Source organism: Mycoplasma leachii PG50, from assembly GCF_000183365.1.
Taxonomy (GTDB): domain Bacteria; phylum Bacillota_I; class Bacilli_A; order Mycoplasmatales; family Mycoplasmataceae; genus Mycoplasma; species Mycoplasma leachii.
Genome location: NC_014751.1, coordinates 461370 through 692055, shown reverse-complemented (window position 1 = coordinate 692055; position 230686 = coordinate 461370). Strand labels below are relative to the sequence as shown.

Here is a 230686-nt window from a genome sequence, read left to right as displayed (position 1 = left end):
ACTTATATACCAGTTTTTAAAATAAATAACTTTTGAACTAATCATTATAAGTGAACTGGTCCTTTTACAATAGTTTAAGTTTTACTCTTATTATTTATATTTAGTTAGTTGATTAAGTATAGATAATAAGATTTTTTTATTTAAAAATAGATTTTTAAAAATAAGTTATTTACTAGAAAATGAGTGCAAAACTTATTCCAACTATAAAGTTTAGACAAACCCTGCTAAGTGCTTGACATTATATATATATATATATAATGAATTTCAGCTATATAGAATACATAATATGTAGCTAAAATAACCGGTTTTTTGAAAGGATAATTAATGAAAAAATTATTAACTTTACTAAGTTCAGTTGGTTTAATTGCATCAACTAGTGCTGCTGTAGTTGCATGTGGTGATAGATCAAATACTGAAATGAATAATAATGGAACTTCTGAAAAACCATCAGAAATGACAAAAGAAGATAAAAAAGAGGAAGAGTCTAAAGCTGATGGAACAACTCCAGGTAAAGCTGATGGAACAACTCCAGGTAAAGCTGATGGAACAACTCCAGGTAAAGCTGATGGAACAACTCCAGGTAAAGCTGATGGAACAACTCCAGGTAAAGCTGATGGAACAACTCCAGGTAAAGCTGATGGAACAACTCCAGGTAAAGCTGATGGAACAACTCCAGGTAAAGCTGATGGAACAACTCCAGGTAAAGCTGATGGAACAACTCCAGGTAAAGCTGATGGAACAACTCCAGGTAAAGCTGATGGAACAACTCCAGGTAAAGCTGATGGAACAACTCCAGGTAAAGCTGATGGAACAACTCCAGGTAAAGCTGATGGAACAACTCCAGGTAAAGCTGATGGAACAACTCCAGGTAAAGCTGATGGAACAACTCCAGGTAAAGCTGATGGAACAACTCCAGGTAAAGCTGATGGAACAACTCCAGGTAAAGCTGATGGAACAACTCCAGGTAAAGCTGATGGAACAACTCCAGGTAAAGCTGATGGAACAACTCCAGGTAAAGCTGATGGAACAACTCCAGGTAAAGCTGATGGAACAACTCCAGGTAAAGCTGATGGAACAACTCCAGGTAAAGCTGATGGAACAACTCCAGGTAAAGCTGATGGAACAACTCCAGGTAAAGCTGATGGAACAACTCCAGGTAAAGCTGATGGAACAACTCCAGGTAAAGCAAAATAAAATATTTTACAAAGCAATAGCTTTACAATAAAAACTCACTTATTTTAACAAGTGAGTTTTTATTATCTTATATTAACTACTTCTATTTTATTTATTTTAAATTTTTAAAATTTCTAGTAATTCCTTTTTCTTTACAAATTTAAGTGAAGCTCATCTGCCAGTTGGAATTCATGAAAAATTATCTTTAAACCCCATATTAATAGCAGTAGAATTACCATCTTTATAACCAATTAGTAAAGAATCTAACAGATGGAAGAGGATACGTGTTTTCATTAGTTATTTCTTCAATCGTTCAAAAACCATGTATATATGCTTGACATTATATATATAATGAATTTCAGCTATATAGAATACATAATATGTAGCTAAAATAACCGGTTTTTTGAAAGGATAATTAATGAAAAAATTATTAACTTTACTAAGTTCAGTTGGTTTAATTGCATCAACTAGTGCTGCTGTAGTTGCATGTGGTGATAGATCAAATACTGAAATGAATAATAATGGAACTTCTGAAAAACCATCAGAAATGACAAAAGAAGATAAAGATAATGATAGTAAACCAACTGAAGGAGCAGGTTCATCAACAGGTAAATCAACTGAAGGAGCAGGTGCTTTGAAAGTTTCTTATTCATTAAACAATTCGGAATTAGATTCTTATTGAAATAGTTATATTCTTGATTTATTTTTTTTTTTTTTTTTTTTAAAAAAAAAAAAAAAAATATAGTTAAGTTTTGAATAAATTAATATTTATATAAGCTAAAAAAGAAGGATTAAAGAGATCCTTCTTTTTTATATAAAAAAATACTTAGTTTTTAGTTAAAAAAAATAGATTTTTAAAAAACAAACATAAAACTTATTTCAACTATAAGGTTTAGACAAATCCTGCTAAATGCTTGACATTATATATATAATGAATTTCAGCTATATAGAATACATAATATGTAGCTAAAATAACCGGTTTTTTGAAAGGATAATTAATGAAAAAATTATTAACTTTACTAGGTTCAATTGGTATGGTAGCTTCAACAGCGGCAGTTGCAGTTGCATGTGGTGATAAAGGAACCAATACAAGCTCAAACACAGATAATAATGGTAGTGAAAAACCAAGTGATAGTGGAAATCCTGAAGTTCAACCACATGGAGAAACTGAAAATGATGGTGGAATGCAGGATGATAAAGCTAATCAAAAAATATCTACAGATGCAGCTAAATTAAATGATGCAAAAGAAGCTGTAGCAGCTGCTCAAAAGAAAGTTGATGAGGCGATGAGGCTAAACAAGCGTTAGAAAAAGTTACTCCAGATAAAAAAGAAGCAACTAGAAAAGTAGTTACAAAAGCTGAAGAAGAATTAAAATTAGCTAAAGAAAAATTAGATAAACTTCAAAAAAACACCTAAATCATCATTAACAACAGATTCTTTAGGTATAAATATTGATGTAGATGGTTATAATGTTTTAGGATTATAGTAAAAAAAGATACACATTTAAATATTTTGTAAAGTGAAAGGTTGGAAACCTTTCTTTTTTTATCCAAGTTTAAAAATTAATTATTATTGATGTTTTACTTTTTAATTTTTTATTCACTATTATGAATTATAAAATTAAAGTGTGTTATCAAAATTAGAAAGGTATTATGCTATTTAAAAAAGAACTTGTAACTTATATAGATACAAAAATCACTTCTTGACAACAAGCTATACAAGTTGCTAATGAATTATTAGTAAAAAATCATTATGTTGATGATGATTTTTCAAAAGAAATAATAGAACTAACAAATAAAATAGGTCCATATTATATCATTGCTTCACAAATAGCTTTACTTCACCTAACACCAAAAGAGAAATGAAAAGATAAAAATAATGCTATTAGTTTAACTGTTTTTAAATATCCTGTAATTTTTAAACAAGAGCAAAGATATCATGTTAAATATTGTCTGTCATTATTTGCAAAAGATAATCATTCACACATTGATCTTTTACAAAAATTTGCAGTTTTATTTAATAATAAAGATTTTACAAATGAATTAGAAAAAGTTAATAACACACAAGATATATTAATAGTTTTACAAAAATATGATAAGTAGAAGGAGTTAATATGGATTTTGGAAAATATGTTTTAAATTTCTTTACTGAATTTATTGGAACTCCAGCAATATTAGTAGCACTATTTGCTTTTATTGGTTCTTTATTACAAAAAAAGAAATTTACAGAAAGTTTAACTTCAACAATTAAAACAGCTATTGGTTTTTTAATTATTGGTGGTGGAGCTGGTATTATTGCTGGTTCTATTCAAAAACTAGGTTTTGCTTTTAACTTATTATTTCAAAGATCTGGAGCTATTGCAAATAATGATGTTTTACCAGGTTTATTTTTAAATATTTCAAAAATAGTTTTAACTGGATCACTAATTATGATTTGTGCTATGTTTTTAAATATAGTTTTAGCCAGAATTAGTAAATTTAAATATATTTATTTAACAGGTCATGTTTTGTTTTATTTTTCAACAATGTTTGCAAGTGTAATGCATGTTGCTGGTCTAAATTTAGATGAAGTAAAAAATTTAACAACCGTAGTAATTTCTGGAGCTTTACTAGTTTCTATCTATATGGTGTTAACCCCAGCTTTATTAAATAATCATGTTATTAGAATTACTAAAAATGATAATTTAGCACTAGGACATACTGGTTCACTTGGTTATTGATTATCAGCAATTATTGGATTAGGAATAACAAAAATTAGTAAAAAACCATCACGTTCTACTGAAGATGTTAATTTTCCAAAAGGACTAGCATTTTTAAGAAATACTAATGTAGCTATTGGTATAACTATGTTATTGCTTTATTTGATAATTTACTTTACTACTTTTATAGTTCATGGATATGAGCAAATGGTTGATCATAAAATTATTGATAATGGAAAAGATGTTTTTGCACAAGGATTATTACAATCTTTAACATTTGCAGCAGGAGTTGAAATTGTTTTAATTGGAGTAAGAATGTTTATTGCTGAAATTATTCCATCATTTCAAGGGATTTCACAAAAAGTAGTTCCAGATGCAAAACCAGCTTTAGATTGTCCAATTGTATTTCCTTATGCACCAAATGCAGTTCTAATTGGGTTTATTTCATCATTTATTGGTGGAATTATAGCAATGGGGATAACAATTTTAATTGTTAATTTAAAAGGAATTAATGTAGATATTTGAATTATTATTATTCCAAGTATTGTTCCACACTTTTTTGTTGGTGCTACTTGTGGGGTTTTTGGAAATTCAACAGGTGGTATTAAAGGAGCTGTTATTGGTTCTTTTGTTAATGGATTAATTATTTCATTTGTTCCGTTCTTATTTATTGGTTTACAATTAATTCCAAACATTTCTAATAACAATCAACATATTGCTTGAGGAGATGGAGACTTTTTATTAGGGTTACCAATTGGAGTTTTATTAAGATTAATTGGAGTTAAAAGTGCTATTTGAGTTTTACTAATAATTAGTATAATAAGTTGATTAATCTTACCAATTTATAGTTTTTTAACTAAAAAAATTAATTTAGTTAAAAAACTAGATAATAACAATAAAGATGAAATTATTAATAAAGATCAAAAGCTTATATCAAAATATGATCTTAAAAAACAATATAAAATAGTTGCTGTTTGTGGTCAAGGTTTAGGTTCATCATTGCTAATTGAAATGAATTTAAAAAATGTTATTAAAGAATTAGATTTACCAATACAAATAACACATACTAATTTAAATTCATTTGATCCAACTGATGAAACTATATTAGCTGTAGTTTGTGGAATAGATTTGCAAAATAGTATTAACTTTGAACGTAAAATTGTTTTAGAAAATCTTTTAGATCAAGATCAAGCTAAACAAAAGATTAAGGAATTTTTAAGTTAATGAAAATTGTTCCATCAATTTATTGTGCAAATCTAATTGATTTAAAAACAGAAATAACTAATTTAACAAAAGCACAAATTAATCAAATTCATTTTGATGTAATGGATGGTGTGTTTGTTAAAAATTATGCTTTATCAAATAAACTTGTTGATGAAATTAAACAACAATTTCCAAATTTAATAATTGAAGTTCATATTATGGGAATTGATTTATTAGATAAAATTAGTCTATTTAAAAATGCTGATTATTTAACATTTCATTATAATGCTATTAATGATTTAAACCAGGCTAAGTTATGAATTAATGAAATTAAAAAATATAATTTAAAACCCGGAATTGCTTTAGATCTTAATAATGAAATTAATGATATTAAAAAAATATTAAATGAAATAGAAGTGGTTACTTTTATGTCAATTAAACCAGGATTTACTGGACAAAAGTTTGAAGAATCTAGTTGAACTAAACTAAATTTAATTAAAGAATTAAAACTTAAATATCCTCATTTAAAATTTCAAATAGATGGTGGAGTTAGATGAGAAAATATTAAAAAATTAATTGATTGTCAATTAGATTGAATAGTTGTTGGTTCATTATTATTTAATGAGAATGATTATTTAAAAGTAGTAAGTAAAATCAAACAACTTGAAACTAATTAAACTATTTTATAGTTTAACCTTAAATTTAATTTAATATAGTTTAAGGTTTTTTTATTTGTTTTATTAATATTGTTGTATTTGTAAAATACTATGTATTTTGTATTTAATTTTATGGTTGGATTTTAGTAGATAGTATATAATAATTTTTGATGATATTAATATTCTATTAGCCTATGAAAGGATAGAAATGAAGAAGTTATTAACAATATTAGGTTCTATTGGTTTAATTGCTACAAGTGGAGTTGCAGTTGTTGCATGTAATACATCTGATAAAACAAAAATGCCTAATGAAAATAAGGGTGAAGAAAAAGTTGATTTAACAAAAATTGCTAAGCAAAAAGATTTAGGTTTTATTAGTAAAAAAGACAATGAAATAATTAAAAAAGCTTTTATTAAGCAAAATTCTATTGACGAAAAAAAAGTAACTGTAAGTGTTAAAGGTAATGGAAATGGTGTTTCTGCTACTGGTTCAGCTAATGACACAACTACAAATACAAGTAATGGTAATTTAAACGATAGTGCTGTTATTGAATTAAAAGCTACAAATAATGGTAATGAAACAAAAACAGTAACTGTAATTTTTGAAGTAAATAATAATTTAGAGAAATTAATTCAAGTAAAAAAATTAAAAGGTTTAGCAGATAATAAAGATGATACAATTTTAAAAGCAATTGATAAACTAAATCCTAAATCAAATTTAAATACTTCTAAATTATCAATTGAAAGAAAAGATGAAAAAGTTTCTATAAAGTCATCTGATAGTACTTATACAGGAAATCCTGTTGAAATTGAAATTGAATCAAAAGTAGGAGTTTATGTTGGTCTTTCTCTACTTTCAGTAGCTTTATTAGCTTCTTCAGGATTTATTATTTATAGAAGTTTAAAAAAGAAAAAGAAATAAAATATTAAGACTAAAAGGCGTATAAAAATATGCCTTTTTTAATTTTTTTAATAAAAAAATAAAAAAAAATTTAAAAATTCTTTTCTTATAATAAAGCCTATTCTATAGGCTTTTTATTATACTTATCAACATTAAAGAACTTGTTAACGAGCTTTTAAAGGTTTGTTTTTTTTTTTTTTTTTGTAAAATTAAAAATAAGATTTGAAGCAACCAAGAATACAAAACATAAACTAAATAAAATGTAGTCTAGTTGGGTTTCAAATCTGCATATATTAGTACAAGGGAAGATATGGTAGGAAATGTTTTTGAAAAACTACGTGCTAATGTGAAAATGAAAAGTGATAAATATAGTATAGTAGTTGATAATTTTTATAAAAAGTTTAAAGATATAGAAATTGGTCCGTTTTCATTTAATATTGAAAAAGGGAAAATTACTGCTTTATTAGGAAGTAGTGGATCTGGTAAAAGTGTATTTATTAACTCACTACTAGGAACAAGTATTAATTATCAAGGAAACATTTTTATTAACCAAAAAGAAAGAAAAGATAGCGATTCAATCCAAAATAATTCTGATATTGGATTTTATTCACAAATGGACTTTTCTTTGTACTCAATCTCAGCTTATGATTTTTTATACAATATGTGCTATGTTATGGGTTTAGAACAAAAACTAGTTAAAACCAGACTAGAATATTGATTGAAAAAATTTGATTTATGAGAATATAAAGATAAACCTTTAAAAAGCTTTTCATGAGGGATGAAAAATCGTGTTAACTTAATTTTTATGTTTTATAAAAGAACCTAGAATTTTAGTATGCGATGAACCTGGAGCTAACTTAGATTCTCATTGAAGAAATCAAATTTATAAAATCTTAGATGAATTTAGAAGAAAATCAAATAGTACAATAATTTTAACTGTTAATAATATAGATGAAGTTTATGATATTATAGAAAACTTTGTAATTTTAGAAAAAGGTAAATTACTATTTTGTGGTACTAAACAAGAACTAAATTTGTATAAAAAAACAAAGATTACATTCGAAAATAATATATTACTAGATGAAGTAGAAAAAATTTTAAATCAAAATGATATTTTAACTTTTAATCTAGATAGTGATTCTAATTCTTTAGTAATTGGTTTAAAAGAACATCAAGTTTTTAGTGATGCTTTAAATATTTTAGAAAAAAACAATTTTCAAATAAAAAGTATTGCTAGTTTATCTATTAATATTGATGCAATTAAAAAAGCTTTAGAAGATAAGATCACTAAACATCAACCTAAATATCAACCTAAATATCAACCAGATATTAATTTAAACTCTAATTTTAACCAATCAATTAGTTTTGATAAAACTTTAAATAATTCAAATGTAACCAATCAGCGTGATTCAGCTTCTGAACAATTAGAAGTTGAGATATTAGATAATAACAATAATAATAACAATAATAATATTCAATCAGTTAATTTAATTAATAATTTATTGCAAAAAACATTTTTAAATATGTTTAATGAAATCAATAATTTAAAACAACAAGTTAATCAAAGCAATCTAGAAAATATTTATGGTAAAAATAAGGTTTTTTACACTGATGTTACTTTTCATAGCATTTTTGGTATAAAGTTCTACCAATCAACAATTTTAGAAGCTACAACTAGAAGAATAATTGATGTTAAATTTAGTTTTAAAAATGATACTGAATTAATTATGAGAAATATGAAAGGCTTTAAAAGACAACTTATTAAAGACAATTTATGAAAAGATAACCTAATTATGCATTCAGATCACGGTTCAGTTTATTTTTCTAAAAAATACCAAAAGTGAGCCTATAAAAATAAAATAACTATAAGTATGGGAAGAACTTATAGCTGCTCAGATAATGTTATCATAGAGATATTTCATTCATTGATTAAAAAATGAAAATACAAACTTAGAAAAAAATTTACATCATTTAAAAATTACTTACAAAAATTAATATATTGATGTTCTGAATACAATTATTTAAAAACACAAACTAAGTCAAATTTTTATTATCAACCTCTCATAAAAATTTTTAAATTTTTTACAAACTTTTCAAAAAAAGTTTAAATTATCATTTTCTTACTTTATGAAATTAAAAAATAATTTTACATGTATTAGTTTTAAAAATCAATAATATGGATAAAATGTTATAAAAAATATCATTTTATTGTTTTTTCTATGCTCAAAAATTAAAAAAATGATAATTTGTTTGAAATTTTATTAATTTTTATGTTAAATAATATTAGATTATTTGTCTTTTACAAAGTATATTAATTTTTTCTCAAAAACCTATGGCAGTGTCCTATGAATTTTTTTGTAGATGAACTAAAAGCTCAAATTAATAGTGTTAGTGAAATTAAAAAAGATTTTTTAGACAAAATAGATCAACTAAATACTGATCAAAGTAGTGTTTTAGATTTAAAAGATTTTATTAGTAAACAAACTAATAAAATTAATCACACACTTTATAAAGAAATTAAAAATATGAATAATCCTTGTAAAACTAAACTAAAAAATCATTTTGATTCTTTTAAAAGTAGTTCACCCTTAAATGATCAATTTGATCAATTAAAGGATCAAATTTCTTATTTAAAATCTCAAATTCATCAAAATAACTCTAATGATGTTAATCAGTTTTTAAAAAATGAAGAATTTAATAGACTAAAGTCTGATATTTTATCTCAAAAACAAGAACTATAAGAATTTAAAAAAGAGCTTTATTTTGAAAAAATGCTTAATGAAAAACTAGAAAGTTTTGATAGTAAACTAAAACAAAAAGAAAGTATTTTAGAATTAGAAAGACTAAAACAAGAAATTAAAGATGAACAAAATAAATTACGTGAAATGTTACTTTTAGAAAAACTGGTTAATAACTAATAAAACGAATTTTAACTTATTAGGTTTATAGGAGCATATTTAATTTATGCAAAAACTCTCTAATAATTCTAAAATAAACAATTCTACTAATTCTAAACTAATTAAATATAAAAGAATTCCCTTTAGAAAATTAATCAGATTTTGTTTAAAAAATCTAATAAAAGAACGTTTGTTTTGCATCTTAAACTTTTCTAATATTCTTATATCGTTTTTAATAGGTGTTCTTTTAGCTTTTGTTAAAACAGGACAAAATAGAGTGATTATCTTCAATTTTTACATACTATTTTTTACTTGCTGTTTATTATTTGTCCTTATTTTAAAAATGATTCAATTTTTCTTTAATAAAAATTTAGAAGATAAGACTACCTATATTGTTTTAACAAATCAAGTTAGTAGAAATAAATTTTTTATCTCACAATATTTTTTAATAATTTTGATTTTAGCAATAAATGTTTTAGTAAGTTTTCTACTTATTAATTTAGCTTATAGTGTTTTTAATAGATTTAAATACGATATTTTTATTTTAAAAATGACATTAGTATATCTTTTGTATAATTTGTTTGCCTCATTTTGTCTAATTAATTTTATAAGTATGTTAATGTTTCTTTTCTCTTTACAAACTACAACTATAATTTGTACTTTATTACTTAGTTTATGTTTTGTAGCAAATATACCGATGTCATTTGTCAGAGCTAATGAAAAAAGTTATAGTATTAAAGTTTTAACACAAAATAATAACTATGAAGATTTTAAGTTAAATGATGTTTATGATACTTATACATTAAATAAAAATATATTAGAGGACAAGATTAAATATTCTTATTTATCTAAATATATTTATCAATATTTTTTAAAGAATAAATCTTTAAAAGATGATTTTTCTTCTAAAAGCAATATTGATTTAAGAATTAAAATGTGAGATGAGCTAGGTCTAATCAATCATAAAAAAATAATAATTAATGAAAAGAACTTAAAGTTATTTTCAAAACCTTTTGGAAATAATAAAGTTCCTAGTTCATGGAATAGGAATGATTTATTAGATTTAAAACTAATTTTGAAAAACACATTTATTACAAATAATCAACTAAAATAATTAATTAAAAAAACGACTGATAAAAATAAAAAAAATATTTTGCTTGATTTTTTAAATTTTTCTATTGAAATTAATAATTATTTTGAAAATAGCTTACAAGTTAGTAACTATGAATTACTTTATGGTTTCTTGTTTTTAGATAATTTAAAAAATAGTAACTATTTAACAAAATCAAATGATTTAAAATCTGTTAAATATGAACTAAATAATAAAGATATTCGAAATATTTATGAATATGAACTTTTAGGTGATGCTGGTGATGGTTTTAAATTCTCTAATTCAAAAAGTCTAGTAAATAAATTAAATTTCAATCTAATGTATGTAGCTAGAATATTAGAAAACTATTTTATTAAATATTCTAGCAACTATATTATCCTTTCTACTTCTCGTGTTTTAACAGATCAATTAGATTGATCTAGTTATATTAAAACTAGAAATAAAATGAAGTATTTTTCATATCTTAACTTGTATAACGGATTATGAGTTTTTTATACTAGTAATTTAGGTTTTTATTACAAAGATATTTGATTTACTCCAACTTCAGATTCATTTATTGAACTAGAAAATCAAAAAAACTTATTTTTAGGTTATTTAGAATATGACCTAAAGCTTTTAGAAAATAATTCTATAAGTAAAAATACAACTAGTAATTACACTAAACCGCAAATATACTTAATTACTTTAATTGTAATTAATGTTTTAGTTTTAAACAATTAAAAAAACCATCACAACTTGATAAGGAGTTAAGAAAATGAAAAAAAGTTTATTACTAATAGGTGGACTAACAGCTGTGGCTGCAGTTCCTATTTCCATAACAACAACATTGCTTATTAAAAAAAATAAGCAACAAAATATTAGTCAAAATAAGATTGAAAAATTACAAGATGAACTTAAATTACTACAAAGTCAGATAGTCAATTTAGAAAAAGATAAAACACAAATTGCTCAGTATGCAGATTCGCTAATTTATAGCTTTGATATAGAAAATTATCAGTTAGAAAGTCTGGAAGCAATGCTAAAATTGAAAGCTAAATTTCATGAATTGAATTCTTATGTTGATGAACTTAAAAATCAAATTAGTATTAAAAAACAAAATGTAGCAGAATTAGAAAAAGAAATTAAAAGATTACGTAATGAATTAAATCATGACCGTAATGTTATCAGGTTTGAAATTCAAAGGCTAGTAACTGATGAATGAGCTAATATGAAAGATGAGATTTTACAAAGTCATAAAGTTAGTGATATTGTGAAACATCTAAATAAAAAAATTAAATTTACTAAATTACCATATCTAATTAAAACTGATTCAGATAAAACAATTAAGTCTTTAAAAAATGCCGCTAAAAACCTTATTTTAAGTTTTGATGGTTTAGATTTTGAACTAACACTAGAATTAAAAGATGTAAGCTTTCATCCAAACTCAATTGAGCATGAATATGAAGATAGTCAAGAAACTATTTGTAAAATAATTGGTTATTATAAAGATGAATCTGGCAAAATAGCTATTAAGCCTTTTGCAAAATCAACTAAGAAGGTTCCTACTAGATTACCTTGATTTATAGAGTCATTAAAAGCAGCATTTAAAGATAATAAATCATCAAACATAGAAAATCTTAATGAATGAAATACATCAAATGTTACAGATATGAGTATGATGTTTGAAGCAAGCGAAATTAATCAACCACTTGACTTTGATACAAGAAACGTTATTACTATGTATTCAATGTTTTATGAAGCAAAACATTTTAATTCCCCACTTAACTTTGATACAAGAAATGTGCAAAACATGAAGGCTATGTTTTATGATGCACTCGAATTTGACCAAGAATTAAAATTTAATACTAAAAATGTTACAGATATGTCTTTAATGTTTAGCGGGGCAAGTAAATTCAATAAACCGGTCAACTTTGATACAAAGAATGTTAAAAAAATGAACTCAATGTTTTGAGGAACAAATGAATTTAATCAACCGATTAACTTTAATACACAAAATGTTGAAGACATGGAACAAATGTTCTCTCATGCAAAAGCATTTAATCAAATATTAAATTTTGATACACGAAATGTAACAAATATGAGAGGATTATTTGAATTAGCAGAGAATTTTAACTCTAATTTAAACTTTTCTGATACGCAAAATGTTACCACTATGGAAATGATGTTTAATGGAGCTAAAAACTTTAACAAACCAATAAATTTCAATACAAAAAAAGTAACAAATATGAAATTTATGTTTAATAATGCATATAAATTTAACTCCCCTATTAAATTTGATACAAATAATGTTACTAATATGTATGGTATGTTCTTTGGAGCGCTTGAGTTTAATCAACCACTTGACTTTGATACAAGTAATGTTGAAAATATGGGCAATATGTTTTATAGTGCAAAGAAATTCAACTCAGAGCTTAAATTTAGTAATACAAAAAATGTAAAAGATATGAGTGGTATGTTTTGTTATGCAGAAGCCTTTAATCAACCACTTGACTTTGATACAAGTAATGTTGAAAATATAAAATGAATGTTTTATGACGCAAAAAACTTTAATTCAAAACTTAATTTTACAGATACAAGCAAAATCAAAAATATGCAAGGCGCATTTCAAAAAGCAAGTGAGTTTAACCAAGATATTAGTAACTGAAATATTCAAGCAGTAACTGACTTTTCCGATATGTTTAAAGGTGCTAATGCCTTTAAACAAGACCTTTCAAAATGAAAAAGTAACCCAAATTGAAAATAAACTAGAACAAAAAACTAGATACTCGCAAATATAGCAAGTCTTTCTTTTTAAAACAAAGTATTTTTATGCCAATATAATTAAGAGTAAAAGAAGTGTCGTTTAACTTATTTAATTATTATTAAATTCCTTAAGATATAGCAATCATTGAATAAAGAGAATTAAATATATCATACACTTAGCAATAAATTAAATTAGTATATAGACACAATTTTAATGTATTACTTTACAGATTAAGGCTGAAATGTCATTTTACAAAAATATTTTTTTGGTAAACTTTGAAAAAGATATTTTACTTACATTACGAGGTTATGATGAGTAAGCAAAAATTATTATTAATTCCTATGATATCAAGCATTAGCAGCTTAGTTTTATTAACTTCTTGTTCTAAAATAGAAAATACTAAAATTACTGAATCAATAAGTGAAAATAAACCTGATAGTGAAAATAATGCAACTAGAGAAGGCAATACAAACCTAAATGATAATAAAGATAATAAATTAATAAATCCTACAGTTCAACAAAACCAAACTAGTTTGTTTAAAATCATAGAGCCTAAGACTATTTATAAAGAAATTTATGATCGTACCTTTGCTTTGAAATTTCTTACAAAACTTCCTGGAAACGAAGGAATATTAGATAACAATCAAGGGACTGGGTGATTACTTGACTATCATAAATTTAAAAATGCTAATAATAAATATAAATTATTCATAGCAACAAACCTTCATGTTTTAAGTCATTTTAGTAATTCACTAAGTAAAGAGTTGAGTAGTAAACTTAACTATTATGATTCTCAAAGCGATAAAAAAGTTCTGGGTGTTGCTTTGGGTAAAACCGAAAAACCAGTAAATGATTTTAGTCATGTTCCAAATAATAAGCCATCAGTAGATAAAGCAAAAAATAATAATTGAAATGCAAATTATTATGGTAATACTGTCCCAACAGGAGAACATAGTCGCTGAGAAAGTACTTCACATAAAACCACTCCAACAGAAGCAATTAGTAGCCCTAAAATAGTTTTTGCTGCCCTTGATTTTATGAAAAAAGAAGCAATTTCCAAATACCAAGACAAATTAAATGAAGTAGTTAAGGAATTTGGGACTAGAAAATTACAAGAAAAAAGTGATTATGAATATAAACATGCCTGGGATGATTTAAATAGAGTGTCTAATGTACCAATGATGGTAGATTTTGGAATTTTTGAAATTGATGTTGATCTTGATAAAGCAGATGAAACATTAAAACAATGAGTAAAAGAAGCTATAGATGGTGTAGATAACTATCTAGCAAGGTTATCAAAAACAGCTGCACTTCCAAATCAAAATAAAGATGTTTCTAAATATTTGCAAACAGTAGACTATGTATCTGCATTTAAAACGCAAAAACATCCTAATAATCTAACCAAGGCAAAGGATGTTTATATTGCTGGTTACCCTGTTGATGGCAAGATTGCTTGATGAATGCAAAATAATCCATCTGAAAGATATGAAATGCAGGATGGCAAGCAAAATCAAAGTATGAAATTTGATTTTCCTAAATTTGATCCAACTAAACCTTTTCCAATACTACCGCATAATTTTCCATTTCGTCGTAAACCAACAGAAGGTTTCTCTGAAAATAATGTAGAAGAAAAAATTAGTACAGTTACCCCAACAATTTTTGATTCTTATTGAGGAAGAGTTTTAGCAGCCTGATATGGTTTTCAATATAATGTTAACTTTTCTTCTTTGTACTATGGTGCATCAGGGTCATTAGCTTATAATGAATACGGACAAATGATTGGAATTTATAATGGTGTTAGTTCAAATGTTCAATTTGGAGACTTACTAAAAAATGGTTCAATTGCACCATTTTTACAGTCAAGTAATATAGAGGTTGGTGAGAATACTATTTATGCATACAATCTAATTGATGGTACTAACAAAACTCAATTTGGTATGCAAAAGAACTCATTTAGAGAGAATTTAAGAGTAATTTATCCAAATGGATTTGGAGACGGTTCTAAGGAAACCAAGCTATTTGATAAAGGTTATTAAGAAGTAATTTCACATAAGAAGTTTCTTTCAAATTATATGTTCAATGTAGCACTCAGTAACAATAATACTGGGTGTTTTTTAATAACTTTTTATAAATTTAAAAAAAAGAATTTTTAAAAGAATTTTTTTTAAAAAATCATAGAAAGGAATACAATGAAAGGTCTGTTGAAGTTGTTATCGCTTGTTGGTCTTTCAACAGTAGTAACTAGTTCAGTTGTTGCATGTGAAAAAACATCAGATACAAGTTCTGATCAAGATACAGATAATAGTAAATCTGATAATAATCAAGATAAGACTAAACCAGATGGTGAAAAATAATCGAAACTTAATTCATAGAAGCTGAAATTGCATTTAAAAAATTATTAGAGAATAATTTGTCAAAAAACATAAATTAATAGGTTATAAAAAACAGTTTAATTAAAATATCGATTAATTAAAAAGGTTTAAAAAGAAAGGATAACAATGAAAAAGCTACTAAAAGTATTAACAGTTGTTGGTTTTTCAGCACTAGCTGCAGCTCCAGTTGTTGCATGTGAAAAAACATCAGATGATAAAACATCAAATCAAAATAATAGTAGTAATCAAAATAATAACTCTAATAATAAGCAAAAAAATGAGTTAATTCAAAAATTTAATAATGAAGTAAGAAATGTTTATAATGGAACAGTAAGACCTTTTATTATTTCTAGAACAGCATTTTTATCAAAAGATTCAGATGATAAAAATTTCTTTTCAAGAGAAAGTCTTTATAAACTTGACAATGAAAAAAGTCTAAAAAGAGATAGTGATGGATATTATAGTTTCTATGAAAATCTTGTTCAAGAAAGAAAAAATGAGTTTGAAAAAACTTTAAGAACTGTTTTAGATGTTAATTCTGCTGTTAACAAGTTTAAAGAAAAAATATTAAGTTTAGGTGTTGACAAATATCGAACTATATTAGGTGGCTTTAATAATAATAAATGAATTAAAGGAATCAAATTTAGATTAACAGATTCAAAAATGAAGTTTTTTGAAGAAAAAGATTCATTTGATTCAACTATTCAAGTAGGTTTAGATTTTCAATATAAATATAAAGATAGTGCTGACCAAATAAAAACTGAAACTATTTCAGATGATTTTGTAATTAATATTTCTAGTGAAGAAGCTGTTATTAAGTTAGTAAATGATATTAAAAAATCTTGAGTTGATCTTTTATTATTAGATAGTAACAATTTATTAAAAGTTGATTTTGAAAGATTAAAAAAATTTTTAGGTGAAAATCAAGTATTAACTGCTCAAGACTTGTTGACAACTGCAACTAATAATTACAAGAGTGTAATATCTAAATACAATGAAAGTCTAGCTGAAGATGTTAAAGAAGAAATTTCTAGACATTTTATTAAAAATAGTGAAAATAAAGTAGTTAAAAATTTATTACTTTCATTTAAAGATCAGAATCAAAAAACTGATGTTGAAAAAAATAATACAGAACTTAATATTGGTCCATTAGAAATAAGTTACTATAATGCTAAAGGTAAAAAAACTGGTACTTTAGAAAAAGGTTCATATGACTTGTTGCATTTATATTTTGGTGAAGTAAAGAATGGGCAAGAAATAAACTTGCTTAACACTAAAACAGGAGATGAGAAATTAGCCAAAGACTTGATTAACCCTTGAGTAGAAAAAATGGCTAATTATAAAACTAAGTTTAAACAAACATTAGCTAATATTGCTAGTGGATTTGTTGATGAAGATAAACTAGATGAGTTTAATAATAAATTAGAAAAAGATAATGTTTTAAAAAATTTATTTAAATCATCTACTTCTATTGAAAGTTTTGATCTAAAAGGCTTACAGTTAAAACTAGAAAATGGATATGTACATGATTTAGGTAATATTTCGTTTAGTTATTTTGTAGAACTTGATAAAAAAGATAAAGAGTTGAATTTTGAAAATTTAGAAAATTTAACAAGTGAAGGTTATAAAAAGTCTGCTGTATTTGATGCATATTATAAAGGAATTGAAGTAATGCTAGATCAATTCCATAAGTTTTATGGAATTCAAAAGGCACACCCAGACTATAAAAGTTCAGAACCTAGCTATCCACTAAAAAGACTATTGTTTAATATGACAGGTAAACCAAGCAGTTTAAAAGATAGTGAAAATAGTGATTTTAATATTTGAGATGAATGAGAAAAATATTTAAGTCAAACTGAAAATAATAGAGTAGATGATTGAACTAGTTTTTATAGCTTAGATTTTAATGCTGATGTTAAAAAAGTTAAAGAAGAATACTTGATTTCTAATATGTTAGGAATTAAAAATTTTAAAGTTTTTCAAGATCAAGAACAACAACATCGATATGAACAAGAAATTTATTATAAAAATGAAAGTTATCAAAGTGACTATGAGCAAAGTAAATTACATATAACTTTTCCTAAGGGTATTGTAACTGAGGGAAGACGTAATACTCATTTATAATTTGGACTTTTAACAGATTTATTAAATTTTAAACTTAAAGTAGCAGAAGGCTTTACTTACTATACTCTTGGTGCTGTTACAATAATAGGTAAACTAGATGATCAAAATGGCAACCAAGATAGCACTAAACCAGATGGTGAAAAAGATAAGACTAAACTAGATGGTGAAAAAGATAAGACTAAACCAGATGGATCAACTGAACCTAAACAACCAGAAAATCAAAAATAAAATAAAGAACTAATTTTAAAAATAACTAAAGAATTTAATTTAAAAGGAGGTTAATTAAATGAATCCTTTATTAGAAAAAAAAGTTACTGAAACTCTAAAAAAAGTAAAAGCAATTGTTTCAGATGCTCAAGATAATGTTAATGAACTACAAAACATTTTTAATAATCAATTAAAAAAACTTACTAAGTATTATGTTGAATCTTCAAGTAATTCAAATTCATATCAAGAAACTAAGTCAACAACTTATTATTTAGCTTATTATGATAAAAGATCTAAAAGATTTAAAGAAGCTGAATTAAATACAAGTGAATTAAATGAAGATCAAAATGGTGATGTTCAACAAGTTGATACACCAAATATTGAATATTTAGATGGATACAAGAATGTTGCAAACTTACAATCTGGACTAAAAACAAAATTTGTTATTGAAAAAATTAGTGAAATTTTAAATGCTATTTATAATGGTGTTGAAACATATTTAAAAGATAATTTAGAAAAAAGTTTAAAACTTAATTATTATGAATATGAACTTTCAAAAATTAATAATGAAGAATTTGTTAATTTACTAGCAAAAAATGATCTTAAGTTTGTAGATTGAAATAATCAATCACTTGAAGAAAAACTAAATCAAATTAAAGATTCTCTAATTGAAAAAAATAATCAAATCATTGGTTTGAATAAGAGAATAAGTGAATTAGATAATATGAATGTCTTCATTAATAAACAAATTGATAATATTGATGATCAAGTTAAGAGATAATTTTAATATAATAGCAAATACTCCTTTAAGGAGTATTTTTTTTATAATTTTTAATAAAAAAAGATTACTTAGTTAAAAAAGTAATCTATATTAAAATGTTATTATTTTAAGCTTGACCTAATCCTTTTTCTTTTCACTCAGCTAATATTTGATCTTTTTGTCCTTTAGCTAAACGGTCTTTATATTCTTCAAATCTTGACTTGCATTCTTCAAGTTCTTCTAAAGCTTCATCTAAAGTTCCTCAACCATTAATTTTAACTACTTTATTTTGTAAAGCTTTATATTGTAAGAAAAAGTTTTCAATTTCATCTCTGTAGTGTTTTGGTACGTCATTTAGTGTTTGATATTCTTTAAATCTTGGATCATCATTAAACACTCCAAATAATTTAGTATCAACTTCTCCAGCATCAACCATTTTAATTGAACCTAAAATTCTAACATTAACTTCAACTCCTGGTAATGTTGGGTATGTACATAGTGAAATTACATCTAGTGGATCTCCATCTCAATCTAGTGTGTTTTCAATCATTCCATATTCACCTGGATAAAAGTTAGCTCCATATAAAACACGATCTAGTTTAATTCTTTTTGTTTTTTCATCAACTTCATATTTGTTAGATGAACCTTTTGGTATTTCAACTACCATACTAATTACATTATTTTTCATATTAAAACCTCGCTTTTTTGATTATTTATTATTTATTTTATAATAAATATTTTTTAAATAATAGGGACTTTATTTATTTATAAATTTTATAAATAAGATATTATTGATATAATAATATATATAAAAAAGAAAGGAGAAAGGCTTATATGAAGAAGAACGAATCATTAAAAGAACAATTAAATGATGTAGTATGTAATGTTGATAATGATTTAGATATGCACAAAGAACTTGATAGTAAAGATCATAAAAAAATAGATCATTATCATGGAAAACATCATTTTGATAAATTTGGAAATCACGATGATATTCAAAATTATAATTTTGAATTAAGAACTGTTTTTTTATTTAGTAGAAAAAAATTGCTATTTAAAATTGTTTTAACTGGAATTTTTTTAGCTTTAACTGCTTCAGTTAGTGCAATTGATATATTATTAGAGTCAATCAAAATTCCTGTAAGTGATCAAGTGTGAATTCAATCTAGATTTTTAGATATTTTAGTTGTTTGTATTTCAATAGCTACTTTAGGTCCGATCTTTGCTAGTTTATTAGGATTTTTAGCTCCAATTTTACATAACTTTATTCATGGTATGGAACATGGTTGAATACAACCTCCAATTGAAGCTATAACAAATGTTTTTATTGTTTGAATTGTTTTTCTTGTATTTAATGTGATTTTTAATAACTCACCAATTCATCATGATACAAATAAAAATGTTGCTAGATTTAAAAGATGAACCCCACTACCAATTATGATTGTTTTAGTTTCTTTTGTTTCCACTCTAGGATTTATTTTAGCTTTATATATAGATTCAAATATAAATTCTAATCACTTGTTATCAAATCAAATTAGTTTTTATCATGCTGGTCATGATCATAATCACATTCATGATGAACATATGCTAAGTTTTACAAATATTAATACTTTTATTATAATAGCTATTTTTGGGTGAAATATCTTAAGATATGGTATTGCTTTATTATTATTTATTCTAGTTGAATGAAAAATGAGACCAATTAATCATAGATACAAATAAAAATGCCTAGGCATTTTTTTATGTTTAAATAGGTTTATTATAAAATATAAGTTAGTAATAGGTGTTTTATGAGTAAAGATTATACTTCTAGAAATCAATTATTTAGTAAAGAAATTGACTTAGTTAATCAACAAATTAAAAAAGCTAAAAACTTAGGTGATTATAGTAAATTTATTAATAATAGCTTAAATGTTTTAAATAAATTAGATAATAAATATTTTAATAAAGTTTTTAACAATATTTATGATGAATTTGATAAAGGTGGTTTTTATTTAGCAAAAACTAGAATTAACCAAACTATTAATCAAGAACTTTTAGATAATATTCACAAACAAATTAGTTTATTAAAAAAAATAAGTACTAATGAATTAGTTGATTTAAAAAAATATTCAGATTTTATAGTTTTAGATGAGCAAAAATTTCATTTTAGCAATTTATTAAAAATGACTAAAGATATTAATTCATATAAAAAAGCAACTAGTGAAAAGTTTGAAAAACTTGATGTTATAAATAATGATTTTACTAATTTAACTAAACTTATTATTAATCAAAATGATTTAAATTCTATAAAAGAAATTAATGAAATCAAGCAAGTACAAATTACTGATTTAATTAAAAAAACTAAAAAAGAAAATTTAAAAAAAATTGCAGAATTAGAAAGAAAAAAACAAATGTATCAAATTAAAAAGAATTGATTTTTAATTTGAATTTCTATTTTTATTAGTGTGATGATTTTTTCTTTATTATTATTTATTGTATTATAGGAGATAGTATGGAAAAACTGATTATAGCTGTTGATGGTACTAGTAGTAGTGGAAAATCTGTAATTTTTAGAAAAGTAGCTAGAATTTTAAATTATCAGTTTGTTGATACTGGATTAATGTATCGAGCTTTTACTTGATATTGTTTATTTAAAAATATTGATATTAATAATCAAGATCAAATTATCAAATTATTAGATAGTTTTGATTATAAAATTAGTGATGAACAAATATTTGTAAATAATATAAATGTTACTAACAAACTAATAAGTAGTGAAATTTTAAATGTAATTAATAAAATTACAATAATTCCACAAATTAGAAATTATATGGTAAAAGCTCAACAACAAATGGTTAAAAATAAAGGTTATATACTAGTTGGTAGAGATATTACAAGTGTAGTTTTACCTAATGCAGATTTAAAAATTTATTTAGATTGTGATATTGAAATCAGAGCAAAAAGAAGATTTGAACAAAATGTAGAAAACAAAATTTTAGGTAAATCATTTAAACAAATTTATCAAGATTTAATTAAAAGAGATCAAGTTGATAAAACAAGAAAAATAGGACCTTTAGTTTTAGTAAGTGATGCTTGATATATAGATAATTCTTATTTAACTATAGATCAAGTTGTAGATATTGTAGTTAATAAAGTTCATCAATTAGAAAGTCAAAAATAATGAAAAAGAAAATTGTAGCAATTGTTGGAAAGCCAAATGTTGGTAAATCAAGTTTATTTAATAGAATTATTAAAGAAAAAAAATCTATAGTTGATAATAAACCAGGAGTTACAAGAGATAGAATTTATAGTAATGCTGAATGATTAACTAGAGAATTTATTTTAGTTGATACTGGTGGAATTAGTATTGATCAACAATTGTTTTCAAATGAAATTCAAATACAAACTCAAATTGCTATTGAACAAGCTGATGTTATTATTTTTGTTGTTGATTTTTTAAATAGATTAGATAAAGATGACAAAATGATTGCTAAAATTTTACACAAATCTAAAAAACCAGTAATTTTAGCAATTAATAAATATGATAAAAAAACTATTGATGATCATAACTATGAATTTATGAATTTAGGATTTAGTGATTTATATTTTATTTCTTCAACTCATGGAATTGGGATTGGTGATCTATTAGATAAAGTGATTTCTTATATTTCTAAAAATGATGCAGATTTAAAAGATGATTCAACTAAAATAGCAATTATTGGAAGACCAAATGTTGGTAAATCAAGTTTAGTAAATTCTTTAGTTAATGAAAACAGAATGATAGTTAGTGAAATTGAAGGAACTACTTTAGATGCTGTTGATATTAGTTTTTCTTATAATAAAAATAAATATACAGTAATTGATACAGCAGGAATTAGAAAAAAATCTAAACTAGGTCAAACTGTTGAAAAATATAGTTATTTAAGATCATTATCTGCAATTACTAATAGTGATATTGTTTTATTAATGATTGATGCAACAAAACCAATAACAGATCAAGATACTAATATTGGTGGATTAATTTATGATGAAAAAAAACCTGTAATTATTGTTGTAAATAAATGAGATCTAGTTAAAAATAAACAAGAACAAATTCTAAAAAAAGAAGAAGAAATTAGAGCATATTTTAAATATATTTCTTATGCAAAAATTATTTTTATTTCAGCACCTGATAAAACTAGAGTTACTAAAATTTTAGATTTAGTTGCAGATATTAAACAAAGTTTATCAGTTAAAGTTAAAACGTATGTGTTAAATGAGGTTTTAAATAAAGCTCAACTAATTAATCCAGCTCCTGAATTTAACGGAAATAGATTAAAAATTTATTATGCTAGTCAAGTTCAAGCTTACATTCCAACATTTGTTTTATTTTGTAATCACCCAAATTATTTACACTTTTCATATAAAAGGTTTTTAGAAAATCAAATTAGATTTAGTTTTGGATTTGATAGCATTCCTATTAATTTAATTTTTAGAGAAAGAAAATAATATGAAAAAAAATATCACTATTATTGGATCTAATGCTTATAGTATTGCTTTAGCTAATATTCTAGCTGATAATCATCATAATGTAATTATTTATTCTGGAAATGAATTAGATGTTAATAATATTAATTTTAATCATAGTTATAATATTTCAACTCAATTAAAAATTAATAATAAAATTGTTGCTACAACTGATTTAGTTGCTAGTTTAGAAAATGTTGAAATTTTAATTTTAACTAGTTTAAATAAACAACTACTTTCAACTATTAATCAAATTAAAAAGTATTTAAAAAATGAAATTATTTTAATTAGTACTATTAAAGGTTTTGATGAGAATAATTTAGATTTATTATCAAATTTAATTATTAATCAATTTAGTAAAACTAACTTATTAAAAGAATTTGTTTGTTTATATGGACCAAATAATCCTAGTCAAATTATTTTAAAAAAACCAACAACAGCTATGATCATTTCAAAAAACTTAAGTATTTGCAAACAGTTAGTTAAAATATTTTCAAATGAATATTTTTTATGTTATTGAAATAATGATTTGATTACAAGTGAATTAGTAGTTTATTTTAAAGATTTAATTAATCTTTCACTAGGTATTTTAGAAGGTCTTGGTGCTGAAAGTAATACTAAAGCTTCATTAATTACTATTGTTATTAATTTAATTTATCAAATAGCTAAAAACTATAATGCTAAATTAGAAACTTTTTTTAATTTTGCTACTTTAGCTACTTTAATAGAAAATATTTTAGATAAAAATAATAAATATTTTTTGTTAGGAATTGATATTGTTAAGTTAAAAAATATTACAAAAGCACTTGAAAAAAATAATTTAACAATAGATCAAATTCAAGTTGTTAGAATTGCTTATCTACTATGTGATAAATATGAAATTCATAATGAATTTATTAACACACTATATAGAATTTTATATAATAATATTAGACCAATAGCGCTTTTAAACCATTCATTTAAAGGTGTTTGACTGGTTTAAGTTGAAAAGTAGAAAAGAGAAGTAATTTAATATGACTAAAAAAGAATTAATTGAAGAAATCATTATTAATGAGAATATTTCTAAAGTTGATGCTGAAAAAGTTGTTAATAGAATCTTTCAAACAATTTCAAAACATTTAATTGAAGGAAAAGAAGTATCAGTTGCAGGATTTGGAAAATTTGTTATTTCTGAAAGATCATCTAGAGAAGGAGTTAACCCATCAACTGGTGAAAAAATAATTATTCCAGATTCTAGATCAGCGAGATTTAAACCAGCTAAACAACTTAAAGAATCATTAATGTAATAATTATAAAAAGGTTGCTTAGCAACCTTTTTATTAACATTTATAAAGGAAAATTTTATGATTTTTGAATTATTAGAAAAAGGAATTGTTTCTAAAAAAAAGTTATTATTAGAATATTATAAAAAACTAAATTTAACTGATAATCAAGCTTTAATTATTTTAATGATAATGTATTTAAACGATCAAACTAGAAAAATGACAACTCCTAATTTATTAGCTAATTATTTAAATTTATCTAGTGTTGAAATTGAAAATGAATTAGAATTATTAGCTGAAAAAGATTTAATTGAAATTAAAACAGATTTTATTGATTTTTCTAATTTGTTTAAAAAAATTACTCTACTTGTTAATGATTCTTTTTTAATAAAGCAATATAATCAATTTTTTATTAATTTTGAAAAGAATTTATTATTTGTTTTAACTAAAGATGAAAAACTAAAAATTATTAAGCTTTTACAAACAAATATTAAAGAAGAACAGTTATTACAAATTACTAATAAGAAAAAAATTTCTGATTTTAATTTTTTATTAAAAGAAATTGAAAAATATTTAAATTCAAATCAACTTATTTTATTTGATTGATTAAATGATTAAAGTGTTTAAGATAATCTAGTTTTAATTTATTTGTTAAAAATAATTCTTGACAATTTTTAGTTATTCAACTTCTAGGAATTGTTTTTTTATTATTTTTAATATATTCTATTAGTTTATTATAAGAAATAATATAAAAATCATCGTATTTTGAAAAATACAAAATAATAAATGCTAATCCTTTATTTTTACTAACTAAATTAAGTTTTTGTTGTTGATTTTTTCTAATAGCATTAAAATTAAACTCATCTTTTGATGTTTCTTTAGCATCAAATTCAAAATATAAACCATTATAAACTCCAATATAATCACAATTAAAATTATCTTTAAAAGTAGCGTTTGTAATGACTTTATTATTGATATTAATTAGATTAATATTTGTTGGAATTTTACTAACTACACATAAATTTTCATCTAGATATTTTTGATTAGTAATGTTTAAAATTGTTTCTAAATATTGACCTTTATTTTTTAATGGGTGCATATTTCCTCCTTATTATAGTATTAGAAAAAGATGTTATAATAATTATCAAAAAGGAGTCATATATGAAAAAGTTATTAGTTAACCAGATTCAAAATAAGAAATTTAACATAGCTTATAAAGGTTATAAAATTGAAGAAGTAAACGACTTTTTAGATGAAATTATTAAAGATTATGTTGTTTTAGAAAATCAGATTGCTAGTTTAAATGAACAATTAGATTTAGTTAATCAAAAACTAACAAAACTTAGTGCTGATAAGCAAAAAGTTGAAAATGAACTAGAACAATATGCTAAAAAGAATTGAAAACTAGTTAAAGATAACTTAAATGATATAGATCTCATTAAAAGAATAGCAAGAATTGAAAAAAATTTAGTTGGATATGAAGAAAAATTAAATAAAATTGATGAAATTTATAAATTATTAATAAGTAAATCAAGATAGAAATGATCAACCAAAATTTCTATCTTTTTTTATTTATTTTTTAGTTTTGTTAGATTTTTATCTCAAAATTATTAATTTACTATAATAAAAGTGGTATTAAAAATCAACTTAATACATATTTAGTAATAAGAAAAATAATTTATAAAAGGCTATAAAGATGAAAAAAATATTAACATTATTTAGCTCATTAGCAATGATTAGTACTACTGGTTTTTTAGTAGTAGCATGTAATAATACAAATAATAATCCTGTTAAATCAGAAGTTATTATCAATAACAAACAAGCTGTTATTGATTTATGAAATAAAGAATTTAAAAACAAATTAGATAGTGCTAAAAATACTAGCTTAATTGTTGAAATGCTTAAAGAAAAATTACCAAAACAAGTTAGTGATTCTATTGATTTAAATGGTAGTTTGTATGAAAAGACTGTTGAAAAATTAACTAAAGATGAAAATAATAAATTAAATCAAAAAGTTAAAGTTTTAGTAAATAAAGAGGTTATTGAATTAGAAGTTGGATCTGTTAAATATGGTCAACAATCAATAAAATATAAAACAAAAGACGGAAAGATTGTTGAAAAAAATAAAGACGAATGAGAAAAAATGGTTTGAAAAGATCCATCTAAAAAAAGACAAAAACAAGAAATAAGTGACATTGATGAAGTTATTCAAATGGGCTATTATGATGATGAAGGTGATAATTATTTAAAACCTAACGGAATAAATATTAATTACGTACAAGCATTTGAAATGCCAACAAATATTTCTAAAATAAGTGCACTTTTACCAAGAGAAGTTAATAGTTTAAGTAAAGTATTTAATCAAATCACATCTACAAATGTTGGTGGTATTGAAAAATGAGATGTTTCTAGAGTTTGTCAAATGAGTTTCTTATTTGATGGTGCTAAAAACTTTAATCACGATATTTCAAATTGAGATGTAAAAATTTTAAGAGATGCTAATTCAATGTTTGCTGATAATGCTAAATTTAATCAAAATTTAGGAAAATGAAAACCATATAATTTAGCATTTGCTAGAAAAATGTTTGCTAGAGCAAAAGTATTTAATCAAGATCTAAGTTCATGACAAACTTCTCATGTTTATAATATGGAACAAATGTTTGATGGAGCAGAAAAATTTAATTCTAATTTAGACAAGTGAGATACCTCTCATGTTCAAACAATGAAATCAATGTTTTCTGGTGCAAAAATGTTTAATGGAAACATTTCGTCTTGAAACACTTCAAAAGTTGAAGACATGACATCAATGTTTAGAAAAACTGGAGAGTTTAATCAAGATATTTCAAAATGAAAAACTAATAGTGTAAAAAAAATGAATTATATGTTTTCTGAAGCAAAAATGTTTAATCAAGACATTTCAAAATGAGATGTTTCTAATGTAGATGAAATGAACTTTATGTTTAATAAAGCCTCTAGTTTTGATCAAAATCTAAGTGAATGAAAGGTTAAAGAAAAAGTAAAACACAGTAGTTTTGCAACTGGCTCAAAAATAGAAAGTCAATCTTCAAAATTACCTAAATTTAAAGATTCAAGTTCATCCACTCCAACTCCAACTTCTACTCCTGCATCAACTCCAACATCAGCTAAATCTAAAATGAAATAAAATAATTTAATATAATTTTTATTAAAGTTCAAATAAATTTATTTGAACTTTTTATTTTCTATAATGAGATTTTTTTAAAATAGTATTGAGAATTAATTTGTATGAAAAAAATATTAATATTTTTAAATTCACTATTAGTAATTACTTTAACTAGTTTAGTTATTTCTTGTTATCAACTTGATACACAAACTCTAGAAATGTTAAGTACAAAAATCAAAGATGAACTAAATGAAGTTGATTTAAAAATTACTAATTTACAAAAAGAAAATAATAGTTTAGAATCTCAATTACAAGAATTAAAAAATATAGAAAAAATAAGTTATAAGTTTGAACCTTTTACTAGGTTATATGATAAAGCTAATGGTTATAGATATAAAGCAAGTAAAATAAACTTACCTATTAAAAATCAATACTTTAAAACAAAAATCCAATTGAATAAATTTAAAAATAATCAACAAGTCAAAGTACTTTTAAATGACATTCAAATTAAAGAAAATCAAATTTTAAATCAAGAAAAAATAAATTATCAACTAAAACAAAATATTGAAAATACAAAAGAAGATTTATCTAAGTTTTGAGGTTATGGAATTAATCCAGTTTATAACAAAAATCAGTTAATAAAAATTGGATATTTTCTAACTAGAGATTTTGAAATTCAAATAGAAAAAATTAAACCTGAAACAAATCAAGTACCAGATCATTTACCTAAAGAAATCACTTCATTAAAATTAGCATTCCAACAAAATATAAATTCAAAAATTAAAGGTATAGAAAATTGAAAAACAGATAATATTAAAAATATGAGTGAAATGTTTGAAAAGGCTAAAAACTTTAATCAAGATATTTCAAATTGAAATACTTCTAATGTAATTAAATTTAATTCAATATTTAACGAAGCTGAACAATTTAATCAGAATCTAAGTAGTTGAAAAACTAATAATGCAATCAATATGGATTCAATGTTTGTTGATGCTAAAAATTTTAATAATAATAATCAAAAACTAGTGTGAAATACTAAAAATGTAACTAATATGAGATCAATGTTTTTAGGTGCTAGTATGTTTAATCAAGACATTTCAAAATGAGATGTGTCTAATGTGACTGATATGAGTAATATGTTTTTTAGAGCAACTTCATTTAATCAAAATATTTCCAATTGAAATGTATTAAATGTAAACAATATGAGTAAAATGTTTTTTAATGCATCTAGTTTTGATCAAGATTTAAGTAAATGAAAAGTTAATAAAAATGTTGTTTTTGATGATTTTGCTTTTAGATCTAAAATAGATAATGATAATAAAAAACTTCCTAACTTTAATAATTAAAAATTAAATTTTATAAATTATTAATAAGTAAACTAAGATTGTTTATCTAGTGTTTTGTTTGATTTATGTTGTAAAATTAATAAGAGATTTTATTGGTCAATCGCTGTATTTGAAAAAGAATATAGAGGAAACTCCACGCTTACACAATCTGTGATGATTGTAGTGTTTATGCTAAATGAAAAAATAAATTTAGGCAGTAATTAATTACTGACGGCATAACTAACCTAAGGCTTTGCTATGGTAATGTTATAAAGTGCCACAGAGACGAATAAAGAGAAATCTTGAAATGGAACGCGGTAAACCCCATAAGTAAGAAACTCAAATTTTGGTAGAGGAATCTGATTAAGAGAATAAGAATCAAGATCAGAAGTTATTATTAACTAGATAGATGATTGACGCTAAAAAGTACAAAACGTGGGTTATAGATAAAATCTCATCATTTTTTTTAATAGATTGTGGTGATTTTATGAGTTTAAAAAAAATAGTTAAATTATTAATTAAAGCTAATTTAACAATTTCAACTTGTGAATCATTTACTGGTGGATTATTTAGTAATTTAATTACTAATATTAAAAATAGTTCAAAAATATTTTATGGGTCATTTGTTTGTTATCAAACTGTGTTTAAAGAAAATATTTTAAATATAGATAAACAAGTTATTAAAAAAGATGGTGTTATTTCTTTTGAGTGTGCAAAAGAAATGCTTATAAAAACTTATGAACTAACAAAAACAAATATTGTAGTTAGTTTTACTGGTAATGCTGGTCCTAATAGTATGGAAAATAAACCTGTAGGTTTAGCTTATATTGGTGTTTTTTATAATAATGATATTAAAGTTTTTGAATTTAAACCTAAATTTGTAGTATCTAGAAAGTTCTTTAAAAAAAGAGCTATTAAATTTATTGTAAAAAAAATTAAGCAAATGGTTCTTTTTTAATTTTTTTTCTAATACAAATATGAAAGGAAAAAAAGCTATGAGTACAGAAATACAAAAAATAGAAGATAATAATTTAAAAGAATCACAAATGTGAAATTCAAAAGAACTAAAAGAAGCTATTAAAGAAATTGAAAAAATGTTTGGTAAAGGTTCTATTATGGTTCTTGGTCAAAGTGATAATTTAAATGTTGAAACTTTTTCATCAGGTTCACTTTTATTAGATAATGCTTTAGGAATTGGTGGTTATCCTAAAGGAAGAATTATTGAAATTTATGGTCCTGAATCATCTGGAAAAACCACTTTATCACTACATGCTATTTGTGAAATTCAAAAATTAGGAGGAATTGCTGCTTTTATTGATGCAGAACATTCATTAGATCCAAAATATTGTCATAATTTAGGTATTGATACTAACAAATTATTAGTTAGTCAACCAGATAATGGTGAGCAAGCATTAGATATTTTAGAAATGTTAATTAATTCAAATAGTATTGATTTAATTATTGTTGATTCAGTAGCTGCTTTAGTACCAAAAACTGAATTAGAAGGTGAAATGAGTGATCAGTCAATTGGACTACAAGCAAGAATGATGTCAAAAGCTTTAAGAAAGTTAAATGGTTTAATTGCAAAATCTAATACAACTGTGATTTTTATTAATCAATTAAGAGAAAAAATTGGAGTTATTTTTGGAAATCCAGAAACTACAACAGGTGGTAAAGCTTTAAAGTTTTTTTCATCAATTAGACTAGAAGTTAGAAAATCAGAAAATATTCTTTCAAACTCAGAAATTATTGGTAATAAAATTAAAATAAAAATTGTTAAAAATAAAACTGCTATTCCTTTTAAAACTGCAACCATATCACTTTTATATAATAAAGGTATTGATAAAATTGGTGAATTAGTTGATTTATTAGTAAGTTATGAAATTGTTGAAAAATCTGGTGTTTGATATTCTTATCAAAATGAAAAAATAGGACAAGGAAAAACTAGTGTTATTCAGTGATTAAATGCTGATGAAAAAAGAACTAATGAATTAATACAACAAGTTAAAAAAATAATAGAACAAAAAGAATAATTTAAAGCACCAATGTGCTTTTTTGTTTGTAATTATTGTCAAAATTTCATTGCTTAGCTATTGTCAAAAATTTCTTTATTTTTTAAATGCTATAATAAATTAGTATTTAAAATTAATTGTAACTTTTAAGCAGAAAGAAAATAGATAACATGAATGATGACATAATTATATTACTCTCAGTTTTTTGTGGTATATTTTTTATTTGCTTTATTATTTGTAGTTCTATTGCTTTGTATTTATGAAAATCTAAATCAAGAAAGCGTCTTGTTGAACAATATACAAAAGAAGCTAAGCAAGCAAAAAAACAAATTTTAGCTAATGGATATAAAGAAATTAGTGAAGCAAAGATGCTTTTTTTAAAAAGAAGTGAATTAGAAAAAAACGAATTAGATAGAGTAAAAGAACAATTAGAACTAAGAAGTAATGATTTAAAAAGAAATCAAGAAAAAGTTGAGTCTAAATCACAAAGATTAGATGCTAGTTTATTAGATCTAGAAAAAAGAAAATTTTTATTAGATAAAAAAGAAGAATATTTAATCAAGATTTTAGAAGATGCTTCTGGTTTAACTAAATCCCAAGCAAAAGAATTATTAATAAAACAAGTAAAAAATAAATCAGAAAAAGAACTTATTTCTATTTTAAAAAATGCTGAATCACAAGCACATAGTAGTTCTAAAATGATTGCTAATAATATTATAATTTCAGCAATGGAAAGAATTAAAGTAGAACTTACAAGTCAAAGAACAACTAATATTGTTAAATTACCATCTGATGATCTTAAGAGTCGTATTATTGGTAAAGACGGTAGAAATATGAAAGCTTTTGAACAAATTGGTGGAGTTGATATTATTGTTGATGAAACACCAAACACTGTTGTAGTTTCTTCTTTTAATCCAATTAGAAGAGAAATAGCAACAAGAACATTAGAACAGTTAATTATTGATGGTAGAATCCAACCAATTAAAATTGAAAATGAATTAAAAAAACAAGAACAAGAATTAGAGTATATAATTCAAGAAACTGGCTTAAGTACTATTAAAGAGTTAAATATTAATGATATTGATATTGAATTAGTTAAATTAATTGGTAAATTAAAGTTTAGAACTAGTTATGGGCAAAATGTCTTAGCTCATTCTATTGAAGTTGCTAAACTATCTGGAGCTATTGCTTCTGAGTTAGGTTTAGATGTTGAAAAAGCAATTAGAGCAGGATTATTACATGATATTGGTAAAGCTATAGATTTTGAAAAGCAAGGTAGTCACGTTGTATTAGGTGCAGAAATTGCTAAAAAATATAATGAAGATCCAATTATTATAAATTGCATTGAATCTCATCATGAAGATAAAGAAAAAGAAAGTGAAATAGCTGCTATTGTTGCTATTGCTGATTCTATTTCAGCTTCTAGACCTGGAGCTAGATATAATGCAATTGATGAATTTATTTTAAGAATGACTGAAATTGAAAAGATTGGTAATTCCATTCCAGGAGTTGCTAAAACATATGCATTACAATCTGGTCGTCAAATTAGATTAATAGTTAATCCATTAGTTGCTTCTGATTTAGATTTAGCAATGATTTTAGAAAAAATGAAAGAAGAAATAAAAAATAAAGTAATTATTCCTGGTGAAATAACAATAACGGTAATAAGAGAAAGAAAAGAAACTGATGTTTTAAAATAAAATAGGTTTTAGTTAGAAAAGGAGTTAATATGGGATTTGGTGATTTTTTATCAAAAAGAATGCAAAAAAGCATTGAAAAAAATATGAAGAATTCTACTTTAAATGAAGAAAACATTAAAGAAACATTAAAAGAAATTAGATTATCTTTACTAGAAGCAGATGTTAATATTGAAGCAACTAAAGAAATTATTAATAATGTAAAACAAAAAGCTTTAGGTGGGTATATATTTGAAGGTGCTAATGCTCATCAGCAAATGATTAAAATTGTTCATGAAGAATTAGTTAATATTTTAGGAAAAGAAAATGCACCTTTAGAATTAAATAAAAAACCAAGTGTTGTTATGATGGTTGGATTACAAGGAAGTGGTAAAACTACTACTGCTAATAAACTTGCTTATTTATTAAATAAAAAAAATAAGAAAAAAGTTTTATTAGTTGGTTTAGATATTTATAGACCAGGAGCTATTGAACAACTAATTCAACTTGGACAAAAAACAAATACACAAGTATTTGAAAAAGGAAAACAAGATCCTATTTTAACTGCACAAGAAGCTTTAGAATATGCACAAGAAAATAATTTTGATGTTGTAATTTTAGATACAGCAGGAAGATTGCAAGTTGATCAAGTTTTAATGACTGAATTAGACAATTTAAAGAAAAAAACATCGCCAAGTGAAATTTTATTAGTTGTTGATGGAATGAGTGGTCAAGAAATTATTAATGTTACAAATGAGTTTAATAGTAAGTTAAAACTATCTGGAGTTGTTGTTACTAAATTAGATGGAGATGCTAGAGGTGGAGCTACTTTATCTATTAGTTATTTAACTAAACTACCTATTAAGTTTATCGGTGAAGGTGAAGGATATAATGCTTTAGCTGCTTTTTATCCAAAAAGAATGGCTGATAGATTAATGGGAATGGGTGATATTGAAACTTTATTTGAAAAAGCTGTAGAAAATATTGATGAACGTTCTATTCAAAAAACTATGAATCGAATGTTTTTAGGTCAATTTGATTTAGAAGATTTAAGAAATCAGTTAGCTCAAATTGCAAAAATGGGTAGTTTAAATAAGTTGATGAAAATGTTACCTATTAATAAAGTAAGCGAAACACAAATTCAAGATGCTCAAAGAAAATTAGCTGTATTTTCAATCTTAATGGATTCAATGACTTTAAAAGAAAGACGTGATCCAAGAGTTTTAAAAGCAATAAGTAGAAAAAATAGAATTATTAAAGGATCAGGAAGAACTGAAAAAGAATTTAATGAGTTAATAAACTCTTTTGAAAAAGGTAAAAAACAAGTTTTAGAAATAACTAAAATGATTAAAAGTGGAAGAATGCCAAATCTTTCTAAAGGCGGATTTAAATTTTAAAATCTATGAAAATCAAAATACTTTGTTTTGGTAAATTAGATAAAAAATTTTATATTGATGCTTTTAATGATTATTTTAAAAGATTAAAAAAATATGTAGATTTAGAAATTATTGAACTAAAAGAAGAAGTTAATGGTGAGTTAAATAAAATTAAAGATGAAAATTCTAACTTATTATTAAAAAAATTACAAAATTATAAAGATTTTGAAAAAGTAGTTCTTGATGTTAACTCAAGATTAATTTCAACTGAAAATTTAGTTGAAATTATAAAAACAAATCTTAATTATAAATCAGCAAAAATCTTATTTATTATAGGTCCTAGTGATGGATATTCAAAAAGTTTTTTAAATTCTTTTACCAATAAGTTTTCACTAGCTAAAATTACACTTCCACATCAGTTATGTAGAATTGTTTTAATAGAACAAATTTATAGAGTTTTTAAAATTATTAATAATGAAAAATATCACAAATAATTTTTAGGTGTTAAGTGCAATTACTTGACACCTTTTTTTAAAATTGTTATTATTATTAAGGTTTTAAAAATATATTATAGGAGGAAACAATGGTTAAATTAAGATTAAAAAGAATCGGTAAAAAGCAAGCACCATTTTATAGAATAGTAGCAGCTGACTCACGTGTTAATCGTAATGGACAATATATTGAATTAGTTGGAACATTCAATCCATTAAAAGATGAAGTTAAAATTGATAATGAATTAACTTTAAAATGATTAAATAATGGTGCTCAACCAACTGATACAGTAAGAAGTTTGCTTTCTAAACAAGGAATTTTAAAAGCTTTGCACGAATCTAAATTTTCTAAAAATACTCAAACTGAAAATAAAAAACCTGTATCTAAAAAAACTACTAAAAAAAGTAAAGATAATTAATTAGATTAAAATAATCAATGAATGCTAATCTTATTAAAATAGGTGTTATAGTCAATACTTTTTCTATTAAAGGACAGGTTAAAGTTATTTTAAATAGTGATATTGTGATTGATGATTTAAATAAAATCAATACCTTTTTTATAAAAACTAATGATAATTTTCAAGTTTTAAGAATACAAGAAATTAATTTAAATAAAAATTATTTAATTGTTAAGTTTTTAAATTTAAATAATATTAATGATGTTATTAAATTTAAAAACAAAGAAATATATTGTTTAAAAAATCAAAATATCACTCGGCTTGTATCATTAATTAACTTTAAGTTTACTAGTTTTAAAACAAATGGAATTATTATAGATTATATGAATAATAGTTATCAACAATTAATAAAAGTTAAATCAGAAGATCTTAAAGAGTTTTGAGTTCCTTTAGTTGATGTTTTTATAAAAGAAATTGATTATGAAAATCAAATGATAATAGCAAAAAATGTTGAAGGACTAAAATAACATGAAGTTTTCTATTATTACTTTATTTCCTAAAATTATTAACTCATATATAGAAGAATCAATTATAAAAAGAGCAATTAATAAGCAAGCTATTAAAATAGAAATTATTGACTTAAGAAACTTTTCTACACTTAGTCACAATCAAGTTGATGATTATCAATATGGTGGTGGTAGTGGAATGGTTTTAATGATTGAACCACTAATTAAAGCAATTGAATCAGTAAAAACAACAAAATCAATTGTTTTATTAACAACACCACAAGGAAAAACTTTAAATCAATCTATAGTAAAAACTTATGCTAATAATTATGAACATATTATTATTGTATGTGGTCATTATGAAGGATATGATGAAAGAGTTTTAGATTATATTGATGATGAAATATCAATTGGAGATTATGTAATAACTGGTGGAGAATTAGCTAGTTTGATTCTAGTTGATTCAATATCAAGGCTTTTACCAAATGTCATTAAACAAGAATCACATGAAAATGAAAGTTTTGAAAATAATTTATTAGATCATCCAGTTTATACTAAACCATATGAATTTAGAAATAAAAAAGTTCCAGATGTTTTATTAAGTGGTCATCATCAAAATATTAAAAAGTGAAGAGAAGAACAGCAAGTAATAAAAACACTTAAAAAAAGACCAGATTTAATTGATATAACTAAATTAAATAAACACCAATTAGAAATTTATAAAAAGATGAAAGGAGAACAATAGTATGAGTTCAAAAGCAACAAAAACTGTTAAATCAAAATTTGATATCATAAATAATCAATTACGTGATGATTTAATAGATTTTAGATCAGGAGACACTATTAGAGTTGATGTAAAAATTAAAGAAGGAGACAAATTCCGTATTCAATCTTTTGAAGGATTAGTTATTAAAACTCAAGGATCAGGAATTACTTATTCTGTAGTTGTTAGAAAAATGTCAAATGGTGTATTTGTTGAAAGAACTTTTCCTTTACACTCACCAATTATTGACTCAGTTACTTTAATTAAACGTGGTAAAGTTAGAAGATCTCGTATTTACTACATTAGAAAACTTTCTGGTAAAGCTGCTAGAATTAAAGAAATTATGCCAACAAAACAAGCTAAAGAAATCAAATAATTTAATCATCATATAAAGTATTTTTCTACTTTATTATGATGTTTTTTATTTATTGATAAGATTATATTAGAAAAAAGAAAGAAGTGATTTTATGAGTGCTGAGTTCAACTGGTTTCCAGGTCATATGAATAAGACTTTAAAAGATATTGAAGCAAGAATTGAAATAGTAGATGTCGTTGTTGAAGTTATTGATTCAAGAGCTCCTTATTCATCAAAAAATGCCACTTTTAAAAAGCTTTTAAAAGATAAACCAATAGTTTATATTTTTTCAAAAGCTGATATTGCTGATTCTAAAGTTACTCAACAATGAGTTGATTATTATATTAAAAACGAAAATTCAAAAGTAATTGTTTTATATAATAGACATACTGATATAGTTAATGAATTGATTAATGTAATTAATGAGTTAACAATTAAAAAACGTGAAAAAGACAAAGCTAAAGGAATAAAAAATACTTTAATTAATGCTTTGGTTATTGGAATTCCAAATGTTGGAAAATCTACTTTTATAAATAGAGTAATTAAAGGTAAAAATGTTAAAGTTGGTAATAAACCAGGTGTTACTAGAGGAATTCAGTTAATTCATTTAAATCCATTTATTAATTTATTAGATACACCAGGAGTTTTACCTTCAAAACTAGAATCTGAAACAGTTGCTGTAAATATTTGTGCTATTAATTCAATAAAAGATAATGTCTTTCCAAAAGAAAGAGTAGCAGCTAAATTAATGAGCTATATTTATAACAATTATGATGATATTATTGAAAAATATTACAAAATAAATTTAAGACTACAAAAACCCATTTCAGTTATAGATTCTTATAAGATTTTTGAAACAATTGGAATTGAAAAAAAATGATATGTTACTGAAGATATTTTAGATATGGAAAGAATACTATCTTCATTTTTAAAAGATCTAGATAAAGGTAAATTAGGAAAAATTTCATTTGAAAAAGTTTTAGAAGTAGTTCCTGAAGAAATTCAAAAAGCTATTAATCCAGAAGATAACAAACAAGATAATGATATTAGTTCACTATGATAAGTAGAAAATCATTTGATGATCAAATTAAAATTGTTCATAATATTACTTATTTATCAGGAAGCGATGAAGCTGGTAGAGGTTGTTTAGCTGGTTCTTTAGTTGTTGCTAGTGTGATTTTAAAACTTGATTATTTTAACCCTTTAATAAAAGATTCAAAAAAATTAAATCCTAAAACTAGACAAGTTTTATATGATGAAATTATAAAAAATTGTCTAGATTATCAAATTATTATAATTTCAAGTAAACAAGTTGATGAATTTAACCCCTTACAAGCTAGTTTATTAGGTTTTAAGACAACAATTAATAATTTAAAAATCACTCCAGATCTTGCTTTAATTGATGGTAATCAAAATATTGAATTAACTAATATTAAAACTTTACCAATCATTAAAGGTGATGATAAAAGTTTTTCTATTGCTTGTAGTAGTATTTTAGCAAAAGTTACTAGAGACAAAATACTAGATGAATATGATCAAATTTATCCAAATTATGATTTTAAATCTCATAAAGGTTATTGTACAAAAAAACATTTACTAGCTATACAAAAATATGGTATTTTAGATATTCATAGAAAATCTTATAAACCAATTAAAAAAATAAGCAAAGAAACTAGTTAAAAAAACTAGAATCTTTGCTTTTTTATTCAAAATTATAATCTGTTAAAATCTTTTTTCTGTTTGTTGTTTTATCATTAAAATACTCATAATAGCTTAGCTGTAAAAATGAACCTTGGATATTAATAAGATTATTAAATCCTAGTTTTTCTAACATTTTTATTGATTTATAACTACTTCTACTAGTTCTACAATGAATATAAACTGGTCTATATTTTGGTATTTCATTATATGAAGAAAGAAAACAATTAGATGAAGAAAGAAAACATGATTTAAAAACCCTAGGAACAATAAATAAAACAAGATGAATTCATACTGTATTAGATAAGACTCTTAACAGCATTAAAAAAAACCCGAGTGGATTGCCCAGTGAAGTAGTCGACGAACTATCAGGACTTGTCTCAGGTGTTAAGAATGAATGTTATCGCATATCATTCGAACTCAAAGAAAAATTAGGCTTATTGGATTAGTTTAATTTTCTAATTTCCTTTGATAAGATTATTATAACTTAAAAAATTAAAGGTTCATTTTGTTTAAAAACCCACGGTCATGCAAAATTTTTGTTGCACCTTGCCCTTGGTGTATTCTTTTCAATTCTTTAAATTTGGGTTTGTTTTCTTGTGAAATCTTAGAATCTTTATTAAATTCAATATAAGTTATAACTTTGTCAACATTTCAGCCAGATAAATTTCGATCAAAACTTGAAGCACCATAAAACATTGAATCCATATTAGAAACATTATTTGTTTTTCAGCCACTAATATCTTGGTTAAAATTTTTTGCTTCATAAAATGTTTCATTCATAAATTCTATGTTTGAAGTATCTCATTTGTCTAAGTTCTTAATTGTTTCTTGTGCATTGTTTCTAAACGCGCCTTCTAAAGAGGTTATAAACGGTGGTAGGTTTTCTGGAACTTCCTTTGTTTGTTCATCAAAATGTAAAATATCTGTGCTGTATGTACTTTTACTTCAACCAATTTCTTTTACAACTTCTTTTTTTTCGCCTTCATAAACAGTATCATGACGATCTTTATAAAAATAAACAATTACTGGATTTTTACTATTTCCTTTTGTTGAAACACTTACTTTCTTGTAACCACTATTATCATTTTCTTCAACATTAAAAGAAACATTGTTTAATGTTAATTTGAATTTAGGATTTTGTTTTTTAATCAAATCTAAATACTCTTGCGAGTTTTGAGGTAGTTTGGCAAGCTTGCCATCTCCTGTTCCACTTCCATCTATTGAAATAAATTTATTTGTTATTAACTTATCTAGATCATATTGTTTGCTATTTTCTTGTTTCTCAGACTCAGATTGTGTTGACGGATTATCTTTTGGTGAAGTCTTGTCTTGATTCGATTTAGAATTTTGATCATTATTATTAGGTTTACTATTTTGGTTTTTGCTTTTATCAAATTTATTATTTTGATCCTTATTCTTATCAGATTTAAGATCTTTATCTTTATCTTTTTTATTCTTACTCATTTCAGTGTTTGCACAACTAACAACAGTTGCAGCAACCCCTGATAATAATATGGAAGCGCTAAATGATATTAATAACTTTTTCATATTATTCACCTCATTATATATTCTATTAAAAATGTTATAATTTATTAATCTTTTATCTTTACAAAAATTATTTTATTTAATTGTGTGTATTTTGCTTTTAATTTGTTTTAATATGTAATTCATCTAATTGTTTTTGATCTACAAGATCTGGTGCATTACTCATAGGATCAATTCCCGATGAGTTTTTAGGAAATGCTATTACATCTCTAATTGATTGAGCATTAGTTAAAATCATAGTAATTATATCTAATCCTCATGCTATACCAGAATGATATGGTGCTTCATATTTTTAAGCATTCACAAATCAACCAAAATTAGTTTCAACTCTTTCTTTTGTTAGTTCAATTGCATCAAACATTCTTTGTTGAATTTTAGGATCAGTAATTCTTTGACTACCCCACCAATTTCAAATCCATTCATAACTAGATCATAAGCATAAGCAATAGCATCTTTTTTATTTACATCAAAAGTATCTAAACTTTCTGGTTTTGTCATTGTAAATGGATGGTGAGCTGCTAAATATCTTTGTTCTTTTTCACTATATTCAAATAATGGGAAATCAACTACTCATAATAACTTAAATTCATTAGGATAGGCTAAATTAAACATTTTACTAATTAAACTTTAATAGAATCCATTAATTGAGAAATTTTTTCATATTTACCAAAATTAATTAGTATAGTTGCTTTTGATTTGATATTAAATCTTTTAATTAATTGTTCTTTTTCTTGATCTGATAATTGACTTGCTAAACTACCAGTTCAATTTGAGTTTTCAAATTTAATAAATCCTAATGACTGATATTGGAATTCTTTTGCTTGTTCTATTAAAACTTCTAATTGTTTTTTTTGTTAATAATTCATCAATTGCAACTACCAATCAAAGTTAATATACTAATATCATTTACATTACTAATATCTGAAATTAAATCAAGATTATAAAAATGAAAAATTATTTTTTAAACTAAAAACTATTAATATACTTAAACTTAAGACAATATAAAAACTTTAGTTAAATTAGTATTTTTATATAAATAAGTTTGTTTTATTCCTAATGAAAAATCAAAACTAGATCTACTAATTACATAACTTAATATAAAACCAATAATTAGAAATAAGCATAAACTAGTTGATTTTAAAAATAAGTTGATTTTTGATTAGACTATTTATTTAAAATTTTATTTTTTTATTAAAAATATTAAAAAGATTTATAAAAATAAGTTACTTTTAATTTTTTTTATCTAATACAATAATGAGAAAACAAAAGGAGAAAGCATATGAATTTAGTAAACATTATTGGACAATTAGAAGGAGATGCAACTGTTGCTTATACTTCAAAAGATGGAGAAAAAAAGCTTTATAAGTTTGTTGTTAAAGTACCAAAACCATATAAATCAAAAGAAGTAGACTCACTTGATTATATTAATATTAAAGCTTGATCAAATGCTGTTGATGATGAGTTTTTATTACACGATCAAGCTGTTGTTGGAATTGAAGGAAGAATTCAGTCTTTCACTTCAAATAATGATTTAACAAATATCAGAAATGAAATTTTTGCAAATAGAATTTTATATTTAAACTAAAAATAAGTATTAATTTTTTTTATTGTTATTTATCTTAAATTTTTTAGATATTTTATGTTTGCAAAATTAAACTAGCTTATTAGTTATTTAATTAAAATATAATTCCTAATAAAAAATATTTTAATTAAATAATACTAGAGACTATAACTTGGTCTCTTTTTCTTTTTAAATAGCTAAATGTTATAATTAATAGTGATTTTAATGTAAGGAGAATAAGAATGAAAGTCAAAAATAATTTCGATCATTTTTATAAACCAATGACTGATGAAGAGTTAAAAGAAGATAGAAAATCTTTTAACCGTGGTAGAAAAAGTTTTATTAATGTTATTTGAAAGCACATGAAAATTAATAAAAAATGAGCTATAGGTTTATTAGTTACTGCTGTTTTATCTGCTTTTTTTGCTGCTTTTAATCCTTTATTAATGCAACAATTACAGTTTTCTGTTGAATTTGAAAAAACTAAAAAAGTTTTTGATAATTTTTGAGGGTTTAATTGAAAAATAATTTTATCTATTTGAATTATTATTTTAGTTATTACTGCAATTTTGACTTACATTGCTAACTTATTTGGAAATGAACTAGGTAGAAAAATTGAAATTAGTTTAAGAAATGAATTAACTAAAAAATTAATTACAACAGATATTGAATATTATTCAAATAAAAAAACAGGTGAAATTTTAACTAAAGTAGTTTCTGATACTCAAATTATTGGTATGCAAGCTTCTGTTATACCAAATATTATTTTTATTGCTTTTTTTACAATGATATTTACTTTAATTACTTTATTTATTACAACTAGTTTATATATTGGTTTATTTTTTATTGCACTATTTTTAATTTTTGGTATTTTATTTGGTTTAGCTTTTTTACCTATGAGAAAATTGGTGTTTAATCTTAGAAAAATTATTACTGATATTAATGGCGATGTTACTGATAGAATTAATACAATTAAATTAATTAAAGCTAATGGTACTGAAGAATATGAAAAGAAAAGATTTGTAGATATTCATGAAATTTATTATAAAAAATATAAACAAATTAGTTATTTTCAATCTGTAATGATAAGTATCTTATTTTTTGCTATTAATACAGTACAAATTTTAATGACAATAATTGCTTTATGATTATATAAAAATGATATTGATACTTTAAAAGCTATTTTAGGTCCGATGTTAATATGTGCTGGAATGTTAATTGGTCCTGTTATGCAATTACTAAGAGCTGTTGTAGGAATGGTTCAAGCAAGTACTTCAGCACAAAGAATTGATGAAATTACAGCTGCAAAACAACTTATTAATAATCACGCATTAGATAAAAAAGGAATTAGAATTCATAAAATTGAGGGAAATGTAATATTTAAAAATGTTACTTTTGCTTATTCAGACAAACCAGATAATGTTATTTTGCCTAATTTTAATTTAGTTTTAGAACAAGGTAAAAGTTATGCTTTTGTTGGTCAAACTGGAGTAGGAAAATCAACTATTTCAAAACTATTATTAAGATTTTATGATCCAAGCTCAGGTGAAGTTTTAATTAATAATAATATTAATCTTAAAGATGTGTTTTTACCAAGTTATTTAAATCATATTGGATATGTTGAACAAGATCCATCAGTTTTATTAGGAACAGTTTTAGATAATTTAAGATATGTAAAACCTAGTGCAACAGATGAAGAGATTATTCTAGCATGTAAAAAAGCTGAATTACACGATTTAGTTATGACTTGACCAGATCAATATAATACAATTTTAGGAGAACGTGGATTTATTTTATCTGGAGGTCAAAAACAAAGACTAGTTATTGCTAGAATGTTTTTAAAAGATCCACAAATATTAATATTAGATGAAGCAACAAGTGCATTAGATAATGTTGTTGAAAAAGAGATTCAATCTAAATTAGAAGAATTAATGAAAAATAGAACAAGCATTACAATTGCTCATAGACTTTCAACAATAAGAAATGTTGATCAAATTATTGTTTTAGCTCCTAAAAAAGGAATTATTCAAATTGGTACTTTTAAAGAACTAGTAAAAAAACCTGGTGAATTTAAAGATTTATATGAAGCCGGTTTTTCTAAATATGATGTCTAATTAAGGAGGTGTTTATAATGTCAAAAGTAAAAAAAGTTTATACAAAAATCAAAAAAAAGTGAAGTTTTGATAATACAGGTAAATTTACTTTAAAAAAATTTGGTCTTTTTATTAGAATGAATATTGAAATAGCTAAAAAAAATCCTTTGCTTTTTTTTGGTGTTGTATTTTTTACATCATTAGATGCAATATTTGCAGCAATGCTTCCTTTGTTTTCATCAAAAGTAATCACTACTTTAGTTCAAAATAATAAACAATGGTTATTTAATTGAATGGAATTAGATTCAACTGGTTGGTTATATGTTATTGCTATTAATTTGGCAATAATTATAATTTGTGAATATTTTACTAATTTCACAATAGCTTTGTATTCAGCTCAAATTGAAGTAATGCAAAGACTTAAAATTTTAAAAGCATTAACAGATCAGGATGTAGATTTTTATTTTGATCATGTTTCTGGAAACATTTTAACAAGATTAGTTGGAGATACTCAATTTCTAGCTTTAGGAGTTCAGCAATTTTTAACTAATTTAATTTATGCTTTCTCTGGATCAATAACAGCTATTACAATTATGTATACTCAAAATTTATATATGATAGCAACTTTATCTTTAGTATATTTATTAATAGCTAATTTATTTTGTGTAGGCTTTTTTATTGATATGAGAAGAAAATTAATATTAGCATTTGATATTAAAAGAGAAACTGATGCTGATATGACAGATAGAATTAATAATATTTCACTTATTAAAGCAAGTGGAACTGAAGAATTTGAAATTAAAAGATTAGAAGAAAAAAATAAAGATTATGAAAATGGATTAACAAAATTTACTCACTCCTCAGCTTTGTTAAATACTTCTTTAACTTTTGTTATTCAATTATTAATTCCAATTATTTTTATAATTATTGCAGTTCAATATTTAAGTAATAATCAGTCAAGTAATAGTTTAGGTGCTGATATTGCTTTAATTTTTCCTTTACTATCAACTTTAATTGGTGGAATTGCCATTTTATTACCAAGTTTAAGATCAGCAACCGCTGCTTCTAATGCTGCTAATAGAATTAGTGAATTAACAGATCCAAAGCCAATGGTTCATTCTAATTTAAAAGGTTATAAAATTGATAAAATTGATAAAATTGTTCTTGATAACATTAGTTTTTCATATCCAAAAAAACCTGAAAGAATAGTTATTCCACCAACTAAATTAATTTTTGAAAAAGGAAAAAGCTATGCTTTTGTTGGCCAAACTGGTAGTGGTAAAACTACTATAGCAAAACTTTTATTAAGATTTTATGTTCCAACTGATGGAAAAATTTTAATTAATGGTGAATATAATTTAAACAGAATTAATTTACCGGCTTATTTAAATCATATTGGATATGTTGAACAAGAACCACAAATTTTATATGGTACTTTTTTAGATAATATTAAATATTCTAAATTTGATGCAACAGATGAAGAAGTGATTCAAGCTTGTAAAAAGGCTGAACTTCATGATTTTATTATGTCTTTACCAGATCAATATCACACTGTTTTAGGGCAAAGAGGATTTATTTTATCTGGTGGTCAAAAACAAAGATTAGTTATTGCTAGAGTCTTTTTAAAAGATCCTGATGTAGTAATTTTAGATGAAGCAACAAGTGCATTAGATAATGTTGTTGAAAAAGAAATTCAAGATAAATTAGAAGAATTAATTAAAGGTAGAATGTGTATTACTATAGCTCATAGGTTAACAACTATTAAAAATGTTGATGAAATTTATGTTTTAGGACCTAATGGTGTAGGAATTGTTCAAATGGGAACTTTTGATCAATTAAAAAAACAACCCGGTCATTTTAGAAACTTATATGAAGCAGGGTTGATGGAATAAGATTTATTAGTCTTATTTAAATATAAAGTAGGTGTTATTATGCCAGAACAAGAAACTATATTTTGAGTTTATTTTCATAATATAGTTAAAAAAATAAAAACAGATAAATTTAAAAAAGTAGATCTTTTATTAAGAAAAAAAATCAATGAAATTTTTGAAGTAACTCATTATGGATTATTTCAATATCAAATTTTAAAAGATAAGTCATTAACAAATATAGATGATTCATCTGTTAGTGAAATTTCAAACTATATTACAAATAACTATTCAAGATTTTTTGAATATTTAAATTATAATAATTCAAAAACTTCAATGTATAGTTCAAAATTAAGTAAAATAGAAATTGATGAAATTTCTTTTATTATAGAAAATATAGCATTAAAATATATAGCAGACAACTTATTATTAATTAATAATAATAACTATAATAATGATTTTTTAAATTTATTATTAATTGAATTATCAAAAATGTATCGTTTTGATACTAACTTTTTAGCAAGAAATAATGATAAGATAGTTTATCACTCTTTAGTTTATCCTTTATTTTTAACTATGTTAATTATTGATATAACTAATGAAAATCAAATGTTTAATAATATTAAAAAAATCTATACTAAACAAAATATTTTAAATGCATTAAAGGTCGGAAGACCTTTATCTTCTAATGAATATAATTACTTTAAATCTCATATCGATATTTTAGAATATGATGAAGAATGAAATACTTTTTTATTGAATTTTAAAAATGAAAATTGAGTTTTGCATTCTATTGAAAAAAAATATAAATTAATCTTTCAATTAGCAAAATACACTGCTTTATTTTTAAAAGACAGAATTAAATCAGTATGAGCATTAAGTGATGGTGAAGAAATTTTTGATAGTTTTTATAACTATATAATATTATTTTTAACTAATAAGCCAACTGGTCAAACTTCCACTATTTATCTGACAGCAAAACCTGATTTTATAAATAAAAATTATGATGAAGATGATAAATTTTTATTACCATTTTTAATTAAAGACTATAATCCTATACAAATTGGACACCATATTAGTTCATTAAAAGATTATTCTAAATTTGTATGTGATAAAGATCGAATTATTGATTTTTTAGATGCTGTTTTATTATCTGCAAATTACATTAGTTTAATTGATATTTTAAAAGTTGATAGTAATTATTTAGCTGACTTTTTAATACAAAGAAAAAAATTAGCTTTAGTAGATACTTTGTTTTTATATAAATTAGATGATCATAATATGTATAAAAAACAATATAATTCAATTAGTTTAGAAGATATTCAAATTAATCAAAATGTTTTAAAAGAAATTATTAAAAAAGATTTTAGATTAGAATTTTTAAAAACTAACAATCAATTAGCAAATATGTTAAAAACTATTTCTTTAATTTTGAGTTTAGTACCTTCAATTGCTAAAAGATTTAACTATTCATGAGAATTGATTTTAAAATATTTCATTATTACTTTTGGACCATATAAAAGAAAAAAAGCTTTATATGATAAAAAAACTATTAATGAAGTATCTTATAAAATATCTAAACTTTTATCAAATTTTAAACATGTAAAAAACAAAGAAGATTATAGTCAAACACTATTAATCATTTATAAATTAGAAAATTTTAAAAATTAATTTATATTATTTATTTTCATATATAAATATGATAAATTTATATATGATTATTATTGCCCATGTAGCTCAGTAGGATAGAGCACGCGCCTTCTAAGCGTGAGGTCGGAAGTTCGAGCCTTCTCGTGGGCACCACTTAGAATCATTAAAATCGTGCTAAGCACGATTTTTTTGTTTTAGAAAAAAATATTATGGCAAATTATTATGATCAAATATTAAAAAAAATTAAACAACTAGTTGAAAAAAATAATCTAACTAAAGCTTTAGATATTATTAACCAAGAATTAGAGCTTAGCTATATTCCTAGTGATTTTGAAAAATCTCTTTATAAAATAAAAAAAGAAATTAAAGAAAAACAATATAGTCAATTAAATAAAACATACAGTATTTTAGAAATTAAAACTTTATTAAATTCAAAAAATAATTTAGATCAAATTATTGGGATTAAAAATTTAATAAATATTAATATTAGACTAGTTCTTGATGAAATAAAGAAATATTTAATTAATATAAATAATGCTTATGAAAATAAATCATTATTATTAATTAGTTTATCTGATCAACAAATAGATCAAGATTTTGAAGTGTTTAAAGATAAAAAAACTAGTTTTTTAATTAATCCAAAATCACTAAATATAAAAGAAATTTATAATATTTACTATCAAATTGAAAGCCAAATTTTAGAAGTTATTGATCAAAAGGATATTTTTTTAATTCAAACTTGTAAACAAGTGCTTTTTTCATACTTTTTATACATTTTTCCTTATGTTGAGTTATTAAAAACAAATGATGTTATTGTAGCAATAATTTATTTATCTTTTCAATTAAATAATTTGAAATTTGATATTAAAAAATTAAATAAAAACATAGAATTTAATCAAGTAAATGTAGATAAAATAATTATTGATATTAAAAAAAGTGGTGTTTTTAATTATGAAAGTTAATTTTGATTCTAAAAATTATAAATATTTTAGAGATTATAATTTTTTTATGGTTAAGTTTTTTAATATTACTTGTTCTTTATGTGATAATTATGAAATTAGTTTTGTAATAAATTCATCACCAACTCCAATTGGAACAATATTAAAAAAAGAAACTAAAAAATTAAGTGAAAAAGAAATTGAACAATTAGTTAAGCAACAAATTGATATTTGAGAGAATTTAGAAAAAGACAACTTTAAAAACAACATTCCTACTTTTTTGTGTGATGAATGTTGAAATACTTTAACTAATCAAAGCAATTAAAGAGAAATTTTTAAAAGATAATTTAATAATAATAAAATATTATAAGTAATAAATGTAAAGTAGGTGCTATATGAAATTTGTTGATTCTGCTGATTTAATTATTAAGGCTGGAAAAGGAGGAGATGGAGCAGTTAGTTTTTTACATGCTTTATTTGTTCCTAATGGTGGTCCTAATGGTGGTGATGGTGGTGATGGTGGGTCTGTTTATTTTCAAGGAGATGAAGGTAAACATTCACTATTAGATCTAAAATTACAAAAAAAATATAGTGCTCAAGATGGTTTTAAAGGTGATATTAAAAATATGCATGGTGCTAAAGGTGAAGATAAAATCATTAAAGTACCTGTAGGAACTATTTTATATGATAAAAAAACTAATAACATATTAGCTGATATCAATGAAAATAATAAATTAGTTTTAATTGCTAAAGGTGGAAAGGGTGGAAAAGGAAATGCAAGATTTGCAAATTCAAGAAATAAAGCTCCAACTATTTTTGAAGCAGGTGAATTAGGTCAAGAATTTGAAATTAGAGCTGAATTAAAAGTTTTAGCAGATGTTGGATTTGTTGGTTTACCAAATGCTGGAAAATCAACTTTATTAAGAGCAATTTCAAACTCTAAACCTGTAGTTGCAGATTATCCATTTACTACTATTACTCCACAACTTGGGGTTGCTAGAACTAAAAACAATGATACTTTTATAGTAGCTGATTTACCCGGATTAATTCAAGGAGCTAGTTTAGGAAAAGGTTTGGGTCATCAGTTCTTAAAACATATTGAAAGATGTTTGGTGATTTGTCATATAATAGATGCTTCTGGAAATTTTGGTTCAGAAGATATTATTAAGAATTATGAATTAATTAGAAATGAACTAAAAGCTTATAATTTAAATTTAGAAAAAAGAGCTGAAATTATTGTTTTAAATAAAATGGATTTAGATGAAGCTCAATTAAATTTACTAGATGAAAAAATAATAAATTATTTTAAAAATAAAAAAGTCATACAAATTTCAGGTTTAAAAAAAGAAAATATAGATCAATTATTATTTATGATTTATGAAGAATTAAAAGTTGCAAAAAAACAACCTTTATGAGAATTAGATAAAAATAATAATCAAGATGAAATGGTAATTTATAAATTTGAAGAGCAAAAAGAAGATATTCAAGCTTATAACAAAGGTAATAATCGTTGAGAAATTGCTGGAGAAACTATTTTTAAAATTTATCAAAAATTTCCAATATGAACAGAAGATAACTTATTAATGTTTAATGAAAAACTAAAAGAAACTGGTGTTTATGAAACATTAGTTAAAAAAGGCATTAAAAAAGGTGATTTTGTAAAAGTTTTTGATTATGAATTGGAGTGAACAGACTAATATGCAAACTAATTTAAAACAATATTTAGATTATTTAGTTGAATTTATTCAACAAACTGTAAAAAAAGCTAAATGCAATGGTGTTGTTGTTGGAATTAGTGGAGGAATCGATTCAGCAGTTGTTGCAAATTTAGCAAAACGTGCTTTTCCAGATAATTATTTAACTGTGTGAATGCCAATTTATTCTTCACAACTAGATTATGATTGTGCTAATGAACTTATTAAAACTAATCATTTAAAAAATATTGAAGTTAACTTAGAAACTAGTTTTGATGCATTTAAAAATAGTTTTTCTAATTTAGATGAAAAACCAAGTTTATTAGCTATTTCAAACGCTAAAGCTAGGTTGAGAATGACAACTTTATATACAATAGCTCAAACTAAAAAGTATTTAGTTTTAGGAACTGATAATTTAGATGAATGACATATAGGTTATTTTACTAAGTATGGTGATGGCGGAGTTGATGTTGTTCCTATTATTCACTTATTAAAATCTGAAGTTAAAAAAGCTGCTAAAATTTTAAATGTTCCTGAATTAATAATTAATAGAAAACCAACAGCAGGGTTGTGAGAAGGACAAACTGATGAAGGTGAAATTGGATTTAGTTATGATTTAATTGACAGCTATTTATTAAAACAAAACAATGATCCTAAATTAAAAAAACGTATTGATTATTTACATAAAATTAGCAAACATAAAAGATCATTAGCTATAAAACCAAAAAAAATTCAAAGATAAAAGAAAGGGTAAAATAAATGTTTTGACAATTAAGTAAGTATCATTTTAAACCAATTGAAGTGTTTGGAATTGCTATACCTTTTCGAATTTTTATTTTGGTCTTTGCTATTATTGCTATATTGTCATTATTAATTTTTATTTTGACTTATTTTATTCAAAAAAAGAAAAACATCAATCAAACAAAACAACAAGATATTCAAGAAATTATAGATCAAGAAATTAATTTAATTATTAAAAAAGAAAAAGAAAAGCAACAAAATTAAACAATTTAGGTGAAGTAATGAGTAAAAAAATAGCTCTATTTGGTGGTAGTTTTGATCCAATTCATACTGATCATGTTAATATTATAAGAACTTGCTATGAAAAATTAAATTTTGATGAAGTCTGGTTAATCCCAACTTATTTAAATCCTTTTAAAACTAAACAAAATAGTAGTATAAAAGATCGTTTAAATATGTTAGATATTATTAAAAATAAATTTGATTATGTAAAAATTTATAATTATGAAATTAAGAATCAAAAATCCACTCCAACATATCAAACAGTTAAACATATTTTAAAAACCAATAAGAATGACTCTTTTTCTTTTATTATGGGTTCAGATCAATTAGATCGTTTTGAAGAGTGAAATAATTTTAATGAACTAATTCAAATAATTGATTTTAAAATTTTTAAAAGAAATGAAAATTATAACAAAACAATTTTAAATAAGTACCATTTAGAATTATTTGAATTTGAAAATAATCATTTAAGTTCTACAGATATAAGAAATTTAAAACATTTAGACAAACAAATTAAAGATATTAATGATTATGTTAATTATAATTTAATGTATTTATATGAACGTATGGAAACAAAGATGGATCTTGAACGTTATAATCATTGTTTAAATGTTGGAAAAATGGCTTATGAATTAGCAATTAAATGAAATGTAGATCCTAAAAAAGCTTTAATTGCTGGAACACTTCATGATATTACAAAAAGATGATCAAAAGAAAAAGCTTTAAGTTATTTAAAAACTTATTTACCACAATTAATTAATGAACCTTATCCAGTTTGACATTCATATACAGCTTATTTGCATTTATTATATGATTGACTAATTGATGATCAAGAAATTTTAAGTGCTGTTTTTAATCACACTGTTGGTAGTGAGAAAATGACTAAATTAGATATTATAGTTTTTTGTGCAGATAAAATTAGTATTGAAAGAAATTATGAAAATGTTGAACAATTAAGAGAACTATGTTTTACAGACTTAATGACAGGATTTAAAGTTTTATTAAAAAATCAATATGATTTAGCTATAAAAAAATATGGTAAAGAAAATATTGGTTCTATGTTAATAAAAACAGTTGAACATTTTTTAAAATATAAAAAATAATATGAAATTAATAATTAGTGCAATGTATGAAGAACTAGAATACAGTCTTAAAAAAACTGGTGCAAAATTAATTATTGATAATGATATTTTAAAATTGTATCAATATCAAGATATATTGTTATGCATAAGTGGAATTGGGTTAGTAAATGCCAGTTGTAGTTTAAGTTATTTATTAAATAATTATCAAATTGATCAAATTTTAAATATAGGAACTTGTGGTAGTTTAAATAAAAACTTTAAGCAAAATGACATTATACTAGTTAATAAGGCTTATTATTTTAGTGTTGATGTAACTGGATTTAATTATTCATATGGTCAAATTCCAAAACTACCTAAATATTTTTTAGCAACTAAATTAAAGTTATCTTTAGATTACAAAACAGCAAATATTGCTTCTGGAGATGTTTTTATTAATAAACAAGAACATTTAAAACAATTTATTAATAAGCTAAATCAAAAAATAGATTTAGTTGATATGGAAGCTTGCAGTTTATTTCATACAGCTTTTTTATATAAAAAACCAATTAGTAGTGTTAAAGTTGTTAGTGATATAATGTTTTTAAATGATTCTAATATGATACAATTTGATAAATTTATAAATCAAGCTTCTATAACAATTTTTGAAATTTTAAATGATTTGTATTTTAAATTTAAATAAATAAGATAATTTGGTGAGAAAATGAGAATAGCTATTTTTGGAACAACAGGAGCAGGTAAAACAACTTTATTAGAAAATCTTAAAAAACTTTTAGATAAAAAATATGTTTTTGTTAATGAAACTAGTTTAGATTGCCCTTATTTTAATAAGGCTTATGATGATAGTAATTCTGATGTACAAGATTATAATTATAAACTAGATTTATGAATGCTAACTGATCGAATGAAAACATTTATTAAATATAAAAATCATCAAAATGTAATTTATGATAGAAGTATATTAGATTCAATGGTTTTTAGTCAAACTGATCATATATATATATATATATATATATATATATATATATATATAATCGTTTAGATGATAGAGATTATAATGTTTTTAAAGATTATTTTTTAACTTGTATTTTGCCAAATATATTTGATTGCCAAACTAATAATAAAATTTTTGATATTGTAATATATTTAAAAGTTGATCCATATAAAGCTATTAAAAGAATTAATAAAAGATCAAGAGATATTGAATTAGATACAAATGATTTATTTTGATTAAATTTAACAAAAGTTTATGAATTTTGATATGACATTTATAAAGAAGTAATTCCATTTTGAGTAATTGATGCTAATGTTGATGAGCCAAATTATATTGCTAATATGATTGCTAATAAAATTAAAGAAATTGATAATAAGATAGACTAAAATAAAATAAAAAACTTTTTTAGTTTATTTTAGTACATCTTTTTTTTAGTCTTTGTTTGTTTTATAGTTATTTTAAAATATAAAGTGTTTTTTATTTTTTAATTAAAAAAATTAATTGGTATAAATTAAATGTAATAAAAAAGTTTTAGTACATTACTATATATTCAATGAATCAGCAAGATTTTGAACATATTTCAGCATCTTGCTTTTCTTTCATTCTTTACCGCTTATGTGTTCCATTTTATAACTTCTCAAGTATTCTATTATTTGTTTGAATGAATAATTTTTGTGTAAGTTCAATTTGATAAATTCATTTTTAACACGTGTACCAATTATTAATGATAAGTAATTTATAAATTCAGTTGTATAAACTTTCATTTCAGAGTGAACTCTAGTTTTCGAAAGTTCTAAAATGTTTTTGTAAAAATTAAACATTTCTTCAATTTCTCATCTTTGATCATAAAGAGTGTACACATCTTCTAAATCCAAATCTACATTTGATTCAAAAGCAATTGTTCCAAAATATTCTTCTTCTTTTTTGAATTCAGAAATATCGAAATTCTCTTTTCTTAAATGTTTTTGGTATCTACCGATACTTTCTTTTCCAGCAATTTCTAAATCTTTAAATAGATAGTAAAATTTGTCGTTTATTTGTCGTTTAGATCCTAAAAGTTGTTTTCCTTTAATGTTTACAGGAGATAATCTCTCTATAAAATTTTCAGACTTAATAAATTTTGTATTTCTTTTTAAAGGAAGTAGATATTTAATGTTTCTATTTTGTTTTAATAATTCAGAAATTGCATTTGTTCTAAATCCTTTATCAGCTATCAAAATCTCATCGTTGCTTGGAACTTTTTCTAAAAAATCCTCAAAGATACTGCTATCTAACATATTTCCTTGGTATGGTCTTTGATAAATTGGTTCTTTTGTCTCTAAATCACAAGTATACAATAGAGTGAAATCTCTGCTACCTTTTACTCTTCCTTTTCTTGATCATTGTGAAAAAGTACAATCACTAGAATTGTATGATTTTAGTGTTCCATCAATAATTTGAATCCTTCCTTTAAATTCTTGCATTCTATCTTCCATAAACTCTTTAATTCTTAAATAAGCTCGACCTGTTTTTTCAAAGAATTCAGGAAGTAGAGATTCTGAAAGACCAACTTTTTTAAATATTTCTGATAAGAATGAAATTTCATAATAATGTTTTAAATCTCTATTAACTGGTTTTGGATAAGTACATCTTATCAAAGCAATTACATAAAGCTTCAAAGCAGTAACATCATCAAAATGTTTGAATAATTTTTTTAAAATATCTTCTCCATTTTTTGTAAATATTGCAACGTTTCCGTATTCTTTAACATCAGTACCTATTTCAATTAATTCTTTTTTCTTTTTTGATCTTTGTCCAACCGGAATTGGTGTTTCAAAAGGTACAAATTGAAAATCTATTATTTTCACCCACTATTTCAAGATCAACTGGTATAGCTTTTCCGTTAACATATTTACTTGTTCTTTTTACAACTTTGTATTTCCCGAAATAATCTTTTACAACTGTGTTCTTAGGTCTTTCAACTTGTCTTATTTCTAAAGGTATCGCCATTCTATCTCTCTTCCCTTTTTATATAGCATTATATCTATATTATAGCATAAAAAAAGACATTAAATAAGAGATTTTTTAACTTATTTTATGTCTGTTAAATTGCTTTTTTGATTAGTTATTTTCTTGTTTTTTGTTCATTTCGGGATTATTCTTCAAAAACTAGTTAATTTTTAAGTTTTTCTATAGTCATATTAGGTAAAACTTTTATAATGTAAAATATTAACTTATTTAAAAATTAAGGAAAAGATATGAAAAAATTCTTAACAGTACTAAGTTTATCAACAATTTTAACTACTTCATTTGCTGTCGTTTCTTGTAAAAAACCTAACAATAAAGTAAAAGTTGAAGAAAAAAACAAAGAAAATTCTAAAAATGATATTTCAGATGAAAAAAGAGAATCTACAGAAACAGTCCCGATTCTAATTCTGATCAAAATTCTGTCAATGGATTAAAAGATAATGATCATAATATTCAAGGAGATGAGTCATCTGTAGAAAAACCTATTTCAAAGAAGGAAAAAGAAGAGAAAGCTAAAGAGTTTGTTAATGAAATTAAAAATAAAATAATTATTGCTATAAAAGAAAAAAATACAGATGAAATTAGCAAAATTGCAGAAAGCGTTACTTTTAAAAGTATACGATTGACTTCTACTTCTAAAATAGCTAAGGTAAGTTCAGAACTTAATAATAAAATTGGAAAATGATTAAAAAAATGCAAATATTGATCAAATTCAAAGCGAGTTTTTAACATTTTTTTAATGAAAATATAAGTGAACAAAATGTTGCAAAAAACATCGATAAATATAAGGAAATAGTTAAAGAAAAAGAGAAAAAAACTATGGTTCTAAAGCTTCAAAAATTATTTAATGATATTTTTGATGAAGAATTAGAAGAAGAATTTTATAAGAACAAGAATGAAATTAATAATCTTTTAAAAGAACAGAAATATGAACAAGTTAAAGAAAGATTATTTGGTCTAATAGATCAAATTTTAGTCTTAGAGAAATCACTTAAATAAAAAAAGTAAATTAAACAAATTTTTATAATTATTAACGTCAACCATTTTATTATTCTCACAATCTTATTTGTTGTTTCTTGTGTCAAATAATAGTAACACTATTAGTACTAAAGAAATTAACATTGCTAAAATTAAAAGCAATAAAAAATATATAAAAAGTATAAAAAATTATAGAGAAGTATATGATATTAATTAATATTTTTTTGACTTAAACTTATTTATAAATATTTAATAAATTTTATTTAAAACTAAAGTTTATGAGAAAGTTTAATATTAAGATTTTAAAACTATTTTTTTAATCTAAGGGAAAAGATATAATAAAGTTGAAATTAGTATTCTTATTTAATTACGGTTTTGTTAATAGTTGCAAAATTATTGACATAGAAAAACAAGAAATAATTGTAAAGAATAATTATTTTTTAAATAAGGTGTCAACTAAAGAACAAAGAAAATATTTTAGGTAAAATTAATTCTTTATTAATTAAATTTAAACAAAGGCAAGATAAATTAATAAGCGAGATAAAACAATTGTTATAATAACAATATTAGCAACTTAAGAAAAACCAATTCGTTTAACAAAAAGAAATATACTAAATAGAGTTAATAAACTCATTAAAAATAAGGTGTGAACATATGAAAAAATTATTAGCAATTTTAGGAACAATAGCGATTAGTTCGACTGGTGCTAGTTTAGTGATTGCTTGTGATAATCCTGCAAAAAAAGAAAACAAATCTAGTGTAGACAAACCTGGATCAAAACCAGTTGAGCCTACAAATTCAGGTTCAAGTGAAACATCAAATCAAGGATCAAACGAGAGTTCAAATAAAAAACCAGAAAACACTAAGCCAAGTGAATCTGATTCAAACAACTCAACTACTCTAGTTGATCCAAAAAGACCAGATCAACCAGATACTCCTAAACCTAAACCAGGTGAAAAAGAAAAAGAAATAAAAGATAATAACGATTCAAAAGATAACTCTAGTCAAGGTGATACAAGTAATTTAGATAAAAACAATTCTAAAAACCCAGAATCTAAGGATAATTTTCAACCAAATCACAATTCTAGCGGTACCAACTCTCATAATAATACAAATGAAAAAGAAAATCTTCCAAATGATGAAGGATATAAAGAACCTAAAAAAGATGATTTTGAAACTTCAAAAATAAATCAAAGAAATAAATGAATTAAAAGTAAAATAAAGGTTATATTAGATAAACCTAATAATCAGAATGAGTTAAAAGTATTAGTAGAAGAGATATTAAAAAAATGCTAGTTGATTATTTTAATATGGTTATAAAAAAAGTTAAAGAATCAGAAAAGAGCAAAAAACAAACAAATTTAGAAATTTATCAATCTTTACCATTAGATAAGATAAAAGAACTTAAACAACCTATCTCATCATTGCTAGAAGAACTTTTTAAAGAAAATTTAATTCTAGATTTAGAAGAAAATAATAAAAAAGAAATTGAAACATTTGTTCAAGAAATAGAAACACTAATTAATAAAGAACAAAAAGATCAAATTCAATCTAAATTATTTGACTTAGTTGATCAAATTACAGAACTTGAAGAAGAATTAAAAAACATATCTATTTAACTCCTAAATATTTAGGAGCTTTTTTTGTAAATCTAGTAAGTAGGATTTTACTAATTTATAATTTTATATAAGCATTAATTTTAGAAAGGATATATATGAAACAAAAAGTTGTAGTTGGATTATCTGGTGGAGTAGATTCTTCAGTTGCTTGTTATTTATTATTACAACAAGGTTATGAAGTTGAAGGATTATTTATGAGAAACTGAGATTCTGCAACTAATAATGATATTTTAGGTAATGCAAATATTAATAATGATATATGTCCTCAAGAACAAGATTATTTAGATGCAAAAGCGGTTGCTGATAAACTAAACATTAAATTACATAGAGTTGATTTTATTAAAGAATATTGAGATTATGTTTTTTCATATTTTATAGAAGAGTATAAAAAAGCAAGAACACCAAATCCAGATATTTTATGTAATAAATATATTAAATTTGATAAGTTTTTAAATTATGCAATTAATCAATTAAATGCTGATTATATTGCTATGGGTCATTATGCAAAAGTTGAATTTAATAAAACTACTAATCAATATGAATTAATTAAAGCAAGTGACACTAATAAAGATCAAACTTATTTTTTAAGTCAATTAAATCAAAAGCAATTAAGTAAGACTTTATTTCCTTTAGCAAATCTAACAAAAGAACAAGTTAGAAAAATAGCTTTAAAACAAAACTTAATTACAGCTAATAAAAAAGATTCAACTGGAATTTGTTTTATTGGTGAACGTAGTTTCACTAATTTTTTACAAAATTATATTCCAAATCAAACTGGAGATATTGTTGATATTAAAACTAATAAAGTTTTAGGACAACACATTGGAGTAATGTATTATACAATTGGTCAAAGAAAAGGCATTAATCTTTCTGGAATGAGTGAACCTTATTATGTAGCTGATAAAGATGTTAAAAAAAACATTTTATATGTATGTAGTACAAGTGATCAAAGTTATTTACATTCAACTAGTTGTTTAGTAAATGATATTAATTGAATTTTAGATGTTTCTAAGTATGTTGATGATATTAATCAGTTTGAATGTCAAGCTAAATTTAGATATCGTCAAATAGATAATAAAGTAGTAGTTAAAAAAATAGATGATAATAATTATCAAGTAATTTTTAAAAAACCTTTAAAAGCAATTACAATAGGTCAACAAGCTGTATTTTATTTAAATGATATTTGTCTAGGTGGAGCTGTTATTGATAAAGTAATTAAATAAAAATACTTTATAATTATATTGTTATAGAAAGAAATGATTTTATGCAAACATCTACAATATTGATGATTGTGCTTTTAGTTTTTGTAGTTGGTTTTGTAATTTGAAGCACTATTACAGGTAAAAAAGCAAACAAAAAAGAAAAAGAAAAAAGATACAATCAAGTAAGAAGTAAGATTAAAGAGTACATTTTAAAAAATGAACATAAAAAAAATTTAAGAATTGAGTTTGAAAAAGTGTATGCTAGAAAAGGTGCTGAATACAAGTATCGTGATGTTTTTGATGTAATTGTTCAATTAATTGAACCAAAAACTCAAAAAATAATTGAAATAAGAGCTTATGAAGTTGAAGGTTTAACTACTAAAATCAATAAATCACAATATAATACTGAATGAATAGTTAATAGTCAAATTGATTTAGAAGAAACCAAAAGAAGAATAGCAATTGGTGAAAAAACTATTAAATTAACTAAAGCTGAAAAACAAAAACTAAAAGAAGTTGAAAAAATGCAAGCTAAAAAATTAGCTCAACAAGAAAAAGAACAACTAAAAAAAGCAAAAGAAAAACAAAAATCTCAAAAAGGATCACTAGATATTTATCAAGAAAGAAAGTTAAATATTTCTAATAAAAAGTTTGTTCCTTCAAGAGCTAAAAGTAATTAAACTTAGGCACTAATGATGCCTTTTTTATTTTTAATAAAGTATAATTTTACTTAGCAAATATTAGAAAGAATTAGTCTATGAATAGTATTTTTAAAATTAATATTTCTAAAGAAATTTTTAAAATTGCTAATTTAAAATGTATTAAAATTGCTTGAATTTTACATAATATAAATAATTTTAAAAAAGCTGTTGAATGAAATAAAAATAAAGAGTATTTTTTTAATATTGATCATGATTTAGAATCTGAAGATGATTTTTCAAGTGATGCTACTAGTATTAATTTATTTGAAGAATATACAAATACAGAATTAAAAACTGAACAAGAAAAAAATGAATTTAAACAAAAGTGAGAAAATTTTTTTAATAGTGATGATGGATTTAATCTTGATGAGTTTAAAGGTGATGCTATTGAAGACGGATTAGAATTTGGTCAACAAGTAATTCAATATTTTGATTTAAAACAAATTAAAGAATATCCAGATAAACTAACTAAAGACTTTAATGATACAGCAAATATAATTGATGCAGTAAATCAAACTAGAGAACTATTAAAAAACCATCAAGATCAATATATCTATTTATATGAGCCAGCTTTTGAATATGATAATTTTAATTTAAAAGTTAAATGTGATGTTTTGAAATTAAATGGTAATAATCATGTTGAAATAATTGAAGCAAAAGCTACTAGTAAAGTTAAAAAAGAACATTTTTGGGATTTAGCTTATCAAGTTTATGTTTTAGAAAAAAATGGTTATATTGTTGATAATATTGCAATTGCTAGATTAAATAAAAATTATTTAAGAGATTATGATACTAATATTGATTTTGATTTAAAAACAAGTATTGATGAATTTATAAAAAAATATGAAAATATCAGTTTTGATGAAGCTAAAAATATTGTTGATAATATTAATTATTTAGATTTGGGATTTAAAGATGTAGATGAAATTGAAGATTTAGATTTGAATAAATTAATTGAAATTGATTATTTTACTTATGGTCAATCTAAAACTAGAACCACATTATTTGAAGATTATAAAAACTTAATTAATGTTGTTGATTTAGATGAATTATTTTTAAAAATTGCTTATATGTTAAGATATGGTGAAAATCAAATTATAGAAATTTTTAAAAATGATTCTTGTTATTTACATTATGATAAAAAAACTAAAAATTGAATTAAGTGAACTAGAGAAATTTCAGATTATAAAGCTTGTCAACATGTATTAAATTGATTTGATGAAAAAACTCCTAATTTTTGGCATTTTGGTGGAGCTAGACAAACACAAAAAGCTTTTTTAATTAGACATTTACACTCACCATATTTTAAAGACTATAATTCATTATTAGATATTGAAATTACTAATTTATTAAATGATCAATATGATAAATTTATTAATTATAAGTATAATCGTATTTTTGAAATTAGTAAATTAGATGATCAAATTAAATCAGATCCTTCATTAATGATTGATAATAATTATTTTTATATTTTAAAACAAGTAATGAATAAATATAAAACACTACCAATTTATATGTATGATTTTGAAACAGTTAAATTTGCTGTACCAAAATATAGTAAAGTTAATCCTTATTATCAAATTCCTTTTCAATATTCAATTGATATAATTCATGATAAAAATTACGATTATAATAATCCAGATAGTATGATTCATTATGATTTTTTAGCAAATGATTATCAAGATCCAAGAAAAGAATTTATTATTAATTTTTTAAAAGATATTTTTAGTAATAAAAAAGGTGTTTATGTTGCTTATAATGACACTTTTGAAAAATCTGTTTTAAAAAGAATTGCTTTTTTATTTCCAAAATTAGCGATTCCAATTTTATATATTGTTAATAATACAATTGATTTGATGGACTTTTTTAAAGGTGTAAAACAAGATAATAGTATTGATGCTAATTTTAGGCCTTGATTTTTAATTGCAAATAAAAATTTTTATGGATCTTATTCTATTAAAAAAACTCAACCAGCTTTAGATTCAACTTTTACTTATAAAAATTTAACAATTAATAATGGAAGTAAAGCAAGTGAAACGTTTAGAAGATTTTTAGAACAAAGAATTGAAAAAAATGTTTGAGATAATTTAATTAGAAAAGATATGATTAAATATTGTAATAGAGATACTTTAGCTATGGTAGTAATATTAAAAAAAGTAGATGAAATAATAAAAATATGAGAGGCTAAGCATGCAAAATAAAATTAAAGTTGTCTTTTGTGGCACTCCAAAAATTGGATCTGATGTTTTAAAAGCTTTAATTGAAATGAATCAAGTTGAAGTTGTTTTAGTAATTAGTCAACCAGATAAACCAATTGGTAGAAAAAAAGAAATAGTTTATACACCAGTTAAACAATTAGCTTTACAAAACAATTTAAAAGTTGTTCAGCCAAATAAAATAGGTGATATTTATGATGAATTAGCTAAATTAGAGTTTGATTTTTTAATTACTTGTGCTTTTGGTCAATTTATTCCAACTAAAATTTTAAAATTAGCAAAAATTGATTCAATTAATTTTCATGGTAGTTTATTACCTAAATTAAGAGGGGGTGCTCCTATTCAATATGCTATTAAAAATGGAGATAAAAAAACTGGGATTACAATTATGCAAATGGTTAAGCAAATGGATGCTGGTGATTATTATGTTCAAGAAAGTATTGACATTTTAGATAGTGATGACTCTGGTAGTTTATTTGAAAAAATGGGTCAATTAGCTTATAGTATGTGTAAAAAATATTTAGTTGATATTTATAATCATAAGTTTGAGTTAATTAAACAAAATGAAGATGGAGTTACTTTTTGTAAGAATATTTCTAGTGAAGAAGAAAAAATCAACTGAAATAATACTAGTTTAGATATTTTTAATTTAATTAGATCACTTTGTCCAACTCCAATTTCACATACAACTATTAATAATCAAAGATATAAAATTAAAAGTTCTAAAATAATTGATTTAGATGATCAAAATAAAAATGTTGCTCCTGGAACTATTATTGATATTAATAAACAAGGAATAGTTGTTAAAACTTTAGATAGTAGTTTATTAATTTTAGAAATTCAAAAAGAAGGTAAAAAAATGATCTTAGCTTCTAATTATTATTTAAATAAATTAAGTGATTTAAAAATAAACGATAAGTTTGACTAAGCTTAAAATAACAAATAAGCAATTATAAATAAATGATATAATTATAAGGAATTTTGCTTTTTTAATTAGCTTAAAGATAGGAGAATATAATGTCAGTTAACGATTTACGCCCAGGTACAACATTTATATATGATGGAAATATTTATTTAGTATTAGAACAAGCATTTTCAAAAACAGGAAGACAACAAGGTAAAGTAACTGTTAAAGCAAAAAATATGAGAACTGGTGCTAGAGTGGAATTAACTTTTACAGGTGGTGAAAAAGTTGATAAAGCAATGATTGAAAGAAAAGAAATGCAATATTTGTATAATGATGGAAATGATGCATATTTAATGAATACTGAAACTTATGAACAAATTCAAATACCAATGACTAGATTAGAATGAGAAAAAAACTTTTTAGTTGATGGTCTAATGATTAATATGACTGAATTTGAAGGAGAAGTTTTAGGAATTGATCTTCCTGTTAAAGTAGAATTAACTGTGGTTGAAGCTGAAGCTGCTGTTAAAGGTGATACTACAAGTGGAGCTCAAAAAAAAGCTATATTAGAAACCGGTTTAGAAATAATGGTGCCTTTATTTGTAAATCAAGGAACTAAAATAATTGTTTCAAGTAGTGATGGAAAATATGTAGGAAGAGCTTAATTATTGAGGTATTTATATGTATATAGATATAGAAAAAAATACTAAAGGTAATTTACAAATAGAAAAAAAAGTTATTAATAGACTAATTGAAAATGTAATTTTATCAACTACTAAAATTTCAAATCCACAAGATATTAGCTCTTCTATTTATTTACTTGAGGAAAATCAATTGCACATACTAACAACTATTAGAATTCAAGAACAAAAATTACAAGACTTAAATATCAATGAAGATAAAATTTTTAGAGCTATTGATAGAATAATTAATCAAACAATTTCTATAAAACCTAAAAACATCAATATATCATATATAAAATAGAAAAGGAAATATTAAAATGATTTTTGCACAAGAAAAATTAGTTGATCAAGGTCAAGGAAAATGAACTGTTACAGTTGATGGTGAACAGTGAATAGAATTTTTAAAAAAGGCTAAAAATAGATTAAAAGCCAATTTAGTAGTTCCAGGATTTAGAAAAGGTAAAGCTCCTGAAAGTGAAGTTGCTAAATATTTAACACCTATTAAAATTTATAATGAAGCTTTTAAAATAGTTATTAAACCAGCATTTGATTTTGCACTAACTCAAGAAAATAGAATTCAAAATGATAATTCACCAACTCCTGTAATTGTTAAAGTATCAGAAAAAGAAATTGTAATTGATTTTGTTTTTGATTTAGTTTTAGAAGTAAAAATTGGTGAATATAAAAATATTTCAACTGTTCAAAAATCAACTGTAGAAGTAAGTCAAGAAGATGTTGATAATGTTATTGATATGTATCGCTCAAGATTTGCTATGCAAAAAGAAAGAGAAGCTAATGACCAAATTCAAAAGGGAGATATTGTAACTTTTGATTTTAAAGGTTATGTAGATGATCAAGCTTTTGAAGGTGGAGAAGCTAAAGACTTTGTTTTAGAAATTGGTTCAAATCAATTTGTACCAGGATTTGAAGATTCTATGATTGGTCTAAAAATTGGTGAAAATCAAGAAATTAATGTTAAGTTTCCTGAAGAATATATTCCATCACTAGCTGGAAAAGATGCTAAATTTATATTAAACATTAAAAATATTAAAGAAAAAATTCTGCCAGCAAAAGATGATGAATTAGTAAAAGACTTAAATTTACCTGATATTACAACTTATGTTCAATTAGAAGAAAAAGTTAAAAAAGATGTATTAGAACAAAAGACAAAAAATAGCAAGTCAGAATTTGTTGAAAATATAATTGATGAAATTATTAAAACTTCAGAATTCCAAATTCCAAAAACTATTGTTGAAAGACAATTAAAAGATGTTAAAAAAGAGTTTGAAGATCAATTAACTCAACAAAAAATTACTTTAGATAAGTATAAAGAAATAACAAAAATTTCACAAGAAGAAATTGATGAAGAGCTAAAAAATGATGCAATTCATAGAATTAAATCATTTTTAGTAGTTAATGAAATTAAAAATAAAGAAAATATTAAAGCTAGTGAAGAAGCAGTAAATACAAAACTTGAAGAGTTTGCTAATCTTTATGGAATAGAAGTTGAAAAAATTAAATCTCTAATTGATAATCAGGCTATTAAACATCAAGTTGAAAGTGAATCACTAGAAACATTTATATTTGAAAATAACGGAAATTAATAAAAAAATGAACTATCCTTTTTCAAGGATAGTTTTTATTAAATTAGCACTTTAGTCTATTAAGTGCTAAAAAACTGTGTTACAATATTTAAAGAAAATAAAAGGAGTAAATTTTATGAAAGATAAAAAGCTACCTGTTGTTGTAACTAGAGGAATATTTATTTTACCAACTACTTCTAAAACTATTGAGTTTGGAAGAACAAAAAGTAAGAATGCCTTAAATGCTTCTGTTGAATCTTATAATAATCAAGTTGTAGTAGTTTCTCAAGAAAGCCCCTTAGAAGAAGAGCCTAATTTAGATCATTTGTTTTATTTGGGAACTGTTGCTAATTTATCAATTAAAAAAGTTTGAAAAGATGGAACAATTTCAGCTGAATTAGAATATGACCAAAAAATTAAGATCGATGAATTTGTTGAAGAAAATGGTGTGATTTATGCTCTTGGTAGCGTGTTTGAAGATAAAACACCAAGAACTGATGTTCAAAAAAATAAAATAAAAGAAATTCTTATTGAATTACAAGAAAAACACTCATTTAATACTTCTGAATTACTTTTAGCATTTAATGATAATGATTTTTATAAATTAAACTCATTAATTTATCAAATTATTGATAAAATGCCTCTAGTTTCTTTAAATACTAAGTTGCTTTTAATTCAATCTACTTCTATTTTAGAAAAATTAGACTTATTAAAAGAACTAATTGTTAATAGACCTAAACCTACTATTAAATTAAATAATAATTCAAGTGTTGATTCTGAAATTAATAAAAAGTTAAAAGATAAAATGGACAAGCAACAAAAAGAATATTATTTAAGAGAAAAAATGAGAATCATTAAAGAAGAATTAGAAGATGAAAGTTCTGATGCTTCTCAATTAGACAAATACAAAAAACGTTTAGAAGAAGAACCATTTCCAGAACCTGTAAAAGAAAAAATTTTATCTTCAATTAAAAGAATAGAAACAATGCAACCAGGTAGTGCTGAAGTTAATGTTGAAAGAAACTATGTTGATTGAATGATGTCTATTCCTTGATGAGAACAATCTGAAGACATTGATGATTTAAAATATGCTCAAGAGATCTTAGAAAAACACCATTTTGGATTAAAAAAAGTTAAAGAAAGAATTATTGAATATTTAGCTGTTAAACAAAAAACTAAGTCATTAAAAGGTCCTATTATTACATTTGTAGGTCCTCCAGGAGTTGGAAAAACTAGTTTAGCTAGATCGATTGCTGAGGCTTTAGGTAAAAAGTTTGTTAAAGTTTCATTAGGTGGAGTTAAAGATGAATCTGAAATTAGAGGGCATAGAAAAACTTATGTTGGTTCAATGCCTGGAAGAATTATTCAAGCTTTAAAAAGAGCTAAAGTTAAAAATCCACTATTTTTATTAGATGAAATTGATAAAATGGCTAGTGATAATAGAGGAGATCCAGCATCAGCAATGTTAGAAGTGTTGGATCCAGAACAAAATAAAGAATTTTCAGATCACTATATTGAAGAACCTTATGATTTAAGTACTGTTATGTTTATAGCAACTGCTAATTATATTGAAAACATTCCAGAAGCTTTATATGACAGAATGGAAATTATTAATTTATCTAGTTATACAGAAATTGAAAAAATGCATATTGCAAAAGATTATCTAACTAAAAAAATACTTGAAGAAAATCAATTAAATGAAGATGAATTAAAATTTACTGATGAAGCTTATGATGAAATTATTAAGTACTATACTAGAGAAGCTGGAGTAAGACAATTAGAAAGACATTTAGCAACAATTGCTAGAAAATTTATTGTTAAACTTTTAAATGGAGAAATTAATAATTTAGTAGTTACTAGAGAAGTAGTAATTGAATATTTAGGAAAACATATTTTTGAGCACACTTCAAAAGAAGAAGAATCACAAGTTGGAGTAGTAACAGGTTTAGCTTATACTCAATTTGGTGGAGATATTTTGCCAATAGAAGTAAGTACATATGCAGGAAAAGGTAATCTAACTTTAACTGGTAAACTAGGTGAAGTAATGAAAGAATCTGCAACTATTGCTTTAACTTATGTAAAAGCAAATCATGAAAAATTTGGTATAACTAAAGAAAAATTTGATGATATTGATATTCATATTCATGTTCCTGAAGGTGCTGTTCCAAAAGATGGACCAAGTGCTGGTATTACTTTAACAACAGCTTTGATTTCAGCCTTATCTAAACAACCAGTTTCAAAAGATTTTGGTATGACTGGAGAAATCACTTTAAGAGGAAATATTTTACCGATTGGTGGGTTAAGAGAAAAATCAATTTCTGCAGCTAGAAGTGGATTAAAGCATATTTTAATTCCTTCAAAAAATGTTAAAGATATTGAAGATATTCCTCAAGAAGTTCAAGATGTTTTAAAAATCACTTCTGTTTCTAAGTATGAAGATGTATATGAAATAATCTTTAATAATAAAAATTACTAGCAAAAATATAATATAATGTACAACTCACAATCTAAATTGTGAGTTTTTATTTTTAAACTTTATAAGTGTATCTATAAATTAAAAAGAATAAAATAAAAATGAGGTGTTAACATGGATCAGCCACTATCTTTTTTATTAAGACCAAAAAGTACTAAGAACATAATTGGACAAACTGAAATTTTAAAACCTAATGGATTAATAAATAAAATGATTTTAAATAATTATTGTACATCTTTAATCTTTTTTGGTCCAAGTGGAGTTGGTAAAACTAGTTTTGCAATTAGTTTAGCAAATGATTTAAAAATTGATTATGAAATTTTTAATGCTAGTTATGATAAAAAAGAAAAACTTATTAATATTATTCAAAATGCTTTAAAAAAAGAAAAATTTATTTTAATAATTGATGAAATACATAGATTAAATAAAGATAAACAAGATATTTTATTAGAGTATATGGAAAAAGGAAATATTTTTGTTTTTTCAACAACTACTGAAAATCCATTTTTTGTAGTTAATCCTGCATTAAGAAGTAGAAGTCTATTAATAGAATTAAAACTAGTTAATAAAGATGAATTGATTAGTTATGCTAAAAAAGTTATTAATGAATATCAATTAAAAATCAAAATTTCAGATCAGGCTTTAGATTTTTTAGCTCAATTAAGTGTTGGAGATGTTAGAACTTTTTTGAATTATTTGGAATTAATTGATAAACTTTATAGCAATGAATTTATAGACATAGAAAAAATTAAAACTATTATAACAGTTTCAAAAAATCCAACAGTTCAAGATAGTGATGATTTTCATGATTTAAAATCAGCTTTACAAAAATCAATTAGAGGTAGTGATGTTGATGCTGCTTTGTATTATTTTAGTAGATTAATTGAATTAGGTGATTATGAAAGTTTAATGAGAAGAATGATAATAATTAGTTATGAAGACATTGGTTTAGCTAATCCTACAATTCCAAGCAGAGTAGTTCAAGCTTGTAGTGCTTTTAGACAAATTGGTTTTCCAGAAGGAATTATTCCACTAGGTTTAGCAATTGTTGAAATGAGTTTGAGCTTAAAATCTAATTCAGCATATTTAGCTACAAATTCTGCTTTAGATTTTGTTAAGAAGGGAAATATTTATAGCGTACCAAAACATTTAAAAGACAATCATTACAAATCTGCTATTAAGCTTGGTATAGGAATTGGTTATAAATATCCACATGATTATGAAAATGCTTGAGTAGAACAACAATATCTACCAGATGAAATTAAAAATAAAAAGTTTTATAATCATAAAAATAATCAATATGAGTCTAAAGTTTATGAATTATATAATAGAATGAAAAATAAAAAATAGTTAGATTAGTTTTTAATAACCTAACTATTTTTTATTTTATTTCTACTTTTGAAATATTTGAAGCTAAAGTTGAATCAAATGCTTTAGCTCTTATTCAATATGTTCCTTTATCTAAATCTTTTAATGTTGTTTTTTTAACTGTATTTCAATTTGTATCTTTTTCTTTTTTTAAATTCCATACTATAATCTAAACCAATAAGCATATTATGATTAATTAATTTAACTAATTTGTCAACTTCATTAGCTTTTTGAATTTCAAATACTGTTACATCTGAACTTGGACTATTATCTTTTTCTTTATATCTAACATAAAGTTTTCCAATAGTAGAATCGCTTAATATCGAATTAGAAGGAACATCCTTTCAACTATTATTGTTGAAGTTATATTATAAGTTATTTGTTTTACTAATAATCTTGATTCTACTATTATCTAGTGATTGAATTTTTATATTAGGTTTTTCTTGTTTTTTTAATGTTAAATTTGATTTTCTCTTTCCCATTTAAGTCAAATTTATAATCTTTTAATAGATTTCAATTTAACTTCTATTTCACCAAAACTAGAAAAGTGCTCTAAGTATAAAATGTAAGTTTTACCATTTTGAATTTGTTCAACTTTTTTAATAATAGCATTATCAATGTTAAAATTAGCAGCTTTTAAATCTTTAATTTCTTTATCAAATTCTATTTTTATAGCATTTTTATTATCATATTGTTCAATATTATTTATCTTAACATCAGTTAATTCTTTAATATTTGAGTTGTTAAATGTATAAATAATCGATTTGTTAGGACTTCCTGATGAAATAGAACCATAACTTCAATTTTGAACATCTAAATTTCTTTCTTCAAGAGCTTTATTAACAATATTGAAATTACCTCTGTCAACTATCAAATTAATCTATTTACTTGCTTATTGTTTGGATTGAAATTGTTATCAATCAATACCATAACATCTTCTTTTGTTTTAACAAAGTTTTTAAATCTTAGATTTCTTAAACTTGAACCTGGATTTTTGAAATTGTGGTCAAAAATATCTGACTCAAGAAAATCATCATTTGTATTTAAAAAGAAATTAAATTTTGTTTTACTATCAGTTCTATCTGAAGTTGGATCAACATGGTATCACTCATTATCTATTTGAACTAAGTTTCAAGCATGTTTTGCTGCAGATTCTTCTCTTTTGCTTTGACCTTCAATAAATTTGCAAGGAATTCCAAGTTCTTCTAATATTAATTTCAAACCTTTAGCATATCCTGTACATACAGTTTTTAGTTTTACTAATGCTGAATGTGCATTTTGATTTTTTATAATTGAACCAGTTGTGAAATCATAATCATATTTCACTTCCTTAGTTACTCATTCATAGGCTTTAGTTAATTTTTCTAAAGTAGGCAATTTATTTCAACCATTTTCTTCAACAATTTTTTTAGCTTTTTCTATAGCTTCATTTTCATCTTTTATTAACTTACTTTTGTCTTCTGAATAAACTTTAATAATTGTTGAATATAAATACCCTTTATACTTAGCTCATAATCTTGCTGATTTTTCTTCTACTTCTCTTTCATTAGACTCTTTTGTATCTTTTCATTTTATAGTTCCATCACTAGATAATATAAAAGTTGCTTTATCTTGATTATCATTTGCACTAATAACTTGATCTTCTAGATAAGAAATTTGTTGATATCATTTAATTTTTTCACTTGGAACTTGTTCTTTTGTACTTATATCAAAAAGTTTTAATTCAACTTGATAATTTTTAAATTTATCTAGTGTTATAGTTTGCTTTTCTAAACTATATTTGGATGAGAATAAAAGTTAATAGGAAGTTTATTCTTTAAAATAATGTTTTTTATTGTGTTATCATCAACATTCATTAAAATTTTTATTGACATTTTCTAGATAAGTTTTATCCAAACTAGTTAAATTGTAATCTAAACTAAAAATTGTAGAAAAGTAAGTTTGACTATTAATAAAAGCATCATTTGTTTAAGTATTATTTTCAACATAAGGAGTTATTGTTTCATTATTAGAGTGTTCATTATTATTAGTTACACTTGAATTGTTATTTGTATTATCATCATTATTTTCATAATTATTTGGTTGTGTATTTGAGTTTTCAGGAGTTGAATTATTTGTAGAATTTGAATGACTATTAGGTGTTTTGGGTTTTTTATTAGAAGTAGGTATTTCAAAAATATTTTTACTACTAGTATTAACATTACAACTTATAGTAGTACTAGTTAAAACTACAACAGAACCTAATGATAATTATTTAATATATTTTTGTAATTTTTTCATAACTTTCTCCTTAAACTTATATAAAACAACTTTAGAGATTATTTATTGTTATTTAATTTAGTTATTTGAGCTATTTTTCAAGGTTGATTAGAATTTGAAGTTCTAATTAATGAAATTTTATAAGTTCAATTTTGTTTATTATTGTTTGGGTTTTTAAATTTTAACATATAATTAATTGTTAATGTTTCATTTAAATTATCAATATTTCCTTTTTGATCTATAAGTTCTGTTGTTCAATTATTTTGATCTAAATAAACATCAAAATTATCTTTAGCATATTTTTTTATAGATACGTTTTGAAATCAATTTATTAATTCTAAATATGATTTGATTAAAACATTTATAGCATTTTTAGAAGCTTCTTTATTTAAATCTTTTTGACTATGTCCAAATAAATTTGAAACATTATCTAAAATAGAATTTTCATAAAATCTCTTTTTGTCATTGTTATAACCTAATAAAATTACTGAAGCTAATCCATATTGTTTTTCTTCTATTTGCTTATTAACACTATCACTAATTTTATTATTATCACTAGTTATATTAATTTTTAAATCTTCTACTTTATTGGGATTTAAAGCTAAAATTGTCAGAATAGTTGATAAAGCATTTTTTGTTTCTAATTGCTCTTTATTATATTTAAAACTAGAAGTTATATTTTTGTTAAAAATTACATCTAATAAATTTTTAAAATTATCTAAATTAAAAATATATGACAAATCATCTTTATTATAAAAATTTTCTAAATTTTTAATAATTTGAGAAATTGATAAATCTTTTAAACCATATAAAAATTGGAACTCATCAAAGCTATTTTTACCACTTATTGGTTTTTTTATTAAACTTAATAAATAATCTAAAAATTTGTCTAATTTTAAATTAGTAAGATTATAAATATTTGAAATATTATCAATAATTTGATTATTAAATACTTGTCTATCTGATAATTGATTAATTAATATAAAAACTTCTTTTAAAAAGTCTTGGTTATATAAAGCTAAAAAACAATTATTTAAAAAATCTTTTAAAGCTTTTGAATCTAAAAACTCAATGACTTTTTTATCTATTCCTAGTGATGGCAAAATCACTTTTGCTAAACTTAAGTATTTATTTAGCTCTGTTTTTAATTTATTATTAACACCTTGTTCAACTAAATCTTGGTGAAATGCTTTAATAATGTCAAATAAGATTGGAAGATAATTAGAAATAATAGAAGCAAAAGGTTTAATTTTTTCTATTTTATTTAATTTTTCTATAATGATTTTTTTTAATAATTCTTTATTATTTTTTTGTTCATATCATTTATAAAAAGGTGAGATTAAAAAATTGTTTGTAATATTATTTTTTTGTTCTACTTCACTTGAACTACCTAATAACATCACAATAAATTTTTGAAATTTATATCCATATTTATCTTCTTTTTCAAAAACCAAATTATTTTTCAAAAACCAAATTATTTTTTTTAAATCAATTGAATTAATTTCTTGTTTAATTTGTTCTTCAGTTTTGTCTTTATAAATAGTTTGTAAATCAGTCTGTAAAATTTCATATAAAAACTCACTATTAGTTTTTTCTTTACTAAATAAATATAAAGGTTGCATAGTAGAATAATTTAAAGTTTTATCTGATTTTTGTTCTATTAAATTTTGATAAATACTAAAAGCTTTTAATAAATCAATTAGAGGTTTAATAATTTTAGATCAGTCTATTTTTAAATCTTGCTTATTGTCGTTTGGTAAAATTTCATCTCATAATTTTTGAGATGAAAATTCTAAAATTTCTTTTAATGTTTTTTGGGTTAAATTTTTATTATTTGAGTTAGTAAATCAGTCTGGTTGAGAAAATAAACTATTGGCTATATTATAAAATTTATTTTCTTCTATTTTATTAAGTTGGTCAATAAGATTAGTAAATTTGTTGTTATTAAAAACTGTTGATTCTAATAAAGCTGATTGATTAGATAAAAAGTTATTAATTAAATTACCTTGTTGATTTGGTGTAAAATCACCAGAAAACAAAAAATTAATTCCAGCAGAAATTAAACTTAGAGTTTTAAAAGTATTATTTTCAGTTGTTCTAGTAGTTTGGTCATTTCAATTTAAATCTAAATTAGTATTTTTATCTTTTTCAAGTAAAGCTATTTGTTTTAATTTATTTGTTCAGTCTTGTTTTTCTAATGTTAAAAACATTGATTTAAATTGATATTCATAAGTTATTTTTTTATCAACAATATATTTATCTACTAACTGTTTTTCTTGATTTTTATATAAATCACTAATTTTAGTTTGGCTAAAAGTTTTTAATGAATAATCAGTACTTATGTTTGTAGTATTTTTATCACTTAAAATAATCGATTGACTAGCGATTGCAGAAGTGTTTAATAATAATTTAATTTGATCTAAATAATTATTTTTAAATTGGTAAGTTATTGTACAAGAAACTATACTAGATGAACTTACTAGTAATGAAAATGTGCTAAGACTTATTAATATTTTTTTCATCCATTTCTCCTTGTACTAATAAAATTATCAATTAAATATTAACATATCACTATATTGATTTATTTTAAAAAGACCTTTAAAAATGTAGTTTACATAAAAAAATGATAGTATTAAAAAGACAAGTTATTTGTAATTATGGAGAAGTACAATGAAAAGAATATATAGCTTTTTTTTGTTATTAAAACAAGGACTTAAAGGTGTTTTTAAGTTTAAAATTCAGTTTATCATTATCCTTTTATTATCTTTTTTAGCTTCATTTATTTTAAGCACTTCTCTTACTTTAACTTCAAGAATTAATAAAACTTATAATAATATAGTTAATAATGTAAATAAATTTGATTATAGTAGTTCTAATGAAATTAGAACTTATAGAACTGATAGAAATAATTCAACAACAGATAGATCAGTTATTCCTTTATTAGATTTGGCTAATAATTCTAATTCTTATTACAATCAAAATTCTAATAATAAAAATATTTCATATTTAAACTTTATATTAAATAAAAAAAATTTAACTAGTAAATTTGATAATAAAACTTTACTAACTGAACTTTTTGAAAATAAAGATTTTATTGAACTTTTTACAACAATTAATGGTAATAATATTCAATGAATTTGAGAAAATAACTGATTATGACAACTTGCACTATACTTTAATAAGTTTACTTATCATTCTTATGAACAATTTTTAAAAGATAATAAAGAATATACTTATTTAAAAAATACTGTAATTGGAAAATATTTAACTAACAGTTTTAAAGATAAAAATGAATTTTTAAATGATGCTAAAGTTTTAAAAAATATTAAAATTGATAATTTAAAAAATAATTTTAATGCTAAAGAATTTAGACAAACTTTTAATAAACAAATTCAAAATAAAAAGTTATTTTCTTATATTTATATAAGTGGAATGTCTTTATTTCAATATATTTATAGAAATATTTATTTACCATATTTTAGTGATTTTAAAATTGAAAATAATAATAAAGGAAATAGTTTTTATACTTTTTTAACTGGAAATAAGCTTGATAATATTAGTAATAATCAAGTTGATAAATGAGTTATTAATGATAAAAATAAATCTTATCTTACTGAATTTGAGCTAAATAAAACAAAAGTAAATGAATCTGATAATAGCATTTTAATATCTAATCAAAATAATAAAGAAGCTATTAAAAAGCTAATTTTAGAAAAAGGGATGAAAGGAAATACTGAACTTGTTTTAATTACTAGTGATAATCAAAAAGTTCAGTCAATTAATCCAATTATTAACGATACTTCTTTATTTAAACTTTTATTTTACAATGGTAATGGTACTTCTGTAACTAATGTTGTTAGTGTTTTATCAGATACAAATTTCATAAAAAAAGATATTATAATTGGTGAAAATCAATTTGATAATATTGAATTAATTCATAATATTTGATTAGCGCATTTAAAATATACTGCTTTAGCAAGTGGGTATGATATTAATTTTAGAACTGAAGTTTTTAATTATGATAGTGTTACTCAAATTAGATATCGTTTGATTGTTTTAAATGATAATCATACTACTAATTTAACTATTTTAAATAAAAACCAAGGAGCAAGGTTACCAACTAAAAGTGAAGCTTTAATTTCTGAGCAATTTGCAAGAGCTCATAAATTAAAATTAGGTCAACAAATTATAGTTGATGGTGCTTTGTTATCAATTGTTGGATTTGCAACTGATGCTTATTCATTTTTCCCAACAACAGATCCTGATTTTCCAATTCCTCAATCTGGATTAGGTGCTATTTTATATGTTAATAAAAGTACTATAAAAGATATTTTAAGTTCTACTTCACAATCAAATACAAACAGAGTTTCTAAAGGATATTTATCTTTCTTTTTAACAAAAAAATATTCTACAGCTTCAATAGATATGTTTAATGCGTATCAAATGAATGATATTTCTAAATTATATGATTCTATTAATTACCAAAAAGAGCAAAAAAATAAACTTTCTACTTGATTAAATATTAAAGATTTTGATCATTCAATTTTTAGATTTAACTGAACAATAGCTCCGCTTGCGATAAATACTTATAAAATTTCAACTTTAATTGCTGCTTTAGCTGTTTCACTAATTGCTATTATTGCTTTAATTATTTGTATTAGAAAAACTATTTACTTTAATGCAAAACAAATAGGTATTTTAAAAGCTTTAGGAAGCTCTCCGTTACAAATTTCAATTAGTTATTTAGCTTATATTTTAGTTATTATTTTAACTTCTGTTCCTTTAGGTTGAATTGTTGGTTTATCTACTCAATCAGTTTTTGTTAAATTATTTGTACATTATTTTAGTATTCCATTATATTCATTTACTATTGAACCATTTTCATTATTAATTAGTTTATTAATTTTTGGTTTATTTGGTTTAATTATTTCTTTACTAACTGCATTTTTAATTACTAAAAAGCCATTATTTGATATATTAGCAGTAAAACAAAACTGATCTAGTTCTAAATTCATTAATAGACTAAAAAGAACTTGATTTAAAAAAGCTAAATTTACTACAAAATTTAGTTTAACTTTAGCATCATCTGGTAGAAAAAATATTTTCTTATTAGTAACTGTTGTTGGAATTTCAACTATGTTTATTTCAGCAGGTTTAGCAATTCCATCAATTGCTTTTACTATTAAAAATACTTATTATAAAAGTATTAAATATGCAAATGAGTACAATTATGCTAAAGGTGTAACTAATTCACCACTAACTAAACCAACAATTAATTATTGAAATGGACAAGAAGAATTAGATAAAAATATCTCTTCAACAATTTTAAATAATCAAGAATTATTTTATTATAATGATCCAACAGCTTATGCTTCTAGTTCTTATGATGTTAATCCTTTTCCAAAATATTTATACAAATTAGAAGAATTTGATAAAGATAAAAAAGAGATTAAAAATAAATTAGCTTGAACATTATTAGAATTAATTCAAAATAAGGATCATTTAAATGATTCAAATAAAACTAATTCATTAGATTTATTATTTACTGAAATGTTTGGTAATAATTTATATAATGTTGTTGGTAACCAGTTTTCAATTGGAGTTATTGATCAAATATTAGGACTAATTTTAAATTCAAAAGATAATATAATAAATCCAAATGATAAAAATACTAAATGAACTGATGAACAAAAAGATCTAATTTTTAAAGAATTAACTAATAATTTTACAAAAACTGGAACTACAGCAATTTCTATTTTAGTAAATGATTTATCTACAAGTAAAAGTGATGATTGAAAAACAAAAATTTTTGATGCAATTTTAAAAGCAGTGCCACCTTATGTTAGTGCTTATATTCAAAAACCATCAAGAAAAGAACAATTTTCAATTGCTTATAATGTTCAACACTACATTCCAGATCATGAAACTTTAACTACAGTTAGTGATATTAAAGCAGCTATTAATCAAAAAAATACTGATTTAGTTTTAACTGGTATTTCAAATAATCAATCAGCATTTATTATCAGTCAAAAAAATGCTAATAATTTGTTTGTTGATTATAAAAAACTACTAGCTTTACAAGAAGTGTTTTTAGAAAAGAAAACAAGCGATATTAAATTAAATGATCAATTTTTATTATATGATTCAAAAAATAATCAAATTAATTTACCTATTTTACCAAATAAACAAGCAAGTGCTTTTTATAATTTAGATAAAAATACTGATATATCAAATATTTTAACTACTAGTAAGCAATTTTTTATTAATACAAAAAATGGATATGTTAATTTACCAAAACATGCTTGAGTTTATGATGATTTAAACTTTATTAAATCTAAATACTATAATTTATTAACAGAACAACAAAAACAATTAATTAGTAAATTTAGAACTGGTAGAAATAGTAGTGCTGTTAATAGTGATGATATTAGATGACTAGATCCATATAATTTAGATAATAATAAGTTCACTTTAAAACTATTATATGATCAAGATAGATTTGATAATGATTCAACTTATGATACTATAGAGTGAACATTATTAAATAATAGTTATATGTTTGATGATTTTACTTATAATAATCAATTTGATGATTTATTAAGTTCATATATTAGACCTTATTATCAATATAAAAATATTCAAATTTATATTCCTCAAAGTTTAATTGATATTGATCAAATTATTAATATATCTAATTCTAAAAAAACTCAAGATCAGTTAAAAAATAATACTGAACATTGATATAAAAAAGATGTTGATTATAATAAAGTTCCAAAATCAGTAATTAAAGCTTGAGATATTAAAAATACTAATGAAAAGTTTTTAATGATTAGACCATATGATTTAAGATTTAGTCTAACAATAGATAATGTTTATAAATCAGGGTTAAGTAATTTAATAGCAAAACCCGAATATTGAATGTATCAATCAACAAAAACTAATAATTTAGCTAAATTAAACGCTCAAATTATTCAAAAAGATGCTAAAACAGTTTATCAGAATAAAGATTTAAAAATTGTAGCAAAACCAGTTGGTACACTAGATTCATATAATCAAAAATTAATTTTAACTGATCAAGGATTAATGAATTTAGTTTTAAATCTTTCAATTGGTAAAAAAATTGGAATTAAAGATAATTTTTATAATAGAGAAACTGTGATTAAAGCTGGAGAAAAATATAATGATATAATTTCTCGTTTTGATCGATATGATTTTAACCAAATCACTAATTATTTAGATAAAAACAAAAATAAAAAAGAATTTAATAATCTTTTATTTAGTAAAAAAGATCCATTCAAGCAAGCCCAATTTTTATGACATAACTCAAAATATTCAAACATTGAAGAAGCTTTAGATTTAACTAGTGGAATTAGTTTTATTCCAGATACTGCTTATAATGGGTTTTATATTTTAAATGGTCATGGAGCTTCATCAGCTTCAGGTGATGATGATATGATAAGTAGTATAAAAAATCAAAATTTATTAGCTACTTCTAAAACATTAATCAATCAAATTACATTTATAGCAATTTCAATTGGAATGTTATTAATTATTACTGTAATTATCACTTCTGCTTTACTAGTAATGTTAATATCAGATATTTATGTTACTCAATATCAACAATTTATGGTATTAATGAAAGCATTAGGATATTCAAATTATAAGATTAGTAAATATGCTTTTGGAACTGCTGTAGTCTTTAGTTTGATTGTTTGAGCAAGTTCAACAGCACTTACTTGAATTTTAATTACATTAATTATTAAAATAATAACAGCTTTAGGATTTGCTATTCCTTATGGATTTTCATTTTGAACTTTAATAGTAAGCTTTATTATTATTACAATAGCTTTTATTGGTTCATTAATAGTTTCATCAAATAAAATTCGAACTAAAAAACCTGCTAGTCTTTTAACAGTTTCAAATGAATAGAGTCTTTATAAAAGACTCTTTTTGTATAATTAAATAAAGGAGAATTATGAAAAAAATAGCATTGTATTTAAATCCTGGTTTTGAAGAAATTGAAGCAATTACCCCATGTGATGTTTTAAAAAGGGCTGGAATTTTAGTTGATATGATTTCAACAACAGATAAATTAGAAGTAAAAGGTTCACATAATATTACTATTAAAGCTGATAAATTATGAAAAGATTTAAATATTAATTATTATGATGGAATGATTTTACCTGGTGGAAGTGGTGTTACTAGTTTATTTAAAAACCAAACTTTAATAGATAATGTTTTAGAGTTTAATAAGCAAAATAAATTAATTGCATCAATTTGTGCAGCTCCACAAGTAATTGGTCAAACTAGATTATTAGATAACAAAACAATTACTCATTATCCAAAATGTGACTTATATTTAGATAAAGCAAATGTAGTTAATAAACCTTATGTTGTTGATCAAAACTTTATAACAGCAACTAGTGCTGGAACAAGTATGCAATTTAGTTTAGCAATTGTTGAATATTTACTAGGAAAAGAAAAAAAAGAAGAAATTTTTAAAAATTTAGTAATTTTTGGTTAATTTTTTAAAATCACCTCTAATACATATATGAGAGGTGATTTTTATTAAACTGATTAAACAAAGAGAATACAATGATTGTTCAATAGCTTGTCTAGTTATGATTATTAATTATTATTATAATCAAAACTATGATTTAGATAGATTGAAATTAGAACTTAATTATTCAGAAGAAACATTAAGTTTTTATGATATCTCTCAAGTTTGTCAAAAATATTTTTTAACTACTAAAGCTTTACAAATTCAAAATGACTTAGAACAAATAAATAAAAAAGTTTATTTAGCTCAAGTTGTTAATCAAGTTGGATTATTACATTTTGTAGTTGTTGAAAAACAAAATAATCATTTAATAATTTATGACCCTTTAAAAGATAAAAAAGAAAAAATTACTTATAAAGACTTTTATAAAATTTTTACTGGATATGTTCTAATTTTTAATTCTAATTATAAAAAGTTTAAAGCTAACTATACTAGTCTTTTTAAGTTATTTGATTTTTATTTAGGTTATTGTTTTTATATTTTTTTAAATATTTTTAGTATATTATTAACAATTTTAGAAATGAGATTTTTATATGTTTATTCGTTATCTATAACAAATCAAAATAATTCTTATTTTTTATATTTATATTTTTTATGCATTTTTTTAATAAATATTTTTTTAAATGAAATATCTAAAATTTTATTAAATAAGTACTATCAAAAAACTAAAACTAAAAAACTAGAAATCTTTTATTATTATTTAGTTGAAAATAATATTAAATTAGATGTTATAAATAGTTATTCTGAAATTGAGTTTATAAGTAATTTTCAAACTTATATTTTATTAAGTACAATAAGTGGATTAATTAATAGTTTAGTTATTCTTTTTGTAATTTTTTATATTAATAAAATTATTTTTTTAGTCTTATTTGTTTTTGATCTTTTTTGATTACTAATTAGTTTAGTTCATAACTTTTTTATTAGTAAAACTAAAAAAACTATTAAAACTAATATTAATTTATTAACTCATTTAATTGATAAAAATAAATTAATTGATGAAAAACTTACTTTAAAAATAATTAATAAAGATGTTATTAAAAATCAAATTGATTATTTAAATATTTTATTTAATATATTAGAAAAAATTAGTATGTTATTAATTTATTATTTGAGCTGAGATTTATTAAAGTTTAATTATATAGAATTTAGCATTTTATTAATTATTATTTTATTTAAAGCAATTCATACAAGTGATTTAAAAAAGCTTGTTTACTTTTTACAAAATTTTATTAAATATAAGCAATTATTGATTAAGTTTAATAATTACAAAACAACTAATAATTATTTAAAATTAAATGAAATCAATAATATTAAAATCAAAAATCTTTTAACTAATTGTGAAATTAATTTAGATCAAAAAATTAATTATTTATCTAGTGATTATGATCTTAGAACTTTTATTAAAAACAAAAATAGTTCAGAAGATATTTTGATTTTAATTAACAATACAAATGTTAAAGATATTTCTAAGTTTAGTTTAAATGAACATATTTGTCATTTAGATAATCTTGATATTAAATACACAACAATTTTACAAAACATTATTATTAATCAATCTGAACTAAATATTTTTAATCACAACTTAATTCAATGGATTATAAAAAAGTATCAAATTAATTTAGTTAAAGTAATTAATTTAGAAAATGCTAGTAAGCTTGAACAAGAATTTATTAAATTATTAAGAATTTTTTATTTAGATTATAAATATTTATTATTTAATGATAATTTTGAAATTATAGATAAAAAAGATATTAGTTTAGTTTTAGATTTGTTTAAAAGTTATTCAAGTAGTTCACTAATACTAACAAGTAATGATATCAAGTATAATTTAATTAGCAAGGATTAAAAAAATGTTAAAAGTAAACTATTTTAATGATACTGATGTTAATATGAACTTTTGAAAAAAGTTTGCTAATAAAATTTTAAAAACTGCTTATGAATATTTTAATTTTAATTATGATATTGAATTAAGCATTACATTTGTTGATGATTTAAAAGCTCAACAAATTAATCAAAAATATCGTAATCATTCTTATATTGCTGATGTGACTTCTTTTTCAGTAGAAATGACAGATCAAGAAATTAAAGCAATTGGGTTTAGAGAACTAGGTGATATGTTTATTAATTTAAGTGAAGCTAAAAGAAAAGCTATTAAATATGAACACGATTTAAATTCAGAAATGGGGTTTTTATTTGTTCATGGCTTTTTACACTTACTAGGTTATGATCATGAAGATTTAGATGATGAAAAAATTATGTTTGACTTACAAGATCAAATTTTAAAACTAAATAACTTAGTATATATAATTAAATTTAATGAAGAAGACTATTTAGAAAGCAATTAAAAAATGAATAAATTTAAATCCGGATTTGTAAGTATTATTGGTAGACCAAATGTTGGAAAATCAACTTTATTAAATAAACTTATTGGAGAAAAAATTTCAATAGTTACAAATAAACCACAAACTACAAGAAATAATATTAGAGGAATTTTGACTAAAAAAGATCAATATCAAATTGTTTTTATTGACACACCAGGAGTTCACACTACAAAAAAACAATTAGATAAAGTTTTAAATACAAGTGCTTTAAAATCAACAAAAGATGTTGATGTGATTTTATTTTTAGCTCCAAGTGATGAAGTTATTGGAAAAAATGATTTATTTTTATTAAAACAAATAAAAAACTTAGATGTTTTTAAAATTTTAGTAATAACTAAAGCTGATAGTGTTACAAAAGAACAATTAATTTTAAAAGCAAATGAATGAAGTGCTTATCAAGATCAATTTGATGAAATTATTATTACAAGTTCTATAACTAATTTAAATATTGAAAAATTACTAGAATTAATTGTTAATAATTTATCAGATAATGATTATCAATTTTATGATGATGACATTTTAACTGATCAATCAGATCGTTTTATGATAAAAGAAATAATTAGAGAAAATATTTTATTAAAAACAGGTCAAGAAGTACCTCATAGTGTTGCAGTTTTAGTAGAACATTTAGAACAAAATGAAACTGAAATGAACATTAGTGCAGCTATTATTGTTGAAAGACAGTCACAAAAATCAATAATAATTGGTAAAAAAGGAGTAAAAATATCAGATATTAGATATAAATCTAAAAAACAAATTCAGACATTATTTAAAAAACACATTAATTTAGAACTATTTGTAAAAGTTCAAGAAAATTGAAGAAATTCACCTAGTTTAATTAAAAAAATGGGTTATAACAAGGATCAATATTAATGGAAAAAACCTTAAAAGGAATTGTTTTAAATAGTTTTGATTTTAGAGATTATGACAAAATTATAACAATCTATTCTAATTTATATGGAAAAATTAGTTTAATTTGTCTTGGTGTTAATAAAATAAAAAGTAAAAACAAATATGCTATTAATTATTTGTCATATTCAAATTTTGAAATATTTAAAGCAAAGAATAAACTTGGGCTATCTAAATTAAAAAGATCAGAATTAATCAATAGTTTTAATCATATAGCAACTGATTTTAACTTATATGTTTATGCTAATGTTTTAACTTCATTAGTAATGAATTTAGAAGATCATATAAAAAATTATAATTTATTTAAAATTTTAAAATTAAGTATTTTTTTGATTAATAATAAACCCAATATTTCATTTAAGGTTTGTATTTTATTTATGTTTTATTTTTTAAAAGTAATTGGTAATCAAATTAATTTAACTGTATGTGGTTTTTGTAATTCTAAAATAAATCCAATTATTGCAATTAGTTTTACTAATTATTGTTCAAGTTGTAAATTTTGTTATTTTGATGATTGTCTAATAATTGATAATCAGTTAAAAAACTTTATAAATTCTGTAGTTAAAGATGATTTTATAACTAGTTTAAATCAAAAGATTTCTAATCAAAATTTAAAGATTTTAACTAAGTTTATTTTAAGTTATTATAAAGATCAAGTAGGAATTTTTACAACTAGTATGTATCTATTATCTAGTATTAATCAGTTTAAATAGTTTTATACACAACATTTACAAAAATGTTATAATTAATTAGTTACTAACTTTTAGGAGAAAAATATGTCTAAATCAATAGAAAAAATGATTAGTCACTTGAAAAATCAAGGGTTTGTTTTTCAAGGATCAGAAATTTATGGAGGTTTAGCAAATAGTTGAGATTATGGTCCTTTAGGGTGTGAAGTTAAAAATAAATTAAAAAAGGTTTGATGAGATTTTTTTATTAAAAAAAATCCTTTAAACATAGGATTAGATAGTTCAATTATTTTAAATTCTAAAGTTTGAAAAGCTTCTGGTCATGTTGATGGGTTTAATGATCCATTAATTGATTGTAAGAATTGTAAAAGTAGATGAAGAGCAGATAAGTTAATTGAAGAATTTGATCCATCTATTAATACTGGAATAATGAGTAATTTACAATTAGAAGAATATATAAATCAAAATAATATAGTATGTAAAAAGTGTCAAAAAAAAGATTTTACACAGATTAGAAAATTTGCTTTAATGTTTAAAACTAATCAAGGTGTTTTAGAAGATGATTCTTCAATTGTTTATTTAAGACCTGAAACAGCTCAAGGAATTTTTATTAATTTTAAAAACGTTCAAAGAAGTATGAGAAAAAAACTTCCATTTGGAATTGGTCAAATTGGAAAATCTTTTAGAAATGAAATTACTCCAGGTAATTTTATTTTTAGAACTAGAGAATTTGAGCAAATGGAATTAGAGTTCTTTTTTGATCCAAATGATTCTAATGATTGATTTAAATATTGATTAGAACAAATAGAAATATTTTTAACTCAAAAAATTTCTCTTGATAAAAATAATTACAAAATTAGAGAAAATTTAAAAGATGAATTAGCTCATTATGCTTTAAAAACGAGTGATATTGAATTTAATTTTCCTTTTGGATGAGGAGAATTATGAGGAATTAGTCACCGTTCTGATTTTGATTTAAAAGTGCATCAAGATTTAAGTAAAGAAGATTTAACAGTTTTAAAAGAAGAAAATAATCAAAAAATTCTAGCTAATGTTATTGAACCAAGTGTTGGAGTTGAAAGATTGATGTTAGCTATTTTTTGACAAGCATACACTGAAGAACAATTAGAAGAAAATAATTCAAGAATAGTTTTAAAATTACCTTATAATTTAGCTCCATACCAAGTTGCTATAACTCCATTATCTAAACAATTAAATCAAAATGCTAATCAATTATTTTTAGAATTATTAAAAGACTTTGATGCTGTTTATGATGAAACTGGAAATATAGGAAAACGTTATAGAAGACAAGATGCAATTGGTACTCCATTTGTTATAACTTATGATTTTCAAACATTAGAAGATCAAAAGGTAACTATTAGATATAGAGATACAATGAAGCAAGAAAGAATTTTAATTTCTCAATTAAAAGACTTTTTAAACTCACAATTTAATTAATCAAACATAAATTTAAAGATTAATAAGAGGTGATTGCATGGTATATATAACAAATGAAAAAATTAATGAAATCATTTCACGAGTTAGTATTGTTGATATAATTTCTTCTTATTTACATCTAATTAAAAAAGGTAATAATTATTTGGCTATTTGTCCTTTTCATAATGATTCAAACCCATCACTAACGATTTCACCACAAAAAAGAATTTATACTTGTTTTAGTTGTAAAGCCACTGGAAATGTTATTAATTTTATAAAAGATTATGAGCATGTTGATTTTTTAACAGCTTTAAAAACAGTATGTCAAAAATCTAATATACAACTTGATGAATTAAAAGATTTTCATCAACCTATAAAAGATTTAGAATCTGAAATGATTTTTAAATTAAATTCTGAAGCAAATGATATTTTTAAAACCACTTTATTTTCTAATTTAGGGACTAATGCTTTAGAATATTTAAAACTAAGAAATATTAGTATTGAAGAAATTAAAAAGTTTGAAATAGGATTTGCTAGTGATAAAACAAATCTTGTTCAAAAATTACTAGATAAAAACTATAATAGTTTAGATATTGAAAAAGCTAATTTAGGAATTATTACTAATAGTTATAATAAAGATTATTTTACAAATAGAATTATTTTTCCAATTAAAGATGAAAATAGTCATATTATTGGTTTTAGTGGTCGAAGTTATACTAAAGATAACGAACCCAAATATTTAAACACTAAAGAAAATAAAGTTTTTAAAAAATCTCATTTAGCTTATAATATAGCCAATGCATTAAAAATTAGTAAAGCCTTAAAACAAATAATTGTTTTAGAAGGTTTTATGGATGTTATTAGTTTAAGTAGAATTGATATTAATAATGTTATTGCTTTAATGGGTACTAGTCTATCTAATTATCATCTTGAGCTATTTAAAAAACATAATTTAGAAGTTTTGCTTTTTTTAGATGGTGATGATCCTGGAGTTCAAGCAAATATTAAGATTAGTCATCAATTATTAAAACAGCAAATTAATGTAAAAATTATTGATAATCAAACTAGTTATGATCCTGATGAATTAATTAATAATGATATTGAATATCTTAAACAAATTATTAATAAACCTATTCACCCTATTAATTATTTAATAGAAAAAAAATGAATAAAAACTGATATTAATGATCCTGATCAAATTGAAAATTTTATCAAAAATGTTTTAAATTTTATAGTTGATCTCAATAACAATATATTAGTTGAAAATACTATTAAAAAACTATGTGAATTAACTAAAATTTCAGAACAAACTATTAAAAAAACTTTAGATGATTTAAAAATTAAATCAAATAAACAACAAACTAATAAAAATACTATTCAAAAACTTTACACAACTAATAAACCTATTAGTAAAAAACTTCCAGTTGATTTTATAAAAAAAGAATATATTAATGCTGAACAAAGAATTTTTGTTTCATTACTGATAAGTGATCAATTTTTAGATAAAATTGCAGCTAATGTTGAAAAGATGATTCATCCAGACATTAAATATGCAACAATTAATCTAATTAATTTATATAATAAAAAAATTTATCAAGGAAATGATATTAATAAAGCATTTGAACTACTTAAAGAGTATAATCTTATGGGCTTTGATAAAAAACAAGAAGAAATTATTAATAATTCTTTAATAACACAAATAGCAATTAAAGAGTCTGAAATTGATGATGCTTTTAATAAATTAGATTTATATCATAAACATGCAGAAGTTTTAAATTTAAAAAAAATGCTTGCTGAAAGTAAAAACAAAACAGAGAGAATTCAGATTTGAAATGGAATTGATACTCTGAAAAACAAAAAGAAAAAGAGGTAATTATGGCTAAATTTAATAATAAAACAGAATTAAAAAAGATTGCTTCATTTGATGATTTTTTAGATTATACAGTTTCATTTGCAAAAAAGAATAACAATAAAGTTTCATCTGAAGATGTATTAGAAGTTTTTGCTAATATTTTTCCAAATGCTTCAGATAATGAATCTGAAAAATTATTAGATGTTTTACAAAATAAAGGTGTAATTTTTTCAGATCTATTAGATGATCTTGTAATAGAAGAAATCGATCAACATGAAGAAGAACTTGAAGAATTAGAAAATTTAGAAGATCTAGAAGATTTAGATTTTGAATTAGATAATGCTTCAACTAGTTTAGGTGATGATTTTGATATACATATTAATGATGATTTAGATGAATTTAAACAAGCAAAAAGTGCAGCTTTAAGAGGAAGAAAATCTGCAAAATCTTCAAATCATATGAAATATCGTGTTGGTGGTATTAGTAATGAAACTAAAATTCAAGACATTATTAAAACATATTTTTATAAAATAGGTCAAGCCCCTATTTTAACAAAAGATCAAGAAATAATGTATGCTAAAATGGCGGTTAGTGATGATCCTGAAGATGTTAAAGAAGGTAGAAATAAATTAATTGAATCAAACTTAAAACTAGTTATTTCTGTTGCTAGAAAACATTTAAATCGTGGATTAGATTTTGCAGATTTAATTGAAGAGGGAAATATTGGTTTAATGAAAGCTGTTGATAAATTTGAATATGAAAAAGGATTTAAATTTTCAACTTATGCTACTTGATGAATTCGTCAAGCAATAACAAGAGCTATTGCTGATCAAGCAAGAACTATTAGAATCCCAGTACATATGGTTGAAACAATTAACAAATTAGCAAGAGTTGAACGTCAGTTAACTCAAGAGTTAGGAAGAGAACCTAATGCTGAAGAAATTGCTAATAGAGTTGGTGAGGGTATAACTTCTGATAAAGTTATTGAAATTAAAAAACTCTCAATTGAACCAGTAAGTTTAGAAAAACCTTTTGGTGATGAAGATGATACTCACTTTGGAGATTTTGTTGAAGATAAAGATATGGTTTCTCCAAATGAATATACTGAAAAAGAAATTCTAAAAGAAGTTATGGATAAAGTTTTTGAAGATATGCCACCAAGAGAAGAAAAAGTTATTAGAATGAGATATGGAATTGTTCCTACAAGATTAAGAACTTTATTAAGACTTGCTCAAGAATGTAATGATTCATCTGCTAAAGAATTAAAGCAAGCAATTGAAGAATTAGATATTCATTTAGATACACCAATTGAAAAAGTTAGAAAATTTAATAATGAAATTATTAATAATAATTTAGCAAAATATGATTCAGCAAGAACTTTAGAAGAAGTTGGAAAAGAATTAAATGTTACTAGAGAAAGAATTAGACAAATTGAAGCAAAAACTATTAGAAAATTAAAACAACCATCACTAAATAATAAATCTGGAAAAACATTAAAAGAATTTTATAAAGGATATTAATGTTGTCTTTTAGATTAAAACAAGTTGCAAAATTAATTAATAATACATCAGCAATAGCTGATATTGGTACTGATCATGCTTACTTACCAATATATTTGGTTCAAAATAATAAAACTAAACTTGCTTATGCTTGTGATCTTAATCAAAAACCTTTAAAAATAGCTCAAAATAATATTAAAAAATTTGGTTTAGAAGGCCAAATTTTTGCCATTTTATCTAATGGTTTAGAATTTGTTAAAAACGAACAAATTTCAAATATAGATTATGCAACAATTTGTGGTTTAGGAAGTCAAACTATTTTAGAAATTTTAAAAAATGATCATCATAAGATTAGTAGTTATATAATTTGTTCTAATACTCCTATTAAAAACCTTAGATTATGAGCTTATAAAAATAATTATTTAATTAAAAATGAACTATTTTTATTTGAAGATAATCACTATTATTGGTTAATTGAAATTAATAAAACTCAAAAATCTGATCATTTAAATGAATTAGATATAGAATTTGGTCAGAAACAGTTTTTTTATAAAAACAGTTTATATATTAGTTATTTAGAAAGTGAAATTATCAATTTAAAAAAGATTTTAAACAAAATTAATCCAGCCAATTTAAGATATTTAGAAATTAAACATCAAATTAATAAAATTAGAAAGTATATAAATGTTATTAAATAATATTACTACTTATTTAAATAAGTTATTTAATCCTAAAAAAGCTAGCAGTTGAGATCATGTTGGTTTTCAATTTGAAAGTAAAAAACTAGCTAATATAAATATAAAACAAGTTTTAATATGTTTGGATTTAACTAATGATTGTTTAGAATTTGCTATTAATAATCAAATTCAATTAATTATTACAAGACACCCCTTTATTTTTAATGAATTAAAATTAGAAAAGAAAAATCCTAATAAAAAACAAATGATAAAAAAACTAATAAAAAACAAAATTATAGTTTTTTCAATTCATACAAATTATGATTCTAGTATTAGACAAAATTTATTTGAAATTTTAAATAAAAAATTAGAAATCAATTCTTTTAAAAAATATGGTAAAGACAAAGAATCAAATTTATTTTATTTAAATCAAAAAATAACTATTAATAATTTAGTTAATAAACTTAAAGAAATTTTTAGTTTAGATCAAATTAGATTAAACTCAAATACTAATTTAGATGCTAAAATTAAAGATTTCTATTTAACTAGTGGTTCTGGAGCTAGTACAATGATTGAAAATTCATTAAAAAATTGTACTTTTATAACTGGTGAAGTTAAATGAGATCAATGAATTTATGCAAATAGTAATAATGTTAATTTAATAGAAATTGGACATTATGCTGAAAACCATTTTGTTGAAGATCTTAAAAATAAATTACAAGTTCAATTTAAAGATTTACAAATATTTAGTTATGATGTTAAAAATCAATTTATAGAAAAATAGGTGATAAAATGAAATTTACTGATTTTGGTTTTAAAAAGTATATTAATGATACTTTAGATCAAATTGAATTTATAGCTCCAACTTCAATTCAAAAAAAAGTAATTCCTTTATTAAAAAAACACCAAAATGTTATTGCTTTAGCACATACAGGAACAGGTAAAACTCATAGTTTTTTATTACCTATTTTAAATAATTTAAAATTAGAAGAAAATAGTGATAATTACGTTCAAGCAGTAATTATTACTCCAACTAGAGAACTTGGTTTACAAATTTATCAAAACACTAAACTATTTTTTAAAAAAAATTCTTTAATTAGTTGTAATTTATTTATTGGTGGAGAAGATATTAGTAAAAATATTGAGCAACTAGAAAAAAAACAACCACATATTGTAATTGGAACGCCAACTAGATTAAAAGAACTTTATGATTTAAATAAACTAAGACTAACAACTACAAGTTATTTTATTATTGATGAATGTGATATGATTTTTGATCTAGGTTTTATTGAAGATGTTGATTATTTAATTTCTAAAATTAATCAAGATGTTACAATTGGAATATTTAGTGCAACTATTTCTCAACAACTTAGTGTATTTTGTAAAAAATATATTAAAAATGCTCATTTTATTGATGATAGTCAAAATAAAATTTCAACAAGTAATGTTAAACATATTTTAATTGATACTAAAAACAAAGAACTAGAACAAAGTTTAATACAAATTATTAATTCAATTAATCCTTTTTTATGTATTATTTTTGTTAATCAAAAAGATGAAATTAGTAAAATAGTTGAAATTTTGCATAAAAATAATATTAAACAAGTTGCTGAATTACATGGTAACTTACAGCCAAGATTAAGATTATCAATGTTAAAAAAAATTCAAAATAATGAATTTAAATATTTAGTCGCAACTGATGTTGCTTCTAGAGGTGTTGATATTAAAGGTGTAAGTCATATTATTTCAATTAATTTACCAAATGATTTAACTTACTATATACATAGATCTGGAAGAACTGGAAGAAATAATTCAATTGGATATAGTTATATAATTTATAATTTAAAAAATAAAATTCAAATTGAGGAACTAATTAAAAAAGGTATTGAATTTGAAACTAAGAAACTTATTGACAATCAGTTAGTTGATATAAAAACTAATTATAAAAAAGTTAAAGTTTTTAAAGAATTAGATGCTGAATCAAAACAAGTTATAAGTAAATATCAAAATAAAAAAGTTAAACCAGGTTATAAGAAAAAAAGAAAACAAGAGCTTGATAAAATTAAACAAAAAATAAGACGTAAACATATTAAAGAAAATATTGAAAAAATAAAAAAAGCAAAATATCAAAAAAGAAGATCAGAACTATTTGATTAGATATTTTATGTAATAATATATTTTATAAAGGATAAAATATGCAATTACCAACCATTAAACCTAAAAAAAATAATAACTTAACTGATGAAGAAATTAATGAAATAAAACAAGACCCTTCATATGAAAAAAGTTATATAAAAATTTTTAATAAACACAAAAAGAAAGTAGAACATCAAACTTATTTTAAAAGTAGTTTTTGATGAGATATTTTTATTATTGCCTTAGCTGCTTTAGCTAATACAATAACAATGGATTATTTTATTTTAGCAACTGGAGATACAGGATTATTTCCTGGTGGAACTGCAACAATTGCTAGATTTTTAAGTATTATTTTAAATAAAAATATTAATTTATCTTCATCAAGTAGTTTTTTTATATTTTTATTTCTTGTCAATCTTCCTTTTTTTATTTTTGGGTTTATTAAAGTTGGAATTAAGTTTACTTTAACATCATTACTATATATTTTGTTAAGTATTAGCTGAAATCAAATTATTACTAGACTTCCAGTAATTAATCCAGACCAATGATCTTTAATTATTAATTACAAATTAATTTCATCTTTACCAAGTGAATGGTCATCTAAATTATGATTATTTGTTTTTTCTATTTTTGGTGGATTATTTTTAGGTTTAACTTATTCATTAACATATAAAGTAGGTTCTTCAACTGCTGGAACTGATTTTATTAGTGCTTATGTTTCAAAAAAATATAATAAACAAATTGGTTCAATTAATATGAAAATTAATTTTACTTTATTAATAGTTTTTGTAATTTTAAATACAGCAATTATGCCAATTTATAAAATTGATTCAACAGCAAAACTAAGTGTTTTAAATACATTAAACGATGCTCAGTTTACTGAAATTTATAATAAAGCAAAAGATTCAGGAAAATTTATTTCTGATGTTAATTCACACCATCATTTCTATTTACCAACAAATTGATCTATTAATGATCAAAAAATTTGAACAAGACAACAAATAGCTCAAACTATTGCTTCAAATGCTGATTTTGTAGGTTATGATAATCTAACGACTATTATTAAATTAAAATTTATATTTGGTCCAAGTTTATTTGCTTCATTTATTTGTTTTGTGATTCAAGGTGTTGTTATTGATCGAGTTTATCCAAAAAATAGATTATTTACAGTTTTAATTTCAACAACAAAACCAAGAGAAGTAAAAAATTATTTATTTGAGTCTGGATATAGAAATAATATTCATTTTTTAGAAAATCAAACAGCTAAGAAAGAAAATGGTTATATTGCTCAAAGTGTAATTATGATTCATATTGGATGAATGGATTGAAAACCACTTCAAGTTGGAGCCTATAATATTGATCAAGATATGATGATTTCATTAATTAGAACTAAAAAAGTTCAAGGGCCTTGAAGTTATTCGTTAGATACTCAAAAAAGAGAGTTATCTTTATATAAAAAAGTGATTATTGACAGAAAAATGATGAGTAAAATTGAAAAAGAATCTGTTTTAATGACTAAACAAAAAATTACAAATGATAAAAAAATAAAAACAAAGAGTAAAATAATTTAGTTTTAAGTATAAAGTTTTAAAGTGTTATAATTATTCTATCGAGTTTGTTTTTTAGTACTTGAATTTTTTAGGTTTTAATTTTTTAAAGGAGAAGTAGATAATGAAAAATAGATTAGCTAGCTTTAAAAAAATTCTACGTTTTATTATTATGCTAATCCTTATTTTAACTTTATTAACTGGAATTGGTTTTTCTAGTTATAAAATAGCTAATAATACTTTGTATGGTTCTAAGTTTGTTGGTGGTTATCAAGCTTTAGTTGGTGTTTATGATAAAACTAAAAATCAAGAAGAAGAAATCCCAAATGGTGATGCTTTTAAAGGGGCTAAATCACTAGAAAAAAAACTATCTCCATTTTCTGATAATACTATTGAAACTCAACAAGCTGGTCTTTCACGTGTTTTTATTAAAGCTTCAAAAAAAGCTTATTCTAATAATCAAGATGATTTTAAAAACGCCATTGAAAGAACTGGTGGTTTATTTATTTTAGATAAAAATTATCAAGATATTTTCTTTAATGAAGAATTAATGAAAATTATTGGAGTTGGTGAAGTTTATTCAAAAAATTCTTCTGATAAAAGAGTTAATAAAAAACTTACTTTAGAAGAGTTTTTAGGTGAAGCAAGAGTTGAATCATTACAACCTGCTAACTTTTCAAATAAAAACTCTCCTTTTGTTAGTTTTAATTTAAAAAATGAATATTTAAAAAATTTAATAGATCCAAAAAAAAATAAAGATAGCAATTCATTAACTATGATTACTTCAGTTGGTTATGTTATTGAAACTTTAAGAACTTATTATAAAAAAGCAAATTCAACTAATAAGCAAATTATTGAAAAATATTTAAATACTTACTTTAATCAAATTATTAAACCAATTCAAGATTATATTAGTAGTCATGCATCAGATACTTTAGCAGTTAAAACTTTAAAAGATTTATTTGCTATTGAATATAGTACAACTACTACAGAAGGTACATCTGGAAATTTAACTATTCAAAGAACTAGTTTAGTTGATTCTAAAATTAATAAGTGATGAAAAAGTAACCAAACAGGTAAAATTGAAAATACTAATGATTTAAAATATGTTTTATTTGGAACTAATAATTTAGATAAAAAAAATGATAGACATATTTTTAGATTTACAAATTCAGTTAATAAATATTTATATGATGCTAATGCCAGTGAAAAAGACTTTATTAAAGATGATAAAGGTAATGTTGGTAAATATTATAATAAATTAAAAATTAGTAGTGATAATAGTATTTCGCAAGATGAAGAATTAGATTATATTGATAAAGTTTCTAATAAACTGATTTCAATAATAATGACTGAAATTTTGTTTAAAAAAGATACAACTGATAAAGAACATGTTGTTAATAGAAACTTAGACCAAACTTTATTTAGAAATAATGTTTTATTACATAATAATCAAATATCACCAGATAATACTAGAATAGTTACAACTAATCCTGCTATTGTTACAGATAGAAAAACTCAAATAACTAAACTTTATATTCCTGTATGAAGTAATACAATGGCAAAACAAGTTGAATCTGATATTTTACAAACTTCATTAGGATATACTTTTAAAGTTTTATCAATTAAAGAGTTTAGTGCTGATATTACTAATATAATGTTAATTATTACTTTAGGATGTTTAGTAATTTTAGCACTAGCAGTTCTAGTGTTTATGTTATTTTCATATAGATTATTAGGATTATTTGCAATTGTTCTTGCTGCAATTTCAGCTTCACTAACAATGTTAGTACCAATTATTTTTAATATGGCAATTGGTCCTGAAATTTTTATGATAATGTTTGTTGGTATTGGTTTAATACTAGATGCAAGTATTATTTATTTTGAAAACTTAAAAACCCATATTTATAAAGAAAAATTATCTCCAGAATCTTCATTTAAGATTAGTAATAAAGATACTTTAACTATTTTACTAGACACATCATTTATTATTTTAATCCCAAATATTTTATTATTTATTTTTGGATCTGGAGCTTTAAAAAATCTAGCTACAATTAGTGTTATTAATATATTAATAGTTATTTTGTTTGTTATTTTAGGTTTACGTTTATTAACTTGAATAGTTTTAAAATCTAAGTTATTTACAAAATATCCTTGATTATTGCCATTAAATACTTTAAAAAACTCTCAATCAACTTGATTTAATGACTTGATGTTAAGTCTTTATTCATCAAGAATTGAGAACTTAAATTCTAAATTAAAACTAACTACTAAAGATTTAATTAAGTTAAAAAAAATTAAAGATAAATATAATTTTTATTTAAATAAACAACAACAAATTATTAAATCTAAAAAAGAAAATCAACTTAAAAAAGATCAAGTTAAACTAGAATCTGTAAATAACTATTTATTAAAGCTTGAAGAAAAAAGAGAAAAACTAACTACTAAAGATTTAATTAAGTTAAAAAAAATTAAAGATAAATATAATTTTTATTTAAATAAACAACAACAAATTATTAAATCTAAAAAAGAAGAAACTAAAGAATATAAAAAGATTCAAGCAAAATTAGACTTATTAAATAAACGCTTATTAAAATTTGAAAATAAAATTTCAAAAAAAACTAATAAAAAATCTTTAATTAAATCATTAATAAAAAACAATTTAATAAAACAAGAATATTTAAAAGCTAAAATTGATCAATTAACATCAAATCAAGTATTAGAAAGTTTAGAAAATAAAAATAATCAAAGAAAAATTTTTAAAGTTAATAAAATATTTACAATTATTTTTATAATTTGTACTTTTTTAGGAGCGATTATTGGATTTACAATTGGTCCAAATTATAGCTCAAGTTTTGGTAAAAGTATTTCAGTTATTGCTTATGGTCAAAAAGTTAATGATATTTATGATAATTTAAATGAATCAATAAGAAACTATAAACAATTTGACAAATCTACTAAAAGAGGTAGAGAAATTGTTAAAATGGGTGAGTATCTTGAAAGAGTTAAATTTAGTCAAGATGCTTATATGAAATCAATACTAAACAAAAATTATACTGATTTAGATAAAGTCAATAAAAATAGATGAGCTAGTTATGTTGTAGCTCAAATTTATAAAGAAATTGTTAATAAAAACTATGTAAGTTTATGAAAAAATCCAGTTTCTTATAATAAATATTTTAGAGCTAGTGTTGATGTTGATTATGGTTATGATTTTGTTGACACTAATAATAAAGATCTTGATAATAAGCAATTAGCTTATGTAAGTTTTAGAATAGTTAATGCTAAAGATAATAGAATTATTAATATTTTTGAAAAATTATTTGTTAGAGATAATTTACAAAATCCAGATTTATCTATTAGATATGATCATGATGATAATAATTCATCTAGTGGTATTATTAATTTAGTAAACATACCAGTTACTGCATATGGTGAAATTAAAAATATAGCAATTATATTTGCAATTACTTTATTAGCATTATTAATTTATATTTTAATTAGATTTAAATGAACTTATTTTGTAGCTTTAGCATTAACATTAGTTTTAACAATAGTTTTAGTAAGTTCATTAGTAATTATTTTTAGAGTACCAGTTGGAATTGAAATTTTAAGCGCTATTTTAGCTGTATTAAGTTTTACTATTATTACTTGTGTATTATTTTTAGGAAAAGGTAAGTCAATTATTAAATCAAAAGACAATAAAACTTTTTCTGAAATGTTTGAAAAAGAAATACTTGCTTATTCAAATAAAAAAGCTACTAGATATCAAGTAGATAATAAAATTCACAAACTTAAAGTTGAATATAAAAATAATAAAAAGAATCTAATTAAACAACAATTAGAATCAAAAAATATTAAATCTATATTAGCTAAAATGTTTTTTAAACTAAAACAGAATTTAAAATTACGTTTTAATAAAAAACACAATCAGTTATATAAAAATTTAAAATTAGAGATTAAAGAAAATAAAAAGATTTTAAAACAACATAAAAAACATACCAAAATTGAAATTGATTTAATTGCTAATAATAATGCCTTTTTAAAAGAAACTTTTATTAATGTTTTTAAATTTGGTATGAGTAGAAGTTTTTTAGTAACAACAATTTATATAATTTATGCTTTAATAATTTCATTTGGTATGTATTCAATTATTGGAATGGGATTAACTATTAGTATTGGCATTTTAATAGCTAGCTTAGTTTCATTATTAATTGCTTTACCTATTTGAATTTGATTAGAAAAAAAACGTATGATACATGTTTTAGGATATAGATACTATGTTCAAAACTTTAAAATAAATCAAGAAGAACAAATCATTAATGGAATTAATGATTAGAAAGGAAAAATATGAATTTAAAAGAATTTGTAGTTGATGTCAAAGATTTTCCTCAAAAAGGAATTGTTTTTAAAGATATAACACCATTATTAAATAATAAAGATGCATTTAAAAATGCAATTGATACAATTGCAGAATTTGTTAAGCAACTTGATGTTGATGTAATTGTTGCTCCTGAAGCTAGAGGATTTTTATTAGCATCTGCTGTTGCTTATGCTACTAATAAAAGATTTGTTTTAGTAAGAAAACCAAATAAACTACCAAGAGAAGTTTATGATGTTGAATATAGCTTAGAATATGGTACTAATCATCAACAACTTCATAAAGAAGATTTAAAACCAAATGATAAAGTAGTTGTAATTGATGATGTTTTAGCAACTGGTGGAACTATGCAAGCTATTATTGATTTAGTTAAACTAAGTAAAGCACAAGTTGTTGGAATGTCATTTCTAATTGATTTAACTTTCTTACACAAAGAAGATTTATTTAGCGAATATCAAGTACAAAAACTAATAAAATATTAAAAATAAAGACTAAATGTCTTTATTTTTTTATAATTATTCTAATATAAGGATGTGATAGTGTGCTCAATAAGTATAATTATATGTCTTTTGATTATCGTGAAATTAAAGATTTTAAAGATTTATTAACTGAGTTAAAAAAATATATTAAAAATAAAAGTGAATTAGAACGCATTGAACAAGCTTATAAATATGCGTTTAAATGTCATTTTAATCAAACTAGAAAAAATGGTGATCCTTATATTTATCATCCACTATCTGCTGCTTATTATTTAGCTCAATGAAGAATGGGACCAAATACTATTATTGCTGGATTATTACACGATATTTTAGAAGATACTCCTATTCAAAAAGAAGAGCTTGTAGAACTTTTTAATGAAGAAGTAGCCAATTTAGTTGAATCAGTTACTAAAGTAAGTTTTTTTGCAAAAGAAAATCGTCAACAAATTAAATCAAAATATTTAAGAAAACTTTATTTATCAATGTCAAAAGACATTAGAGTAATTATTATTAAAATTGCTGATAGATTACACAATATTTATACTATTAAAAATTTACGCTCTGAAAAACAAAAAATTATTGCTCAAGAAACATTAGAAATTTATTCAGCAATTGCTCATAGAATTGGTATGAAAAGTGCTAAGTCTTTATTAGAAGATAGATCATTTGAAATATTAAATCCAGAAGAATTTAAAAAAATCACTGATTTATTTAATAGTGATATGGAAAAACGCCAGCAAATTATTAATGAAATTATAGTTAATCTTGAACAATATTTAAAAAAAGAAAAAAATATTAAAATTATTAGTATTTTTGGAAGACCTAAAACTATATATTCTATTTATAGAAAAATGAATGTCATTGGTAAAAATTTTGAAGAAATTTCTGATTTATTAGCAATTAGAATTATTACAAAATCTATTGATGATTGTTATAAAATTTTGGGGTTTATTCATCAAAAATACATTCCTTTGGCTGGAAAATTTAAAGACTATATTGCAACTCCTAAAAATAATGTTTATCAATCTTTACATACTACTTTATCTGATTCAAATGGCAATATTTTTGAAGTTCAAATTAGAACTGAAGAAATGAATCAAGTTGCTGAAACTGGGGCAGCTGCACATTGAAGATATAAAGAAGGAGAAATTGTTGATATTGCTAAAAAACAAAAAGAAATAGATGATAAGATAGATATTTTTAGTCGAATTTTAGATTTAGATCAATCTGATGATCAACAATTATCAATTGAACAATCGATTAAAGATGATTTATTTACTGCTTCTATTTATGTTTTAACACCAAATGGAGCTGTGATCACTTTACCTTACGGATCAACTGTTTTAGATTTTGCTTATAGAATTCATACTGAAATTGGAGAAAAAACAATTGGAGCTAGAATTGATGGTGTGTTTTCACCAATTAATACTGTTTTAAAATCTGGAGAAGTTGTTGAAGTTAAAACATCTCCAAAACAAGAACCAACTCATGAATGGTTAAAAATTGTAGTTACTTCTAATGCAAGAAACAGAATTAAAAAATATTTACAAAAGAAAATTAATGAAGAAACATTAGATAAAAAAGATCAACAAAAAGAATTAATTAAAAAAACTGAAACTAATATTAATGCTTATATTAATCAAAAAGATTGAAAATGAAAGAAAAAAACAGCTGATGAAATATTAGAGACAGTTAAATCAATGGGTTATAACTCATTAAATGATTTTTTATTAGATGTAGCTAAAGGTGAATTTACAATAAATCAAGCTGCTGAAAAAGTTTTTATAAAGCAAAATTATTCAAAAGATGATGAAGCTTATGCAAGTATTAAATCAAAAATTATTTATGATACTAGTATTAAAAATGATATTTTGGTTGATGGTATTAAAAATATCAAAACTACTTTAGCAAGTTGTTGTATGCCAATTCCATATGAAGAAGTTGTTGGATTTGTTACTAAAAATAGTGGTATTAAAGTACATTTAAAAGAATGCATAAATATCGATTGAACTAATATGAAATCAAGATTAGTAGTTGTACAGTGAAATGAAGCTGTTGCTGAAAAAAATATGTACACTACTAAATTAAAATATTTTGGAATTGATAGAAATAAATTACTTTATGATATTAGTAAAATTATTTCAGGATTAAAAGTTTCAATTATTAATGCTAATATTCTTACTGATCAAAAATCATTATTATCTAGCGGAGAGATTACTGTTAAAATTAAAAATAGTACTCAGTTAACCCAAACAATTTCAGCTTTAAGATCTATACCTGGCATTAATGGAGTTGAAAGAGGAATTTCAAATCAAAAGATTAAATAATAAAAATCCTTGGGGATCCAAGGATTTTTTAATTAATTAGTGTAAATTTTTAGCTTCAACAAGTTTAACATTAATAATTTTTGTTATTCCTTTAGTTTGCATTGTTACTCCAAATAATGAATCACATTGAGTCATTGTTCCTTCTCTATGAGTAACAATTACAAACTGAGTATTATCTGAAAAATGTCTTACATATCTTGCAAATCTTTCAACATTAACTGGATCTAGTGGAGCTTCAGCTTCATCTAAGATTACTAAAGGTAGAGGTCTTGCTTTTAAAATAGCAAACAATACAGATAAAGCAACTAGAGATTTTTCTCCTCCAGATAATAAGTTTAGATTTGTAATTTTTTTACCTAGTGGAAAAATTTTAATATCTATTCCTGTTTCTAATATATTATTTGGATCAGTATAAATTAATTCAGCATAACCCCCACCAAACATTTTTGAAAATACATCTGGTAAAGCTTTATTAACATCTTCAATAATTTGTTTAAATTGAGACTCCATTGCAATATCAATATCTAAGATAATACTTTCTAATTTTTCTTTAGCACTATAAATATCTTTTATTTGTTGATCATAATAATCAAAACGTTCTTTTTCAGTTTTATATTCTTCAATAGCATCCATATTAACATTTCCGATATTTTGAATATAAGCAGTTAATTCTATAATTTTTTCTCTTGCTAATTGTTCGTCTTCAATTTTTGGAATATCCATAGTTAAAGCAGTTTCTTCAGTAATTTGATATCCATTAGATAAACGGTCAATTATTGTTATTCTTCTTTGTAATAAAACATTATACTCAGTATTAATTGATCCTGCATGGTTTTTTAATTCATCAAGTTCATTTCTTTTTAAACTGTTAGCAGAATTCATTTCTTTTTGTTTTTCCATACTTTGAGTACGTTTAAAAGAAATTGAATTAATTTCAATTTGAACTTCATCTCTTTGAATTTCTAGTTCTGAAATTTGTTTTGATAATATAATTGATTCTGATTCTTCATTTTTACTAAATATACCAGTAAATAAATCTTTACCAATCAAGCTTTTATGTTCATCAGATAACTCTTTAAGATTTTCTGTTCAATTGAATAAATTATTTTTGGAATTTCTGATAATACCATTTAAATCATTAATTTGATCTCTTAAATTATCATTTGCTGTTTTATATTCAGTTAGTTCTTTTGTTTTTATTAATTCTTTTTGTTCTAAAGCTTCTATTTTATTTTTTAATTCTTCTAAATTATTATCTTGATTTAAAGAATTTTGTTTTGCAAAAATATTAGCATTTTTTGCTGAACCACCTATTATTGCTCCATGTGGTAAAATTCTTTGTCCATCTAGTGAAACAATATTAAATCTAAAATTAGTATTTTTTGCTAAATTAATAGCATCATCATAAGTTTGCACTACTATTATATTTGCTAAAGCATATTCAACAGCTTTTGAAATCTCATTAGAATACTCTACTAATTCATTAGCAAAGCCAACAAAACCTTCGCTTTTTTCTAATATTTGTTTTTGAGCAGGATTAATCAAATTAGGACTTAAAGTATTTAAAGGTAAAAAAGTTACTCTACCTAAATTAGTATTCTTTTTTAAAAATTCTATAGCTTTTTTAACATCTTGATCGGTTTTCATAACTAGTGAGTTCATATGACCACTAGCTGTTACTGAAATAGCAATTTGATATTCTTCTTTTACATTGATTAGTGTTTTTAAAACACCAATAACTCCACTAATTTGTTTTTGATTATTTAAAATAGCACTAATTGCATCCTGATATGAATTTAAAGCAGTTTTTTTTCTATGTTCTATTGTTTCAAGTTGAATATTAATTCTTGAAATTGCTGTTCTAATAGTTTCAATTTCTCTATAAATTTCATTATATTTACTTGTATAATAGTCATATTTTTCTTTTAATTCTAATAATGAATCTTCAGCTTTAGTGATTTTATCTTTTTCAGATTTAATACTAATTTGTTTTTCATCAAATTGTTTTTTAATTAAAGTTGCTTTATATTCATCTTGATCTTTTGTATTAAGATTTTCTTGTTCTTTTAATTCTGCTTTTTGTTTTCTAACTTTTAAATTTGCAATTTTTTGGACTAATGAATTAAATTTAGTATTAAGTTCAGATAATTTTTGATTATCTTCAGCATCTTTATCAATAATTAAGTTAACTTCATCTTGATTCATATTAATTTCATTAGTTAACTTTTTAATTTGAGTTTCATATTCTATTTTTTCTATTCTTAATTCTTCAATTCTATTTGATAAAACTCTTAAATCTTTAGTTAAAATATATAATTCAATATTTTTTAGTTCATTGACTTTTTGTTGGTATTCTAAAGCTTTTTTTGATTGACGTTCTAAATTTGGTAATCTTCTAGAAATTTCTTTTGCAATATCTTCAAGTCTTGTTAAGTTTTCAGTTGCTTTTTCTAATTTTAATAAAGTTTCTTTTTTTCTTTTTTTATACTTACTTACTCCAGCTGCATCATCAAAAATTTCTCTTTTTGTTTCAGGTTTTGATTCAGTAAAGTTAGCAACAGTTCCTTGAGAAATAATAGCAATACTTGATCTAGTTAATCCCGCTTCTAAAGCAATAGATTGAACATCTTTTAGTTTACATTTATTAGAATTAATATAAAATTCACTTTCTCTAGTGTTTTTATCAAACTTTCGAGTAATTTCTACAATATCACTTTTGATTGAAGAAAAGTTTTCATGAGTATTATTAAAAACTAATGTTACTTCAGCAACATCAGCTGCTTTTTTTTCATTATTTCCACTAAAGACAATATCATCCATTTTACTTCCACGTAAAGTTTTAGTTGATTGTTCTCCTAAAGTTCATCTAATTGCATCAGTAATGTTTGATTTTCCAGAACCATTTGGACCAACAACTCCAGTCATATCATAATTAAAATCCATTACTGTAAGATCAGCAAATGATTTGAACCCACTAGCTCTAATCTGCTTTAAAAATAACATTAATTAATAACTCCTTTATATAACACATTTATATTATATTATTTTAAAAAATAACAAAATCAAAACTAGGACAAAATATTTGGACAAATATGTTAAAAAGGTTATAAGTGCACAAAACTTTAGAAAAGGAATTGAAGATAATTTACCTAATGAAAAAACACCTAAATTTTATCCAGAAGTTTCAAAACTTATTGATCAAAAATAAAATTTTTTATACATTGAAATGGTTTATTTAATAATTTTTAAATCATTTTCATTAATAAAAAATACTTATTTACTTATTTACTTTTTTTTTTTTTTTTTTGTAAACTTAACAATAAAAGAAAGGAAAGTATATGAAAAATATCTTAAAGTTTTTAAGTGTGATTACTTTAATTCCAACTACAAGTTTATTAGTAATAAGTTGTACAACGCAAACAAAAGAAACTAAAAAAACCAAAAAGCCGAACACAGAAGTTAAAAAACCAAAAAACCAAACCCCAACTTTTAGCCCAAATAAACAAACAATTGATGAAATTAAAAATATTTTAGAACAACAAAGTGAAGCTTTTGGTAGTTTTCATACTTTCCAAGACGTTGTTGATCAAATTAAAGTTTATGCTCAAAACCAGGGTATTAAAGACTTGGATAAATTAGAACTTTTAGATAAGACACTAGCTAATAAGAATTTAATTCCTGGTGATAATAAAAATAATTTTAAACTTAAATATTTTGATATAGAAATCCCATTTGTTCTAAAAACTGTTTTACAAGATGAAGTAAAAACTAAATATTCACCTACTAATCTTGATGAAATAACACAAATAGGTTATAAAAAATATGAAACTCATATACGATTGAATATTGAAAAAAAGACTATTACAAAGGTTCCTGTAACATTACCATTAAAAATTAATTCATTCTATAATGCATTTCAAAATTTAAAAACTCAAAATATTATTAACCTTGATAAGTGAAATACATCAAATGTAACAAGTTTTACAAACGCATTTAATAATGCTAAAAACTTTAATACTAATATATCTAATTGAAATACTTCAAAAGTTACTGATATGAGCGGTGTTTTTTTTGATGCGGAAAAATTTGACCAACCAATTGGTAAGTGAAATACTTCAAAAGTTACTGATATGTCTGCTATGTTCTTTGGAGCAAAAAATTTTAATCAAGATTTAAACAATTGAGATGTTAAAAATGTAAAAAATATGGCACATATGTTTTGAGATGCCACAAAATTCAATGGAAAAATAACAAATTGAGATATTTCTAATGTTGCATCAACTAATAATATGTTTGCAGATGCCGAGTCTTTTAATCAAGACATTTCAAAATGAGACACATCAAACGTAATTGATATGTATGGAATGTTTGCTAGAGCAAAGTCATTTAGACAATCTTTAAAAAAATGAAATGTCAGAAAAGTTGCAAAGGCACAAAATTTTAGAAAGGAAATTGAAAATAATTTAATTGAAGAAAAAATGCCTCTTTTTAATCAAGATGTTTTAAATCATATTGATCAAAAATAAAATTTTTTTATACCTTAAATTTGTCAGTCCAATACTTTTTAAATAATTTTTATTAATAAAAAATACTTAAAAACTCTATGATTTTTGATAAAAATTCTAAAAAATAAATCTTTAAATGAGATAATTTTATTTATTTTTTTAAATAACTTATACTTGCTTAAAAACACATTATATTAGATATTAAATAAAATAAAAATAGTATCAATAGAATTAAATCTAAATAACACTATTTTTTTATTGATTGTTTTAATAATTAGTTGTTTTAAATAAATTAATTTATATTTCTTGTTATAAAAACATTAAGATTTCGCTCTTAACAATTAGTCATGATATTCATGATTAGGATCTATTTTTGTTAGAACAAAATAATTGTCTTTATTTAAATAGCCAAATAATCTAAAAGGATTTCTATTTTTTCCTAAATGTATTTCTCTAATTTCTAACTGCTCACTTACTCATCTTTTTTCAAGTGGCTTAGAATGTGTTCTCATATATAATTTTTCAACTTGAGCAATTGTTAATTTTTTACTCAAAATATCATATATTAAGTTATGAAAATTTTTAAGACCACTTATTGTAAGTGATTTAAAATCAAAACCATTATCTAACTCATGAATAATAGCAATCTTAAATGGATATGATTTGTCTTTAGATGATAGCTCACTTTTCTTATCTCAATTTAGTTCTTTAGTTAAGCTTTTTTTCAAAATTAATCACCTGTATAAATACTTCTATAATAATTTTTCATATCTTCTGGTTTAATTAATTTAGTTGATGCTTCTAATTCTTCTAAACCTTTTCTTGCATTTATTCAAGGTGTTTCAGAGTGTGATATGGCTTCTAATTCATATCCAGTTCTTTCACCATAAGTACTCCAAACTGCATCTAAAAGCTCTAGAGTATTTTTATCCAATTTATAATCATTATTTTCTTTTTTTGGAATTTCATTTCATCCATAAACTTTGTAATCTCTTCATAATTCAGGAGAAACAGGACCATGTATTCACGCTTGAAATGATGTATCACTCAGAATGCCTTCATCAAATAATGCATAAGCTCATGCTTCAGCATAATAAGTTAGTTTTTGAAGTTTTTTAGGTGTCATACTTTCTTTTGATAAAAATCAATCTGAAATATCTTTGTAACTATATTTTGGTCTCATATTGTTCACCTCTTGATTCTTATATAAATTTTAGCATAATTACTTTACTAAAATAGTTCATAAAAATTTTTATCTACTAAGAGCAAAATTATAATAACAAGTAATAAAAAAAGAACTCACGTTCTTTTAATTACTTAATGGTTTTTTAAGTTTTGACAAACAATCACTAGCAGCATTCTGTTCAGCCTCTTGTTTAGAATAACCTTTACCAACTCCAAATTTTTGCCCATCTAAATTAATGCTAACTGTGTATAAAGTTTTATTTTCATTTGCAAAAAATTCTTCATTTTCAGTAATGTATTTTAAATCACTTCTTTTTTCTGATTGTAATAATTCTTGTAATTCAGATTTAAAGTCTTTTGTAACATTAATAAAAGTGGGATCTTTCATATATTTAAATAAAGTTTGCTCTAGTCAAATTAATAATCCTTCTTCACTTTGATCCAAATAAATAGCTGCAGTTAAAGCTTCAAATATATCAGCTAAAATTGATTGTTTTTCATAACCTTTAGTCATTAGTTCACTATGACCTAATCTTATTAATTGACCTAAATTAATATCTCTAGCAATTCTAGATAATGATTCTTCTCTAACTATACTTGCTCTTAGTCTGGTCAGTTCACCTTCACCTAATTTAGAGTAATTAAAAAATAAGAATTTTGAAGTATACATTTGTAAAATAGCATCACCTAAAAATTCTAATCTTTGATAAGAATATTTTAACTTACGCTCATTAGCATAAGAATTATGAGTTAAAGCTTCTTTATATATTTGTTGATCATTTATTTTTATGTTATATTTTTCAAAAAAGTTTTTAATATTCATTTTTTATTAATCCTTTTTCTATTTTTTTAACAATATTATTTTTAATAGCATCTAAAGTCATTCTTAGTGTTGCTTTAAACGATCTAACATCACTTGAACCGTGTGATTTAAAACAAATTCCTTTTACACCTAATAAAATAGCTCCAGCATGATTTTTATAGTCAAATTTAGCAGCAACATTTTTAAATGATTTTTTTAAAACTAAAGCAGCTAGTTTTCTAACAAATGATGAAGTAATTTCTTTTTTAATTTCATTTAATAAAACTTTCGCAGCACCCTCACAAGCTTTTAAACATATATTCCCACTATAACCATCAGTTACAATAATATCAACATTACCAGTTAGTACATCTCTTGATTCAACGTTTCCAATAAATTTTATATTTTTTAGTTTTTCTAATTGTTTAAAAGTTTGTTTTTGTAATTCTAAACCTTTAGATTTTTCAGTTCCAATATTTAATAATCCAACAGTTGCATTAGGATTTTTTAAAACTTCTTTATAGTAAATATTTGCCATTTTTGCATAATTTATTAAATCTTCAGGTGTATTTTCATTATTTGCCCCAACATCTAATAATAAAGTTAATTTATTTTTAGCATTAGGCATTGTTGGCATAAAACCAGCACGAACTATATTATTTAGTTCACCTAAAATAAAATGAGCAGCACTTATAAAAGCAGCCGAATTTCCAGCTGTTAGCATTCCATCAACTTTTTGATCTCTTACAAGTTCTAAAGTTCTAATAATAGATGCATCTTTTTTTCTTCTAATATCTAGAATTGATCCATTCATATCAATTACTTGACTAGTTGGTAAAATTTCATATTTATTTTTATCAATTGGGTTTTGCTCTAAAGCAGTTTTAATTTCAGTTTCATCTCCAACAAAAATTAAATATAAATCATCATGTTCTTTAATAAATTCACTAGCTGCTTTTATAGCTGTTAAACTTCCTAAATCTGATCCCATTACATCAAAAGCTATTTTGTACATAATTTCTCCTTTAAAAAATCCCTATTAGGGATTATTCTATTGCTATTAATAAATTATAAGTTTCTTGACCACCATCAATAATTTCATACTCAACATCATATCCTTCATCTAAGAACTTTCTTAATTTAACTAAATCTTGTTCATTAGTTTCACCACCAGCAAAAATAGTGATTATTTCAGTTTTACTTTTAATATATTTTGATAATTGTTTATCAAATATTGCTTCTAATGTTTGTTCAGCACCAATAATATTATTATCAACAATTGCTAATAGATTATCTTTTTTAATTTGAATACCATTATAAGTGGTATTTTTTTCTGCTTTTGTAATGTTGAATGAAATTACATTTTTAATTGCTTTAGATAAGTAAGAATAATTTTTTGAATGAGTAACAGAAGGATCAAAACTTAATATAGCTACCATACCTTGTTGAATAGTTTTTGTTTGAATTACATAGATTTTAGATTTATTCTCTAATTTTTCAGCTTGTTTTGCAGTTAAATAAACATTTCCACTGTTTGGTAATAAAAATACTGTTTTAGCATCAACTGTTTCTATTGCTTGTAAGAAATCTTCAGTTGAAGGGTTCATTTTTGATCCAGCATTAATTGCAAAACTAATTCCTAGTTCATTTTCAAAATAACGTTTTTGTTTTTCGCTTGAAACTACAGAAATAATTGCAACTTCATTAATAAGTTTTCTTTCAGCTTTAATGTTTGAGTTTTCTTTTCATTTTTGATCAGCATTTTTTACTTGTTTATTTGCTTGAAGATTCATATTTTCAATTTTTAAAGTTTGAAAATCTCCATATTGTTGTAAAAATTGTAGTACTTGCCCTGGTGAAAGTGAGTGAGTGTGTACTTTTAAAATATCATTGTCAATAACTACAACTATAGAAGTATTTCCAAAAATTTGTAATTGATCTCTAATCATTGAATTTTGTAGCTTATTAATTCAATCATTATTTAACATAACAATAGCTTCTGTACAATATCCAAATTCTTCTTCAATTTGCATATCAATGTTTCCACCAGTATTAGTTTCTAATTTATCTAATTTAGCAACAACTTTCTCATTAGAAACATAATATTCAATACCTTCTAAAAATTTAATTAATCCATAACCACCAGAATCCACAACACCAACTTCTTTTAATAAAGGCAATAAATTAGGGGTGTTTTCTAAAGAGTTGTTAGCATTTTTAACTACTTGTTTTCAGAATTTTTTAATATCAATATTATCATCAAGCTGGTTAATTTGTTCACTAGTTTCTCTAATAACTGTTAAAATTGTTCCTTCAACTGGTTTCATAACAGCTTTATAAGCAATCTCACTAGCTTTATTAAATCCAGATTTTCATTCACTAACAGATAAGTCTTTAGCATTACTCATTCCAAGAGATAGACCTTTGATAATTTGACTAAAAATAACTCCAGAATTACCTCTAGCCCCCATTATTAATCCTCTAGAAAAAGCTGATAGAAATTTACCAATGCTTTCATATTCAACATCAATAACTTCATTATAACCATTTGTAGTAGTAAGATTCATATTAGTTCCAGTATCACCATCAGGAACAGGAAATACATTTAATTTATCTATTTGTGGATAATGATTGTATAGATTATTAACTCCACTTGTGATCATGTTTTTTAATAATTCTAATTTTTTCATTTTACTCAGATCTTTCCTATTTTTTAAAATTAAATCTTTAACAATAAATCTTCAACAATTACATCAACTTTATGTTCTATATTATTTTTTAAATTTTTTTCTAATTCATATTTAACGCGAATTTGAATTTCTTTTAGAACATCTAAAATGTTTACTTCATAAAGCAAAATCACATGAATTTTAAAGTGCTGTATATTCTTATCTATTACAAATTCAATAGCTTTGTGAATGTCATTTGTAGATAGGTCATTTTTATCTTTTGAAGAGAAATTTGCAAGCCCTACTACACCAGGCACTGTAACTACAGCTTCTCTTATTCTCTGAACAACAAATTGATCTATATTACCCATGAAAAACACCTATCTTTCATCCTAATTATTCTAACATAAAAAAAGACAATTATTTAGTAAGGAAATTAGCAAATAATTATTTTATAAAGATATAATTTTCTTGAATTTTAAATTAAATATAGTACTATTTAATAGTATGAGTAATTTTAGAACTAAGAGGTGAAGTTTATGGCAAGAAGAGATGCTTTGACTGGTAAAAGTGCTTTGTCAGGTCAATCAAGATCACACGCATTAAATGCAACTAAAAGAAAATGAAACTTGAATTTGCAAAAAGTTAGAGTAATAGATGAAAATGGTAGTGTATTTAATATAAAAGTATCTGCTAGAACATTAAGAACTCTAAAAAAACAAGAAAAAATCGTTTAATAATAAAATAATACTAGTATGACATTTGTCATATTTTTTTATATAATAAAACTAGTATCAAGCCCTTTTGGCGGAATTGGCAGACGCATTAGACTCAAAATCTAACGAAGAAATTCGTATCGGTTCGACCCCGATAAAGGGCACCAATTGAGTATAAACTTGGAGAAATCCAAGTTTTTCTTTTTTTATTTATTAGAATAAAATAAGTAAATAATTTAATTGGTGTTAATATGAGTTGAACTATAAAAAAAACTAATGATAAAAAATTAGTAGTTAAAAAAGATGAAAATGGTAGTTTTTTAGAACATAACAAAGCAGTTAATCTGGCTATAAGAATGGCTAAAAAACAAAAATTAATAGTAGAAATTTTTAATGATAAAAACCATTTAACAAAAACTTATAATTTTAATCAAGTATTAACTCAAACTGAACTTGTTGAAAAAATTCAAACTGAATTAAAACTTGCTTATGCTAAAAAAACAGTTGCAAAAATTAAATTAGAAAAACATAAAAAAAATTTAAAAGAAAGCAAAAAAAATAAAAATAATCAAGAAAAAGAGCTATTTAAATTAGCAAAATTAAATTACAAAAATAAAAAAAGACAAATTAAATATATAAAATTTAGATATAAAATAGCAAAAAGAAATCTTAAAGATTGATAACTTATAAAATTAACAAAATCTTTATAACGTTGTGATTTGTTATAATTATTAAATAGTTAATTCTAAACTTAGGAGTTTTTTAATGCAAAAAACAAGTAAAACAACTAAAGTTAAAAATAAAAACTATCTTAAAGACCTTTTTTTAAACAAAAAATCTTGACTAGTTTTAATATTAGTAATTTTTTTCATTTTTTTAATTTGAGTTTGAACTCTTGTTTCAATTAAAAATGATGTAATTAATATTGGTGGAAGTGCTAGTGCTGATTTAGTATTACAAAAATTAATTAATGAATACCAAAAACAAACTAATAAAAAGTTTAATTATTCATCAACTGGTTCTGGAGCTGGTGCTAGAAATGTAATTAATAAAACTTATAGCATAGGTTTTATTTCTAAATCACAAACTGATTTATCAATTCCATCTGAAATTAGAAATGTTTTTAATAATTCAAAAATAAAAGACGATCTTGAAGAATTTATAAAAATTAATCAATCTAATAAACAAGAAATTTTTAATAAACTTCAAAATAATAAAACTTATCATTACACTAGCTTTGCAAAAGATTCTATTGTATTTATTTATAATATAAAAAATACTGGATTAACTGATGATCAAATTAATCAAATTAAATTTAATGTTTCAAATAATATGATCAGTAAACAATCTCAAAAAGCTTTACACAAAATTTATACAAATAATAATCAATCAGATCTAATTAGTTGAAAAGAATTTTATAAACTACTAACAAATAAAGATGAAAATAATATTAGTAATAAGATTAAAGTAAGAACTTATTCAACAAATAGTGGTTCTGGAACAAGAAGTTCATTTGAAGAGCTTTCAGGATTAAAAAAAGAAAAGAAAAAAATTGGTCAAGCTGTTAATGAATATAATTCAAATGGAGCTATTTTTACACAACTAAATGCTTCTGATGGTTCTTTTGGGTTTGTTTCTATGCAATATGCTCAAGATTTAAAAAAATTTCCTAATTTAAGATCAGTAATTATTAAACAAGATAATCAAGAATGAAATTTAAATAAAAATGATGATAACCTTTTAACTTATCCATTAAGTAGACCATTTGTTGCTTTATATAAATTAACAGATAATCAAAAATTAAATAATGACATTTTAGATTTTGTTTATTGGTTTAGTTGTTCAGATGACAAAAAAGTTCAAGAGATTTATAATCATTTAGGTTTAATTAGAAATCGTTTAAGTTTTAAAAATAATTAAAATAAATTATTTTAATCAATTAAATAGTAAAAATATTAAAAAAATAAGTGGGTATAATTTATGTTATTTAAAAAAATAACAAATAATTTAGAGTTTCGAGTTATTAAACAAAAAAAAGAAACTAGCTTTGTTTGTTTAAAATCTATTATTATTGCATTAACTATTTTTGTTTTACTAGCATTAGTTATTTTATTAGGTTTTGTAATGATTAAAACTAATGTATTATTTAATAAACAATCTTTTTTTGATTTTGTGTTTGGTAAAAATTGAAGTCCAGATTCTAAGCAATTTGGAATATTAACCATAACATTGATGACATTAATTTTAATTTTTATTTCAATGTTAATTGCTGTACCTTTAACAATTTTTACAAGTTTTTTTATTTCAGAATATTTAACACTAAAATCTCAAAAAATCACAATAACAATTATTAAATTACTAGCTGGTATTCCTAGTGTTGTTTTTGGGTTATTTGCAAGAGAACAAATTGGAGCTTTATTTAAATTAATGGGAGCTTCAAGTAATGATAATTTGATGGTAGCTTCTTTAACAATGGCTTTTATGGCAATACCAATTATGATTAGTTTAAGTTATGATGCTATTAAATCTGTTCCTTTAATTTATAGAGATGCTTCATTAGCTTTAGGAATTTCAAAAGAAAAAACAACATTTAATATTATTAGAAAATCAGCAACACCAAAAATTATTTCAGCTGTTATTTTAGGAATGTCTAGAGTAATTGGTGAAACTATGGCTATAATGATGATTGCTGGTAATTCAACTGCTTGATTTGATACAAATAATGGAGTTTCTGGATTTTTATTTTCATCAATTAGAACACTATCTTCAACTATTGGATTAGAAATGTTAGAAAATAGTAGTAATTTGCATGAATCTGCATTATACGCTATTGGAATGTTTTTATTTATTTTAGTATTTATTATTAATCTTTTGATTTTATTTGTTTCAAATAAAAATTCAATTTCTCAAAAAATTCATTTAGTTTTATTTAAAAATAAAAAAACTCACAAAATAAAACATATTAAGTTGTATCAAAAACAAATATTAGATCAAATTATTACTAATAGAACTGAAAATAAGTTATTTAAAAAGATTTATTCAATTATTATGTTAATTTTGATGTGACTATCAATTAGTTTTGTAATTATGTTTACTTTTTGAATAGTCTTTATAACTATATTTAATGGTTTATCAAGTTTAAAATATAGTGAAGCCTTTTTAACTATTGAAGGTGAAGATGGAATATTTGCAGCGATTCTAACTACATTATTATTAATTTTATGCACATTATTATTTTCTATACCTTTAGCTTTAGCTTGTGCTATTTATCTTAGTGAATTTGCTAATAAAAACTCTTATTTAGCAAAGTTTTTTAGATTTTTATTAAACTTAGCCGCTTCAACTCCATCAATTATTTTTGGAATATTTGGATTATCTGTATTTATTATTTATTTAAAACTACCTTTTTCAATTTTTTCAGCTTCAATTACAATGACAATTGTTGTTTTACCAATGTTGATTAAAAACTTTGAAGACGCTTTAACTTCAGTTCCTCTTTCATATAGAGAAGCTGCTATTGCTTTAGGATTAAGTAAAACCAAAACTTTATTTAAAATAGTTTTACCAAATGCTTTACAAGCTATTATTACTGGAACTATTTTAGCTATGGCTAGAATCATTGGTGAATCAGCTCCTATTTATTTAACTTTAGGAACAGCTATTAAATATCCTGATAAGGGCTTTTTATCTTCAGGATCAACTTTAACTACAGGAATTTATAAAATAGCTAGTGAATCAGCTCCAGGGCAAGGTAATGATATTGCTTGATTAATGTCACTAATTACAATTATTTTTGTTTTAACTTTAAATTTATCAAGTTCTAAATTATCTTTACTACTAGTTAAAACTAATAAAAACGTTAAATTTCAATTTAAACAGATTTGTAAAAATTTTATAAAAAAAGAATTTTATAAAATCTATATTAGTTCATTTAAACACAATTTAAAGAAGTTTATTAAAAGTTTAAAAAGATATCTTAATATAAATAATTTATTTAAAGAAATTAAAAAAACTATTAAATATAAAAAAGAATATAAAAAACTTAAAAAAAGAGATAACAATTATGAGTAATGAACAATTAACAACTAATATAAAACCAAAAAAAGAACCTTTAAAAACTGCTATTGAAATTAAAGATTTTAACTTTTTTTACAACAAAGGAAAAACTCAATCTTTATTTAACATTAATATGGAAATTAAAGAAAAATCAATTACTACATTTATAGGTCCATCTGGTTGTGGTAAGACCACATTATTAAAATCTATTAATCGATTAAATGATCTAATTGATGGAGTAAAAATGTCTGGTGCTATTAAAATTTTTGATAAAGATATTTTTGACTCTGATATTGATATTACAAAATTAAGAACTGAAGTTGGAATGGTATTTCAAAAACCCAATCCATTTCCAATTTCTATTTATGATAATGTTGTTTATGGATTACGCTCTTTAGGAATTAAAGATAAAACAATTTTAGATCAAATTTGTGAAGAATCATTAATAAAAGCTGCATTGTGAGATGAAGTTAAAGATATTTTAAATGCACCAGCTTTAGGATTATCTGGTGGACAACAGCAAAGATTGTGTATAGCTAGAGCAATTGCTATGAAACCAAAAATTTTATTAATGGATGAACCAACAAGTGCACTAGATCCTATTGCAACTTTAAAAGTTGAAGAATTAGTTTTAGATTTAAAAAAAGATTATACAATTGTTATGGTAACTCACTCTTTACAACAAGCTACAAGAATTAGTGATTACACTGCTTATTTTTTAAAAGGTGAATTAATTGAATTTAACAAAACTAAAAAAATATTTACAAATCCAAAAGATTGAAGAACTGAAAATTATATATCAGGTAGATATTAATAAAGGATGATATGTCAAGTAATAAAATATTAGATCGCGATCTTGATCAATTAAGAGAACTTATAGAAGATATGATCAAAGAAACTAAATTACAATATGCACAAAGTTATCTTGTAATTAAAGAAAAAAATAGATTAAGTGAAGCTCAAAAAGTAATCGAACATGACAAGCTTATTAATGATATGCAAAATAAATTTACTTCAATGGCTTTATGAAAAATTTCAAAACAAAAATTAGTAGCAAAAGATCTAAGACTTGCAATTGGAGGAATTTTAATTACTAGAGAAATTGAAAGAATTGCTGATTATTCTAAAGCAATTTCTAAGTTCTTTATTTTTTATAAACCTAATGAAAGACACCTTTTAATGATTAGTGAATTGTATCAATTAGTTGTTGAAATGTTAGATATTTTTTCAGATGTCTTTGGTAATTTAGAAGTTGATAAAGAACAACAAGTCTTAAGTTTAGAAGAAAAAATTAATCAAAAATTTAGATCTTTTTATGATTTATTAATTGATGATATTAGACAAAAAACTACAAAAGCTGGAGCTGAAGAAATTGCTGCTGTTTTAAAACAAATGTTTAATTTAGAAAGAGCTGGAGATCATTTATTAAATGTTCAACAAATTATTAATTTTGTAAAAACAAGCAAGTTTATAGAAAAAACTGAAAAAATTAAATAAATAAACTTAAAAGACTTAAGTAAATAAATTATAAAATTAAATTATCTAGCTTAAAAAGGAGACTAATTATGGGTTTTTGAGCTAAATTAAAAGAAAAATTAACTAAAAAAACTGATCAAATAGATGAAAGTGAAAATATTTTACAAGATAAAGATAAAAAAATAGATCAAGATCAAAATCTAGTAGATGAACTTGAAAAAACAACTCAAGATATTAAAAAAGCAGAATTGAAAGAACAAAGTAAAAAAAGTCAAGAACAAAAACTAGAAGTTGAAAATATTAAAGAAAAAAAAGTAAAAACAATAAAAATTAATCAAACTAAAAAAATAGAAAAATCATCTGAAACTTTAAAAGAAAAAAAGAAAAGAGAAAAACAAAAACAAAAAGATAAAAAAGTTGAAAAAGCAATGCTTAAATCAGCTTTTAATTTTTCTCAAGATATTAAAAAACTTTCAAAAAAATATAAACAAGCAGATGATGAATTTTTTGAAGAACTAGAAGATGTTTTAATCCGAACTGATATGGGTATGAAAATGGTTTTAAAAGTTTCTAATTTAGTTAGAAAAAAAACTAAAAGAGATACTTCTTTTGAAAACATTAAAGATGCTTTAGTTGAATCTTTATATCAAGCTTATACAGATAATGATTGAACTAATAAAAAATATCACATAGATTTTAAAGAAAATAGATTAAATATTTTTATGTTAGTTGGAGTTAATGGGACAGGTAAAACTACTTCTTTAGCTAAAATGGCTAATTATTATGCTGAATTAGGATATAAAGTTTTAATAGCTGCTGCTGATACTTTTAGAGCTGGAGCTACTCAACAATTAGAAGAGTGAATTAAAACTAGATTAAATAATAAAGTAGATTTAGTTAAAGCAAATAAATTAAATGCTGATCCTGCAAGTGTTGTTTTTGATGCAATTAAAAAAGCAAAAGAACAAAATTATGATCTTTTATTAATTGATACTGCTGGTAGATTACAAAATAAAGTTAATTTAATGGCTGAATTAGAAAAAATGAATAAAATTATTCAACAAGTAGAAAAATCAGCTCCTCATGAAGTTTTACTAGTAATTGATGCAACAACAGGACAAAATGGAGTAATTCAAGCTGAAGAATTTTCAAAAGTTGCTGATGTTAGTGGAATTATCTTAACTAAAATGGATTCAACAAGTAAAGGTGGAATTGGTTTAGCTATTAAAGAGTTATTAAATATTCCTATTAAAATGATAGGAGTTGGTGAAAAAGTAGATGATCTTTTAGCTTTTGATATTGATCAATATATTGTTCATTTATCTTCTGGATTTATGCAAGGTGATGAAGTTGAAAAATAATTTATTAGAAAAAACATTAGAATTATCTGAGTTATTTAAAATTTATAAAGAATTATTAACTGATAAACAAAAACAATATTTTGAATTATATATTGATGAAGATTTATCATTATCTGAAATTGCTGATGAATTTAATATTTCAAAAACAGCAGTTTATGATTCTATTTCTAAAACTAGTAAATTATTATTTAGTTTAGAAAAAAAGTTACATTTAAAACAAAAAGAAGAATTACTAATTTCTCTAATTAATAAAATTGAAACAAATCAAATAGATCAAAAACAATTTATAAAAAGTTTAAAAGAGGTGATTTGATGAAAGTATTAATGATCGGAGATGTTTATGCAAAACCCGGAAGAGAAATGCTAGAAAAACATTTAAAAAATATTGTTGATCAAAATCAAATAGATTTTGTTGTTGTTAATGGAGAAAACACAACTCACGGAAAATCTATTTGTAAAAAACATTATGAGTTTTATAAATCACTAAATGTTGATGTTATTACTAGTGGTAATCATATTTTTAAAAATGCTGAAGTTTTAGAATATATTAAAACAACTAATGATTTATTAAAACCTTTAAACATGAGCAAACATACTCCAGGTAATGGTTATGTTATAGTTAAAAAAAATCAAAAAAAGATAGCAGTTGTTAGTTTAATGGGACAAAGCTTTATGGATATAGTAAATAGTCCATATGATGCACTAGATGAGTTTTTAAAAACTAATACTGATTTTGATATTTTATTAGTGGATTTTCACGCTGAAAGTACAGCTGAAAAAATTGCTTTTGCTTTTAATTATGATGGGATAATAACAGCATTTGTTGGAACTCATACTCATGTAATGACTGCTGATGAAAGATTATTACCAAATAAAACCGCTTTTATTTCAGATGTTGGAATGACTGGAGTGATTGATTCAATAATTGGTGTTGAAGTTAATGATGTAATTAAAAGAGCAAAAACTGGTTTACCTGTTAAATTTAATATAGCAACTGGTAAGTGTTGATTAAATGCTGTAGTTATTGAAATTGATGATAAAACAAATAGAGCAACAAGTATTAAAAGATTGACTATTAAAGATTAATAGTTGTGTTAAAATATTAAAGATTAGAAAACCAAATAATATCTTATTAAGAACCATGGAGAGATAAAACTTAATGAAGTGGTAGCAACCTATTAGATTAGGTGCTTAAATAAGGGCTTTAAGCTAACAATGAGATTGTCTTAAACCATGACAATTTTATTGTTATGGTTTTTTAATTTTTATTAATTTCAAAATAAAGGAAAATAAAAATGAACCAAAATATAGAAAAAAGATTATTTACTAGTGAAAGTGTTAGTGAAGGACACCCTGATAAAATTTGTGATCAAATTTCAGATGCTATTTTAGATGAAGTACTAAAACAAGATAAAAATGCTAAAGTAGCTTGTGAGGTATTTACTACAACTAATTATTTATTAATTGGTGGTCAAATTAGTTCAACTGCAATTGTTGATTATGAACAAGTTGCAAGAGATGTATTAAAAAAAATTGGTTATGTTGATGATGCTTATGGTATTAATGCTAATACTTGTAAAATTGATATAAAAATTGAATCACAATCACCAGATATTGCTCAAGGTGTTGAATTAAGTAATGATCAAATTGGAGCTGGTGATCAAGGAATTATGTTTGGTTATGCTACAAATGAATCAAAAACATATTTACCACTAGCAATTACTATTGCTCATGAATTAGTTTATAATGCTACATCTCAAAGAAAAAAAGGCCTTTTTAAATGAGCAAGACCTGATATGAAATCTCAAGTTACAATTGATTATACAAATATTAATAATCCTAAAATTGATACTATTTTAATGTCTATTCAACATGATCCAAATTATAATGAAATTGAATTTAAAAAATATATTAAAGAAAATATAATGGATTTAGTTGCTAAAGAATTTAATTTAAATACTGATTTTAAAGTTTTAATTAATCCAACAGGTAGATTTGTAATTGGAGGACCACAAGGAGATACTGGTTTAACTGGAAGAAAAATTATAGCAGATACTTATGGTGGATATTCAAGACATGGTGGTGGAGCTTTTAGTGGTAAAGATTCAACTAAAGTAGATCGTTCTGCTGCTTATATGTGTAGGTATGTTGCAAAAAATTTAGTAGCTGCTGGTTTAGCTGATAAAATAGAAATTCAAGTAAGTTATGCTATTGGTATTAGTCAACCAATTTCAATTTTTATAGAAACTTTTAATACACATAAAGTTGATTTAAATACTATTTATAAAGCAGTTTATGAAAATTTTGATTTTAGTGTAAGTAGTATGATAAAAACATTGGATTTAAAAAAACCAATCTTTTTTAAAACTTCTAAATATGGGCATTTTGGTAAAAAAGATTTACCATGAGAAAAATTAGATAAAATAGAAGTACTAAAGGAGTATAAAAAATGTTCTTAGAAGTAATTGCAAAAGATCTTAATGATATTAGAGTAATTAATAATTCTAAAGCTGATCGTATTGAATTTTGTAAAAACTTAGAAGTTGGTGGTTTAACTCCAAGTTTAGATGAAATCATTTTAGCTAATCAAATTACTTTAAAACCTTTACATATAATGATTAGAAATAATTATAAAGATTTCTTTTTTGATGATTATGAATTAATTAAACAATTAGAAATGATTTCAGTTATTCAAAAACTTCCAAACGTTCATGGAATTGTAATTGGAGCTTTAAATAGTGATTATACAATTAATGAAGATTTCTTACAAAGAGTAAATAAAATTAGAGGAAGCTTAAAAATTACTTTTAATAGAGCTTTTGACTTAGTTAAAGATCCAATTAATGCTTTAAATATTTTAGCTAAACATAAAATTGATGCTGTTTTAACTAGTGGAGGAATAAATCTGAACACTGGTTTAGAAGTAATTAGACAACTGGTTGATCAAAACTTAGATATTCAAATTTTAATTGGTGGTGGAGTTGATAAAAACAATATTAAACAATGTTTAACAGTTAATAATCAAATCCATTTAGGTAGAGCTATAAGAAATAATTCATCTTGAAACTCTGATATTTCAGTAGATGAAATTAATTTATTTAAAGATTTAGATAGAGAACAAAATAATGAACAAGAAAGTTAAAATTATTGGTGCTGGTTTAGCCGGTTGTGAAGCTGCGTATTTTTTAGCAAATAATAACATACAAGTTGAATTATATGAAGTTAAAACTCTTATTAAAAATGAAGTTCAAAAAACAAATAACTTTGCTGAATTAGTATGTTCTAATACTTTTAGAAGTCAGTCATTATTAAATGCTGCTGGTATTTTAAAAGCAGAAATGAGACGTTTAAACTCTTTAGTTATAAAAATAGCTGATTGTTGTAAAATTGATGGAGATGATGCATTAGCTGTTGATAGAGAAGATTTTTCAAAAAGACTAACTGATGTTATTAAAAATCATCCAAATATTACAATTATTGAACAAAATGTTAGTCATATTAATGATGAGAATGATTTAACATTAATAGCAACTGGACCTTTAACTACAAATGAGTTAAAAGAAGATATTCAAAGATTAATTGGAAAACAAAAACTATTTTTTATGGATGCTTCAGCTCCAATCATTACAAAAGATTCAATTGATTTTAATAAAGTTTATTATTCAGGAAGACATAAACTTGGAAAATATATTTGTTGTCCTTTAAACGAACAAGAATTTAATGAATTTGTAGATAATTTAATTAATGCAGAACAAGTACAATTAAAAGAATTTGAAAAATCAATCTTTTTTAAAGGCTGTCAACCAATTGAACAACTTGCAAAAACTAGTAAAAAACTCTTATTAAAAGGACCAATGTCACCAAATAATTTATTAGATCAAAACAATCAACAACCTTATGCAGTTGTGCAATTGCGTCAAGATGATGTAAAAGATAGTTTATATAATATGGTTGGATTTCAAACTAATTTAAAATGACCAGAACAAAAAAGAGTATTTCAAACAATCCCAGGATTAGAAAAAGCAAAAATAGTTAGATATGGAGTAATGCATAAAAACTATTATATTAATTCTCCAAAAATTTTAAACTTCAAACTACAAGTTATGAGAAAGAAAAATGTCTTTTTTGCAGGACAAATTACTGGAGTTGAAGGATATATTGAATCAGCTAGTTCTGGTATATGAGCTGCTATTAACATTCTAGCTTTTATTAATAATAAAAAAATAAAACCTTTACCAAACACAACAATTTTAGGTGCACTAACTAACTATATAACTAATTCTAAAATCTATAGTTTAAAACCTATGAAATGTAATTTAGGTATTTTAGAACAAGAAAATAAATATCAAAGTGATGATAAATTTTATTCTTTTAATAATTCTAAAAATTCTTTAGAAGAATATATAAAACAATTAAATCAAATTTTAGGTACTAGTATTTAATAAAGTTTAATTATAGAAAGTAAGTATGAAAATTTTAAAACTTAAACCTTATTTTTCAAAAAAAATTTGAGGTGGAAATAGATTAAAAGAATTTGGCTTTGATATAAAAGATAATCAAAACATTGGTGAAGCTTGAATAATTTCAGCTCATGAAAACGGAATGAGTTATGTAATTAGTGATGATCAATATAATAATTTAAGTTTAAAAGAATTATTTGAAAATCACAAACACCTTTTTAATAACTATAAAGGTTGTTATCCATTATTAGTAAAAATTATTACAGCTAGTGATTATTTATCAGTTCAAGTACATCCTGATGATAATTATGCTTTAAAAAATCACAACCAATTAGGTAAACCTGAAAGTTGATATGTAATTGATGCTAATAAAGATGCAGAATTAATTTATGGACATACAGCTAAAAATAAAAATCAATTAATTGATTTAGTTAATCAAAACAAATGAGATCAATTATTAAAAAAAGTTCAAGTTAAACCAAATGATTTTTTATATGTAGCTCCTGGTAAAGTTCATGCAATCTCACCTAATTTAGTAATTTATGAACTACAAAGATCTAGTGATATTACTTATAGATTTTATGATTATAATAGAATTGATAAAACTACAAATAAACCTAGACCATTAGATATTTTTAATTCAATAGAGTGCACAATAACTCCAGATATAAATGATCACATTATTCATAATGCTAATAATAAAGTATTTTCATCAGATTATTTTTCATTATATGTTTTAGAATGTGATGATTTAAAAGAATTTGAAGTAGATGAAAAATGTGATTGATTACAATTAACAATTATTAATGGATCCGGTTATATTAATGATGTGTATTTTAAACAAGGTGAATCAGCAATTACTATTAATGGAATTGACAAACTAATAGTTAAAGGAAAAATTAAGATTATAATATCTTGAATTAAAAATAATGACTAATTTACATCCTAGTTGAAATAAACTATTTACTGATTTAAATTTATTTGATCAAATTAATAATTTAATGAATAAAGCTTATAGTAGTAATGATATAGTTTTTCCAAAACAAAAAGATGTTTTAAACTTATTTAAATTAAGTGATTTAAATAATATTAAAGTAGTAATTATAGGTCAAGATCCATATCATGATTTTAATCAAGCTAATGGAATTGCTTTTAGTAGTAATGCTTTAAAAACTCCACCTAGTTTAAAAAACATTTTTAACGAACTTTATTCTGATTTAAATATTGACCATTTTAATAATAATGATTTAACAAATTGAGTAACACAAGGAGTGTTTTTAATAAATACTTGTTGAACTGTAATTGCTCATAAACCAAATTCTCATAATAATTTAGGATGACAAAAAATTACTAAAAAAATTTTAGAACAAATTATATTACATAATCAAAATGTAATTTTTTGTTTATGAGGTAATTTTGCTATTAAAATGTATGATTCTTTATTAGTTAAGTCTAATTTTGTTATTAAATCAGCTCATCCATCACCACTAAGTTACAAAGGTTTTGAAGATACTAAACCTTTTAGTCAAATTAATAATTTATTAATTAACTTAAATTTAGAGCCTATTAACTGAAGTCTTTAAAAAGTTGCAATATTAGTTTATATCTAATTAATCATATAAAATAATATAGATAGATTAGAAAGAAGACAACTAATGAAAAAAGTTAAAGATATTAATATAGAAGATCATTTAATCGATACTATTTTAAGAATTGAAAGAGTTATAGTTTCAACAGGAAGTAGTGGAAATAATTATTTAATATTACATTTAGCTGATAGTACAGGTAGAATTGAAGCTAGAAAATGAGTAGTTAATGAAAAAGACAAACAGTTATTAAAACCAAATACTATTGTTTTATTAAAAGATACTATTGTTCATGAATATAGAAACATATTACAATTAAAAGTTGAAGATTATCAAGTAATTGATGAAAAAGATTTATTAAAGTATCATTTAAATAAAACCGATTTATATATAACTGCTCCTTTAGATATTAAAACTAGTTATTTAGAATTAATTAGTCTTTTAAATAGTATTAATAATCAGACTTATAAAACTATTACACTTAATTTAATAGAAAAATATAAAAAAGAGTTTTTAACTTTTCCTGCAGCTATGAGTATTCATCACAATGTTACTAGTGGGTTGTTTTGACATAGCTATACTCTTGTAAAAAACGTTTTGAGTTTAAAAGAAAACTATTTTTATGCAAATATTGATTGAGATTTATTAATATGTGGAGCAATTCTACATGATATTGGTAAAGTAATTGAAATTAGTGATGTTAATGGTAGTGATTATAGTTTAGAAGGAAAGCTATTAGGTCATATTTCAATAGGAAATGCTGAAATCAATAAACTAGCAGATAAACTAAATTTATATAAAGATCAAAATAATAAAATTAATAAAGAAATTACTTTACTACAACATATGATTTTAGCTAGTCACGGTAAAAAAGAATTTGGTTCCCCGATCGAACCAGTACTAATTGAAGCAGTAATTTTATCAGCTTTAGATGATTTAGATGCTAAAGTTTATAAAATTAATGATGAATTATCAAAAATAGAAATAGATAATTGAACTCAAAAAATAATCAGTATTGATAATAAAATGTTTTATAAACATAAAAAATAGAAGCAAAAGCTTCTATTTTTTGTAATTTATTATTTAACTATTTTATTAAAAGTATTTTCTAGTTCATCAATATCAACAATTTCAGCTTTTAATAAAAAGCCTTTGTCTTTTTCATATTTTGGCATTATATGTTCATGATAATGTAATACAGTTTGTCCTGAAATAGCTTGTTCATTTGACAAATAATTAAATCCTGCTGGATTTAATTTTTCTTTTAATAAGTTAACTAAATGTTTTTTAGCTAAAATTACTTCTTGTAAATATTTATCATCACAAGCACTAAAGTTTTCAAAATGTTTTTTTGGAATGACTAGTAAATGACCATTACTTACAGGTCTTACATCTAAAAAACTATATACATATTCATTTTCATAAATTTTATATGATGGAATTTCTTGATTAATAATTTTACAAAATAAACAATCCATAATTAGTCTAATGTAGGTTTTTCACTTTCTATATATTTTGAAATCTCATCAAATAGAGATTTGTAATAAATTCCATCAGTGTATAAATAAGCACTATATAGTTCAGTTTTAGCAGCATTTTGTACATCAGGATTTTTAGCTGTAATTGCTTCTAATTGATCTAATAACACTTGTTTTTTAGCTTCTGATAAATCTTGAATATCATTTGATTTTTTAGGATCATTGTTTCAAATATAAGCATCATTTTGTTTATCTTTGATATTATCGTAATTTTTTAGATTGATATCATAAGTGATGTTTGCATCCATATTTTTATTAAATAGTAGTTTATTAAAATCAGAAGTTTTTGATAATTTATAGGTAAAGTCTAATGATTTTTTATTCTTTTTTTCAAGTTTTTTTAATGTAATAGTTTTAGTTGTACCATCTGAATAAGTTACTTGAATATTTGCAGTTTCTTTGTTATTTTTTAATAAAGCGTATCATGTATCATTCTTATTAGCTAATAACACATCATCGCCACTTTTTGAATCAACCTTTTTAATACTCATATTATTAAAGTAACGTTCATTAATTGAATATTTTTCATTTAGATTCATTCATGTGTTTTGAATAATAGGTAATTCATAATTATTATTTTGAGATGTTCCTGATCCACCACTACCATTTGTTGATGTTTTTTTTATTTGAACATCATTTGTTGAAAACAAGTCATTTAAATAAATAGGTAATACAAATACATAATCTACATTTCCACTTATTTCTGAATTAAATCCTCTATTATTATTAGTTAATAATGATGGTACATTTACTTTTGCCACAGCTTTCTTAGCATCTTCAGTTATTTTTAAATCACCACTCAGACTTTCAATGCTATTATCTTTATTTTTTACAAATCCATTAAATCCACTTATTGAAAATAAGGAATCTGTTCCCTGTTTGCTTTCGTTATTTATTTTTGTTGATTTTATTTGATCAAAAACTTTTTTTAGTGTCTTATTATCTTTATCTTTTAAAGAACCATCAGAATAAACATATTCTTGGATTTTATCGTTTACTTGTGATATTTTTTGTTGATCTAGTGAAAAAGCTCATACCATTTTAAGGTTTGAAGTGGTTCTTTCTACTTGTGAATAATTGGATTGAATATCACTAACTAATTTACTTACATTATTTAAAATTATTTTTTTATTTGAAGCTGATTTATTATCTTGTTTATCTATATATAGATTTGAGTCGATATAGGCATGCCCCAATAAATCGCTAAACGATTTAGATTCTAATTTAGTTTTAAAATAATACATAAATCTATATTGCATAATTTCTTGACCATCAGTCTCAAATTTACTATTAGAATTTTTATATCATTCTATTTTCTTATCACCACTACCGTTTGTACTTTTACCTTTATCATCAACGGACACAGTCTTATTAATATAATCTTGATCTTTAGGTGAACTTAACTTAGCGATTCTAAAATTTTTCTTATCAGATTCGGTTAATAGACTAATACTTGGAAGTTGAGGAACACCGGGCACTTTACTTTCTAGAGTGTCAAATTCACCCGTTGTTTGTCATCTTAATCAGTTTGAAGTAGAGCCCCCGTTTGATCCACCACCATTGCTTGTGTTATTAGATTTATAGTAAATTGCATATGTGGTAGTATCTTTCTTACCATTTTTTGGATCTAAATTATATGGATTTAATGGGTAATTAGCACTATACTCTAGATCAACATTATCTGAATGTTCTTCGGAAGCTCTTTTTGATGTATAGTCAGCAAATAATTTAATAGTTGATAGATTTTTTAAGACTTTCTGAGATTTTTCATCACCTTGTTCTTTTGTTTTTGATATTTCTAACCCAAATTTTCTAGATAAATTATGTAAATTATCTGAATATTTGTTTTTTGAAATAGTTTCATTAATCATATCTAAAACTAATGATTTGTAATCTAGTTTAGAAAATTGTTCACCAGTTGTAAAGTTAAAGTCATTGGTTAATTTTAATCTGCTAATTATCTTTTGAGCTAATTCATCAGTAATAGAAGGTTTATCAAATTTTTCATTTTTAGTACTACATGCTATTGCTGTAACCATTGTTCCAGCAGATAAACAAATAGAACCTAATATTGTTAATAATTTTTTCATTATGCATCACCTCTAACTCTAGAATCACCGGTAGATGATGATCCATTACTATTTTTCTGTGCTTTTACTTCCGGATTAAAAATTTCTGACTGTAAAAGATTGTCATATCTTTTTTTCTTGCTATCATTCATAGAATTTAGATCTATAACTTGATCTGGAATAAATCTCTTATCTAGCGAAGCGTCTTTTGAATATTTCTTATAATTTTCTTTAACTTTATTTACTCATTTTTGGTTTGATTGTTGCAATTTTCTAATAGCTGATACTTTTAAGTTTTTTGCTTGATGTAAAAATATTTTTTCAATTTCATCATTATCAGTTTTATTATCAGTTGTTACTATCACACTTAATAAACTACCTGACAAAGCTTTACCTTTATCTTTCAATATTTTTGTAAATAATTCAACTAATCAATTAGATTGTAGTGAAGCATTATTACCAGACTGTATAGATTTTGATACTTCACTTAGAATATCGATATTATAAAATGACTTAGTCTTAGAAGCATCAATTAATGAAGTATTTATTAGGAATCTTTCATAATCATTTTTGATATTCTTGTTTAATAAACTAATATCTACACCAAGATTTTTAACAGAATTTGCATAATCTAAATCTTTTTTTGTTCAATCTCATTTTGAGCCATTAGATTGTCCAGATGATGAAGTAGACATACTTGTTGAGGTTGTACTAATTTGAAGAGTTGAATTTATTAGATATGGAACTAAAACACTAGCATTAGGTGAAGAATATAAAGATCTGATTTGTTTTAGAACAGCAGTTTGTTTAATATACTCATTAAGATTTTGTTGTTGATCAATTGATGATGATAGAGATTCATTGTTGGCTTTATTATTAATTAGTTTATATCCGTCAATTTTAGTGATGTGTAATCCATCTCCGTCAATGAATGCTATTATCCCTTCATCTTTGTTTAATGTAGTGTAAATATTTGAATTTTTATTTTCTCCATTTTCGCTAGTTGAAGTTGTGCTAGAAGATGATGATGAACTAGAACCAGAAGATGATGTTCCAGAACTACTATTTTTTTGATTAATCTTTTTAAATAGCTCTGCTAGATTATAAATAGTTAATCTTGCAGCATCTTTTGAATGTTTTTTGTCCTGGGTTTGCTTTATAGCGCTATCTATTTTACTTGCCTCGTCATTTGACAAACCACCATCTATTAGTGCTTGTTTAAATTCTTGTGATTCTAAATTTTTATTAACTGATGATTCTTCTTTTCAACTTCAAGTATTTTCTTTTTTATCATTACTTGTTAGAAAATCATAAATAGAAAATTTAACTGTATCTGAGTAAGTGGTGTCGCTAAGTGTAAGTAATTTACCACTTGCATTGATTTTATGGTGATCGTTTTTAGTATCTCACTCAGTTCAATTTTTATAATCAGTTGAGCTATTAGTGCTTGTGTTTGCTTTTATTTTGGCTTCTTCTCCCCTAAAGATTGTGTCAAATTTAGAAAGACCAGCTGTATATGTTTCTTTTTCTTTATCATCATTAGATACATAGGTTTGTAAAACTGATTGAATTCCTTGAAATCTTTCGATTAATTTAGTGGTCAAATCTTGTCCTGAAGATTCAGTTGGTATTAATGCTTTTAATGATAAATTTTTTTCAATATCTGTTGCTGTTTTATTGTTTGCGAATTTAAAAATTAAATCAGAAAAAATAACAGGTTTTTCAGAATTAAAGTAATTATTTATAGCATATTTTTGTGAGTTAGAAATAGCACCATATTCACCCTTAATGGGGTCCACCTTTAAGTCACCATTTTCTAAAAGAGGAATTTCTTTCACTATTTCTGTTCAAGATGAAGGTTTTTGATTATTATAGTTTATAAAGTTTTTTGGTCCATTTTGCGAATTATAATTGTAGGAAACATTTCATTCACTAAAGGCAACAGAACCCCTTTGTGCATTAGATGAAACTCTATTTAAAATTTCCTTAATTCATTCTTCACCTTTTTTGCCACTCCCGCTATTAGTACCAGAAATTTTGTTCTTAACATCTTTTGAAGAGCTATAAGTAATTATTAAATTATCATTCTGTTGACTTCCAGCTCCTCCATTTGAACTACTAGTTGCACTTTGATTATTAATTCCACCTAGACCATTAACCATATTAGTAAAAGTAACTATTTTAGCATCATTTCAGTTACTGTTAGCTTTATCAAAAGCATCTTTAATAGCTTTAGCTAATTCATCAAGATTTTTCTTTCCAGGATATGCATTAGCAAAATTATTAGTTAAAGTTTTTCAATCTAAATTAGTTGTTTGAATTCCTTTTTGTCACATAGAATCAGCAACTGTTGAATTAAACATCAAAAGATTTTTTAATTTAATAAAAGCATTATTTGAACTATCATTTAAAATAAAGTTTGACTTATAAGCATTTTCTAAATCAGTAAGATTTTTTTTAACTCCAGGAAAAGTTTCTTCTAAGTGCTTTTTTCAACCTTTAGGATTATTTTTATATTTATTATTTTTTAAATCATTTAAACTTTTATTTGCTAAACCATATAAAGTAGCTGTATCAGTACTATTTTTATTTCCTAATAAACCTTCAATTTGTTTATTAACACTTGAATCTCACCCATCTTCATTTTTTGTTGGTAAATGTAGTTTTTTATCTCTAATTGCTAGTAAAATTCCAGCTGCTAATAAATTATTAGTTTTATTAATAAGTTCTTGGTTATTTGAACTAATTCCGTTTCATTTTTTATTTCATTCTAATAAACTTTTTGAATCAATTCTAATATTTCCAAAATTAGTTAAAAAAAGTGAATTTTCATTTTTTACTTGTCCAGTTTTACAACTAATAGCTAAAACACTTGATGATGCAACTAAGGTTATAGCACTAATTCAAGTTAAAAGCTTTTTCACTAATATCATCCTTTCTGTTGTTTTTAAAATGTGTTAAAAAACACCTTTTTAAAAGCAAATATACTAATTAATTATAACTTAATTTAAAATAATTACTTACAAATATCGTTTAGTTGTAGTACTTGTAAAATTAAACATCATTTACTTATCAATAAAAAAATTGAAAATTATATAATTATAAATAAAAAGGAGATGAGATAAGTGAATGATAGATTTACTAAAATAAGACAACAGTTTCCTTTATTAAAAAATCATCCTAATTTAATTTATTTTGATAATGGAGCTACAACTTTAAAACCAAATTCTGTAATTAATGCTGAAATCGATTATTTAAAAAATATTTCAACAAATCCACACTCAAGTGATTATAAAATTGCTTTTCAAGCACTTGAGATTTTAAATGACACAAGAATAACTGTAAAACAATTTATTAATGCAAATAAAGAAAGTGAAATTGTTTTTACATCAGGAACTACACAATCTATTAATATGATAGCTAAAGGTTTAGTTAATTTAATTAATCAAGATGATGAAATTTTAATTACTAGTTTAGAACATTCTTCAAATTTAGTTCCTTGGATTTGATTAAAAAACAAAACTAATTCTATTATTAAAAATTTAAAATTAACTGATGAATTTGGTATTGATCTTAACCAGTTAGAAAAACTAATTACTAATAAAACTAAAATAGTTAGCTTTGCTCATATTTCAAATACAACAGGCTATATTAATGATGTAAAACAAATAATTAAAAAAATAAGATCAATTAATAAAGATGTTATTATTGTAGTTGATGTTGCTCAATCCATTGCTCATTTTAAAGTTGATGTAAAAGATTGAGATGTAGATTTTATTGCTTTTTCAGCTCACAAAATGTATGGACCTTTTGGAGTTGGAATTTTATATGGTAAATATGAATTATTAGATAAACTAGAACCACTTAATTTAGGAGGTGGTAGTAGTTTAGCTATTAGTAAAAATTTTACTAGTTATACTTTAAAAACTTTACCAGAAAAACTAGAAGCTGGAACTTTAAATATTTCAGGAATTTGTGCTTTTAAAAAAGCAATTGAGTTTATTTTAAATATTGGTATTAATAATATACATTTATATGAAATTGAATTAAAAAAATATGTTGTTAAACAAATTAAAAAGAATAATTTAGAAAACAAAATTACTTTTTATAATTTAAATAATGATTCTCCTTTATTATTATTTAATGTTAATCAAATTAATGCTCAAGACATTTCTAGTTTTTTAGATGTTAAATATAATATAACTAGTAGATCTGGAGCACATTGTGTTAGAAGATTAGAAGATGTAATTCATATAAAAAGTGCATTAAGAATTAGTTTTGCAATTTATAATACAACTGATGAAATTGATAAATTAATTGATGCATTAAAAAACACAGATAAATTTTTAGATATATACTTTTAAATATGATAGATATAAATAACGATTCTTTATTAAGAAAAATAATAATAAAACACTTTTTAAATCCAGAAAATAAAACTTTAACAAATAATAAAAATGCAATTATAAAAGAATTAAAGTCTCAAACTTGTGCAGATCAATTAATTATTGAAATATTAATAGAAAATAAAATTATTAAATCAATGAAATTTGACGGTTCAGCTTGTGCAATAGCTACAAGTTCAATTGATTTATTAATTAATAATTTATTAAACTTAGATATTAAAAAAGCAATTGAACTTATAAAAAACTATCAAAACTTTTTATTAACTGGAACTTTAATAAATATTGATCAATTAAATGAATTAGTTGTAATGAAAAATATACATAAACAAAAAAACCGTATTTTATGTGCTAGTTTAGCTTTAAATGATCTTTTAGAAATTTTAAATAAAGATGAATAAATCTATATTAAGAAAACAATTACTAGAAAAAAGAAAAAACTTTGATTCTAATTATATAACTACTAGTAACTTATTAATTACAAATAAAGTAATTAATTTTATTAAAAAAAATAAGTTCAAACAAATTTGTATTTACTTATCAACTAAATATGAAGCTGATACTAAAAAGATTATTAGTTGGTGTATAGAAAATAATATTTTAGTATTTGTTCCAAAAGTACTAAATGATAATAACATGAATATGGTTTTATTAAATAATAGTTCTTTAACTAATTTAAACAAGTTTAATATTTATGAACCAATTAGTAATATTAATGCTAGCTTAGAACAAATAGATTGTATTTTTACTCCACTAGTTGGATTTGATGAAAAACTTAATAGAATAGGAATGGGTAAAGGGTTTTATGATAAATTCTTTAGTTTAAATTCTTATAATTATTTAAAAGTTGGCATTTGTTTTGATAAACAAAAAACAACACAAATAATTATTGATGATAATGATATTAAACTAGATTGCATTATTACTGAAAAACAACTATTATTTATAAATAAAAACTAAATTAAAAAAAGGAGTTAGTATGAAATATCAAATTAAAGATAATCTTTTTAAAGCTATTAATAATGAGTGATTAGAAAAAACAGAAATTCCAAATGATCGTACTTCAATAGGAGAGTGTGTTGAACTAGATATTAAAAATGAACTAATTGTTAAAAAAATTGTTAAAAATTTAGTAAAAAAACAAGAAAATGGTTTATTAAAAGATATCAATTTAATTAACTTTACTAAGTTTTATGCTTTAACTAGTGATTTTAAAACAAGAAATAAAAACAATATTGAACCATTAAAAAAATATGTCTTTGAAATTTTACAAATTAATGATCTTAATGATTTAAACACACTATATACTAAATTCATTTATAGAAATTATTTATTACCAATTAATTTTGATATTTCTAATGACTATATTGATTCAAGTATTAAAACACTTTATTTAACAATTGCTTCTCACATATTACCAGATAAAAGTCATTATGAAGATAAACAAAAAAAGACTATGTTTTATTCAAAATTTAAATTAATGGTAAAAAAATTGCTAACACCTTATTTTGATGATTTAAAAAAAGTTGATCTAATTATTAAACAAACATTAAAATTTGATCAAATTATTGCTAAATACTCATTAAGTTCACTAGAAAAAGTGCGCTATAATGAGTTGTACAAACCTTATAAGTACTCAAAAATTGTTAATAAATCTAAATATTTAGATTTAAATAATATTATTAGTAATTTAATTGATAAAAAAGTTGATCAAATAATTTTTACAGATGATCATTTTGCTAATAATCTTGATAAAATTTTTAACTCTAAAAATCTTGATTTAATCAAATCATGATTAATAGTAATGTTAGTTACTCGTTTTTCTAAATATTTAGATGAAAAAACAAGAACATTAGCTAGCAAATATTCTTTATTTATAAGTGGACAAAACAAAGTTAAAAATAAAGAAAAACATGCCTTAAATTTAGCTTTAGATTATTTTTCTATGCCAATAGGTTTATATTATGGTCAAAAATATTTAGGTTCAAAAGCTAAAAAAGATGTTGAAAATATGGTGTTTCATATGATTGAAATTTATAAACAAAGATTACAATCTAATACTTGATTAAGTAAACAAACTATTGATAAAGCATTGTTAAAATTAAATACACTAGGAGTTCATATCGGATATCCAAGTGAAATTGAACCTTGTTATGCTAACTTAGTGACAAATTCAGAATCATTAATTGATACTGTTTTTAGTTTTAATCAAATAATTAGTAAATATGTTTTTAGTGAATATAAAAAACCAATTAATAAAAACTATTGAAGTATGTCACCATATCAAGTTAATGCATATTATCATCCTATGTATAATCACATCGTTTTTCCTGCAGGAATTTTACAAGGTTCATTTTATTCAATTAACCATTCAACATCACAAAATTATGGAGGAATTGGGGCTGTAATTGCTCATGAAATTTCTCATGCATTTGATAATAATGGTGCTAATTTTGATGAAAATGGTAATTTAAAAATGTGATGAACAGAAGAAGATTTTGCTAAGTTTAATCAAAAAACTAAAGCTATGATTGATCTTTTTGATAATAAACCAACTGATTTTGGTAAATGTAATGGAGCTTTAACTGTTAGTGAAAATATTGCAGATGCTGGTGGAATTAGTTGTGCTTTACAAGCAGCAAAACAAGAAAAAGACTATAATGGTAAAGAATTTTTTATTAATTGAGCAAAAATCTGAAAATCTAAATATAAAGAGCAAACTGCTTTAAGATTATTAGAAACTGATCCACATGCTCCAACTGAATTAAGAGCAAATATTCAAGCTGCTAATCAAGAAGAATTTATTAAAGTGTTTAATATTACTCCAGAAGATAAAATGTATATTGATCCAGAAAAAAGAGTAAAAATTTGATAATAAGTGTTAAAAAAATAATACTAATTGTTTTAAATTTTTATTTTTTATTCTATTTTTTAATTTGTTATAAGCTTTATAATTTTTTAAAAATTTTATTTTAAAAACTATATTTAATTAATTAAATCTTAAATTTAATAATTATAATTAGTAATTTTTTATATTTATCATCTTGTTTTTTAACTAAGTTAAAATTGATTGAATTAAATTAGATTGTATTATTACTGAAAAACAAATTTATTAGTAAAATATTAAAGTAAAAGGAGTAATATGATTAAAGTAAATTTAGATCATGCAGATATTAATATAAATAAGGTTGCAGATCTTAATAAGATAAAAGAAATTCATCAAATGATTTTTAATAAAACAGGAAAAGGTAATGATTTTTTAGGTTGACTAAATTGACCAGTTGATTTTAATAAAACTGAATATGAACAAATGAAACAAGTTGCTAGTGATTTAAAAAATCAAATTGAAGTTTTAGTTGTTATTGGAATTGGTGGATCTTATTTAGGGTGTAGAGCTGCTGATGAAATGATTCGTGGATTATATCATCAAAATAAAGTAGAATTAATATATACAGGTAACACAATGTCTTCAACTTATATTTATCAAGTGGTTGAATATTTAAAAAATAAAAATTTTGGAATTTGTGTTATTTCAAAATCAGGAACTACTACTGAACCTGGAATCAGTTTTAGAGTTTTTGAAAAATTATTAGTAGATAAAGTTGGATTAAAAAAAGCTAAAAGTTTAATAGTTGCAATAACAGATAAAAATAAAGGTGCTTTAAAACAATTAGCAGAAAAAAAAGGATATCAAACTTTTGTAATTCCAAATGATATTGGTGGAAGGTTTTCAGTTTTAACTCCAGTTGGAATTTTTCCTTTACTAGTTAGTGGAATTAATACTGATAAAATTTTTCAAGGTGCTTTAAAAGCCAAAAATGATTTAATTAATGATGATTTATCGAATCAAGCTTATAAATATGCTGTAGTTAGAAATTATTTATACAATCAAGGATATAAAACTGAAGCTTTGATTAGTTATGAATTACAATTACAAATGCTAACTGAATGATGAAAACAATTATTTGGTGAATCTGAAGGAAAAGAAAATAAAGGTTTATTACCAAGTTCAATGATTTTTTCAACAGATTTACATTCACTAGGTCAATGAGTTCAAGAAGGACCTAGAAATGTGATGTTTGAAACAATTATTAAGATTGAAAAGCCAAATTATGATTTAAATGTTCCAATTGATGAAGATAATTATGATGGATTAAATTATTTAACAAAAAATTCATTTCATCAAATCAATCAAACTGCTTTAAAAGGAGTAATTCAAGCACACTCAGTTACTGGTAAAATGCCAAACATTGTTTTAGAATTTGAAAAAATGGATGACGAACAATTTGGATATTTGGTTTACTTTTTTGAATTAGCTTTAGCTATGAGTGCTTATTTATTAGATGTTAATCCATTTAATCAACCTGGAGTTGAAGTTTATAAATACAATATGTTTAAGCCGTTAAACAAACCTGGAATTAAATAAGGAAGGGATTTTATTAAGATAAATTATGATAAAACAAAATAAAAAACTAGATGACACATATAAAGCAGGCTTAATTTTAATAATTATAGGATGCAGTTTTACATTACTATGAGCATTAATTGGATTTTTTAGTATAATTGCTGGAAGTCTTGCTGCTAGTTCTATTACTAGTAGTTATCCAACCGATCCTAACATTGATATAGTTAAAACTAGTATAACTACTGCTATTATAGGTGTTAATATTATAGTTATCATAGCTTCAATACCTGCATTAATTACATTACTATTTGCGATTAAATCATTAAAATATCAAACTTATAAATATAAATTAGTTTGTGGAATTATGGGAATTTTATTTGGTTTTTTACTTGGTATTATTGGTGGGATTTGTTTATTAGTAACAAATAACAAAGATGAAGAAGAAATCATTATTAAAAATAAAAATGATGATGATCAGATAACTTTAAAATAATAGCTATAAATTTTAAAAAAAAGAAAAGAGTAAGTTAAAATGATAGATAATAAGACATTAAAGTGATTAAGTGAAAAACAAGTAATATTAGATCAATTTATTCAAAATAAATGAAACTTTAAAAATGATAAAACTTTATTAGATAAAAAAATTACAGCTTTTTTAGTAGAACTTGGTGAATATGCTAATGAAGAAAGAAGTTTTAAATATTGATCTAATAAAAAGCCATCAGATTTAGAAATTCAATTAGATGAATATATTGATGGGATTCATTTTATCATTAGTGTTGGAAATCAAATAAACTATAATTTTGAACAATTTGATTATAATTTTTTAAATAAAGATTCTATTATTGATATTTATTTTGAAATTATTAGTTGTTTAAATAGTTTTATTAAGGATAATAATAATATAAACTACTCTAAATTATTAAATGCATTTTTAAATATTTGCAAGATTAAAAATTATAATCAAGATCAAATTATTGATGCATATAATATTAAAAATGAAATTAATTTTCAAAGACAAAACAATAATTATTAATAAATAGGAAGAATTTATGGAAGTCATTAGCTCGGTCTCTAACCCAAAAATAAAAGAGATATTAAAATTAAAAGATAGAAAGCATAGAAATAAACAAAAACTTTTTATAGTTGAAGGTTTTCATATGATTATGGAAGCTTATAATGATCAGATTATAAAAACATTACTAGGTACTAGTAAAGCTTTAGAAGTGTTAAAAGATGAAATCCCAAACATAGAACAAGTAATTGAGATTTCAGAAAATGTTGCTAAAAAAATTAGTGATACAGTAACAAGTCAACAGATTTTTGCAATTTGTAGTATGCCTGAAAATACTAAAATTGATTTTGAAAACAATATTTTGTTATTAGATCAAATTCAAGATCCAGGCAATTTGGGAACACTAATTAGAAGTGCTGCTAGCTTTAATTTTAAAACAGTGATTGCTTCACCAAATAGTGTGAATTTTCATAACCAAAAAGTTTTAAGATCAACTCAAGGTAATTTATTTCAAGTTAATTTAGTTAATGAATATTTAGTCAAAGTGATTAACCAATTACATGATAATAACTATATTATTATTGGAACTTCACTTCATGATGATAGTAAACCTTTAAGTAAAGTGAAATTTGATTCAGATGATAAATATGCATTAATTATTGGAAATGAAGGTAAAGGAATTTCACCAGAATTATTAGATTTAATAGATTTAAATATTAATATTGAAATGGCTGAAAATGTTGATAGTATTAATGCAGCTGTTGCTGGATCTATTATTATGTATCAAATTAATAATGCTAAATAGTTTATTAATAATTAGAATAAGTTCGATTATTGTCGAACTTTTTTTATTATTTTTTTTTACATATTTTTAAATAAAATTTATTTCAAAAATTGAAAAATATTGCTTATTAAAATTAAGTTAAAAAAATATTATTTTTATATAATAGAATATAAGCAAAGGAGAAAAAATATGTACAAATTTAAAGCACTTTTAGATGGTAAACTATTTGATAATAACAAAGAATTAGAAATTATTAATCCTGTCGATTTTAGCGCTGCTGGAAAAGTTGTAAGTTTAACTAAACAAGATATTAATGATGCATTTTTAGCAGCAAAAACTAGTCAAAAAGCTTGAGAAAACACTGATTTAGAAAAAAGAATCACTATTTTAGATAAATGAAAACAATTAATTGATCAAAATAAAGAAGAACTAGCACAAATTATTATGAGTGAAACAGCTAAACCTTATAAAGATTGTTTAACTGAAGTAATTAGAAGTGTTGAATATATTGATCAAACTTTTTATGAAGTTAGAAATTTAAAAACTTTAATTATTGATGGATCTAAATATGGAGCTAAAAATAAAATCGGAACTTTTATGAGAGTTGCAAAAGGAGTAGGAGTTGCAATTAGTCCATTTAATTATCCAATTAATTTAGCTGTTTCAAAAATTTTTCCTTGTTTAGTAACAGGAAATACTATTGTATTTAAACCCGCTACTCAAGGAAGCTTAATTGGTGCAAAACTAGGTGAATTGGCATATCAAGCTAATTTACCAAAAGGAATTTTTAATGTTGTTACTGGTAGAGGAAGAGAAATTGGTGATGATATTGTTACAAATAAATTAGCTGATTTTGTTTCTTTTACTGGAAGTGTTGAAACTGGAAAACATTTATTAGAAATCTCATCAACAAAAGATGTAGTTTTAGAATTAGGTGGAAAAGATCCTGCTATTGTTTTAGATGATTTAGATTTAGAAAAGTATGCAAAAGAAATTATTAGTGGTGCTTTTAGTTATTCAGGTCAAAGATGTACAGCTATTAAAAGAGTAATTATAACTGATAAAATAGCAGATCAATTAATTCCGCTTTTAAAAGAAAAAATTAGTAAATTAACTATTGGTTTACCAAAAGATAATTGTGATATTACTCCTTTAATTGATCAAAAAACAGCTGATTTTGTATATAGTTTAATTGATGATGCAAAGCAAAAAGGTGCTAGAGTAATAATTGGTGACAAACAAGAAAAAAATTTAATTTATCCAACTTTAATAGATCATGTAACAAGTGATATGAGATTAGCTTGAGAAGAACCATTTGGACCAGTTCTACCAATTATAAGAGCAAATAGTGTTGATGAAATGATTGAATTAGCAAATAAATCTAATTTTGGATTGCAAGCTAGTGTTTATACTAAAAATCTAGATCAAGCTCTAACTGTTGCTAAAAAATTAGAAGTTGGAACAGTAAATATTAATGGAAAATCTCAACGTGGACCAGATGTTTTTCCATTTTTAGGAGTTAAAGATTCTGGATTTGGAGTACAAGGAATTGTTGATACCTTATTATTTTCAACTAGATATAAAGGAATAGTAATTAATAATTAGTATAATAGTTAAAAAATCCAAGTTTTCTAACTTGGATTTTTCTTTGTTTTTATGATTATTTTTTCTTGATTTCATGTCCACCAAAACTATTTCTTAAACTAGAAACAACTTTTGCTGAAAATGTATCTTCTAATTTACTTCTTTGACGCATAATTACAGATAATGCAATTACTGGAGCTGGTGTGTTTTGCTCTAAAGCTTGTTGAACAGTTCATAATCCTTCTCCATTCATATCAATTTGTCCAGTTAAATTTTCTAGTTTAGGATCATTTTTAAATGCATTAATCATTAATTCAATTAGTCAAGATCTAATAACACTTCCATTATTTCACATTAAACTAACGTTTTCTAAATCATATTCAAATTCTGAATTATTTAAAATTTCAAATCCTTCACCAATTGCTTGCATCATTCCATATTCAATTCCATTATGAACCATTTTACAAAAATGACCACTACCAACTTTTCCAGTGTGTAAAAAACCATTTTTCACACATAAAGATTTAAAAAAATCATTTAATGGTTCAATAGCTTTTATCTCAGCTCCAACCATCATACAAGCTCCATTTAAAGCGCCACTAATTCCACCACTAATTCCACAATCTATAAAATTAATGTTTCTAGATTTTGCTATTTCATATCTTTTTAATGAATCTTTATAAAATGAATTTCCTGAATCAATAATAGTATCACCTGCTGATAAATAAGATAAAACTTCATCAAAACAATCTTGAGTAATTTTTCCATTTGGTACTAATAGCATAATAACTCTTGGTGTTGGTAAATTTTGAACTAGTTCTAAAATACTATTTGCTGTTTGAATATCTTTTTGATTTAATTGTTGATACATCGATTTGTTTAAATCATATCCAATAGCTTCATAACCTTTATTTTTAATATTTTGAATCAAATTAAACCCCATTTTACCTAAACCAATTAATCCAATTTTTAACATTATTCTTCTCCTATTTTTAAACTTTTAAAAAACTTATAAATTTGATCAGTACTATTTAATTCATTTGTCATTTGTTCAACTTTTTTAATATCTTCAAATAAAATTGCTATAGTTTGTAGCATTTCTATTTGTTTATCATTTAATAAACTTAATCCAATAATTCAATTAACTGGTTCATTATCTCAGCTCATAGTTTTATTTAGTTTAACTATAACAATACCTTGATTTTTTATAAATTCTTGTCCTTGTATAGTTCCATGTGGGATTGCTAAATAATTACCAATAGCAACACTTGCTAATTGATCTCTTTGTTTTATAAAATCTATGTATTTATTATCTATATAGTTTAGTTCAACCATTTTTAAACCAACAAATTCTATAGCTTTATTTTTATTTTTAAAACTATCTACTATAAAAATACAATCTTTATTTTTTATCATTATTATCACTCTTTTTATTTTTTAATAATTCTTTTCTTATTGGATCATAAATATTTTGACCTAGAAATTTATCTACTCCAAAAACATAAGCATTAGGCGACTTTTCTTTAGCAAATTCAACAAAATTATTCATTGTAATAATTACATCTATATCATTTGTCAAGTCTTTAACAGCACAATTTGAAACATTTACTTGAATTTGATTATCTTTAACTCATTTTTTTAAAATTCCAGCAGCCATTGCACTTGAACCGACCCCAGCATCACAAGCAACAACAATTGTTTTTACTTTAGTTCAATCAAATTGAGTATTTTGTTTTTGTTCTTGATTTGAAAACTTAACTCCAAAATCTCCTACTTGAACATTCATAACTACATTATTATGTTTTTTCTTAATTAACATAATTATTGAAGCAATAATAAATGAAACAATTGCTCCTAAAAATACAGCTATTATATTAACAATAATTCTTTTAACTGTAACACTCATAGCAATAACTGAAATTAAACTACCAGGAGAAATTGCAGCAACAGCTCCACCACCAAATATTTTAACAATAGATAAACTTGTAAAGGCTCCACTAATTGTAGCTAGTACCATTATTGGTTCACTTAAAATATAAGCATAATGAACTTCATGAATTCCACCAATTAATTGAATAACACTAGCACCAGCAGCAGCTGCTCTTTGTTGTTTTCTTCAAATAACATAAGCAATTAATAACCCAAATCCAGGACCAGGATTACCACCAACCATAAAAAATGCACTAAATCCAGTTGTTTCAACTTCTTTTAACCCAATTGGAATTAATACTCCTCAATTTAAAGCATTATTTAAAAATACCGCTCTTAATGGTTCAGTAAAAATTGCCATAAATGGAAAAATTCAAGGTAATTTTGTAAATAAATTAATAATTGCAATCATTACATAACTAATACCATACATTATAAATGGCCAAATTCAAAATATACTTAACCCAAATATAATAGCTAATCCTGCCAAAGAAAAGTTTTTTACTAACATTTCATAACCAGGTCTAACACGATTAACATATATCAATTCAATTTTTTTAACAATAAAAACTAATAGAGGTGAAATAATCATCGCTCCAACTATTTGATTTGGTGGAGTAGTTTGACTTACAGTTGTTCCATTAGAACCAAAAGTTCAATCTTTCATTACAGTCTTATATAAAAAATCATTTCCTATAATTGCACAAACTATTAAAAAACCAGCTAACATGCCACCGCGTTTTTGATAAATCATATTACCAGCTGTATAAGCAATTAAAATGGGTATTAATCATTTCATAATAGGACCTACTAATTGACCAAAAGCTTCAAAATTAAATCAACCAATAGCAACTCACTTACCATCTACATATTTTCCTAAAAACATAGCTGTAATTAAACCTCAAGCAATTAAAATACTTACAGTTGGCATAATCATCCCAGCCATAAAACTTCCAATTTTTTGGATATGTTTTTTAACTTTATTTTTAGAAAATTTAGCATTTTGTACTAAAGAACTATCAATATCTGCTTTTGTTTTAAAAACACCTATTTTCTTTTTTAATTCCATTTTTATTTCTTCCTTTCAATATTTTTATAACAAAACTAAAGTTTGTATAAAACAAATTTGAAATAAAAAGTGTTTTTATTTTTTAATACTTATATAAAAAATAATTTGTTTAAAAATATTAGTTTATTTGTAAAATTGATATGATAATTTCTTAAACATTTAATTTTAATCGTTTTAGAATAAATATAATTATTATATGTAGAAGTACTTATAAAGGAGAAAATTAATGGCTGAAAATAAAAAATATGATGAATCAGCGATTCAAGTTTTAGAAGGACTAGAAGCAGTTAGAAAAAGACCTGGAATGTATATTGGATCAACTGATAATAAAGGATTACATCATTTAGTATGAGAAATAGTAGATAATGCCATTGATGAAGCTTTAGCTGGATATTGTACTCAAATTGATGTTACTTTAGAAAAAGATAACTCTATTACAATTAGTGATAATGGAAGAGGGATTCCAACTGGTATGCATAAAACTGGAAAATCAACTCCTGAAGTTATTTTTTCTATTTTACATGCTGGTGGTAAGTTTGATAGTACTGCTTATAAGTCAAGTGGTGGACTACATGGAGTTGGATCAAGTGTAACTAATGCTTTATCTAAAAGATTTAAAGCAACAATTTATCGTGATAAAAAAATTCATGAAATTGAATTTAAAAATGGTGGTAAATTAGAAAAACCATTAACTTTTATAGCAAATACTTATAAAACTGGAACAACTATTAATTTCCTACCAGATGATAGTATTTTTAGTAATACTAAATTTAATTTCTCACTAATTAGTGAAAGATTAAAAGAATCAGCCTTATTGAACTCAGGATTAAAAATTACTTTATCAGATTTAATTTCAAATAGATATGTTGAATATCAATTTGAAGATGGATTAGTTGAATTTATAAAAGAACTAGTTGATGATAAAAAAGTAATTACAGATATTATTACTATTAATAATGAAAGTAAAAATATTATTGCTGAAATTGCTTTACAATATACTGAAGATGATAATGAAATTATTTTAGGTTTTGCAAATAATGTTAAAACTAGTGATGGAGGAACTCATTTAGTTGGTTTTAAATCAGGTTTAATTAGAGCAATTAATGATTATGCAAAAGAACAAAAAATTTTAAAAGATAAAGCTAAATTAGATTCAAACGATTTAAGAGAAGGTTTAGTTGCTATTGTTACAGTTAAAATTCCTGAAAATCTAATTGAATATGAAGGGCAAACAAAATCAAAACTAGGAACTTCTGATGCAAAAACAGTTGTTGAACAAATTGTTTATGAGTTTATGAGTTATTGATTAATTGAAAATAAAGTTTTAGCAAATAAAATTATTGAAAATGCATTAAATGCTCAAAAAGCAAGAATAGCAGCAAAACAAGCAAGACAAGCAATTAAAAGTGTTAAAGGCAAAAAAAACATTAATAAATTAATGTTAGGAAAACTAACACCAGCTCAAGGTAAAAAAAGAGAAATAAATGAATTATATTTAGTTGAAGGAGATTCAGCTGGTGGTAGTGCTAAATCTGGAAGAGATCGTAATTTTCAAGCAATTTTACCTTTAAGAGGAAAAGTTATTAATTCAGAAAAAGCTAAATTAGTTGATTTATTAAAAAATGAAGAAATTCAGTCAATTATTAATGCGATTGGAACTGGTGTTGGAAAAGATTTTGATATTTCTGATATTAATTATGGGAAAATCATTATTATGACTGATGCTGATACTGATGGAGCACATATTCAAACTTTATTATTAACTTTTTTTTACAGACATATGAAAGATTTGATTGTTCATAAAAAAGTTTATATTGCTTTACCACCTTTATATAAAATTACTTTTAATGATAAAAGTTTTATTTATTTATGAGATGAAGAAGAATTAAATGAATTTAATAAAACTAATACTAAAAAATATGAGATTCAGCGTTACAAAGGATTAGGAGAAATGAATGCTGATCAATTATGACAAACAACAATGGATCCTAAAAATAGAAAAATTATTCAAGTAACAATAACTGATGGTTTATTAGCTGAAAGAATGTTTAAAACATTAATGGGTGATGATGTTGAAAAACGTAAATTATGAATTCAAGAAAATGTTAAATTTACTTTAGAAGATGATCAAATAAAAATTATAGAAATGGAAAAATAAAATGTCAGATAAATCAAAAATTATTTTATATCCATTAGAAGAATTGCTAGGTAATAGATTTAGTAGATATGCAAAATATATTATCCAAGAAAGAGCTTTACCTGATGTTAGAGATGGATTAAAACCTGTTCAACGTCGTATTTTATATGCGATGAACCAATTAAATTTAACATTTGATAAACCTTTTAAAAAATCAGCAAGAGTAGTTGGAGAAGTAATTGGTAAATATCACCCACATGGAGATAGTTCTATATATGATGCAATGGTTAGAATGTCTCAGTGATGAAAAGTTAATATTCCACTAGTTGATATGCAAGGAAATAACGGTTCAATTGATGGAGATAGCGCTGCTGCTATGCGTTATACAGAAGCTAGACTTACTAAAATTTCTAATCTTTTATTAGAAGATTTAGAAAAAAATACTGTTGTTTTTGCTCCAAATTTTGATGATAGTGAAAATGAACCAACAGTTTTACCTAGTTATTTTCCAAATATTTTAGTAAATGGAGCTACTGGAATTGCTGCGGGTTATGCAACAAATATGCCCCCACATAATCTAAGTGAAATTATTGATGCGACTATTAATATAATTAAAAATCCAAATATTACTATTGATCAAATTTTAAAAATAGTTAAAGGCCCTGATTTTCCAACTGGAGCTGTTATTCAAAATAAACAAGGAATAAGAGAAGCTTTTTTAACAGGTAAAGGAAAAGTAATTATTAGTAGTAAATGGCATCAAGAAAAAAACAATATTGTAATTGATGAAATTCCATATGAAGTAGTTAAACAAGATCTTGTTAAAAAAATTGGTGATGTTATTGATAATAATCCTAATCTAGGAATTAAAGAAATTAGAGATGAAACTGATAGAAAAGGTTTAAGAATTGTTATTGAATTAAATGAAAAAGCTAACTTAGAAACTGTTAGAAAATTTTTATTTAAATCAACTTGACTAAGTGTTTCATATAACTATAACAATATTATTATTGTTGATAAACAACCAAAACAATTGGGTTTAATTGATATTATTAAAGCTTATATTTCTCATTATAAAGAAGTATTTATTAAAAGAACTCAATTTAATTTAAATAAAGCAAATCTAAGATTAGAAATAGTTAATGGTTTAATTAAAACTTTATCAATATTAGATGAAATTATTAAAGTAATTAGAAAATCAGAAAATAGATTAGATGCAATTAATAATTTAGTTATAACTTTTAAATTTACAACAAATCAAGCAACAGCTATTGTTGATATGAGATTATACCGCTTGACTTCAACTGATGTTAATAAATTATTATTAGAAAAAACTGAACTAATAGAAAAAATTAAAAAATATCAAGAAATTTTAAATAATAGTTTAGTTTTAGATAATGAGATCATTTCAAGATTAGAAGAAGTTAAAAAGCAATTTGGTATAAAAAGAAAATCTCAAGTTGAAGATTTAGTTGAAGATTTAGATGTTGATCAAAAAGAAGTAATTATCGAAAAAGAAATTAATTTATGAATTTCAAAAGATGGTTATATTAAAGTTATTGATAATAATATTTTAAATAAAAATGAATTAAGTTCTTTTGGTAAAAAACCAAATGATATGTGAATTAGTCAAGGAGTTTGTTCAAATTTAGATCATTTGATTTTAATTTCAGATCAAGCAAATTATTATTCAATTCCTTTATATAAAATCTCAAGTAGTAAATGAAAAGATCAAGGTGTGCATATAAATAGTGTAGCAACTACTCAACCAAATGAAACTATTATTAATGCTTTAGTAATTAAAGAATTTATAAATTCTACTCAACACTTATTATTAGTTAGCAAAAATGGGTTAATTAAAAGAACTCAAATTTCAGATCTAGAGACTAAAATTTTTAACAAATCATTTAAGATTATGAAAATTAGTGATGATGATAGTTTAGTTTATGCAGATCTAGTTAGTTCTAAAACTTCATATTGTTGTATTGTTACAAAAAATGGATATGCTGTTAGATATAATATTGAAGATATCCCAATCCAATCAACTATTTCAAAAGGAGTTAAAGCTGCTAATTTAAAAGATGATTATATAATTAGTGCTTTAAGTTTACAAAATAATAAAGATGTTTTAATTTTTACAAATAAAAATAATTACAAAAGACTAGATCAAAATTTAATTCCAATTTATATTAGACCAAAAAAAGGAATTAGAATTTTAGTTGAAAAAAAGAAAAACAAAGAACAAGTAATATTTGGTTTTGCAATTAATGATCAAATGAGTATTAGTATTTTAGATACAAATGACCAAATCACTGATATTAATGTAAGTGATTTAAAACATACTAATTTAGAACAAAACAGTATTTCTACAAATATTGATGAAATTTCATATATTTCTATTAAACAATTAATAAGATCAATTGCTTTTGATCAACCTGCTTTAGCAAATAATTTTAATGATCAAAATACAAATGATCAAATAGAAACTAAACCAAAGTTTAATAAATTAGTAAGTGAACGTATTGTTGTTTCAAGAGATACTAAAAATAAAGCTATAAGTAATGCAAACCAAGTTCACGGATCTGATTTAAGTTCTTATTTAGATGATATTTCCTCACTTTTATCTAAAGTTAGTCAAAATAAAAAAGATAAAAAAACTAAACAATTAGATTTTGAAGATTATTTTAGTGATGATGATCAAAATCAAGATGATAATTAAAGTTCAAATTATTTGAACTTTTTTTATTTAATTAGTTTTATTTTATTAAATTTTAATTTAGTAATGTTTTGATATTATTAAAATAGATTTTAAGATTGGAACATATTATGGAAGAACAAATAAAAATCAGAGGTTACTTATCTAAGTTTTTATACAAATCAGATTCTTGAGCTTTAGCTATTTTTACAAGTGAAAATAATTCTAATAAAACTATAAAAATTAAAGGTGAAATTAGTGATTTAAAACCAAAAATTTTATATGAATTAATAGGAAAACAAACAAGTCATATTAAATATGGAACAAGTTTTGAAGTAAGTAGTTTTACTTTAGCAAGTATTAATACAGAACAACAAATTATTAACTTTTTAAAATCTGATGTTTTTCCAGGAATTGGTAATTTAACAGCTAGTAAAATAGCTAAACTTTATTCAAAAAACTTTATACAAGAAATTTTAAATAATAAAGAACAGTTTTTTCAAATCAAAGATATTAGTAAAGATAAATTAGAATTAATTTATAATAAAATCAAACAAATTAATGAACAAAACTTTTTAAAAATTGAATTTATTAATCATAATTTAAACTTAAAAATACTAGATAAACTAAAAAAGTTTACTAATGATGAAAATGAAATAAAACAAATTCTAACTAATAATTGGTTTGAATTTAGTTTTAAGCACGAACTTGGTTTAATGCAAGATATTGATAAGATATTTTTACATTTTAATAATAATGATATTAATAATTTAACTAGAACTAGTTATTGACATTTATATGCTTGTAATGAGATTTTATTTAATTTAGGAGATAGTTATACTTATAAAAACTACTTATTTAAAAAAGTTTCTGATTTAATAAAAATTAATGATTTAGACTTATTAAATAATGGTTTAGATTATGCTATTAAAAATGAATTATTAGTTTTAAAAAATGAAAAGATTTATACTTATGAATCATTTAATGATGAACAAATAATTAGTAAAGTTTTAGTTAATAATCATTTAAAGACTAATGATATTGATGATAATTTATTAACTAGTTATATTAATCAAATTCAACTAAATACACAAATTAAAGATTTTAAATATGACAAAGATCAAGTTTTAGCTTTAAAAAACTTTATTAAACATAAAATCAGTATTATAACTGGAGGACCTGGAACTGGTAAAACAACAATTATTAAAGCAATAGTTGAATTGTTTAAAAAAGTTTATCATTCTAGTAATTATGCAATTTGTACACCAACTGGAAGAGCGGCTGCAAAAATTAGAGAAAACTTTACAGAAAGTCATGCAACAACTATTCATAAACTTTTAGGTTATGAAAAAGACAATAAATTTAGTGTTAATAAATATCATCCACTAGATTATGATTTATTAATACTTGATGAATGTTCAATGATCGATGCTCGCTTATTTTCTCAATTTTTATCTTCAATAAATAATGCTCAAAAAATTGTTTTAATTGGTGATGTTGATCAGTTAGCAAGTGTTGGGTATGGAAATGTTTTTTATGATATTATTAACTCAAAAATTATTTGTACTACTAATTTAATAAACATTCATCGTCAAAGTTTTAATAATGGAATTATTGATCTAGCTTATATGATAAAAAATGATAATTTAGATCTAAACAAATTACAAAACTTAGATAATGTAGAGTTTTTCTTTAATAAAGATAAACAAGCTTGTTTAGAGTATTTAAAAACAGTTTATAGTAAAACTATTAATCAAACTAAAAGTATTCAAGTGATTTCTCCAGTTTATGCTGATATTTTAGGAATTGAAAATTTAAATAATTTTATTCAATATAACTTTAATCAAAATATTTTAGATACTAATAATGTTTATGATAGATTAAGATTTAGATATGCTGTTAATGATAAAGTTATGTATTTAAAAAATGATAGTGAATTAAATTTATCAAATGGTGATATTGGATATATTTGTCAAATTAATAAAAATAATAATAAATTTAATTCAGCTATTATTAACTTTAATAACAACTTGTTTGAATTTACAAGTGAACAATTTGATGAAATTAATTTAAGTTATTGTTGTAGTGTACATAAAACTCAAGGTAGTGAATATGATCAAGTAATTTTAGTTTTACAAGATACTTTATTTAGTAGTTTTTTAAATAAAAAACTTTTATATACAGCTATTACTAGAGCAAAAAAACAACTAGTAGTAATTGGTGATTTTGACTTGTTTATAAAAGCAAGTAAAAAAAATGCAAGAATTAGAAAAACTACTTTAGTTGAACATATTTTAGATAAATTAAATAATTAGTGTAAATAAAAAGTCATAAGATTTAACTTATGACTTTTTATTAGTTCTTAATTTTGCTTTCAATAACTTGTAGTCTTGATTCTAAAGCTTCTCATTTACTTCTTGATTGTAAAACAAAATGAAGAATAATTCCAGAAACTAATCCAAGTAAACCAAATCCTAAAACTACTAATAAAATTAATTGGTTACCAAGTCTATCAGCAACAATACTTTCTCTTCCATTAATAATAATAGTCATTTGGTGTTTTGCTTCAATTGCTGATCTAATCTGTTTAAAGAATGCATCTGGTGTAAAGGCAATAACACTAACAACATTAACTGCTGCTGCATATTTTTCATTTGCAATTCTTAAATCAGTTCCAATTGGAGATCATCTAATTGTAACAACAGCTCAAGTAACAGCTCCCATTACAACTAAATTTAATCCAGCTGCAACTTGTAATATAATAGTTGAAGCTTTTTTTAGATTTGGATCTGTATCATTTGTAATATTATCTAATCCAAATCCAGGTAAAATTACTCCAACTCCAACTAATAACATACCAAGTAATAAACCTATACAAATTAGTGGAATATAAGAATTTTTCTTATCAGCATATTTACCAAATCATCCTGCAATCATAAATCTCATAGCATATGTTCTCATTAACCCAATTAACATAACAGCTAATCCAGGAACTCAGAACACGTTTTTTAAATAGTTTACATATGAAGATAACCCCATTTGTAACATGTAAACTCCTAAAACTAAAATAGCTAATAAAATTACAGTTTTATCTTTAATAACACTTACTAGTGCTTTAACTGAAAAGCTTGGTGGTTCTTGTAATTTAGGTTCTTTAATTAAAAATAAGGCTAATAGTGCTGAAAGAATAATAAATCCAGCATATAAAGAAATTAAAATTAAAAATCCTACTGAAACTCCGTTTTCTCCACCAACTTTACCTAAAATCTCATGGTTTTGCAATTCTAAAAGTAATGTACCAAATAAAGCAATTGCTAAACCAATTAACCCATTTAGCATTCCTTGAATACCGTTGTTTTTTCCAACTTGTTTTTCTTGTAACTCTTTTGGTAAATGTTCAGTGTTAACGTTTTTTACAAGTTTTCATAATGGTGCTCAAAATAATGCACAAGTTGCAAAAGCAAATCCTGCAAAAATTATACATAATTGAACAACCATTAAATTTCTAAAAGCACCTTGTAAAACATGGTCTGTATTACCAGCTAATAGAGGAACAAATGGTAAAATAACATACCAAACTCCTAAAACTCCAGTAATAACAATACCTAATACAACCATTGATTTGGCTCTAAATTTATCTCCTAGTCAAGCTCCAAGTATATAACATGGAAGTGAAACATAACCATAAATAGCTCCAGCTTGTGAATAATCTGATTGAGCTAATCTAAAGTTAGCGTTCATGTTAGGAATAAAATTATCCATATAAAATGGAATAGCCATAATAGCAACATCGGCTAAAGCTAAAATCAAAAGAACATAATTACGTTTAAAAAATTCAGGAATACTTCCAAAAAATTTAGTAACCTTGTCCATATTAATCCATTCTATCAATTTTTATTTTTATTTAATCTTAAATAATTAGTTATTAAATTAATAATTAAACTAATTTAATAACTAATTAGTAGTTTATATAGAACAATAACTAGTCTATACACTTTTATATTACAACATTAAATCTAGTAAAAAATAATAATATTAAAACTAACTAATAATTCATTCTTATTTTTGTTAAAATTTTTAAAAAAGCAAATTTTAAAAGAAAGGAGTGTTTTAAAATTCTGACTGTTTTAAAAACTTATAGATCTTATATAGACCTACTAAATATAATTTAATAATATTTAACAAAATAAAATTGAAATTAGTTCTTATTAACTAATTAATATAAACGAAAGAATCAAATTAAAATCTTATGAAAAAACCAAAACCAAATAATGATAATGTTTTAATTGAAATTAATGACTTAAGGTTTAAATATCATAAAAAACAATCAAATTATGATTTATTAATAGATCATTTACAAATACAAAAAAACCAAATTATTTCTTTACTAGGACCTTCTGGGAGTGGAAAAACAACTTTATTAAACCTTTTATTAGGATATATTAAACCAGACAAAGGAAGTATTCACATTTTAAATAACCCTAAAATTCACGAAGTTGCTTATATTATGCAAGAAAACTCAGTGTATGAAAATACAACTGTTTTTAATAATGTTTTTTTAAGTGCTAAAAATTATTCAAAATGAGTTGAACAAACATATTTGAATTATTTTGAAAAATTTTTAAATAATAAAGAGTTATTTTCAAAAAAATTAATAGATCAATTTGAAGTCTATAAAAATCTTATAAATGATTTAAATTCAAAAACTAAAACAAAAAAACAAGCTTTTTTAAAACTTGTATTTTTATGTTTATTTGAAAAACAAGTAAAACATAAATTTAAGTTTTTAAAAGAAATTAAATTAAAAAATTTATTTAAAAATGAAATAGAATTAATTTCTAAAAAATTAGGTATTGATCAATTATTATATAAAAATGTTAACCAGTTATCTGGTGGTCAAAAACAAAGAGTAGCGTTTGCTAAAGGAATTATTAAAAAAACTAATTTAGTTTTATTAGATGAACCATTTTCTGCACTTGATGCCAAAATTAAAGAATCAACTATTGATTGATTAATTAAAATTAAAAAAGAATTTAATTTAAGTATGATAATAGTTACTCATGACCAACAAGATGCTTTAAAAATTAGTGATCAAATTATTTTACTAGATAAAGGTAAAATCCAACAATTTAGTTCTGGAGAACAAATGTATAATGATCCAAATAATTTGTTTGTTGCAAAATTTATAGGAAGTCCTGAAATTAATTTTATTAAAACACAAGATAATAAAAGTTATTATATAAGACATAATAAAATTAAAGTTAAAGCTAATTTAAATGGTAAATATCAAATTATTGATAAAAAAAGTTTTGGAGATAAAGTACATTATTTAATTAACTTTAATAAAGATATTAAATGAACTTTAGTTTTAAATGATAATTCACTACAAGTTAATGATTTAATTGATCTTAAATATAACCAATCTGATGTATTAGTTTTTAATAAGAATGGAAATCGTATTTATGAATAAGTTCTTATTAAAATTTAAACAAAAAGATAGTTTTAATTTAAAACTAAAATTAAAAAACTCACTACCTGTTTTAAAAATAGTTTTATTAATGTTACCTTTATTACTTTTAATTTTATTATTTACTATTATTCCTATTTTTCATACTTTTATAAAATCTTTAAGATTTACACCAAATGAAGCAAATAGAACTATTTATGAATATAATTTTAAAAACTATAATAACATTTTATCTGATCCTAACTTTAAACATGCTATTTTAAATTCAACGTTTGTTTTATTATTTGGAACTGGAATTTCAATAATTCTAGCTTTAATTTTTAGTTTTATTATTAATTCTTTAATTAGTAAAACTACAAAAAGTATTTTGCTATCAGTAATTTATTCTCAATTTTTTATATCAGGATTTGCTATTGGTATTGCTTTTACTAACTTTTTTGGAGCTAAAAACTTATTTTTTTATATACTAGGATTAAATCAATATAGCTTTACTAGTGGAAATAAGCGTTTGCCAATTTGAATTTATTATGCTATTTATCAAATCTGAAGATCATTGCCATTTAATTTAATTTTATTTGCAGCAGCTTTATCAAGAAGTGATTATAAATATAAAAAGTTAATGTTAAATGATAAATTAACATTACTACAATCTTTTAGATATGTTTATTTAAATGAGTTATCTAAAGTATTATTTTCAATTTTATTTACTAATTTTATTTTTGCTTGTTTATTATTACCATCTGCACTATTAGAAGATAGTTTTAATGTTGATTTAAATTATGCTCATACTTTAACAAGTTATACAATTAAATATTTTGGATGAGGTTCTAGTGGTGTTTTAAGATATGAAAGAGGTTATTCAGCAGCATTTTTTAGTTTTTCTTATTTAGTTTTATTATTATGTCTAATTTTATTATTAAGACCAAAAACAATTAAAAGTATTTATAAATTAATTAAAAGAGTTATTGTAAAAAATAGAGGTAAGTATGAAAACAAAAATAATAATTAAAGAAATTATTAAATACTTATTGATTGCATTGTTGTGTTTGTTGTTATTATTTCCTTTATATTATTTGTTATTACAAGCTTTACTTTATAATAGTTCTATTATTGAAAATAAAACTTATATTTTTATTAAAGAATGAAACTGGTCTAACTTTTTAAAAGCATTTCAAAGCAACTTTTTAGCTGCTTTTGGTTGAACTATATTATTTTCAACTATTTTAATTAGTATAAGAATAATTGTTTATACTTTAGCAATTATTGGTTTATTAAAAATGAAACCTGTATATCAAAAAGTGTTTTTATACTTTTTTATAATCATTAGTTTAATTCCTGAGTTTTCTATATTTTTAAGCTTAAAAACAGTTTTATTACAAATTAATTTATATACAACTCCAATTGCTTATGTTACAAATGCTATTTTTTCATTTTTTAACTTTACATATATTTTTAATCTAGCAAAAAGTATAGAAACTGAAAAATCAAAAGTAATGATAAATGATAATTTAAAATGACATGATAAGCTATTTTATGTTTATTTACCAAAAATGAAATTAGGTTATTTCTTATTAATTATCTTTTCATTTATTTCAGTTTGAAATGATTATTTATGACCACAATTTATACTTTCAAATACTTATACAAACATAACAATTTGATATCAAACACTAGGTAGAGAACAAGAAGCAAGTTTAATAAATGTTCAAGCAGCTGGAGCTATGATTTCAATATTAGTCCCATTAATTATTTATATGAGTTTTTCTAAAAAGATTGGTAGATTTAATTAGTAAGTTTTTACTAAATAAAACTGCCTTTCTTTTTTTAATTTATTTTTTGGTTTTTTAAAGGTTTTAAAAAAATTCATCGTCGTCGTAGTATAAAATATAAATTAGAAAAAAAGAAAAAAATAAAACAAGGAAAATAAAAAAATGAGAAAAAAATTACTTGGATTATCAGCTATGGCTTTAACTATGACTGCTCCATTTGCTGCTATTGCGTGTACAACCACTAAATCAGATAGAGTTTTATTTTCATTAGCTCAAGGTTCAGGTTGACCTTTAGCCTTATCTTTAAAACCTATGGTTAAATACTATAATGAAACATTTAAAAATGAAAAAGGTTTTGTTCCTGTTAAATTTAGCTTTGCAGATAATAAAAAAAATGATCCAGATGTTGAAACACATAGCATTTATGGAGAATTTCAATTAATTAAAAAAGTTAAAGAAGATATGGAAACTGGTAACACAAAAGCATTACCAAACATTATTTTAGGAGCTCAATCTGGAGCTTATGTTATTAATCAAGACCAAAGATTATTAGACGTTTTTGATCAAGGTATTAATAAAAGTTTATTTAGTAGTAAAATTGCTGATCTTCACTCTGTTTTAGCTGGTCAAGGTCAAACTGACAAATTATTTAATATTCCATTTGATAATGCTGATACTGATTCAGTTCACTACAATCTAAAATTAATGAAAAAAATGTTTGATTTAATTAAAAAAGGTGGAGGAAAAGTAGACGATAAACTTGATATTTATAAAAAGGCTGAAGAATCTAAAAAAAGTAATAAAGGTAATAAAATACCAGACAAAAGTATATGAAGTGCATTAAAAGTAAAAACAAATGGTTTGAATAGCACTTCTGGCTCAAACGGAAATGGTGGTTCTTTAAGCAAAATTAATGTAACTGAAGAAACCTTTAAATCTATTAAATCACTTAGAGAACTAGCCGCTAATTTTGTAAACGGTGTTGAAATTGATAAAGATAAAATCAAAGAAGATACTATTTCAGGTGAAGTATTTTCAATAGACTATCAAGAAGATGAATTCTACAAGGAATTACATTCTAGAATTGAAAAACCTGTTTTTGAATTAGAAAATATTACAAGCAACAACAAACCATCTCATAATGTTAAATATAATATAATAAACGATGATAAAACAAAGGAAGAGTTTAAGAAACTTTGAGGAGAATGAAAAGATTCTATTAAAAGAAAAGAAGATAAGACAAAAGGTGAAAAAAATAAAAAAGTCTTTCAATCAATGAAATTTATGGCTAATTTAGATAAAGAATGGGGATCATGAAATATTTTTAGATTCCAAAGTGCTTTTAGTTTAGCTGCTTCAGTTGGTGCTCATCAAAATAAAGTTAGTTCTCTTACAAAAAATCATCCTTACTTTAGTAAAGACATTCTAAATGATCCTAACTTTAGTGTTGTTAACGCAAAAGAAGCCGATGTATTTATGGATTCTCAAATCACTCCAACAATAACAAAACAAAGTAATGGTAGTTCAAATAATACTAATTCTACAACTAATAATATTGGTATTTTCCATGAAGGTGGTTCAAGCATTATTCCAATTAATGTAGGTAATGAAAAATTAAATAACGGAACTAAGAAATTCCTAAAATGAATTTATACAGGTAAAAATAAGATTAACGATTCTGAAGAAGATAATTGATTAACATTAGCAAAAACTTCTGGATATATAATGCCATTAAAAACAGTTGTAAATGAAACTACAGTTAAAACTCTTGAAGAATTAGTAAAAAAACTAGAAGCACAATTAAAAGATAAAAATGATCTTATAAATGAACCTAGTTACTTTACTTTAAATATGTTAAGATCTTCATTATTATCTTTAAAATCACTTGTAAAATTAGAAACTGGTAAGGTTACTGCCAGAGCTGTTGTTACAGATGATAGAACAGCTGAAATAACTGGAAATATTTCTAAATCACTAATTAATCAAACTAATATTGACGGTAATAGCACAACAGAAGCTGACACATTAATTAAACAATTCGAACAAATAGTTAAAAAATAATATACCAAGTAATGATTCTTTAAAAAGTTAGTTATCTAAAACTAACTTTTTTTATTTTTTAATTCATGAAAATCTTTTAAAGTTTAACTTTTTTTTAGTATATACAACATTTTTTTTAAATTACATATTGACAATATTCTAATAATATGATCATTTCATAAAATTATTTTAGATATGTATTAATTTATAATGAGGTTTTATATGAAAAAGTTGCTAGCTTTATTAACTGTATCAGCTTTACTAGTTATACCAACTAGTAGTAGTTTTTTAATAAATAAAGTTTCAAATATTAATGCTAATTATTATGCTGAAAATAATAATGAAATGGAGACTAAAATTAAAGATATTTGAAATAAAGATTTTAAGAATAAATTAAATAGCGCTCAAAAATACAAAGACATTTTTAAAGAACTTCAAGAAAAATTAAACCAAGATAATAACCTAAAATCTGTATCTATTAAATTAGCCGATAGTTCTTTAGAAAATAAAAGATTTAGATTTGATTCAACTGATAGAACAATTGATACAAGAATTAAAATAGAACCTCAATCATTAGATATTTTATTAGATAATCAAACAATTAAACTAGAACTAGGATCAGTTAAAAGAGCTTAAAAAGCAGTTGAATTTAAAGGAAAAACTAATGGTTGACGTGCTTCTTCTAAAGAAAATGAATGAGATATTTCATATTGAAATGATAAAGATTTTGAAGTTTATGAACTAGGTTATTATGATGATGGAGAACAAATTCAAGCTATTAAGCTACCAAAAGATGTAAAAATAGTTCCAGATCATTTGCCAAAAGAAATTACTTCAACAAAAGAATTATTTGCATCTTCAAACCAATTTAATGATGAAAAAATTAAAAAATGAGATATGTCAAATATTGAAGATACATCAGGAATGTTTTTAGGAGCTGCTAAATTCAATCAGGATCTTTCTGATTGAAATACTTCTAATGTAAAAAACATGAGTAAAATGTTTTTAAATGCTAAAGAATTTAACTCAAAAATTTTTAATAAAGTTGATAATGTAACTGATATGAGTTCGATGTTTTTAAACGCTACAGCATTTGATCAAGATTTAAGTAGTTGAAAAGTTAATAATGTCAAAAACATGAATTCAATGTTTTTAGGAGCAACTAAGTTTAATCAAAATTTAAATAAGTGAAATGTTGAAAATGTTACTGATATGAGTTGGATGTTTAAAGACACAACTTCATTTAATAATGAATTATCAAAATGAAAACCTAAAAAAGCAATTGATATGTCTCATATGTTTGAAGGAGCAATAAAATTTGATCAAGACATTTCAAAATGAGATGTATCTAGTGCTAAAAATATGAAAGATATGTTTAAAAATGCTTCAACATTTAATCAAGATCTAAAGGATTGAGATATAACTAGTGTTTCAAATATGGAAGGTATGTTTGAATTAACAACCAAGTTCAATGGTGATATTTCAAGCTGAGATACTAGAAATGTTGAGTCAATGAGTAGAATGTTTAAAGGTGCTACTTCATTTAATAAAGATATTTCAAACTGAGACACTTCTAAAGTTAAAGATATGTCATATATGTTTAGTGATGCTATAAACTTTAATCAAAATATCAATACTAAAGATAATTCAAGTAAAAAGACTTGAGATGTGTCTAAAGTAACTGATATGGAAGGTATGTTTAGCGGAGCTGCTAAATTTAATAACGAATTATCTAAATGAAACACTTCAAATGTAAAAAACATGAGTAAGATGTTTAAGAATGCTAAAGTATTTAATAATAACATTAGTAATTTTGATATTAAAAATGTTAGGTACTTTAATAATATGTTTGAAAATGCTTCAGCATTTAATCAAGACTTATCTAAATGAAGTTTTAAACACCTAGGTAATAATAAAAATATAGATACTGAATCTTATGATTTAAATGCTACATCTTGAAAAGCAGAATGAAAACCAGATAGCTCTTCAAATACTCCAGCTCAACCAGCTCCAGTTCCTCAACCTCAACCAAAACCAGCTCCAGTTGAACCAACTCCTACTCCTAATCCAGTTCAACCAACTCCAGTTCCACAACCTCAACCAGTTCCAACTCCACATAAACCAGTTGATCCAGTTAAACCAGATAAGCCAGATCAACCTGTAAAACCAGTTGATCCAAAGCCAACTGATTCAACTAAACCAATAACTCCAAACAAGCCAATTCAACCAACTGATAATAAAAAACCTGAATCAAAACCAATTCAACCAACTGAAAACAAAAAACCAGATCAACCTAAAACTCCAGAAAATAAACCTGATAATCAAGCAAAACCAGATAATAAGACACAAACTAAAAATGTAAATAATAAAACTGCTTTTGCAGCTGTTAGTGCTGTTTCTATATTAGCGATTCTAGCAATAAGTTCAGTTGTTATATTAATTAAAAAGAAAAAGAATAAATAATAAAAAGGAAAACCTCTACTTTTTGAATAAGTAGAGGTTTTTATTATCTGTTTACTCTTTTGAATTATTTTCAAATATTTTAATAGTTTCACTTGGAATAGTTTCACAAAAACTAAACATATTAACTACATCTTGAAATGAAGATTCAGGAATTTTTAAATCTTTTAATTGATCATGTTTAACTGATAAATTAATTTGATCAATTTGATCATTTTTAATTTTTAAAACAAATTCAGGATCAGCTACAAATACTGAACTCAATCCAACTAAATCAGAATATTTTAAAGCTTCTAGACATTTATCTGGTGTATTAATTCCACCAGATGAAATAACAGGTAATTTATTTTTATAAACATCATAAATTACTTTATTAACTAATTGATTTTTATATTTAGTATTTGATCTTACTTTATTTAAATAAATATCATGACCTCAGCTAGCAATCGCTAAATATGAGATTTTTCCAATCTCAATAATTTTATCTACAAGCTGAATAAAATCTTCAATTGTATATCCTAAAATATCTCCATAAGTTTCTTCAGGAGTTGCTCTAAATCCAAAAATAAAGTTTTTTGGAGCATGTTTATCAATAACTTCTCTTATAGCTTTAACTACTTCTAAACAAAATCTAGATCTGTTTTCAAATGTTGTTGTTGAGTATTCATCTGTTCTTTTATTTATTATTTGACTAAAAAAAGTTTGCATTAATAAACGTTGAGCCATTGAAATTTCAACACCATTAAATCCTGCTTTGATTACTCTTAAAGTCGCATCTTTATAGTCTTGAATAATTTGTTTAATTTTTTCTTTTGGTAGTTCTAAAACTTCATGTTCAATTGGAGTATGATTTTTTTCATAAGATGGTCCATATAAATAACCATATTTTTTTAATGAAGTTTTTGAAAATTTCCCAGCATGAGCTAATTGTAAAATAACACAATTAGAATCAGTTTTCATTGCTTGATATAAACTAGTTAAACTAGGTATATCATCATCACTTTTTGCACTAATTCCATATTCAAATAACTGTCCAAATTCATCAAAATAAACTCCTCCAGTGATTTGAAGTGGTGCTGAATGAGCTCTTCTTTTAACATAATCAGCTTCTTTGTCTGTAATTTTTCCATCTAAAGTAGCTAAACTTAAAGTCATTGGTGAAAGTACAAAACGATTTTCTAATTTAAATCCATTTATTTCAAATGGTTCAAATAATTTTTGATATTTATTCATTATTCTTCATCTAAAATGATTTTTACAACTTCTTCTGGTTTTATTTCATTAAAGAAGTAACTTTGAAGATCAGCATCACTAAATGCTTTTAATAAATCTTCATGAGTCATTTTAGTTCCTATTAATGCTTTTTCTAGTTCTAATAAATCTTTTTTAGCAAAAAAATCACCACTAATTTTAATTTTTTCAATTCTTTGATTTTCAATAGCTAATGAAAAGTTAATAGTACCAATTGCTAATCTAGCATCACGGTTATATTCATATCTAGGACTTAAACCATAAGTTCATTCTCAGTTTTTATATCTAGTTTTAATTAATTCATCAACTTGCTCTCAATCTTTATCAGTCATTATATAACGATTAACATTTTTTAAATCATCAACATTAAAGATTTTTTTAATCATTAAGTCCTTAAATTCAAATATGTCTAAATTTCTATAAGGTTCATCTAAATATTGACTTAAAGCTGCAACTCTTTGAGAAACTGACTTAACACCTTTAGCTTCAATTTTTTTACGGTTTGGATTTAATACTTGACTCATTGCATCATAATCAACATTATAAAGTAATGAATTTCCACCATAAATAACATCATCTAATAACATCATAGCAGCACCAGAAACTTTTTTACCATCAATAGTTAAATCGTTTTTACCTGATTGAGTAATATTTTTAGCCCCTAGTTCTTTTAAAATTTTAATAGTTGGTTCATAAAACTTAGCATAATTTCCTAAAATTTCAGTACCTTTTTTATATGGAATTAAATAACAAATATTAACTGAATTTGAATCAATATAAATTGTTCCTCCACCAGTAGCTCTTCTAACTATTTCTAAGTTTTTTTCTTTTAAATATTTAAAGTTTACTTCAACTTCTGGGTTTTGAAAATATCCCATTTGAATATGAGGATCAGCAATACTTGGAAAAACAATAGTATCATCTATTTTTAAATTACTAGCTGCTCAAATTTGAATAGCTAATCAATAAGCACCATCTTTTATATATTTACCATTTCTAATTGGTTCTATTAGTACCATTTTTTACCTCTTCTAAATTTTTAATTGCTAAATTAAGATCATTTGTATATGTAATTGATTTAGATCTAATTTCTAAAGGAATACGATAAATCTTTTTATTCATAGCTAAATAAGTTGCTTTATTAAATTGTTCAACCATTTGTCAAAAAGGTTTTTTAACAGTTAATTGGTTATTAAAATTAATACCAATTTCTCAAAATAACATTTTTTTATCTTTATTTTGATTAATAAATTGTTCGTAATTATTTTGAGTTTGTAAAAATTTATCATCTTTAATAAACACTTGACATCAATAACGTTGATAAACTTTTAAAAAACTATTGCATTTTTTACAACGTGGAATTTGATCTAAATCAACTTTTAAATCTTTTTGATTATTTGCCATATTTAAAATAGCATCATCATTAATATAAAGTTCATCACTACATTTTTTAGAACATTCTAATAAATTTAATTTACTATCTAAATAAAAAATTTTATTTAAATCAAAACCAGCTAGTTCTAAACTTTGATCACGATTTGTTGTAATAATAAAATAATTTTTATTTTCTAAATAGTTTTTTAAATCAATAAAACTATTATCTAGTTTTTGATCAAAATAATTTAACTTAATATATCTTGAAAAAAATGCTCAATAGTTTTTAATATCTGAAAATGGATAAACACTAGCTTGCTTAAAATCTATAAAATTAAATTCTTTTATAAAATCACTAAAATTATTTTCAAATTCAATTTGTTTATCAGTTTGATAAATTTCAGACCCAATAGCAATTATTAAACCATCATTTTGATTAATTAAATTATCAAGTTGATCTATATTAAGATTTGCATTCATTTTAAAAATCTTCTAAACTCATAAATTTGTTTTCATCAATATCACTTAAAACCATAATTCAGTTTTCATTATCATCATGAGAACTAATTAATTTAGGGTTTTCTAAAGCTTTTTGATTTCATTTAACTACAGTTGCATCAAGTGGCATTTTTAAATTTAAAATAGCTTTTGAAGCTTCTAAAGCTAAAAAGATATCATCTTCTTTTAAGTGTTTTTTATCTGTATTTTTAAATTGTAAATAAGAAACTGTACCAATATCATCTTGCATTTCTGAAGTCATTCTTAAATAATATTCATTTTTATTATCTATTTTTTCAATAACTAAATATTTAATAACTTTTTTCATATTAACCTTTCATATATAAACTCCAATTTATATTTTATATAAATTATCATTTTAATTTTAAACTTATTTTTATTTACAAATAACAAACTATTTTTAAAATGTGAAAATAAAAACATATTTTCTTTAGAATTAACAAAAAACTAATATGATGTAATAAAATGTTTTTAGAACTATATTAGGAGAATGATATGAATCTAATTTATGATTATAATTACGTATTTAAAAATAATAATAATGATAATGAAAGTATTATTTTTGTTCATGGGTATAATTCTTCACCAAGAACTTTTGAAATATTTGAAAAATATTGAACAAGATCAAATTATTATGCACTACAATTTCCAGGATCAAATCTAGTAAAAGCAGTTAAAGATCATAAAGTAAGTGTTGAAGGTTTTGCTCAATTATTAATTGATTTTATAGAACAAAATCAAATTAAAAATGTGGTTGCTATTGGACATTCTATGGGTGGAGGAGTTATTAGTATTGCTTATAAAATGCGTCCTGATTTATTTAAAAAACTAATTTTTATAACTCCGATGAATAAACCACAACGTGCGCTATATGAAAGATATAAAATTGATTATTTTCCAAAAACATTTGATGAATATATAACAAATACTCTTTCATCTTTATATTATGATCCATCAATTTTAACTTCAAATGAAGAATGAATGAAAAAAGCAAAACAAGAATTTGATCCTTATGTTTATAATAATGAAGTTATTGTTGAACTAGGTCAACCAAAAGATCGTACTTTTGAATTAATAGAACAAGGACTAGATGCTATTAAAATACCAAGTTTATTAATTCTTGGTGAAAAAGATGGTGTAATTTTAAGAGATGAATGTTTAGATTATTTTAAACAGCATGTAAAAAATGTTGAAATGCATTGAATGAAAAAAACTGGTCATATGGTTTTTCAAGAAAACTTTAATGAATTTATTAAAATAGTTGAAAACTTTTTAAACAAAACTAATTAGTATGAAAAAACTAATATATGACTATGACTATGTTTTTAAAGACAATAATAATTCTGATCTAAACATTATTTATGTTCATGGGTTTAACTCATCATATAAAGCTTTTGAAATCTTTGAAAAATATTGAACTAAAACAAATTATTATTCAATTCAATTTCCAGGATCTCAATTAGTAAAACCAGTTAAAGATCATAAAGTAAGTGTTGAAGGTTTTGCTCAATTATTAATTGATTTTATAGAACAAAATCAAATTAAAAATGTGGTTGCTGTTGGTAAATCTATGGGTGGAGGCACATTAGCTATTGCTTATAAAATGCGTCCTGATTTATTTAAAAAACTAATTTTTATAACTCCGATGAACAAAACTCAACTTCCATTATATCCAAGATATAAAATTGATTATTTTCCAAAAACATTTGATGATTATATAAATAACACACTTAGTTCATTATATTATGATCCTTCATTTTTAACTTCAAATAAAGAATGAATGAAAAAAGCAAAGCAAAATTTTAATCCAAAAATGTATGATAATGATTTAATCATTAAATTAGGTACACCTAAAGCTAAAACTTTTCAACTAATTGAAAAAGGGTTAGATTCAATTAATATTCCAACACTATTAATTCTTGGTGAAAAAGATGGTGTGATTTTAAGAGATGAATGTTTAGATTATTTTAAAAAACATGTAAAAAATGTTGAATCATATTGAATTAAAAAAACAGGCCATAGAGTATTTGAAGAAAACTTTGAAGAATTTATTAAAATAGTAGAAAACTTTTTAAAAATAGGTTAAATATGAAAAAAATAATTTATGATTATGACTATATATTTAAAGATAATAATAATGATACAGAAAATGTTATCTTTTGTCATGGTTTTAATGCTTCACTAAATGTTTTTAATATTTTTAAAAATTATTGAACTAAAACAAATTATTATGCACTACAATTTCCAGGTAATAATAAAGTAGAACCAATTAAAGATCACGAAATTTCAGTATTGCAATTTGCAAAACTAGTAGTTGAATTTGTTAAAAATAATAATTTAAAAAATGTTACTTTAATAGGTCATTCTATGGGTGGAGGAACTATTTCACTAGCTTATCAATTAGCTCCTGAATTATTTAAAAAAATAGTTTATGTTTGTCCTATGAATAAAGCTAGTGAAGATGTTAATAATAATTTTTTACATGATTATTTTCCAAAAACATTTGAAGAATTTACAACTGATTTTTTAGGTTCACTATATTATGATCCTTCATTTTTAACTAAAGATCCTAAATGAATGCGATTAGCTAAATGACATTTTTCAGGTAATGATTATAATACTAAAGAATTAACTGATTTAGGAAAAACTTTAGTTTCAAAAGAACTACATGAACAAATTTATCAAGCAATTAAAACTATTAAAATACCTACTTTATTAATTCTTGGTGAAAAAGATGGCGTTGTAAATAGAGAAGCTTGTTTAAAATACTATCAAGACGAAGTTAAAAATGTAATTACTACTTGAATCCCAAAAACTGGTCATATGGTATTTGAAGAAGATTGAGATTCATTTATAAAAATATTAGAACCATTTTTATTAAATAAATAAAAAAGATGATTTCTAACTTAGTTAGATTTAAATCATCTTTTTTTAGTTTTAAAAATAAATCTTTTAAGCTATATTTAATATACAAATTTAAAAAGAAAAAATAATTAAATAAAAAATGCAGGTGTAGAGGAAAATCTGCATTTTTTTATTATTGTTATTGTCTTTTTATTATTTTGGTATTAATTTGTCAAATTTCTTTTAAGCAGTAACTTATATTTTTAAAGTATTATTCAAATAAATGTTTAACTGAATCAATTGTTTTATGTAAAGTTTCACAAGATTTATCAAATTTTTCTTGTTCTTCTTTAGTTAAATCTCATTCAATAATTCTTTCTCAACCATTTGATCCAATAATAGCTGGAACTCCTGTATATAAGTCCTTATTTTTGTATTCACCATTTAATTGAGCACCAACCATTAAAGTAGCTTTTTCGTCTCTTAAAACTGCATTAACTATTTTAGTTAAACAAGCTCCAATTCCATAGAATGTTGCTCTTTTTAAATTAATAATTTTATAAGCCATATCAACAGTATCTTTTTGAATTTGATCTAAATCTTCTAAAGTTAAACAACCACATTTTACATAATCTAAAATAGGTCTTCCCATGATATTTGCTTGAGATCAAATTGCAACTGAAGAATCACCATGTTCTCCAGCAACATAAGCTTGAACTGATTCTGGTTTTACATTTAATTTTTGACCAACTAATCTTCTTAGTCTTGCTGAATCTAAAGTGGTTCCAGATCCAATAACTTTATGCGGATCAAAACCTGTTACTTTTTGATATACATGAGTTATAACATCAACTGGGTTAGAAGCAATTACAGTAATTCCATCAAATCCTGATTTTTTAACTTCTGTTGCAATATTTTTCATAATTTCAGCATTTCCAGCAACCATTTCTAATCTAGTTTCTCCTGGTTTTTGTGGTCTTCCTGCTGTAATTACAACAACATCAGCGTCTTTACAATCTTCATAACTTCCTGCCTTAATTGAAGTAAATGAGTGAGGAATAACTGCTAGTGTATCTGAAAGATCTAAAGCATTTCCTTCAGCTGGTTGTGGAAAAGCATCAATTAATACATAGTGTTCTGCAATCCCTTGATTAATTGCTGCATATAAAAATGATGTTCCAACAGCTCCTGCTCCAATAAGAACAACTTTGTTTGCGGTTTTCTTCATTTTGTTTTTTTCTCCTATCTTCTAGTTTTATTATATAACATCAAAAAAATATTTATAATTTTTTATTTTTACTATTTTTAAAAACTATTTTACCTTCAACTAGTACTTTATTAACATATAAATCATCATCTAAAATTACTAAATCAGCTAATTTATTAACTTCTATACTTCCTACAGTATCAAAAATATTTAATTGTTTTGCTATATTAATAGAAGTCATTTTAATTAAATCAGTCATTTTAATATTACATATCTTTTGAAAAACTCTAACATTATGATCATAAGTTGAACCAGCTCCAGCTAAAGCATTATTATTTTTTAATCTAATTTCTATACCTTTTTTATAAACTTCTAAATTACCTAATTTATATTCACCATCTTTTAAGCCTTTAGCATTCATAGAATCAGTGATAATACATAAATTATCTGCTGTTTTAAAATTGTAAATCATTTTTAAAATTTCTTTATCTAAATGGATTCCATCACTTATAATTTCACATAAAACATCTTTATGATTAAAACTAGCAACAACTAAACCAGGATTATGTTGATCAACTCCACTCATTCCATTAAATAAATGAGTAATATGTCTAACACCTAATAAATAAGGTTGTTTAAATTGATTTGCTTTTAAATTAGAATGACCAATACTTGGAATAATTTGATTATTAATTAAAAATTGAGTATAAGTTCCATCATCTAATTCACTAGCATAAGTAACTATTTTTAAACTATTATTAGATAATTTATTTCATTTTTTAGTTAAATTAATATCTGGATTTAATAACAAGTTTTCTTGATGAGCACCTTTTTTAAATTTAGAAATAAAAGGTCCTTCTAAATGAGCTCCTAAACACTTAGCTTTACCATTATTTAATTTTATAAATTCTCCAAATTCTTTATAAATTTGGTTGTTTTTTTTAACACTATTAGTTACACTTGTTTGAATGTATCTAGTAACTCCTTCTTTTATTATGTTATCTGCAAAATATTTAAATCTATTTTTATTTCCAGTTTCAAAATCAACTCCATACCCACCATGAACATGACAATCTATAAATCCTGGTAATAATCATTGATTTTTTAAATTAATTCCATTATTTTTTTTATAATCAGATCCAATTTCAACTATTTTTTTATCTTTAATAATCAAATAACCATTATTAATAATTTTATTTTCTAAAACAATTTTGGCATTTTTTAATATCATAATTACCTCTATAAATTTATAATATTACTTTTTCTAACTAAATAATTAAATTGTTAAATTATCATATCTTTAAAGTGTTAATATATAAGTATTATGAAATTTAACATTAAACATAAATTTAAAAATAGTAGATTTACTAATTGAAAATGATATTTTCAATTAGCTGTTATGTTGTTATCTGCTATTACTTTAATCAATGCTTTTTTTAATGGTATTTTAAATGAACAATGATATTTTGAATCAGTTAATTCTTTTCAACCTAAAAGATTAATTAATTATGATATTTTATTAAGTTTTTTTTCAGTTCAAGTAAGTATCATAACAACTATTTATTTATTAATTGTTGTAATTAATTATAAAAATGTAAATTCAAATATTAATACTCAAAGAACTAGAAATATTGTTTTAAATTGAAATTTATTAGATTTTATGATTTTTTGAATCGGAATTGTTGGTTTTAAAAATACAATTGCAGGACAAATTGCTTCTTTAACAAAAACTCAAATCTTTTCAACTGTTATTACTCATTTTATAGTTCCATTATTGTTATTATTTATTTACTTATTTGAATCAGGTAATAATAAGTATGAAATTAAAAGATTTTATAAAAATATAAAAGAGTTATTTTGAGTTTATTCTTATCCATTTTTTTACACACTTTTTGTTTTAATGAGAGCTCAAATTTATTTAAAAGATAAAAATATTGATAATTTTATTTATCCTTATGAATTTTTAGATTTTACAACACCATATATAGGACATTCTAAAATTGGTTATTTAATATTAATTTGAATAATATTTGTTATTTGATTAACATTAAATCATTTAATTATTTTATTAATTAATAACTTGATATTTAAAATTAAAAATAAGAAAAAAGAAAAAATCGTAACTTCAAATTAGTTACGATTTTTTTAATCTTCTATAAAAGGATTTTTCGAATTATTTTTAGTTTTTGTTTTATTATCTTTATTAGTTTGATTTTTTATTATAACTTGTTTGTTTAAATTATTATTTTGTTGTTTTAATTGTTGTTGTTTTTGATATTCTTGTTTATATAATAAAATTTGTTCATTTAGTCTTGATAAAGTTTCAAAAATACTACTTAATATTATACAAATAAAAAATATAATAATAATTATATAAAATGAGATTTTAATAGCACTACTATTATTTACTAATAAACCTATTAGTAAGTAAATAATAGTTAAAATAAAACTAAACATATATAAACTTAAACTAGTATATAAATAAATAATTTCTTTTTTAACATATTTATAATTACTAGATTTTTGTTTTTTAATTCGATTAATTATATAAATTAGTAAAGAAATAAATGCTAGTATTAATAAAATTATTTCTAAACTAATAAAAGGAATTAAACTAGTAAAAATAGGTCTGTCTTTTGTAAATTGAATAAAGGTTAGTAAAATACAAATTGCTAAAACAACACTACTAATTGTTGCTAAATGTTTTAATAATTTGTAAGTTTTATAATTAATTTTATTTTCCATATGATTATTTTATTCTAATAGTATTTTTGTTTTTTGGTTTAAAGATTTTATTATATATAATATAAAAAACAACTAAAGTTAAATTAATTCCAATAACTCCAATAATAAAAATAAAATATAAAGTTCAGTTTTTATTTTTATTAACAACAATATTTCCTTGATATAAATTTGCTTGTTGATGATTTGCTCAAAAATTTAAACTTGAAAATGTATTTTTATTAAGTTTTTCTTGATAAGAGTTTAAAGCTAAAAAACTATCTAATACATGTCCAAACTCATGATTTAATGTTTGAAATCGATTGTTTGAAGCAAATCAAGATCTATTATACTGAAATTGATTTTCAGTTTTATTAAAACTATCTGCTTTAATCAAAACATAACTATAAGAAGATGAATTAGTATTTTTTGAAAAACTTGTACTAGTTATTCCCTTAATTTTTGAATCATGAATAGTATTATTAAGTCTAAATTGGTTATCATTAGTTAAAATTAAATTAACAAAAATCTTATCTAAATTATTATGAGTAACTTTTTGTAAAGTGTTAAATAAATGAACTGTATTAGCTTTTAGTTCTTCTAAATCAAAATAATCAGAATCTAAATGACTAGGAATTGCTTGTCAAATATTTTCAAAATTTTTCTTTATTTGAATAGCACTATTGTTTCCAAAATTAAATTTTGATTTTTCTTTTCAATAAGTATCTAGTTCATCAAAATTATTAAAAAATTGTTGATCATTATTTTTATTAATAATATTTTTTGGTTTATACAAGTTTAGTTTCATATAATCTAAAAAAATCTCTATATTTTCTTTATAATAATTTAAAAATTTTGTAACACTTAAAATGTTTTTATTTTTATTTAACAAATCTAAATTATTAATTTGAGCTGTAAAAATATTATTATAAATGTAATTAATAGTATCATAAACATACTGAACACTATTATAACCATATTGTGGAATGCTATTTCTAAACCTTTCAAAACCTAAATTTGTATATCCTAAATCTAAATGAGTTAACCTATCATAGCTAATATCTAAATTAGTTTGAGGTTCTAATTCATATTTATAAAAAACATCAGTTTCATTATCAATCACATTTTTAATTTTTTTTCAATTTATAGTTTTATCATTTGAAGTTAAAATTCCAATATTTTGTTGTTTTAATTTATAAAAAGTTTTAGTAAAAAAATGTTCTAATAAATACCAAGTTAGATTTTTTTGTTTTTCATTAGATGAAACATATCTACTAAATGATTCAGCAAAAAACTCTTCAGGTGATGTTGAACCATATTCTGAAGTTACTAAAATACTTGATAAAATTGCGTGTTTAAATTCTTCAGATTGCTGTTCAGTAATATAATAATTAGAATAATATCTTTGTTTTGTTTTTGCTTTAAAAAACATTTCAAAATTGGCTAATAGATTATCTGTAAATTGGTTAAAACTTTTATTAGTTTTTGCAGTTGAGTGTTTGTATAAAAAGTATCTTAAAGCTTTTCCACCTCATAAAAATTCTTTTTGTGTTTGAGTTTTATTATCATCATTAAATTGAGTATTATAAGTTAAATTAACTTGGTTTTGATTTTTATTATTAATAAAAAATAAGCTAGTAAAAAATATTAGAATTATTAAAAAATAACTAAGAACTTTTTTCATAACACTAGACTTTCTATAACTTAAAAATTATAGCAAAAATTACTTATATAAATTATTTAATAATAAATATTGATTTTTTACTAAGTTTATACAAGTATATTTTTATATAAACTATAATATTAAATGTAATAAGAAAAAGTAGGATTAAATTTATGGCAAAAAAAGAAGTTAAACAATATTTAACTGATGTTTTGATTAATAAAATTGATTATTATGTTTCTATTAAAAAATTTGATTTTGATACTATTAAAGAAATGCTAGCAATTGATTTAATAGATTATGAACCTTATATGATTCAAACTATTGATAAGTATATTAAATACATTATTTGACTAGATCAAAAAAATAAAAATAAATCTGAAGCTTTTTTAAAGTTTTTAAATAAATATCAACAAGAACAACTAGAAGAAGTTGAATCAAATGAAGATTTAGAAAGTCAAAATAACAATGATAAAAAAAATGATGATAACTTATTAGATTATCAGCAAAGAAAAAAACATCAGACTTGATTAGATCAATATTTTAGAAAACAAAAAGCTAAATATCATGTTTATGATTACTCGTCATTAGATGATTTAAAAAATAATTTTGATCAAAATTTAAATGATGAAATTGTTAAATCAAATGATGATTATCAAAATGATGAACAAATTGTAAATAAAGACTTTAATTTAACTAATTTAATCACTAATGATAGTACTTTTTATCAAACTTCAACAATTAGTTTAAATGATCTAAAAACAAATGATGATCTTTTAAATGAACAAGATGAAAAAATAATAAAACTTGATCAAAATATGGATAAACAAGAAATTGAATTAGATCCAGAAGAATTTGGAACAGCTACTATTAATTTTGATAAATTAACTTATCAAGATGAACAACAAGAAAATCAAGTTATTAAAACTAGTCAAATAAAAGATGATGAAATCAAACTAAGTTTAGATGAAGACGATTTAACAAAAGATTCATGAATTGAAGAAAAAGATTTAACTAATGAATTGATTAAAGATAAAAATTTAACAAATGATAATTGAATTGAAGATGATAGTAAAGAAATTAAAAATAGTTTAGATCAAAAATTAATTAGTGAACATATAGTTGAAAAACCAAATGAATTAATTGATAATGATGAAGTTGAAAAATTAGATAAATACTTATGAATTGAAAAAAATCAATTAAATAAAGATGATTTGAATACAAAAGATAAGCTAAATAATAAACAACAAACTAAAATTAAAAACAAAGAAATTAAATTAGAACAAAATAATGATTCTTGTTTAAAAACAACTACAAATAATTGTTGTTATGAATGTAATCAAAATGAAGAGCAATTAAAAAATGTTTGTAAAAGCAAAGATAATTGTCAGTGTAATTTAACTGATTGTAAATGTCAAAACTCTTGTAGTCAAAATCAAACAGATTTAAATAAAATAGAAATTAATCAAGAAAAAAATGAACATAATTTAAAAACTTCAAATAATAAAATTTGAACAATAAATCCTGAAAGTAATTTAAATATACATAATAATGAAAAAGATTTTTTAGAATCTAAATCTAATCAAATAACTAATCAAGATCAAAAGTATTTATCAAAAGATATAACTAGTAATTTAAATAATACTAAACAACAAGTTTTAAATTCTAATAACAATAAAGAAGTTTCAAAAGTTATAGAATTAAATAAGCCTGTTAAACTATATCAACAAGTTAAATGAAATGATAAAAATTATTATGTTGTTGGAATTAAACTTAAAAAAGATGTTTTTGGACATGAAACACCTGTTTTGAAATTAGAATCTTTAAATAAACCATATGAAATTATAGAAGTAAAATTTATCAAAAAATACTAGAACAATAAAGGCTTGGAAGTTATCCAAGCCTTTATTTTTATTATTTATTTTAATGTTGTAGATGATAAATCTTTAGTAAGTAAGTCTTTTAATTTAGTAAAAATTTCTTCAGTTTCTTCTTCAAATATTTTTTTGTATTCAGCTAAATATTTTTTGTAATCACTAATTATATCTTTAACTCTTTTATCATCTTCTTCAGTTGCTTCTTTTGTAATTTCATTAGATTCTTTTATTAGATCTTTTTTAGGATCACTATTAAAAACAATTCCAACAATTTCTTCTTTTTTGCCATTCATTTCAATTTCAGAAACTCAAATAGAATCTTCTTCATTTTCTGAATTTGTAATATTACCTAATAAATCACCAACAAAAAAAGGAGATGTAAAATTAATTAGTTTTTCTTTGAAGTTTTCTATTGTTTTTTTAACATCTTTATTATTTTCAACAATAATTTCATCTAAAAGTTTTACTGCATCTTTTGATATTTCATCTTTATTTTTAATCATTTCTTCTTCACCATTATCTGTTAAATCTATTATTTGATTTATCAATTTACTGGCTTCTTCTTTTGTTTTATCACTAAGAACTGATTTAAATTCTTCTTTTTTTTCTTTAGATTTTTCCTTATCATCTTTTTCCTTAGTGTCAGTAGTTTTTTGTTCGCTTCTAGTTCCACCACATGCAATTACAGCAGCACTTGTAGTTGCAATTAAAGTAACTGAACCTAACAAGGTTAGTAGTTTTTTCATAAATGTTTCCTTTCTAAAATAACCGGTTAATTAGCTACATATTTATGAATTTTATATAGCCAGAAACATTATATATATATATATATATATATATATATATAATGTCAAGCTTTTAAGGATATATGATAAATAATTAATTCAATCAGGATGCTCATACTTTTGTAGTTTAATCTAATAGTTATTTAATTACTAAAAAACAAAGAAAAAGATTAAAAATCTTTATTTTTATATCAAGTTAAGATATAATTATTTTTGTATTGAATTGGAGTTGAAAAAGTTAATGGCAAGTGTTATTGTTCATGATGGAGAAACAATTGAAAAAGCATTAAAACGCTTTCAAAAAGTTGCTTCATCAAATAAAGCAGAAGCTAGAAAACGTGAATACCACTTAAGCAAAAAAGAAAAACGTATTTACAAACAAAAACAAAACCGTAAATACAAATAGTGGTTAATAATTTATAATTAAGAGTCTTTATTAAGACTCTTTTTTTATACACTTTTTTAAAAATAGTTAATTTAAAAAAATTTTCTAATACTATATTGAGGTGATATTATGAATGATTATATCAATGCTTTTTTACATAAAATAGATGACAAATTTTTATATTTAGAATTAAATAATTTGGGTTATAGATATTTGTATTTAAAAAGAGATCTTAAAAATTTTAAATTAAGTGAAAATAATAAAATTTATATAGCAACTAATGTGATTGATAATCTTTTTAAATGTTATGGTTTTTATAATCAACTAGTAAGAGATCTTTTTGAAATTTTAATAAATATTAATACAATTGGAGAAAAAACTGCTTTTTTAATTTTAGAAAACTACAGTTATGAAGAATTAATTGATATTTTTAAAAATGCTAAGACTGATAAAATTTTACAACTTAAAGGAATAGGAAGTTATACAGCAAGACTAATTATAAATAGTGTTCAAAAAGAGTTATTTAATAATAAAATAAGCGAAAAGAAAAATAAAGTAATTACAAGCTTAGAAAAATTAGGCTATAAAACAAAAGATATTTATAAAATCATCATTAATATTGATGAAGATTTAACTATAGATGAACTAACAAAATATGTTTTAGAAAAACTAAGTTATATAAATAATTAAAATTTATTAAAGGTGACAAAAGTGTATGTTTAGACCTGAGAAATGAGAAGAATATATTGGACAAAATAATATTTTAGATAATTTGAAAGTTTTTATTAAATCTGCAAAAAAGCAAAATAAAGTTGTTGATCATATTTTTATTTATGGTCCTAGTGGATATGGAAAAACTAGTTTAGCTTATTTACTAGCAAAACAACTAAAAACAAATATTAGAATTTTAAATGGTTCTAATTTACAAAAAGCTAGTGATATTATTTCAATTTTAACTAGTATTAAAGAAAAAGATGTATTGTTTATTGATGAAATTCATGCAGTTAATAAAGAAATATTAGAAATTATTTATCCAGTTTTAGAAGAAAATAAACTAAATATCATTATTGGTAAAGACTATAATTCTAAAGTTGTAAACATTGATTTACCTAAATTTACAATAGTTTGTGCTACTACTGAAATTAATAAAATGCCTATACCTTTATTAAATAGATTTCCAATTAATTTCACAATGCAAGAATATAATTTAGAAGATATGAGTAAAATTGTTGAATTATATTGTAATAAGTTTCAAATTAAACTTGATCAAGATATCTACTTATATTTAGCTAGTTTTTGTAGAAAAACACCAAGAATTGCTATTAATTTAATTAAAAGAATTAAAGATCATATCATTTGTGATAATCCTAAAAAAATCGATATTCATTATATTAAAAAAGTATTAGAAAAGCTAGAAATTTATGAACTAGGTTTAACAGTAACTGAAATTAATTATTTAAAAATGATTGCTAAAAATAAAAGAATTGGATTAGATAATATTGCACATTTACTAAATACAACTCCTTTAATTATTGCAAATAATATTGAACCTTTTTTAATAAGAGAAAATTTAATTATTAGAACAATTAAAGGAAGAGAAATTACTTATAAAGGTTTAAAATATATTGAAGATTTTTAAAAATTTTAATCTGAAAAACTTTTAATATTAATTAATTATTATTTTAAAATTTATTTAAGTTTAAGATTTTTAAACTATTTTTATCAAATAAAAAAAGAGGTTAGTTATGGAAAAATTTGATGTAGTTGTTCTAGGAGCAGGACCTGGTGGATATAGTTTAGCAAATATTTTAAGTATTAATAAACTAAAAGTTGCTTTAATTGAAAAAGAAGACTTGGGTGGAACTTGTATAAATAAAGGATGTATTCCTACTAAAACATTAATTAAATCAGCTAAAGTTCTTGAATTAGTTAAAAATGCAAAAAACTATGGAGTTTTTACAAATGATATTAAATATGATATTAAAAAAATTCAACAAAGAAGACTAGAAAATAAGACATTTTTTAATAGTAGCATTCAAAAACAACTAGATTTAAACAATGTTAAATTTTTTAAAGGTTTTGGAGAAGTTTTAGATCAAAATAGTATTAAAATAAATGAACAAATTATTTATTTTGATAAACTAGTTTTAGCAACTGGTTCTAGATCTAAAGTTATTAATTTTCAAGGAATAGAAGAATCAATAAAAAACGGATATTTAATTAATTCAGATCAAGCTTTATACTTAGAAAGTGTTCCAAAATCAATGGTAATTATTGGAGATGGATCCATTTCATTAGAATTTGCTTATTTTTATAATACTTTAGGTGTTGAAGTTACCATTTTAACTAATGTTGATTTTTTATCTCGATTTGATATGGATATTCAAAAAAGTGTTAAGCAATATTTTGACTTAAAAAATATCAGAGTTATTGATAGAGTAAATATTAAAAGAATTGATCTTGATAAAGTTTATTATGATGATAATAACTTTGTTCAAGCAGAAAAAATTCTTTTAGCTGTTGGTAGACAAGCTAATAATGAATCATTTAAAAATCTTGATATTAAAAAAGATAAAAATGGTTTTGTTTTAGTAGATGACTTAATGAAAACAAATTTTAATAATATTTATGCAATTGGTGATATAACTGGTTTAACTTTACTATCTTCTGTAGCTTATAAAACAGGTGATATTGTTGCTAGAAATATTTTAAAGTATAATGACTCTGAAAAATTTTATAAAAATCTTGTTCCTTGAGCAATTTATTTAAACCCAGAAATTGCTGGAGTTGGTTTGACTGAACAACAATTAATTGAACAAAAAATAGAATTTGAATCACTTATAATTAATTCAAAAGCACTTCCAAGAGCTCATGCAGATGGAATTGTTGCAGATTATTCTTTTATTAAATTTTTAATTGACAAACAAACTGATCAAATTTTGGGTTGTTTTATGATGATAGAAACTGCTAATATATTAATTAATCAAATTGCTTTATTTATGCAACAAAAATTAACTTTTACTCAATTACAAAGATCAGTTTATACACATCCAACTATTGCTGAAGCACTATATTATTCTTCAAGAATTAAAGGAATAAAGTCAAAATAATAAAATAAAAAGACTTATAGAGTAGTTCTATAAGTTATAAATAAAAAATTATTCAGTTTTAAATTTAATCATATATTCTGAAATAAAAGGATTTAAACCAATTAAAAAATCAATTTTAATTAATTCTTTAATGATTTTGTAAAGAACTAGAATTTTTTTTACTACTTCCTTCTAAAAAACTAGTAATAAATTGATCAGAAAATATGCTTTTTTTGGTTTCAAAAATAGAAAAGAGCTGGTCAATTAATGTCTTTTTAATAGAAATGTCTTTAGTTTCTTGAATTTGACTAATTAAAGTTAAAATTTCATCAATATTTTCTTCAAAACCACTAATATGTAATTCTTTTATTTTTTCTATAAGACTATTTAATAAATTATCATATAAATAATAAATATCATCATAACTAGTGTTACTTATTAGTTCATCTTCACCTAATTTAGGAAATAAACTTTCTAAATCAATAATTAAATTAAAAGATAAAGAATAAACATTAATATCAGTCATTAAAGTTAAGATTTTAGATAAATCTTCAACAATTTCTGTTGGATTAGACTCTGGTGTGCTTTTAAAAAGTTCAAGTGGATTTATTTTGTTTTCAGTTATAAAATTTTCTTTTTTAGTTTTTAAAAACTCTTTTAATTCTTCTCAATTATTTAAATCTAAAAGAGTCAAAACTAAATCTCTAGTTTTTTTATTACAAGTTTCTAATAGTGGTTTGACTTTAGCTTTAGTATAAATCTTGACTTTCAACTTATTTGCTTTTTCTTTTTTAGCTATATTTGTTTCTTCTTCTAAAATACTATATATTAAATGTTGTTGTACTGTAATAAAAAAGAACTGTTTAACAGTAATATTATTTATCATATTTGCCTTTTCGTATTTTAATAATATATTAAATATCTTATTTTGATATTATTATAAATAGAAAAGATGATAAAGATGAATTTTAATAAAATTATCGTTGAAAATGAAAAATATTATTTAAATAAATATCAATATTTTTATATTAATAAAAAAGAAATAACTAAAATATTAAAACAAATAAGTTGACCTGCGATTATTGTTGATACTGAGTTTTTTAACAAAAGTCATAATAAAGAAGAATTACAACCAACTTTATATAATGATAATGAAAAAGATTGTAAATTTGGTTTATATTTTACAATACTCATTTGCAAAAAACTTAGAAGAAATTTATAACAGAATTAACCGTAAAGCAATTAAGTCACTATCTATAAAAAGAAATTATAATGATAAAACTTATGATTTTTTTAAACAATATAATTTGTTAAAAAAAAGTTTTATTAATATGTGTATTAATAAAAATATAAAAACAATTATTTTTGCAGGTCAAAGTAATGATAAAAAAATTATCGAATCTTGAATTAATCAAAATAAAAGTTTATTAAAAAATAAAAAATCTGATTTATTTATATTAGATAAAACTACTAATGAATATAAAATTAATAGTTTAGATATTTATCAGGTATTAAATCATTTATCATTTGTTAATTTAGATAATAAAAATCAACAATTTTATAACCCTAAAAATATTCAAAAAGGTTGAATGGGAGAAAATACAATTACTATTCCTAGTTTAAGAAAATTTATTGATTATGCTAAAGATATTTTTAATGATAATAATTTAATTGATACTGAAGATATTTATTTAAGCTGTTGCAATGCTTTAAAATTATTTTCATTAAATAAAATGGATTTAGATGAGTTTAAAATATTAAATAAAAGTATTAATTTAGCTAAAACTCATTGTTTTAATGATGTATTAAAGATTTTATATTTTATTGAGTTTATTTATGCTTTTTCTAGATTTAAAAACACTAATAATAAATATATTAAAAAAGATTAGGAGTTTTTATGAAATCATGTTTAGGTTGTGGAAGTTTATTACAAACTACAAATAAATTAGAGCAAGGTTATGTTAATGATTCTGAACACGCTTATTGTTTAAGATGTTTTAAAATCAAAAATTACAATCAACTAGTTGATAGTGAAATTAATGATAAAGAGTTTATTAATAAAATTTCAACTTTAATTAAAGAAAATAAAAATAATAATTTAGTCTTTTATTATGTTTTAGATATTTTTGATTTATTTGGGTCAAGAATTTTAGAAATAGAAAATTTGATTAAAGACTTTAAAGTAATTTTAGTAGTTAATAAAATAGATCTACTACCAAAATCTATCAAACTAGAAAAAATCAGAAATTATATTAATAATATTTTTAAAAATAGTTTTTTAAAAAATGTTGAGATTTTTTTAACTAGCGCTAATAAGATCAACTTAGTTGAGCCTTTATTAAATAAAGTAATTAAAAATAATAAAAACCAACAATACTTTATTGGGGCAAGTAATGTTGGTAAATCTAGTTTAATTAATAAAATGCTAGAAATAAATCAATTAATTCCAAGTATAGTTGTTTCAAAATTTTTTAATACTACTTTAGATTTTATTAAAATTCAACTAGATACAAATACAACTATTTTTGATAGTGCTGGAGTCAGTAGAAAAAACAGTATTGCTAATTTAATGAATAAAAGATTTCAAAGTTATTGTTATTTTAAAAAAGAAATACAACAATTCACTTATCAATTAACAAATAATAATTCTATTTTCTTTTCTGGAGTATGTTGATTTGATTATATAAGTTCAAATAACCAAAAAACTAGTTTTCATATTTATACAAATAAAGAAATTAATTTACATAGAACTAATACTAAAAATGTTATAAGATATTGAAATAATAATAGAAAAAACTTAATTCCATATATAAACAATAGTGAAAAAATTCAAGTTTATGAATTTAAATTTACAAAAGAACATTTAAACAATTGATATGATATTTCAATATCTGGATTAGGGTGAATTAATTTTAAAGTTGAAACTGAAATGATTATTAAAATTAATATTCCATCAGATGAAAAAACTGTACTAGTTAGTTTAAATGAACCTTTAATTTAAACCAGTTATTAGCTAGATTTTTTTTAAATCTTTAGCTTTAAAAATAACTGGTTTTTTAAATTTTTTATTAATATCAAAAATCATATTTTCTATTTTTAAAGCATTATCTATTTGATTTTTATCAACTTTGGTTTGATTTTCAATATCAAGTTGTACTCAATTTTGATTTTTATGAATTAGTTTGCTAACACCTACTCCAATTAACAAAATTCCTTTATTTTGTTCATATAAACTATAAAAACAATCTAATGCACTATTATAGATTTTTTCAAAATCATTAGTATGGTTTTTTAAAGTAATTTGTTTGTGTCTACTTGCTAAGTTTTTTTGTTTATCAAAAAGTTTTTCATCAATTTTATATCTAATTTTAATTTCAATAGTTTTACATAATAATTGATTTTTGTGTAATTTATATGAAATAAATTTAGATAAATTTAAAATAATAGTTTCTATTTCATCATATTGATAAATTGGTGTATTTAAAGTTGTTTCTTTTGAAATACTTTTATAATCATTTGATAAATAATTAATATAATCACTACCTAAACCTAAAGCTTCTTTTTTTAAAGCTAGACCTTTTTTATTTAATAATTGATAAACTTCAACATCACTTAATAAAGCTAAATCTTTAATAGTTTTAATTTTTGTATTATTTAAAAGTTTAGCTGCTGATTGACCAAAACCATACATTTTATTAATTGAAATAGGCCAAATGCTATCTTTAAAATTACTAGTTGTTGTTAAAGTAATTCCGTTTGGTTTATCTAAACTAGTTGACATTTTAGCACTAAATCTATTAAACCCAATTCCAATTGAACAAGTTAGATTAAATTGATCATAAATATCTTTTTGAATATTTTTAGCTAGTATAAGTACACTTGTATTTTTAACTAAATCACTTACATCTAAATAAGCTTCATCAATTGAAGCAACTTCAATTTTATTAGTATAATTATTTTTTATAAAATCTCAAATTTGATATGAAATATTATTAATAAAAATCATATCTGGTTTAACACTTATAATTTGAGGATAAAGTTTTTTTGCTTTAAATAAAGGCATAGCTGCTTTAATATTATATTTTCTAGCCTCATAACTAGCTGTTGAAATAATAGATTTATCAAAACTATTAGAAATTACTACAGGTTTATTTTTTAATTCAGGATGTTTTAGCTGCATACAACTTGCAAAAAAAGCATCCATATCTATATGAATAATAGTTTTGTTAAACATCTTTCTCCTATGTTGTATAATTAGTACTAAAAGTAGATATATAAATTATAAATTTAAAATATAATAAATATTAAAACTACTATTTAAATAAAAAACTTAGAATTATAAAATTAATTTACAATTTTAATTTAAATTACTAATAAGATTATGAACAAAACTAATAAAAAAATTATTTTATTATTACAATCAATAATAATATCTGTTGTTATTTTTTTTATATTTTTAAAAACAAATCAAAATATTAACATAACTTATGTTAATAAAATGATTACTAATACTTCAAATAATACTAATTTATCAAAAGAAAATAGATCATATTATTCTTTAAGAGATGATTATATTTTATTTAATCAATATCAATATAATACTGGGTTGTGTTGAGATTTTAGTGCTACAAAATCATTAGAAACTTCATTAATGATTAATAATAATGAAATGTATGATTTATCAGAAGCAAGCATTTCAATTAATCAAAAAGATCTAATTGGTGGTGGTGCTTGGTTTTTTGATTATGATCAACTAATTAAAGAAAATGGAATTGCTTTTGAATCTGATTTTAAGCTTGGTGATTTATATTATGTACCAAATAAAGGTGAATATAAAACTTGATTACAAAAAATATATAATTCTAAAAACATTAAATCATTTAGAGATCAAGTAAAAGATGTTAGATTTAATAGATACGATCTTTTAAATATAAAAAAACATATAGTAAATAATGGTTCATTATTTGTTCCAATTAAAAACTATGCTACTAAAGAAAATCAAAACTACAAACATATTAGTATAAAAACTAATAATAAAACTAAAGTTCATGAACTAATTTATACTAGTAAAATAAATACACATGCTGTAAGTATTATTGGGTGAGATGATCAATATTTAGCTAGTGATAATTCTAAAGGGGCTTTTATTGTTTTAAATAGTGATGGTTATTATAGTAATAATGATGGGATAAATTTTTTACCTTATAATTCTAAAGCAATTATTAATGATTTAAATGGGTACGAATATATTGGTGATAAATTATTAATTTCAAAAAGTAATAATAATTTTAATAACGAATTTTCTAATTATTACAATACAAAAAATTATGGTCAAAAAAACTATAGTTCAAAAGCAAAAAACACAAATATTTTTAATACAACTCAAGATGTAAAAATAGAATATCAAATTAATAATAATCTTGCTAAACTCTATAATATTAATGCTTATGTTTATTTAAATGATCTTGATGTTTCTGATTTATTTAAAATAAATTCTGATCAAAATAAAATAACTATTCAAAGTAAAGATAAATTAAAATCTGGTAGTTATACAGTTAAACTAATCTATCAATATAGTTTATTAAAAGATAAAACAAATACAATAAAAGTTAAACATGAACATAGACAAATTTATCTTTTAGATCAAACAAATACAATTTCAGCTAACTCATATTGAGATTATAATAACAAACAACATTTAGTTTTTCATAACTATAATAGTTTTGTTGCAAATGACAATTTACCTGTAATTCTTATAGATAAAAATAATAATCTTAATTTTGAATACAAACCTCTTTATCTTTATAGTGATAAAAAAGATAAAATAAGCTATAAAATAAATCAAAAAGATATCTTAAAACCTGAAAATATTTTAAATAAAGATCAAAATGAATTTCAATTAGATATAGATAAATATGTAGATAATAAAAAAATAGCTTCAAATAAGTATCAATTTTATAGACTAGATAATAATATTAATTATTATTTTGCAAAAATTTATTTAACAAATAATACTAAAATTAAAAATTTAGCTAATGAAATTCCTTTTTTTAAAAATAGTTATTTTGATAAAAAGTATTTAGACACACCTACAAATAATAATTTAAAGTTTTTAAAATATGTATATATAAATAAAAACGGAGAAGAACAAGATCTATTATTTGATCAATCTAAAAATAAGTACTATATATCATATGAAATTATAAATAGTTTAAAAACTAATGTATTAAATTTAAATTATATAGGTAATAAACATAAAACTAATAATCAAACATATAATACACCAATTATTATTAAACCTGTATTTAAAGAAGAAGAACCAATTTTAATAATAAATAATATTAAAAAAGACTATTTAACAAATCAAAAAATTAATGATGAATTTGATATTAAAATAATAAATAATAACCAAATAAAACATATAAAACCAAATGTAAAAATTAAAAATATTAATAATGAATATATTGATACAATAAAATATAATGACAATAAAATTATTTTAGAATTTGAATATGATAACAAAACATATAATCTTGATTTTCATATCAATCCTGTAAAAAGAATAATAAATATCAAACCTAAACTAGAAAATACATTTATATATGATAAAAACTACCACAAACTAGAATTTGATACACCAATTGATAAAAATATTATAAAAATAACTAATAATGAACATATTAATTCAGGAAACTATATAACAATATTAGAAATTATTGATACTAATTATGTATTTAATAATAATAAAAACAAATTAGAATTTAAATGATCAATAAAACCAAAAAAGGTTTCAGAATCATCAATTATAAATAAAGATAAATTAATATTTGATAATAAAGTTTTATACTCATATGATAATAAAGTATTTAAAGAATATCATTCACTTGATAAATTAGAAATTCCTTTTAATAAAATAGTTTATTTTAAATATAAAGATGATCTTAATCATGATTCTTCTTCAATAATTAAAATTAATCTTGAAAAATATAACTTACAAAAAAATAAAAGTAAAAATATTTTAATTATAGTTTTACCAATAATTTTACCTATTAATTTAATAACTATAATTACAATAATCATAATTATAATTAAAAACAAAAATAAAAAACATATCAAATAAATAATTAGATATAAAAAAGCGTTACTTTTTTTAGTAACGCTTTTTAAATAATACTTATTTTGTTTTTTATTAAGTAATTTTAATTTAATAAGTCTTTAATTTTTGAAGCAACTATATCAATAGCTACATCATTTCCTTTTTTAAATGGTATTACAATATCTGCATAATCAATAGTTTGTTCTATAAAAAGATCATGCATAGGTTTAACATCAGTTAAGTATTGATCAATAACACTTTCAATAGTTCTATTACGCTCTTTTATATCTCTGACTAATCTTCTAATAAATCTTAAATCATCAGGAGTTTTTACAAATATTTTAATATCTCCAAGTTCGCGTAATTTTTCAAAATGTAATGAAAAGATGCCATCAACTATAATAACATCACTAGCTTTAATTAGTTTTTCTTTATTTGTTCTAATATGTTTTTTATAATCATAAGTTGGAACAAAAATATCATGTCTTTTTAAAAGTTGTTTTAAATCTTTAATTAAAAGATCAATATCAATTGAATTTGGGTGATCAAAATTAATATGGTTTCTTTGCTCTAAAGATAAGTTAGTAAAATCTTTATAGTAATTATCCATTGAAATATGTTCTACAGATTTATCTTTTAAAATCTCATTAGCTATTTTACTAGCAATAGTTGTTTTTCCACTAGCACTACCACCAGCTATTAAAATAATGCTAACTTTTTTACTCATATTTCTCCTTAATAATCATTATTTTATTTATCTGTATTTAGTTTATTCTTTTTATTTAGTTTAATTTTAAAAATATTAGAATAATTTTGACAAACTATACCAACTACAGTTAAATATAAAACAATAATTCCAATATGTGATCCAATAGCGCCTATTTTATTAACCATAAAAAATATGATTGCTAAAAATAATAAAACTATAGTAATAACAAAAATTACAAAATTAGTTATAAATAAAATTTTTTCTACTTTTCTAGTTTGTTTAACAAAAGTTAGTAAAAAAGGAATAACTAATAATAATGAACTTAAAACAATTCCACTTACAGCTAAACCATAAGCAGGATTAACTCTACCTAGTAAGTGTAGTTGAGCATTATGACCATAACCAAATGATTCATTTGCAATTATAACGATCATAAACATATAAATTATAGTTAATAAATTAAATAAATATTTTTTCATCATATCTCTTTCTTTTTAATATCTATATATAAAAAATAAAAACATCAGATCCAATTTATTCAGTTAGTAAAACAATAGCTTTAGTATAAATTTCTAACATTTTTTTTAGATCATCAATTTTAACATACTCATTGTAAGCATGCATTGTTGAATTTTCAATATCAAATTCTGCACCAAAAGCTACAACATTAGGCATAGCTTTAGCATATGTTCCACCACCAATAGCTATAGGTTTTGCCTTGTAGTCTTGAGTTACTTCTTGATAAACTTTCATAATTTTTTTAATTAAATCAGAATCTTGATGAACATACAAACTATTATCAATCTTTTTAACTTCTAAAGATAAATTAATTTTTTCTAAATACTTAGTTAATGTTGGAATGAAAATTTGATTTGGATTAGTGAATACAGGGATTCTAAAATTTAAACAAATTTTAGAATCTTTATTTTTAATTTGAATAATTCCAACGTTTTGAGTAAGTTCACCAGTCTCATCAGAAATATCACCAAAAACATTTTTTAGATTAAAGTCTAAATGTACATCATTAGCTAAATAATCTATAATTTTATGATGAACATCATTTTCATACATACTTTTAGCTAATCAAGTTGCTGCATTAATTCCATATCAAGGTAAACTACCATGCCCGGCTTTTCCTTGAACAATTAACTTATCATTTTCAATTTTAGTTGTTATATCATTTTTATTTAGATATTCTTGTATTTCTTTAATTTTTGGTCCTTTATATCAAACAGTGTCACAAACTACATTATAAGCAGCTCCACCACTAATTTGAATATCAGTTTCTTCATTAGAAACAATATCTAAATCAGCAATTCATTTTTCAGCATAAACAACAGGAAATTCACCATCTGGAGTATATCCTAAATCAGCAATCCCATGATCTTTAACATAAGTTTCAATTGAATCTCATGTAGTTTCTTCAGTTAATCCAAAAATTAGTCTAATTTTATATTTTGAAGATATATAATTATGATCCTTTAAATATTTTAGGGCAAATAAATTCATCATAGCAGGACCTTTATCATCAAAAGTTCCTCTTCCAATTAATTTATTATCTTTGATAATTGGTGTGAAAGGATCAGTAACTCATTGTTCAATATTTCCTGGTGGAACTACATCTAAGTGAGCTAAAATTACAAATAATTTCTCTCCAGTTCCATAATCAACAAATCCGTATTTATTATTAATATCTTTATAAGTTTGAAAACCTAAATTATTAGCTAGATCAATTACATAATCTAATACCTCTTTACAACCTTTTCCATAAGGAGCATCTTTTGTTGGAGCAGTTAAAAAAGAAGGAATAGACACAACTTTCATTGTTTCATTTAATGCTTGATCAAAATATTTAGATATTAATTCTTTTTCATCGACTTTCATAATATGCACTCCTAATATAATAATATAATAAATCAAATATAATAATCATTTATCATCTTAGCTATAAATATAGTTAAATTATTTATCTTAAAAAAAGACTATATATTATAGTCTAAATAAAAAAAACAAAATTAAAATATTTGTTCATATAAATTTATTTTAAAATATCGTTTCAATATTTAACAATTAAATGTAATCTAGTTATAGCAGTTCCAACAACAACACTATGTATTCCTAAATTTAAAATTTCTTTTGCTTGTTGTGGAGTTCATATTCCACCTTCAGCAATAATTGGTTTTGTAATTACTTTTTTTAAATCTCTTAAAAATTGATAATCATTTTCTAAATTGTTATGTCCTTTTGTTTGGCTTGTACAACCTCTTAAAGTCGAACCTATTAAATCAAATCCTAAATTCTGAGCATTAATAGCATCTTCTACACTAGAACAATCAGCCATTAATAATTGATTAGGATATTTTGTTTTAATTGTTTTAACTAAAGTTGTTAAATCTTGATCAGGTCTAGTTCTTAAAGTAGCATCAAGAGCAATAATGTCTACTTTTAAATCAACTAATTGATCTACTTCTTTAATTGTTGGAGTAATAAAAACTTCACTATTGTCATAACGTTTTTTAATTAAACCAATAATTGGAACATCTACAACTTTCTTAACTGCTTTAATATGTTCAACTTGACTTAATCTTAATACTTTAGATCCGCCTAAAACTAGTGCATAAGCCATTTTGCTTAAAACATAACTATCATTTAAAGGTTCATCATCGATTGCTTGACAAGAAACAATTAATGTATTTTTAATTTGATTAATTAAATCCATATTAACCCTTCTTAAAAAATAAATAACTTTCTAAATTATTATAAAACAAAACCTCTAATTTAATTAGAGGTTATAAATTCTAATTTTTAAAATGTTTATCAACTAATAAATGTAAAACTCCTAAAATACCAGAGTCATTTTTATTTAAAGTGTATTTTATTTGTATTGTATTAATATTATAAAATATAAATTCTTTTTTAAATTTAGCATTTATTAATTCTAAAATTTGTTCACCACAATAACTAAATCCACCACCAATATAAATTACTTCTGGAGATAATAAATAAGAAATTGTGCATAATAAATTAACTAATTTATCTAAATAAATATCTATTTGTTCTTTATAAAAATCATTTTGATTATATAAAGTTCAAATATCACTAGAATTATAATTATGCTTTTGTTGATTTAATTTTTCAATAAATTTAGATCAAGATAATTCTGTATCAAGAATTTTATTTGAATTTTTAATTGCTCCAATTTCTCCAGCTATACCATTATTTCCTAAAAAAAGTTTTTCATTTAAAATGATCCCCATACCAACTCCAGTTCCTAGAGTTAGTGTGATACTATTTTTAATTTCTTTATCATTAACATATTCAATATAACTAGCACTATTAGCATCATTAATAATTTCAATTGGAACTAAATTTTTATAATTAATTAAAAAATCTTTTATATAAGTTTTTAAGTCAAAATTAGAATAATTTTTAATATTTTGATTTGCAAATTTAATCACTCCGTTTTTATCAACAACTCCAGCAGTCGCTATTCCTATACCATCAAGTGGTAAATTAGAACTGATAATATCAATTAATTGTTTAATTAATTCATCTTTTATAGGAATAGTTTTAATACTATTAATAAATATAGGTTTTAAATCTTGATTAAAGACACCATATTTTATAGAAGTTCCACCAATATCAATAGATAAATATTTTTTTATATTAGTCATATAAAATTTTAAAAACTATTTTAGTAATTTCATTAAAATTAGCTTTGATTTTTGGTGAATGTGCATCTGTTGAAAAAAATAAAGAAAAACTTTGATCATTTTGATAAATTGTTTTTGTAGCTTTTGTTTTATATAAATAAACATCATCTTTTTGGTTATATAAAACTTGTTCATTTAAATCATTTACAAACTCATGACCAATATATTCATCTCCACTAATAATAATGTGAAGGTCTAAATATTTATCATGTGATTCAAAAATAGCATCATTTATATCTAGTGTTTTTGTAGTAAATTTATTATAAAATAGTTTATCATTTATAACATTAATTCCATTTTTAAGAGATTTTAAATCATGTTCTTGAATGAACTTAATAGCTAAATCAATATTTTTATGAATATTTAAATATCTATTTAAATTAGAAATTTTGTCGTAAATCATTTTTTCTCCTAATCACTTTTAGCTACTTTTTTTGTCTAATTTTTTTAATTAAATCTTTTTTAAATTGATTTTCATTAGCTTTAATTTCTTGTCATTCTTTTTCACCAGCTTCAATCATTTTATTAAAATCTTCTTTTGAAAAAGTATGTATAGTCAAACCTTCTAGTTTATCAATTTTTTTATTTTTAAAAATGAAACTTGATAAATATCCTAATAATAATCCAACTATAAAAGCTAAAATAATTCCATAAAAATCTGAAACTACAGTAGTTTTTGATGTTTTATTAACTATAAAAATAGCTAAAACAATAATAAATGAACTAATTGATCCTAAAATTGCTCCAATATTTGAAGTTCTTTTTGTAAAAATACCTAATAAATAAATTACAGTAACTGAAGTTCCAAACAATCCAATAACAGCAGCAAATAAATCTAATAAATTATCAGCTTTAGAAATAATTAAAACTATTGAAGCAATAGTTCCTAATAAACCAATACCTAGAATTAATCCTTTTGCTCAATACATTTTTTCTTTATCTTTTAAATTAGATTTAATTCTTACTAAAATGTCTTCAACAATACAAGTAGCAGCTGAATGAAGTGATGATGTTATTGTACTCATTGATGCTGAATAAATTCCAGCAATTATTAACCCACTTATACCAATTGGTAATACTGTTACTATAAAATAAGGTAAAATTTGATTATTTGCTTTAATTCCAATACTTTTCATTATATCTTCTATATTAGTTAACCCTGTTTTTTGAACATAAAAAGCATATAGCAATGTACCCATACCATAAAATAGTAAAATAGTAATTAAAGCTAAAATAGCATTAGTTCATAAACCTTTTTTTACTTGTTTAAAACTTTGATTTGATTGATATCTTTGAACAACATCTTGTGAACCTATATATTGATAAAAAGTATTAATTAATTGACCAAAAAATAGAACTAGTATTCAAGGTTTGGCTCAATTTTGTGGAATAATTGATTCTTTTTCTAGTAATTTATGATTGTTAATTACAATGTTATTTACTTCTGATAAATTTTCTATTTTTATTAAAGCAAAAATAATTGCTAATAAAATCCCACCTATTAAAACAATAGCTTGAATAAAATCAGATCAGATAACTCCATTTAATCCACCTAAAACAGTTGAAATTACACAAAATATTCCGATAATAACAGCTATTAAATAAGGATTAATATTTGTAACTGCAGTTAAAGCAATAGTTGGTAAATAAATAATTAAACCAACTCTAATAACATGAAATAAAATAAACATTAAACTAGCAGACACTCTTAAAAAGTAACTAAAACGTTTTTCTAAAAAACCATAACCAGAAACATCATTTAATTTTTTAAAAAACGGAATTATAAATCTAATCAATAATGGAGTAGCAATAAAAATTGTTAGATTTCCAAATGCAAATAACCAGTCTGATGAAAAGGCTTTTGCTGGTGTAGCCATATAAGTAATAGCTGATAAAGTAGTTGCATAAATTGAAAAACCAGCTACTCAACCCGGGGTTTTTCCTCCTGCTTTAAAATATTCATCAGTATTATTAGCTTTTTGTAGTTTTGATTTAATTTGAAAGTATAGACCAATTGACAATGTAAATAATAAATAAATTACCAATACTACATAATCTGCTCAATGAAATGATTTAATAGCAGCATTAGTCATATTTTTAGTAAATAAAATTAAATTACTCATATTCTAAATATCTTTTAAATATTTTTCTTGAATCTCTTTTGCTTTTAATGCATATTGAGAAATTGATTGAGTCATTGGTAATCTACAAAATACTTCACTTAAATCATAATGCTGTCTAATAATTTCTTTTAAAATTGCATATAATCCATTTGCTAAAACTATATCAATAAAATCATTAATTTGTTTTTGTAATTCTAAAGCTTGTTGGTTGTATCCATTTTTAACTAGTTCAAATAATTGTTTTGCTTTTTTTGCATTAACATTAAATGTTGAGCCTATAAAACCATCAATATTATAAATTGATGCAGATAATTGTTGTTCATCAAAGCCATAATATACTAATTTATCAGGAAATTTTGCTTTAATTCTTTCTAAAGTATATAAATCAGTTGCTGTGAATTTAACTCCAATAATTCCATTAATAGCAAATAATTTTTCAAAAGCTTCAAGTGAAAAATTAACACCTGATAATAATGGGATATAATAAGCAATTAAAGGCAAATTTGTTGATTTTTTAATTTCTTTATAATAATTTAAAATTTGATCTAAACTAAACTTGTAATAAAAAGGAGTAACAGCACTAATAGCATCATATTCTAATTGTTCAGCTAATTTTGCTTGCTCTATTGATTCATAAATGTTTAAAGAGCCAACTTGAGCAATTAATGGTATTCTTTTATTAACATGTTTAGCAACAATTTCTAAAATTTTTTTTCTTTCTGAATTTGAAAGCAAGAAAGCTTCACCAGTTGACCCATTTACATAAAGTCCATCAACTTTTGAAATTTCAATATTATAATCAATAAACTTTTTTAATGCTTGCTCATCTATTGAACCATCTTTTTTATATGGAATCAATAAAGCAGCAAACACACCTTTTAGGCTTTTCATATATATCTACCGCCTTTCTTATACTATATTAATTTTTAAATAAGAAATGTAATGCTATTTATTAAGTATCCTTATACTATTATTATATCTAATATAGTATTTTCTTATATTACTACTAGACTAGATTAGTCTAAAAGTTAATCAATTTTAAAAAAAACATAAAAAAAGAACTCAAAAGAGCTCTTAACTATTAGTTAGGAATAACACTTACTCTAGTACGGTTTTTTCCAAATTTTTCATACTTAACAATACCAGAAATTAAAGCAAATAAAGTATCATCTCCACCTCGTCCAACGTTTAAACCAGGATGAATTTTAGTTCCTCTTTGTCTATAAATAATTGAACCAGCATTAGTGAATTGACCATCAGATTTTTTAGCTCCTAAACGTTTAGATTCTGAATCACGACCATTTTTAGTTGACCCAACTCCTTTTTTAGAAGCAAAATATTGTAAACCTAATAAGAAACGCATTTTAAGACACCTCCTTTAATCTTGTGTTTTTTTTATATTGAATAGTAATAGTTTGTAATTGAATTTTTAACATATTTAACATTAATTGTAAATTTTGATTATCTTCTTTTTTTACAAAAATAGTTATTTTATTTTCTAAAACTTCAATATCTACATCATTTTTATAATAATTATCAATTGCATTCAAAGCTCCACTAATAATAGCAGTTAAGCCAGCACACACTAAATCTTTTCCATATTCTGCACTATTAGCGTGACCTTGCATTTGTAATTTAATGATTTTATTATCTTTATATTTAATTATGATATCAACCATAATTACTTAGCACTAATTTCTTCAATTTTTACTTTTGTATAAGGTTGTCTATGACCATAAATTTTATTTACATTTTTCTTTGGATGATATCTTATAACACGGATTTTTTTTGCTTTTCCTTGTTTAATGATTGTTCCTAAAACTTTAGCACCTTTAATAGTTGGTGTTCCAATTTTACCATCAATCATTAAAATTTCATCAAATGCAATTTTATCATTAACTTCACCTTTAATTTTTTCAATAAAAATTTCTTGACCTGGTTCAACTTTAATTTGTTTTCCACCAGTCTTAATGATTGCAAACATTATTTTCCTCCAGTCTAGACTCGCCTATGTATGTGAGTTATACTTCTTTAAAACACACAAAAGAGCGGTTGAAACTTTTTTTCAACATTTATATATTACTATATTGAATTAAATAAAACAAGATAACTACTAAAAAGGTTTTAATTAATCAAAAATACTAATACTTTGATCAAAATCACTATAAATATCAGTTGATGAATCACTATTGTTATAAGCATCGTTGTAATTTATTTTAATATTATTTTTACTATTTCCTACTTCTAGAACTGGAATTTTAATTTCTTGAGCTTTTGTTTGTTGAATTTTTAAATCAACTAATTTAGTATTATCAACTTTAAAACTGTTATTTCCAATTTTATATTCTGCTTTTATTGGATTTTTGCTTGCTTGATAAAAAGCAAAACCTATACTTGCAATATCAGTTATAAAATTAGAAATTCCTTCAAATCCAGATTGTACAATTTTAGCTATTCCAGTAACTAAAGCTCCACTAATACTAGCGCCTCCAATAATTTCTTTTGTGTCTTCTAAATTAATTTCTTTCATAGTATACCTCCTATTAAGGTATTAGAAATTTTTTTTCAAAGTGTACTTTTTATATAAAATATTTTTTGAAATTTTAGTTTTTAAATATACAATTTCACAAGCTTGCTTTAATTTATAACCTTTTGTGATTTGTTCATCTATTAGATTAATTAATTCTAAATCAGTAAATTTGTTTTTATTTATTTTAACGATTTTGTCAATAATGATTACAAATTCACCTTTTAAAACAAATTCATCACTATTTATATACTTATTAATTTGATCAATAGTTCCATAAATAATCTCTTCATTTATTTTAGTTAATTCTTTAGCAATAACTATTTTATGATTTTTATCTAATATTTCATTTAAACAATTTATAGTGGATTTAAGTCTATGAACTGATTCATATAAACAAATAATTGAATCATTAGCATATTTATTAATTAATTCATTTAATTCATTTTGTTTACTGATTTGATTTTTATTTTTTAAAAAACCATAAAAATAATGACTATCAATCAAAAAACCACTAGAAATCAAAGCATACACATAAGCAGATCCAGCACCTATTGCTGTAATATTACAATTAATTTCTAATTCTTTTAATTGATTAATTAGATAACTTGCTGGATCACTTATTATAGGAACACCAGCATCACTTATAATTGCAATATTTTTATTTTGGTTCAATATATTTATAATTTGATCGATTCTTAAATTTTCATTAAATTTATGTAGTGATAATAAATTACTAGTAATCTGATATTTATCAAGTAGAACTTTACTAGTTCTAGTATCTTCACAACAAATAACATCAACTTGTTTTAAAGTTTGAATTGCTCTTAAGCTAATATCTTCTAAGTTTCCAATTGGAGTTGTAATTAAATAAACTGTTGGCTTATTATTCTTATAAGTTTTTTGAATAATCATATATTTTAAAAATCCTTATTTTTATTTTAAATTTAATAAATAAAAAAATAGTCATTTGACTATTTTTTTTGCTTGTGAGTTTCATGTTTATTACAATTACTGCAGTATTTTGAAACTTCTATTTTAGGTTTCTTTTTATCATTCTTACCGATGTAGTTTTCATTTTTACAAACTGTACAACGTAAAATGTATTTTTCACGCATCTTAACTACCACCTTTCACACATATCAAACTTTTATAACACTTATAAGATATTACCAATTTAAAAAAAGGTTTTCAAGTTTTTTAAGTGTTTATTGATTATATATCCTATTTTAAAAGTAAAAATAGAATGAATTATAGTAAAATTATTGTTGTAGATAAAGGAGTGTTATAATGAAAAAACTTCTATCGTTATTTGCTTGTACATTTGTTGTTTCAATAAGTACTAGTTTTGCTATAAGTTGTAAAACATTATACAAACAATATCAAGAATTTGAAGACTTGATTAACCAATCTAAAAATAAAACAATGATTCTTTATTTAGGAGCTAATGATAATAAATCAGCAAAATCATTTGAACAAGGTTTAGAAGAGTTAACTCAAACTAATTCCTTAAATCAAGCTATTAAAAAAATCAATGATACTATTACAACTGATGCAACTAATTTTATTTATAAATTTAAAAATAATTTAAATTGAAATAGTACAACAAATCATACAACAGTCTTAAACAATGTTAATGTCAAAAAAGATAAAAATAGTAAAACTAAAAAAGAAAGATGAATTATTGATGAAAAAAAATCATCAAATAATAATCAAATTTTTAAAAACATGACAAATGATGTTGTTATTAAAAATCTAAAGTATGATTCAGATGATAAAATATGAAATAAAGGTTTAACTTCAAAAATCTTAAATGAATATCTTGTTAAAAATTGAGCAAAAGCTTTTTATGGTGAAACTAGTTCAAGTTTTTCTAAAAACAATAACACTGTAACTGAAAAAGTAGAAAAACTACAAGAAAAAGTTAAAAGCTTAAAAGGTCCTTTATTTTTAATAATTAGAGATAAAATGTTTTATGGTATTGTAAGTGGATTTGAAACTTTTAGTAAACAAGATCAAAAAAATGCTACTAAAACAATTGATAACTTTACTAATGGATCAGAAATTAGAAAAGATGTTTTTGACAAATGATTAAATTATTTAAAACAATCTATTGAAATGTATGATGTAGTTAAACTTTTACAAGATTCAGATCCTATGATCACTCCTAGAACTGATTGAAAATACCAAAGTTTAGAGAAAGTAGAAGAGAAAAAACAAAATAAAAAAAGTGATAAAAAAGAAGAAAAAGACAAAAATTCTTCATCTCAACCTTCAACACCAACTCCTGCGCCTGCACCATCTCCAAGCCCAGCTCCAGCACCTGCAACTCCATCAAAATAATATTTTAAAAATAATAATTTAATGAATCTTAAAGATTCATTTTTTTTATCTAAAAAACAGAAAATAAAAAAACATGCCTTTTATAGCATGTTTATTTTCAAAATGGTCCCCAAGGCCGGACTTGAACCGGCACAGGATATTAAGCCCGTTGGATTTTAAGTCCAATGCGTCTACCTATTCCGCCACTTGGGGAAGATAAGTGGTGACTCGTCGGGGATTCGAACCCCGGACCCACTGGTTAAAAGCCAGTTGCTCTACCGGCTGAGCTAACGAGTCAAGATGGTTGGGCTAGCAGGATTCGAACCGGCGCATGAGGGAGTCAAAGTCCCTTGCCTTACCGCTTGGCTATAGCCCAATAATAATGGTGGAGGGGGAGGGATTCGAACCCCCGAACCGTAAGGAAGTGGGTTACAGCCACCCGCGTTTAGCCACTTCGCTACCCCTCCAAGAACTGGTGCTGACTAAAGGATTTGAACCTTCGACCTATTGATTACTAGTCAATTGCTCTACCAACTGAGCTAAGTCAGCAATATAAATTCGCTTCCTCTAACACAAGACACAAATAATTTTATATCATTTATAACATATTTCAATAGTTTATATAAAAAATGAAACATTTTTAGAAGAAGTTAGAATATATAGAGTTTTTTAATATTATTTTGAAATTATTTTATCTAAATCATCAACTTTAATTGATAATATTTTGTATTCATCAATTAAGTTTTTATGCTTATCACAAGGAACAAAATAATTAACATCATAATTTAAATATTTATTAAAATAGTCTTCTAATTCATTGATTAAATCTAATCCAGCTTTTTCATCAGTTTGAGAATAACTTTTAATATTATTCAAAAAAACATATTCTTTATAGTCTTTTTCACTACCTAAAAAACCATAATTATGATCTATATATCTTTTTAATTGTGAAATTTTTATTTTCATATCATCGATTTTTAAATGATAAATATTTTGGCATTCTTCACATTCTTTAAAAGTATTTTTAATTTGAATTAATTGTTCTAAAACTTGTGTTTTGTTTAAAATTACTTTTAATTTGAATTCATTTTGTGAATCTAAAATAGCTCTTTTATCAATATATTCTTGATTATTAAAAATGTTAATAGAAGAATTATTAATTTGTTCAGATGAATTTAATTTTTTTTTGTTTTCAATAGCTTTAGGTTTATTATAAACTTTAACAGAATTTTTATTTTTAAAAAAAGACTTAATATTATTAAAAAAATTTTTTAACTTTTGGATTAGTTTCATTTAAAATCACATCTTTTCTAAGATTAAATTTAAAATAGTAAAATTGTTGATTAATCAACAATTTTAAATAAATCTTTAATTGATTTTTTAGTAGTTTTTTTATCTTTTTGTTTTTTTTCTTCTTCTTTTAGTTGTTTAATATCTTTTTTAGTTAGTTTTTTTAGCTCATACTTCATTTCTTTGTTTTCTCATTTTTTTAAATTAGAGCTAACATTTTTTTCAACAACTCTAGTTAAATCTTCAGTTTTTAATGAAATATGTTTATTTGGTAAAATAGGTTTACCAAAAACAACTTTAACTTCTACTTTTTTAGGTCTTTTTTCAGCAAAAACTAAATAAGAGTTAATGATTGAAACAGGAATAATAGGAGCGTGTGACATCTGAGCAACTTTTAAAGAAGCTGCTTGAAAACTATTCATTTCTTGAGAATGACTTCTAGTTCCTTCTGGAAAAATTACTAAAGAGCGTTTATACTCAACAACTAAATCTTTTGCTTCTTTAAAAGCTTCTAAAGCACTTCTTGGACTTTTTCTATTTAAAGGAATACAATCAACTAATCTAACAAAGTTTTTAAATTTTTTACTTGTTCATAATTCTTCTTTTGCAATAAAAGCCAGTGGTTGTTGTTTAGAAAAATCGTTAATAGCAAATAAAATAGCAGGATCAATATTTGATTGATGGTTAGCAGCTAAAACAACTCCTTTATCCATTCAATTTTCAATACCTTCAACTTTTATATTAACATCTAGTACATATAATAACTTGCTAACAGCTTTTTTAACTCAATTATATCTGTATTCTTCAGAATATATATCTGGTTGCTTTTTATTTTTTCTAACAATTTTAGCTGCTTTAAATTTAATATGTAATAAAGGCAATCACATAAATAACATTTTTCAAGGATTAATATGAATATAATCTTTATTCTTTTTTTCATGTTGAATGTTATTTAGTGTGTTTTTGGGATCTGTATTTAAACTATTAACTTGATTCATTTTAATCATTCTTTCTATTGAACTAAATTAATTTAAAATTTAAATCTTATTTAATATAAATTTATAAAAATAAGAGGATATTCTATAAATAATTTTATCATCAATTATTTTACAAAAATATTCTCTTATATAGATATTTATTTACTTAGTAAATGCTTTATTGACGTTTTTTAAAATAAAATCAAGAACCGGCTGCTCCAGCAGCAGCAATTGAACCAACTCCTAAAGTTGACCCAACTATAACACCAGTTTTTGAACCACTTGATTTATTTGTTTTACTATCAGATTTATTCATTGTATTATTTGGAATAGTCAGAATAGGTTTTTTTATTTCAAACTTATTAGGACTTTTATCTATTATTGGAGCTGATGGAGTAGAGATTTTAGAATTTGAATCTAATTTAGGTAAAATGCTATTAGATTCTGATTTTAGTTCGTTTTTAGGTTGAATAAGTTCTGATTTTTCTGGTTTATTATTAGGTGTTTTTGGTGGAATTGATTGTTTGTCTTCTGATAAAGAAAACAATAAGGTCGCTGATCCTTGATAATTTTTGTTTGATTTTTCAACACTTATAATTGCAGCATTTTTTGATAAATCAATTTGTGCAGTCAATTTTTCATTATTTAATTTAGGCTTCTTAATTTTAATAAACTTTATGATATCATCTTCTGATAATTTTTGTTTAAGTTCAAGTTTAAAATTATAAAAAACTGATTCTAGCGTTTTTTTCTTGGCATTAAATTTTAATTGTACTTTACCATAAAAATCATCATTATTTTCTTTAGCATTAACAATTGCAGAATCTTCTGTTATAGCAGTTATAAAAAAAGATTTTTCATCAAAACTTGATATATCTATTTTTTCTTTAAATTTTTTTATTATTTCTGTATCAGTATTTATAGGAATGTTTTCCAAGTTTGTTGTTGTTTTTGATTCTAGTGACAAATTCCTTTTAACATAATACTTAATTTCTTCTATTTTTTTATACTTACTAGAATTAGTCTTAGGTTTAACTAGTGCATAAGTAGAATTTTGACCATACTTATCCTTTCCAACTTCAATATCTAATGATGAAAAATCTAAAAAATTATATTTTTCTTTAATAGCTTCTAATACTAAATCTTTTATTGATTTACTGCCGTCATTTATAATAGAAACATATGCATTATATAGTAATTTAGTTAGATCTGTTTCATCCTCATTATTTGTTTTTTGTTTTAAAATCAAATTATTGCTACTATTGGCAAAATTTGCAAAACAAAAAGGCAAGAAACTTAAACTAAATACCACGCTACCTGATAATAAAACTAACAGTTTTTTCATATAACCACTTTTCTAAACAAATATTTTATATATTATATCTTACTTATTATTATATTGTTTTAGAGCAATTCCAATAGCATATTTTTTTTCATGAGAAATAGAAATTAAAATATTTTGTAATTCTTGATTTTTAATTACAGGTTTATTATTAATATATTCAATATCTATTTTATTCATACTAATTGGTTCATCTAATGTTTTAATAATTGCTTCTTTAATAGCTCAACGTCCAGCTAAAAACTCTCTTTTTTGCTTTTTGTTTTTAGTATTAAATGTCTTAATTTCATTTATTGATAAAACTTTAATAATGAATTCTTTTTTTATTTTAATTCTTTTATTTTCAACTATATCTATACCAAGATTATTAATCATAATATTACCTATTATTTAGTTATTTACGTTTTTAAAAATAAAATCAAGAACCTGTTGCTCCAATACCAACAATTAAACCAACTCCTAAAGTTGACCCAACTATAACACTAGTTTTTGAACCACTTGATTTTGAATTCTTATTTGAAGTTGATATTTTTTTATTAGGAATTTGTGGTATTTTAGAATTAGTAGTAGAACTAGATTTACTTTTATCTGTAACTAGTGTGTTGTAGTCGTTTTTTTTGTCAGCTCCAAATTGTTTAAGTTCTTTATCCATCATAGGTTCAACAAATTGTTTTTTATGATCGGATAATTCTGATGTAGATTTTAGCATTATCTTTTTAGGTTTTTCTTCATTTGGTAGTTTTTTGGGTACAGATAGCTGATTAGATGTTTTCTCTCTTTGTGATTCATCTGAAATCATTTCTGAATCCACTAATTTATTTGTTTTTTTATCTAAAATTTGTTTATTAAGAAGTGATTCATCACTTTTCTTATTTTTTATCACTTCTGAACTAGTTGATGATTTAGATACCAACTCATCTTTTTTAGGAGATAACGTAGGTTTTAGTAGATCAAAATCATATGATAATACAACAGAACCATAAAACCTTGTATTTTCATTTGCTTTAATAGTTATATTTTTCTTTTGATCATCAATTATTATTGATAAAATTATATCTTTTAGTGATGGATATTTGTTATTAATAATTTTAATAACTTCATCATCTTTAAGTTTCGTAAGCCTGATTTTAACATTATCTATCACAGAGTTTAGTGTTATTTTTTTAGATTTAAACTTAATTTCAGTTTCACCATAATAGTCGCCAAATTCAATACCCACTAATATGGCACTTGATTCTTTTATATCTTTTATCTCAAAATCTATCTCAAGTTGTTTGGAAATATTTCTTTTTTTAAGAATATTAAGTATATTTTCCTTTGTATTAATATCTATAGTTTCTGGGTGAAGTAAGTTAAAATCTTCTATTTTATCATTTATATCATATTTTTTATAACATGGTATTGTAGATTTACCTGTATATTTACTCTTTGAATCTTTAGGACTTAAAACAACATCTACTGTTCCACAATTTCTATCAATTTCAATTTCAATTTTTAGTTGAGAAACATCTACTTTTGGATATTTTCCTTTAATAGTATTATTGAATCTATCTTTTATAGAAATATTTAAAACATAAATAGATAATGTAGTTAGACTAAAAAATATACTACTTGATAATAAAACTAATAGTTTTTTCATATAATTTATTTCTTTTCAATAAAAAAGATAAAGAAATTAGTCTTTAACTTTAAAACTAATTTCAATATCTGGTAATTTTATATATTTAATATTAACTGCATCTAACATTTTTTTAGAAGCAATAAATTCTTTTTTTTGATGATATGGATCATTTGCATAATAAATTCTTTTAATTCCTGCTTGAATAATAATTTTAGCACATTCATTGCACGGAAATAAAGTAACATATAAATCACAATTACTTAAATCAGATCTACTACTTACAATTGCATTCAATTCTGCATGAGCAACATAAGCATACTTATTTTCTAATCAATCTTCATTAGTTTTTGATCACGGAAAATCATCATCACTAACTCCACGGGGAAATCCATTATATCCAGTTGCTACAATTTGTTGTAATTCATTAACAACAATAGCTCCAACTTGAGTATTTGGATCTTTACTTCTCATAGCACTAGCTTTTGCTATTAACATAAAATAGTGTTGTCAAGACAAATAATCTAATCTCTTACTCATAATGTTTAAAAATTAGTAATGAACTTTCCAAATTGATTAAATTGTCCATCTCAACCTATATTATTAACTATTTTATTTAAATTGTGAATACTAAATCAACCTTTTTTATAATAAGTTGATAGAGCTAACAAAATATGTTGATCTAGTGCTGGAGTTAAATGAGGTAATAGAATAAAAGTTAAACTAATAACTAAAATAGCTAAAATTAAAACAATATGAACATATTGGATTCAATTTCACTCTTTTATATTAAATTTAAAAATTCCTCAAAAAGCACTTCCTAAAATAATAGCTGTTCCAGTAATTAACAATCCAGTTCAGCCATCACCTAAAAAGAATGAAAATCCAACTAAAAGTAAAATACAAACTACAGCTTTTGCCTGACCAAATTTAGCCACAGGAGTACTTGAACCTGAAACATCAATTAATAAAGCACCAATAAATATTCCTATAGTACTAATTATTCCACCAGTATAAATTGTTGGTAAAACGCTGCTTGAAAATAAACCTAAAACTAAATAACTTAAAATTATCACTAAACTTAGTTTCTTAGTATTTGCTAATTGTATTTCAGTAATTTTTGAAATACTAAAAAAGCTAGTTCCTAAAATTAATAAACTTAAAATATCAATAATTAAACCATTTTGTTTAATTGGGGCAATACCATAACTAAAAATTCTTCATCACTGTTTTCCAACAATCGTTAAATTTCAATTAGTTCCACCAAAAACTAAAATTAAAATATTTTTACTATTTGGATTTTTTTCTAAAATAAAATATCCAATAATTTGTAAAATACTAGGAATTAAAACAAGTACTATTAAAATAACTCAAGATAAAGAAATTTTATTATTTTTAACATTTTCTAAAAAACTAGTAAATAATTTTATATTATTTTCTTCATTTGTTTCTTTATTTTCTTTTAACTCATTATCTTCAATTTTATTAAAAAGTAATAAGTTCGTGTTATTAAAATATGGTTCTAAATTAGCTTTTAAATCTTGAATTGAAGATTGTAAAACAACTAAATTATTTTTAGTAGTCAATTGATTATCTTCACTAATTATAATATGAAAAACATTGACACGTTTTTTTACTTGCTTTTCAACCTTTTTAATAATATATTCTTTTTCTTTTTCAAATGAAATACTATTGTCAAAATTTAAAATAATTACTTGATATTTTTCACTAGAACTATATAAATAACTCACACTAGAATTAACTTTAGACTTTAATAACTTATATTTAAAATTTTTAATAAAAAAGTTTTCTAAAGTTTTTTTATCACTAGTAGAAATATTAGTCATTACTTTCACCCCTTAATTCTTTAATTTTATCATCAAATTCTTTAGGAAGAGGCGATATCAATTCAATTTCTTTTTTTGTAATTGGATGAGTAAATTTCAATTTATAAGCGTGAAGGTATTGACCAAAATCAGTAAATTCTTGGTGTTTTTTACCATAAACTGGATCATTTAAAACAGGGTGATTAATATAGTTAAAATGTACTCTAATTTGATGAGTTCTTCCAGTTTGAATTTGACATTTTACTAAAGTATTTTTTAAAAATCGTTCAACTAGTTCAAAAGTTGTAATTGCTTGTTTTGAGTTTTTAGCTGTAACACTCATTTTTTTACGATCGGTTTGACTTCTACCAATTGGAGCATCAATTAAACCTTTATTTGGCTTAATTACTCCAGTTACAATCGCTAAATATTCTTTATAAATTCGATGACTTTTAAACATTTCACTTAATAATTTATGAGTTTTATCATTTTTTGCAATAATTAATAAACCTGTAGTTTGTTTATCAATTCTATGTACAATTCCAGGACGTAACTCACCATTAATTGAAGAAAGTTCAACATCACTTGCTAACAAAGCATTAACAATTGTATTATTTGTATTATTTAAACTTGGATGTACTGTTATATTATTTTGTTTATTAATAACTAATAAATCATCATCTTGATAAATAATATCTAAGTCAATGTCTTTATTTTTAACTAAATTTGTATCTAAAATAGGATCTTTTATAGTAATTACAATTTCAGAATTTGGTTTAACTAAAAAATTATTATTAATAATAATTTGATCATTAACACTTATACATTTTTCTTTAATTAGTTTTTGAATATAACTTCTTGAATAATCATAACTAGTTAATAATTCAACTAGTAATTTATCTAATCTTAAAGTTGTATTTAATGAATTAAGAGTTATTTTGTTCATTTTCTATTTTTTCTTTTTTTGTTTTAATTTTGCTTTTTATATATAAAACTAATTCAATAATAGTAAATAAAATTGTTAAACCAATTGCAATATTGACATACAAATCAGCTAAATTAAACACATAATCTCTTGAATTAAGTAAACTAAAATCTCAAGTTAAAAAATCAACAACTCCATAATATAAATTATCTTCATTACCTGGAGCTCATAATCTAGCTAATAAATTACCTCAAGATCCAGCTAATATAATTACTAGAACAATTAATCATTTTTTATTATTTAAAAAAATAAACATTATTGTTAAAAATAAACTAAAAATTGTTGCAAAAATAATTACTAAATAAGATTTGTCATGTAACCTACCATAAGCCATTCCAAGATTAATCACGTATTGAAAGTTTAAAAACCCACTAATAAAAGTTTTAGTTTCTCCTAATCTCATATGAGACACAACTACAGCTTTTGTAATTCAATCAAAACTAATTAAACTTATAAAAATAGGTAAACATACTACTAGTTTGAATTTTCAAAGATAATTGTGGTTTTTTAAAAAAACTTTTGTTTCTACTAGCTTATCTTTTATTCACATTTTTTCACCTATAATGATTTAACTACATTATTACAATGATTACAAATTTCATCATCAATTAAATTATCAAAGATTTGTCAACATCTTTGGCATTTTAATCCTTGTTTTTGTACAACTTTAATTGATGAAATATTTGTTCTAACAAAACTATCATCAATATTATCTACAAAATTAATACTATTAACAATAAAGATTTGACTTAAATCTTTAATATCTTTTAATTTTTCATATTCTTTATCTAATTTAATGTAAACAACAGCTTCAAATCCTTTATTAATAATTTTACTTTCTCTACTAATTTCTAAAGCTTTATTAACATCATCTCTTAAAACCATTACTTTATCTCATTTGTCAATAAATTCTTTATCATAAACAAAGTTTTGTTCTCTATTATCTAATAAGTGAACTGATTCAAGTTTATTGTCATTTAAATTTTGATAAACTTCTTCAACAGTATGAACTAAAATTGGTCTTAAAATATCAATCAAACAATACAATTGTTCATATAAAACAGTTTGAACTTGTCTTCTTCTTAGATCGTTTTTACTATTAATGTATAAAATATCTTTAATAAAATCTAAATAAAAAGCAGATAAATTCTTAGTAACATAATTCATAGTTGTTGTATAAACTAAATTGAAGTTTAATTCTTCATATGCTTGTAAAGCTCTATTTTTAAAAGTAGTTAAGTTAGCTAAACTATACATATCAACTTCACTTAATTTAGCTTGATAATCAGTTTTAGGATTAAAATCATTTAAATTAGCTAAAATAAAACGCATTGTGTTTCTAATTTTTCTATATGCTTCACTAATTTGTTTAATAATTTCTTTTCCAATTTTTTGATCATCAGTAAAGTCAGTTGAAGCTACTCATAATCTTAAAATATCAGCACCAAGTTCATTTGAAAATTCAATTGGATCAACACCATTACCAAGTGATTTAGACATTTTATTTCCTTTTTCATCAGTAGTCATACCATGTGATACTAATTGTTTATAAGGAGATTTGTTTGCATAAATAGTTGAATTAATCATTGAAGCATTAAATCAACCACGATATTGGTCATTTCCTTCTAAATAAATATCATAAGGCGCTTGTAACTTAGGATATTTTTCACTTAAAGCAATTGAACTACTTCCTGAATCAAATCAAACATCTAAAGTGTCTCTTTCTTTTCTTAATGATTTATTTTTATATTCATCTGGTAAAAATTCATCAGCATCTAAACTAAATCAAGCATTAGTCCCAACTTTTTCAATTTTATTAATTGCATAGTTTAAAATTTCATTGTTTAAAACTAAATTATTATTTTGATCATAAAAAGCAATAATTGGAACTCCTCATAATCTTTGACGAGAAATAGTTCAATCAAGTCTTTCATCTAAAACTTGATATAAACGTTTTTTAGCTCATTTTGGATGAGTATCAATTTGATCAACATTTTTTAAAATTTCTTTTTTAACTGGAGCTAAGTTAACAAATCATTGTAAAGTACATCTATAAATTATTGGTTTTTTAGTTCTTCAGTCATGTGGATATGAATGAGTTAAAAAGTTTAGTTTCAATAATTTATGGTTATTTTCTAATCTTTTAGTAATTATTTTATTAGTATCATCATAAAACATACCAACAATTTCTGGATCTACATCTCCAATTTTATTTGTAAATTTTCCTTGATCATCAAGTGGAGCAAATGGTTTTACATTATTTTGTTTTGCAATTAAAAAGTCATCTTCACCAAATCCTGAAGCAATATGAACTAAACCTGATCCAGACTCACTTGTAACATGATGTCCTAAAACTATTTTATTAATTTTTGAATCATATAAAGGGTGAACATAATTTAATCCAACTAATTTATTTGCATCTAATTCTTTAACTACTTTAACATTTTCTCAACCAATAATTTTACTTACTTGATCTACTAAATCAGAAGCTAAAATAAATTGTTTATCAAGATTTTCTACTTGAACTAAACTATATTTAATTTTTTCTCCAATAGCAATTAATTGGTTTGATGGTAAAGTTCAAGGAGTAGTTGTTCAAATAACTAATTGAGTATTTTTAAATTCATCACTATTAATAACATCACAACCTACATAAATTGAAGGAGAGGTTATATCTTTATAAACAATTTCAGAATCAGCTAAGGCAGTTTCACTTGATGGTGATCAATAAATAGGTTTTAAATCTTTATAAATCAATCCTTTTTGATACATTTTTTCATATAATCTTAGCTCAGACATTTCAAAATCATGAGTTAAAGTTACATACTTAACATCATAATCAGTAAACATTCCTAAGCGGTTAAATTGATCAGCTTGATTTTGGATTTGTCCTAAAGCATATTTATAACAAAGTTCTCTAAAAGCAACACTGCTCATAGATTTACGATCAACACCCATTTTAGTAATAGCACTTTCAATAGGTAAACCATGAGTATCTCAACCCATAATAAAAGGAGAATAATACCCAGCTGCATTTCTATATCTAACAATGAAATCTTTTAAAGTTTTATTTAAAGCATGACCAATATGTAAATCTCCATTTGCATAAGGTGGTCCATCATGTAGAATAAAAATTTTTTTGTTTTCATTTAATTTCATTTTTTTATTATAAATTTTGTTATCTAGTCAAAATTGTTCAATTTTAGGCTCTTTTTGAGCTAAATTTGCACGCATATCAAAATTAGTTTGACCAATTAGTAATGTGTCTTTATATTTATTTGACATATTTTTCTTCCTTTCTAAAAACAAAAAATCACTCCACTAAGGAGCGATTTACCGCGGTACCATCCTAATTAAATTATAAAAATATTCTATAATTTATCTTTATAGTTTTAACGTGACAACCGCAAAATTCTACTCAGCTATAGCTTTTCTTTTTTGAAGATAAAAAGTGATATTTTATAAATTCTTTTACTAATTTTCACCAACCATTAGCTCTCTGAAAAAAGTTTATTTATAAAATGTGTCTTTTTATATTAAGGTTATTTTATATTAAATTAAGGTTATTGTCTATTTTTTCTAGTTATTTAATAAAAAATAAAATACTAAAAAGTAATGTTTAATCTTATTGACTAATATTTTTTAATTTTTTACTAATTTATAATGTATAGTTGACATCTAAATTTATTAATTTTATTTATTAAAGTTTCATTTTTACTAATATTAGTATTAAGAAATGTAAAAAACAAAAAAAGAACTTTTAAAAGTTCATTTTTAGTTTTATTTTAAGTTATCACAGCAATTATTTAATAAGGATTACTAATATTAATCAAGTTAATTAAGTAATGAATATTTAAAATAAATTCAAATAAATTTATAGTAGTATTTTATAAATTTTATTGTTGTTTGTGATTATTTTTTTCTTGTAATTTAACAAAATTTAAACTTTTACTTACATATTCATTTTCAAATTCAATAATAGATTTAGTATGATGAGTTCCGCGATCATAAATTTCAATTTGATTAGCAAAACTATTTTCAATATTATTTTTCATTTGATACATTCTAAAACTATCTAAATAACTTGTGACTTTATCTAGACGATTATGAATATATAAAACTGGAATATATTTTGTATTAATTGAAATTAACTTAACAAAATCTAATTTAGTTAAATCAACATCATATTCATTTTTATAAATTTCTAAAATATTATCTAAAACATCTTTTGAAAGATTAGTTAAAAATTTAGGAGAATAATCTTTAATCATTCTTTGTAAAAGATTTTTAACAGACATATATGAAGAATCAGAAACTGCTCATTTAACATTTGCTTTTTTAATCAAATCGTTTTCTGTTAATAAAAAATAATTAGTTGTAAAAGCACCCATACTAGTTCCAACTAATCCAATTAAACTAACATCATAGTTTTTAATTAACCAATTAATAACAGCAATTAAATCTCATTTTTCTTTATAACCTCAAGTAATGCAATTAGAATCACTAATACCATGATTTCTAAAATCAAAAGTTAAAATATTATATCCTAAACTTTGATAATGTCATATTAAATATAAAACATCTAAACGATTAGAATTATACCCATGCACACCAATTACTCATTTATTAGATTCTTTTTCATTTAATCAAATACTTGCAGCTAATTTTGTATTATCTAATGAATAAATTCAAAAATTCAAATTAGGATTTTTGTATTCTTTAATTTTTAATTTTTTATTTGAATTTCTATTTATTGAATTAAGAAATGAAAATATTTTAATAGGGCTAAAATTAATAGCAAAACCTTCATCTCTTTTGTGAATAGTTTTTGAAAATCTAGAGTTTCACATATTAATCATAGTTTTTGCTAGATTTGGATATTTATCATTCATTTTTAAATTAATAAGAATTAAATAAATTATTTTAATTTTTAATTATAAATTTATAAATATTTTCATTAAGTCTAATATATTCACCTTTTTTAATATATAAAACTCCAGAAAGAAAATCTTTAAAACGTTTAGCTTTAGTGTCATCTAAGTTTTTAAAATCTACAACAACAACACTATGTTCTAATAAAGTATCAACAACTGATTTAATTTCAGAAAATTTCATAGGACTAAAAACATATGTATTAATATGAGTTTTTTCAAAATCTAAATGATCGTCTTTAAAACTAGAGTCATTATCAAAATTATTTGTTTGATAATTTTGATTAGAAGTACTTTGTTGATTATGACTATCTTTTAAAATAGAACTTTCATTTTCATAAAAATCAGAATCAGTCAATTCAAATTCTATTTGATCTTGATCTTTATCATCGTGTTTAAAATTACTTTTTTTCTTTTTAAAAAACATAATATTTATCTCCTATTTTAAAAATGTTGGAAAATCATCATCATTGAAATCTTCTTCAGTATCTTCTGTTGTTGTTAAACTCATTTCATCATCAAATTCATCATTTTCTTCTTCAGTTTCTTTTGTTTCTGATTTTTTCATAACTTCTGATTGCATTTCAGATTTATTTGATTTTACAATATTTGGTTCATGATTTTGTAAGTTTTTATTATCAAAACCTGTTGCTATAACAGTTACAATAATTTCATCATCATCTGTTAAATCATCATTAATAGCCATACCAAAAACAATGTTTAATTCTTTATTATTTACAGCTTGACTAATAACTCCAACTACATCATAAGCATCGTTTAAACTTACTGTTCTTCCACCAGTAATATTTACAATAATATCTTTAGCTCCTTCAATTGAAGCTTCTAATAATTTTGATGAAATTGCTTCTTTTGCAGCTTCAACAGCTTTATCTTTTCCAGAAGCTACTCCTATTCCAAATAAAGCATTTCCCTTTTTATACATAACTGTCTTAACATCAGCAAAGTCTAAATTAATTGTAGCTGGAACTGCAATTAAATCAGTTATAGTTTGAACACCTTGTTTTAAAATAGTATCAGCTTCTTTAAATGACTCAGCAATTGGAATTGATCCAATGTACTCTAATAATTTATCATTTGAAACAACTATTACTGAATCAACATATTTTCTTAATTCTTCTAAACCTTCTTTAGCATTAATATTTCTATGTCTTCCTTCAAAAATAAATGGTTTAGTTACAATTCCAATTACTAATGCTCCAGATTCTTGAGCAATTTTAGCAATTACAGGAGCAGCACCAGTTCCAGTACCTCCTCCCATTCCAGCAGCAATAAAAATTAAATCAGCACCCTCAACTACTTTTCTTATTTCTTCTTCACTTTCAATAGCTGCTGCTTTTCCTACTTCAGGATTTCCTCCAGCTCCTAGTCCTTTAGTAGTTTTTTCTCCTAATATAATTTTGTTTGGTACTGGTGAAGATTCTAAAATTTGTGCATCAGTATTTATAATATAAAATTCAACACCTTGAACATTTTCTTCAAACATTCTTCTAATGGCATTGTTTCCAGCTCCACCAACACCTAATACTTTAATTCTTGCTATTTGTTTAAATTGGTTTGTCATATTTTAGCCCTTTCTAATAATAATGATATATTGATTTTTAAAAATATTTTTATCTTAGTAGTGCTTTTTGGAATTTATAAAAAAACCTTTATAGAAATAGTATTTTTAAAGAATTTTAACTAGTAAATTCGTTATTTTTAAAATATAAACTAGCTGCTATAAAAGCACTTGAATCTTGCTCAAAGTTTAAATCTCCTAAAAAATTGCTAGTTATAAAATGATCATTTTTCAAATCTTTTAATATTGTTTTAATTGCTAAAATTTTATTAATTATTCCAAAGTTATAAACTTGATAAATATTTATGTCTTGATCTTTTAAAACATTTTGTTTAATTGCTAAATAAATTTCACTGATAATATTTTTAATGTTATTTCTTAATTGTTTTCCATTAGTTATCTCTAATTTATTTTCTGAATTATTTCATAAACTTAAAACATTTAAATTATCTATATTAAAAGAAGAAAAATCTAGATTATTAAATAAATAATCTTTACTCATTTCTAAACTAATGTTTAATAATTGACTAAGATTTTTAATAATTTTATTTATTCCAAAAGAAAATTTTAAAATTTTTAATAAAACATTGTTTTGAAAAACACCAACTTCAATTTGATCTAAATTTCAATCAATTATTAATTTATGATCTTTACATTGATTTTTTACTAGTTGATTTAAACACAAAATTCTTGGTTTAACAAAAGCAATTTGTTTATTTAATTTTGAAAAAAGCTTTTCTAGTGAACAATAAAGATCATAAGTAATTGATAATTCTAAAAAAATCATTATTAATTTATTATCAACACTATTAATGTAATATTTATCTAATTTTTGATAATCAATTATTTTATTATTAACTTGTAATTCTACTAATTTAGAATCTAATACTTTTAAACTTGAATCTTCTTCAGTTTGTAACTTATTTATTTTTTTAATAATATAGTCTAAATTTGTATCTAAAATTGTTTTTTTGTCTTTAGATTTTAAATCAAAGTTTATTATTTTTTTAGTAATATTAACTGAGTTTGAAATCATCAAACCAACTTGTTTGATCTTTGAAAAATTAGAGTTTTTTTCAAATTCATTAAAACAATTAACTAAAAATTTATAAATATTTAAATTATCTTTAATTTGATATTTATCTAGAATTTCAAATTCATCTGATATATAAGTATTTTTATACATAATAATAGCTTGGTCATTAAAATATTTTACAATTTGAAAATTAATAACATTTTTATTAAATTCAATAATTGGAAATATTTGTTTATCCATAAATACCTCTAATTTTTTTCAATAACTCAAAGTTTTGCACTATGAGAACGATAATTATTTTCTAATTCTAATAAACTTGGTTTAATCGGTTTTTTGATTACTAATTTAAATTGAGAATTTAAGTTTGCTTTAATTGGCAAATTATTAAATAATTGTTCTTGAAAATAATTTGTACTATTATTAAAAATATTTTTAACTATTTTTTCTTCTAAAGAATGAAAAGTAATAACACAAATTCTTCCCTTACTATTTAATAATTCTAAAGCTTGTTTTAAAGAATTTTCTAAAACTATTAATTCATTATTTATAAAAATTCTTAATGCTTGAAAAGTTTTTTTAGCTGGGTGTTTTTTTTGTTTTAAAACTTTTTGAGGCAATGCGGATTTAATTACTTCAACTAATTTTAATGTTGAATTAATTGGACGGGATAAAACAATTTTTTTAGCTATATTTTTTGCAAAACTTTCTTCACCATATTTAAATAAAATATCTGCAATCTGAGTTTCTGGATATTGATTAACTATAATATCTGCTGTCAAACTGTTGTTAGTAATATCCATTCTCATATCTAATGGACCATCAATTTTATAACTAAATCCTCTAGATCCAATATCTAACTGAGGCGAAGAAACTCCTAAATCATATAAAATACCATCAACATTAAATACATGATTAATAGCTAGCAAAGCTGATAAATTTGAAAAATTACCTTGAATTAGAAAAAAATTGTTACTAATTTTTTCTAATTTTTCTTTTGCTTGATCAATTGCAACTTTATCTTGATCAATTGCATATAAAAAACCATTCTGACTAAGCCTTTGTAAAATCTCACTAGCGTGTCCAGCTCTTCCAAGTGTACAATCAACATAAATACCATTAGGCTTGATATTTAAATATTTAATACTTTCATCTAATAAAACTGGAATATGTTTGTCCATATAATTTCCTAACTATTTTTTATTTTTTATAAATTCTTTTTTTATGTTGATTATATTTATTTTTACTTCATATTTCTAAGTGATTTACTAACTTTAAAATAAAAACATCTTTTTAAATGTTTAAACTTTGAATTAGATAGTAAGGAATTTTAATTCTTCTTAAATTATCAATATCAATTTCAACAGTATTTGATCAAATAATTCTTTCAAGATTTCTAATATCTTTTAAATCGCTCATTTTATTTAAATGTTTCTTTATTTGTAATAAAAAATCATCTTTTGATCAAATTTCTAAATCAGCATCAAATCCTTTGGTTAAATAAATTGGATTTGAAAGTTTATTTCTTAATTTAGCTAGTATAGTTAAACGTTGTTTTGCATCAATACAATGTTCATATGTATCAAATAACATTTATTTATCACTTTTATCCACTGTTCATTATTAATATACCACTTTAGATGAAAAATAAAAAAAGGTTGTATCAAGTACAACCAAATTAAAAGATATGTTATTATGCTTCTACTACTTTAACTTCTTTGTTTTTGTAAAATCCGCATTCTTTACATACATGATGAGGTTTAATCATAGCCCCACAATTAGTACATGACACTAAACTAGCAACTGAAAGTGCTAAATGACTTCTTCTTTTATTTTTTGCAGATTTACTAGTTTTTCTAAATGGTACTGCCATGTTAATACACCTCCTTATTTAGTTTTATCTAATTTAAAATTATCAAGTTGTTCTCATCTTGGATCTATTTGATCATTTTTAGAATTTTGAAAGTTATCTTCACTTTCTAAACTTCATCCAAGACCATACTTTTTAAGTATATCATTATTTAAAGATAAATTGAAAGGAATATTAAGATTTATTTGCTCAATTATATAATCTAATAAATTAAATTGATCACTAATAATAATGTTAGTATTAAAATCACTATTATTAGTAAAACTATACTCATCATTTCAGTCAATAGAATTATTATATTTAATCTCATTTCCTATTCTTGAATCAATACCAGTAATTGTATAATTAATTATTCCATTAATATAAATAGTTTTAATTGATTCATTATAATCAAGATCTAAATCATAACTAATATAATCATATGACTTGATTAAAATATTATTTGATTGGTAACTATTTAAATCAGTTAATTCATCTTTAAGTTTATAATGTTTTTTAGTTTTAAAATCATTAATACTAAAAACTAATTTCATTATCTAATCACTACTTTCATTTTTTTAACATTAGAAATAATTTTTTCAAATTCTGTATTAATTTCAGCTTCAGTTAATTGATGTTCTAAGTCATTAAATATAAATTGAATAGTTAAAGCTTTTGTATTATTTTTAGCTAGTTTATCATCTAAATATAAATCTACAATTTTGTTATTAGTTATATATTTAACATCCCTAATAGCTTTTAATAAAATGTCTTGATAATTTAAATCATTTGAAATTTCTATTGTTAAATCTCTTGAAGAACTTTGAAATTTACTTAGTGTTTTTGCTTCTATAATATTATTTTTTAATTTATTTAAAATATCTAAATTAATTTCACAAACAAAAGTTTTATTTAATTTATTTTCAGCTTCAAATTTGGGGTTTAATTGATAAATAAAGCCAATTAATTGTTCTTGATAATAAATAGATGCATTAATATAAGGATGAATTTCTTTAATAACATCCAAATTATTAACATATTTAATTTGACTAAAATCTAAATTATATAAATCAAAAATATTTTCTAAAATTTCTTTATTATAATAAAAATTATTTTCAATTAATTGATGATTTAAGACATTTTTATAAATATGATGACTTGTTAAAAATACTAAATGTCTTTGTTTTGATTGATTTAAATTATAAATATCTGCAATTTCAAATAATTTTAATTCTTTGTTATTAATAGAATGATTATAAATAGCAGTATCAATTAATGATTTACTTAAACTAGTTCTATAAGTTTGTCTTAAATTTGATAATGGTGATAATAAATTAATAAAATCTGAGATATTAAATAAGTTTCAATGACTTGCATCAATTTGATTTGTTAAAGAATAAGTTTTAGTATTATTAAACCCTAAACCAATTAAATAATTAGTTAATTTATTTTCTAATTTTAAACTTAAATTTTTTGGTTTTTTAAAACTAATAAAACTTAAAGCAACTTCTTGAATATTATCATATGAATATAATCTAGCAACTTCTTCACATAAATCATTTTTACTTAGTATATCAATTCTGTTTGGATCAATACTAAAAGTTAATAAGTCATTTTTATTATTAATTTTAAAATCTAATTTTTTAAATAGATTTTTAATTTGATTAATAGTTAAATCAGTTCCTAGTAAATCATTAATTTCAGATATTTTAATTTCAAATTCAGTTTTATTTTTATAAGTTTGTTTTAAAACTTTGACTTTATAAGCTTTATTAACTAAATTATAGCTACTTAATAAATTAGCTAAGTTTGAATTAGCTAAATCAAATAAATTAGGGTTAATTGGTTTAATGTATCTTTGTAAATTAATATTAGAAGTATTTAAAAGTTTTTGTTGTTTTCTCATTAAATTAGGTTCAATATTTAACATAATGTTTAAAACATTTTTAGAATTACTATCAATACTAAAGTTAGATTCAGTTTGTAAACCTATAATATTAACTATTTGATTATCACTAGTTAAACACAAAAATTCTTTATCATTATGATTAATTAATTCTAATTTTAAATTAAAATTTTTTAATTTATCTAAATCAATTAAAATATGAGCTTGAGCTGTTGCAAGTGTTGAAAGTAAACTTAGATCATTTATCAAATTATTAGTTGAACTAATTTGGTTTAATTTTAAAAAAATATCATCAATTGAGTCTAATTTGTTTAAATGATTATTTAAAACAAAATTTGAATAACTAATAGTTCTTATTTGTTCTTCAATCTTTTTATTAATTGTTATTTTTAAATCTAAATTATTTTCTTTAAAATCATTAAATTTATTATCATAATTTTTAATTTCTAAATCAAAATAATTTGCAAGTTCTTTTAAAATTTGAAAACTAGCTAAACAATCACTTCTATTTAAAGTTAAATCAACTTCAAATAAATAATCATCTAAACCAATAATTTGTTTAACATCTTTTCCTAAATATTTTTTTAAATCTAATTTTTTATCAAAAAGATTATAAATTTTTAACTGGTCTTCTTTATTAATAACAGATTGGCTAATACCAATTTCATTTAAAGCACAAATCATTCCTTGTGATTCATAGTTTTGAATTTTTTTATTAGTTAAAGTTAAACCATTTGCAATAGTTGCATTGATTGGGGCTACAACTACAAATTGATCAACATCAACATTACTAGCTCCACAAACAATTTGTAAACTTTTGGTTCCTATATTAACTTTATTTAATTTCAAATGAGTATTTAAAATTTGTTTTGATTCTTCTATATAACCTAAAATTAGTTCAGAATTTAGTGAGTTTAAATCATAAACATTATCAACTTCAAATCCTAAAGAATTTAAAGCCATATTAATTTGATCATTTGAAATGTTATCTAAATTAAGATATTTTTTTAATCAATTTCTTGTAATAATCATACAAACTCCTATTCTGAATAAAATTTAAATTGCTCTAAAAATTTAACATTATTTTCATAAAAGTTTCTAATATTTGAAATATTAAATTTTAACATAGCAATTCTTTCAATACCAATACCAAAAGCTAGTCCTGAGCATTTAGTTGAATCTAATCCGTTTAATTTCAAAACTTGTTCATTAATCATCCCAGCACCTAGTATTTCAATTCAACCAGTTTTTTTACAAATAAAACATCCTTTAGAATCACATTTAAAACAACTTACATCAACTTCAACACTTGGTTCAGTAAAAGGAAAATAACTTGGACGCAATCTAATATTAATATCTTTGTTAAATAATCTTTGGCACATATATTTTAAAATTCATTTTAAATTAGCAAAGCTTATTTTATTTCCAACAACAAATCCATCTATTTGCATAAATTGATGAGAATGAGTAGCATCATCATCATCTCTTCTATAAACATTTCCATAACTAATTACAGCTAAATTATTTTCATCAGTTTTCAAACTAGCTAATTTAGTTAACATTCTTGAAGTCATATTAGTACAATGTGTTCTTAAAACCAAATTATTATCTAAATAAAAAGTATCTTGCATATCTCTTGCAGGATGATCTAGTGGTAAATTTAGTTTTTGAAAATTGTATAAATCAGATTCGATTTCAGTTCCACTAACCATTTCAAAACCAATTTCAGTAAAAATATCACTAATTTCTTCAATAACTATATTTAAAACATGTTTTGAACCAAATTTTAAACTAGAATTTTTTAAACTAACATCAATTTTTTCTTTTTCTAATTTTATTAATAATTCTTTATTTTTTAATTTTTCTTGTTTGTTGTTTAAATTATCAATAATAGTAGTTCTAATTTGATTTGCTAATTTACCAATTTCTTGCTTTTGTTCATTACTAATAGTTTTAATTGATTTTAAAATTGTAGTTAAACTAGAATCTTTTCCAACAAATTCTTTTTTTAGCTCTTCTAAATTATTTAGATCTTTAACTGATTTTAATTTAGTTTTAAAACTATTTAAAATTTCATTTAATTGTTCTATCATATTTTTTTCTTTCTAAACACATTTTATATTTTATTTTAATTTTTTTTGAATTTGATTTAAATAAATTTGCTTATTATTAATATCTTCAATATAAGCTGAAATTAAGATTCTAATTATAGGATCATCTATTTTTTTATTAATTGCTTTAATAATATTAAATAAGTTTTTTTGAAAATCTAATTCTAGTCTTTCAAACTTATATTTAAACATTAAATTATTATCATAACTTTTGTTAAATTCAATTCAATGATTTTTTAAAGCATCATTAAAAATTCAATAAATAAAAACTTCATTAATAAAAGTTTTTAATAAAGTATAACTTGTTAATAAAAACTTTTTATAGTTAATTTCTATAAAATTATCATTATTTGTTTTTAATAAATATTTAATACAAGCATCATTAGTTTTATTAAATAAATCTCTAATTTGATCAATTTTTTGTTCAATCACATTAATCATCAAATAAGAAAAAATTAATTTAGATGAGTTTTGTAAATAAGTAATAAAATCCGGTTTATTTAAAATTTTATTAAAATCAAAAAAAGTTCAATTAATATTAATATTTAAATATTTAGTTTTTTGTTTTTTAGAAACATTGTTTTTAAAAAAGTTATTTTTAATTAATATAAAATCAACCATATTTACCTACTTTATTCAGCTTGAGTGATTTGAGTTAAAGGAGTTTTTTTAACTTGTTTATTTGAAAATACTCAACCTATAAATAATATAAGAGCAATCACAATAAATGTAACAAATAAAGTTTTAAAATCAAATCCTAAAAAAATATAAATATGTCATTTGTGACTTACATAATATAAAAATGATCATCAAATTAAATTAGATAATAAATAAGCAATAATAAATGAAACAATAGCCCCAATTATATAACTACCCATAACAATTCAATTTACTTCACTATTTTCATACCCAATAGCTCTTAGTGTTAAAATAGTTTTTTTAGCTTCATCAACAATAATATTCATCACAACTACTAAAATAATTGTTAATAACAAACTTACTAATAAAATAAATAACAACATTACTTGATTTGTAATTTTTGTAATTTTATCAATTGTTTGTTTTACTAAATTAAAGTTAAATAATTTTGAATTTAATCTACTTAAATTTTGAATAGCAGGATTTGGAGTATTATAAATATCGTTTGCTAAATCTAAAGTCTTGTATTTTGAAATAAAATTATTAAATTCAGTAAATATAGTTGAATACATTGATAAAAAGATTGGCGCAGATTTGTTAATATCAATTGCTAAATTGTTTCCATAGTATTTAATTGTTTTAAAAGAATCATCTAATTTAGAAAAATTAATTGTCCCTTCTAAAATTTTATTTTTACTTCACAACTGATTAAAAATTAAAGGATTGTTATTTTTATATAAATCTTGAGAAAACATTTCACTAGCAAATAAGTCATAATCTAAAAATATATTAGGAGTTTTTGAAATTGATAAAGTTTCAGATTTATTAATCCCAACAACATTTAAAACAAATTTTTTTACAAAAGTTGATTTAGTCTCAACAACAATTTTACTATCAATTACTAAATTATTTGCTTGTGCATAATAATAAGGAACAATAACATTAAATGTCGGTAAATTTTTATATCTTTTTGGTAATTTTCTTAGATCTTGAAAAGCTTTTAAACTTACTCCTTTAAAATTTAAAAATTGATTAATATCACCAAACTTATGATCTTTTAATCTATATAATACTAAAGCATAAGAACCAGGATTTAAAACATCACTATTTGAAGCAAGCACTGTAGCTGATAATAAATCTGTAGTTGAATCATAAAACATTTGATTAAAGCTAACAATAGGATTTTTTTCAAACTTATTATCTAGATTTTGCATAATCATAGAAGCTAATAAAATACTTTGACTAGCATTTGATAAATTTGTTGAATTTAATAAAGAATCAATTGAAAAATTAGGATTAGAATCTAAAACATTTTTTTGTTCTTTTTTATTTTTATTATTTTTTAAATTATCATTAATAATTTTTTCTAATAAGGGATTATTTGCAATAGTTCAGTATTTTTGATCATTTGGATTAAATTTTAATAAATCATTATCTTTAGTTAAAAGATCTCAAGCTTTTTGTATATTATTTTTTGACTCTTTATAATTATTAAATACTTTATAAAAACTATAAGCTTGTACTAATTTATAAGAAAAAATTTTAGCAAATGAACTTAAAAAGATTGAATTATTTAAATTATTTTTATTTGCTTGTAAGCCTATAATAGTGTTTTGTAATTGTTCATCAGTAGCTGAATTTAAATCATAAAATATTTTATTAAGATGATTATTGTCATTTAATAAATCTTTTATTGTTAAATTGATTTTTTTATTATTTTTAAAATCATTTAAAGCAGTTATTCATTTTGGATTTTCATTATACAAATTAAATTTACTAATATAACTTAAATAATAATCATTTTCTTTAGTTAAAACTTCATAATCATTAGTTTCTGTTTTACCTGGTTGTAAAAATGGAACTAAAGTTTTTTTAGCATACTCTAGTGGTAATATCATTGAAATTTTTTTGTCATTTGAAAGTGAATTAAAAGTATTATTTAAAATTTTTAAAAATAAATCTACTCTATATCTACTATCAGTTTGTTTAGGATCACTATTTAAATAATTATTAATATTTTTTTTATTTAAATCATGATAAGTTAAAGTTTGTCTTGTATTAGGATCATTTGGATTAACATAAGCTAACTTATCATTTTTACTAGTATTATCAATTTTTTTATTAACATTCCAAGCTGACTTAGTAATAACATCATCTTTAATTACTGATAAACTTTGGTTAATTGATTGAAATAAAATAGCTTGAGCAACAAATAATAAAGTATAAGTTAGAGAAGCAAAACCAGAAAGAATTTGAACAACTGCAAATTTACCCTTAGCATTTTTAATAAAAGATAAACGCATTCTATAATTAAACCCAATATTGTGTTTGGATAATAAGTTTGTAAATGCACCACTTTTTGTTCTTTTTAATTTTTTAGAATTATTCATTAATGATAAAACTGGTTCTTTAATATAAATAATTGAAGCTAAATAAGAACCCATTAAAAATATTAATGGAATAATTAAAATCAAAAAAATTAATAATAATGGTGAAATATAAATATTATTAAAAGTAAATGTTACAGAGTTAATAAAATTTGAAGATGAATATATTTGAATTGGAATTGATAAAATGTATCCAATAATTAATCCAAAAAAGATTGTTAATCAAGTCTTAAAAGCAAATATTCAAGAAAGTTCAACTACTTTATAACCAAAGGATTTAAAAATTCCAATTTGTCTTCTTGTTTCGTTAATTTCTTTTTTTAATGCAAAATTAATAAAAACAAATGAAAGTAATAAAACAAATACACCTATAACAATATAAATTATTACTTGAACTTTTATAGTACTAATTGCTTGAGAAGTTCTTAGTGAATATCATTCAGTAATTAAAAAATTAGTTTTGTCAAAAACTGAAAAATTTTGACTAGAATCATTATCAAATTTAATAATAAAATGTTGATTTAATTGATTTGTTGAAACATTATTTAAATTTTTAACTCTAAAGTTTACTTGATATGAAGTATCAATTTTGTTTGCAAAGTTTCATCTAGAGTTTCTTATTGAATTAATAAATTCTTTACTAGTATATCCAACTACATAACTAGTTTTATTTTGAAAATAGTCAGTAACTGAATTTTTAGAAACTATATCATCAAAAGTTGAACCAATTCCAACTATTTTGCTATTTATTGAATTTAAATAATAAGCATCTTTTTTGTTAATTAAATTTAAATAAATATCAGAAATATTAGAACTTGGAATAACAAATTCATCATTAATTTTTAAATTTCTTGTTTTTGCATATGAAGATGAAATAACTATTTCAGTTGGATTCACTTTTTTTTGATAACTAATGTTTGGATTTCATTTATTAGCTAATTTAGAATTTTTATGATTTTTATCAAACTGAATTTCGTTAAAGTCTTTTTTAGTATTTTTAAATACTTGATTATCTGAGGTTAATTGTAATGTTAAAAAGGGTAGTAATTGTCCAACTGAACTTTGTTGAATTTTAAAACTTTTTTTGATTTGTAATGAAAAATTATCAGTGTTATTTAATAACTGATCAACAATATAAATACGATCATCATATAAAAATTTTTCATCAGCTAATTCTCTTGTAAATTCTTTTGAAAAAACTAAAAAAGAAGGTAAATAAGTTTTTTCTTTTTTATAGTTTTTGATTTGATTTTTTAAATCATCTAATTGCTTTTTTAAAAAGTTTATTATTTCATCTATTTTATTATTATTAAACTTACTTAAAATATCAGTAAATTTTAAAGTTAGAATAGGTTTATCAATTAATTTAATTTCATTAATTGTTAAAAAACTATTAAAACGAGAATAAGCTTTATAAAATTCTGAAATAACATAATCATATTTAGATTTATCATCTAAATAAAACCCATCAGTCATACTTTGATGAAAATCAGCAATTATTCTCTTTAAAATTTGATTAGAAATATTTAAAAAACTATTTTGGTTATTATTACTTTCATAATTTTTATTTAATATATAAGATTCAATTTTAATTAAAGCGCCATTTCTATATCTAAATAAATCACTATTAATTAAATTACTAATGAAATTAATTTTAATTTTATTATCAGCGCTATTAACATCATAAATATACAAATTATTATCTTTTTTATCACTACTAGTATCAAAATTACTTTCTAATTGAGAATTAATAGCTTTAATATAAAGATCAGATAATTTTGTACTATTAGTGTCTTTATTATTAATTTCTCTATTTAAATAAAAAAAATTATAACTAAATTCAGGATTATAATTCATTGATTTTGTATCTAATACTGAATTATAACTAGTATTGTTTTTTGCTAAATAATTGATTCTATTATTTAATTGCAATGGTGTAGCAAGCATTCCTATAATAACAGTTACTAAAGTAATAATAAAAAGAAGAATCCCAAATGTTGAAACATAATTTTTTTGAAAAAAAGTTTTTAAATAGTTTTTAACTATATGTTGCATTTATTTTCTCTTTTCTTTTAGTCTAATATTATTATAAAGTAAGAGATTAACCTATATAAATTATTAATAAAAGATTAGTGATTTTAAAAAGAAATAAAAAAAAAGAACCACTAGGATTCTTATAAAACTGGCAGCTTGCTATTTTCTCACATAAGTAATATCTTCACCGTAATAGAGCTTAACTTCTGTGTTCGGCATGGGAACAGGTGTGACCTCTATGCTATAACCACCAGATTTTTGATTGTTCTTTGAAAACTGATTATTAGTTTGAAATGTAAGTTAAAATTGCTTTTTTCTAAAATTCTCTCGATCTATTAGTAATGGTTAGCTTAATGCCTCGCAGCACTTACACACCCATCCTATCAACCATGTGGTCTACATGGGATCTTACATCTTATGAATGGGAAAATTCATCTTAAAGGAGGCTTCTCGCTTAGATGCCTTCAGCGATTATCCTTTCTGCACATAGCTACCCTGCTATGCCACTGGCGTGACAACAGGAGCACCAGAGGTGCATCCATTCCGGTCCTCTCGTACTAGGAACAGCTCTTTTCAATTTTCCAACGCCCACAACAGATAGGGACCAAACTGTCTCACGACGTTCTGAACCCAGCTCGCGTACCGCTTTAATGGGCGAACAGCCCAACCCTTGGAACCGACTACAGCTCCAGGATGCGATGAGCCGACATCGAGGTGCCAAACCTCCCCGTCGATGTGAACTCTTGGGGGAGATAAGCCTGTTATCCCCGGGGTAACTTTTATCCGTTGAGCGACGGCCCTTCCACACGGGACCGCCGGATCACTAAGTCCTACTTTCGTATCTGTTCGACTTGTAAGTCTCGCAGTTAAGCATCCTTCTACCTTTGCGCTCTATGTATGATTTCCAACCATACTGAGGATACCTTTGAGCGCCTCCGTTACTTTTTGGGAGGCGACCGCCCCAGTCAAACTACCCACCAGACACTGTCCTTAATCCAGATAATGGATTCAAGTTAGAAATCCAATATAACGAGGGTGGTATTCCAAGGTTGACTCCACTAGAACTAGCGTCCTAGTCTCATAGTCTCCCACCTATCCTCTACACGTTATACCAAATTTCAATATCAAGTTATAGTAAAGCTCCACGGGGTCTTTCCGTCTAGTTGCGGGTAACCGGCATCTTCACCGGTACTAAAATTTCACCGAGTCTGCAGCCGAGACAGCGAAGGGATCATTACACCTTTCGTGCGGGTCAGAATTTACCTGACAAGGAATTTCGCTACCTTAGGACCGTTATAGTTACGGCCGCCGTTCACCGGGGCTTCAATTCAAAGCTTTGCTTACGCTGACTTCTCCTTTTAACCTTCCGGCACTGGGCAGGTGTCACCCCCTATACATCGTCTTGCGACTTAGCAGAGAGCTGTGTTTTTGTTAAACAGTTGCCCCTCCCTCTTCACTGCGGCTCATCATAAATGAGCACTCCTTCTTCCGAAGTTACGGAGTTATTTTGCAGAGTTCCTTAGCTACAGTTATCTCGCTTGCCTTAGGATTTTCTCCTTGACCACGTGTGTTCGTTCTAGGTACAGGCAGTTAATTATTAAGTTAGAAGCTTTTCTTGGAAGCGTGGAGTCATATACTTCGTTACTAGGCGAACCGTTCACTCCCCTATTTTCACACTTCAATGTTAACACAATGCGGTTTTGCCAACATTGCCATCTTTGTGCTTAGCCCGGGATATCCAGCACCCGGGATATATTATCCTTCTTCGTCACTCCATCACTAATTAACTGGTACAGGAATATCAACCTGTTGTCCATCGACTACGCTTGTCAGCCTCGCCTTAGGTCCTGACTAACCCTGGGTGGACGAACCTTGCCCAGGAAACCTTGGTCAAACGGCATGGAAGATTCTCACTTCCAAACGTTACTCATGCCGGCATAATCACTTCTAAACACTCCACCAGTCTTCACAGTCTGACTTCATCATATTTAGAACGCTCCCCTACCACTGTATTTACATACAATCCGTAGCTTCGGTGGTAAACTTAAGCCCCGGTACATTTTCGGCGCAGAATCACTCGACTAGTGAGCTGTTACGCACTCTTTAAATGATGGCTGCTTCTAAGCCAACATCCTAGCTGTCTGTGCAGTTCCACATCCTTACACACTTAGTTTACACTTAGGGACCTTAGCTGACGATCTGGGCTGTTTCCCTCACGAGCATGGACCTTATCACCCATGTTCTGACTGCTGTGCACAAATTATGGCATTCGGAGTTTAATTCTAATCAGTACCGCTAGGTGCAGCCATCATAGATTCAGTGCTCTACCTCCATAACAATTCACACAACGCTATCCTTAAAGATATATCGGGGAGAACTAGCTATCTCCAGGTTCGATTGGAATTTCACCACTAGCCACAAGTCATCCAAAGTCTTTTCAACGAATACTGGTTCGGTCCTCCATTAGGTTTTACCCTAACTTCAACCTGCTCATGGCTAGATCACCTGGTTTCGTGTCTACTACTACATACTAAACGCCCTATTAAGGCTCGCTTTCACTACGGCTCCGTTTATATCAACTTAACCTTGCATGCAATAGTAACTCGCCGGCTCTTTCTACAAAAAGCACGGTATTACCCATTAACGGGCTCTACCTTCTTGTAAGCATATGGTTTCAGGGACTATTTCACTCCCCTTTCGGGGTGCTTTTCACCTTTCCCTCACGGTACTGGTTCACTATCGGTAAAATGGTAGTATTTAGGCTTACCAAGTGGTCTTGGCAGATTCCGACAAAATTTCACGTGTTTCGCCGTACTCAGGATACTTTATTGAGATCATTACATTTCATATACGGGGCTATCACCCTCTATGGCGCTACTTCCCAGTAGCTTCTATTATATAATGATTTTCTAACTCAAACAAAAGTCCTACAACCCCATTCCATAGAATGGTTTGGCCTGTTCCGTTTTCGCTCGCCGCTACTAACAGAATCATTATTATTTTCTTTTCCTCTAGGTACTAAGATGTTTCAGTTCCCTAGGTTCCCATCATATAAGCTATGTATTTACTTATAGATAACATGAGATAAATCATGTTAGGTTCCCCCATTCGGAAATTCCGGGATCAAAGCTTACTTCCAGCTCCCCCAGACTTATCGCAGGTAGTCACGTCCTTCTTCGGCTCCATTTTCCAAGGCATTCACCATATGCCCTTACTATTTTTTAGAAAATCTTTCTAGCAATTTGTAACTCAATTAATTTTAGTTAATTGTTTTTGATGTCATTACGAATTTAATATCGTAATAATTATCTAATTATAAATATTGTTATAATCAGAAAATTGCATTTCATCTAATATTCAGTTTTCAAAGAACAATCTATATTTTTAGAGATGTGTGACGATCTCTGAAAACTAAATAGAATTAAATAGTCAGTAATGTAAATATCTCCATAGAAAGGAGGTGATCCATCCGCACGTTCCCGTACGGATACCTTGTTACGACTTCACCCCAATCGCTAGTCCTACCTTGGGAAGCGCTCTCCAAATGGTTAAGCTACCTACTTCTGGTATTACCAACTCTCATGGTGTGACGGGCGGTGTGTACAAGACCCGAGAACGTATTCACCGCGACATAGCTGATTCGCGATTACTAGTGATTCCGGCTTCATGAAGTCGAGTTGCAGACTTCAATCCGAACTGAGACTGGTTTTTTGAGATTAGCTCCCCTTCACAGGATTGCAACTCTTTGTACCAGCCATTGTAGCACGTGTGTAGCCCAGGACATAAGGGGCATGATGATTTGACGTCATCCCCACCTTCCTCTAGCTTACACTAGCAGTCTCGTTAGAGTTCTCAACTTAATGTTAGTAACTAACGACAAGGGTTGCGTTCGTTGCGGGACTTAACCCAACACCTCACGGCACGAACTGACGACAACCATGCACCACCTGTCTCAATGTTAACCTCTACTATATCTCTATAGCTTTGCACTGGATGTCAAGCCCTGGTAAGGTTCTTCGTGTTGCTTCGAATTAAACCACATGCTCCACCACTTGTGCGGGTCCCCGTCAATTCCTTTGAGTTTCACTCTTGCGAGCATACTACTCAGGCGGAGTACTTAATGCGTTAGCTGCAGCGCTGAGTTACCCCAACACTTAGTACTCATCGTTTACGGCGTGGACTACTAGGGTATCTAATCCTATTTGCTCCCCACGCTTTCGTGCCTCAGCGTCAATAACAAGCCAGTAAGCCGCTTTCGCCACAGGTGTTCTTCCATATATCTACGCATTTCACCGCTACACATGGAATTCCGCTTACCTCTCTTGCATTCTAGTAAAACAGTTTTCAAGGCGAACCGGAGTTGAGCTCCGGACTTTAACCTCAAACTTGCAAAACCGCCTACGCACCCTATACGCCCAATAAATCCGGATAACGCTTGCCACCTATGTATTACCGCGGCTGCTGGCACATAGTTAGCCGTGGCTTTCTGGTAAGGTACTGTCAAGATAAAGTCATTTCCTACTTTATTTTTTCTTCCCTTACAACAGAGCTTTACAACCCGAAGGCCGTCATCACTCACGCGGCATTGCTTCATCAGACTTTCGTCCATTGTGAAAAATTCCCTACTGCTGCCTCCCGTAGGAGTCTGGGCCGTATCTCAGTCCCAATGTGGCCGATCAACCTCTCAGTTCGGCTACGTATCATCGCCTAGGTGGGCTATTATCTCACCTACTAGCTAATACGCCGCATCCCCATCTCATAGTGAACCAAACGGTTCTTTTGATCTTTTCTCATGCGATAATAAGATCTACATGCGGTATTATCTTTCGTTTCCAAAAGTTATCCCCCGCTATAAGGTAGGTTAGATACGTGTTACTCACCCGTTCGCCACTGAGGTGCAAGCACCCCCGTTCAACTTGCATGTATTAGGCATGCCGCCAGCGTTTATCCTGAGCCAGGATCAAACTCTCATTTTAAAATTTTTGTTAAATAAAAGTGATTCTGACTATTTTTATTGTTATAAGTTTTTTATTACTCAAATAAATCTTTTGACAAGATTTGTACAATAATTATTCTATTTAGTTTTCAAAGATCGTCTCGTTAAGAAGTAAGCTTCTTAACACACAATGATAAGTATATAAAATCAAGAATAGATATGCAATATTTTTTGCTATTTTTTTAAAAAAATTTTTACATTTCTATAACTGGTTCAATTCCAATAATAAAAAAGGCATTTTTTAATACTTGTAAAACAGCTTTTATAAAACCTAATCTCAACTTAGTTAATTGTAAATTATTTTCATCAATAATTTTAATTTCTGCATAATAAGAATGAAAAATCTTACAAATGTTTTGAATATAATCGCAAATTTGCTGAGTTGAACGGTTATTTGCACTATTTTTAATGACTTCTTTAAAATTATCTAATACTAATAATAATTCAGTTTCTTTAGGATTATTTAATAAATTAGTCTCTTTAACTAATGGTGTTATTTTTTTAGTTTTAGCTTGATTTAAGATTGAATGACATCTAGCTGTAGCATACTGAGCATAATAAACAGGATTTGATGAATTTTTTAAAGTAATCAAATCTAAATCTAAATCCATATGTGAATTAGAAGACTTACTTGCTAGCATATATCTTAATGCATCAACACCAACTAATTCTAAAATATCAACTAATCAAACAGCAGTTCCTTTTCTTTTAGACATTTTATACTCACTACCATTTTTAATTAGTCTTACCATTTGAACCATTTGAATTTCTAAAATATCTGGATCATTTCCTAGTAATGCCAAACCAGCTTGCATTCTTTTAATATAACCATGATGATCTCCACCTCAAACATTAATTAACTTATCTGCTTTAGTTCTTTTAATTCTCAAATGATGAGTAGCAAGATCTGGAAGTATGTAAGTATAAGTTTTATCTGATTTAACTAAAACACGGTCTTTATCATCACCAAATTGAGTAGTTTTTAAAAACACAGCACCATCTTTATAATATGTAGCATCTTTAGATTTATATAGTTTTAAAACTTTTTCTATTTGATGAGTATCATAAACTTCTTGTTCACTAGATCAATGTCTAATTTTTACATTAAAATCAGCTAATTGTTGTTTAATAATTTTTAAAAAATAATCAATTGAAATTTGTTTAAATAATGAATGTACATAATCATCTAAAATTTTATTATCAGTATAGTTAATATCTTTAAATTGATCATTATATTTATTAATAATTATTTTTGCTAAATCATCATACATATCACCAGCATAACAATTTTCTGGTTTTTTAGCATCAATATTTAAAGCTTGTAAATAATGAACAAACACAGTTACAGCTAAAACATTGATCTGATTTCCAGCATCATTTACATAATATTCAGTTTGTACTTTATATCCAGCCTTTTTAAATAAGTTAACTAACACAGAACCAATCACAGCATTTCTAGCATGACCAACATGTAAATAACCAGTAGGATTAGCTGAAACATATTCAATATTAATGGTTTTATTTTGTTTTTCTAAATTTCCATATTTAGACTTTAGACTTAAAACATTATTAATAACACTTGATAAAATTTCAGGTTTAACTAATACATTTAAAAACCCAGGACTAGCTATTTGTATACTAGAATAATTATTTGTTAATAATAATTGTTCTTTAAAGTCATTTGCTAGATCTAGTGGTTTTTTATTTACTTGTTTACTACTAATCAAACATATTGAACTTGATAATAAACCAGGAGTATTATTTTTATTAATTTCAATGATTGGTTCTTTTGATATATTAAATTTTTGACAAATGTTTTTTAAATCATCATAAAACATTTCAATAATAGTTCTATTCATATTAAATTTTCATCAACTCTTTTTCTTTTTCTTTTGTTAAATCATCTAATTGTTTAATAAATTTATCAGTTATTTGTTGGATTTTATCTTCGTTATCACTAATTAAATCTTTTGAGATGTTTTCAATTTTTTTGATCTCATCAATAGCATCTCTTCTAATGTTTCTAATTCTAATCTTATAACCTTCTAATTCTTTATGAACTTTTTTAACTAAATTTTTTCTCACATCTTCAGTTAATGGTGCTATTGGAATTCTAATTAAAGTAGCATCACTTACTGGGTTTAATCCTAAATCAGCTTTATGAATAGCTCCAACTGCTTCAGTAATTACATTTCTATCATATGGTTTAATAATAATTAAATTAGGTTCAGGAGTTGTAATTTGAGAAATTTGGTTTAATGGCATTAAACTTCCATAATAATTTACCATTACTTTATCTAAAATAGCTCCACTTGCTTTTCCAGTTCTAATTTGTCTTAAATGTATTACATATGCATCAATAGTTTCTTTCATTTGTAATTCAGCATTTTTTAAAATTAAATCAGTCATAAATTTGTTCCTATTCTATAATTGTTGATTCTAATTTATTTTCTAATACTTTTATAATATTATTATCTCCACTCATATCAAAAACTTCAATCTTTAAGTTAGCATCTTTTGCTAAAGTAGCTGCAGTTAAATCCATAATTCTTAATTGTTTATCAACTATTTCTTGGTGTGAGATTTTTTTTATAAATTTAGCGTCTTTATGTTGTTTTGGATCTTTGTCATAAACTCCTTTAACACCATTTTTTGCCATTAAAATTGCTTCTGCTCCAATTTCGATTGCCCTAATTGTTGCATTAGTATCAGTTGTAAAATATGAATAACCAGTTCCACCTACAAAAATGGAAATAAAGCCTTCATTCATTTTAATTCTTGCTTTTTTAAAATTATAGTCATCAGTTACTGTTTTAATTGGTAGTGAAGAATAAACTTTAATTTTGTCATAACCCATTTTAGTAATAGTACTTTCAAGTGCTAATCCGTTCATAACTGTTGCTAGCATCCCCATATAATCAGCATTTATAGCATCCATTCCAATATTTTCGCCTAATTTACCTCTTCAAATATTTCCTCCTCCAATAACAATTCCTAATTTTAAACCGTTTTTAACAAGATGAATAATTTGACTAGCGATGTTTTCTAAACATTTTTTATCATAAACTTCAGCATCACCTTTTAAAGCTTCACCACTTAATTTTAAAAGTACCACTTTATATTTATAATTCATTTTCCACCTCAAAATACTTCAAAATAACTCTTTATAATTATACAAAAAACCTAAATACTCTTTGTTATAAGATTTAAAAAATGTCAATAAGTTGTATATAAAAAAAGTATGATCATAAATCATACTTTATTCTAAGATAATTCTTTAATTTTTTTAAAATATTCATTAGCATTTTGATTAGAAATTTCTAATTTAATATTTCTAGAATTATCTAAAATTAACTGCTTAAATGAACAAGTATTTGAGTATTTAATTCTTTTATATGTTCTTTTAGTTGGTTTGTAATTAATATATAAAGCTTGAGAATCATTATCTAAAATAATTTTTGTAATTGCTTGAAAATCAATTTTTTCACCTAAATATAAAATTTCATTTTCAGTAATTTTAATAGCAAATTTAGGTAAAAAGATAAATAAAACAATAATTTTACTAATTAAAAATACAAAAGATATTACATTTAAAATTATAGTTGGATATAATTTTTGATTTTCAGTACTAGTTTGACTAAAAATTTTATCTTTTAAATTAAATAAAATTAAACTAATGATTGCTAAAGCTAAACTAATAAAAGAAAGAATATAAAAGACCACAAAATAAATTTTATTATACTTTGTAACTAATGCTTGTTTTTTATTAAATTTAAACAAATAGAAATTAAACATCAAGTTAATTAATAAAACAAAAGTAACTAATAAACCTGAAATAATTCCAAAATATTCTGTATTAAAACTAATCATTGTTATTTTAATTGAGCAGCAACTTCATCAGCAAAGTTAGTTACTACTTTTTCAATTCCTTCTCCAACTTCATATCTAATCATTTTAACTAATGAAACATGTTTAGATTTTAGAAAATCTCCAACTTTAAAACTTTCATCAATTACAAATAATTGATCTAATAAACTAACTTCAGCTAAACGTTTTGATAACTTTCCTTTTAAAATATTTTCTAAAACATTTGCAGGTTTTGCTTGTAATTTAGCATCATCTTTAGCTTGTTCTTTAATAATATGCATTTCTGCATTTTTAAAATCTTCAGGGATTTGATCCATATTAATGTATTTTGGAGCCATTGCAGCAACGTGCATTGCAACATTATAAGCATCAGTTGAATCAAGTTTGTTATCAAAAACTAATAAAGTAGAAACTCTTTTATTAGCATGATTATAAATTACTGAACTACCAGATGTTTTATTAACTAATTCAAATCTTCTTAAAGCAATTTTTTCACCAATTGTAGCAGTTGCTGAAATTAAACTTTGTTCAATAGTTAATCCAGAATCAGTTTTTACTTGTAAACCTTCATTTAAATTTGAAACTTGAGAATTTAATAATGCATTAGCAACTTCATCAACTAAATTTAAAAATTTTTCATTTTTTGCAACAAAATCAGTTTCTGAATTAACTTCTAAAATTACAATTTTTTGTTCATTTTCTTTAGCTAAAACGATTCCTTCAGCTGCAACTCTATCAGTTTTTTTAGCAGCTTTTGCTAAACCATTTTCTCTTAGTCAAACAATTGCATTATCAATATTATTATCACTTGCTTCTAAAGCTTTTTTACAATCCATCATCCCTGCTTGAGTGATTTCACGTAATTCTTTAATTAATTTTGCATCTACTGCCATATTTTTTCTCCTTACTCAGCTTTTGGTTCACTTGGTTTTTCAGTTTCAACTACTTGAACAGTTGGTTCACTATTCATTTGTACATTTTCATTTGCTACACTAACTTGTTGTTCAGTTTGATTTTCACTAGTTACTATTGGTCTATTAATTTGTCTTGGTTCTCTTTTTGGAGCAACAGTTCTTAATACTGATGGGTTCATTTTAATTTGTGCACCTTCAGCATATGCTTCAACTAAAATATTAATAATTAAATTTACTGATTCTTGTAAATCATCATTTCCAGGAATTACATAATCTACCATATCAGGATCAGCATTAGTATCACAAATAGCAATTACAGGAATGTTTAATTTTTTTGCTTCTTTAACTGCAATTTCATCAC

General features: G+C 23.3%; 198 protein-coding genes, 7 tRNA genes, 3 rRNA genes, 1 other RNA gene, 6 pseudogenes, 1 riboswitch and 1 other annotated feature (2 of these 217 only partly in view). Of the genes and pseudogenes, 131 read left to right on the top strand and 84 right to left on the bottom strand.

Annotated elements, in window-relative coordinates; genetic code table 4:
• Together MSB_RS02955 and MSB_RS05355 are read left to right on the top strand one after the other, a co-directional pair.
• Positions 1 to 78 carry the final stretch of a hypothetical protein gene (locus MSB_RS02955; protein ID WP_013447879.1) on the top strand. 747 nt of this gene lie to the left of the window's left edge, so only the last 78 of its 825 coding nucleotides appear in the window; its start codon lies off the left edge, out of view; its stop codon occupies positions 76 to 78.
• A 246-nt stretch (positions 79 to 324) separates the two neighbouring features.
• Positions 325 to 1194, top strand: a complete 870-nt coding sequence (locus MSB_RS05355; protein WP_013447878.1) for a lipoprotein — start codon at positions 325 to 327, stop codon at positions 1192 to 1194.
• Between the two features lie 96 nt (positions 1195 to 1290).
• Here MSB_RS05355 and MSB_RS02945 read toward each other — a convergent pair whose 3' ends face one another.
• Positions 1291 to 1467 (bottom strand): phosphoglycerate kinase, encoded by a 177-nt coding sequence (locus MSB_RS02945; RefSeq protein ID WP_013447877.1) that lies wholly within the window; start codon positions 1465 to 1467, stop codon positions 1291 to 1293.
• 124 nt (positions 1468 to 1591) lie between these two features.
• Between MSB_RS02945 and MSB_RS02940 the strand changes: the two genes are divergently transcribed.
• The 16 genes and pseudogenes from MSB_RS02940 (at position 1592) to MSB_RS02865 (ending at position 18867) form a co-directional block, all read left to right on the top strand.
• Entirely contained in the window at positions 1592 to 1918 is a 327-nt protein-coding gene (locus MSB_RS02940; RefSeq protein ID WP_013447876.1) for a lipoprotein, read from the top strand.
• A 253-nt stretch (positions 1919 to 2171) separates the two neighbouring features.
• Positions 2172 to 2480, top strand: a complete 309-nt coding sequence (locus MSB_RS02935; protein ID WP_013447875.1) for a lipoprotein — start codon at positions 2172 to 2174, stop codon at positions 2478 to 2480.
• 346 nt (positions 2481 to 2826) lie between these two features.
• Complete coding sequence (locus tag MSB_RS02930) at positions 2827 to 3276, top strand: PTS sugar transporter subunit IIA (RefSeq protein WP_013447874.1); 450 nt, start codon at positions 2827 to 2829, stop codon at positions 3274 to 3276.
• 11 nt (positions 3277 to 3287) lie between these two features.
• A complete protein-coding gene (locus MSB_RS02925; RefSeq protein WP_013447873.1) occupies positions 3288 to 5096 on the top strand; it encodes a PTS ascorbate-specific subunit IIBC in 1809 nt (602 codons plus the stop codon).
• Positions 5096 to 5752, top strand: coding sequence for a ribulose-phosphate 3-epimerase (locus MSB_RS02920; RefSeq protein WP_013447872.1), 657 nt, complete (start codon positions 5096 to 5098; stop codon positions 5750 to 5752). The genes MSB_RS02925 and MSB_RS02920 overlap by 1 nt, the downstream gene beginning before the upstream one ends.
• 187 nt (positions 5753 to 5939) lie before the next feature.
• Complete coding sequence (locus MSB_RS02915; protein WP_013447871.1) at positions 5940 to 6653, top strand: lipoprotein; 714 nt, start codon at positions 5940 to 5942, stop codon at positions 6651 to 6653.
• A 289-nt stretch (positions 6654 to 6942) separates the two neighbouring features.
• A pseudogene (locus MSB_RS05430) lies at positions 6943 to 8212 on the top strand (ATP-binding cassette domain-containing protein); the annotation flags it as partial.
• A gap of 765 nt (positions 8213 to 8977) precedes the next feature.
• Positions 8978 to 9373 carry a hypothetical protein gene (locus MSB_RS02900; protein ID WP_013447868.1) on the top strand — a complete coding sequence of 132 codons (396 nt, stop codon included), beginning with the start codon at positions 8978 to 8980 and terminating at the stop codon, positions 9371 to 9373.
• A gap of 30 nt (positions 9374 to 9403) precedes the next feature.
• Positions 9404 to 9550, top strand: coding sequence for a hypothetical protein (locus tag MSB_RS05200; RefSeq protein ID WP_014584473.1), 147 nt, complete (start codon positions 9404 to 9406; stop codon positions 9548 to 9550).
• Between the two features lie 598 nt (positions 9551 to 10148).
• Positions 10149 to 10643: a hypothetical protein gene (locus tag MSB_RS05195; protein WP_162465528.1), complete on the top strand. Its 495-nt coding sequence runs from the start codon at positions 10149 to 10151 to the stop codon at positions 10641 to 10643.
• Positions 10644 to 10682: 39 nt separating this feature from the next.
• Positions 10683 to 11360, top strand: a complete 678-nt coding sequence (locus MSB_RS02890; RefSeq protein ID WP_013447866.1) for a hypothetical protein — start codon at positions 10683 to 10685, stop codon at positions 11358 to 11360.
• Between the two features lie 34 nt (positions 11361 to 11394).
• Positions 11395 to 13383: a BspA family leucine-rich repeat surface protein gene (locus MSB_RS02885; RefSeq protein WP_013447865.1), complete on the top strand. Its 1989-nt coding sequence runs from the start codon at positions 11395 to 11397 to the stop codon at positions 13381 to 13383.
• A gap of 311 nt (positions 13384 to 13694) precedes the next feature.
• Positions 13695 to 15419, top strand: coding sequence for an MIP family Ig-specific serine endopeptidase (locus MSB_RS02880; RefSeq protein ID WP_013447864.1), 1725 nt, complete (start codon positions 13695 to 13697; stop codon positions 15417 to 15419).
• Between the two features lie 153 nt (positions 15420 to 15572).
• Positions 15573 to 15737: a hypothetical protein gene (locus MSB_RS04975; protein ID WP_041362247.1), complete on the top strand. Its 165-nt coding sequence runs from the start codon at positions 15573 to 15575 to the stop codon at positions 15735 to 15737.
• Positions 15738 to 15881: 144 nt separating this feature from the next.
• On the top strand, positions 15882 to 17879 hold the full coding sequence (locus MSB_RS02870; protein WP_013447862.1) for a hypothetical protein: 1998 nt from the start codon (positions 15882 to 15884) through the stop codon (positions 17877 to 17879).
• 286 nt (positions 17880 to 18165) lie between these two features.
• Positions 18166 to 18867, top strand: coding sequence for a hypothetical protein (locus MSB_RS02865; RefSeq protein ID WP_013447861.1), 702 nt, complete (start codon positions 18166 to 18168; stop codon positions 18865 to 18867).
• Between the two features lie 106 nt (positions 18868 to 18973).
• On the opposite strand, the gene MSB_RS02860 is transcribed toward MSB_RS02865, so the two are convergent.
• On the bottom strand, positions 18974 to 19534 hold the full coding sequence (locus MSB_RS02860) for an inorganic diphosphatase (protein WP_011166592.1): 561 nt from the start codon (positions 19532 to 19534) through the stop codon (positions 18974 to 18976).
• A 146-nt stretch (positions 19535 to 19680) separates the two neighbouring features.
• Between MSB_RS02860 and MSB_RS02855 the strand changes: the two genes are divergently transcribed.
• The 7 genes from MSB_RS02855 (at position 19681) to MSB_RS02825 (ending at position 25214) form a co-directional block, all read left to right on the top strand.
• Positions 19681 to 20568: an ECF transporter S component gene (locus tag MSB_RS02855; protein WP_013447860.1), complete on the top strand. Its 888-nt coding sequence runs from the start codon at positions 19681 to 19683 to the stop codon at positions 20566 to 20568.
• A 68-nt stretch (positions 20569 to 20636) separates the two neighbouring features.
• A complete protein-coding gene (locus MSB_RS02850; protein ID WP_011166594.1) occupies positions 20637 to 21332 on the top strand; it encodes a hypothetical protein in 696 nt (231 codons plus the stop codon).
• A gap of 8 nt (positions 21333 to 21340) precedes the next feature.
• The gene (cmk, locus tag MSB_RS02845; protein WP_013447859.1) at positions 21341 to 22009 is read left to right on the top strand and encodes a (d)CMP kinase; all 669 of its coding nucleotides are present in this window, start codon (positions 21341 to 21343) and stop codon (positions 22007 to 22009) included.
• On the top strand, positions 22009 to 23316 hold the full coding sequence (gene der / locus MSB_RS02840; RefSeq protein WP_013447858.1) for a ribosome biogenesis GTPase Der: 1308 nt from the start codon (positions 22009 to 22011) through the stop codon (positions 23314 to 23316). Before cmk ends, der begins: the two co-directional genes overlap by 1 nt.
• Before the next feature lies 1 nt (position 23317).
• Positions 23318 to 24316, top strand: a complete 999-nt coding sequence (locus MSB_RS02835) for a glycerol-3-phosphate dehydrogenase (RefSeq protein ID WP_013447857.1) — start codon at positions 23318 to 23320, stop codon at positions 24314 to 24316.
• A 31-nt stretch (positions 24317 to 24347) separates the two neighbouring features.
• The gene (locus tag MSB_RS02830) at positions 24348 to 24620 is read left to right on the top strand and encodes an HU family DNA-binding protein (protein WP_013447856.1); all 273 of its coding nucleotides are present in this window, start codon (positions 24348 to 24350) and stop codon (positions 24618 to 24620) included.
• A gap of 57 nt (positions 24621 to 24677) precedes the next feature.
• Positions 24678 to 25214: a DnaD family protein gene (locus MSB_RS02825; RefSeq protein WP_011166599.1), complete on the top strand. Its 537-nt coding sequence runs from the start codon at positions 24678 to 24680 to the stop codon at positions 25212 to 25214.
• On the opposite strand, the gene MSB_RS02820 is transcribed toward MSB_RS02825, so the two are convergent.
• Positions 25186 to 25695: a Holliday junction resolvase RecU gene (locus MSB_RS02820; protein ID WP_013447855.1), complete on the bottom strand. Its 510-nt coding sequence runs from the start codon at positions 25693 to 25695 to the stop codon at positions 25186 to 25188. The genes MSB_RS02825 and MSB_RS02820 overlap by 29 nt on opposite strands.
• Before the next feature lie 62 nt (positions 25696 to 25757).
• Between MSB_RS02820 and MSB_RS02815 the strand changes: the two genes are divergently transcribed.
• The 15 genes from MSB_RS02815 (at position 25758) to MSB_RS02750 (ending at position 38320) form a co-directional block, all read left to right on the top strand.
• Positions 25758 to 26135 carry a DivIVA domain-containing protein gene (locus MSB_RS02815; RefSeq protein WP_013447854.1) on the top strand — a complete coding sequence of 126 codons (378 nt, stop codon included), beginning with the start codon at positions 25758 to 25760 and terminating at the stop codon, positions 26133 to 26135.
• Positions 26136 to 26292: 157 nt separating this feature from the next.
• Positions 26293 to 27759 (top strand): BspA family leucine-rich repeat surface protein, encoded by a 1467-nt coding sequence (locus MSB_RS02810; protein WP_013447853.1) that lies wholly within the window; start codon positions 26293 to 26295, stop codon positions 27757 to 27759.
• 101 nt (positions 27760 to 27860) lie between these two features.
• Positions 27861 to 29084 carry a BspA family leucine-rich repeat surface protein gene (locus MSB_RS02805; protein WP_013447852.1) on the top strand — a complete coding sequence of 408 codons (1224 nt, stop codon included), beginning with the start codon at positions 27861 to 27863 and terminating at the stop codon, positions 29082 to 29084.
• 88 nt (positions 29085 to 29172) lie between these two features.
• Positions 29173 to 29511, top strand: an RNA gene (rnpB, locus tag MSB_RS04605) — RNase P RNA component class B.
• A 39-nt stretch (positions 29512 to 29550) separates the two neighbouring features.
• Positions 29551 to 30021, top strand: a complete 471-nt coding sequence (locus MSB_RS02800) for a CinA family protein (protein ID WP_013447851.1) — start codon at positions 29551 to 29553, stop codon at positions 30019 to 30021.
• Between the two features lie 37 nt (positions 30022 to 30058).
• Positions 30059 to 31096: a recombinase RecA gene (gene recA / locus MSB_RS02795; RefSeq protein WP_011166605.1), complete on the top strand. Its 1038-nt coding sequence runs from the start codon at positions 30059 to 30061 to the stop codon at positions 31094 to 31096.
• Between the two features lie 149 nt (positions 31097 to 31245).
• Positions 31246 to 32775, top strand: coding sequence for a ribonuclease Y (rny, locus tag MSB_RS02790; RefSeq protein ID WP_013447850.1), 1530 nt, complete (start codon positions 31246 to 31248; stop codon positions 32773 to 32775).
• Positions 32776 to 32804: 29 nt separating this feature from the next.
• Positions 32805 to 34148: a signal recognition particle protein gene (ffh, locus tag MSB_RS02785; protein ID WP_013447849.1), complete on the top strand. Its 1344-nt coding sequence runs from the start codon at positions 32805 to 32807 to the stop codon at positions 34146 to 34148.
• 5 nt (positions 34149 to 34153) lie between these two features.
• Positions 34154 to 34621: a 23S rRNA (pseudouridine(1915)-N(3))-methyltransferase RlmH gene (locus MSB_RS02780; RefSeq protein ID WP_011166608.1), complete on the top strand. Its 468-nt coding sequence runs from the start codon at positions 34154 to 34156 to the stop codon at positions 34619 to 34621.
• An 89-nt stretch (positions 34622 to 34710) separates the two neighbouring features.
• Positions 34711 to 35037: a 30S ribosomal protein S16 gene (rpsP, locus tag MSB_RS02775; protein WP_013447848.1), complete on the top strand. Its 327-nt coding sequence runs from the start codon at positions 34711 to 34713 to the stop codon at positions 35035 to 35037.
• Between the two features lie 17 nt (positions 35038 to 35054).
• Positions 35055 to 35543: a ribosome maturation factor RimM gene (locus MSB_RS02770; RefSeq protein ID WP_013447847.1), complete on the top strand. Its 489-nt coding sequence runs from the start codon at positions 35055 to 35057 to the stop codon at positions 35541 to 35543.
• Between the two features lies 1 nt (position 35544).
• Positions 35545 to 36267, top strand: coding sequence for a tRNA (guanosine(37)-N1)-methyltransferase TrmD (trmD, locus tag MSB_RS02765; RefSeq protein WP_013447846.1), 723 nt, complete (start codon positions 35545 to 35547; stop codon positions 36265 to 36267).
• A 1-nt stretch (position 36268) separates the two neighbouring features.
• Positions 36269 to 36661 carry a 50S ribosomal protein L19 gene (gene rplS / locus MSB_RS02760; protein WP_011387413.1) on the top strand — a complete coding sequence of 131 codons (393 nt, stop codon included), beginning with the start codon at positions 36269 to 36271 and terminating at the stop codon, positions 36659 to 36661.
• 91 nt (positions 36662 to 36752) lie between these two features.
• Complete coding sequence (gene ylqF / locus MSB_RS02755) at positions 36753 to 37703, top strand: ribosome biogenesis GTPase YlqF (RefSeq protein WP_011166613.1); 951 nt, start codon at positions 36753 to 36755, stop codon at positions 37701 to 37703.
• On the top strand, positions 37697 to 38320 hold the full coding sequence (locus MSB_RS02750; RefSeq protein WP_013447845.1) for a ribonuclease HII: 624 nt from the start codon (positions 37697 to 37699) through the stop codon (positions 38318 to 38320). The genes ylqF and MSB_RS02750 overlap by 7 nt, the downstream gene beginning before the upstream one ends.
• A 22-nt stretch (positions 38321 to 38342) precedes the next feature.
• Here MSB_RS02750 and MSB_RS02745 read toward each other — a convergent pair whose 3' ends face one another.
• From MSB_RS02745 to MSB_RS05425, 3 genes and pseudogenes are all read right to left on the bottom strand, one after another.
• Entirely contained in the window at positions 38343 to 38660 is a 318-nt protein-coding gene (locus MSB_RS02745; RefSeq protein WP_013447844.1) for a rhodanese-like domain-containing protein, read from the bottom strand.
• Positions 38661 to 38833: 173 nt separating this feature from the next.
• Positions 38834 to 39889 (bottom strand): BspA family leucine-rich repeat surface protein, encoded by a 1056-nt coding sequence (locus tag MSB_RS02740; protein WP_013447843.1) that lies wholly within the window; start codon positions 39887 to 39889, stop codon positions 38834 to 38836.
• A gap of 97 nt (positions 39890 to 39986) precedes the next feature.
• A pseudogene (locus tag MSB_RS05425) lies at positions 39987 to 40762 on the bottom strand (amino acid--tRNA ligase-related protein); the annotation flags it as partial.
• A gap of 403 nt (positions 40763 to 41165) precedes the next feature.
• Between MSB_RS05425 and MSB_RS02730 the strand changes: the two are divergent.
• The 13 genes and pseudogenes from MSB_RS02730 to MSB_RS05400 all read left to right on the top strand — a co-directional run bounded on the left by MSB_RS02730 (position 41166) and on the right by MSB_RS05400 (position 53172).
• Positions 41166 to 41471 carry a single-stranded DNA-binding protein gene (locus MSB_RS02730; RefSeq protein ID WP_011387408.1) on the top strand — a complete coding sequence of 102 codons (306 nt, stop codon included), beginning with the start codon at positions 41166 to 41168 and terminating at the stop codon, positions 41469 to 41471.
• 218 nt (positions 41472 to 41689) lie between these two features.
• The gene (locus tag MSB_RS02725; protein WP_013447840.1) at positions 41690 to 43561 is read left to right on the top strand and encodes an ABC transporter ATP-binding protein; all 1872 of its coding nucleotides are present in this window, start codon (positions 41690 to 41692) and stop codon (positions 43559 to 43561) included.
• Between the two features lie 17 nt (positions 43562 to 43578).
• Positions 43579 to 45432, top strand: coding sequence for an ABC transporter ATP-binding protein (locus MSB_RS02720; RefSeq protein ID WP_013447839.1), 1854 nt, complete (start codon positions 43579 to 43581; stop codon positions 45430 to 45432).
• A 39-nt stretch (positions 45433 to 45471) separates the two neighbouring features.
• The gene (locus MSB_RS02715) at positions 45472 to 47079 is read left to right on the top strand and encodes a hypothetical protein (protein WP_013447838.1); all 1608 of its coding nucleotides are present in this window, start codon (positions 45472 to 45474) and stop codon (positions 47077 to 47079) included.
• A gap of 55 nt (positions 47080 to 47134) precedes the next feature.
• Positions 47135 to 47211 (top strand) — tRNA-Arg (locus MSB_RS02710).
• 56 nt (positions 47212 to 47267) lie between these two features.
• Positions 47268 to 48020: a DUF3196 family protein gene (locus MSB_RS02705; protein ID WP_011166621.1), complete on the top strand. Its 753-nt coding sequence runs from the start codon at positions 47268 to 47270 to the stop codon at positions 48018 to 48020.
• On the top strand, positions 48010 to 48321 hold the full coding sequence (locus MSB_RS02700; RefSeq protein WP_013447837.1) for a hypothetical protein: 312 nt from the start codon (positions 48010 to 48012) through the stop codon (positions 48319 to 48321). The genes MSB_RS02705 and MSB_RS02700 overlap by 11 nt, the downstream gene beginning before the upstream one ends.
• A 70-nt stretch (positions 48322 to 48391) precedes the next feature.
• Positions 48392 to 49693, top strand: coding sequence for a GTPase ObgE (gene obgE / locus MSB_RS02695; RefSeq protein ID WP_013447836.1), 1302 nt, complete (start codon positions 48392 to 48394; stop codon positions 49691 to 49693).
• A gap of 1 nt (position 49694) precedes the next feature.
• On the top strand, positions 49695 to 50432 hold the full coding sequence (gene nadE, locus MSB_RS02690; protein ID WP_013447835.1) for an NAD(+) synthase: 738 nt from the start codon (positions 49695 to 49697) through the stop codon (positions 50430 to 50432).
• Between the two features lie 17 nt (positions 50433 to 50449).
• Positions 50450 to 50695 carry a TIGR04561 family membrane protein gene (locus MSB_RS02685; RefSeq protein ID WP_011166625.1) on the top strand — a complete coding sequence of 82 codons (246 nt, stop codon included), beginning with the start codon at positions 50450 to 50452 and terminating at the stop codon, positions 50693 to 50695.
• A gap of 17 nt (positions 50696 to 50712) precedes the next feature.
• The gene (locus MSB_RS02680) at positions 50713 to 51816 is read left to right on the top strand and encodes a nicotinate-nucleotide adenylyltransferase (RefSeq protein ID WP_013447834.1); all 1104 of its coding nucleotides are present in this window, start codon (positions 50713 to 50715) and stop codon (positions 51814 to 51816) included.
• Between the two features lies 1 nt (position 51817).
• Entirely contained in the window at positions 51818 to 52474 is a 657-nt protein-coding gene (gene mtnN, locus MSB_RS02675; protein WP_011166627.1) for a 5'-methylthioadenosine/S-adenosylhomocysteine nucleosidase, read from the top strand.
• A 21-nt stretch (positions 52475 to 52495) separates the two neighbouring features.
• Positions 52496 to 53172, top strand: a pseudogene (locus MSB_RS05400) (deoxynucleoside kinase).
• Between the two features lie 156 nt (positions 53173 to 53328).
• On the opposite strand, the gene MSB_RS02660 reads toward MSB_RS05400, so the two are convergent.
• Positions 53329 to 54633 carry a transposase gene (locus MSB_RS02660; RefSeq protein ID WP_238523220.1) on the bottom strand — a complete coding sequence of 435 codons (1305 nt, stop codon included), beginning with the start codon at positions 54631 to 54633 and terminating at the stop codon, positions 53329 to 53331.
• A gap of 390 nt (positions 54634 to 55023) precedes the next feature.
• On the opposite strand from MSB_RS02660, the gene MSB_RS02655 reads away from it, so the two are divergent.
• The 13 genes from MSB_RS02655 to MSB_RS02595 all read left to right on the top strand — a co-directional run bounded on the left by MSB_RS02655 (position 55024) and on the right by MSB_RS02595 (position 68505).
• A complete protein-coding gene (locus MSB_RS02655) occupies positions 55024 to 55227 on the top strand; it encodes a hypothetical protein (RefSeq protein ID WP_013447832.1) in 204 nt (67 codons plus the stop codon).
• 385 nt (positions 55228 to 55612) lie between these two features.
• Positions 55613 to 55792 (top strand): hypothetical protein, encoded by a 180-nt coding sequence (locus tag MSB_RS02650; protein WP_013447831.1) that lies wholly within the window; start codon positions 55613 to 55615, stop codon positions 55790 to 55792.
• Positions 55793 to 56425: 633 nt separating this feature from the next.
• Complete coding sequence (locus MSB_RS04870; protein WP_013447830.1) at positions 56426 to 57067, top strand: lipoprotein; 642 nt, start codon at positions 56426 to 56428, stop codon at positions 57065 to 57067.
• Complete coding sequence (locus tag MSB_RS05170; RefSeq protein WP_013447829.1) at positions 57061 to 57390, top strand: hypothetical protein; 330 nt, start codon at positions 57061 to 57063, stop codon at positions 57388 to 57390. The genes MSB_RS04870 and MSB_RS05170 overlap by 7 nt, the downstream gene beginning before the upstream one ends.
• A 95-nt stretch (positions 57391 to 57485) precedes the next feature.
• The gene (mnmA, locus tag MSB_RS02635; RefSeq protein WP_013447828.1) at positions 57486 to 58613 is read left to right on the top strand and encodes a tRNA 2-thiouridine(34) synthase MnmA; all 1128 of its coding nucleotides are present in this window, start codon (positions 57486 to 57488) and stop codon (positions 58611 to 58613) included.
• 41 nt (positions 58614 to 58654) lie between these two features.
• Entirely contained in the window at positions 58655 to 59272 is a 618-nt protein-coding gene (locus tag MSB_RS02630; RefSeq protein ID WP_013447827.1) for a hypothetical protein, read from the top strand.
• Between the two features lie 77 nt (positions 59273 to 59349).
• On the top strand, positions 59350 to 61494 hold the full coding sequence (locus MSB_RS02625) for a DUF2779 domain-containing protein (RefSeq protein ID WP_013447826.1): 2145 nt from the start codon (positions 59350 to 59352) through the stop codon (positions 61492 to 61494).
• A complete protein-coding gene (gene fmt, locus MSB_RS02620; RefSeq protein ID WP_013447825.1) occupies positions 61484 to 62437 on the top strand; it encodes a methionyl-tRNA formyltransferase in 954 nt (317 codons plus the stop codon). Before MSB_RS02625 ends, fmt begins: the two co-directional genes overlap by 11 nt.
• A gap of 89 nt (positions 62438 to 62526) precedes the next feature.
• Positions 62527 to 63081, top strand: a complete 555-nt coding sequence (gene efp, locus MSB_RS02615; RefSeq protein ID WP_013447824.1) for an elongation factor P — start codon at positions 62527 to 62529, stop codon at positions 63079 to 63081.
• Positions 63082 to 63097: 16 nt separating this feature from the next.
• On the top strand, positions 63098 to 63400 hold the full coding sequence (locus MSB_RS02610) for an MMB_0454 family protein (RefSeq protein ID WP_013447823.1): 303 nt from the start codon (positions 63098 to 63100) through the stop codon (positions 63398 to 63400).
• Positions 63401 to 63416: 16 nt separating this feature from the next.
• Positions 63417 to 64703 (top strand): trigger factor, encoded by a 1287-nt coding sequence (gene tig, locus MSB_RS02605; RefSeq protein ID WP_013447822.1) that lies wholly within the window; start codon positions 63417 to 63419, stop codon positions 64701 to 64703.
• Positions 64704 to 64818: 115 nt separating this feature from the next.
• Complete coding sequence (lon, locus tag MSB_RS02600) at positions 64819 to 67158, top strand: endopeptidase La (protein WP_013447821.1); 2340 nt, start codon at positions 64819 to 64821, stop codon at positions 67156 to 67158.
• Between the two features lie 111 nt (positions 67159 to 67269).
• On the top strand, positions 67270 to 68505 hold the full coding sequence (locus tag MSB_RS02595; RefSeq protein WP_013447820.1) for a replication-associated recombination protein A: 1236 nt from the start codon (positions 67270 to 67272) through the stop codon (positions 68503 to 68505).
• Positions 68506 to 68536: 31 nt separating this feature from the next.
• Here MSB_RS02595 and MSB_RS05420 read toward each other — a convergent pair.
• Together MSB_RS05420 and MSB_RS02575 are read right to left on the bottom strand one after the other, a co-directional pair.
• A pseudogene (locus MSB_RS05420) lies at positions 68537 to 70773 on the bottom strand (MAG6410 family transglutaminase-related lipoprotein).
• Between the two features lie 68 nt (positions 70774 to 70841).
• The gene (locus MSB_RS02575; protein ID WP_013447816.1) at positions 70842 to 73304 is read right to left on the bottom strand and encodes an MOLPALP family lipoprotein; all 2463 of its coding nucleotides are present in this window, start codon (positions 73302 to 73304) and stop codon (positions 70842 to 70844) included.
• A 148-nt stretch (positions 73305 to 73452) separates the two neighbouring features.
• Here MSB_RS02575 and MSB_RS02570 point away from each other — a divergent pair, with 148 nt between their 5' ends.
• The 16 genes from MSB_RS02570 (at position 73453) to MSB_RS02495 (ending at position 99656) form a co-directional block, all read left to right on the top strand.
• Positions 73453 to 78711 (top strand): ABC transporter permease, encoded by a 5259-nt coding sequence (locus MSB_RS02570; protein WP_013447815.1) that lies wholly within the window; start codon positions 73453 to 73455, stop codon positions 78709 to 78711.
• Between the two features lie 46 nt (positions 78712 to 78757).
• Positions 78758 to 79306, top strand: a complete 549-nt coding sequence (locus MSB_RS02565; protein WP_013447814.1) for a DJ-1 family glyoxalase III — start codon at positions 78758 to 78760, stop codon at positions 79304 to 79306.
• A gap of 37 nt (positions 79307 to 79343) precedes the next feature.
• Positions 79344 to 81188 carry a cysteine peptidase family C39 domain-containing protein gene (locus tag MSB_RS02560; protein WP_274376979.1) on the top strand — a complete coding sequence of 615 codons (1845 nt, stop codon included), beginning with the start codon at positions 79344 to 79346 and terminating at the stop codon, positions 81186 to 81188.
• A 4-nt stretch (positions 81189 to 81192) separates the two neighbouring features.
• A complete protein-coding gene (gene ybeY, locus MSB_RS02555; RefSeq protein WP_013447812.1) occupies positions 81193 to 81687 on the top strand; it encodes an rRNA maturation RNase YbeY in 495 nt (164 codons plus the stop codon).
• Positions 81688 to 81690: 3 nt separating this feature from the next.
• Entirely contained in the window at positions 81691 to 82596 is a 906-nt protein-coding gene (gene era / locus MSB_RS02550) for a GTPase Era (RefSeq protein ID WP_013447811.1), read from the top strand.
• The gene (gene recO / locus MSB_RS04750; protein ID WP_013447810.1) at positions 82596 to 83345 is read left to right on the top strand and encodes a DNA repair protein RecO; all 750 of its coding nucleotides are present in this window, start codon (positions 82596 to 82598) and stop codon (positions 83343 to 83345) included. The genes era and recO overlap by 1 nt, the downstream gene beginning before the upstream one ends.
• Positions 83346 to 83408: 63 nt before the next feature.
• Positions 83409 to 84779, top strand: coding sequence for a glycine--tRNA ligase (locus MSB_RS04745; RefSeq protein ID WP_013447809.1), 1371 nt, complete (start codon positions 83409 to 83411; stop codon positions 84777 to 84779).
• A gap of 37 nt (positions 84780 to 84816) precedes the next feature.
• Entirely contained in the window at positions 84817 to 86631 is a 1815-nt protein-coding gene (gene dnaG, locus MSB_RS02535; RefSeq protein WP_013447808.1) for a DNA primase, read from the top strand.
• Between the two features lie 2 nt (positions 86632 to 86633).
• Complete coding sequence (locus MSB_RS02530; RefSeq protein WP_013447807.1) at positions 86634 to 88130, top strand: sigma-70 family RNA polymerase sigma factor; 1497 nt, start codon at positions 86634 to 86636, stop codon at positions 88128 to 88130.
• Positions 88130 to 88807 (top strand): tRNA (adenine(22)-N(1))-methyltransferase, encoded by a 678-nt coding sequence (locus MSB_RS02525; protein WP_013447806.1) that lies wholly within the window; start codon positions 88130 to 88132, stop codon positions 88805 to 88807. Before MSB_RS02530 ends, MSB_RS02525 begins: the two co-directional genes overlap by 1 nt.
• Positions 88794 to 89570 (top strand): Nif3-like dinuclear metal center hexameric protein, encoded by a 777-nt coding sequence (locus tag MSB_RS02520; protein ID WP_013447805.1) that lies wholly within the window; start codon positions 88794 to 88796, stop codon positions 89568 to 89570. Before MSB_RS02525 ends, MSB_RS02520 begins: the two co-directional genes overlap by 14 nt.
• A gap of 8 nt (positions 89571 to 89578) precedes the next feature.
• Complete coding sequence (locus tag MSB_RS02515) at positions 89579 to 90943, top strand: DEAD/DEAH box helicase (RefSeq protein ID WP_013447804.1); 1365 nt, start codon at positions 89579 to 89581, stop codon at positions 90941 to 90943.
• A gap of 38 nt (positions 90944 to 90981) precedes the next feature.
• The gene (locus MSB_RS02510) at positions 90982 to 92493 is read left to right on the top strand and encodes a YitT family ABC transporter (RefSeq protein WP_013447803.1); all 1512 of its coding nucleotides are present in this window, start codon (positions 90982 to 90984) and stop codon (positions 92491 to 92493) included.
• Between the two features lie 100 nt (positions 92494 to 92593).
• Positions 92594 to 96808 carry a protein translocase SecDF, variant type gene (locus MSB_RS02505; protein WP_013447802.1) on the top strand — a complete coding sequence of 1405 codons (4215 nt, stop codon included), beginning with the start codon at positions 92594 to 92596 and terminating at the stop codon, positions 96806 to 96808.
• A gap of 11 nt (positions 96809 to 96819) precedes the next feature.
• Positions 96820 to 97332, top strand: a complete 513-nt coding sequence (locus MSB_RS02500) for an adenine phosphoribosyltransferase (protein WP_013447801.1) — start codon at positions 96820 to 96822, stop codon at positions 97330 to 97332.
• 80 nt (positions 97333 to 97412) lie between these two features.
• On the top strand, positions 97413 to 99656 hold the full coding sequence (locus MSB_RS02495; protein WP_013447800.1) for a RelA/SpoT family protein: 2244 nt from the start codon (positions 97413 to 97415) through the stop codon (positions 99654 to 99656).
• Positions 99657 to 99692: 36 nt separating this feature from the next.
• Here the strand turns inward: MSB_RS02495 and MSB_RS02490 are convergent, their stop codons facing one another.
• Entirely contained in the window at positions 99693 to 102659 is a 2967-nt protein-coding gene (locus MSB_RS02490; protein ID WP_013447799.1) for a chromosome segregation protein SMC, read from the bottom strand.
• A 79-nt stretch (positions 102660 to 102738) separates the two neighbouring features.
• Here MSB_RS02490 and MSB_RS05350 point away from each other — a divergent pair, with 79 nt between their 5' ends.
• Entirely contained in the window at positions 102739 to 102864 is a 126-nt protein-coding gene (locus tag MSB_RS05350; RefSeq protein ID WP_014584398.1) for a hypothetical protein, read from the top strand.
• A gap of 130 nt (positions 102865 to 102994) precedes the next feature.
• On the top strand, positions 102995 to 104182 hold the full coding sequence (locus MSB_RS02485) for a BspA family leucine-rich repeat surface protein (protein ID WP_013447798.1): 1188 nt from the start codon (positions 102995 to 102997) through the stop codon (positions 104180 to 104182).
• Positions 104183 to 104502: 320 nt separating this feature from the next.
• Here the strand turns inward: MSB_RS02485 and MSB_RS02480 are convergent, their stop codons facing one another.
• From MSB_RS02480 to MSB_RS02455, 6 genes are all read right to left on the bottom strand, one after another.
• Positions 104503 to 104889, bottom strand: a complete 387-nt coding sequence (locus tag MSB_RS02480) for an MAG6450 family protein (protein WP_013447797.1) — start codon at positions 104887 to 104889, stop codon at positions 104503 to 104505.
• A gap of 2 nt (positions 104890 to 104891) precedes the next feature.
• Positions 104892 to 105344 carry a Panacea domain-containing protein gene (locus MSB_RS02475; protein WP_013447796.1) on the bottom strand — a complete coding sequence of 151 codons (453 nt, stop codon included), beginning with the start codon at positions 105342 to 105344 and terminating at the stop codon, positions 104892 to 104894.
• 126 nt (positions 105345 to 105470) lie between these two features.
• The gene (gene rnc, locus MSB_RS02470) at positions 105471 to 106169 is read right to left on the bottom strand and encodes a ribonuclease III (protein WP_013447795.1); all 699 of its coding nucleotides are present in this window, start codon (positions 106167 to 106169) and stop codon (positions 105471 to 105473) included.
• Entirely contained in the window at positions 106159 to 107163 is a 1005-nt protein-coding gene (gene plsX / locus MSB_RS02465; RefSeq protein WP_013447794.1) for a phosphate acyltransferase PlsX, read from the bottom strand. The genes rnc and plsX overlap by 11 nt, the downstream gene beginning before the upstream one ends.
• A 31-nt stretch (positions 107164 to 107194) precedes the next feature.
• Positions 107195 to 108838: a DAK2 domain-containing protein gene (locus tag MSB_RS02460; protein ID WP_013447793.1), complete on the bottom strand. Its 1644-nt coding sequence runs from the start codon at positions 108836 to 108838 to the stop codon at positions 107195 to 107197.
• Between the two features lie 29 nt (positions 108839 to 108867).
• A complete protein-coding gene (locus tag MSB_RS02455) occupies positions 108868 to 109188 on the bottom strand; it encodes an Asp23/Gls24 family envelope stress response protein (RefSeq protein WP_013447792.1) in 321 nt (106 codons plus the stop codon).
• 168 nt (positions 109189 to 109356) lie between these two features.
• Here MSB_RS02455 and rpmB point away from each other — a divergent pair, with 168 nt between their 5' ends.
• The 16 genes from rpmB (at position 109357) to MSB_RS02375 (ending at position 123522) form a co-directional block, all read left to right on the top strand.
• Positions 109357 to 109554 carry a 50S ribosomal protein L28 gene (gene rpmB / locus MSB_RS02450; protein WP_013447791.1) on the top strand — a complete coding sequence of 66 codons (198 nt, stop codon included), beginning with the start codon at positions 109357 to 109359 and terminating at the stop codon, positions 109552 to 109554.
• A 61-nt stretch (positions 109555 to 109615) separates the two neighbouring features.
• Positions 109616 to 109700, top strand: a tRNA-Leu gene (locus MSB_RS02445).
• An 84-nt stretch (positions 109701 to 109784) separates the two neighbouring features.
• Positions 109785 to 110216: a hypothetical protein gene (locus MSB_RS02440; protein WP_013447790.1), complete on the top strand. Its 432-nt coding sequence runs from the start codon at positions 109785 to 109787 to the stop codon at positions 110214 to 110216.
• 82 nt (positions 110217 to 110298) lie between these two features.
• Positions 110299 to 111453, top strand: coding sequence for a phosphate ABC transporter substrate-binding protein (gene ptsS / locus MSB_RS02435; protein WP_013447789.1), 1155 nt, complete (start codon positions 110299 to 110301; stop codon positions 111451 to 111453).
• 60 nt (positions 111454 to 111513) lie between these two features.
• On the top strand, positions 111514 to 113604 hold the full coding sequence (gene pstA, locus MSB_RS02430; RefSeq protein WP_013447788.1) for a phosphate ABC transporter permease PstA: 2091 nt from the start codon (positions 111514 to 111516) through the stop codon (positions 113602 to 113604).
• Complete coding sequence (pstB, locus tag MSB_RS02425) at positions 113597 to 114403, top strand: phosphate ABC transporter ATP-binding protein PstB (protein ID WP_013447787.1); 807 nt, start codon at positions 113597 to 113599, stop codon at positions 114401 to 114403. Before pstA ends, pstB begins: the two co-directional genes overlap by 8 nt.
• An 11-nt stretch (positions 114404 to 114414) precedes the next feature.
• Positions 114415 to 115086, top strand: coding sequence for a phosphate signaling complex protein PhoU (phoU, locus tag MSB_RS02420; RefSeq protein ID WP_013447786.1), 672 nt, complete (start codon positions 114415 to 114417; stop codon positions 115084 to 115086).
• Positions 115087 to 115154: 68 nt separating this feature from the next.
• A complete protein-coding gene (gene ftsY, locus MSB_RS02415; RefSeq protein ID WP_013447785.1) occupies positions 115155 to 116426 on the top strand; it encodes a signal recognition particle-docking protein FtsY in 1272 nt (423 codons plus the stop codon).
• Entirely contained in the window at positions 116410 to 116751 is a 342-nt protein-coding gene (locus tag MSB_RS02410) for a putative DNA-binding protein (RefSeq protein WP_041362228.1), read from the top strand. Before ftsY ends, MSB_RS02410 begins: the two co-directional genes overlap by 17 nt.
• Positions 116739 to 117512 (top strand): TIGR00282 family metallophosphoesterase, encoded by a 774-nt coding sequence (locus MSB_RS02405; protein ID WP_013447783.1) that lies wholly within the window; start codon positions 116739 to 116741, stop codon positions 117510 to 117512. The genes MSB_RS02410 and MSB_RS02405 overlap by 13 nt, the downstream gene beginning before the upstream one ends.
• Before the next feature lie 40 nt (positions 117513 to 117552).
• Positions 117553 to 117648, top strand: a riboswitch (SAM riboswitch).
• Between the two features lie 73 nt (positions 117649 to 117721).
• Entirely contained in the window at positions 117722 to 118885 is a 1164-nt protein-coding gene (gene metK, locus MSB_RS02400) for a methionine adenosyltransferase (protein WP_013447782.1), read from the top strand.
• Positions 118876 to 119568: a copper homeostasis protein CutC gene (locus MSB_RS02395; protein WP_013447781.1), complete on the top strand. Its 693-nt coding sequence runs from the start codon at positions 118876 to 118878 to the stop codon at positions 119566 to 119568. The genes metK and MSB_RS02395 overlap by 10 nt, the downstream gene beginning before the upstream one ends.
• The gene (trmFO, locus tag MSB_RS02390; protein ID WP_013447780.1) at positions 119552 to 120868 is read left to right on the top strand and encodes a methylenetetrahydrofolate--tRNA-(uracil(54)-C(5))-methyltransferase (FADH(2)-oxidizing) TrmFO; all 1317 of its coding nucleotides are present in this window, start codon (positions 119552 to 119554) and stop codon (positions 120866 to 120868) included. The genes MSB_RS02395 and trmFO overlap by 17 nt, the downstream gene beginning before the upstream one ends.
• A 25-nt stretch (positions 120869 to 120893) precedes the next feature.
• Entirely contained in the window at positions 120894 to 121823 is a 930-nt protein-coding gene (locus tag MSB_RS02385; RefSeq protein ID WP_013447779.1) for a type I phosphomannose isomerase catalytic subunit, read from the top strand.
• A complete protein-coding gene (locus MSB_RS02380) occupies positions 121816 to 122469 on the top strand; it encodes a uracil-DNA glycosylase (RefSeq protein WP_013447778.1) in 654 nt (217 codons plus the stop codon). The genes MSB_RS02385 and MSB_RS02380 overlap by 8 nt, the downstream gene beginning before the upstream one ends.
• Before the next feature lie 72 nt (positions 122470 to 122541).
• The gene (locus MSB_RS02375) at positions 122542 to 123522 is read left to right on the top strand and encodes a 3'-5' exoribonuclease YhaM family protein (RefSeq protein ID WP_013447777.1); all 981 of its coding nucleotides are present in this window, start codon (positions 122542 to 122544) and stop codon (positions 123520 to 123522) included.
• A gap of 29 nt (positions 123523 to 123551) precedes the next feature.
• Here the strand turns inward: MSB_RS02375 and MSB_RS02370 are convergent, their stop codons facing one another.
• Genes MSB_RS02370 through MSB_RS02360 form a run of 3 tightly spaced genes read right to left on the bottom strand, consistent with a single transcriptional unit; the run spans position 123552 to position 129003 of the window.
• Complete coding sequence (locus MSB_RS02370) at positions 123552 to 123950, bottom strand: HIT family protein (protein WP_013447776.1); 399 nt, start codon at positions 123948 to 123950, stop codon at positions 123552 to 123554.
• A 2-nt stretch (positions 123951 to 123952) separates the two neighbouring features.
• Entirely contained in the window at positions 123953 to 126100 is a 2148-nt protein-coding gene (locus MSB_RS02365) for a lipoprotein (protein ID WP_013447775.1), read from the bottom strand.
• Entirely contained in the window at positions 126100 to 129003 is a 2904-nt protein-coding gene (locus MSB_RS02360; RefSeq protein WP_013447774.1) for a lipoprotein, read from the bottom strand. Before MSB_RS02360 ends, MSB_RS02365 begins: the two co-directional genes overlap by 1 nt.
• A 201-nt stretch (positions 129004 to 129204) precedes the next feature.
• On the opposite strand from MSB_RS02360, the gene MSB_RS02355 reads away from it, so the two are divergent.
• From MSB_RS02355 to MSB_RS02315, 9 genes are all read left to right on the top strand, one after another.
• Positions 129205 to 130443, top strand: a complete 1239-nt coding sequence (locus tag MSB_RS02355; protein ID WP_013447773.1) for an aminotransferase class V-fold PLP-dependent enzyme — start codon at positions 129205 to 129207, stop codon at positions 130441 to 130443.
• A 2-nt stretch (positions 130444 to 130445) separates the two neighbouring features.
• The gene (locus tag MSB_RS02350; RefSeq protein ID WP_013447772.1) at positions 130446 to 130883 is read left to right on the top strand and encodes an iron-sulfur cluster assembly scaffold protein; all 438 of its coding nucleotides are present in this window, start codon (positions 130446 to 130448) and stop codon (positions 130881 to 130883) included.
• Positions 130876 to 131442, top strand: a complete 567-nt coding sequence (locus tag MSB_RS02345) for a 5-formyltetrahydrofolate cyclo-ligase (RefSeq protein WP_013447771.1) — start codon at positions 130876 to 130878, stop codon at positions 131440 to 131442. The genes MSB_RS02350 and MSB_RS02345 overlap by 8 nt, the downstream gene beginning before the upstream one ends.
• Before the next feature lie 19 nt (positions 131443 to 131461).
• The gene (locus MSB_RS02340; RefSeq protein ID WP_013447770.1) at positions 131462 to 133357 is read left to right on the top strand and encodes a M13 family metallopeptidase; all 1896 of its coding nucleotides are present in this window, start codon (positions 131462 to 131464) and stop codon (positions 133355 to 133357) included.
• 267 nt (positions 133358 to 133624) lie between these two features.
• Entirely contained in the window at positions 133625 to 134908 is a 1284-nt protein-coding gene (locus tag MSB_RS02335; protein WP_013447769.1) for a glucose-6-phosphate isomerase, read from the top strand.
• A 25-nt stretch (positions 134909 to 134933) separates the two neighbouring features.
• Positions 134934 to 135380, top strand: coding sequence for a hypothetical protein (locus MSB_RS02330; protein ID WP_013447768.1), 447 nt, complete (start codon positions 134934 to 134936; stop codon positions 135378 to 135380).
• Between the two features lie 39 nt (positions 135381 to 135419).
• The gene (locus tag MSB_RS02325) at positions 135420 to 135923 is read left to right on the top strand and encodes a dUTP diphosphatase (RefSeq protein WP_013447767.1); all 504 of its coding nucleotides are present in this window, start codon (positions 135420 to 135422) and stop codon (positions 135921 to 135923) included.
• 16 nt (positions 135924 to 135939) lie between these two features.
• A complete protein-coding gene (locus MSB_RS02320) occupies positions 135940 to 136707 on the top strand; it encodes a TrmH family RNA methyltransferase (protein WP_013447766.1) in 768 nt (255 codons plus the stop codon).
• Positions 136708 to 136875: 168 nt separating this feature from the next.
• Positions 136876 to 138291, top strand: a complete 1416-nt coding sequence (locus tag MSB_RS02315) for an NADP-dependent glyceraldehyde-3-phosphate dehydrogenase (RefSeq protein ID WP_013447765.1) — start codon at positions 136876 to 136878, stop codon at positions 138289 to 138291.
• Positions 138292 to 138346: 55 nt separating this feature from the next.
• On the opposite strand, the gene gnd is transcribed toward MSB_RS02315, so the two are convergent.
• Genes gnd through MSB_RS02300 form a run of 3 tightly spaced genes read right to left on the bottom strand, consistent with a single transcriptional unit; the run spans position 138347 to position 141268 of the window.
• Entirely contained in the window at positions 138347 to 139246 is a 900-nt protein-coding gene (gene gnd, locus MSB_RS02310; RefSeq protein ID WP_013447764.1) for a phosphogluconate dehydrogenase (NAD(+)-dependent, decarboxylating), read from the bottom strand.
• Positions 139246 to 139686 carry a PTS sugar transporter subunit IIA gene (locus tag MSB_RS02305; protein ID WP_013447763.1) on the bottom strand — a complete coding sequence of 147 codons (441 nt, stop codon included), beginning with the start codon at positions 139684 to 139686 and terminating at the stop codon, positions 139246 to 139248. The genes gnd and MSB_RS02305 overlap by 1 nt, the downstream gene beginning before the upstream one ends.
• Positions 139673 to 141268, bottom strand: a complete 1596-nt coding sequence (locus tag MSB_RS02300; protein ID WP_013447762.1) for a PTS mannitol transporter subunit IICB — start codon at positions 141266 to 141268, stop codon at positions 139673 to 139675. The genes MSB_RS02305 and MSB_RS02300 overlap by 14 nt, the downstream gene beginning before the upstream one ends.
• A gap of 226 nt (positions 141269 to 141494) precedes the next feature.
• Here MSB_RS02300 and parE point away from each other — a divergent pair, with 226 nt between their 5' ends.
• The 3 genes from parE (at position 141495) to recD2 (ending at position 148415) form a co-directional block, all read left to right on the top strand.
• Positions 141495 to 143426: a DNA topoisomerase IV subunit B gene (gene parE / locus MSB_RS02295; protein WP_013447761.1), complete on the top strand. Its 1932-nt coding sequence runs from the start codon at positions 141495 to 141497 to the stop codon at positions 143424 to 143426.
• 1 nt (position 143427) lies between these two features.
• Complete coding sequence (gene parC / locus MSB_RS02290; protein ID WP_013447760.1) at positions 143428 to 146124, top strand: DNA topoisomerase IV subunit A; 2697 nt, start codon at positions 143428 to 143430, stop codon at positions 146122 to 146124.
• 107 nt (positions 146125 to 146231) lie between these two features.
• Positions 146232 to 148415, top strand: a complete 2184-nt coding sequence (gene recD2 / locus MSB_RS02285; protein WP_013447759.1) for an SF1B family DNA helicase RecD2 — start codon at positions 146232 to 146234, stop codon at positions 148413 to 148415.
• A 40-nt stretch (positions 148416 to 148455) separates the two neighbouring features.
• On the opposite strand, the gene MSB_RS02280 is transcribed toward recD2, so the two are convergent.
• Positions 148456 to 149973, bottom strand: coding sequence for an MFS transporter (locus tag MSB_RS02280; RefSeq protein WP_013447758.1), 1518 nt, complete (start codon positions 149971 to 149973; stop codon positions 148456 to 148458).
• Between the two features lie 376 nt (positions 149974 to 150349).
• Between MSB_RS02280 and MSB_RS02275 the strand changes: the two genes are divergently transcribed.
• From MSB_RS02275 to MSB_RS02250, 6 genes are all read left to right on the top strand, one after another.
• Entirely contained in the window at positions 150350 to 151570 is a 1221-nt protein-coding gene (locus tag MSB_RS02275) for an ATP-binding cassette domain-containing protein (RefSeq protein ID WP_013447757.1), read from the top strand.
• A complete protein-coding gene (locus MSB_RS02270) occupies positions 151563 to 152576 on the top strand; it encodes a sugar ABC transporter permease (protein ID WP_013447756.1) in 1014 nt (337 codons plus the stop codon). Before MSB_RS02275 ends, MSB_RS02270 begins: the two co-directional genes overlap by 8 nt.
• Entirely contained in the window at positions 152554 to 153357 is an 804-nt protein-coding gene (locus MSB_RS02265) for an ABC transporter permease subunit (protein ID WP_013447755.1), read from the top strand. The genes MSB_RS02270 and MSB_RS02265 overlap by 23 nt, the downstream gene beginning before the upstream one ends.
• Before the next feature lie 141 nt (positions 153358 to 153498).
• Complete coding sequence (locus MSB_RS02260; protein WP_013447754.1) at positions 153499 to 155397, top strand: P68 family surface lipoprotein; 1899 nt, start codon at positions 153499 to 153501, stop codon at positions 155395 to 155397.
• 201 nt (positions 155398 to 155598) lie between these two features.
• Positions 155599 to 156012, top strand: a complete 414-nt coding sequence (locus tag MSB_RS02255; RefSeq protein WP_013447753.1) for a hypothetical protein — start codon at positions 155599 to 155601, stop codon at positions 156010 to 156012.
• Positions 156013 to 156192: 180 nt separating this feature from the next.
• Positions 156193 to 157839, top strand: a complete 1647-nt coding sequence (locus tag MSB_RS02250; protein WP_013447752.1) for a BspA family leucine-rich repeat surface protein — start codon at positions 156193 to 156195, stop codon at positions 157837 to 157839.
• 51 nt (positions 157840 to 157890) lie between these two features.
• Here MSB_RS02250 and MSB_RS02245 read toward each other — a convergent pair whose 3' ends face one another.
• Genes MSB_RS02245 through MSB_RS02230 form a run of 4 tightly spaced genes read right to left on the bottom strand, consistent with a single transcriptional unit; the run spans position 157891 to position 161287 of the window.
• Positions 157891 to 159069, bottom strand: a complete 1179-nt coding sequence (locus tag MSB_RS02245) for an NADH-dependent flavin oxidoreductase (RefSeq protein WP_013447751.1) — start codon at positions 159067 to 159069, stop codon at positions 157891 to 157893.
• A complete protein-coding gene (locus MSB_RS02240) occupies positions 159069 to 160106 on the bottom strand; it encodes a lipoate--protein ligase (RefSeq protein ID WP_013447750.1) in 1038 nt (345 codons plus the stop codon). Before MSB_RS02240 ends, MSB_RS02245 begins: the two co-directional genes overlap by 1 nt.
• Positions 160084 to 160941: a deacetylase SIR2 gene (locus tag MSB_RS02235; RefSeq protein WP_013447749.1), complete on the bottom strand. Its 858-nt coding sequence runs from the start codon at positions 160939 to 160941 to the stop codon at positions 160084 to 160086. The genes MSB_RS02240 and MSB_RS02235 overlap by 23 nt, the downstream gene beginning before the upstream one ends.
• Before the next feature lies 1 nt (position 160942).
• Positions 160943 to 161287, bottom strand: coding sequence for a glycine cleavage system protein H (locus MSB_RS02230; RefSeq protein WP_013447748.1), 345 nt, complete (start codon positions 161285 to 161287; stop codon positions 160943 to 160945).
• A 188-nt stretch (positions 161288 to 161475) separates the two neighbouring features.
• Between MSB_RS02230 and MSB_RS02225 the strand changes: the two genes are divergently transcribed.
• Genes MSB_RS02225 through MSB_RS02215 form a run of 3 tightly spaced genes read left to right on the top strand, consistent with a single transcriptional unit; the run spans position 161476 to position 163869 of the window.
• Positions 161476 to 162270, top strand: a complete 795-nt coding sequence (locus tag MSB_RS02225) for an alpha/beta fold hydrolase (RefSeq protein ID WP_013447747.1) — start codon at positions 161476 to 161478, stop codon at positions 162268 to 162270.
• Position 162271: 1 nt separating this feature from the next.
• On the top strand, positions 162272 to 163066 hold the full coding sequence (locus MSB_RS02220; RefSeq protein WP_013447746.1) for an alpha/beta fold hydrolase: 795 nt from the start codon (positions 162272 to 162274) through the stop codon (positions 163064 to 163066).
• Between the two features lie 2 nt (positions 163067 to 163068).
• Positions 163069 to 163869, top strand: a complete 801-nt coding sequence (locus MSB_RS02215) for an alpha/beta fold hydrolase (protein WP_013447745.1) — start codon at positions 163069 to 163071, stop codon at positions 163867 to 163869.
• 226 nt (positions 163870 to 164095) lie between these two features.
• Here the strand turns inward: MSB_RS02215 and MSB_RS02210 are convergent, their stop codons facing one another.
• Together MSB_RS02210 and nagA are read right to left on the bottom strand one after the other, a co-directional pair.
• Positions 164096 to 165052: an L-lactate dehydrogenase gene (locus MSB_RS02210; protein WP_013447744.1), complete on the bottom strand. Its 957-nt coding sequence runs from the start codon at positions 165050 to 165052 to the stop codon at positions 164096 to 164098.
• 52 nt (positions 165053 to 165104) lie between these two features.
• Positions 165105 to 166262, bottom strand: a complete 1158-nt coding sequence (nagA, locus tag MSB_RS02205) for an N-acetylglucosamine-6-phosphate deacetylase (protein ID WP_013447743.1) — start codon at positions 166260 to 166262, stop codon at positions 165105 to 165107.
• A gap of 93 nt (positions 166263 to 166355) precedes the next feature.
• Between nagA and MSB_RS02200 the strand changes: the two genes are divergently transcribed.
• Positions 166356 to 167165 (top strand): hypothetical protein, encoded by an 810-nt coding sequence (locus MSB_RS02200; RefSeq protein WP_013447742.1) that lies wholly within the window; start codon positions 166356 to 166358, stop codon positions 167163 to 167165.
• A gap of 11 nt (positions 167166 to 167176) precedes the next feature.
• Here MSB_RS02200 and MSB_RS02195 read toward each other — a convergent pair whose 3' ends face one another.
• A complete protein-coding gene (locus MSB_RS02195) occupies positions 167177 to 167776 on the bottom strand; it encodes an MFS transporter (protein ID WP_013447741.1) in 600 nt (199 codons plus the stop codon).
• A gap of 4 nt (positions 167777 to 167780) precedes the next feature.
• Positions 167781 to 169436 carry a hypothetical protein gene (locus tag MSB_RS02190; protein WP_013447740.1) on the bottom strand — a complete coding sequence of 552 codons (1656 nt, stop codon included), beginning with the start codon at positions 169434 to 169436 and terminating at the stop codon, positions 167781 to 167783.
• 152 nt (positions 169437 to 169588) lie between these two features.
• On the opposite strand from MSB_RS02190, the gene MSB_RS02185 reads away from it, so the two are divergent.
• Entirely contained in the window at positions 169589 to 171289 is a 1701-nt protein-coding gene (locus MSB_RS02185) for a hypothetical protein (RefSeq protein WP_013447739.1), read from the top strand.
• 44 nt (positions 171290 to 171333) lie between these two features.
• On the opposite strand, the gene MSB_RS02180 is transcribed toward MSB_RS02185, so the two are convergent.
• Complete coding sequence (locus MSB_RS02180; protein ID WP_013447738.1) at positions 171334 to 172038, bottom strand: lipoprotein; 705 nt, start codon at positions 172036 to 172038, stop codon at positions 171334 to 171336.
• A 280-nt stretch (positions 172039 to 172318) separates the two neighbouring features.
• On the opposite strand from MSB_RS02180, the gene rpsU reads away from it, so the two are divergent.
• The 4 genes from rpsU (at position 172319) to MSB_RS02160 (ending at position 175572) form a co-directional block, all read left to right on the top strand.
• A complete protein-coding gene (gene rpsU, locus MSB_RS02175) occupies positions 172319 to 172483 on the top strand; it encodes a 30S ribosomal protein S21 (RefSeq protein ID WP_008362785.1) in 165 nt (54 codons plus the stop codon).
• A 108-nt stretch (positions 172484 to 172591) separates the two neighbouring features.
• On the top strand, positions 172592 to 173152 hold the full coding sequence (gene ruvA, locus MSB_RS02170; RefSeq protein ID WP_013447737.1) for a Holliday junction branch migration protein RuvA: 561 nt from the start codon (positions 172592 to 172594) through the stop codon (positions 173150 to 173152).
• 25 nt (positions 173153 to 173177) lie between these two features.
• The gene (gene ruvB / locus MSB_RS02165) at positions 173178 to 174101 is read left to right on the top strand and encodes a Holliday junction branch migration DNA helicase RuvB (protein WP_013447736.1); all 924 of its coding nucleotides are present in this window, start codon (positions 173178 to 173180) and stop codon (positions 174099 to 174101) included.
• 106 nt (positions 174102 to 174207) lie between these two features.
• Complete coding sequence (locus MSB_RS02160; RefSeq protein ID WP_013447735.1) at positions 174208 to 175572, top strand: dihydrolipoyl dehydrogenase; 1365 nt, start codon at positions 174208 to 174210, stop codon at positions 175570 to 175572.
• 127 nt (positions 175573 to 175699) lie between these two features.
• Here the strand turns inward: MSB_RS02160 and MSB_RS02155 are convergent, their stop codons facing one another.
• Positions 175700 to 176437, bottom strand: coding sequence for a hypothetical protein (locus MSB_RS02155; protein ID WP_013447734.1), 738 nt, complete (start codon positions 176435 to 176437; stop codon positions 175700 to 175702).
• A 75-nt stretch (positions 176438 to 176512) separates the two neighbouring features.
• Between MSB_RS02155 and MSB_RS02145 the strand changes: the two are divergent.
• A pseudogene (locus MSB_RS02145) lies at positions 176513 to 177440 on the top strand (hypothetical protein).
• Between the two features lie 8 nt (positions 177441 to 177448).
• Entirely contained in the window at positions 177449 to 178552 is a 1104-nt protein-coding gene (gene yqeH, locus MSB_RS02140; RefSeq protein ID WP_013447731.1) for a ribosome biogenesis GTPase YqeH, read from the top strand.
• 12 nt (positions 178553 to 178564) lie between these two features.
• On the opposite strand, the gene MSB_RS02135 is transcribed toward yqeH, so the two are convergent.
• Positions 178565 to 179785 carry a Y-family DNA polymerase gene (locus MSB_RS02135; protein ID WP_013447730.1) on the bottom strand — a complete coding sequence of 407 codons (1221 nt, stop codon included), beginning with the start codon at positions 179783 to 179785 and terminating at the stop codon, positions 178565 to 178567.
• Between the two features lie 147 nt (positions 179786 to 179932).
• Here MSB_RS02135 and MSB_RS02130 point away from each other — a divergent pair, with 147 nt between their 5' ends.
• Positions 179933 to 182671, top strand: coding sequence for a C1 family peptidase (locus MSB_RS02130; protein ID WP_013447729.1), 2739 nt, complete (start codon positions 179933 to 179935; stop codon positions 182669 to 182671).
• Between the two features lie 79 nt (positions 182672 to 182750).
• Here MSB_RS02130 and udk read toward each other — a convergent pair whose 3' ends face one another.
• From udk to rpmG, 14 genes are all read right to left on the bottom strand, one after another.
• Positions 182751 to 183374: a uridine kinase gene (gene udk, locus MSB_RS02125; protein ID WP_013447728.1), complete on the bottom strand. Its 624-nt coding sequence runs from the start codon at positions 183372 to 183374 to the stop codon at positions 182751 to 182753.
• Between the two features lie 23 nt (positions 183375 to 183397).
• Complete coding sequence (locus MSB_RS02120) at positions 183398 to 183838, bottom strand: hypothetical protein (RefSeq protein ID WP_014584380.1); 441 nt, start codon at positions 183836 to 183838, stop codon at positions 183398 to 183400.
• 52 nt (positions 183839 to 183890) lie between these two features.
• The gene (locus tag MSB_RS02115) at positions 183891 to 185240 is read right to left on the bottom strand and encodes a M20 family metallopeptidase (protein WP_013447726.1); all 1350 of its coding nucleotides are present in this window, start codon (positions 185238 to 185240) and stop codon (positions 183891 to 183893) included.
• 154 nt (positions 185241 to 185394) lie between these two features.
• Positions 185395 to 186075: an N-acetylmannosamine-6-phosphate 2-epimerase gene (locus MSB_RS02110; RefSeq protein WP_013447725.1), complete on the bottom strand. Its 681-nt coding sequence runs from the start codon at positions 186073 to 186075 to the stop codon at positions 185395 to 185397.
• Between the two features lie 79 nt (positions 186076 to 186154).
• A complete protein-coding gene (locus tag MSB_RS02105) occupies positions 186155 to 187030 on the bottom strand; it encodes an ROK family protein (protein WP_013447724.1) in 876 nt (291 codons plus the stop codon).
• Positions 187023 to 187472, bottom strand: a complete 450-nt coding sequence (locus MSB_RS02100) for a YhcH/YjgK/YiaL family protein (protein ID WP_013447723.1) — start codon at positions 187470 to 187472, stop codon at positions 187023 to 187025. The genes MSB_RS02105 and MSB_RS02100 overlap by 8 nt, the downstream gene beginning before the upstream one ends.
• A 22-nt stretch (positions 187473 to 187494) precedes the next feature.
• Entirely contained in the window at positions 187495 to 189192 is a 1698-nt protein-coding gene (locus MSB_RS02095) for a sodium:solute symporter (protein ID WP_013447722.1), read from the bottom strand.
• 3 nt (positions 189193 to 189195) lie between these two features.
• Positions 189196 to 190083: an N-acetylneuraminate lyase gene (locus MSB_RS02090; protein WP_013447721.1), complete on the bottom strand. Its 888-nt coding sequence runs from the start codon at positions 190081 to 190083 to the stop codon at positions 189196 to 189198.
• 190 nt (positions 190084 to 190273) lie between these two features.
• Positions 190274 to 190555 carry a 50S ribosomal protein L27 gene (gene rpmA, locus MSB_RS02085; protein ID WP_011387289.1) on the bottom strand — a complete coding sequence of 94 codons (282 nt, stop codon included), beginning with the start codon at positions 190553 to 190555 and terminating at the stop codon, positions 190274 to 190276.
• Between the two features lies 1 nt (position 190556).
• On the bottom strand, positions 190557 to 190871 hold the full coding sequence (locus MSB_RS02080; RefSeq protein ID WP_011387288.1) for a ribosomal-processing cysteine protease Prp: 315 nt from the start codon (positions 190869 to 190871) through the stop codon (positions 190557 to 190559).
• A gap of 2 nt (positions 190872 to 190873) precedes the next feature.
• On the bottom strand, positions 190874 to 191176 hold the full coding sequence (gene rplU / locus MSB_RS02075; protein WP_013447720.1) for a 50S ribosomal protein L21: 303 nt from the start codon (positions 191174 to 191176) through the stop codon (positions 190874 to 190876).
• A gap of 6 nt (positions 191177 to 191182) precedes the next feature.
• Positions 191183 to 191256: a sequence feature (ribosomal protein L21 leader region), on the bottom strand.
• 64 nt (positions 191257 to 191320) lie between these two features.
• Positions 191321 to 191722: a hypothetical protein gene (locus MSB_RS02070; RefSeq protein WP_013447719.1), complete on the bottom strand. Its 402-nt coding sequence runs from the start codon at positions 191720 to 191722 to the stop codon at positions 191321 to 191323.
• 21 nt (positions 191723 to 191743) lie between these two features.
• The gene (gene rsmI, locus MSB_RS02065) at positions 191744 to 192634 is read right to left on the bottom strand and encodes a 16S rRNA (cytidine(1402)-2'-O)-methyltransferase (RefSeq protein ID WP_013447718.1); all 891 of its coding nucleotides are present in this window, start codon (positions 192632 to 192634) and stop codon (positions 191744 to 191746) included.
• Positions 192635 to 192693: 59 nt separating this feature from the next.
• Positions 192694 to 192837, bottom strand: coding sequence for a 50S ribosomal protein L33 (gene rpmG, locus MSB_RS02060; protein WP_013729662.1), 144 nt, complete (start codon positions 192835 to 192837; stop codon positions 192694 to 192696).
• Between the two features lie 172 nt (positions 192838 to 193009).
• Here rpmG and MSB_RS02055 point away from each other — a divergent pair, with 172 nt between their 5' ends.
• Positions 193010 to 194062, top strand: coding sequence for a hypothetical protein (locus tag MSB_RS02055; protein ID WP_013447717.1), 1053 nt, complete (start codon positions 193010 to 193012; stop codon positions 194060 to 194062).
• A 103-nt stretch (positions 194063 to 194165) separates the two neighbouring features.
• Here the strand turns inward: MSB_RS02055 and MSB_RS02050 are convergent.
• From MSB_RS02050 to rpsB, 36 genes and pseudogenes are all read right to left on the bottom strand, one after another.
• Positions 194166 to 194254 (bottom strand) — tRNA-Leu (locus tag MSB_RS02050).
• An 8-nt stretch (positions 194255 to 194262) separates the two neighbouring features.
• Positions 194263 to 194338: transfer RNA gene (locus MSB_RS02045), tRNA-Lys, on the bottom strand.
• Between the two features lie 4 nt (positions 194339 to 194342).
• Positions 194343 to 194417 (bottom strand) — tRNA-Gln (locus tag MSB_RS02040).
• Between the two features lie 7 nt (positions 194418 to 194424).
• A tRNA-Tyr gene (locus MSB_RS02035) sits at positions 194425 to 194508 on the bottom strand.
• A 6-nt stretch (positions 194509 to 194514) separates the two neighbouring features.
• Positions 194515 to 194590, bottom strand: a tRNA-Thr gene (locus MSB_RS02030).
• A 126-nt stretch (positions 194591 to 194716) separates the two neighbouring features.
• Positions 194717 to 195334 (bottom strand): hypothetical protein, encoded by a 618-nt coding sequence (locus MSB_RS02025; protein WP_013447716.1) that lies wholly within the window; start codon positions 195332 to 195334, stop codon positions 194717 to 194719.
• A 50-nt stretch (positions 195335 to 195384) separates the two neighbouring features.
• Entirely contained in the window at positions 195385 to 196329 is a 945-nt protein-coding gene (locus MSB_RS02020) for a lysophospholipid acyltransferase family protein (RefSeq protein WP_013447715.1), read from the bottom strand.
• 157 nt (positions 196330 to 196486) lie between these two features.
• Positions 196487 to 197653, bottom strand: coding sequence for a hypothetical protein (locus tag MSB_RS02015; RefSeq protein ID WP_013447714.1), 1167 nt, complete (start codon positions 197651 to 197653; stop codon positions 196487 to 196489).
• 39 nt (positions 197654 to 197692) lie between these two features.
• Complete coding sequence (locus tag MSB_RS02010) at positions 197693 to 198025, bottom strand: 4'-phosphopantetheinyl transferase superfamily protein (RefSeq protein ID WP_013447713.1); 333 nt, start codon at positions 198023 to 198025, stop codon at positions 197693 to 197695.
• Between the two features lie 31 nt (positions 198026 to 198056).
• Positions 198057 to 199289 carry a hypothetical protein gene (locus MSB_RS02005; protein WP_013447712.1) on the bottom strand — a complete coding sequence of 411 codons (1233 nt, stop codon included), beginning with the start codon at positions 199287 to 199289 and terminating at the stop codon, positions 198057 to 198059.
• Between the two features lie 36 nt (positions 199290 to 199325).
• On the bottom strand, positions 199326 to 199808 hold the full coding sequence (locus MSB_RS02000; RefSeq protein WP_013447711.1) for a deoxycytidylate deaminase: 483 nt from the start codon (positions 199806 to 199808) through the stop codon (positions 199326 to 199328).
• A gap of 5 nt (positions 199809 to 199813) precedes the next feature.
• Complete coding sequence (locus tag MSB_RS01995) at positions 199814 to 201115, bottom strand: hypothetical protein (protein WP_013447710.1); 1302 nt, start codon at positions 201113 to 201115, stop codon at positions 199814 to 199816.
• The gene (locus tag MSB_RS01990) at positions 201108 to 202040 is read right to left on the bottom strand and encodes an RluA family pseudouridine synthase (RefSeq protein WP_013447709.1); all 933 of its coding nucleotides are present in this window, start codon (positions 202038 to 202040) and stop codon (positions 201108 to 201110) included. The genes MSB_RS01995 and MSB_RS01990 overlap by 8 nt, the downstream gene beginning before the upstream one ends.
• The gene (locus tag MSB_RS01985; RefSeq protein WP_013447708.1) at positions 202021 to 202629 is read right to left on the bottom strand and encodes a signal peptidase II; all 609 of its coding nucleotides are present in this window, start codon (positions 202627 to 202629) and stop codon (positions 202021 to 202023) included. The genes MSB_RS01990 and MSB_RS01985 overlap by 20 nt, the downstream gene beginning before the upstream one ends.
• Positions 202630 to 202637: 8 nt before the next feature.
• Positions 202638 to 205364, bottom strand: a complete 2727-nt coding sequence (ileS, locus tag MSB_RS01980; RefSeq protein WP_013447707.1) for an isoleucine--tRNA ligase — start codon at positions 205362 to 205364, stop codon at positions 202638 to 202640.
• A gap of 611 nt (positions 205365 to 205975) precedes the next feature.
• Positions 205976 to 206971, bottom strand: coding sequence for an alpha/beta hydrolase (locus tag MSB_RS01975; protein WP_013447706.1), 996 nt, complete (start codon positions 206969 to 206971; stop codon positions 205976 to 205978).
• A 31-nt stretch (positions 206972 to 207002) separates the two neighbouring features.
• A complete protein-coding gene (locus MSB_RS01970) occupies positions 207003 to 207437 on the bottom strand; it encodes a cell division protein SepF (protein ID WP_013447705.1) in 435 nt (144 codons plus the stop codon).
• Positions 207438 to 207449: 12 nt separating this feature from the next.
• Positions 207450 to 208592, bottom strand: a complete 1143-nt coding sequence (gene ftsZ, locus MSB_RS01965) for a cell division protein FtsZ (RefSeq protein WP_013447704.1) — start codon at positions 208590 to 208592, stop codon at positions 207450 to 207452.
• A gap of 115 nt (positions 208593 to 208707) precedes the next feature.
• Complete coding sequence (locus MSB_RS01960; RefSeq protein ID WP_013447703.1) at positions 208708 to 209865, bottom strand: hypothetical protein; 1158 nt, start codon at positions 209863 to 209865, stop codon at positions 208708 to 208710.
• 8 nt (positions 209866 to 209873) lie between these two features.
• Positions 209874 to 210803, bottom strand: a complete 930-nt coding sequence (rsmH, locus tag MSB_RS01955; protein WP_013447702.1) for a 16S rRNA (cytosine(1402)-N(4))-methyltransferase RsmH — start codon at positions 210801 to 210803, stop codon at positions 209874 to 209876.
• A gap of 19 nt (positions 210804 to 210822) precedes the next feature.
• Positions 210823 to 211215 (bottom strand): annotated as a pseudogene (locus MSB_RS01950) (division/cell wall cluster transcriptional repressor MraZ).
• Positions 211216 to 211315: 100 nt separating this feature from the next.
• The gene (rpmF, locus tag MSB_RS01945) at positions 211316 to 211495 is read right to left on the bottom strand and encodes a 50S ribosomal protein L32 (protein ID WP_013447700.1); all 180 of its coding nucleotides are present in this window, start codon (positions 211493 to 211495) and stop codon (positions 211316 to 211318) included.
• Positions 211496 to 211509: 14 nt separating this feature from the next.
• Positions 211510 to 212025: a YceD family protein gene (locus tag MSB_RS01940; protein WP_013447699.1), complete on the bottom strand. Its 516-nt coding sequence runs from the start codon at positions 212023 to 212025 to the stop codon at positions 211510 to 211512.
• Positions 212025 to 214409, bottom strand: a complete 2385-nt coding sequence (gene pheT / locus MSB_RS01935) for a phenylalanine--tRNA ligase subunit beta (RefSeq protein WP_013447698.1) — start codon at positions 214407 to 214409, stop codon at positions 212025 to 212027. Before pheT ends, MSB_RS01940 begins: the two co-directional genes overlap by 1 nt.
• Positions 214410 to 214417: 8 nt before the next feature.
• Complete coding sequence (pheS, locus tag MSB_RS01930) at positions 214418 to 215470, bottom strand: phenylalanine--tRNA ligase subunit alpha (protein WP_013447697.1); 1053 nt, start codon at positions 215468 to 215470, stop codon at positions 214418 to 214420.
• Between the two features lie 30 nt (positions 215471 to 215500).
• Entirely contained in the window at positions 215501 to 216109 is a 609-nt protein-coding gene (locus tag MSB_RS01925; RefSeq protein ID WP_013447696.1) for a hypothetical protein, read from the bottom strand.
• Between the two features lie 11 nt (positions 216110 to 216120).
• Positions 216121 to 220569: an ABC transporter permease gene (locus tag MSB_RS01920; protein ID WP_013447695.1), complete on the bottom strand. Its 4449-nt coding sequence runs from the start codon at positions 220567 to 220569 to the stop codon at positions 216121 to 216123.
• A gap of 125 nt (positions 220570 to 220694) precedes the next feature.
• Positions 220695 to 220803, bottom strand: a 5S ribosomal RNA gene (gene rrf, locus MSB_RS01915).
• A gap of 59 nt (positions 220804 to 220862) precedes the next feature.
• Positions 220863 to 223773: ribosomal RNA gene (locus MSB_RS01910) — 23S ribosomal RNA — on the bottom strand.
• Positions 223774 to 224001: 228 nt separating this feature from the next.
• Positions 224002 to 225524, bottom strand: a 16S ribosomal RNA gene (locus MSB_RS01905).
• Together the 16S, 23S and 5S rRNA genes form the textbook arrangement of a ribosomal RNA operon.
• Before the next feature lie 214 nt (positions 225525 to 225738).
• Positions 225739 to 227403 (bottom strand): arginine--tRNA ligase, encoded by a 1665-nt coding sequence (argS, locus tag MSB_RS01900; RefSeq protein ID WP_013447694.1) that lies wholly within the window; start codon positions 227401 to 227403, stop codon positions 225739 to 225741.
• A 1-nt stretch (position 227404) separates the two neighbouring features.
• On the bottom strand, positions 227405 to 227953 hold the full coding sequence (gene frr, locus MSB_RS01895; RefSeq protein ID WP_013447693.1) for a ribosome recycling factor: 549 nt from the start codon (positions 227951 to 227953) through the stop codon (positions 227405 to 227407).
• A 10-nt stretch (positions 227954 to 227963) separates the two neighbouring features.
• The gene (gene pyrH, locus MSB_RS01890) at positions 227964 to 228677 is read right to left on the bottom strand and encodes a UMP kinase (RefSeq protein WP_013447692.1); all 714 of its coding nucleotides are present in this window, start codon (positions 228675 to 228677) and stop codon (positions 227964 to 227966) included.
• A 131-nt stretch (positions 228678 to 228808) separates the two neighbouring features.
• Positions 228809 to 229414: a membrane protein gene (locus MSB_RS01885; protein ID WP_013447691.1), complete on the bottom strand. Its 606-nt coding sequence runs from the start codon at positions 229412 to 229414 to the stop codon at positions 228809 to 228811.
• A gap of 2 nt (positions 229415 to 229416) precedes the next feature.
• A complete protein-coding gene (gene tsf, locus MSB_RS01880; RefSeq protein ID WP_013447690.1) occupies positions 229417 to 230304 on the bottom strand; it encodes a translation elongation factor Ts in 888 nt (295 codons plus the stop codon).
• A gap of 11 nt (positions 230305 to 230315) precedes the next feature.
• Positions 230316 to 230686: the final stretch of a 30S ribosomal protein S2 gene (gene rpsB / locus MSB_RS01875; RefSeq protein WP_013447689.1), read on the bottom strand. 505 nt of this gene lie beyond the right edge of the window; 371 of the gene's 876 nt are visible here — the last part of the coding sequence; its start codon lies off the right edge, out of view; the stop codon is at positions 230316 to 230318.